A 213406-nucleotide genomic window follows, 5' to 3' on the forward strand; every position below is an offset into this window, starting at 1 on the left:
CACCCCAAAAAGTGAAGCAAGGCGTTGAAGCGGATGCCGAATACTTTTCGGGGACCCCGATACCACATCGGGTAATGCTACGGATATCTAATACACGCAAATTTCGTTTCGTATCTAGTTTTCAGGGAATCAATCTCTGTAACTGCATACAAGTTATGATGGAGAGATACCCAAGTGGCTATAAGGGGACCCTCTGCTAAGGGGTTAGACTGCGTAAGCGGTGCGAGGGTTCGAATCCCTCTCTCTCCGCCATTTGAATAACTTACATGCAATTGGTTTTATATGGCGGTGTAGCTCAGCTGGCTAGAGCGTACGGTTCATACCCGTGAGGTCGGGGGTTCGATCCCCTCCGCCGCTACCATACATACCTGGAGGCTTAGCTCAGCTGGGAGAGCATCTGCCTTACAAGCAGAGGGTCGGGGGTTCGAACCCCTCAGCCTCCACCATGTATTCATTTTTATTACCATACCATGCCGGTGTAGCTCAATTGGTAGAGCAACTGACTTGTAATCAGTAGGTTGGGGGTTCAAGTCCTCTCGCCGGCACCATCTTTACCAATGCGGAACTGTGGTGTAGAGGCCTAACATGCCTGCCTGTCACGCAGGAGATCGCGGGTTCGAATCCCGTCAGTTCCGCCATTATTTCTTTATAGGAATAATAATGGTTGGTTTTCCACAGATTAAAGTGGGAAGTGTCACACTCCGCACTTTATTTTTATGTCAATTACATAAGGCTCGGTAGCTCAGTCGGTAGAGCAGAGGACTGAAAATCCTCGTGTCGGCGGTTCGATTCCGTCCCGAGCCACCTTTATATCCTGGAGGATTAGCGAAGTGGCCAAACGCAGCAGACTGTAAATCTGTTCTCGTCCGAGTTCGGTGGTTCGAATCCATCATCCTCCACCAGTAATAAGAGCCATTAGCTCAGTTGGTAGAGCACCTGACTTTTAATCAGGGTGTCGAAGGTTCGAGTCCTTCATGGCTCATCCCAAGAGTCGTCAACGTTGTTGACGGCTCTTTTTGTTTTTTCAGAAGATAAGTTTGCTGCATACCGATCTGCTTTCAATGAATGAATTGTAGTTTGTACAGGGCGATATGCTAAAATAAGAAAAAAACGATAAAGTGGTGGAGTCATCAATGGTGGAGATGGAGCACATCGTTCAGAAGCTGGAGCAGACCCTGGGTACCTCACTCGGTTTAAAAACATTGAACGCGCAAGAAGCGGCATGGCTAAAAGAATCCATGACAGCCGCACAGCGGCATGGCAACCGCATCGGTCATCATAATGTGGAAGAGGCTCTTGGATCCATTTTCCGTGGAGAAAGGGAGACATCACGTAAAGAGCGAACCCATGCTGGCGCCTACGAATATGAAGCGCTTAACGAGGTTTGGATTCCGGTTAATCGGCAGGACCCTGTCCGGGTGATCGTGGCAGATCGGAATGTTCTGACGGAGTCGGAGATTGGCCTTATAACCCTTTTATTGTCGAGCATTCATGAGACATCTCCAGGGATAGTGTCGAAAAGCAGCGTTAAGGTCGAAGATGAACGGCGCGCTCAACAGCTGGGTTCATGGTTAAAGGAACGTCTTCAAGCCGGAGAACTGTTAGCTGAATTGCCGGATGAGCTTCTGCTCCGCTCAAGTTTAACAGAGGAAATGGTTCCATTCCTTCTGATTAATGAAAGCGAACACGCGCCGACGCCGAGTTATAAAGCGCTGCAGCGGTTATTAAAAAGCTATTTTGACGGGGACATTATTCTGGTGCCGCTTCTGGATAAAGAATGGATTATACTTGCGAATCAAGAGCTGTTGGATGGAATCACGACAGATGATAAAGAGGATACCCCAGCCGAGGGCGATCAGGATTTACTGTCTCTGTTCTGTATGGGATTGTACGAGCTGGTTTCAACGGAATGGGTCGGGGATTTCCATATCTCGGCTATACCGGCCGTTAATGCGCTTCATGCTTTGCCACAGACGGTTGGAATGTTGAGGGAGACGATGACAATCGGCCGCACGTTCCAGGTTAAAGAACATATCCATCTATCAACCGGGCTCCACCTGGAGCGTTTGGTATACAGTATCCCTGAGCATCAACGTAATCAGTTCCTGCGGGAGTATGCTGCAGGGCATACCGATTTGTTCGAGGATAGCGAGACGTTGTCTACGCTGGAGTCCTTCTTTGAATTGGACTGCAACGTGAGCGAGACAGCCAAGCATCTGTATATTCACCGGAATACGCTGCTCTATCGTCTGGATAAGATCAAACAGGAGACGGGTCTGGATGTTCGCAGCTTCAGTGATGCGGTATTAGTAAAAATTACGCTTCTATTGTATAAAGTGACGAAAAGGAAATAGGTTTTTTGTGCAGATTGTGTATAGCAAGTCAGGTGCCTATGGGGTAATATAAGATTATAAATTAATTGTATTCGATTTCATAACATTCATATGAGGGGGCAAATGCACATGGCTGGTGTACGCTTAGAGCATATTTACAAAAAGTATGCAGGTGCGGATAAAGCAACTGTAATTGACGTTAATTTGGATATTAAAGATAAAGAATTTTTGGTATTGGTAGGTCCTTCCGGTTGCGGTAAGTCCACGACATTGCGTATGATCGCAGGACTTGAGGAAATTTCTGAGGGTAAACTTTACATTGGCGACCGCGTTGTTAACGATGTAGCACCTAAAGATCGTGACATCGCGATGGTATTCCAATCCTACGCCTTGTATCCACATATGAACGTATATCAAAACATGGCATTTGGTTTGAAGCTCCGCAAAGTGAAGAAAGACGAAATCGATAAACGTGTACGTGAAGCAGCTAAAATCTTGGACATTGAGCATTTGCTCGAGCGTAAGCCAAAAGCTCTTTCCGGTGGTCAGCGTCAGCGTGTTGCCTTGGGTCGTGCGATTGTCCGTGATCCACAAGTCTTCTTGATGGATGAGCCGCTTTCCAACTTGGATGCGAAACTTCGCGGTCAGATGCGTGCTGAAATTACGAAGCTGGTTAAGCGTCTTGAAACCACTTGTATCTATGTAACGCATGACCAAACAGAAGCTATGACAATGGGTGACCGTATCGTAGTTATGCAGGACGGTATCATTCAACAAGCGGATTCCCCAGAACAGCTGTACAACAGCCCTAACAACTTGTTCGTTGCTGGTTTCATCGGTTCCCCAACCATGAACTTTATCAACGGTAAATTGTCTGAACAAAACGGAGGCGTGTACTTCACTTCCGAGGGACTGAACGTTCAGGTTCCAGGCGGCAAAGCTCAAATTCTTAAAAACAAATCGATGATCGGTAAAGAAGTCATCATGGGTCTTCGTCCTGAAGATATTCATGAAGAGCCAGTATTCCTGGAAGCTTCCCCGAACACCATCTTCAATGCAAAAGTTGACGTTACTGAGAACCTCGGTCACGAAATGCTCTTGTATCTGAGTGGACTGGGTACTGATACTGTTATCGGCCGTGTAGACGGACGTTCTACTACACGTGAAAGCGATAATGTTAAATTGGCAATCGACATGAACAAAGTTCATATCTTTGATAAAGAGTCCGAATTGAACGTGTTGCTGGGAGACTAATTCTCCGGTATACGGCATTCTCTTGAAAACCGCCCCTCAAGGGGCGGTTTTTTTAGGAGAAAGAGGCATTTAGAGTGGTACTTATTTTCATTTCTCAGCAGATATAAGCCTATTGTCCCTATCGGAAGGGCAAAGAGAATTGCATTCAGTAGCTTTTTTCGATAAGATAAGCACAAAGCAGGGCATACATAAGTGTTTCGTGCATGCGGAAAAAGCGGCGTTTAGAACGTGGCGACATATGTTGATGACAGATAAAGACGTGGAATTAGAATACTTTTTGAATAAACATTTTTTGGAAATAACCAGATTATGAAATATATCATCCAAGATGAGCCGTGTAACGGCTGTGTTGTGATGTCAACATACAACGGAAGAAGAGGGGTAAGACCATGGCCAAGAAAGTGAAGGTATCCGAGCTGGTCCAGCAGTTTCAGCTGGAGGTCATCGCAGGCGAGGAAGGCTTGAAACGTCAGATTACAACGGACGATCTGAATCGTCCAGGATTGGAAATGGCGGGCTATTTTGAGTACCATCCGCGTGAGCGTGTACAGCTTATGGGGCGCACGGAGCTAGCTTTCTTCGGGATGCTGAAACCGGAGGAACGTAAAGAACGGATGCGTAGTCTGTGTACGGAGGAAACACCGTGTATCGTGGTTACGCGTTCGCTGGAAGTGCCGGAGGAATTGGTTGAGCTCGGGAATGAGCGAGGTTTGCCTATTCTGCGCAGCAGCATGGCAACTACCATTCTAACGAGCCGATTCACAAGCTTCCTGGAGCGAAAATTAGCACCGACTACAACCATTCATGGTGTATTGTGTGATGTATACGGCGTGGGTATGCTGATTACCGGTTCAAGCGGTATCGGGAAGAGCGAGACAGCGCTCGAACTTGTAAAACGTGGACACCGGTTAATTGCCGATGATGCGGTTGAGATTCGCCAAACCTCGGATTTTCAGCTTCACGGAACGGCGCCGGAGTTGATTCGTCACCTTCTGGAGATTCGCGGTGTCGGTATTATTAACGTAATGACATTATTCGGCGCCGGGGCTGTTCGGAATAACAAGCGGATCACCCTCGTTGTTCGCTTGGAGGCCTGGCAGCAGGATAAGCAGTATGACCGTCTGGGTTTGGATGAAGAAACCACGCGTATTATAGAGACGGATATCCCTCTGGTGACCATTCCCGTTCGTCCAGGACGTAACCTTGCGGTTATTATTGAAGTAGCAGCCATGAACTACAGATTGAAACAAATGGGACTTAATGCTGCACTGCAGTTTACGAACAAGCTGACGGCAACCATCGCTGAAGATATGGACGATTTGGACTAGGACTAGGGAGGTTATAAGTGATGCAAACATTGCTCATCGATCCGGTGGCGTTCTCCATCGGATCGCTGCGTGTTCATTGGTATGGCTTGATTTTGGGGCTTGGGGCACTGGCGGGTCTGCTGCTGGCTATTCGCGAAGGCAAGCGTTTTGGCATTCCGCAGGAATTCTTTATGGACTTGCTCTTGCTCGGCGTTCCTTCTGCCATCATCGGTGCACGCATTTATTATGTTGCTTTTAAGTGGGAAGACTATAAGGATAACTTCCTCGATGTGTTCAAAATATGGAATGGCGGTATTGCGATATTCGGCGCACTTATCGGTGCGATTATTTGCGCGCTGATCTTTGTTCGCAGAAGGGGCTACTCGTTCTGGCGAATTGCCGATATCTGTGCTCCGTCTCTATTGGCCGGCCAAATTATTGGACGCTGGGGGAATTTCGTCAACCAGGAGGCCTATGGCGGTCCTGTAAGCGAAACATTTTTGCGCGGGGAGCTGCATCTGCCTAATTTCATTGTGAATCAGATGAATGTACAAGGCGTATTCCATCATCCTACCTTCTTATATGAATCATTGTGGAATTTGGTTGGTATTGTTGTACTGCTTATTATCCGGAGACAAAAATTCTTGCGTTCCGGCGAACTTTTCATCGGATATTTCATCTGGTATTCCATTGGCCGGTTCTTCATTGAAGCGGTGCGCACGGACAGTTTGGCATTTCAAGGCTCTACCGGCCTTGCCGACTTCATTAACAATACGCTATGGGCACCGATGACCTGGATGGGCTTTGAACTGGGCCATCTGGATCCGGCCTACGGAAACATCCGTATCTCACAGCTGTTGTCTGTCTTGTTTATTATTGCAGGCATCATACTGATTATTGTACGCCGTGTGACAGGTCGAGCGAATGTGCGTTATCTGGATCCTATCGTGTCCACCAAAGCAGGAGTCAGCCCAACCCCGGAGGCGGAGCTGCAAACGAATAAAACAGTGAAATCCCCGGCGGCAACTTCTTCGAAAAATCATAAAGAGACAGTGGAAACAGCGGAACTTGTTGATAAGAGCCCTCTTACCCAAGCTCAGGAGACGGAGGCCAAGCAAACGCAGGTGGATGAGACTCCGGTTATAAAACCAGATACGGAGGACAAAAAGGAGTAGTTGCAGCATGATTGAAACCGTACTGTTTGATCTGGACGGCACCATTATTGATACGAATGAATTGATCATTTCATCATTTCTGCATGTATTCGAGTCTCAGGCTCCAGGGCCTTTGACCAGAGAGCAGATCATTCCGCATATGGGGACAACGCTTGAACAGCAGCTGCAGGCTTTCTCGGGGGGCATCGAAGATGTGAGCCCGTTTGTAACAGCCTACCGCTCGTTCAACACGCTTCATCATGATGAGATGGTCAGACCATTCCCGCATGTGAATAAAGTCGTGGAGCGTCTTCATCGACACGGGTTAACCCTCGGCATCGTAACGACGAAGATCCGTCCCTCCACGATGATGACTTTGGAGAAGTTCGATCTCGAACGCTTCATGTCTGCGATTGTTACGGTGAATGATGTAGAACACCCCAAACCGCATCCCGAACCCGTTCTGACAGCGATAGAGCGGCTGGGTGCGAACCCAGAGACAACGTTGATGATCGGTGACAGTCCAGTCGATATTCAGTCTGCGAAGGCGGCAGGCGTTAAGGCTGCCGCAGTATCCTGGTCCCTGAAGGGTGAACTGAAGCTGAAGGAGTATGGTCCGGATTTTATTTTGAAGGATATGAGAGATCTGTACGATATCGTAGGACTTCCAGAGGAATAGGAGTTTTGGCAGCATGGCCAGAAAGATTACCCGTTATCCTGTAGAAGGGCCGAACGCGCTGTGGCAAATCTACCGTACCGTTAGCCCGTTTAAGGGCGTGAAGAACTTCATCTTTATCCAGCTGGCGCGCTATTGCCCCATCCTGCCCATGAAGAACTGGATATACCGCCATATGCTCGGGATGAAGGTAGGTCAGCATACTGCGTTTGGACTGATGGTCATGGTGGATGTGTTTTTTCCTGAGAAAATAACCATCGGTGAGAATTCGGTGATCGGCTACAATACAACCATTCTTGCACATGAGTATTTAATCAAGGAATATCGCCTAGGAGAGGTATGGATTGGGGAGAACGTACTGATCGGCGCGAACACAACGATATTGCCTGGTGTAACCATTGGGGATGGAGCGGTTGTTGCTGCAGGATCTGTTGTACATAAGGATGTGGCACCAGGTGTCTTTGTAGGCGGGAATCCATTGCGAGAGCTGAAGAGGACATCGACGGAAAGTGAGTCAATTTGAGGTAATATGACATGTCAGGTTCTCAAGCTGTCGGATTTATTGTAAAATGAGATGAGGATGACATGACAGAAAGCGAACTATAGTCCCCTGGGTAATGGCCTTGAGGGACTTTTTTGCCCGCCGCCTTATACATGGACTCTATGAAAAAGCTGAAATAAAAGGAGGCGACGCCTGACATGAGTGCTACGCTGAACAAAAAGGAAAGGCTGCCGCAACTCGATATCTATCGTGCGATGGCTATTCTGGGCGTGCTTCACGTACATGCGACTTCATTTGCAACGGTGGATGCAATCGATTCGCGGTTCTATTATATTATTAATTTTTTGAATATCTTCTTTAAATACGGCACACCTTCGTTTATATTTCTGAGCAGTTTTGTGTTGTTCTATAACTATGCAGACCGTCCATTGACCAAGGATTTGATCAAGAACTTCTACAAACGGCGGCTTTTGTATATTCTGCTGCCTTATGTGCTGTTCTCTATCCTCTACTTCTTTGTTCGGATGTATCAGAATGGACTGCTGAACAGTTCGTTTGATCTATGGGCACAAATGCCGCTTTTCTTTGAGCGTCTGATTCGCGGACAGAACTATACGCACTTATATTTTGTATTCATCAGTTTGCAGTTCTACATTCTGTTCCCGATCTTCCTCAAGCTGTTCAAATCGTCCCGGTTTCTGGTGCGGTGGGCGGTTCCGATCGGATTCCTGCTCCAATGGGGCTTCATCTTATGGAATAAGTATGAACTGCAATATACGTTTAAAGGCAGCTTGGCTATCTCTTATCTAGCCTATTACATGCTGGGCGCGTACTTGGCGATGAATTACGATAAATTCAAGGGCTGGTTAACGTCCTCATGGAAGAAGCAGACTTCGGGTCAAAGGGCAGGCACGGTCGTGTTGTGGGCCGGATGGATCGCGGTGGCACTGGCTCATGTGCAAATCTGGTACAATCAGCGATTGCACGGTGCCAAATACGATTCCCTGTTGTACGAGCTGCTGTGGAATCTGCATACCGTCTTCTCTGCGATTGTGCTGATGCAGCTGGCAAGCTGGCTGTACAATAGCGGTTGGAAACTCATCGTTAAGGTCCTGACACGGATTGGCGAGCTATCGTTCGCGATATATCTGGTGCATCCATTGTGGCTGTTCTTGTATCGGGAATACGATCTGAAGCTGAACCCAGTAACCGATGATTATCTCATTTGGGTATATGGCGGTATGGTAACCGCGCTGATTGTCAGTGCGCTTGTGGTGCAAACCATGTTCCGGTGGATCCCGGGCTCCTGGATGCTGCTTGGCAGCGTGCCGCGTTCGTTAAAACCATCATCCAAAGTACCCAAGACGCCGTCGCAAAAAAAGGATACCGTTACAGGCGACAGCAAGAAGTCGGTTGATCTGTAATTGTAATATCTGTAATCATAGCAGGCATAATTTCATCTCATACCAACAATCATGAACCAAGCCGTCCGGCAATCGGGCGGCTTTTTGTATGGGTGCGCATAAGGCATGGCTGGAGATGATCACAAGCCAAGCCAGCCACTGCTGCTCGTTCTTGTGTTACAATTATACCCAGAAGTGAAGCTGGCCCTGGGGCGGCTAATGTCGTTAGAAACAGAGAACGATACATAGATGTACGCATTTCCCATGCATTGACGATCGGGATCTATTCATGGTAATATAGCCAATATCCTTTAATTTATTAGCAAGGTAACACTTTACCATATTAAAGACTTTTTCTGATTTGAGGTGGAGCTTCATGTCTAAACCAAAAGGCTTCGAGAAACCGGCAGGTGTTCGTGATTATCTACCCCATGCAGTCACCAAGCTGCGCCGGATTGAACGTGAAGTGCTTGCGTGCATGGACCGCTGGGGATACCGGCAGATCATGACACCAACGATGGAATATTACGATACAGTAGGCGTAGCAAGCTCTACGTCGGACCAAAAACTGTTTAAATTACTTAATAAACGTGGAACAACAATGGTGCTTCGATCTGATCTTACGGCTCCGATAGCGCGGGTCATGTCATCACTGCTGAAAGATGAGCCGCTTCCGGTGCGTTTGTCATACCATGCCAATGTGTTTCGCGCGATTGAAGAGGAAGCGGGACGGGAAGCGGAATTCTTCCAGACGGGTGTTGAGCTTGTAGGCGATGATTCCCCTGAGGCGGATGCCGAAGTGATTGCATTGGCCATTGAATCGCTCAAGGCGGCAGGCGTCGAGAGATTTAAGATTGCGATGGGGCATATGGGTTATCTTAATGGTCTGCTCCAGCAGGTGCTTCCTGAGCGGGCTGAAGATCAAGAAAGTTTAAAGCAGGATCTGCTGAATCGGGATTACGTCGGATACCGGAATACCATCACCAGCCTGCAACTGGCCCCAGGACAGCAAGAACAGTTAGAAGGAATTCTAAGATTGCGCGGTGGCCGGGAGATTGCCGGTCAAGCTCTTGAAATTAGCAGCAATGACCTCGCCAGGGCTTCTATTGAGCATCTATGCAAGGTGTGGGAGGTGCTGGAGGCATACGATGTCTCCAGGCATGTTCTGTTTGATCTCACCATGCTCGGGGACTTCTCCTATTACACAGGGATGACGTTCGAGGGCTATGCGGCGGAATTAGGCTCCCCTGTGGCAAGCGGTGGTCGTTATGACAAACTGCTCCAGCAGTTTGGCCGTGCGGTTCCGGCAACAGGTTTTGCCATCAAGACCAACCGTATATTGGATGGAGTACAGGGTTCCGAGATTGTGGAAGACCTTCCTGTTCTCATTCGTTACACGGCTTCTTATCGGAAGAAAGGATTAGCTAAGGCGGCTGATCTTCGCGCACAGGGTCATACGGTTATAACTTCAATTATTCCGGATCATGCAAACGGTGGAGACGAAGGGGCTCCTGTCATCTCGGGGAGTTTGCTCCATAGAGGATACCGGGAGATTATCACACTTCAATAGAACGTGGACGTGATTCATCTTTTATATAAGTTAAGGTTAGGAGGATTTGAACGTGGCGGAAACGTTGAAAGTAGCGATGCCCAAAGGGCGTATATATAAAAAAGCATCCGCGCTGTTCCGTTCGGCCGGACTACCGATTCCCCTCGATGTGGATGAAACGCGAAAGCTGGTCATTTCCTTGCCGGAGGCAGGAATGGAATTTATTCTGGCGAAGCCGGTGGATGTGCCGACTTATGTGGAATACGGTGTCGCCGATATCGGTATCGTGGGCAAGGATGTGCTGATGGAGGAGAACAAAGACGTTTATGAGCTGCTCGATCTCGGAATCGCGAGGTGCAGGATGTCGGTTATTGGCTTGCCAGATTGGAAGCCGGGCATTACTCAGCGGGTGGCAACCAAATATCCGAATGTGGCATCACAGTATTTCCGTGAGCAGGGTCAGCAGGTCGAGGTGGTTAAGCTGAATGGTTCCATTGAGCTTGCACCGCTCATCGGCTTGGCAGATCGTATTGTCGATATGGTCGAGACGGGTCAGACCCTCAAGGAGAACGGACTGGTGGAGATGACCAGCATTTTTGAAATTACGAGTCGTCTCATTGCCAATCGTGTGAGCTATCGGATGAAGAATGATGAAATTCAGGCATTGTGCGATCGGCTGCACAAGGCCATCATGTCTGAGGGAGCTCATGTTTCACGGTAGAGACCATGCAGCGGGATAGGGGGAGATTAAGGTGAAGGTTGTATCAGCACAGGATTTTAAGCTGAAGCGGGAGACCGATTATGGCACACCGGAGCAGAACGAAGTCGTTAAGGCGATTGTGCGGGATATTCGAACGGAAGGGGATGCTGCCTTGCTGCGGCATACTGAGCAATTGGATCGCGTCCATCTGACTGCGGACCAGCTTCGCGTAACGGAGGAAGAGCTCAAGGCGGCTTACGGTCATGTGGAGCCTTCGTTCGTGAAGGCGATTCAGGCAGCAGCGGATAACATTCGTAGATTTCATGTGAAGCAGAAACGAAATTCCTGGATGGATTTTCAAGCTGATGGCAGCATACTGGGACAGATCATTCGTCCGTTGCAGCGTGTGGGTGTATATGTACCTGGCGGAAAAGCGGCATATCCCTCATCGGTCCTGATGAATGTCATCCCTGCCCAAGTGGCGGGAGTTCCCGAGATTGTCATGGTGACGCCACCTTCGACCGGCGGTCAGGATGGAATCAATCCTTATATCCTGGTGGCTGCTGCGGAGGCTGGCGTTACGGAAATCTACCGCGTAGGAGGAGCACAAGCGATAGCTGCGCTGGCTTATGGAACGGAGACCATCTCTCCTGTCGATAAAATTTGCGGACCTGGCAACATTTACGTGGCGCTGGCCAAGCGTGAAGTGTACGGTGCGGTCAATATTGACAGCCTGGCCGGTCCGAGCGAGATTGCGTAGTATTGGCCGACGACAGTGCGGATGCTTCCTATATAGCGGCGGATTTGCTCTCCCAGGCGGAGCATGATGAGTTGGCTTCCGCTATTCTGGTGACACCTTCCCGCAAGCTGGGTGAAGCCGTTGCCGCTGAAGTACAGCGACAGCTCGAGCTGCTGCCGCGACGTGATATTGCCCGTGCTTCCGTGGACAGTTACGGCGCGGTGATCATAACTGAGTCCCTGAGGGAAGGAATCGAAGTCATTAACCGGCTGGCGCCGGAGCATCTGGAGATTGTGACGGAGGAGCCGATGGCGATCGTGGGCCAGATTGAGAATGCGGGAGCTATCTTCCTAGGACCATACAGCTCCGAGCCGGTGGGCGATTATTTTGCGGGACCGAATCATATCATTCCGACAAATGGTACGGCACGGTTTGCATCGCCGGTCGATCTGGACGATTTTATTAAAAAATCCAGCTTGATCTACTACAGCAAAGAAGCCTTGCTGCGTGACGGTGAGCAGATTATGGAGCTGGCCCGCCGTGAAGGATTTGAGGGTCATGCCCGGGCAATCGAGATTCGGCTTGATCATGAACGATAAACAGCAGAGAAGAACAAAAGTCATCCATTTAATATGGATATCCGTATAGAGGAGGCAATCAATCGTGAGTAGTTTGGATGCAGCAGCAAGATCAGCCGGCGTGAGCCGCAAAACCAATGAGACCGACATTACCCTGGATTTCAATGTAGACGGCACCGGGATCTCCGAATTGGAAACCGATGTACCGTTCCTGAATCATATGCTGGATTTGTTTACGAAGCATGGTCACTTTGATCTTCGGGTGAAGGCAAAAGGGGATATCGAGATTGATGATCACCACACGGTGGAGGATATCGGGATTTGCCTGGGGCAGACGTTCCGCGAGGCGTTGGGCGATAAAAAAGGGATTAAGCGGTACGCCAGCGTGTTTGTACCGATGGATGAGGCGCTTGCTCAAGTCATCGTGGATATCAGCAACCGTCCGCATTTTGAGTATCGGGCTGAGTATCCTTCGCAGCAGGTCGGTTCCTTCCATACCGAGCTTGTGCATGAATTTCTGTGGAAATTGGCGCTGGAAGCCCGGATCACGCTGCATGTCATCGTTCATTACGGACACAATACACACCATATGATTGAAGCGGTGTTTAAGGCACTGGGCCGTGCATTGGATGAGGCGACCAGCGTGGATCCGCGGGTGACCGGCGTGCCCTCCACGAAGGGAGTGCTCTAATCGATGGCGATTGCAATCGTGGATTACGGCATGGGCAACCTGCACAGCGTTGGCAAAGCGGTGGAGCGGCTTGGGTATAAGCCGCTTGTCACCGGGGAGCGGGATGAAATCTTAGCTGCAGATGGTATTATCCTTCCCGGCGTCGGCGCATTCGGAGATGCCATGGAGCAGCTGCGCGAAACCTCGCTGGACTCGGTCATGAAGGAAGCTGCGGACGCAGGGAAGCCTCTGCTTGGGATCTGCCTTGGCATGCAGCTCCTGTTTAGCCGAAGCGAAGAGCACGGGAATCATGAAGGGCTGAATATTTTGCCCGGATCGGTTGTGCGGTTTGCGGGTGGCGACTATAAAGTGCCGCATATGGGCTGGAATTCATTGCAGTTCGAGAAGCGGGAGCATCCGCTGTTTGCGGGGCTTGAGGAAGGTCATGTGTATTTTGTCCACTCGTATCATGTTCTTCCTGAGGTTCAGACCGATTTGCTGGCGGCTACCGATTATGGCCAACCAGTGACGGCCATCGTAGGCCGGGGTTCTGTGTACGGCATGCAGTTTCACCCGGAGAAGAGCGGGGAGCTCGGTATGAGTTTGCTTCGTAATTTCTTGCTTTTAACGACGTAAGGCTACCAAATAGACCAAAGGAAAGTGGGAATGGGGATGTCCTCTTTTATCATATATCCGGCAATCGATATTCGCGGAGGTAAGTGCGTCAGGCTCGTTCAGGGCGATTATAATCAAGAAACGGTATACAATGACAATCCGCTAGAGGTGGCAAAATCGTGGGAGGAGCAGGGCGGCCGATTCATTCATCTGGTGGATTTGGACGGAGCGAAGGCGGGTCAACCGATCAATCACGATATCATTGGGAGAATCGCGGCAAGTGTCCAGGTTCCGGTTCAAGTAGGAGGAGGCCTTCGCACGCTGGCGGATGTGGAGCGGCTGCTCACACTAGGCGTAAGCCGGGTCATTATCGGTACAGCTGCCATCGAGGATCGCGTCTTTACGGAAGAGGTGCTGGGCAAGTACGGTGATAAGGTGGCTATCGGAATCGATGCCCGTAACGGATATGTCGCAACACGTGGCTGGCTGGAAACATCCGAGGTGCAGGCCGAGGTGCTGGCAAAAGAACTGGCATCCAAAGGGGCGGAAACCTTCATCTTTACGGACATTTCGCGTGACGGCATGATGCAGGGACCTAATGTGGAAGCGATTGTCTCGCTTGCGAAAGCCAGCGGCCGTTCGGTTATCGCTTCGGGCGGCGTGACAAAGCTGGACGATCTGCTGGCGCTCAGCGCGCACAGCGGGGACGGTGTAGGCGGAGCCATTGTAGGCAAAGCGCTGTATACAGGCAGCATCGATCTGTATGAGGCTGTTACACGAATCGGTTAATGCTGGAATCGGGCATGTTCGGATTAACGATAAATTGAGTTCATATAGGGGAAGAGGGGAACGGCATGCTGGCAAAACGGATCATTCCTTGCCTGGACGTGAAAGACGGCCGGGTGGTGAAGGGTGTTAATTTTGTAAATCTCCGCGATGCGGGCGATCCGGTTGAATTGGCGGCGCTCTATGACCGTGAAGGCGCAGACGAGCTTGTCTTTCTGGATATTTCGGCATCGGTAGAGGGCCGGGCAACGATGGAGGAAGTTGTTCGCCGAACGGCCGGAGAAATCGCCATACCTTTTACCGTTGGGGGAGGCATTTCGTCTGTCGAGGACATGAAGCGGATTCTGCGGGCAGGCGCGGATAAAATCGGGATAAATACGGCAGCGGTAAGACAGCCGGAGCTCATCTCGGCCGGAGCGCGCAAATTCGGCTCCCAATGCATCGTTGTGGCGATTGATGCCAAGTACAACGAAACGTGGGAAGAATGGGAAGTATACACGCATGGCGGACGTACGCCTACCGGCATCAAGGCGCTGGATTGGGTGAAGCAGGCGGAGAGTTTAGGTGCGGGCGAGATTTTGTTAACCAGTATGGATGCCGATGGCACCAAGGACGGGTTCGATCTGGCGCTGACGTCGGCTGTATCCTCGGCGGTAGGGATCCCGGTCATCGCTTCCGGCGGCGCTGGGCGTGAGGATCACTTCTATGATGTGTTCACAACAGGCAAAGCGGATGCGGGTCTGGCGGCAACGATATTCCACTATAAAGAAATCTCGATCCCTCATCTGAAGTTGCATCTTAGTCAAAAAGGAGTGGAGATACGGTGAGCGACGATATGTTGAAAGATTTATCTCTGGAGCAGGTCAGCGAGCATATTCGATGGGACGGGGCAGGCCTGGTACCGACGATCGTACAGGATGCACAGAGCAAGGAGGTGCTGATGATGGCTTATATGAACCGGGAATCGCTGCGATTAACGCTGGAAAGCGGCGAGACTTGGTTCTGGAGCCGTTCGCGTGAGGAGTTGTGGCATAAAGGGGCCACCTCCGGGAACGTGCAGACGGTGGTTTCCATGACGTATGACTGTGATGGGGACACCCTCTTGGTGAAGGTGAATCCGAACGGACCGGCCTGCCATACCGGTCAAACGACCTGCTTCCATAATGAGATTACCGTTCCGGGTCAACAGAGTGAGCCTGCCAATCAGGGTACGGCGGCGGAATCTGGGGAGCGCTTTGCCGTTCTTGCCGAGCTGGAAGAGGTCATTGCCCAGCGTGAGATCGAGCGTCCGGAAGGCGCTTATACGACCTATTTGTTTGATAAAGGCGTTGATAAGATCCTCAAGAAGGTGGGCGAAGAGGCCTCGGAAACGATCATCGCCGCCAAAAATAAAGACAATGCCGAGCTTAAACTTGAAATCAGCGATCTGATCTACCACCTGCTGGTGCTCCTGCAGGAACGGAAGCTGCCGCTGGATGAGATCATGGGTGAGCTGAGCCGCCGCCATGAACGGCCGCGCCGCGATTAGGAGGGGCTGCCCATGCATATAGATTACCATACCCACCATGCCCGCTGCGGACATGCTGAAGGCCAGCTGGAGGAGTATGTGCGGCGCGCTGTTGAGCTTGGGATGGATCAACTGGGTTTGTCGGATCACATGCCCTTGATCCACGTCAATCCAGAGGACTATTACCCTGAAATGGCGATGCCGATGGACGAGCTGCCGCGTTACGTGGAGGAATGCTTGCTGCTAAAGGATCGTTACAGGGGACAAATCGACATTCGGATCGGACTTGAAGGCGATTATATCGAGGGATATGAAGAACAAATCGAGCGAATCGTGAGGGACTATCCCTGGGATTATGTGATAGGCTCCGTACACTTTCTGGGAGAATGGGACATCACGGATTATCGCCAGACCCACGGCTGGGATGGCAAGGATCCGCTTGAGGTCTACGGTCAATATTATGATGCGGTACAGAAAGCCGCCGCAACCGGATTCTATGATATTATGGGCCATCTGGACGTGATTAAACGATTCGGATATGGACCAGGTCCCGATCAGAAGCTGGACGTGATCGCTCTGGAACAAGCAGCGCTTGCTGCCGTAGCTCACAGCGGGACTGCCATGGAGCTGAATGCTTCCGGATTATCGAAGGCATGCGAGGAAATGTTCCCAAGCCGCCGCATGCTGGAGGAAGCGGTCCGACTCGGCATCCCGTTGACTTTAGGGTCGGATGCCCATCAGCCGAAGAAGCTCGGTGAACATCTGGATCAGGCACGGGCACTGTTATCCGAGCTGGGTGTTCGGGAAATCGCAACCTTCCGTAACCGGAAGCGGGAGATGGTGCTTTTGAATGTGGGAGAAAACAATGTATAATAAAGACAAGCACTAATTGCAAACAGGTTCATTGCAGACGGCTGTTTTCCTCTCCAGAAGACCCTCATCGACGGGTGCAGGAGACGGGAACGGCCTGATTTGACGATAGCGCTTTCAAACCATCGTTGCGTCAGCCGACCATATAAACCACTCTCGTCAGGAGGTCCTCATGTATCGTTCACTACGATTGTTCGCCGGAACTTCCAATCCGACGCTGGCGGCAAGCATCAGCCAGCAGTTGGGAGTTGAACTCGGGAAGATCAAAATTTCCCGCTTTCAGAGTGGCGAAGTTTACGTGCATTATGAAGAGAGCATCCGCAATTGCGATGTCTTTCTGCTCCAGTCCTTTTCTCACCCGATCAATGAAATGTTTGTGGAACTGCTGGTGATGATTGATGCCGCCAAACGTGCATCCGCCCGAACGATTAATATCATTGTGCCTTATTACGGTTATGCCAGACAGGAACGCAAATCGGCCCCGCGCGAGCCGATATCCGCAAAAATGGTAGCTGATGTGCTTACCACCGCCGGGGCCAACCGAGTCATCACAATTGATCTGCATGCGCCAGCTATACAGGGCTTCTTCAATATCCCGGTGGATCATCTGACTGCGCTGGATTTGATCACGGATTACCTGAAAGCCAAGAATATCGAGAAGCCTGTCATTGTATCTCCGGATGCGGGACGGGCCAAGACAGCGGAGAAGCTCGCAAGCCGCCTGGGTTCGCCGTTTGCCATGATGGTGAAGCAGCGCCCTGCCCATAACGAAGCGGTCATCACCCATGTCATTGGGGATGTGGCGGATCGTACGCCCATCATTATCGAGGACTTGATTGATACGGGATCAACGATCGTACAAGTGGTAGAAGGTCTGAAGGAGCGCGGGGCCCAAGATGCCATTGTATGCGCGACCCATGGACTCTTCTCCGGGGAAGCTTTGACCCGGCTTGATCATGCACATATCGAGGAAATAGTTATTACAGACTCGATTGCGCTCCCTGAGCATCACTGTAAGATGCGGCTGAAGGTGCTGTCCATTGCGCCTATGCTGGCACAGGCATCTCATATCATTATCGAGGGCGGATCGATCGCCACTTTATTCAAAGACGCCGGTGTGTAAACTGGTGTCTTTTTTCTGCAAATGACATTGTAACTTGTGTTATACTGTTCTGGATAGAGGAGCAAGTTAAAGGAGGTGCCTTGCTTTTCGTGAATGGTAATCCATATGGGTCCAGTGACCCCCACAATGTTATATCTATCGAGATGAATGCCAATTTTTTCTTCGATCGCGCGGTTCGTTCGCTTGATCGTTACCAATATGACAAGGCTCTGAAGTATTTTCGCAAAGCTGTTGAATATGAACCGGATAATCCGGTGAATCATTGCAATATGGCGGGTATATTATCAGAGACGGGAGATTATAAAGCTTCGAACGATGTTCTAGCTCACATCCTGGAGCAGGTGGACCCGTTGATGACAGAATGCTATTTCTATATGGCGAACAATTACGCTAATATGGAACAGTTTGAGAAGGCGGAAGAGGCGCTTGTCACTTATCTGGAGGAAGATCCGAACGGCCAGTTTCTGGATGAGGCGGAAGAGATGATGGAACTGCTTCATTATGAGCTTAACCGTCCTGCCAAGCTGAACCGGATCAAGAGTCGTGAAGGCGTGGTCGAGCATGAGCATGCGCGGGCACTGCTTGAGGAAGGCAAGTTCGCACAAGCGGTCAAGCTATTGGAGGAGATCGTCAAGGATTACCCGGATTTTCTGGCTGCGCGCAATAATCTGGCTCTGGCTTATTATTATATGGGGCGTTTCGACACAGCGAAGCGTACCATTGGCGAGGTGCTGGATCAGGAGCCGGGCAATCTGCACGGATTGTGCAATCTGGCCATCTTCTTTCAGCATGAAGGAAATCAGGAGCAGCGTGACCGTTTAATGGACATGCTAACAGTGACGGTACCTTTTCATCTGGAGCATGTGTTCAAGCTGGCTACGACGATGGGAATACTGGGGCAGCATGAAATTGCGTACGGTCATTTCCGCCGGCTTCTGAAGGATGAGGAGTTCAGCGGCGATCCAAGCCTGTACCATTACACGGCCGTTGCGGCTTGCAACAGCGGTGATTATGACAGGGCCGAGAAATACTGGCGGCAGGCGCTGAAGTTGGACGGAGATTCGGTGATTCCGAATTTCTATCTGGCTCAGCTGCAGAAGCGCAAAGAGACTGGAACAGACCAGATGAAGGTAAGCTACCACTATCATCTTCCATTCGAGGAGCAGTTCAAACGCTGGGAGCATGATGGCGATAAATTGACGGAGGAAGCGAAGCAGAATCCGCTAATTCGCTCTTCTTTCTTCTGGGCGCTGAGACATGGCGATCCGCAGACCAAGCTTCAAGTGATCCGAACCCTGGAATTGATTGCCGATGAAGAGGTGCAGCACGCTCTGCAATCGTTCCTTCAGGAACCGGGAGAGGATGCGGAGCTGAAGGATGCCGCTCGTCTGGTGCTCCAGCAGATGGAGGCCGCCAGCAATCGGCTGAAGGAACGCCGCGATGACCGCGAAACGTCCAGCGGCAAGAGCCGCGAGGTGCTCCCCGACTGGCTGCCGTCCTGGAAGGCGGTGCTGGAGAAGGCCGAACAGACGATGGACATGCGTGTAGATGCCTTCTGGAAAAAAGAGCTGGAGAATCTCTGGTCCGATTTCCTCAGCCGGCTGTATCCTGATATTCCGAGTATTCGGAATGTGGAGGGCTGGGCAGCGGCATTGGAATATTTGACGGCCAAGAAGCGTGGACGCACCCTGACCTATGAACAGGTTGCGGTCCGTTACGGCATTTCGCCATCCACGGTTAGCCGCTACGCGCGTCAAATTGATAGCGTATGTGAAACGAAAGTGCAGCCGGATGATAATTTCCGGCCATTTACGGAAAACATTTAAGTAACAACCCATATTCGGATACTTAGGAGATCTTGGTACGGAAAATTCCGCAAGTCCTGAATAGGATGTAGTGATCAGCAGAAATCATCACCATTAAGGAGGCTGTATATATGTACAAAACAATCGTAATCGGAACTGGACCTGCCGGATTGACGGCAGCCATCTACTTGGCGCGCGCGAACCTGAAGCCGCTTGTGATCGAAGGCATGCAGCCAGGCGGCCAGCTTACGACAACGACGGAGGTTGAGAACTTCCCTGGATTCCCGCAAGGCATTATGGGTCCCGAGCTGATGGATAACATGCGTCAACAGGCGGAGCGCTTCGGTGCAGAGTTCAAGAGTGCATGGGTGGAGTCCGTTGATTTCTCCGAGCGTCCGTTCAAGGTGAATGTCGAGGGAATGGGTGAGCTTCTGGCTGAATCCGTGATTATCTCGACCGGTGCTTCCGCGAAGTATCTCGGAATTCCCGGAGAGCAGGAGAATGTTGGACGCGGCGTAAGCACGTGCGCAACGTGTGACGGATTCTTCTTCCGCGGGAAAAAAATCGTTGTTATCGGCGGCGGCGATTCTGCAATGGAGGAAGCCAGCTTCCTGACGCGTTTCGCTTCCAGCGTAACGGTCGTGAACCGTCGTACCGAACTGCGTGCATCCAAAATCATGCAGGATCGTGCACGTGAGAACGAGAAAATCGAGTGGGCTCTGGATCGTACGCCTGTTGAGGTGGTTACCAGCGAAACCGGTGTTAAAGGGTTGAAGGTCCGCAACAATGAGACAGGCGGGGAAGAGCTGATTGAAGCGGAAGGCGTGTTCGTAGCGATCGGGCATACCCCGAATACGGGCTTCCTCGGCAATCAAATCACAACCGACCCAACCGGCTATATTCTGGTTACGCCAGGAACTACGGAGACCAACATTCCAGGTGTATTCGCTTGTGGCGACGTTCAGGATACGCGTTATCGCCAAGCGATTACGGCTGCAGGCACTGGCTGTATGGCCGCAATGGACTGCGAGAAGTATCTGGAGGGTCACATGGTGCATGACTGGAGCGAAACGTTGAATAAATAAATCCCTTGCTCTTAAGGATGTATATGGATAAAAAAAGCCCCTGTGCTATACAGCGGAAGGAAGTCTGCGCGAGACGATATCTCGCTTAGCTTCCTGCTGTACAGTCGGGGGCTTTTCGTCGTTGGCTGTAGAAGTTTACATGCCCAATGCCTTATTGGCATTCTTCACGTCATTCTCCAGCAATTCCTTCAGATTATAAGCCGGATACAGTCCGCGCTCCAGCATATAATTGAATACCTTGGTGTGGAGCTCAATGGCTCTGTGCATCTGTTTGTGGAACGTTTCTTTTAAGCTTGGCGTTGCGGTCTCGGTAATGGCAGAAGCGTAGCCGAGAATTGAGGACTTGGCATAACCCAGCAGTTGACCTGCGTAGAAAGCGGTTAGTTCCGAGTCCGAAAGGCTGCGGGTCCCTGTTGGAGCTTCGGAAAAATAAGGCAGCAATTCCCGCAGGTTCTGCTCGATGTCTCTAATCGCTTCGGCATACAGTGCATGGAGATGTTTATCCTTGATATTATGAATGGACATCTTGAAGCCGATCAGGCTGTTTGTCTGCGAAGCGGTTATTTCATGCAGCTTCATTGTTTCATGCCATGCAAGATGGCTCGGGTTTGGCTTTATGCTCACAATGTTTGCCTCCATTAAGTATGATACATTAGCCTATTCCGGGGAAGGGCGAATGGTGCATTGCATGATTGCATGCATGACATAGCCCTCCTCCATGCTATAAATCTTGTGACAGTCGCACCATGTCACGAAGCCGCATTCCATTCTCATAGATTTCTTCATCATAATGCCGGACAAAAAAGTCCCGATCAATGCCAGTCATCCGAAATCCGCATTTCTGATACAGTGCCAGCTGCGCGACGCCGGTGCTGCCGGTTCCGATCTCTATCGTGGCATATCCAAGAATTCGGGCCTGACCGATGGCATGGTTCACGAGCAGCTTGCCGTATCCTCGGCCATGGAGATTCTCGCTCACAGCGACATTCACGAGCTCGATTGTATCCGGCCTGGTGGGCAGCAGGACGTAGACACCGATCATATTCGATTCATCTTCAGCTACATAACAATGGCCGCGCTTCACATAATCCTCAACGAGTCTTGGCGATGGATCCGCAAGCAACAGCAGGTCCATGGGGGGCATTTCATGGGTATTGAGCTTTCTAATGTTCACGAGTGTTCTCCCTTAAGAATTTCATCAGTAATGTAAACAGGTTTATTGTAACATGTCTTTACAGCGCATTCCTGTATTTGGATGATATTCAACTTGCGGTTGAATTCCTCCGGGATTCAATAAGCAGGTTATTGTACGTCCCCCGGAACGCCCCTACAATGTGGTTATTAGGAGCGTGATACATATGAGAGACATGTTAGCCAAAAATATCAACCGTTACCGCAAAGAGCGCGGTCTTACCCAGGAAGCCTTGGCGCACAAGCTGGGCGTGACGTTTCAGGCGGTATCCAAATGGGAGACCGGGCAGACTATGCCTGATGTCGCACTGCTTCCGGAGCTGTCGCAGCTGCTGGAAGTCAGTATGGATAAGCTGTTCGGTTATTCCTCAACAGGCAAATCCCTCAGCATCTATGAGGAGGAGTACAAAACGCCGGACTATTATTGGGGCACGGAGCCGGGCGCAGCCTGCTATCAGGTGCTTGAGATGATTCCTCCGACAAGAAGGATCAAGCTGCTTGACATCGGGTGCGGGGAAGGTAAGGACGCGGTGTTTTTTGCCCGTAATGGCTATGATGTCACTGCCTTCGACATTTCGGATGCGGGGATTGAGAAAACCAAGAGACTGGCCGATCAGATCGGGGTTCACGTGAACGTATTCAAGGCGGATATTTCAGATTACCGTCTGGACTCGGAGTTTGATGTGCTGTATTCCAGTGGCGTGCTGCATTATATTAGACCGGAGTATCGTGAAGAGATCTTTGCCAATTACAAAACATTCACTTCAACAGAGGGACTCCATTGCCTCAACGTATTCATCCAGAAGCCGTTCATTGCACCTCCTCCGGAGAATGAGCCATACGCTTATGATTGGAGATCTGGGGAGCTGACGATGCATTACCACGATTGGCTGATTCACAGCTGCCCGGAGGTGATATTTGATTGCAACTCGTCCGGCATACCGCATCGGCATGCCATGACCAAGATGCTTGCGCAGAAGGTGTGATGGAAGAGGGCGTTTTGGTGATCAAAAATAGGTTAAACAAAAAAATACCGGCTGTAAGGGAAGGATTAGACCGGTGAATCGCCAATTCATACTGTACAGATTCGAAGGCGTTCCGAGGGGGACGTCTTAATTCTAATGAACTGAGGCCGCCGATGGGATGGCAGGTAGGGAGAAGTTATGAAAAGAGTACGTATTCCATTTGATATAAAGACGCTGCCTGTCAGCTTGCAGCCCTATATCCAGGCGGCTGCCGTCTATGACAGCAGCTCCTCGGAACAAGCCAGAACCCTGTACATCGAGGGAGGGAGCCAACCTCTGTTTTTGAAGATAGCGAAAAGGAATGAACTGAAGAGAGAAGGAATGATGTCGGACTATCTACATGGAAAGGGCCTGGCTCCCAAGGTCATGGCTTATGAACAGGATAACGGGCACGATTACCTGCTGACCGAAGCGCTGCAAGGGGATGACGGTGTATCCGGAGGGCATCTGGAGGATCCGAAGCGGCTGGCTGCTGTATTCGGGGAGAGTCTTCGTTATCTCCATTCTTTATCTGCTGCGGATTGTTCATTTCCGAATCGAACGGCTGAACTTTTGAAAGAGTATCAGGAAAGCATCATGAGCAAATCGGATGAAATTGAAGCCTTTCCCGGTGGAAGGGAACGGGCTCTGTCAGATCTTGAGAAGCTGGGAGGAACCGCAGTCCATGATGTGCTTCTCCATGGCGACTACTGTCTGCCGAATATCATCATGAGGGATTTCCGCCTCGAGGGATTCGTTGACCTGGGTTATGGCGGGATTGGAGACCTTCATTATGACCTTTATTGGGGCATCTGGACGCTGCGATATAATCTGAGTTGCGATGACTACAAGGATATTTTCCTAAATCATTACGGACGTACCCACTTCGATGCGGAGAGATTGGCTATATGGACTGCACTGACAGACATGATCAACTAACAGAAGAGGAGAAAGGAGGAAATGCATATGAATTCGTATCAGATTCGCGCTGCAGGAATGGAGGACGGGGCATTCTTGCGGGATATGCTGTATGAGTCCCTGTACGTGACTGAAGGAGAGGAGCCTTTTAGCCGGGACGTGATTGAAGAGCCGTTCATGAAAAAATATGTGGAGAACTGGGGCAGAGCCGGCGATCTGGGTTACATTGCTGAAAATGGTGTCGGCAAGCCGATAGGCTCGATCCATATCCGTTATTTTGATGAAGGGAACAAGGGATTCGGTTATGTCAGCGATGATATCCCGGAGCTCGGGATGGCGCTGCTTCCGGAATCCCGCGGACAAGGAATTGGGACCGCACTCATGAAGGAATTGTTCAGGGGAATGAAGGAGAAGGGAATTCACAAGGTATCGCTTAGCGTAGATCCGGGGAATGCGGCGGCTATGAGACTATATGAACGTTTTGGATTTCAGGAGGTGGGGGTGAGCGGTACCTCTATCACGATGGTTGCAGATGTGGTCTAAAACAAGGAATCTTGAACGACTCATGATGGAGAAGGGTGGATAACGATGCTGGTGTACGAGGCAGGACCGATCACGGTCCGCGAGCTGGAGGAGAGAGATGAGTCATCTTTGGTGTTCTGGCTATCCAACCCGGATGTGCTGCAGTACTACGGGGGAAGGGACCATCCCCATGACCCAGCGCTGGTGAGGGAGCATTTCTACGTGGATGATGAGGAGACTCGGTGTTTGATCGAATATGACGGGAAGCCGATCGGATACATTCAGTTTTATCCCCTGGATGAAGAGGGGCTATATCATTACGGGTATGAGAAGGCTGAAGCCGGTTCCATAGCGTTCGGGATGGATCAGTTCATCGGAGAGCCGATTTATTGGAATCAGGGCATCGGCACGAAACTCGTATCATCCATGGTGGATTATCTCGTGCATCACCGGCAGGCCGAACGTATCGTGATGGATCCGCAAACCTGGAATGAACGTGCCATCGCTTGTTATGAGAAGTGCGGGTTCCGTAAGGTAAGAATGCTGGAGAAGCATGAACTGCATGAGGGAGAGCTTCGGGACTGCTGGATCATAGAATATAGGGGGAAACGCCACCAATCAAATTCATCCGAGGAACCATTATAAACATAATGAAGCGCCCCACGAGCATAATCGGGGGCGCTTTTTATCGGAATATAAGAAGCTCTAATCCTCTTTCAGCTGAAGCTGAAGATGATGCTTCGCGAATACTTCCTGCATGGCGGCTTTCGCTTCCAATTGGTCTGGGCCGTAAACGTACAGAAGGTAGGTTTGATTGCGGTACAGCGTCATGCTTAGGCCCAGTATGCTTTTTACGTCAATATAATGATCCGGCCCCAGGACGAGTACGATGCTTGATGAGAAATCATTTGCCCTCATATTAATGTCCACGATGGCCCTTATGCTGCTTCCCATTAGTGAATCCTCCCCGCTTCATGGAATGGAGTCGATAATCGTTAACGATATTCTCTTGGAATTCTGCGGGCTACTCCTGTCCGGATGGCTGCTCGGATGACGAGGTCCCGGATACCGCTTACGACTTGCTGGTTGAAGACACTCGGGATGATATAGTGCCTGCTTCGTTCCTTGTCCGAGACAGCAGAAGCGATGGCTTCCGCTGCTGCCAGCTTCATCTCCTCGTTGATCGCGGAAGCTCTGCAATCCAGGGCGCCGCGGAAGATGCCGGGGAAGCATAACACGTTATTGATCTGGTTCGGATAATCTGATCGTCCTGTGGCGATGACACCCACGATATCCTCGGCTTCTTCCGGCAGAATCTCCGGTACCGGGTTTGCCATTGCGAAGACAATAGGACGTTCCGCCATGGTTTGAACATGCTCTCTTTTCAGGATTCCCCCGGCCGACAGGCCGATGAATACGTCAGCACCCTGGATGACCTCTTGCAGCGTTCCGGACAATCGATCGGGGTTGGTATGGTTGGCGTACCATTGCCACATCGGATTGTCATACGTCTGATCTGCCGTCAGTGCACCAATGCGATCAACACCGATGATATTCTTCACGCCTGCCGACAACAGTATTTTGCTGCAGGCTATGCCCGCAGCACCGATGCCGCAGACGACCACCTTCAGATCCTCGACCGATTTACCAACGACCTTAAGCGCATTGATCAGGGCAGCGTACAGGACGACGGCTGTTCCGTGCTGATCGTCATGGAATACCGGGATGTCCAGCTCCTCGCGCAGCCGCTGTTCAATCTCGAAGCAGCGCGGTGAGGAGATATCTTCCAGATTAATCCCGCCGAACGCAGGGGCAATGGCTTTGATCGCCGCAATGATGCCCTCGGTATCCTGCGTATCCAGGCAGATGGGGAAGGAGTCCACGTCCGCCAGCTGTTTGAACAGCATCGATTTGCCTTCCATGACCGGCATGGCAGCATATGGACCGATATTGCCGAGTCCCAGGACAGCGCTGCCGTCGGAGATGACGGCGACGGTGTTGCGTTTCACGGTGAGCGTAAACGCCTTGCGCGGCTCCTCATGAATGGCCATGCATACGCGTGCGACATCCGGTGTATACACGCGGGAGAGGTCGTCACGGTTTTGGATCGGCGCTTTCAGCTTGGTCTCGATTTTTCCTCCCAGGTGCAGCAGGAAGGTGCGATCGGACAGATGCTGCAGCCGAACACCCGGCAAGGTGCGGATGCGCTCGGCAATGATGTCGATGTCAACGGTATCGATGACGGTGATGGTGACGTCGCGAATCGTAGTATGACTGCTGGTCTGGATGACGTCAATGGCTACGATGTCGCCGCCAGCCTCAAAGATAGCGGCCGTCACTTGACCAAAGCTTGCTTCTTCCGTATTCATTTCGATTCGGGCAATGACACTTTTGCCGCCTAGTTTGCTGGTATTCATGACTGCCTCCTTGACCTATCGGTATACGTATAGTTAGCCTTCTTCATTCACGACAACTTCTTTGCCTCTGCGCTTCAGCAGAATCGGAACGAGAATCCAGAGAACTGCAATGATGAGGAATGTCAGCGACATCGGCTTCTGCAGGAAAATCATGAAGTCGCCGTTGGATGTGGTTAGTGCCCGGCGCATATTGTTCTCAATCATCGGGCCCAGTACGAGTCCGAGCACGAGCGGGGCCAGCGGGAAGTCATTACGAGCAAGCAGGAAGCCCGCAATGCCGCAGCCGAGCAGCAGGATCAGGTCGAAGATCTGCGCTTGAACGGCATAAACACCGAATATGGAGATGGCAATGATGATCGGGATGAGGTATTTAGCCGGGGTCTGGATGACCTTGGCAAATACTTTGACCAGCGGCATATTCAGTACGAGCAGAAGCAGGTTGCCGATGAGCATGCTGGCAATCAGCCCCCATGCGACTTGAGGATGTTCCTCAAACAGAAGCGGGCCCGGCTGGATGTTATACATGATGAGCGCCCCCATCAGGATGGCGGTGGTGCCGGAGCCCGGTATGCCGAGCGTCAGCAGCGGGATCATAGCGCCTCCGGATGCTGCGTTGTTGGCCGACTCCGGAGCGGCTACGCCTGCGATGTTGCCTTTGCCGAAGGATTCCGGATTTTTGCTGATCTTTTTCTCAACGATATAACTGAAGAAGGAAGCGAGTGTTGCACCGGCGCCCGGCAGAATGCCGATAAAGAAGCCGAGAACGGAACCTCGGGCAATCGGTCCGGCGCTATCCTTCAGATCCTTGCGTGTTGGCAGGATACGGCCGATCTTGGACGTTTGACCCGCAATGTAGTCTCTCTCCAGGATGGATTTGAACACTTCACCAAGGGCAAACAAACCAACGGCAATCGTCAAGAATTCCAGACCGGAGTACAGGATTGGAATGTCGAAGGTGAATCGGGCGACGCCGGATACGGTATCCATGCCGATGGTGGCCAGAAGCAGGCCGAAAACGGTCATAATGAGTGCCTTCGTGATCGATTTCCCCGCAAGCCCGCTCACCGCGCAGAGTCCGAGCAGCATGAGCGAGAAATAATCGGCAGGGCCGAATTTAATCGCAACATTGGATAAAGGCTGTGCCAGCAGGATTAATGCCACAAGCGCAAAGAGCCCGGCTGCAAACGAACCGATGGCAGCGATGGACAGTGCCGGGCCGGCTCTGCCCTGTTTTGCCATCTGATAGCCGTCCAGCGTTGTCACGACAGACGAGGACTCTCCGGGCGTATTGAGCAGGATCGAGGTTGTAGAGCCACCATACATGGCCCCGTAATATACGCCAGCAAGGAGAATGATGGAGCTGGTGGCTGCTGCTTCCGCTGGCAGGCCGCTTGTCATGGAGGCGGTCACCGGGATCAGAAGCGCGACGCCGCTCATCGGACCGATGCCGGGCAGCACGCCGACGGAGGTGCCGATCAGCACGCCGATGAAGGCGAAGAGAAGATTATGCCACTGCAAGGCGGTCATAAAGCCATCCGCCAAATAATCCAAAACGTTCATTGTAGATTCCTCCCATGCTCATGATAGCCAAGACGGGAAGCCCGGCATGGAGCCTTCCAGCAAGACAACAAAGATGACATACACGCCGCCGGAGAACAGCGCGGAGATTAGAATGGATTTCAGCCACTTCCCTCGTTCCAGCGTCTGGAACGCAAACAGGAGGAACAGGAATGTGCCGATGATATAACCGATGACTTCCAGGAAATAGGCGTAGAGAAAGGCTGCAGCGAAAATCATAAAGAATCGCTTGTAATCCAGCTTCTCCTTCTGGCTTTCTGTCGGCTTTGCCTTCAAAGCTTCATAAAACAAACGAATGCTTAGCAGTACAAGCGCCAATCCGAGACCAAAAGGGAATATGTTAGGCCCAACGGTGCTGCCGTATGCGGATGCGCTGATCTTGGCGCTCTGCCACATGAAGCCGATGCCCAGGAGCAGGAATACGATGCTGGCGTAGCGGTCAAACGTTCTGTTCAAGGGTGACACCTCCTCAAGGATGAAAAGGGAGAGGGAACCTTCGCTCCCTCATTCCCCCTGTATTACTTCTGCATGCCAAGCGCTGTGAGCAGCTCCTGGACATCTTTTTCCTGCTCTTCAAGGAATGCCTTGAAGTCCGCAGCATTGCGGTATTCACTTGCCCAGTCGTTGGCAACCAGCTCTTTTTGCCACACTTCATTCTCGGAGAGGTCCTTCAGCGTTTTGTCCCAGAAGGCAAGCTGCTCCTCCGACAGTCCTTTCGGACCGAATACACCGCGCCAAATCGTGAATTCAGCGTCAAGGCCCAGCTCCTTCAGCGTAGGCACGTCTTTGAAGTCGCCGCCGAGGCGCTCGCTGGAGGTGACGGCCAGGATTTTGATTTTACCGGCTTTTAGATAGCTGCCTAGCGAAGAGATGTCCGTGCCGATGGCGTCCGCATTGTTGCCCAGGAGTGCGGCGATGGCTTCGCCTCCTCCATCATAGGACAGGTATTTCACGGTTCTTGGATCCACACCGGATTTAAATGCAGGCAGAACGCTGATCAAATGGTCCATGGAGCCTGGTGCGGAACCGCCCGCAAGTGTAACGGAGGTGGGATCGGCCTTGATGGCGTCGATTAACGCTTGCAGGTCAGTGAATTTGGAGTTGGCCGGTACGGCAATCGCTCCAAAGTCTTTGGTCATCTGGGCGAGAGGGGTCACGTCCTTGTAACCAAATGGGCTGTTTCCTTCCTTTTTCAGATTGTTGATGAGAATCGGCGGGGAGCTGACAAACAGTTTGTAAGGATCTTCGTTGTCTTTTGCCACAAACTCCGCCAGGAATACGGTACCGCCGCCGCCGGGCTTATTCTCGACGGTCATGGTCTGGTCAATGAGCTTCGTTTCCGTTAATACCTTGGCGAGGGAGCGTGCGGTTTTATCCCAGCCACCGCCGGCACCTGATGGGGCCGTCACAATAATGGGTTTTGTCGGGTAATCGCCGGTGCTGCTTCCGGTAGTGCTGCAGGCTGTCAGGCTCATCGCAAGGACAAGCGCGGCCGCTATGATTTTTAAGCCATTTTGTTTACGCATGGATAAGTTCCTCCTTTGTTCTTAGCCAAGAGTGCGCTTAGACTGTAAGCGCTTACTGCAATGGGTGTTTTAATACTATCATCCTGCGTAAGGCTTGAATAGAATTGCGCCATAAGTTGAAAAAGCTTCATTTCGCTAATTTTGTTCATAAAATTTACGGCCAATTTTTGTCAGGGGCTATGTTAGAGGTGTGATCTAGAATACAATAAGAAAATCAGAATCTAGAGTATATCGACAAGCATACGGGGGAGATTGAATGCGTTTACAGACGAGGCTGATTCTGCTGATTGGCACGCTGCTGTTTGCCGTAATTGTTGCTTTGACCTTCAGCTTTGAACGGCTGCTGGTCAACACGCTGGAGAAGAGCATCGGCGCATCGGCATTGAAACTTGCAAAGGCCGTTGCCGAAATGGACGTCATTCAGGATGCATTCGAGGAAGAGAATCCCTCTGCCATTATTCAGCCCGTTGTGGAGGAAATTCGGCTGGAAACGGACGCGGAGTATATCGTTATCGGTAACCGGGACGGCATCCGGTATGCGCATCCCCTTACCGATCGAATTGGCAAGGAAATGGTCGGTGGAGATAATGGGCCTGTACTGCAGGGCATGAGCATCATCTCGAAGGCCATCGGTTCCATGGGCCCCTCGCTTCGGGGCAAAACGCCGATCTATAATGATAAGAACGAGATTATCGGTATCGTATCGGTCGGCATTCTGATGAAAGATATTGAGATATCAGCACAATCGTATCGTAATCGTGTTCTGTTATTAGCGAGTCTTGCCCTTATTCTGGGCTGCGGTGGTGCCATATGGATCTCGTCCAGCGTCAAGAGATCGATTCACGGCCTGGAGCCGAAGGAAATCGGATTATTATACCAAGAGAAACGGGCCATTCTGGAAACGATTCATGAAGGCATTATCGCCGTTAACCGCGAGGGTATCGTAACCCTGGCCAACCATACCGCGATGATGATGATGGATCCGGAGGAGCGCAAGCTGGTCGCCGGACAGTATATACAGGATGTAATCCCGGGCACCAGACTGCTGGAGGTTATGCAAACCGGGGAAGCGGAGAAGGATCAGGAGATGGTGATTAATGATCACGCGGTTGTGGTGAATCGACTGCCTATCTATGACCATGAGCATCGGATTGTAGGGGCAGTATCGAGTTTTCGCAACAAATCCGAGCTGCTGCGCCTGACCGAAGAACTTACGCAGGTAAAGAGGTATACGGAAGCGCTGCGCGCGCAGACGCATGAATATTCCAACAAGCTGTATACGATCTACGGCCTGATCCAGCTGGAATCGTATCAGGAGGCTATGGATCTGATTACGCATGAGACGGATGTGCATCAGAATCTGATTCAATTCCTGCTGCAGGAAATACCGGACCCGATTATCGGCGGCATTCTGATTGGGAAATTTAATCGCGGAAGCGAGCTGAAGGTAAAGGTCGAAATCGACCGGAGCAGTTCCTTCAAGGATATCCCAAGTCATATCAGCCGTAATCAGTTGGTTACCATCATCGGTAATCTGATCGATAATGCCATGGAAGCGGCTTTGGCCTCACATCCCGATAACAGATGGGTCAAGCTCAGATTACACGACAAGGGTGACGAATTGAGTATTGAAGTTTCCGATGGTGGCACCGGAGTTACCGGGGAGAGCACGGAGCGTCTGTTCGATCTGGGGTATTCCACCAAGGGTGAGAGCAACCGAGGCTTTGGTCTGTCTATCGTAAACGGTACCGTACAGCAGCTGCACGGCACGATTGCTTATCACAATGTGCCTGCGGGCGGCGCGGTATTCACGGTTATAATTCCAAAAACAAGGGGGGATGTCCATGATTCGGGTCGCAATCATTGAGGATGATGTGCGCATTGCCAGCATTAACCAACGGTTCGTAGAGAAGGTGGAGGGCTTCGAGGTCGTTGGCATCGCAACGGATCGGGCCCAGGCGCATGAACAGCTGGACATATTGGCGCCGGATCTGGTTTTGTTGGATTTATATTTTCCTGACATGTCGGGTCTGGATTTGCTGCAGCATATTCAGCGGGGGTATCCGCATACGGACGTCATTATCATAACGGCAGCCAAGGAATTCGATACAGTGCGAGAGGCGATTCGCGGCGGAGTCTACGATTTTATGATCAAGCCGGTCGTATTCGACCGTTTTCAGGAGAAGCTGAAAGCCTACCGGAAATATTACGAGCATATGAGGCAGCTCGGCGGCGCGAACAAGCAGATCGATCAGCAGGGCATCGACCAGCTGTTATGGCGTGCAGGAGAACGGTTGGATCGGGAGACGTATTTTCCAAAAGGCATCGATAAACTGACGAGTGAGAAAATTCTGTCCTATATCGAGGAGTCGGAAGATGTGTGGACAGCAGAGGAGCTTGGCAAGCGAGGCGGCTTCAGCCGTACAACGGCCAGAAGATACCTGGAATATTTCGTGGAGAAAGGCGTGCTGGTGGCCGATATTTCATATGGCACGGTAGGCAGGCCGGAACGGGTGTATCGGAGGGCAGAGAATGGATGATGTGAAAATATGAAAAACCATTCTGCTCTTATGATCGTTATAAACTCATATAAGCCATTTTAGGATACCCGGTTATTCTATGTGAATAGGAAGGATGTCTGCATGAAGCGCAATAAAGCCATGACGTTTGCAGGTAAGGGTGAAGCGTGGAAAGCGACCTATGTCGTTACCCATCAGGATAAGGTTAACGCACAGCATACGATCTTTCAGGATGAGCTTGGCGGGAAGCTGAAACTTCAGTATCTCGGGGAAGAACCCCTGAATTATGGCAAAGTGGATTATCGGCTTGAGGATATGACGGACCGCTTCGTGGAAGGTGAAATCGTCATGGGGACCGATGAGGCCAGAATGAAGGAAACCAAGGGGAATATGGATTACGAACAGCTGCTGGATATGATGAATCCGAATAAGGATCTAACGATAAAGATCGGCTGGAACGGATGCAGCGAGCAGTTTACGCTGGGGCTTCCCAAGCGAATCCGCTTCGGGAAAAGCAAACATTGATTTAATTTAGCGTCTTGCTTATGGTGATCCTGCCCACACTATTGGTGTGGGTTATTTGCCATTGGAATATGGCCAAGGAATTGAGAGGCAGATGATGATGAGGTTTTTGTTTTTTTAAACGCTTTTTAAACCAAGGAACTCTGGTATTTAAACTTGGTCCTGTACATTATAAGCAGAACATCACAAAGGGAGTGAAGAAAAAAATGCTCGAAGCCTATCTGTTTCCGATATCGTATGCATTTTTAACCTTTCCCATAGCGGCTTTGCTGTGCGCAGTTCCCTTTTTGATCGTGCAGTATCGCAAGTATGGGTATTTTAATAAATTCCGGGGATTTCTGTTGTATTTGTTCTTGCTCTACATGATGAACGCGGTCTATCTGGTGTTGCTTCCTTTACCAGCCTCGCGGCACAATGCCCCGATGAATGTTGTCTCGGTCATGCAGTGGATTCCGCTGAATTTCATACAGGATATATTGAAGGAAACCAAGGTGGTGTGGCGCGAGCCGTCCACTTACATGCTGTTGTTTAAGGAAAGAGCCTTCTTGCAGGTTGTCTTTAACGTGTTTCTCGTGGTTCCGTTCGGTATGTTCCTGCGTTATTACGTGCGGACGACCTGGATTACGTGTCTTGTGGCCTCGGTTGGCTTATCGCTGTTCTTCGAAGTTACCCAGGTGACGGGCATTTACGGTTTCTATGATTATCCTTACCGCTTGTTTGATGTGGACGATCTGCTGCTGAATACGATGGGGGGGATGGTCGGATTCATGCTTGCCGGTTGGATGAAAAACCACCTGCCTCGCCTGGATCGTCTGGACGAGAAGGTGGATCTTTCGCAGAAGCGGGTCAGTTATACGCGCCGGACCATCGCTTTTTGCATGGACGGAGCGATCGTGCTGCCGCTTATCGGCGTGTTGACCGTACTGAACTTGAAAGGCGCCTATTTTATAGTGGTGATTGCATATTATATCGTGCTGCCGTACATGATGCAGGGGCAGACTCTGGGTACCTGGATCGTACGGGTTCAAATCCGCGGGGCGGGTGAGCATCTGAAGCTGAAGGAAGTAATGATTCGCAATGGGCTGCTGTATGTGGTGTGGGGCGGATTTCATGTCTTGCTGATTACCGTCAATACGGTGGGCTCCCAAATCCTACTGGTCATGTATGTGATAGGGGTAGTGCTGCTTGATGGGGCTGTGTTTCTTCATGTGCTGTTATGTCTGATTTACCGCGACCGCAAGCTGCTGCATGAAGCCAAGAGTGGAACGAGGCTTGCGATTGTAGACAACCACTCCATAAATAAGGCTGGTTAATATGGGTTACCACCCAAGCTCCTGTTTGCTATAATGTGGTAAATGAATCAGGCGAGGAGGAGAAGCAGTTGAAGAGTAGAATCCTCTCCATTTCCGCAATTATTGTTGGTTTGCTGTTTATATCTAATCACCATCTGGGCTATTCATTCGGGGATGATTTGTTTCGCTGGGCAGGGATACCTCCCTGGACTCAGCAAGGCGTTTATGGTTTTCATTTACCTGTCATTGCAGGACTTATCTTGTTGATGGTCGGAATTCCGTGGGTAAGCCGAATGTATCGTCCCCGTTATCCGAAGATTATGGGCCGGGTGCTGATCGGCTGTGTTGCTTGGATCGTCCTTTTTCCATTAGTATCCGAGCATGTTATGTACCTTGTGAAATACAATGCAAGTGGAATCTCCTCCGTTTCTTACTCCAAAAAGGGCAGCAATTGCGATTATCGTACGAAGAACGAAACTATTCTGGCGGACTGCCAGATCCATATCTACAGCTATGGCAACGAGTCGCAGGTTGCGGTGCGTCCGTTAAATTTAGAAATAGGAGGCAAGATGGTGGAATTCGAGCGTAAGGTTGTTGCCGTTCGGCCGCGGGACAAAACAAAAGTAAGCGAGACCTTTGAGGGTTCCGTGGTGCAGCCAGACTCTCCCATGAGTATGTCGGGCGGAGCAAGGGAGCCGGGCATCGAGCTTACCGTCGATGGCAGAAGCAAGGTGATAGAATAACTATCCCATTCTGAAGAGAAACATCATCCTGATGCCTGAGGTGAACCGTGGTGGGACTTCGTCACATGAATTGGTATGTGAAAATATGGCTGATATCGCTGTTATTACTGCCGGTGTGTTCTTCAACCGCGGCTGCTTCATGGGCATATTCGTTTGTCGTAAACGACGGGAAGATCTACGTCATGTCGGAAGATCGCGTGGAAGCATCCACACTTGGAGACGTGGTGGGAAAGGTCACCTACTATTCGGACAGGGAAGGGACTTATAGCGGTAATTTCTCCAATGCCTACCCTAAGGGAACCCAATACTATGCCGTTAAGGGAATCGCCACCGAAACAGCTATTGCTGTAGAGACAACGGAAGGTTATTTGTTAGCTCAGTATGAGGGTGAGTATGGCGGAGGAGCCCATACGCCTTGGCAAGTCATCAAGGATTGGATTATTGCGGGACTGATCCTGCTGATTGTTGTTTGCGTGGCGGTTGTTGTGCGCAAGAAGATGAAGGATGGCTCATATAGGCACTAGTTTATGGATCGTATGGATAGCCATATAGCCAGGCTAAGACCCATTTCCCCAGCCGCAAAAGAAGCCGGAATTCTTGCAGAAACCTTCAAGGATGCCGGCTTTTTTCGTTTGTTTTGTGTAAAGGAAGTATATGCATAATTAGGTGTATGGGGGCGACAGTGGGGTTATTTTTGCTACAATAGAATATAGAACATGAAACGTTACGATAAGGAGACTGCCTATGAAACCGATTCGGAACTCGGCCAAGGCCGTAATTATGCGCAATGATCAAATTCTGCTGACAAAAAACGTGGACCAACTGGGGGAGTTCTACTTGTTCCCCGGCGGCGGGCAGGAGAAAGGCGAAACCTTGGTACAAGCGGTAATCAGGGAGTGTCAGGAGGAAATCGGGCGTAAAGTGGAGGTGTTGGATTTACTGCATGTCCGTGAATACATAGGATCTAATCACGAGTTTGCCGAATGGGATTCGGACGTGCATCAAGTGGAGTTTTATTTTGAATGTTGTCTGGCGGATGTCGGTGACACCTTCCAGGGCCATAATCCGGATGAATACCAAGTAGGCGTGGAATGGATCGATCTGTCCGCATTGAACGAGATTCGAATATACCCGCATTCACTGGTGAAGCCGCTCATGGATCAGGCCGAGCACTCGGCGGTTTGCTATGTTGGCGACACGAACTGATTCCGAGCTTCCGGATATACCGGCTTGAATGGCCGTCAAAATTCAATGGGATGATGGAGGAAACAATCCATGGATCAATGGGAATACAAAACGCTGAAATATAAAACCGGGGGGTTCCTCGGGGGCAAGGTAAATGAGGAAGAATTCGAGGATTTACTGAATAGCTACGGCATTGATGGGTGGGAATTGATCTCATGCTTTGATACCAGCGTGCATCAGGGACAGTCCAGGGACATCATTGCCGTCATGAAGCGCAGAGCGTATCTGGGGTAAGGATCGAAACAGAAGGGAGAAGATGGGATGATCATTCGCGAGACAGAGGATGCTTTTGTTATGACCACCCAGGACGACCATGGCCGATTCTCCGGCGAGATCGCCCGGGGATTTCGCCGAGAACTGTTTATGGATGAGTCTGTGTTGGAGGAAGTGCTGCTTGCTATAGCGGAGCATGATCGGGCCTGGCTGCTGATGGATGATATGCCGATCTGGAATGACGAGAGCCGGACTCCGTTCACTTTTATGGATTATCCGCCACTGCCGAAATTGTTGATGTACAGCAAGGGTGTTGAGGAGACCATAGCCATGAGTCCTTATGCAGGGTATCTCTGCAGCCTTCATTATGCGTCTTTTATGAAAAATACGACGGAAGCGCCTTTTGCGGATTTCTACCGTGCCGAGCAGGCTCGGCAACAAGAGCTGCGGAATCAGTTTTCATTCCCTGACGATGATACCGTGACCAGGCAGTTTGGACTGCTGCAATTGTGCGATGACCTCTCGCTCTATGTAAACATGAATCCGCCAGGGGCATCCAAGGATCAGGAGCATCCGTGGTTCAGAGAGGGCTTCAACATGTCGATCGACGGGCAAAGAGTCGTGGCGACCTGGGCCAGCGAACATGAAATCCAAATCAGCCCGTTTTTGTTTGAACGGAAATGGTCGGCGTCGATCAAGTGGAAACATGTGCTGAAGTCGAGTATTGAGGAGCAAGGGATTGCTAAGGCATTCCACGATGCATTGTGGACCGAACAGACGGTCACTTTTGTGCCTTAAGCTTAAGGAACCCATCATACTTCATAGTCTAGTCCAAAATATGATATGATCACCTCAGTGGCTAGTAGACTGGACAGATTTGATTCTGTAGGAATGTAGAGGATGAATGATGAAGAAAAAGGAATTTTTGATCGTTGCGCTGCTCAATTTTTTGGCTGCGATAGCGTTCCTGGTGGTTGTTTTTATTACAGATCGAAGCTCTTGGCAATGGGGATTTGGAGTCGTTTCATTGCTGTTTGCGATTGGCGGAGTAGGCAATTTAGTATTGCATGCTAAGAACAAATAAGACTTCCTTCGCTGGGCCATCACGTTTAGATTCACTATGTAAGGCGGGAGGATTATTGCCATTATGGAATGGAAGAACCTGTATCGGGGCGTGCTGATGGGAGTCAGTGACCTGATTCCGGGCATTAGCGGCGGCACGATTGCCGTTGTGCTGGGCATCTATGACCGTTTGTTGGAGGCTATCAGTGGATTCTTCAGCAGGGAATGGAAGAAACATCTGGGCTTTCTGATTCCGCTTGGTATCGGGATCGGTTCTGCTTTATTGGCATTAAGCCGCTTGATTGAGTATTTGCTGACAAGCTATTATGAGCCCACCCAGTTTTTCTTCACAGGGTTGATTCTGGGGGTTCTGCCTTTGATTCTGCGTAAAGCGGAGGCTCGAACCAAGTTCAAAACCGTGCATGTGGTTGTGCTGATAGTGGCAGCCGGCTTGCTGGCCTCAACGGCTTTTCTTAGAACGGATGCCACATCAGATCCGATAACGACATTGACCTGGGCCAGCGGCATCGGCCTCTTCTTATCGGGCTGGCTGGCCAGTATGGCGATGCTGCTTCCGGGGATCAGCGGATCGTTTGTACTTCTGCTTCTGGGGGCTTACTCTACGGCGATTGCAGCCCTATCTTCACTGAATTTTGGTATTATTGCTGTAATCGGAGCAGGAGCCGTGATCGGTTTTGTGGTCAGCAGCCGACTCATTCGTTATCTGCTGGATCAGTACCCGAGCTTGACGTATTCCGTCATTACCGGTCTCATTCTGGGTTCCATTGCTGTTGTGTTTCCCGGCATTCCGTCGGGGTCTGGCATGATGGCTGCCAGTATCGGAACCATGCTGATTGGACTTCTGCTGGCTGTATTGATGGGTAGAAAAGAATAAGGGAAGATTATAAAAACAGGGGGCCAGGGGATCCCTGTTTTTATGTCTTTACTTGCTGCATTACATTTTATACAATAAATGAATCGTCGCATTATCTAGACCAGTCACTATATAATGGGTAGAGGGTGTATTTCTTGAGTACTAAGAATGTTTCCAGAGAGAGCATACTTGCCGCAGCCACGCGCCTGTTCCATCTGCAGGGGTATCATGGCACGGGTTTGAATCAGATTCTTAAAGAGAGCGGAGCCCCTAAGGGATCGCTTTATTATCATTTTCCCGAGGGAAAAGAGCAGTTGGCTATAGAAGCTGTTCAAGCTATGGCGATATATATCGAGAATGATATCAAGACTTATCTTCGCTATGATGTGGATGTAATGACGGCATTTCAGGAGCATATCAGACACATAGCGGAACAATTCAACAATACCGATGAGCTGGATGGTGTCCCCATCGGATTAATGGCCGCCGAGACTTCATTGATCAGCGAGCCGTTACGGAAAGCTTGTCAAGCAGCCTTCGAAGGCTGGGAGCTTTTATATGCCAAAAGGCTGATCGAGGCAGGCTATGATCCCGCATCCGCACAGAAGCTGGGCATTGTGATTAATAGCATGATTGAGGGAGCCATCACGCGATCGCTGACTAACAAAAACGGCGAACCACTGCAGCTTATAGCAGAATACATTCCTATTTTACTTAAAAAATAAATAAATAAAACATTCCATTTCAATGTCCATATTATATAGACTGGTCTAACGCTAATTTAGAGTTTGAGAGGAGTATGGGGTTGAGTAAACAAGGTCTTGCAGCAACATCTATCGAACAAACCAAGATCAGGCCTATACCTATTGCGGTATCGCTGATGATTGGAGCTTTCATTGGGTTATTCAGTGAAACTGCATTAAATATGGCATTCACCAATATCATGACGGATTTTCAAATTGATGCACACGCGGTACAATGGTTGACCACAGGGTATCTGCTCGTTCTGGGTATTCTGGTTCCAGTCTCCGCCCTATTGCTTCAATGGTTTACAACAAGGCAATTATTTAATGCCTCGCTTATCTTCTCGATCATAGGTACCATCGTTGCCGCCCTGTCTCCGAACTTTGAGCTTCTGCTCGTAGCCCGAGTGATTCAAGCCATCGGGACCGGATTGCTGTTGCCATTAATGACAAACGTGATTCTCGTTATTTTTCCGCCGCATAAACGCGGATCGGTTATGGGACTGATGGGTTTGGTGATTATGTTTGCACCAGCTGTCGGACCCACATTATCAGGGTTCATCGTTGATCGTCTCGGTTTGGCAATCCATCTTCTTGGATTTCTTTGCCGCTGCTTGCGCTCACTTTTGTTTTTGGTCTGGTGTACATGCAGAATGTGTCAACGATCACCAAGCCCAAAATCGATATCTTGTCCATTATTCTATCCAGCATAGGTTTTGGAGGCATCGTCTTTGGCTTTAGCAGTGCAGGTGAAGGCGCGGGGTCATGGGGAGAGCCAGGCGTGTTCATTCCTATTGCTATTGGAGCGATTGCGCTCGTTCTGTTTGCTGTCCGTCAGCTTCGCATGAAGCAGCCTATGCTGAACCTGCGGGTGTTCAAATTCCCGATGTTCTCCATCGGCGTGCTGATGGTATTTCTCTGCATGATGCTCATTCTGTCTACTTCAATTCTGCTGCCTATGTATTTAAAGGGAGGGCTGCTGTTAACTGCGTTCGCGGCTGGGCTCGTGCTGCTGCCTGGCGGCATCATCAACGGTTTGATGTCTCCTGTTACAGGGCGTTTATTTGATAAATTCGGTCCAAAATTTCTGGTCATTCCCGGATTTATTATCACAACGATTCTGTCGTATCTATTTACGAATGTCACAACGGAAACACCGCAGACCACCATTATTATCATGCACACCTGTATCTTTATCGGTGTAGCGATGATCATGATGCCGGCGCAAACCAACGGCTTGAATCAATTGCCAAGAGCCTATTACCCGGATGGATCTGCTGTGATGAACACGCTTCAGCAAATAGCAGGTGCCATCGGAACCGCAGTGGCTGTCAGTATTATGGTAGCCGGCCAGGCGAGTTACGTGCCATCAGCAGGGACTACCAATCCTATGGCAGAAGCGCTAACCTCCGGTGTGCAGAATGCCTTTATGCTTGCATTTGTAGCGTCCATCATCGGTTTAATCGCCTCATTCTTTATTAAGCGAGTGAACGTCAAATAACCCGCTATATCATATGCCCCTACGGCAGGCCGTGATCGAAGAATTCATAAATTTATGAATTCCACACGGCTTGCAGGAGGGGTTTTTTCATGTCTGCAGAGAATAGTTTAAGGTGGATTCTTAAATCTTTATGCCAAATGCCGATATATTGGGTATCTCAAGTGGTGTTTCATCCGTAGAATCCTAACATTCTATAGAGAAGTAGGTCAACAATGAATAAGAAGCGGCGTGTGATGATTGCGGGATTGGCATTGGTTATACTTCTGCCCATATGGTTTATTGTTCGGTTTATCATGACACCCGATGTAAGTCCTGAAGCCGTCCAGGGCAGACTTGATTTAACCGCGTGGGATTTCTCAGAGCAAGGCGGCGTAGAGCTCAACGGGGAATGGGAGTTTTATCGAGGGCAGCTGTTAACCCCGGAAAGCTTTGAACAGCAGCATCCGGATGAGAAGATACCTTCTCCTACAAGCATCGTATCTGTCCCCGATAAGTGGAATCAATATATAGATGAAGATGGTGAGCCTGGGGCAGCAGGAGCCGGGACGTTCAGGCTGGTCGTTCAATTAAGGGAAGCCGAGGGCATCTACGGCATTCATACCGGAAACATACGGACGGCTAACCGGATTTTTATGAATGGTCAGGAGGTTGGGGCCAGCGGTTCCCCCGGATTATCGGACGATGGGAGTGTTCCCAACAATATCCCATACGTTGGATACGCCCAAGTAGACGGCAGTGAAGTTGAGATCCTTGTGCAGGTATCGAATTTCATCTATTCCTCAGGCGGAATTTATTCTCCGCTTGTATTTGGCGACAAGCAGGCGGTGATGAAGAGCCGGGAAACCACGGCTTTTGTAGACCTGATGACATTGGCGGGATTTCTGATTCCGGCTATGTACTTTCTGTTACTGTATCGCATGCAGCGAAATGAGAAGTCGCTTCAGTACCTGGGGTTATTCTGCCTGTCTGCTATGGTTTATGTGGCGACACACGGCGAGAAGCTGCTATCTGCTGTATGGCCGGATCTTCCGTATGAGTGGTTCATTCGGATTCAGATGATTTTCTCTGCATTCGTCTATTATTTCTTGCTGCGCTATATTGCCGAGACCGTTCAAGGTCTTGTTCACCGGTGGGCACTTTATCTGAGCAACGCGGCAACACTGATTGCAGTAGGGAGCGGTCTCATTCTGCCGACGGTTGTTTTCTCGGAATTGGAACCGGTCATTTACCTATTCTCCGTATTTATCATTCTCTATATCACTACGGTGATGGGACGGGGGATCTGGCGGCGCTCGGAAGACACCGGCTTTATGCTGATAGGCATCCTGAGCATCATGGTTGTGATTACCGTTCATGTGCTCAACTTGATGGGGATATACAGCAACTTGATCATCGTGCCGCTGGAGATGCTGCTGTTTGTAGTAACACAGGCGCTGCTGCTCGCCCAGCGGTTCTCCACAACATTTACTGAGGTGGATCAGCTCTCCCGGAGATTGCTGACATTGGATGGCTTGAAGGACGAATTTATGGCGAATACATCCCATGAGCTTCGGACTCCTCTGCATGGCATTGTGAATATTGCCCAGTCGCTGCTGGATGGGGCCTCGGGTGCGTTAAGCGCTAAGCAGTCCAAGGAACTGTCCATGATAGTGTCAACCGGTAACCGTTTATCCACGCTGGTTAACGACATACTGGATTTTAGTAAGCTGAAAAATGGGGAGATTGTGCTGCATCGGCAGCCCGTTGATCTGAAAGCCGTGACACAATCCGTGCTTGAGGTGGTTACACATCTGTCGGCGGGCAAGCCGCTTAGCCTGGAGCAGCAGTGGCCGGAGAATTTGCCTTGGCTTGACACCGATGAAGATCGATTAAGACAGATTCTGTACAATCTGCTCGGCAATGCTGTGAAATTCACAGAGTCAGGGACGGTGCGAGTGACTGCAGATATAATCCATGGGCATGTAAGAATATCGGTCAGCGATACGGGGATTGGCATCTCAGAGGAGCGTCTCGTGGACATCTTCAAATCCTATGATCAAATTGGATATGCCTCCGATCGGGAATACAGCGGCACAGGCATCGGGCTGAGCATTACGAAAAAGCTGGTGGAACTGGGGGGCGGGGAGATCTGGGCAGAGTCTGAGCCGGGTGTTGGTTCGGTCTTTCACTTTACGCTACCATCTACACTAATTCCGCCCCAGACTTCATGGATTGGCACTGCGCAATCCGCGACAGCTTCTGTTGCGGTAGCAGCGGAGCATGTGAGCGATCCGAGTGGCTCCAGAACGTACCCGAAGGGTCCCACCGTACTGCTGGTTGACGACGATCCTGTGAATCTGCAGGTGCTTCGGAGTCTGCTCTTTGCGGAGAATTATAATCTACTCACAGCAAGCAATGGAGTCCAGGCGCTGGAGCATATCCGTTCAGGGCAAGGGATTGATCTGGTGATTACGGATTGGATGATGCCGGGGATGTCCGGACTGCAATTATGCAGAACGGTTCGGGAGCAGCACACACTCTTTGAGCTGCCCATTCTGATGCTGACCGCACGAAGTTTGCCGGAGGACGTCCGTACCGGACTGCAGGCCGGGGCGAATGATTTCTTAAGAAAGCCGGTGGATGCCGATGAGCTGCGGGCCCGAGTCCGTAATCTGCTTGAGCTTCGCCGGTCTGTACGTCAGACGATTTCGGCGGAGATGGCGTTTCTTCAAGCGCAGATCAAGCCCCATTTTATGTTCAATGCGCTGAATACCATCATTGCCGTGCTGTATACCGATCCGGATAAAGCGACACGGCTGCTCATCGAGCTTAGCCATTATTTACGCGGAAGCTTTGATTTTCAGAACAGGGATCAGCTTGGCACGCTGCAGAAGGAAACCGCCTTGGTTCAATCCTATCTATTCTTGGAGCAGGCCCGTTTCGAGGATCGCTTAACCATCGAATATGATGTTCATGCCCCATTAGACCGTTTGGTACCGCCGCTTAGCATACAGCCAATCGTAGAGAATGCGGTGCGGCATGGGGTGACGAGGCAGCTCTCCGGGGGAACGGTTCGTATTCAGATCCATGAACGGGAGGAACGGATAACGATTTCCGTTACGGATAACGGTGTGGGCATGAGTCCGGACAAGGTCAATTCCTTGCTCTCCGGGGCGCACCATACAGGGGGTGTAGGGCTCCGAAATATACACGCCCGATTGCTCACGCTATACGGTAAAGGACTTCAGATCGAAAGCCGGTTGGGATTCGGCACGTCCGTCAGCTTTGAAGTGCCTTTGTCGACCAAGCTCGACAACAGATTGGAATAAGGAGGAGTATTTGACGATATGAAAGCAATTGTGATTGATGATGAGAATCCGGCATTGGTGCACATGCAGCGGCTCATCGAACGCGATGGGCGCCTAGAGGTTGCAGGAACCTTTACCCAGGCCCAGGATGCCATAGATCAATGGCAATTGTGTATGGCGGATGTTGTATTTCTCGACATTGAAATGCCTGGACTCTGTGGACTTGAGGCAGGTGAAAGGCTTGCACAGCTTGACCCTGATGTCCATATCGTCTATGTGACGGCCTATGGTCATTATGCTCTGGAAGTATTCAAACAGAATGCACAGAATTATTTATTAAAGCCGGTAGATCCGGAACGGTTCAGCGATACGGTCACGAATCTGCTGTCGTGCAAGCATAAATGATTTCCTCTGGATTCGCAGCGTATTCGGGGAGGCGATGGGAACATTCCGTTATAATTATCTTCTTCCGGGATGCTCATGAACGAGTATGTTAAAATATCCCTATCATGATAAAGGATGGGGTTAGGTGGATAATCATAAAATTGAAGAGTTTGCGGCAAGCATTCGTTTTTCAGGAGCCGTGCTCTTAAACGATAAAGACGGCAACATCGTATGGGAAGCGGCATTCGGTTATTCCAACCGGGCTGACCGTCTGCCTAATCAGGTGGGCACAAGATTTGGCATAGCCTCAGGCTGCAAGCTGTTTACCGCTATTGCCATTTGTCAGCTAATAGAAGAGGGCAAGCTGTCCCTGGACAGCAAGCTGAGCGAATGCTTGGATATTCCGCTGCCAGATTTCAGCGAGGAGATTACGGTTCATCATTTGCTGAGTCATAGCTCGGGTATTCCGGATTATTATGACGAAGAGGTCATGGATGACTTTGAGGATCTGTGGAAGGCCGTACCGATGTATACTTTTCGGAACGGAACGGATTTTCTTCCATTGTTCCAGAATGAGGGCATGAAATTTCAGCCGGGCGAGAGATTCTCAGATTCATAACAACAATGCAGGGTTTGTGGTGCTCGGCCTGATCGTTGAGCAGCATGCGGGCATGCCATTCCAGGATTATATCGAGCAACGTATTTTCCAGCCGTGCGGGATGCTGGATTCGGGGTATTTCTCGCTGGACCGCCTGCCTGCGAATACAGCTATAGGGTATATCGATGAGAAGGACGGTACGTGGAGAACGAATCAGTATGCTATTCCGGTCCAAGGCTATGCCGATGGAGGAGCATATGTGACAGCTCCGGACATGATGAAGTTATGGAGTTCGCTGCTGGCAAACAAACTGCTCACTCCATCCATGACAAGGCAGCTGCTCATTCCGCATCAATATGATCCGGGCAGTGGCTTGCATTACGGGCTTGGCGTGTGGATCACCAAGAAGGATGAGGACCTGTTCAAATACCATGTGATGGGATACGACCCAGGTGTGAATTTTCGGTCTGCCTATTATCCGGCCACAGGCCATACCCTGGTGGTCACGTCCAATGGCAGTGGCGGAGCCTTTGAAATGATGGGGTTGATTGAGGAAGAACTCTCGAAGGGATCCAGCAGTACATAAAAACAGCCCCGTGCTTTGAATAGGCCAGGGGCTGTTATGCGGTTGAGTCCTTTGATGAACCTGCGGCTGGATTGATTTACAACCCGGCTTTAAAGTACCGGTTCGCCGCCGGTTTGAACATAAAGACGAGGGCGGAAATAACAGCGATGATATGAAGGACTCGGCTGGATGCAAACAGTATAGAAATATTGTCTGCATGAGCGAAGGCCTCCCACAATGAATTTCCTGACATAAGCCATTGGATGGGGTCAATGGTTAAGGAGAGGAGGCCAATCCCGCCTAATAGCAGGGCCAATGCGATGCGCGCCCAATTTTTTCCTCGAAGCATTCTGAACATGATGTAGACAAGGGCAGCGAATAACATGGATCGTGTGGCTATATGAATGAGAATACCGCCGATTTCAGATCCTGCATGGGTGGAAATATAGTCGATGACCGCTACCGTCATCTCGAATATGCCTGCACCGATGGCAATCATCCATAACAGAAAGGACTGGAATACCTCATGGGGAACAGCATCCTTCTTCATGTGAATTATCATTCCTCTCCAGAGTGACTGATCTAATATACGCGCTGTTATGTGAATTGGGACTACGAGATAGTACGTCTAGCCGTAAACCACCAGCCACCTGCAAGGAGAACAAGTGATATGAGCAGCGTGAGTCCGAATCCCTGCAGAAGTGAATCGTTAAACAGAAGGGCCTGCAAGCCATCGGCCAGTGTATGCCGGAGGGAAGGGATGGATGTAAAGATCGGTATTGCTGCTATGAACACCACCCAAACTACCCAGCCCAGAACGTGACGGAGGCCGGAGAACAGCAGATTCAGCAATGAAATAAGAAGCAGATAGGCGCCAAATTGATAGACAAACATGCCAACGATACCGAATTGGCTCCACCCGAATATCTCGAGGATGTTAAAGGTGTTTTCGTAGTTTCGTATAAAGCCGATTTCGATTTGAAGCCAGATGATATTAAGCATGGCAAAGATGGCAGACCATAAGGCGTAAACAAGGAGCATGCCAGCATAATATTCTTTTCGTGTAGCTCCTAAATTCATCACCCGTCTGAATAAGCCTGCTGGCAGCACACTGCCTATGAATAACAGGAACACGGTGAGAAGATTGGCCGCCGACACTTGCGTATTCTCACCATTATCTCCAAGAGACAGGCTTACGATAACATTTGCAAGAATACTAATGGCAATAGTGCCAAGAATCGACCAGAGATAAGGTCGAAGCTGCAGAAATGAAGCTCTCATGAGCACAGTGGACTTATTCAATGATCTGACCTCCTTCTATTAAATAGGAGAAAAACTTTTGCAGCGGCAAGCCGTCAATGACAATCCCGAGTTTGTTGGCTTGCATGCGGTCAGCCTCATGGATAGTCCCGTATATAGCCGTTATGGAGCCCTTGCCATAAGATTCTTTATAGATCACATGCCGCTTCTTCGTAAATTGCTCCATTTGCTCCTGATTCCCTGTCAACAGATGGGAGTTAGCGCGGATGTGATCGACATCGTCATGCAGTAAAATGGAGCCGGAATCCATAATGTAGACCCTCTCAACGACAGTAGCAATCTCATCGATCAGATGGGTCGAGAGGAGGATGGTCCGGGGATGATTGGCATAATCCTCAACCAGAACGCGATTAAAATTTTTCTCGCATAAGCACATCCAGTCCAAGCACCGGTTCATCAAAATACCGTAATGGGTGCGCGGCTGGCAAGGCCGATAATATTTCCAACCAGGGATTCCATGCCCCGTGAGAGCTGACGGATTTTTTGGTCAGGGTTCAGCTTGAATGTCTTCAGCAGGCTCTGGGCATAGTCCCAGTTCCAATTCTCATGAAAGGCTGATGCAAGTCGCAATACTTCAATAACCTTTGCTCCGCCGAAGAATAAATTTTTCTCTCTTACATAACAGATGCCCCTCGGGGTTTCTCCCCGTTTCAGCGTTGCGCCCGAGATCTGGATGCTGCCATAGTCGGGAAAGGCTCCGCCGGTCATCATGTTGAGCAGCGTGGTCTTTCCGGCACCGTTCGGGCCAAGGAGACCGTAGATGGTATTCTCCTCTAAATGCAGTTCCAAATTTCGGACTGCCTCCGTACTCCCGTAACGCTTGCCCAGGTTGGAGCATGTAAGTAATGCGCCCATTTTGCTCATCTCCTATTCCTCTGTTTGATCATTTCAATAACATCCTCGGTGGTCAGCTCAAGCTTTTCCGCTTCGTCCAGCAGTTTCAATACAAGCTCGTTGTAGAATCGATCCTGCCGTTTCGTTAATATGATGGATTTGGCATCCGCTGCAACAAACATGCCCAGCCCCCTTTTCTTATACAAAATTCCTTCATTGACAAGCAGGGCAATGCCTTTTACAGCTGTGGCGGGATTGACCTGAAAAGTACTCGCGAACTGCGACATCGAGATAATCTGATCATCTGTTTGGTAAGTCCCGTTTAATATGTCATCTTCAATCATGTCTGCAATTTGCTGAAAAATCGGCTGCCCTTCGTCAAACATCGAATTCATGATATCACCCTGTCGGTATGTTAGTCTTGTAACATACTATAATATCAGATGGAAGGATGTGTCAACTAAAAAAAGAAAAAACAGACCATAATGGGCCTGTTTGTACTGTGAATCTCAAAAAACCCCCGTCTTATAAAGACGAGGGTACAAACTTTATCAAAGCAGCCAAGACGCTATATCCAGCCCTTCTCTTCCGCCATCGTGATGGCCTCAATCCGGTTCTTGGCATTCAGCTTGCTTAATATTTCGGACATGTAGTTGCGGACGGTCCCGTAGGACAAGTGCAGCTTCGAGGCGATATCATTAGAGCTGTTTCCGTCTGCAGCCAGCCGCAGCACCTCCCGTTCGCGTTCGGTTAACGGATTGGCACCTGCGCTTGATAACGTCCCGAAGACCAGCTCAGGGGAAACCTCCCGCCGCCCCTCCATCACCCGGCGGATGGCTTCTGCCAGTCGCTCACTGGGTTCATCCTTCAGCAAATATCCCTGTAACCCCCGCCTGTACGGCCCGCTCAAAATAACCGGGTCTTGCAAACGTGGTCAGAATGATCACCCGGCTTGAATAACCGCGCTGCTTCACTTCCTCCGCCACTTCAAGGCCGCTGCGCACGGGCATTTCGATATCCAGCAGACATACATCGGGTTTGTGCACTGCAATCAGAGATAGTGCTTCAGCACCGTCGCCCGCTTGGCCAATCACTTCAATATCGTCTTCGAAGTCAAGCAAAGAAGCCAGAGCGCCGCGAAGCATTCGCTGATCCTCGGCTATCAGTACTTTGATGCTCATGGGATGTGTCCTCCTTCCGGTTCTTGATGACAATGGGAACGCGTATGTTTAATATCGTGCCTTGTTGTTCGGAGCTCGCTTCGACGGTACCCCCAATGAGGGCCAGCCTCTCGGCCATGCCCTTCAGGCCATTGCTGTCCGAAGCGGGGCTGCCCTGTTCCTTGTCTGCAAGACCGATCCCGTTGTCAGCCACCATAATACGCCATTCATTGTTCAGCGATTCGATAACGATCCGGCACTGGCTTGCCTGACTGTGCTTGACCACATTGGTTACCGCCTCCCGCAAGCAGAGGCTAAGGATATTGTGAGCGAGGTCGGATATTCCCTCCAGCTTCGGATTGCCCGTGCAGATCAGCTGGATATCTGCGCTCTCCAGTATGATCCGGGCCTCCTGTAGTTCCTCGGGCAGGGTAGCGGTTCGCATATCGGATACCAGCTCACGGACTTGACGCAGCGCGGCACGCGAGGTGTTCTGAATCTCCCTGGCTTCGAGCTGGGCCTTCCCGGGATCCTTTACGACGAGTTTCTCCACAAGCTGACTTTTCAATGTGATAAGTGACAGCGTATGCCCTAGCGTATCGTGGAGATCTCTCGCGATGCGCATTCGCTCCTCGCCCTTAATCAGGTTGCGAATCTGCTCGTTTGCTTGCGCGAGCTCCTGCTCCAGCCTCTGCCGCCTGCTCAGGGAACGGAATCCTGTCGGAGATATGAGCATGATCAGGAAGAACGGCAGCATGATCATAAAATCCATCGGGGCCATGGTTCGGACATGAAGGGCAAGCGGAATCGCCTCGACGATGAAGAACAGAATCATGGCCTGCGTGAATTTACGATGATCGGCATACCAGCCGATGAAATTAGCCGTGAAGAAGCCCATATACATATAGGTTGGATGATACCAGACAGACAGGATGAAGATAATGGACATCTGGAGGACGAGCCAGTACATGAATTGCTTTTTGCCCTCCAGAAAATAAAGCTGGCGGTACGTGACAAGAAACAACGCCAGCAGCGGAAATCCTATCCATTGCCTTAAGGCATCCGCCTGGAACATGTTAAAGAACGGCATTAGCATATAGATGAGCCACATATATGGAAAGAATCCCATATGACGCGGAAATATTTCAAACCGGAAGCGTTTCATCCCATCACCTTATCCTTCAGTCGGCTTGTTGTTTTTTACGGATATAGGTGGATATTACCATAAATACAGCCAAATAAGCTGCTAAAATAACGAAATTATCCAGCCCCGGCGCTTCTCCGCGCACGATTGACCAGGCACCGCCGCCAAAATGGTAGGACGGCATCCATTTGCCAATGGCTTGCATGATGGAAGGCATTGCATCGATCGGGAACCACATCCCGCCCGTAATAGCAAGCCCCAAGTAGATGCCGTTGCTGACGCCGCTTGCCGTATCCACGCGTTTCATGGAGCCAATCAAGGTGCCGATAGCTAGGAATGGAACGGACGCGATCAGAATCCAGAGACCGCTGAGCACCCACTGCCAGAAGGAGAGGGACACCCCGTTCATCAGGTAACCGGCAACAAAAATTACGACGATGCAAAGCAGATGCATAACGGTTTGCACAAACATTTTACCGAAGAAATATACGCTGCCGGGAAGCGGCGTCACCCGCATGTAGATGGCCCAGCCCTGAACTCTCTCCTGAACGAGGCGAATGCCGAGTGACATGATAGCGGTGCCCATGACACTGAAGGATGCCATGGACATGAGATAATGCGCCTGCCATTGTCCGGCGTCGTCCGCTCCCGTATTGACCACCCGGGTGAAGATGAAATAGAACAGTATGGGCATCGCAAGCGACCAGAAAATATAATACGGATTACGTACCATGCGCAGCAGCTCCATTCGGCACTGCAGGGTAATCAGTTTCCAGGTTGTCATGTTTATACGGCCTCCTCTTGACTCGTCGTTAATTGGTCGAAGGCTTCGTCCAGGCTTCCCTGATCGATGCGCATATCGCGCACGGCAAGCCCCGTGCGGAACAGAGCCGCAAGCGCTGTGTCCGTATCGTCGGTGACGGCGTGCAGCCTGCCGTCTTGCTCATATACATCCGTTACACCCGGCACCTCATGAAGCAGTTCCTTGACCTGCCGGTGATCCGCATCCACGATAAAGGATACCGAGCGGCGGGTCAGCTTGGATTTGATGGCTGCCGGCGTACCGTCTGCAACTACCTGACCTTGATGGAACAGCAGAATCCGGTCAGCCATATCGTCTGCCTCTTGCAGATAATGGGTGGTGAACAGAATGGTCTTGCCCTGGCTCGCGAGCTTGCGCACCGTCTGCCAGAATAACCGGCGTGCCGATGTATCCAGCCCGACGGTAGGCTCATCGAAGAATAGCAGCTCGGGATTGCCAGCAATGGCCAGCGCAAAGCTGAGCTTGCGCTTCTGGCCGCCGGACATTTTGACGGCCCATTTGTTAAGCTCCTCGGATGTGAGCCCGCTAAGTAAGGCGATGTCTTGCAGCGACAGCGGATTGGGATAATAGCCGCGAATGAGATTAATGATCTCACGCGTGCGGAGTCCGTCCATGACGCTGACCTCCTGGAGCATGGCGCCGAGCCTCTCTCGAACCTTGAGGTCCTTCGGGCTTCGGCCGAACAGGAGAACTTCACCTTCGCTCGCGTCTTTCAGTCCGAGCATCATGGAAATAGCGGTAGATTTCCCTGCTCCGTTGGGCCCGAGAATCGCGGTGACGGATCCTTTTTCTATAGCAAATGACACTTGGTTGACGGCTTTTTTGCTTCCGAACATCTTGGTAACCTTCCGCAGTTCTGCAACTGGCTCACCGATGAATTCTGGCATGGTATCGCACCCTCTCGTATCGAAATGATCTGAATTCATCATACGAAAGAGAAGAAACACCCGTTAGTACAGGATGTCATCACTTCGAAGTGACTTTTGTCATGTTGGTTTCGACCTAAGGTGAGAGGAAGTGGTATTATGAACAAATGAGGGCGATTTGGAGGAGGTTTGTATCCGCTTACATATGCGTGGATAAAGGCTTACTTCCGGTTTTCCATCCCTTGGTCTTCTCTTGACCGGAGCAGTGCCTTCAATTATAGTGGGTACAGTAGGAGCAATCTATAATATAGAAGGAAAAAGGTGGCTTGAAACATGTCTGAGAACATCTACGTCGGTGTCGATCTAGGCGGTACAGCGATTAAAGTTGGAATATGCAATGAAGAAGGGCATCTTCTGCAGAAGTATGAGGGACCGACGGAAACAGCCAAAGGCGTTGACACGGTTATTGACAACATTGAGAAATATGTGCGTCACATCGTAGAGGAATCGCCATACAGCTGGGATAAACTTGCTGGTGTTGGAGCTGGATTCGCCGGCTTTACGAATATACGTGAAGGCATTATCATTCTGGCACCGAATGTAGGATTTAAAGATGTACCGATTCGCGCACTGCTTGAAGAGCGTCTCGGCAAGCCTGTCAAAATAGATAACGACGCCAACGTGGCTGCACTGGGCGAAGCCTGGAGCGGTGCAGGTCGCGGCGTTGAGAACTGCGTATGCTACACGCTTGGAACCGGCGTGGGCGGCGGCATAATTGTAAACGGCAAGATTTATCAAGGCTTCGGCGGCATGGCTGGCGAGCTTGGTCACATCTCGGTGGTGCCGGATTTGGAAGCGATTCAATGCGGATGCGGCGAAATGGGCTGTCTGGAGACGGTTTCTTCGGCAACGGGTATCATCCGTATGGCGAAGGATGCTGTCGAGCGCGGTGACCGCACTTCCCTTGCGCATGTTGAGAACATTGCAGCGAAGGAAGTGTTTGATGCTGCAAAAGCGGGCGATGAAGTTGCCATTCGCATCGTAAACCGCGCAGCATACTACCTGGGCAAATCGATGGCTGCTGTTGCCGCCGTATTGAACCCGGAAGCCTTTATTATTGGCGGCGGCGTATCCAATGCCGGCGACATTCTGTTCAATGAGGTTCGCACGGTATTCGCGAAGCTGACACCGGAACCGCTGCAGCGCGGCGTGCGCATCGTTCCCGCTGAACTTGGCAACGATGCCGGTGTTGTTGGAGCTGCCGGTCTGCATTTACGTTCGTAGTATTCATTCACCATACATCGTCTGATTTAAACTCATAAGGGAGGGAAAGCTGATGCTGGAAGCAGCCAACCGCGGCAGCAACACATCATCCATGGCCACCCTGATCATCATCACGGGGATGTCGGGAGCAGGTAAGACCTTGGCCGTACAAAGTCTGGAGGATCTTGGATTCTTTTGCGTTGATAACCTGCCCCCGGTGCTCATTCCTAAATTCGCGGAGCTGATCGATCAATCGAAGGGTAAGATCGGCAAGGTTGCATTGGTCATCGACCTGCGTGGCCGCGAGTTTTTCACCGCTTTATCGGAGTCTCTGAACTACATTAAGGATCATTTCACCATTCATTGTGAAATTCTGTTCCTGGATGCCACGGATTCCGTGCTCGTTCAGCGCTACAAGGAGAGTCGCCGTCGCCATCCGCTCGCTCCGGAAGGCATGCCGCTTGACGGTATCCGGTTGGAGCGCAAAATGCTGGATGAGCTGAAGAACTCAGCTACCCAGGTGATTGATACCAGCAACATGAAGCCTGTCCGCTTGAAGGAGAAGATTATTTCACGCTTTACGCATCTGGAGAGCAGCACGCTATCGGTTAATATCACATCCTTTGGATTCAAATATGGCATTCCGATCGATGCCGATCTGGTGTTTGATGTTCGTTTTCTGCCCAATCCCCATTATGTTGAGCAATTGCGGCCAAACACAGGTCAAAACAGTGATGTGTATGAATATGTAATGAAGTGGCCGGAGACGCAAGCTTTTCTGACCAAACTGCTGGATATGCTGCATTTCTTGATCCCTCAGTATCGGAAGGAAGGCAAGAGTCAGGTTATTATCGGCATTGGCTGTACCGGTGGGAAGCATCGTTCCGTGGCAATTGCTGAATACCTTGGCAAAATGCTCGGGGTCAGCGAAACGGAGACGGTATCGGTGAGCCACCGCGATTCTGATCGGGATCGGCATTAATTAAGGGAAGTGATAAATGTGGCTGTGCAAGCTAGAAAGCGCCCCCGCATTGTTGTGATGGGTGGAGGAACCGGGCTGTCCGTCATGCTTCGGGGACTCAAGGAGAAGCCGCTCGATATTACGGCCATCGTAACAGTCGCTGATGATGGAGGAAGCTCCGGCATACTGCGCAGCGAGTTACAGATGCCGCCTCCGGGAGATATCCGTAACGTACTTACAGCACTCGCTGACGTGGAGCCGCTGTTGTCAGATATATTGAAATACCGTTTCAAAACAGGCTCGGGACTGGCCGGGCACAGCCTCGGCAATCTAATCCTGGCTGCCATGACGGATTTGCACGGAGATTTTGTCACGGCAGTCAAGGAGATGAGCCGGGTTTTTGTTGTTCGTGGACAGGTGCTCCCCGCAGCGGGTGAAGCCGTGATTCTGCATGCGGAGATGGAGGATGGCACCATTGTGACGGGTGAATCCAAAATCCCGGAGGCCGGGGGTCGCATTAAGCGGATATCCCTGGAGCCTGAGCATGTCGAGCCGCTGCCGGAGGCATTGGAGGCGATTCAACAGGCCGATGCCATTCTGATCGGCCCGGGAAGTCTGTATACCAGTATTTTGCCCAATTTGCTTGTTCCCAAGCTTGCAGAAGCCATTGTATCGTCCGAAGCCATCAAAATGTTTGTGTGCAATGTGATGACGCAGCCGGGAGAGACGGATAATTATACGGTGAGCGACCACTTGCAGGCCGTTTATGACCATATTGGTCTTCATCTGTTCGATTATGTTATTGTAAATGATGGAGAAATCCCGCCTCAGGTTCAGGATAAGTATGCCCAGAAGGGTGCAAAGCCGGTGGTACTGGATCGTGACGAGGTGACCAGCCGAGGATATAAACTCATTGCAGATAAGCTTGTGCTATTTAGAACATACTTAAGGCATGATGCTGACAAGCTGAGCAACCATATTTTTCAGCTGGTGCAGGATTGGACTACACGAAAGGGGTGAGTACCTTGTCCTTTGCGGCACAGACGAAGAAAGAACTGACGATGGTCGAAAGCCAGAACTGCTGTGAAAATGCCGAGCTGTCCGCGCTCATTCGGATGAACGGTTCTGTTCAGCTTTCGAACAAAAAGGTAATCCTGGATATTTCAACGGAAAATGCCGCGATTGCAAGACGTATTTATTCCTTAATTAAGAAGCATTTCCAGGCGCATACTGAACTTTTGGTGCGTAAAAAAATGCGTTTGAAGAAGAATAACGTATATATCGTTCGTATTCCCGCCCAGGTTCAGGAGATCCTCAAAGAACTGCGCATTGTATCCGAAGGCTTTCTGTTTCAGTCCCGCATTGATGAGCAGATCGTTCATAAAAACTGTTGTAAGCGGGCATATCTTCGTGGTGCCTTTATGGCAGGCGGGTCCGTGAACAATCCGGAGGGATCTTCGTACCATCTGGAAATTGCCTCGATGTATGAAGAGCATTGTCAGTCCCTGGTGGATCTGGCTAATGAGTTTCATCTGAATGCACGCTGCATCGAACGGAAGAAAGGCTTTATCTTCTACATTAAGGAAGGCGAGAAAATCATCGAATTTCTGAATCTGATCGGTGCCCATCAGGCGCTGTTCAAGTTCGAGGATGTCCGGATTATGCGGGATATGCGCAACTCCGTCAACCGGATTGTCAACTGCGAGACCGCCAACCTGAACAAAACGATTGGTGCTGCCGTTCGTCAGATTGAGAACATCAAGCTGCTCCAAAGGGAATTGGGCCTTGAAAACTTGCCTGATAAACTGCGGGAAGTGGCCGAAATCAGGCTGGCTCACCCGGATATGAATCTGAAGGAAGTCGGAGAGCTTCTCAAAGGAACCGTCAGCAAATCAGGGGTAAATCACCGTCTGCGCAAAATCGATGAAATGGCCGAAAAGATTCGGAATGCATAAGATTTTTTTCTTCTAGTGTCCTGTATGGTAAAATGGTATAATATTATAAAATGTCAATCGCGCTTTCAATGCAGCAGATTTATTAGATAGGGGGTAATTTTCATGACAAAGCACCCGGTAGTCGTTCGGTTAAAGACGGGTCTTCACGCCAGACCGGCCGCGCTGTTCGTTCAGGAAGCGAATAAATACTCATCCGAAATTTTTGTTGAAAAAGATGATAAAAAAGTAAATGCCAAAAGTATCATGGGAATTATGAGCCTTGCGATCAGCTCAGGTACCGAAGTTTACATTAGTGCTGAGGGAGCTGACGCTGAGCAAGCGGTTACGTCTCTCGTGAACTTGGTGAGCAAAGAGGAACTCGAGAATCAATAATTGCATCCGTGATTCAAGTATAAGAAAAGTCTTGTCAATGCAAGGCTTTTTTTACTATCTAGTTCATGTTAGAGTCTCGTGGGATTCATAGTACATAAGAATAGATTAAGAGAAGGGGCGGGGGAATCCGCCTTTTTTTGTTGTCTAGATCAAAGAAAGCTGTCCGTTTAACTTCCGTTTAACTTGTTGTTTTATTCTTGCCTTATAGACAATATAAAGGGATATGGGGAAGGGAAGAGAACATGATGAGTGTGACGGACAATGCTTCGACTCAGACAATACCGCAGAAAGAGATGACCGGGAGCAGGAAAGCAGGTTCCCAAGCGTTTTTTCGACTATTAAAAGAAACCAAACCACCCATGCTGCTGCTGATTGGGGCTATCCTTCTTAATGTGGTCTCGACGCTGGTTGGACTTGTCATTCCGATGTTTACCAAGAGCTTGGTGGACGGCTTCTCCTTAACGGATATGAACAGCACGCATATCATCGGCCTTGGGGTCGCGTTTATCGTGCAGACGATTGCAGCCGGGGTTTCGATTTTCCTGCTAAGTTATACGGGACAGAAGATGGTGGCTTCCCTTAGGGAAAGGCTGTGTGGAAGAAGCTGCTTGTGCTGCCGATCCGGTACTTTGATCATAATCGTTCGGGGGAATCGGTCAGTCGAATGACGAATGATACAGGTGTGATCAAAAGTCTCATATCGGATCACGTGGCGGGATTCTTCAGCGGGATCATCTCGATAGTCGGTTCGATAGGCGTGTTGTTATATCTTAACTGGAAAATGACACTGACGATGTTTATCGTCATACCGATCGCTGCGCTGATTCTGGTGCCGCTTGGGAAGAAGATGTATAAAATCTCGCTTGGCATGCAAGACGAGACGGCTGCGTTTACGGCGAATATTAGCCAGGTTTTGTCGGAGATTCGCTTGGTTAAAGCCTCTAACGCGGAGGATAAAGAGTTTGAGAACGGAAATAAAGGCATTACCAACCTGCTCAACTTCGGTATTAAGGAAGGCGTTGTGTCGGCCTGGATCGCACCGCTGATGTCCTTTGTGCTGATGATGCTGCTGGTGGTTGTTATTGGATATGGCGGGCTTCAGGTGTCAACAGGAGCACTCACGGCGGGCGAGCTGGTTGCATTCATTCTGTATCTGATCCAGATTGTGATGCCCATGACGCAGTTAACGACGTTTTTTACCCAGTTTCAGAAGGCCAAGGGAGCAACAGAGCGATTATTGGAAACACTGGATGCAGAGGAAGAACTCATCTCAGCCGGTGCTGAGGTCGTGAACGCGAATCAGCGGGTGTCCATCGAGAATCTCTCGTTTGGTTACAAACCGGAGGAGCCGGTATTGCGCGATGTCAGCTTTCAGATGGAGCCGGGTACGGTCACGGCCGTGGTCGGTCCGAGCGGCGGGGGCAAAACGACACTGTTCTCCATGCTGGAGCGTTTCTACCTTCCGCAGAAGGGTCAGATCCGTTTAGGCAAGGCATCCATTGATACCTTCTCCTTACGTTCCTGGCGCGGGTTGATCGGGTATGTTTCACAGGAAAGCCCGATGATCGCCGGAAGCATTCGCGAAAACCTATGTTATGGGATGGACCGGGAAGTGAGCATGACCGAGATTAGAAGAGCAGCCGAGATGGCGTATGCGGACGGATTCATTGATGAGCTGCCAAACGGCTTTGATACGGATGTGGGCGAACGGGGCGTGAAGCTCTCCGGCGGGCAGCGGCAGCGGATTGCGATTGCCAGAGCACTGCTGCGAAATCCCAAGATTCTGATGCTGGATGAAGCGACCTCCAGTCTGGATAGCCGATCGGAGATTGAAGTGCAGAAGGCACTCAAGAACCTCATGGCTGGACGGACCACGATTATTATTGCGCACCGGTTATCCACGGTGGTGGGAGCCGACCAGATCATTTTCATTGAGAAGGGAACGGTAACCGGACGGGGAACGCATGATGAATTGATCGAGCAGCATGCGATGTATAGAGGATTCGCGGTGCAGCAGCTGCAGATGAATGAAACGATGGAGGCTTGATGGCAGCTTGAACATGCTGGGGAAGAAGGGATGACCATGGCAAAAATATTGGTAGTGGACGATGATCCGAACATCCGCGAACTCGTGAAGGTGTTTTTGGAGGAAGCGGGGATGGAGGAGATACTCGAAGCCTCGGACGGGGTCGAAGCCCTGTCCGTGATGGATCAGGCATCAGTCGATCTGGTCGTGATGGACATCATGATGCCGAATATGGATGGATGGGAGTTATGCCGGGAGATTCGGAGGAATACGGGAATCCCGGTGCTGATGCTGACGGCAAAGGGGGAAACGAGGCAGATCGTGAAGGGCTTTGAGCTGGGGACCGACGATTACCTGGTGAAGCCTTTCGAACCAGCCGAGCTGGTTGTGCGCGTCAAAGCGCTGCTGAAGCGGTATCAGGTCGCGGCTTCCCAGACGGTGAACGTCGGGAAGCTGCAGATGAATCGCAGAACCTATGAAGTCAAGACGGCTGATGACATCTTCGCCCTGCCGCTGAAGGAGTTCGAGCTGCTCTTCAAGCTGGGAAGCTATCCGGGGAGCACGTTGACACGGGACCGGCTGATTGAGGATATATGGGGCTATGATTTTGAGGGGAACGAACGGACGCTGGACGTACACGTGAACCGGCTGCGGGAGCGGTTCCCGGAGGAGAAGTACCGGTTCAGGATTCGTACGGTGCGCGGCCTTGGCTATCGCCTGGAGGTAGGTGAGGGCTGATGAAAAAAATCCTCAAAATTTTGTGGAAAATCGTGCGGGAAATCCTTCAGACCATTTCGATCTTCGCGGTCCTGGGTGCATCATGGACGGCAGCAACCTATGTAACAAGGTTCGTATATAACTGGACGGGAACCCCGAAGTGGGATTATGTTGTCCATCTGCTCGACCTGTTTGTGGGTGTTATCATTTTCTTTCTGTGCATGCTGATCGTGGGCATGTTCTTCAAGCACAGGCAGATTGCCATGCTGACTGCCATCACAGATGCCATGCGCCGGATATCTCAAGGGGATTTCAACGTGAAGATGGACGATCAGAAGTGGCGCGGGGAGTTTAAGATGATTGCCAGCAGCATTAACGATATGGCGGGGGAGCTGGGGCGAATGGAAAGTATGCGTCAGGATTTCATCTCCAATGTATCCCACGAAATCCAATCCCCGCTCACCTCGATTCGGGGGTTTGCCCGAGCGCTTCGCAATCCCCGCCTTACAGAGGAAAAGAGGGCACGTTACCTGGAGATCATCGAAGGGGAGAGCCGCCGCTTGTCGCAGCTGAGCGACAATCTGCTGAAGCTGTCGTCATTGGAGGGCGATCAGCCCGCATTCCAAAGGGCACGTTACCGTCTTGACGGCCAACTGCGTGAAGTGGTGTTGGCCAACGAACCGCAATGGCTGGCAAAGCGGATTCAGGTGGATCTGGACCTCGCCGAGGTCCAGATCGAGGCGACGGAGGATCTGCTGAATCAGGTGTGGACCAATTTGCTGCACAACAGCATCAAATTCACGCCGGAAGATGGCATAATCACGATTGTGCTGAAGGCAGATCAAGACGAAGCCGAGGTCACAATAACGGACACGGGGGTCGGGATGACGGAGTCCGATCAGCTGCACATCTTCGAACGCTTCTACAAAGCGGACAAATCGCGTAATCGCGCTGCTGGCGGCAGCGGTCTGGGATTATCGATCGTGAAGCGGATCGTCGATATTCATCAAGGGCGGATCGCTGTTCAATCCGAGCTTGGGAAGGGATCTACATTTACCGTGAAGGTGCCTTATAAGCGATCTTTGGATACAAAGTAGTGGTCGTGCGTGAAGATTGGGAATGAGGATTGGAAATGAAGATTGGATATGAAGGGTTGAATATGTTGCAAGAATAGTAAAGAGGTACAAGTAACACCAAAGCTGGTGATAGCAGTGAGAGCACTGTGCAATTGTAGGAGGGTGAGAGTGGCATAAGGTAATGTACGTGGAGGTAAGTGGTGCTGGTATCACTTTCATCACTTACATATTGCCCACTTCATCATCACGCACACTAACGTGATGTAAGTGGTGTAAGTGTAAGTGATGATGATTTGGGCAGCGATGTAATGTTGCGAATAACTAAGTTGTGCAAGTGAAGTAAGTCGGGAAATTATTGTAAGTAGCACAGTGGTGCAAGTAATAATTGCAAATGATGCAATACATCCTGTGTATCCCATGCTAACGGACCCTAATGATCTTATTGGTCGAATTCAGCTCCATATTTAGAATTAACGGACTCCAGAGACGTTATCATAGGAATTTATCAGGAAAATGAAGCCTTTTTGGGGAATAAAGGATCCTGGGTCCCTTAGTTTCCTAAAAACCCCGTTTTTCCGCCAATAAGGTCCGCTGGGTCCGTTAGTTTTTCGGGTTGCAGTAATGCCTTGATTGCCCATGCTTTAGAGTACCAAATTTTATCCAGATGTCATCATTAGATGCTATTTCTGGTAGTTCGATGATGGGCAGCTGCACAATGAAGGCTGCATGGTCATAAGGTTACTTGCAATGGGGAAGTAACCGCACGGTAACAGCGATTCTAAAGATAAGTTGGCCGTATGTGTAAGCCCCCAGCCCCAGCCCTTGTGCTTACGCACCTAGCCTTGTGCATACGCCCCCAGCCCTTGTGCATACGCCCCCAGCCCTTGCGCTTACGCCACCAGCCCTTGTGCTTACGCACCTAGCCTTGTGCATACGCCCCTAGCCCTTGTGCATACGCCCCTAGCCTGTGCATACGCCCCAAGCCCTTGTGCATACGCCCCTAGCCTGTGCATACGCCCCTAGCCTGTGCTTACAGCCCCTGCCCCATCATTACAACACCTTCTCCAAAAAGCTGATCGTACGCTCATGCTTCGGTCTGCCGAACACCTCTTCCGGCGGGCCTTCCTCGACGATATAACCGCCGTCCATGAAGATCACGCGATCGGCCACCTCGCGTGCGAAGCCCATCTCATGCGTGACAATTATCATCGTCATGCCCTCGCGTGCCAGATCCTTCATGACGCCGAGCACTTCGCCGACCATCTCCGGGTCCAGCGCCGATGTCGGCTCGTCAAACAGCATGATGTCCGGGTTCATCGCCAGCGCCCGGGCGATCGCTACGCGCTGCTTCTGACCGCCTGATAGCTGGCTCGGGAACGCCTCGGCTTTATCCGAGAGGCCGACCTGCTCCAGCAGCTTGAGTGCTGTGGCACGCGCTTCGACCGAGTTCTGTTTACCCAGCTCCACCGGGGCAAAGGTAATGTTCTTCAGCACGTTAAAATGCGGGAACAGATTAAAATGCTGGAACACCATGCCGATGTTCTCCCGCGCCTTGTTGATGTTCGTTTTAGGGTCATTGATATCCCGGTCATGCACGAACACCCTGCCTGCTGTAATGTCATCCAGCCGGTTAATGCAGCGCAGGAACGTGCTCTTGCCGGAACCGGAAGGTCCGATGACACAGACAACCTCGCCTTCCTGAACCTGCATGTCGATGCCCTTCAGTACCTCATTGGTACCAAAATTCTTCTTCAATCCTTCAACGCGAATCTTATCCATGACGTACCTTCCTTTCCAGACGATCCGAAATTTTGGTCAAAATCGTGATGACGATCAAGTACATGATCGCAACGACCAGCCAGATGTCAAACGATGCAAAAGTTCTTGCAATAATGATCTTCCCGGACTGGGTCAGCTCGACCAGGCCGATAACCGACAGGATGGATGTATCCTTGAGCGTGATCACCAATTGGTTGATAAAGGTCGGAATCATGATTTTGATTGCCTGCGGAATAATGATTTTCATCATAGCCTTGCGGTATGGCAAACCGTAGCGAACGGGCTGCTTCCATCTGCCCGCGGTCGATGGACTGGATGCCGCCGCGGATGATCTCCGTTACATAGGCTCCAGCATTAAGGCTTAGGGTTAGAACGGCTGCCACGATAGGCGACATGGTAAAACCGAATGCTTGAGGAATACCAAAGTAGATGAAGAAGGCAAGGACAAGCAAGGGGATTCCGCGGAAGATGTCCACGAATACGGTGGCAAGACCTCGAAGCCACTTATTACGTCCGACCTTCATGAAACCGAATATCAAGCCTAGGAAAAATGCAAAAAACAGGGACGCAAATGTCAGCAGCAGTGTATTGCCGAGGCCCTTCAACAAGGAAGGCAGCGACTCCACGATCAGTCCCCAGCGGCTTTGATCCACCGGTCCTACAGCGTTTTCGCCAATATATTTTTCCTTGATGCGATTATATTCTCCGTTTGCCTGCAGATTGACCAAGCCGGCGTTGAATTTCTCCAGCAGCTCCTGATTCTTCCCCTTGCTCACGGCAAATCCATAGGATGCACCGGGCTCCATATCCGTAACGATTTTTAGCCCGTTGTTCTGTTTAACGCCATAGGCCAATACCGGAAAGTCGTCAAAGCAGGCAACGGAATTGCCGGTTTTGACGTCGTCATACATTTGAGCCGAATCGTCAAAAGGCACAATGGTAAAACCGTATTTGGAGGATATGGATTCCGCGAAGCTGTATCCTTCCGTACCGGTTTTGACCGCGACCTTTTTCCCTTTTAAATCCTTATATCCCTTGATGGACTCCTGATCCTGACGAATAGCCATGACCACGCCCGAGTTAAAATAAGGATCCGAGAAGTCAAACTTCTGCTTTCGCTCATCCGTGATGCTCATGCCCGCGATAACGCCGTCTACCTGATTGGCTTCCAGCGCTTGAACCGCAGCATTGAAGCCGAGCGGCTTGATTTCGTATTTGAAGTTTTGATCTTTGGCGATAGCATCGAGCAGATCCATATCGATACCGACAAAATTGCCGCTGGCATCCTGGAATTCAAACGGAGCAAACGTAACGTCCGTTCCGATCTGATAGGTTTTGCCGGAGGCAGGCTCTGCCGCAGCGCTTGCCGTCCCATATGGCATGCCAACTGCCATAAGAAGCAGCAGTGACATGAACGCGTATAACACCCTGGATGATTTCATAGTGACCTCCTCTTTTTAAACACCGTCGTAAGTTAGTTACCCATTGTTGCTTCCTTGTTAACAGCTGCTTCCTGCTTCATTCGGTATCTTATTTTCCCAATGAACCAATCATGCCTAGAAATACCATCACATGGGTCCCGAAAAATAAATTGAGGAAAAATCGCTAAACCGTTCACATCGGATGCAACATTTACCAATCCCGCCACGTTAGAAGGGTAAGTCAAGCATGGCAGCGATGCCAATATTGAAGGAGGCTGACAATAATGAAAAGATGGGTCAAACAAGTGGGTTCCATTATGATTGCAGGCGCACTGTTGACAGGCAGTACGGCTTTGGCAGGATTGAGCGGGGCAACCGAGGTGCATGCGGCGGAGGCAGCACAGCAAAATCTTCTCACCGTACTCGGTAAAGGCGAAATCTCGGTGAAGCCAGATATCGTATATCTTTCCATCGGGGCTGAATCGTATGCGGAAACCGCAAAATCCGCACAGAAGAGCAACGCGCTGAAAATGGATAAAGTGACCAAGCTGTTGAAGGAAACATGGAAAATCGATGACAAGGATATTAAAACCGAACAATTCTACGTACAGCCCAACTATACGTATTCCGATGAGAATGGCCGTAAAGTGAAAAACTACACAGCGTACCATTCCCTGGAAGTTACCCTTCGCGATTTGAGCAAAGTTGGAGACCTGCTGGATGCATCCGCTGATGCGGGGGCGAACTCCATTGGCAACGCCCGTTTCTCTGTTGAGAACCGCGATGCATTCGAAGCGCAGGTGATTGATAAAGCCATGGCAAATGCAGACCTTAAGGCTCAAGCTATGGCGAAAGCCTCCAAGCGTCAACTGGGTGTCGTGCTTAACATTGTGGAAGGCTCCGTTGGCGTAAATAACATCTATGGCCTCGAAAAAATGGAGATGGCGGCTCAATCCAATGCAGCGGACGCAGGCGCCAGCACATCCGTGAAGCCGGGCGAGATCAAAATCTCGACACAGCTGTATGTTCAATATGAGCTGAAATAGTCAATGTCTTTTCACTAAGCGTGCAGAGAACCGTTCATCCGGGTCATTACCGGGTGAGCGGTTTTCTTTGATTTATCTGATGTATTCACTCTGAAAACTGAAATACCATAATACGGTGCCATATCCGTACCTTCCCCTGTCGAAATACACAGAAAAGTGTTGTGTATAGGGGGAAAACGAGGTATAGTGAATATGCGAAAAACTGAACTTTGTTCTAAAGCGTAAAGCCATACCCATGGATATGGCTTTTTTCTCTTAGTAGAGACTTCTAGAGCTTCCCCTAAGAAACGGATCCTGCCCACCTGAGCAAGATAGGCAGTATAACCGTTTCTTCTTAGTGGAGCACGTTTTTGTGCATACTAGCAAGTAGGATTGGTACACTGGTACACATGGAATAGGTCACATTTTGAAGAAGGGGTTGATGCATGTGATTGAACTTGTCCAGATCGAGAAGCATTTTCAGGGACAAGCGGTCGTGCATCCGCTGTCGCTCTCCATTAAAGAAGGGGAATTCCTGACTTTGCTGGGCCCCAGCGGCTGCGGCAAAACGACGATTCTCCGAATGATAGCAGGATTCGAACAGCCTACCGAAGGACAGGTATTGCTGGCGGGTCAGAATGTGACGGATGTGCCTGCGAACAAGCGGGATTTAAATCTTGTATTCCAACACTATGCTCTGTTTCCGCATATGACCGTAGAAGATAACATTGCTTTTGGATTAAAAATGAAAAAAATGCCGCGTCAGCTCATCAAGGAACGCGTGGACGAGGCCGTGACGATGACACAGCTAACCCCACTGCGGGAACGCTTCCCGCATCAGCTGTCCGGAGGACAACAGCAGCGGGTAGCTATCGCACGTGCCATCGCCAATAAACCGAAGGTGCTGCTGCTCGATGAACCGCTGGGTGCACTGGACCTGCAGCTGCGCAAAAACCTGCAATCCGAGCTGAAGCATTTGCAGCGGACGCTGGGCATTACGTTTGTATATGTAACGCACGATCAGGAGGAAGCCATGATGCTGTCCGACCGGATCGTGATTATGAATCATGGACGGGTAGAGCAAATCGGCACGCCGCGCGAGATCTACGCGAGGCCGCAAACGCTGTTTGCTGCCACTTTTGTTGGGGAGAATAATGTCTTCTCATCACCGGAAGGCCTCTTTGCCGTGCGGCCGGAGAAACTGGTTCCGCAGCGGGAGTCGGGTGCGAAGAAGAGCGGCGTGATTGAGGATGTGCAATACCTCGGCAGTGTGCATAAGCTGCTGGTCCAGCTTGACAATGAGCCGATGAAGGTAACGATTACCCTGGATATTTCGGATGATCGTCCTTGGGAGGTTGGTGAGCGGGTCGGGGTGAACTGGAGCACGAAGGATGAGGTGATCATCGGGCCATGAGGAAATCAAGGTTCCTGCTGACGCCGGTGCTGTTGTGGTTATCCCTGTTCCTGATCGTCCCGATGCTGATCGTGGCCGGCATCTCGTTTCTGTCGCGGGATTCGCTCGGTAATATCGTGTTTTCCTTCAGTCTGGAAGGATACAAGACCTTTTTTGATCCCTTATATTTAGGAATCTACTGGGATACCCTGGTACTGTCGCTGCTGACTACGGTGATCTGCTTGTTAGTCAGCTATCCTTTGGCCTATTATATAGCCAACGCTTCCCCGCGTATCCAGACATGGGGATTGATTCTGATCACCGTTCCGTTTTGGATCAACTTTCTGATTCGCACGTATGCCTGGGTTCTGCTTTTGCGAACGCAAGGCGTGGTGAACAGCCTGCTGTTATGGGTGGGGTGGATTGATGAGCCTATTCAGATGTTATATACGTATGGTGCCGTATTGCTTGGCATGGTGTATAACTTTATTCCCTTCATGGTGCTGCCGATTTATGTAGCGCTGGAGCAGATGGACAAGCGTCTCTTGGATGCGGCCAGCGATCTGGGTGCATCGAGGTGGAAGGCGTTTCGGCACATTACGCTGCCGCAGAGCAAATCCGGCATTATGACGGGTGCGGTTCTGGTGTATGTCTCGACCTCCGGGATGTTTGTAGTTACGGATATATTGGGAGGCGCGAAGTCCTCCATGATCAGTAATATTATTCAGTCACAGTTCCTGGGTGCAAGGAACTGGCCGTTTGGAGCGGCGTTGTCGGTGATTTTTGTCGCCACGTCCCTGGTGCTGATCCTGCTCTTTAACCGGGCCATGCAAGCCCGCCATCAACGTGTAGGGGAGGGGAGATAAGTGAAGAAGAAGAATCATCCGCTGCTCGGGATTCACTCTTACCTTATGATGGCTTTCATCTATGTACCCATCATTATGATCATTATCTATTCCTTCAACGATACGCGGCTGAGCGGAAACTGGGAAGGATTTACGTTGGATTGGTATGTATCGCTGTTCGAGAACCGGCATGTGATGGAAGCCCTGATGAACAGCTTGACGGTGGCCGTCATCTCTACGGTTGTATCCACCCTGCTGGGAACCGCAGCGGCACTCTCGCTCCGAAATATGGGCCGCAAAGGACGCAGCGGCATGAACGGGCTGTTATATCTGCCCGTCATTATCCCGGATATCATTATGGGGTTATCACTGCTCGTGTTGTTCAGCCAATTGAACATGCCGCTTGGCAAAACCACGGTAATTATTGCCCACATCACGTTCAGCCTGTCCTATGTCTACGTCGTGGTTACGGCCAGACTGTCCGGCATGGGCAAGCAGTTGGATGAGGCGGCTCAGGATTTGGGAGCCACGCCTTGGCAAACGTTCCGGCATGTAACGCTGCCGCAGATTGCACCGGGCATTATCTCCGGCGCTTTGATTGCTTTTACCCTGTCATTGGATGATTTCATGGTCAGTCTTTTTTGTCGCTGGTCCAAGCTCAACGACGCTGCCGATCTATATTTACGCACAGGTGAAACGAGGCATCTCGCCTGAGATCAACGCGCTGTGTACGCTGCTCATTCTGGTGAGCATTACGCTGATCCTGTTAGCCCAATACATTCTCAACCGCGGCAACGGTCAGAAGAAGCACAAAACATTGCCGATCTAAGCGATATGAACGCTTTTTTCGAATAGAATATGGAAGTGGAAAGAGAGGAGATATTGAATTGAACAAATCAAGATGGACCCGCCTGCTGATGGCAGGTATGGTTGCAGTATTGTCTGTAGGACTCCTGGCTGCTTGCGGCTCGGATAAGGAAACTCTTCATATTTACAGTTGGGCTGACAACTTCGACCCTGAGGTGCTGAAGGACTTCGAAGAGAAGTTTGACGTGAAGGTAACCTATGACAATTATGCAAACAACGAAGATCTGCTGGCTAAGATCAAAGCTGGCGGCAGTGGTTATGATCTCATTCAGCCGTCCGATTATATGGTGAAAACCATGATTGAATCGGAGCTGCTTGAGCCGCTTGAGATGAATAATATCCCGAACTTCGTCAATATTACGGATACGTTTAAAGATCCTTCTTATGACCCGGGCAATAAATATTCGATCGTTTACACGTCCGGTGTAACGGGAATTGCATATAACAAGAAGTACGTGATAGACGAGATCAAAAGCTGGGGAGATCTCTGGAACCCGGAATACAAGGGCAAAGTCCTGCTTCTGGATGACAACCGCGAGATGATTGGCATGGCACTTAAGAAGCAGGGGAAATCCAACAGCAGTAAGGATGAAGCGGAGATTATCGCTGCATCTGATGAGCTGAAGACGCTGCTGCCTAACGTGCTTGCATTTGATACGGATAATATCAAGCAGAAAATGATTCAGGAAGAAGGCTGGATTGCTACGGTTTGGTCCGGAGATGCGGCGTTTATCGCGGCGGAGAATCCGGATGTGGCATATGTCGTGCCTGAAGAAGGAGCGACCATCTTCTCGGACAACTACGCGATTCCTAAAGGTGCGAAGAATAAGGAGCTCGCCGAGAAATTCATTAACTTCATGCTGGAGCCTGAAGTCAGCGCCAAGAACTATGAATTTATCGGATACAGCAATCCGAACACCAAAGCGATGGAATTCCATAGCGAGGAATATCGCGCCAATACCATGATCAACCTGACGGAAGAGGAGCTGCGTCGTACCGAATGGCTCGACAATGTCGGCGATTCCCTGTCCATCTATGATCGTTTGTGGACCGAGCTGAAGAGCGGTCGATAAGAAATATGTATTTCTTCATATTAACTGTAATATAGAAAACCTGCCCCTCAAGGGGGCAGGTTTTTTTATGTTATAAAAATTGAATCTTAAGACCTATAAATAAGTGTAGAAGATCGCTTATACGAATTTTCCCATAACTTTCGGGGCCTTTTCATTGTTATATATAAAGAGTGGAAATACGCCATTTTGATATGGATTCTGAAGGGTTTAAACAAGTCGGGATAAAGACAGTATGAATTCTCTGGCTGCTTGCTGCTTTTAGCTATATATTTGCAGTGGTTGTGACTGGATGTTTTCCAGAAAAAGCCCCTTGCGCTTACTGTTGATAAACATTGAAGGAGCACTTGGGGGTATTGCTTATCATTCCATTGGTTTACGTTGTCCGGGTCCGTGAAATGTTCATGTTTACGGGCGCATGACATCATTGTTTTGTGTTCATTAGTATAACGAGGCCCATACTCAAAGATAAGCAAGAATATATAGGTCCTTTAGCATGGAGTCAAAATTGTCATTGACTTTGTTACCAATAGATTGAAAGCTTTCCTTATAATGAATGAGGGTAATAGAGTAACAACTAACGGAAACTTATTTTAACAAAGGTGGAATTCTAATATGAATCCTAAATTTCGTGTATGTGCATCCTTAATTGCAACTAGTGTCCTGCTTGGCAGTCTTGGTTTGAGTGGACAGGTGATCGATGCAAGCACCTCTAAGGCATCCGTTTCCGCCAGTCAAAAATCGTCGAAGAATGAAGTTGTATTGAAATGGAATGGCAAAACCTTATCACAGAAGGGCATCGTGCTGCATGGGGTAACCTATGTTCCGGCAACCGCTTTACGGGATGGTCTGGGAATGCCTCTTAAATATGATGCGAAGAATCGGACCTACACGCTGGGTAACGGATATAACAAGTTGAGCGCCGTCGTATATGATGCGAGTGAAATCGGTATTTTGGTGAACGGAGCTTATGCTGGTGAGCCAGGCGGACAGATTATCAACGGTCGTCTGTATATGCCGTTCAAAACGATCAGCGAATATATGGGAGTTCAGGGACAGTGGAATCCTTCCTTGAAAACACTCAGCATGACGCAGAAAAAGCAAAACGACATTCAAATCAAATCGACTGCGCTGAAAAAGAAAATTCAAGGCGTTGATGCCGTTGTGAATTATCCGGTTATCAGTGGCCTCGGTAATGCTGAGGTGCAGGCAGAGATCAACAAAGTGCTAAAAGAAAATGCATCCGGCGTCATCACGGGCGCTGAAGGAAATGTGGGCACACTCCCGCCATCGGGAACAGATTTTCCGTATGAATTCAGCGGTGATTATGTAGTTCATTACAATCAGGATGGCATCCTGAGCATTACGGCGTACGATTATTCGTACACGGGCGGTGCTCATGGCATGACCTTCCGCAAGAGCTTCACCTTCTCACTGAAGGACGGCAAGCAAATGAAGCTGGGCGATTTCATCAACATGCAGGGCAAGAACAAGCAGAAGATGAACAACCTTGTGCTGAGCAAGCTGAAGAAAGAGGGAGGTTATCTCGGCGGTTTTGAGGGAGTGCCTGCCGATGCCGACTTCTATGTGAAGGATAACGCGGCGGTACTGTACTTCCAGCTTTATGAGTACACGGCGTATGCCTATGGATTCCCTGAGTTTGAGTTCAAGCTGAAGGAATGGAAGTAAGACTCGATCAATCAGTTTGTATTAGCTGAAATCATTTTTAATACTATAGCTTGTTTAGATACATGATGTTGTCCTGATGTAACACTGTGTTGGAACTAGTTGCGAAAAATCCCTTGATAACGGGCGTGGAGCATTCTCCCGCTCCTTATGCTCAGGGGATTTTTATGTTTATCGAGAGGCTTGCCTCGATGTTGACTTATATGGCTTGTACATCGTGCGCACTGCTCTCTGTGCGTACGGTGCATGGTCCGGGGGTAAAATGCCATAAGCCGCCCTATGCGATATCGGATGCCACCCGTTTATGGAAGCAGTGAGTGAGGGGAGCGCATCATTGGCCTTACGCACCCAATTACCCAAGCAAGAAACCCTACATAGGTTTTCCTCTATCCCACTCCCCACAAGTTAAGGCAGGTCTTTTAGGAGGGGGATGGTCTTACCTTCTTTATGTTTTATTGAAAAGAGTCGTACCGAAGTGAGAGTATCCTCGGAGGAGCATCGCGTTCGCCTTTGAAATCGGGAAACCTCCTTATCTGTTCATTCATGTTTCCCGATTTCAACAGCGACCGGAGGGGATACTCTCACGATTTAGTACTCGAAGTTTTCAATGAATCCAGAGGATAAGAAAGGGCAGGCACCGGATAACGGCGCCTGCCCTTTGCTTGCATTCTTTTATAGTCCCTGCGGTGGTGTATTTTCCAGTACTTGATCGATAAGACCATATTCCTTGGCTTCATCAGCCGTCATGAAGTAGTCACGATCGGTATCCTTCTCAATGCGCTCCAGCGGTTGGCCGGTACGATCGGACAGGATGCGGTTCAGCTTGTCGCGCATCTTGAGGATGCGGCGAGCACGGATCTCGATATCCGTGGCCTGACCTTGTGCGCCGCCGAGCGGCTGGTGAATCATGATCTCGCTGTTAGGCAGACCATAACGTTTGCCTTTAGCGCCTGCATTCAGCAGGAATGCGCCCATGGAAGCAGCCATGCCGACACAGATCGTCGAAACGTCCGGCTTGATGAACTGCATCGTATCGAATATCGCCATACCTGCGGTAATGGAACCGCCTGGGCTGTTGATGTAAAGATGAATATCCTTCTCGGGATCCTCAGCCGACAAGAACAGCATTTGGGCAATGATGGAATTGGCGACCACGTCATTTACGTCGGAGCCGAGGAAGATAATGCGGTCTTTCAGCAATCTGGAATAGATGTCGTACGCCCGCTCACCGCGGTTGCTTTGTTCAACGACCATAGGTATAAAACTCACGTGGAAAACCTCCTCTTAAGTACCTCATATAAATACTGTTACCGTATTACCCACATGATAAACAATTTAAATCAAAAAGTCAAAGAAAGTCAAACTATTGGGTAAAAAAAAGAGCCGTCATGGGCACTTTAGGGTAAACAGTATATAGAAAAAGTGAAAATGGCGCGCCCGCGAGGAATCGAACCTCGATCTCAGGCTCCGGAGGCCTACGTCATATCCATTGGACCACGGGCGCATAATAAAAAGGTCTATCGACGTACATTCAAAGAAGACAGACCGCGTTTAGCGGTAGATTTTCTTGCGATATCAGGAAGCTGACTCTGCGATGTATATACTTTCTGATATCTAAAAAATTAGCAACGAAGTTGATTATACCGCATCTATTTCGAAAATACAATAGCGGACAAAACTTTGTTCCTACTATATAGACAAGCTTGCATTTGGCCATAATGTATAAGAATGGCTGGGGCAGAGAAATATACTTTCGGACACTTGCAACGGGCGTGATTATTGGTTAGAATAAAGGTGGGACTCAAAAAGTTTAACTGGGACATTTTACGGCCCGATAGAGGAGAGCCGAGACGAAGTTTGCAGGAGTGGAATGCATGCGTAACCTATTAGAAATACAAGAGCAACTTCTGCCGGATCTGATGAACACTCTTAAACGAAGGTATTCCATCCTTCATCAGATCAAGTTGTCCGGAATGGTTGGCCGAAGAACGCTGGCTTCATCACTCTCGATGACCGAGCGTGTCCTCAGGGCAGAGACTGATCTTCTGAAAGCGCAGGGGCTGATCGAGATTGAGACGCTTGGCATGCGAATCAGCAGTGCAGGATTATGCTTGGTTGAGGAACTTGAACCGGTCATGAATGAGTTGTTCGGACTGGTTGAGCTGGAGGAGAAGATCCGTCAGGCTTATGGGCTTCGTAAAGTGGTCATTATTCCCGGTGACAGTGAGTCATCTCCGGAAGTCAAACGTGAGCTTGGCCGGGCCGGCGCAAGGACGCTGCTCAGTTTTGTGGAGGATGGAGATACAATCGCCGTAACAGGCGGCTCTACACTCGCTGAAGTGGCGGAGCAGATGTCATCATTGCCTGGTGGCGGACCGCTCAGAAGCACGTGGTTTGTGCCTGCGCGCGGAGGCCTCGGAGAGAGCATGGAGATTCAAGCGAACACCATTGCTTCCAAGATGGCAAAGCGTGTTGGGGCTGAATACCGTTTGCTCCATGTGCCTGATCTGCTAAGCGAGGATGCTTATCAGTCTCTTGTTCAGGATCAGCATATCCAGGAGATTGTGGATGTAATTCGGCGCTGCCGGGTCATTATACACGGCATCGGCGACGCGATGGAGATGGCGAGACGACGCAAGCTGGATGAAGGCTCCATTCAGAACTTGCAGGCAGATGGCGCGATTGCTGAATCATTCGGCTATTATTTCAGCGAAGAAGGCGAAGTTGTGCATAAGATGCTTACCCTCGGACTTCGGCTTGAGGACATTATGCGAACAGAGACGATCATCGGCATTGCCGGCGGCCAAGGCAAGGGCAAAGCGATTCACGCCGTGCTGAAATTCGGACATGAGGACATCCTCGTGACGGATGAAGCGGCAGCGTTGGAGCTTGAGAAGGAAATCGATGCCGCCATTTGATTGAGTCCAGAAATTTAGAGCAGCACAGTTTTTATAAACCTTGTTGTCTTGATTGATCTTATGGTCAATCTTGAATATATAAATTTTACAAATATGGAGGGAACTACTCATGGTTAAAGTAGGTATTAACGGTTTTGGACGTATTGGACGTAACGTGTTCCGCGCTGCGCTGAACAACAGCGAAGTTGAAATCGTGGCAATCAACGATTTGACGGACGTGAAAACACTGGCACACCTTTTGAAATATGACACAACTCACGGCAGACTTGACGCACAAGTAGAAGCTAAAGAAGGCGCACTTGTGGTAAACGGCCGCGAAGTGAAAGTATTCGCTGAGCGTAACCCTGAAGCATTGCCTTGGGCTGAGTACGGCGTAGAAATCGTTGTAGAATCCACTGGTATTTTCACAGCGAAAGACAAAGCTTCCGCTCACTTGAAAGGCGGCGCTAAGAAAGTTATCATCTCCGCTCCGGCTACAGACGAGGATATCACCATCGTTATGGGCGTTAACGAAGATAAATACGATGCTGCTAACCACACCATCATCTCTAACGCTTCTTGTACAACGAACTGCTTGGCTCCTTTCGCTAAGGTTCTTGACGAGAAATTCGGTATCGTGAAAGGTATGATGAATACTATTCACTCTTACACGAATGACCAGCAAGTGCTTGATCTGCCGCACAAAGACCTGCGTCGTGCTCGTGCAGCTGCTGAGAACATCATTCCATCCACAACAGGTGCTGCTAAAGCGGTTGGTCTCGTACTGCCACACCTGAAAGGCAAGCTGAACGGCATGTCGATGCGTGTACCTACGAAGAACGTTTCTGTAACTGACCTCGTAGTAGAACTGTCCCAAAACGTTACGCTTGAAGATGTGAATGGTGCGCTGAAAGAAGCTTCTGAAGGCCCACTGAAAGGCATCTTGAACTACTCCGATGAGCCGCTTGTATCCAGCGACTACAATGGTGACCCGGCTTCTTCCACTATCGATTCGCTCTCCACTATGGTAGTTGGCGACAACATGGTGAAAGTCGTTTCCTGGTATGACAACGAGTGGGGCTACTCCAACCGTGTCGTTGACCTCGCTGCTTACATCGCAAGCAAAGGTCTGTAATTGATCTAGCCATCCAATCGAAGAGGAGTTCCGTTCACGGGTCTCCTCTTTGGTTCATGGTTTTTACTTGTTTCATGCCAGAGCACTGGGAAGAATAGATCATATCCGGGCGCTGGTGAGACGATAGAGAGAGAAACGGGAGCAACTGCATGCTGTCGGTGAGGAGAATAGTTTTCTTAGGAGGAACGTGGAGATGAACAAGAAAAGTGTACGTGATGTAGAAGTAAGCGGCAAACGGGTGTTTGTCCGCGTCGATTTCAATGTACCGCTCGAAGATGGTAAAATTACAGACGACACTCGTATTCGTGAGACTTTGCCGACGATCAACTACCTGGTGGAGCAAGGAGCGAAAGTTATCCTGGCCAGCCACATGGGTCGTCCCAAAGGAGAGGTCGTTGAATCTTTGCGCCTGACTCCGGCAAGCGAACGTTTGTCCGAATTGCTCGGCAAACCGGTAGCCAAAGCGGATGAAGCGGTAGGGGAAGCAGTAAAAGCACAAGTAAACCAGCTGCAAAACGGCGACGTGCTCGTGCTTGAAAATGTTCGTTTTTACCCTGGTGAAGAGAAGAATGATCCGGAACTTGCGAAGCAGTTCGCAGAGCTTGCTGATCTGTTCGTGAACGACGCGTTTGGTGCTGCTCACCGTGCGCACGCTTCGACAGAAGGTATTGCTCATCATCTTCCGGCTGTATCGGGATTGTTGATGGAGAAAGAGCTGTCCGTTCTCGGCAAAGCCCTTTCGAATCCGGATCGTCCTTTTACCGCGATCATCGGTGGATCGAAGGTTAAAGACAAAATCGACGTGATCGACAATCTGCTTACGCTTGCTGACAATGTCATCATCGGCGGTGGACTTGCTTACACGTTCTTCAAAGCTCAAGGCCATGAAATCGGTCAATCTCTGCTCGATAAAGAGAAGCTTGATGTTGCGCTCGGTTTCATCGAGAAAGCCAAAGAGCTGGGTAAAAACTTCTACCTGCCGGAAGATATCGTGGTTACGGACGAGTTCAGCGCAGATGCGAATACAAAGATTGTTGGCATCGACGGCATTCCAGCAGACTGGGAAGGCGTTGACATCGGTCCTAAGACTCGTGCCAAGTATGCAGAAGTGATCAAAAACTCGAAGCTTGTCGTGTGGAACGGTCCTATGGGCGTATTCGAAATCGCTCCGTTCTCAAACGGTACTCGTGAAGTTGCACAAGCTTGTGCGGAAACGGAAGCTTACACGATTATCGGTGGCGGCGATTCTGCTGCAGCAGCTGAGAAATTCGGTCTGGCTGACAAGATGGACCACATCTCCACAGGCGGCGGTGCATCTCTTGAGTTCATGGAAGGCAAAGAACTTCCTGGTGTTGTGGCACTGAACGATAAATAGATTTATGATATAAGAGGGTAGCAAGTGGATGAAGTTTGAACCCCGGCTCTTCGGGGGGAATAAAGGAGTGAATCGTGTGAGAACACCTATCATAGCGGGTAACTGGAAGATGTTCAAAACTGTTCCGGAAGCAACCGCATTTTTCGAAGATGTAAAAGGCAAAGCAGAAGTTGAAGGCGTGGAAAGCGTAATTTGCGCGCCGTTCACCACTCTTCCTGCTCTGGTTGAAGCTGCAAAGGGCACGAACATCAAAATTGGTGCACAAAATCTTCATTTTGAAGATAATGGTGCCTTTACAGGCGAAATCAGCGGTTTGATGCTGAAGGATCTGGGCGTGGATTATGTCATTATCGGACATTCCGAGCGTCGTCAGTATTTTGCAGAGACCGATGAGATCGTGAACAAGAAAGTACATGCGGCGTTCCGTCATGGTCTTCTTCCGATCGTATGTGTCGGCGAGAAGCTGGAAGAACGCGAAGCAGGCCAAACCAAAGACGTGTGCAAAGTACAGACTGAAGCCGCGTTCGCAGGTATTCCTGCTGATCAAGCCATTCATGTTGTTATTGCTTACGAACCTATCTGGGCTATCGGTACAGGCAAATCCTCAACAGCTGAGGACGCTAACGAAGTAATCGCTTATATCCGCGAACTCGTAAAAGGCCTGTATGGTGAAAGTGTCGCAGCACTGGTGCGTATTCAATACGGCGGCAGTGTGAAGCCTGAAAATGTAACGGAGTATATGGGACAAAGCGACATCGACGGCGCGCTCGTTGGTGGTGCAAGTCTACAACCGGCTTCCTACATCGCACTCGTTGAGGGGGCGAAGTAGATGTCAGCTCCAAGACCCGTAGCTCTGATCATCATGGACGGTTTCGGGCTTCGCAACACCGATGTGGGTAATGCGGTCGCTCAAGCGAACAAACCCAATTACGACCGGTATTTGAAGCAATACCCGAACACAACATTGACCGCTTGCGGCGAAGCTGTTGGCTTGCCGGAAGGTCAAATGGGGAACTCCGAAGTGGGTCACCTGAACATTGGCGCAGGCCGGATTGTGTATCAGGACTTGACTCGCATCACGAAGTCGATTCGTGAAGGAGAATTCTTCGAGAACGATACGTTGGTGGAAGCCGTTCGCGCAGCTAAGAACAACAGCAAGAAATTGCATCTGTACGGACTTGTGTCCGACGGCGGCGTGCACAGTCACATTGAGCATATGTTTGCGATGCTGGATCTTTGCAAGAAGGAAGATTTCCATGACGTATACATCCATGGCTTCATGGATGGACGCGACGTGGCACCGGACAGCGGCAAGCAGTTTGTTAAGGATCTGATCGCGAAGATTGAAGAAGTGGGCGTTGGCCAAATCGCTACACTCTCCGGTCGTTATTATGCGATGGACCGTGACAAGCGTTGGGATCGTGTCGAGAAAGCATACCGCGCTATGGTATACGGCGAAGGACCTCAATACACGGATCCGCTGAAAGCCATCACCGAATCTTACGAGAAATCGGTTTATGATGAATTCGTGGAACCGACCGTGATTGTGAACGGTGAGGGCGAGCCGGTAAGCCTGGTGGAGAGCGGAGATTCCGTTATCTTCCTGAACTACCGTCCTGACCGTGCGATTCAGCTGTCCCAAGTGTTTACGAACAATGATTTTCGCGGTTTTGAACGTGGACCGAAGTTCCCGCAAAACCTGCATTTTGTCTGCCTGACGTTGTTCAGCGAGACGGTGGAAGGCTTCGTAGCCTACAAGCCGAAGAATCTGGACAACACCCTCGGTGAAGTGCTGGTTCAGCACAACAAAAAGCAGCTGCGTATTGCGGAAACCGAGAAGTATCCACACGTGACGTTTTTCTTCAGCGGTGGACGCGATGTGGAGCTTCCAGGCGAAACGCGCGTACTGATCAATTCACCGAAGGTCGCGACGTATGACCTGCAGCCGGAGATGAGCGCTTATGAGGTGGCGGATGCTTGTGTGCGAGAGATCGAAGCGGATAAGCATGATGCGATCATCCTGAACTTTGCGAACCCGGACATGGTAGGTCACTCCGGTATGCTGGAGCCAACAATCAAGGCTGTTGAAACCACAGACGAATGTGTTGGAAAGGTTGTCGAGGCTGTTTTGGCAAAAGGCGGGGTTGTTCTGATCACCGCTGACCACGGAAATGCGGACATGGTATTTGACGAGAATGGGCGTCCATTCACAGCGCATACCACGAACCCGGTTCCGTTCATCGTAACGGATGAGAACGTAACGCTGCGTGAAGGCGGCATTCTTGCCGACATCGCACCAACGATTCTCGATCTGATGGGTCTGCCGAAGCCGGACGAAATGACGGGAACCTCCATGATTGCAGCACGGAAGTAAGTCGTTCATAATGGAACGTAAACATAACATTTAAAGGAGACTATACACATGACTATTATTTCTGACGTATATGCACGCGAAGTCCTTGACTCCCGCGGCAACCCAACCGTAGAGGTTGAAGTATACCTGGAATCCGGTGCGATCGGTCGCGCTATCGTTCCATCCGGTGCTTCCACTGGTATTCACGAAGCCGTTGAGCTTCGCGACGAGGACAAATCCCGTTACCTGGGCAAAGGCGTTCTGAAGGCTGTTGAGAACGTGAATGAAATCATTGCTCCTGAAGTAATTGGCATGGACGCTTTGGACCAACTCGGCATCGATAAATTGATGATCGCTTTGGACGGAACTCCAAACAAAGGCAAATTGGGTGCAAACGCAATTCTGGCTGTATCCATGGCTGTAGCTCGCGCTGCTGCAGACGCTCTGGATCTCCCATTGTATGTTTACCTTGGCGGATTCAACGCGAAACAGCTTCCAGTTCCTATGATGAACATCGTTAACGGTGGTGCTCATGCAGACAACAACGTGGACGTTCAAGAGTTCATGGTATTGCCTGTTGGCGCACCTAGCTTCAAAGAAGCACTTCGCATGGGCGCTGAAATTTTCCACAACCTGAAGTCCGTTCTGAAAGGCAAAGGCCTGAACACGGCGGTTGGTGACGAAGGCGGCTTCGCTCCTAACTTTACTTCTAACGAAGATGCATTGACTTCCATCATCGAAGCGATTGAAAAAGCCGGCTACAAGCCAGGTGAAGACGTATTGCTCGGTATGGACGTAGCTTCCACTGAATTCTTCAAAGATGGCAAATATGTTCTGGAAGGCGAAGGCAAATCCTTCACGCCTGCAGAATTCGTTGACTTGCTCGCTTCTTGGGTAGACAAATATCCAATCGTTACGATCGAAGACGGATGTTCCGAGGACGATTGGGAAGGTTGGAAGCTGCTTACCGAGAAATTGGGCAACAAAATTCAACTCGTGGGTGACGATCTGTTTGTTACCAACACCGAGCGTTTGGAAAAAGGGATCAACGAAGGTATCGGTAACTCCATCCTGATCAAAGTTAACCAAATCGGTACATTGACTGAAACATTCGATGCGATCGAAATGGCAAAACGCGCAGGATACACGGCTGTTATCTCCCACCGTTCCGGTGAGTCCGAAGACAGCACCATCGCTGATATCGCGGTGGCAACCAACGCAGGTCAGATCAAAACGGGTGCTCCTTCCCGTACCGACCGTGTGGCAAAATACAACCAATTGCTTCGCATCGAAGATCAATTGGGCGAACTTGCTCAATACAACGGCTTGAAGTCGTTCTACAACTTGAAGCAAAAATAATTGAAATAGAAGAAAGTCCAGCTCCTGCTTTTTGGGAGCTGGGCTTTTTTTTGCGTGTGATTGGGCGATGTCCAAGAGGTCAAGGAAGGCTGCACCTTGGATGGGGGCTGTGGGGCGGTGCGAATATCGGCTCCGGTCGCTGTTAAAATCGGGAAGCTGGATGGATTAGGGTAAGGAAACTTCCCGATTTTAAAGGCGAACGCGTTGCTCCTCCACCGATATACGCACCTGAGTAGGGGAGAGATGTGCAGCCTTTTGCAGCCCATCGCTGGGGAGTGCAAAGAAAGCCCAGCTCGGCTTGGTCGCATGAGCTGGGCTTTTGGGTGGAGGAGGGGGAGAAAGGGGAAGGGCTGCACCTTGGATGGGGGCTGTGGGGCGGTGCGAATATCGGCTCCGGTCGCTGTTAAAATCGGGAAGCTGGATGGATTAGGGTAAGGAGGCTTCCCGATTTTAAAGGCGAACGCGTTGCTCCTCCACCGATATACGCACCTGAGCATGAGGGAGGTGTGCAGCCTTTTGCAGCCATCGCCGGGGAGCAAAGATAGCCCAGTTCAGCCTGGTCGCATGAACTGGGCTTTTGGGTGTGGGTGGGGAAGGCTAGGCAAGGCAAGGGAGGCACCTTGGACGAGGGCTGTGAGGCGGTGCGTATATCGGTTCAAAAGCATTCAATTGATGAACTTGTGGAATGGATATCTTCTCTTCCCATGGAGTCAGAGGTTCCGACGAACTTTAGCTATTCGAACTCTGGCTACATTCTGTTGGAAAAATCATCGAAACTTCAGCGGCTCCACGTACGCCGACTTTCTGGAACGGGAAATATTCGGCCCTGCGGGCATAAAGGATTCCGCCCTTGAATCCCAGCTCGATCTTATCTAACCGAGCGAGCGGTTATGAGATGACGGCGGAGGGAGAATTGCGGAACGCTCGTACCTCGACATGTCCAACGCTTATTCGGCCGGGGGCATTGTCTCTACCGCTAGAGATCTGCATATGCTTAACTGTGCACTGGATGAGGGGAAGCTGTTGTCCGGCGATATGACGGTCAAGCTATTCTCTTGGGACGGGCAGCAGCCTTACCGTTATGGCTGGAATAGGGCAAGCATTCGGGCCAACCGGACCATGGCCTTCCATCATGGCGGGATTAACGGTTACACGGCTTCCTATCTAAAGCTGCTGGATCAAGAAATCGCGGTAATCGTGTTAAGCAATGTGTCGACCATGCTGACCTCAACGTTAGCGGGCGTGATCGTGAACGCACTTGGCGAAGATTCCCTATTGTAATAGATGATGTAATACATGAAGACCAAACTCTCCTGGGAGAGCTTGGTCTTTGTTTATGTACACAGCAAAAAAAGCCGGTAGAAGACTGCGGTCCTCTTCCGGCTTCTGATGGATATTTCGAAGGCCTAATGCAGCCCAGGTCTATAGGGGCCAGAACAGCATTAAACCAGGGTATTCAAGGATTCCGGCGTGAATGGCTCAAGCTCGTCGAAACGTCCGTCGCGTACCTTGGCAGCCCATTGCGGATCAGCCAGGAGAGCACGACCTACGGCAACGAGGTCATATTCATGTTTCTCAAGGCGGTTCAAGAGCTCATCGATGTCCTTGTGACCAGCACCCTTGCCTTGGGTAAAGAGGCTGGTAAACACTTCATCGAGGCCAACAGAGCCGACGGTGATGACCGTTTTTCCTGTCAGTTTCTTAGCCCAACCGGCAAAGTTCAGCTCAGAGCCTTCGAATTCAGGCTCCCAGAAGCGGCGTGTCGAGCAGTGGAATATATCGACACCTGCGTCTGACAGCGCGGTTAACAACTGACCCAGTTTTTCAGGCGTATCTGCGAGCTTAGCTTCGTATTGGGTTGTCTTCCACTGGGATAGACGGATGGCAACAGGGAAGTCCGGACCTACCGCTTGACGTACGGCTTTCACCACTTCGATCGCAAAGCGGGCACGCTTCAGCATGTCTCCTCCATACTCATCGGTACGCTGGTTCGTTCTTTCCCAGAGGAATTGATCGATCAGGTATCCGTGGGCACCATGGATTTCTACACCGTCAAAGCCAATACGTTTGGCATTCGCAGCAGCATCCGCATAAGCTTGAATGACTTGTTTGATTTCATCTATGGTCATCGGCTTAGTGATCAGGTTGCCTTCCAGGTCAAGTCCGGATGGTCCGATCGGAAGTGCCTCCGGGTTTGGCTCGGCGCCCACCGGACGGGTCATGCCGATGTGCCAAATCTGCGGCATGATCTTGCCGCCAGCCTCATGAACCTGACGGACGACCTCGGCCCAGCCGTTCAATGCGGCTTCACCGTGGAAGTTAGGTATATTGGGGTTATCGGTAGCTGCCGGGTGGTCTATCAGCGTTCCTTCGGTAATGATCAGTCCGACGCCATTCTCTGCACGCTGACGATAGTAAGCCGCCACATTCGGGCCCGGTACGCCATTCGGGGAGAAGCCGCGGGTCATGGGTGCCATCACCACGCGGGATGAAAGAGTCAGGTTTCCGATTGTATAAGGCTCGAAAAGAGCCTCGGTGGATCGGGTGTTTTGATTTTGGTTGCTCATGTATGGAATCCTCCAATATCTCTAATATGTTTTTCTGCATTTTCATAAAAATAGATATATATAATGAAAAGAAAGAGCTTGTAGGCTTCCTTTATGGTGATAATGCTCGTTTAAGCCTATAGCTCTTTCTTGAGTTGTTCGATAAAACGCGCGATACCCTCCTCATTACGTCTGTAATATGTCCACTGGCCCGAGCGCCTGGATTCCAGCAGACCTGCCTTTTGCAATTTGACCAGGTAGCCAGAAACGACCGACTGTGCAAGCCCTGTTTTCTCTGAAATGGAGCCGACGCAGACACCGCCCTGAAAATCGCATGTAGAAGGCATGTGCTTCTGCGGATCAAAATGTTCCTCCGGATGCTTCAGCCACTCCAGAAGTTTAAACCGGGTCTCGTTTGATAGTGCTTTGATGGTTTGTATGGTATCCATATGCTCATTATATCTATTTTTATAGAAATGTAAATATAAACTTTGGGAAAATAACTAAAAGAAAAAAAGACTATTCCCAGGCCAGCCCAGGGGTTGACATGGAATAGCTTTTATTCAGGTTGGGGTTGAGCCCAAGAAAAATGATTGAATTTAGCCATGGATACACGGTGAGGCTGAACCGTCAGCGATGTTTACAGGCCAATGTTGTGATTGCCAAGGCTTGTTTTTTGCATCATCTTGGCTGCGGGATGCTCCGTGTTGGTATAGCCCCAGAACGAGACCTGTCACTACAAGGTCATCCCTACCGCAGATGTGCTTCACGTTAGTTTTTCCGGCAGCATCAACTGTCAGGCTTCCGTATACCGCACAAAAGACAGGGTGATATCCTGCGGATGATCCCCAAAACCCGAACCGTACAGATTCAGGCCGTTCGGGTATTCGGCGTCTTCCTTCACCTCAAAGCGGACGCGAATCGGCCGGTTGAAGGCGAGTCCCAGCGAATCTATGGTGGTCGCGCCTACCGCTTGACCGTCGACTTGGCTGCCTGTTGCGGTTACGCGCCATTCCGTCAGCATGCCGTATTCACTGCCGCTTCTCCATTTATCCGGCGTGAGTTTCCCTTTGCGATCACCAAAATCGCCAGGGCTTCTCCAGGTGCCTACAGGGAGATCGTTAATGCTGACGGTTATATCGGATGGCCAATCCTGCTGGAAGGAAGGCGCTTCGGAGCTGAGCTCCGCACGGATGCGCAGTTCATCGAGAGCGGCTCCGGGCGGCATGGGATTGGCAAAATAATATTCGATATATCCGGATCCCGAGAACCAGAGCAGCGCGGCCTCTGTTCGTTCCGGCATGTAAAAGGCGCGCGGATCGTCAGGCGATCCGATCAGAGAGCCATCCCGAGCCGCCATGCCGCAGGTAGGCTCGATCGAGCAGTGGGAGAACATGCCGATCGGCATGTGGATCTCTTCCGTGCGCTGCAGCCCCTCGCCCGGCTTTGCGGGCAGTTCGAGAAAAATGGAGCGGCAGGTAACGGCGCAGATTTTTTCCCGGTTGGCACCTTGCGAAGAGACGATCAGGTCCGCCTGCTCCAGCATCTGGACATTAATGGATACCGTAGGCTGCGCAATCCCAAGCGCTTCGGCCAATTGACCGACACTCATCGGTTTATCGCCAAGCGCTTCAAGAATGCGCACACGGACATCACTGGATAAGGCTTTGGCTACTTCCACGATCCGGGATGCCGGATAACGGTTGGTTTCCAGCTTCGATTCGTTCATAATCCCCTTCCTTTACTGAAGAGATATAGTGACTCCAAGTGTACACTAAATTCGATATATTGTAAAAATATAATGTACATTGCAATTATTATATACAGGTGCTAGAATAGGGGCAAATTTAGAAAAAGGAAAGGTTGTGTTCGCTTCATGAAGTCTCCTGTAGCAACGCCCATCCGTACGGAAATTCCACGCCCGGAGTACCCGAGGCCCGATTATGAGCGGAGAGATTGGTTAAATCTGAACGGTCAGTGGTCGTTCCAGCTGGAAACAGAAGGATCCGATGATACTCAGCAGCATGCTGGCGAGGATGAATACATTTCCTTGCAAGCGGGCGATGCACGGTGTTTTGATTCCGAGATTACGGTGCCGTTCTCCTGGGTAAGCCCATTGTCCGGTGTTGAGCGTGATGTAAAGGGTGTCGGCTGGTACCGACGTTCCGTGAAGTGGGGGCCGGCCGAGAAGCAGTCTCGAATCTTCCTGCGGTTCGGCGCCGTGGATTATCTGTGCGATGTATGGGTTAACGGCAAGCATGTCGGCTCGCATCAAGGCGGGTACGGAACATTTGAGTTTGATGTGACTACGGTTTGGAATGCGGAACAAGACAATATTCTCGTGGTCCGTGCAGAGGACTATGATCATAACTATCAGGCCCGCGGGAAGCAGGGATATGGGGAGATCCGGGGAATATGGCAGCCGGTTTGGCTGGAGGCCCGGCCGCAAACCTACATGGAGCAAGCAACCTTCATAACTTCCCTCGATGGTCAGGTCGAACTGAAATCCAGGATTCAGGCGCATGAAGCAGGCACGGCGACACTTCATCTTTCTTTTGAAGAAGGTTCCATTACTCATCAGGTGGAGTGGGAGCTGGCAGAAGGGGTTAATGAGTGCACTACCGTGTTCCAGGTTAACGATCCGCAGCTGTGGAGTCCTGAAACGCCGCACCTGTATGAAGGGCAGCTGACTCTGTCGGGTTCCGCCGGGGATGATGTCGTGCATACTTACTTTGGGATACGCGAGATCGGGACGGCGAAGTTCGACGGTCGGGAGTACCGCTGGATCACATTGAACGGGAAGCCGGTATATTTAAACGGAACGCTGGACCAGTCCTATCATCAGACCGGGTTCTTCACCTACCCGACGGATACGGAGATGCAGGACGAGATCTATCTCATGAAGCGGCTTGGACTGAACTTCGTGCGGATTCATATTAAGCCGGAGGAGCCCCGCAAGCTGTATTGGGCGGATAAACTCGGCATTCTGGTGATGGAGGATATGCCGTGTTTTTGGGGCAACCCGGATGAGACGGCACGCTCAGCCTACGAGAGCGAGGCGCTTGAAATTATAGAGCGGGACCGGAATCATCCGTCTGTTTTTTCCTGGGTGATGTTTAACGAAACTTGGGGGCTGCGCACGGACAGCGAATCCGCCGGCCTGACCGGGGGAGAAGGACAGCATCGATATTATCTCCCGGAGACGCAGGAATGGGTGCGGGAGAAGTACAGATGGGCCAAGGAGCTAGATCCGACCCGGATCGTTGAAGACAATTCGCCTTGCGCTTATGATCATGTGGAAACGGATATTAACACCTGGCATTTTTACATCAACGGGTATGAACCGCTGCGGAATCATATCGAGGAGATTGTTCAGAAGACGCATCCGGGTTCCGAACATAACTATATCGGCGGCAATCAGCAGGGTGACGCTCCGCTCATGAACAGCGAATGTGGTAATGTGTGGGGAATTGACGGAGGAGCCGGGGACAGCGATCTGGCATGGCATTACCGTTACATGCTCAACGAATTCCGGCGACATGATAAACTGTGCGGCTTTGTATTTACGGAATTCCGTGATGTCACGAACGAGTTCAACGGCTATTATCGTCTTGATGGTACGGATAAAAAATTCGGATACGAGGACTTTGTGCCAGGTATGACGATAGCCGACCTGCACACGCCGGATTTCGTTGTCATTGACGCACCGCCTTGTCAGACGCTGGAGCAAGGAGCCGCAGTATCCATACCGCTGCAGCGTTCCAGTTATTCCGATCAATATCATGGACAGAAGCTTATCCTTGCCTGGGAATTATCCTATGACCAGTTGGGTACGAAGGTCGTGGCTGATCAAGGATCCCTGGAAGTGGCATGGGACGGCTACGGTGTGGCGCCACTGACCGAACTGCAGCTTCGCATGCCGGAGACCGATGCGGTTGCGATACTCGGCGTTCGTCTCCTGAATGGTGCGAACGGAGTTGTGACGCGCAACTTCACGACGTTTGACGTGCGCGGCGGAGAGGAGCAGTGCAATGGTGGAGCGGAAGCCAGAACGGTACGCATTCCGGTCAACACATTCCGTGAGCAAAGCTTCTCCTATATGTGGGAGGCGCTTCAAGGAGCCAAAGTGAACGGCGGCGGAGAGGGACGATTCGTCTATGACGTGCAGCTGCCGGACCGTGAGGAACAGCCGCTGATCCGCGATATCGAGATTTTCTTTGAGGCTGGCGCTAAGCGATTGCTGGCACGAAATATCGAGGGTGCGCGGCATCGCAGCCACGGCATCGACTTCATGCACGGGGCATCGGCGGACGTAGAGTATAACCCGAGCACTTACTATATGACGGATGAAGAGCTGCATGAATCGCGTGTATCTGTTTGGGTAGACGATGTCAAAATCGGCGAGGCTGTGCTAGCTGATGATCCTGCCGACAGCCGGGGCGTGCTGTCGTGGCACTATCAGCCGGTTCATAACCTCTTGGAAGAGGCCGGTTCGTACGGCTACCTGTGCCAGGCGCAGGTGCCGGGCAGATTGGGGGCGAAACTTGACCGCAAGCGCAGCTTCCGGTTGGAGCTGCGAGCCGAAGAAGGCGGCATCAGTCTGTATGGACGGAATGCAGGCCGCTATCCGATCGATTTGTTGGTGCGGTGTCGGTGAGAGTGGTAGTTGAAGGATGAAGGATGTCACTCAGTTTTCAGGCACTTAATTGGATTATGTCAGAGATTGCGATAATTAATTCGTGTGAAGTATAAATAGAAAATAGGCAACCTGCCAGTAGTGGAACTACTTGCTGGGTTGCCCATTTTTTATGGAGTTCTATGTCCTAAGAATGGTTTAGGTGATTGGAATATACTTCCTCATATAGTCTTTTTTCATTACTCTTTTATCGTATTTTATGCTTGTTTTCGTATTAGATCGTCTCCGTTATGTTATGATTTTCCAGTACAATATACGGTTTATAAGGGTGGTCGGCTAATCTCCCAGAAGGGAGGTGATGCCCATGGAGGTCAAAGATGCACTTTCCTTAATGTTCATGTTCGGCATGTTCATTCTGGCATTGCTCACCTACATGAAAAAGAAATAGACCGCCCTGCCTAAGGTAACGGTCTATTTTTCGACCTATCTTTCGTGGCCGACTGCTCTTTATGCAGTTATTGTACTCTGGAGTCGTGTTCGCAGCACGACTCCTTACTTATTCTTACCTCAGTATAGCTCATTTTATAACGCTTTTATAGGTTTTATTTGTTTATTTTGTTTTATACAAGTTCCATGATGAGGGAGTTAATCCTCTTCCAAAGCGCAGTGAATTGTGACCCTTAGATCCATATGAGTAAAAAGTCGCTATAAAAAAAGCCAGTGCCATCCACATGTTGGATAACGCTGGCTTAATCTATATACCTTCCTTCACCCTCACCGCTTCTTCCAGAACAGCTGCAGCGCCACCTTTGCGCACCACAGGGAGAACAGCAGAAACAGCAGTGCCCAGACGAAGGCCGGGAGCACGGTCAAGTTAGCCAGGTTGGAGGCGTCGCCTGCTTGATTGGGCTGGGTCAGGGCCATGGTCAAGAGGGTGAGCGGACCGACCACGGATTCTTCGAGTACGAGAAAGGCGAGCAGCAGGTAATAGAAATTGCGGATCTTCTCGCCGAGAAAATAAAAGATCAGATTCACGATCATAAAAATAATCAGCCACCATAATCCGTAGCCGGTGCGAACGAAGAAAATAATCATGATGAGGGCAAGCACGGTAATGGTGATCAGGCCGGCGGCCTGTTTTTTCTTGGCGTAGCCGTAGAACATCAGAATGGCGAACAGGGATGCGGACATATAGCCTGCAAGCGAGACGACAATCGGGCTCCACCCGCCTGAAGCCAGCATGGAATAGGTTACACCGCTGTGATCGGGGTTCAGCTCAATGCTAAGTACCCGCCCTGACATAATAAGGGTCATCACGGCATGCCCCAGCTCGTGGATCATCGTATCCAGGATACGGAACCAGGAGGAGAAGGGGATCAGCCTCGTTAGAAAAGCTGCGCCCACTAGAAACAAGAGTGCTTTTAGCCATTTATTCATTCGAAGGTCCTTTCAGCGTAAAGTCATTCGCTAGACTATCATTCCGTCCATTATAATACAGATGAGAAACATGTGAAAATCGGGTAGACCCTTTCGGTTAAATGGTATAATTGAAGTTGTGACGGAGGTTCATGTTTGATGAAAAATGATAAGCCTAACAACGACAATCACATAAATTCAATAAGACATACTACGCACGTGAACGACCAGGGGATTCGTTTTGCCGAATTCGAGCTGGCCGGTGATGAGCAGGATGTTTCGCTGCCGGACAAGCGCCCGGATACGCTGAATCAGGTGCAGGAAACAGTTGACCCTGCTGTCCCAACGAAGAAGCCCTTGATTGTCGAGCCGCAGCAGTCGCTCGATATGAACTGGGGCGAGGATTTCCGCTACGTGACCAAGGAGCAGCAATTCGTGCAGAAGGCAAGGGAGCTCGCATGGCATGTGGAGGGGGAGACCCCTTTTGTTACCTTCAAAAGCTATTGGCCGACCTACGACCAAATGACTAGCGACCAGTTCACATGGTATTTCTACTGGCGGGAGGAAGTCAGGTCCGGGCGGTACCCGGATACGGACTTATCCTATTTATTTGTGTATTTTTATGAGCTGATCCATGGCGTAGGCTGGAGTGATCCCCTCCAAGGGTACGAATGGATGGAGCAGACGTGGACCGCATACCGCAAGCGCTATGCCAAGCTGGATACGTACATGCGGGAGTGGTTATATGATTTTATGATCGTGCATGGCCTTGATATGCCGATCGGGGAGACGTACCAGCGCTTTCCACGCGTTTTATCCGCTGAGCTGAAAGAGACGGAATGGAAGCGCCGGTTCTCCCTCCAGCCGGTGGAGCTGACATGGGATCTGCTGCTGGAACTGCTGGATTATGACGTGGAGAAGAGCCGTTTTTACCAGGAGAGTGGCCGCAAGGACTTGGAACGGTACGCCCCGAAGGTGATTGCGCTCGTGGACAGCTATTTGGCCAAAATGAAGGGTCAGCGCTTCATCGACCGCTTTCAGCCACGGCCCCGGCAGGTAAAGCGCCATTTATTCCGCAGCGCGGTGTACGATCACGGGTTATACGGGCGCACCGTCGTGCTGACGGTGGTGTCGTTAAGCGAGTACGCTCCTTTGCGTTCCTATATAACCGGGCTTGTCCGCTTGACCGAGAATAAGCTGCGAGAGCTGAGAGGCTTCAAGGGAAGGTTGCGCGGCGCGGATGTGGTTGAGCCCGAAGTGGAAGAGATCATCACCCGTTACTTGAAAAAAGAGATTCAGGAGCAGATGGAGGCCGAGCGCAAGCAGAGCCTGCCTGAGGTTCAGATCGACACAGGGAAGCTGCGCCGGTTACAGCGGGAGTCGGACCAGGTCCGCGACATGCTGCTTACGGAGGAAGCCGGGCAGCAGCAGGCTGAAGTGTTTCAGCGCGAGCTGACGCCAGCGCCAAGAGTACCTTTGGACGACGCAGGCTCTATTACAAAAGATAGCGCTAAGACCGAAGCGCCTTCCAGGAGCCGATCCGCCATCAGATCCGCGCCTAAGAAACCGGATGTGTTCCAGGCCGTGATGGATTTTGATGCAGATCCTTATGAGCTCGATTCCATCGAGATGCGGGAACAATCGGATGATGCAGATGACATCGCTAGTTCCGTAAATACGCTAGAAGCGAAGCAACCAGAAGCAGAGTCCCAATTAGGAGCAGCTGAAGGCTGCTATATGGAGTCGTCAGGGAGCGCTGATGATAGCTTGATGCAATCCATGGGTTCACGAGAAGAGCATTCTTCTGAAGCTGGAGTTATCCATGGTATGGACCCGCACCCCGTAGAGAATGACGTGCACACCGGAATGCCTACAGGGATGCTTGCAGTAGAAGAGCAGTCGTGGCAATGGGAGGTCGAGGATGAGGAATGGCAGGAGCTCGCAGAGCGTCTGAGTTTCTTCCATTTGGAAGCTTTGTCCGTTCTGAAGGATGGTCCGAACCGCCCGGGGCTGCAGCGGATTGCGGAGAAAGCCGGCTCCATGCCGGCGCTATTGCTCGATGAGATCAATGATGCCGCAATGGATACCATCGGGGACCTTCTGATTGATGGGGAGACCATTGCGGATGATTATATAGAGATGCTGGAAACGTTGAAGTCCGTGTAAACGAACGGATTGAAACGCATTGGAATCGTTATGTTTGTAAGCTGCTTGAAAGAGGTGGAACCATGACTGAATTAAAAATCCCCAAACGGCTCACAACGGCCCTTGTAAACTCTTTAACCGCAGGCGTTGTGCCCCGGGTGGGGCTGGAGTTTATTGCCGTTGGACGGAAGCCGGAGGTGGAGTCTATCCTGCTCGATATGGATAATATCGCCGAGGGCGGGGCTGCCTTCCGCCTGATTACGGGCCGCTACGGTAGCGGCAAAAGCTTCCTGCTGCAGATTATCCGCAACTACGCGATGGATCGAGATTTTGTAGTGGCGGATGCGGACCTGTCGCCGGAGCGGCGGCTGGTGGGTACGAAGGGGCAGGGGCTTGCCACGTACCGGGAGCTGATGACCCATCTGTCCACGAGAACCAGGCCGGACGGCGGTGCGCTGGAAGCCATTTTGCAGAAATGGATCGCCGCGATCCAGCAGGATATCATGCAGGAAACGGGCATGCGCCCGGATGACCCTGCCCTGAACGAAAGCGTGGAGCTGCAGATTTATGCGGTGACTAACGGCATGCAGAACCTGGTGCATGGGTTTGATTTTGCGAAGGTGCTGGCTGCTTACTGGAACGGCTATAAACTGGGCGACGATGACCGCAAGGGGGCAGCGCTGCGCTGGCTCCGCGGAGAAGTGCCAACGAAGACAGAAGCGCGCAAGGACCTCGGCGTGGGGGTCATTATCGATGACGACAATTGGTATGACTACATGAAGCTGTGGTCCGAATTTACGGCGGCCATCGGTTACAAGGGACTGCTGTTGTTTATTGATGAAGGGGTTAACCTCTACAAAATTACCAATAGTGTATCCCGCCAGAGCAACTACGAGAAGCTGCTGACCATGTTCAACGACACCATGCAGGGCAAGGCGGAGCATTTGGGCATCTATATGGGCGGAACGCCGCAGTTTGTCGAGGATGAGCGCCGGGGGCTGTTCAGTTATGATGCGCTGCGCTCCCGCCTGATCGACGGGCGCTACGGCAGCGGTTCGCTGAAAACCTACACCTCGCCCATCCTGAAGCTGGACATGCTGTCGTACGAGGAAATTCTCATTCTGCTGCAAAAGCTGCGGGACATTCACGCCCTGCACTTCAAGTATGAGCCGCAGTTGACGGATGAGCAGCTGATCGCTTTCATGCAGATAGCCGTGAACCGGCTGGGGGCTGAGGAGCTGCTTACCACCCGCGAGGTGGTGCGGGACTTTATGGATCTGCTGCATACACTGCATCAGCATCCGGAGGCCGTCTTCGAGGAGCTCCTGGGAGAACGCGCCGCGGCGCAGCCGCAAGGCAAGAGGAATAATGAAGCGGCTTCGGACGATTTGGACGATCTGCTGGCGGAGTTCGAATTATGAGTGCGAACCCTTTTACCAGACTGGCTCCGTTCATTCAGGAGTTTATTTATAAAAAAAGATGGGACACGCTCCGCGAGGCGCAGGTGGAAGCCTGCCGCGTCCTGTTCGATACGCCGAACCATCTGCTGATTGCTTCCGGTACCGCATCGGGCAAGACCGAGGCCGCGTTCTTCCCGGCGCTGACGGAGCTGTACAATGAGCCTTCCAGCTCGGTAGGAATTCTGTATATCGGGCCGCTGAAGGCCCTGATTAACGACCAGTTTGAACGCATCACCGATTTGTTGAAGGAAGGTCAGGTGCCGGTGTGGCATTGGCATGGTGATGTGTCCCAAGCTGAGAAAACCAAGCTGATGCAGAAGCCTTGCGGCGTGCTGCAGATTACGCCGGAATCGCTTGAGGGACTGCTTATGAACCGGCCGAATGCCATCCCGGCGCTGTTCCAGGATTTGCGGTACGCCATCATTGATGAGGTGCACGCTTTCATGGGTGCCGATCGGGGCATTCAGGTGCTGAGTCAGCTGACCCGTATCGAGCGGATGGCTTCCTGCTCGCCTCGCCGCATCGGGCTGTCGGCAACGCTCAGTGATTATGAGACCGCAGCCGCCTGGCTGGGCGCAGGCACGAAGAATGCGGTCGAGGTCGTTTCGCCGCAAGGAGGACGCAAGCTGCGGCTGTCTGTCGAGCATTTCTCATTCCCGGATGCGCGGGATGAGAAGCAGGCGGAGCAGCTGGAGCTTGCACGCAAAGCCTATTACGACTTCGTGTACGACAACACCCACCTGAAAAAAGCGCTGGTCTTCACGAACAGCCGCTCGGATGCCGAGCTGACCACGCTTGAGCTGCGGCGGATTGCGGCCAAGCGCGAGCAGCGGGATGTCTTCCATGTGCACCATGGAAGCATCTCGGCCATGCTGCGCGAGGAAGCCGAGGCCGCGCTCCGCGAAGGTCCGGGGCCAGCGGTTGCCGCGGCCACCCTGACGCTGGAGCTCGGCATCGATCTCGGCGAGCTCCAGCGGGTAATCCAGCTTGGCGCGCCGTACAGCTGCTCAAGCTTCGTTCAGCGGCTCGGCCGCTCCGGCCGGCGTGGGGATCAGGCCTCCGAGATGATGTTCCTCTGTCCGGAGGACGAGGACGAAGAAGCACAGCTGCCGGCACGCATGCCATGGATGCTGCTCCGGGCCATTGCCGTCATTGAGCTGTATATTCGCGAGAAGTGGGTTGAACCGCTCGCCCTGCGGAAGAAACCGGTGGGCGTGCTCTACCATCAGACGATGAGCATGCTTAAGAGCATGGGCGAGGCCGAGCCGCCGGATCTGGCGCGAGCGGTGCTGACGCTCCCGGCCTTCCGCGGCATCGAGCCGGAGGAATACAAGGAGTTCTTGCAGTATTTGATCCAGACGGACCACATCCAGCGTACGGAAGAAGGCAGCCTGATCATCGGCCTTGGCGGAGAGAAAATCGTCAACAACTACCGCTTCTATGCGGTGTTTAAAGACGATGAAGAGCATGTCGTCTATAACGGGTCGGAAGAAATCGGATCGATTACGACCGTACCCCCGCCCGGCTACTGCTTCTCGCTGGCAGGCATGCTGTGGAAGGTGGAGGAAGTCGACACGAAGCATAAGGCACTGTACGTGAAGTCGGCCAAGGGCAAGGTTGATACCTTGTGGCTTGGCGCAGGCGGCGATGTGCATACCCGTGTGGTGCAGAAGATGCGGGAGGTGCTGGCGGACAGCACCATCTATCCGTATCTGGCACCGGGTGCGGTAAACCGCCTGGAGCGGGCTCGCCGGCTTGCCCGGGAAAGCGGGCTGCTGAAGCAGGTGGTCCTACCGGCGGGCGGCGACTCCCTGTTCATCCTGCCTTGGGCGGGCAGCAAGCAGTTCCGGACGCTGGAGCGATTGCTGAAGCATAATCTGTCGGAGCGGCTGGCCCTTCGATCCATCGTGCCGATGGAGCCGTATTACATGGTTGTCGCGGGCAAGGTGGATAACGAGACGCTGATGGAGGAAATCCGTAAGGAGCTGACGGATTGCGAGGATGCCGGAGCGCTTCTCGACCCGGATGAGGCGCCGTATCTCGGCAAATATGACGAGTTTGTCCCGCCGAAGCTAGTCCGCACCGCTTTTGCCGCCGACGGACTGGATCTGGAGGGACTGGCTGAGGTACTGGGGATGGTACATGGAGCAGCGGGAAGGGGAGCTATGGATGTGTGACAAGGAGGAAGTACTTCCCGGTGGCAATGTTAACGAAGTCGTACGTATCGGAAATAACGTTCACCGTACTACAAATTGGAGTTCTTTCGTCCATGATTTGCTTCGACATTTGGATAAGCAGGGCTTTGATGGCGCTCCCAAGTTTATAGGTATTGATCATAGCGGTCGCGAGATCTTGTCCTTTATTCCTGGAGAGGTACCGGGAAACCAATATCCTGATTTTAAACCCTATATATGGTCGGACCATGCCCTTATCCAGAGTGCAGCGTTGTTACGGCGTTATCATGACGCCGTACAAGGCTTTGCAACTACTTCAATCCAAACGGAGTCTGAACATAACCCTCAGGCTTCGGGGGAATGGGACGATGAAGTGATCTGTCACAATGATGCCGCTTTGTACAATATCGTGTTTAGAGACGAGGTTCCGGTAGCGCTGATCGATTTTGATCTGGCTGCACAAGGCCCACGAATCTGGGACATGGTTTATATGCTGTACACTTCAGTCCCGCTAGCAAGCTTTGCAATAAATTACACTACAGGGACATCGATACCTTATCGATCGGAATTACATGCTGCGGATCGTACTCACAGAATATCGCTGTTCTTTAAGTCTTATGGTATAGCTCCGCCTCCCAACATGAAAGAGTGGATTATAAGACGCATTAAGGCATTATGCGATACACTTACAACCGGTGCGGCACAAGGCAACAAGGCTTACCAGAAAATGATCGATGAAGGGCATGTGGCTCATTACGAAAAAGAGATTCAATTCCTGCAGGCACACTTTGAAGAGTGGTACCGATGAAGGGTACCGCTTTGAAGAGTGCCTGTTTTTTTCATATCCTATCTCCCCAAGGGTTGTTAAGTATAATCGGAAAAAATATTTGTAACGCCTTGAAAAAAAGCATTGAATTGTAAGCGCTTGTATGGTAACTTATGTACATAAAAACGTTTTTATTGCAAAGGAAGAATAGTTATATGGGTAAGGTAACGATTAAGGATGTGGCAAGAGAAGCCGGAGTCTCTATTTCAACGGTTTCAAATGCTTTGAATGATGTAGATGTATTGAACCCGGAGACCAAATCACATGTGCTGAAGGTGGCGGAGCGACTAAACTATGTACCGAACCTGAACGGGAAGCTGTTGAAGTCGGGGAAGACCAATATGCTGGGCTTCTTTACAACAAGCGTGTCAGGGCCTTACTTCTACACACTGGTTGAGTCGATGTCACGTGAATGTGACCGTCTGGGTTATGGATTGAACGTGTTTGTTACGAAGGATAAGCAGGTCATTATGAGCAATATAATGGGCGGCCGAGTGGATGGCGTCATTATCTTTGAAGAGCTGAAGATCGACGATAAAGACATCGCCGCCATGGAGAAAGACAAGATTAAGGCTGTATTCCTGGACCGTGAGGTTCAGAACGAGACGATGGGCAGCATCATATTCGACTCTTACGTAGCCGGTTATGAGGCAACCAAATACCTGATCAGCCTGGGTCATAAGAAAATTGCGTATATATCCGGCGTGGATACGATGTTTGACAGCGTTCAGCGGAAAGAGGGATATTTGGCTGCACTGCGAGAGTGCCAGTTCCCGATCGATGGCGACTACATACTGCAAGGTTATTTTGAGGAGGAAGGCTCCTATTCTGCTGTAAAGTCGCTTCTTCATCTCCATCCCGGCAAAGTGCCGGATGCTTTCCTTGCCGGTAACGACGTGAGTGCCATTGGCTGCATCAAGGCGCTGAAGTCCCTTGGTTACGAGGTTCCGCAGGATATCAGCGTTGTGGGCTTTGATGATATCGATATCGCGCAGTATTTTACCCCGCCTCTCTCGACCGTACGCAATCAGATTGCCAGACAAGGCATTCTGGTCGTGGATCATCTGGTTCGCATGATTCAGAAGAAAGAGAAGGGCAAGATTCAGAAACTGCCGGGGGAACTGGTCGTTCGCGGTTCCAGTCACGTGAAGATGAATCGGAACGAATCGGTTTAAGTGAAGAAACGGAATTTTTTGTATCTGTTTTTTTAAAATGATCATCATGTCATGGTGATTTTTTCGCCAAAAATAAAAACGTTTTTATTAGCGCTGATTTATCTTATCGATTTTATGATCAAAGGAGGCTAAGCAGGTGAGCAAAACAGCTGCAGTTCAGTCAACTGGCACGGGTACGGTTCAGCCAACCGGGAAGAAGCCGATGGGGCAGAGGATCAAGGAATTCTTCATTGATTTCAGGCGGCAATGGGAGCTTCAGTCGATGATTATTCCCGGCGTTATTTTTATGTTTATTTTTTGCTACATTCCGATTTACGGTTTGACAATTGCTTTTAAAAATTACACCGTGATCGATACGCTGGATTCTGCTCCATGGGTTGGCTTCGATAATTTCAAAATTATTTTATCGGATAAGTATTTTTGGGACTCCGTGGTCAATACGCTGGGCATCAGCTTCCTGAAGCTGGCGATCGGTTTTGTCATTCCGATTATTCTGGCCATTATGATTTACGAGGTGGGCATGGGGCGATTCAAGAAATTCGTCCAAACGATCTCCTATTTGCCTCACTTCTTGTCCTGGATCGTATTGGGCGGCATGCTCATTACCTGGTTCTCGACATCCGGCCTATTCAATGAAATTTTGCTGAGTCTCGGTTTAATCTCGCAGCCGCAAAATATTTTGCTCGACCCGAGCAAGTATTGGTGGATCGCAACTTTATCGGATATTTGGAAGGAAGCCGGGTGGGGAACGATTCTGTACTTGGCGATCATGGCTAAGATTGATCCGACCTATTACGAGGCTGCCAAAATTGATGGGGCGAGTCGGCTGAGACAAATCTGGAACATCACCCTGCCGAACATGAAGATGATTATTAGCTTGAATTTGATCCTTACTGTAAGCGGTTTATTGGGATCGAATCTGGATCAAACCCTGGTGCTCATGAATTCGCAGAACCGGGAAAAGGCCGAAGTCATTAACTCGTACGTATACCGGATGGGTATGACGCAAGGCGATTTCTCATATGCCACCGCCGTTGGTTTGGGTGTATCCATCATATCTGTCATTCTGCTCGTTACGGCTAACAAGGTGACCAGTAAATTGAATGATAATCAATCCGTTCTATAGGTCATGCAGAGGGAGGTATTACGGTGAATTTGAAAGCAGCAAAAGGGGATCTCGACAGCAAGATCTTTGATACGATCAATATCATTTTACTGGTTACGTTTACCATCATCATTGTCGTTCCGCTGTGGAACGTGGTTGTTTCATCCTTCAGCTCGGGCAGGTCCCTGGCCGAGGGCGGGTTCATCTTCTGGCCTACGGAATTCTCGCTTGAGAATTATCAGGCCGTGTTCAGGGATGCCAACATATGGAATGCCTTTTTTATCTCGGTTGCCAAGACCGTCATCGGGGTCATCACGCACGTGTTCTTCTGTGCCATGGTGGGTTATGGCTTGAGCAAAAAATACGTCCGCGGCCGTAAATTCTATGTGTCGATGGGTGTCGTCACCATGTTTTTCTCGGGCGGCATGATTCCGACGTACTTGTTGATGAAGGACTTGGGGCTGCTAAACAGCTTCTGGGTTTATATCATTCCCGCTCTGTTGAGTTTTTACGATGTTATTATTCTGATGAACTTCTTCCGCAACGTACCGGATTCGCTGGAGGAATCGGCGAAGATCGACGGCGGGGGCGACTGGAGAATTTTCCTGAGCATCTTCATTCCTCTCTCCATGCCAGCGATGGCGACAATTGCGTTGTTTAACGGGGTCGGGCAGTGGAATGATTTCATGACCACCAAATTGTACATCACGGATCAGTCGCTATATCCATTACAGATGATGCTGTATGAGATTATTGTGCAGTCCCAGACCCAATCGATGCAAAATATCGGTTCGGTTGCGATCCAGACGACCACCAAAGGGGTCCAACTAGCAACAATTGTCGTGACAACGCTGCCAATTGTTGTGATGTATCCAATATTACAGAGATATTTTATCTCCGGCATGATGCTGGGGGCAGTTAAAGAGTAGAGCTGCTGCTCTTAGGGGAGTGGAACAGAAGCAAACCTGTACAGGCTAGGGTCTGGTAAGAAAGCGCTTTAATTTAAAGGGAGGGTTACAGGATGTTGAAGAACAAAGCTTTGGGTAAGAAAGGACTCACGCTGATCACCGCATTGATGGCTGTTGTATTGATTGTAAGCGGATGCGGCGGATCAGGCGGCAATTCCGGCTCCAAGAAGGAAAACTGGGTTTCGATCGAGGATCGCTATACACCGGACGCAGAGACCCCTGCTTGGCAGCTGGATAAAAAAGAGGAGACAACGGAGCTCACTTGGTATGTGAATGCAGACTGGTGGAACACAGACTTTGGCAAGGACGTTGTAACTAAAAAAATCAAGGAAGATCTGAACATCAACATCAAATTCATCACGGGTGACGATACCAAGCTGAATACGTTTTTTGCAGGCGGAGAAATGCCGGATCTGATCACAACGTTTGACTCCAACTCCCCGGTTGTCCAGAAGGCGGCCACATGGGCGCTGCCGTTAAATGATCTTGCCGAGAAATATGATCCTTATTTCAATAAAGTAGCAGCACAGGATACGATCAACTGGTTTCAGTTGAAGGACGGCAAAACGTACGGATATCCGAACTATTCCAATACGCAGGAGGATTATGACAGCGGTAACATTCCTGCCAAAACGGCATTTATCATCCGCAAGGACGTATATGAGGCTATAGGGAAGCCGGCTATGGGAACGCCGGAAGAATTCCGGGCTGCTCTCGCGGACATCAAGAAGCAGTTCCCTGCTCTGATTCCACTGGGCTTTAACTCCATCGGTGAAGGCACCGGCTCGCTTGGCGACGTGCTGCAGGATTTCATCGGCGTGCCGCTCGAAGACGAGAACGGCGGTTTCTATAACCGTAACCTGGATGAAGACTATCTGACTTGGGTGAAGGCATTCAATACCGTATATCGTGACGGAGCGATCAGCGATGACAGCTTTGCCGATGACGGAACAGCTTTTGAAGAGAAGGTCAAAGCAGGCAAATACGCAACGATGATGCTGGACGGCACGCCGCAGCAGGGTGGTAACCTGCAGAGCTTCTACAGCAACAACAAAGGCAGTGAGTACATCGCGATTGACGGACCGCAAAGCACGGTCGGACATGCGCCGACCCTGAACCAATCCGGTATCACCGGCTGGATGATCAGCTTTATTACCAAAGAGAATGCAGATCCTGCCAAATCCATTCAGCTCTTCACGTATTTGTTAAGCGAAGAAGGACAAATGCTGATGAACTATGGGATTGAAGGCGAGACCTATCAGGTGAATGCAGATGGAACAGTAGAGTTCCTTCCTGAGGTGAAGGATCTTCAGATGAACAATTCGGATACGTTCAAGAAGGACTACCGTATGGGCGAATTCATGTTCTTCGGTCATGACCGCCACAAAGCGCTGAGCGGGGATGCATTCCCGGATGCCATCAAGCAGATGCAGGAATGGGGCAAAGGGAAGCTCGTACCGCACTTTATTTTGGAGAATATCAACCCGGACCAAGGAACACCGGAAGCACGCTCCCTGACGGCCATCAATACGAAATGGAACTCAACTCTCGTCAGTATGATCCGTTCGAAGGATGATGCAGCATTCGATAGCCTTTTGAACGAATACAAAAAGTTCCTGGACGATAACAACTGGGATAAAATCACCGAAGTCCGCAACGAGAAGATGAAAGCGAACAAAGAAAAGCTGGGGCTGAAATAAGTAAATCTCTTGCTGGGAGAGCTCCTTTCTTGATAGGAAGGGGCTTTCTCTATGTCAGCGGTTCAGAGTAAAGCCATGGGATAGGAAATATAAACAGAACACTGGAGGGAAACAACATGTCGAACATCACAATCCACCAGTCAAACGGTGAAGAGCAATTATTCGTTAAGAAAACCAAGGAGCAGCTGGCGCCCGTATCCCCGGAGGCACAGCAGCACACAATTGTTATCGATGAGGAGCAGACGTTTCAGGAGATGGATGGCTTTGGAGCGTCCTTTACGGATTCCGCTGCTTATCTGATTCATCAAGTGCTGGAGACCGAGCAGCGTTCGGAGCTCATGACACAATTGTTCGATGCCAACGAAGGGATCGGTCTGTCGGTACTGCGGCAACCGATGGGCGCGTCTGATTACGCTCGGGATTTCTATAGTTATAATGATCTGCCGGAAGGTCAATCCGATGAGGAACTGAAGCAGTTCTCCATCGCACACGATGAGGATGATATGATTCCACTGCTGCAGGAAGCGCTGCGATTGAATCCGGATGTGAAGCTGATGGGCTCGCCTTGGAGTCCCCCAGGCTGGATGAAGACGAGCGGCTCGATGATTGGCGGAGAGCTGAAGCCGGAATATTATTCGGTGTATGCAAATTATTTTGTGCGCTATATTCAGGGATATGCTTCACACGGTCTCCCGATTTATGCCGTTACCCCCCAAAATGAGGCACTGTATTCACCCGGGCACTATCCGGGCATGATCATGCTGCCTGAAGCGCAAAGCGAATTCATCAAGAATCACTTGAAGCCGCAATTCGTGAAGAACCGGATCAACACAAAAATCCTCTGTTATGATCATAACTGGGATAAGCCGGATTACCCGATGACGGTGTTCGAGCAAGCGGAAGATGCAGTGGATGGTGTTGCCTGGCACTGGTATGGCGGCAAGCCGTCGGCCCAATCGGACGTATTCGAAGCTTTCCCTGGCAAAGAGGTGCATTTTACGGAAGGGTCGGGCGGGGAGTGGATTCCGCCGTTTGAGCAGGCCTTCTCCAATGTGATGCGGACGGGTATTGAGATTCTGCGCAATCATAGTAAGTCCTATGTGCTGTGGAATATGGCCTTGGACGAGAAGAATGGTCCTACCGTACCTGGCTTTGGCAAAAGCACCTGCCGCGGCATCGTGACCGTTAATCAGCAGACAAAGGAGCTAACGTATACGCTGGACTATTATGCGCTGGCACATTTCAGCAAATGTGTCCGTCCGAAAGCGCTGCGTGTTGCTTCCACCAGCAATGATCTGATCCGCTCTGTTGCCTTCAAGAATACGGATGGTTCAATCGCAGCCGTATTGTTCAACGACAGCGAGGCACCAGAGAGCGTGGCGATCCAGCTGCGCGGGGAAGAGGCATTGCAGCTGGAGATGCCGGCCAAGAGCGCTCTGACTGTCATGCTGGCGAACAGCTAGTGAACGAACAGAGTCGAGATTAGCGGTCGGCTCCATATTCGTACGGAACTATAAAAACAGCCGCCGGGATGTCCTCGGCAGCCTAGGAGCCTGGAACCTTGTGTTCCAGGCTTTTTTGTGATGAGCATGAACTTATTTTAACAAAAAGAAAAATACAGAAAAAAGAAGCAGGGTGCCTAATAGGATCAGCGTGGCTTTATGCTGGTTCGTATTGCGGAGGTACTTCCATTCCATATACGCGCGAAGGGCCAGAGCAATAATCAGGGAGACGAGAAACATCCGCTGAATAGCTGCCGCCGTGATTATGTCCAAGAAGCTGATGATTGCAATTCCGATAATCACGATGAAGAAGATCACGCTTCCGCGGAAATAATATGAGGCTCCGGCGGTATCGTACATTTTTTTGAACTTGCTTTCTTCTTTGTCAACGATAATGAAGTTCAATAACGTTTGCATGACGCCGAGGACCGCACCTACAAAGATGATAAACACCCATTATTCCTCCTCACCGATCATTGTAGCCTGTAAGTCCGAACACATAAGACTCCAGTAAACCCTTCAGTTGATTGAATGACTCGGGTCTTGCGCTGTATTTATATTTTTCGTTTGGCATTTTGAAATGCATTCGCAAGAGCCCCGCGGTTTTGAGCAGGGACAGGTGATAGTGGAGATTGCTCTTGGAGAGCTTGGTCTTCTGCTGCAATTCGGTAAATGTGACCGGTCCGTTAGCCAAAATGTGCAGCAGCGTCAGCCTCTTCTCGTCAGCCAATCCCTTGGTCATGCGCAGCAGCTGATTGGTTGGTGTATCCTCGTCAATCTGCTCATCGTCTACGGCATAGCTAACGATGAGTTGATTGCTCACAAAGTCCAGCCGGTTCAGCGGCTTGATGTGATAGGTGGGGATGAGAAGCAGGCCGTTGTATTCGTCTGAGGAATCCAGCACAATGCCGCTCGTTGCTTCATCAATCAGATCGATGTATGAAAGTTGTGGCTTCAATTGTTCCATACGTGCGGCGGAGCGCCCCAGTAATTCATGAATCTCAGGCGGGATGGTATAGGCCTGTTGCCACTCTAACATGATCTCATGGCTAAGGTCACGGAACGTTTTAAGCCCCATGGGTATTCCATCCTCAAGATAAGGCGCCAAGAGCTCATACAACTGACCTTCGCCTAAGCTTTTGAACCAGCTGAGAAACCGCTCGACGTTGTCTTTTTCCGGGCTGTCGACAATGATCAGATGCAGATAAGCAATGGTTTCGTACAGGTTCAGCTCTTCCAGCTTCTTATTAAAAGATGCAGGCAGCTTCTTCTCAATTTCCTTCCTCCATTTATTGCCGAGATCGTGCAGTTGATTTTTATTGTCTGTATATGCGAACAAGCTGGTTACCAGCTCGTGAACAGGCGAATAGTCAATTCTGATTAAGGTCATGGTCATTCTCCTTCAAGGGCTCATCTATCCGTTTTTAGGATACCACAACCTGGGAAAAATAAATATTGAACTTATTATTGGTTTGTATATAATTGAACTAAATTAATTAGTTCAAAAAAATATGAACTTATGGGCAGGGAAAGGAGAGAGGTGGGGATGAACAATTGATTTGTTGTGGATTACCTCATACGGCAGCAGCAGATGGAGCGGGATCAGGAGGCTGGAGAGGCTTGGAAATACAGGCAAGTCCGGAGCTTGATCTCGATAACCCGACATGGGGTGCTTTATTCCTGACACTGCGGTCCACTTTCGTCCAGTCGGACACAGGTTCCATTATTCGCTGAAATCCACTCTATTTTCCTATCCACTCGGACACAGGTTCCGTTATTCGCTAAAAACCACTCTATTTTCCTGTCCACTCGGACACAGGTTCCGTTAATGTGCCAGAATCGAGGATTAATTATCGAAAATCCTGAAATAACGGATCTCTTGTCCTCATAATGTTACAAACCAACAGAAAACAGCAAAATAGCGGAACCACGGTCCTCAAAGACCGGCCAATCAACTCCTGAACTACGCCATGTAAGGCCATTTCGACCGATCAGTAAGTGGGCCTGAGTTCAACCTTAAAGGGGTGATAAGGAAGAATGGATCAACCTATGACGAAATGGAGCTGATATCGATGGACTTTCTTTCTAGGGATCGTTTAAGCGAATGCACCATGCAGACACCTCCGGAATTGGCTATTGGTAGTGAGGATCCAGGCGATGCTCTGCTGTCCGCTGTGCTTGCATTGCCTGAAACCTTGAGACAGCCGATGTATTTGTATTACTATGAGAAATTCAACACCTTGGAAATAGCGGAAGTCCTTCAGATTGAGCCTGTCAATGTACGGAATCGCATGAGCAGAGCCCGCAAGAAACTGAATATTATGCTGGGCAAGAAAGTGGGGGCGCTGCGGGACGGTAGACGAAAGTAAGAAAGGCCTCGCCTCCTTCCTCTTGACTTCTTGAGTTAGGATCGGGTATTATCTCCAATAACTTGAATAAATCAAGCAAAAGCAATGAAGAGAAAGAGTACCTTGGCGACGTCTTTGAACAGAGAGCCCCGGCTGGTGAAAAGGGGTAAGGAAAGAACCTTGGGAACATGGTCTCTGAGCTGTGCACCGAAACCCGTAAGCGGGTTGTAGGCTGTGCCGGAACCCGCATCCGTTAACATGCTAGGGTATACCCGCGATGATTCGCGCCGTACCCGAAGAGGTGAGTGCCGCGAGGCATGAATGAAATTGGGTGGTACCACGTGAGCGACAAGCTCTCGTCCCTTTGGGATGAGGGCTTTTTTTTGTTGTCCATAAAAAGGAGGATGAACGATATGACAAACATTTTTATCGGCGGTGCCTGGCCTTATGCCAACGGTTCCTTACATTTGGGGAGGCTCGCAAGCTTACTGCCCGGTGACGTGTTAGCGCGTTATTTCCGCGCAAAGGGAGAGCAGGTGTTGTATGTGTCCGGCAGCGATTGCCATGGTACGCCGGTGGCGGTGCAGGCGATTCAAGAGGGGGTAACGCCTCGGGATATTGCGGATCGGTATCATGGAGAGTTTGCGAAATGCTTCGAACAGCTGGGTTTTTCCTACGATTTGTATACGCGAACCGACCAGGAATTTCATCATGGCGTGGTTCAGGAGCTGTTTCTGAAGCTGCTGGATAACGGCTATCTGTATCGGAAAACGATCCAGCAGACGTATTGCGAGACCGATCGGCGGTTTCTGCCGGACCGTTATGTGGAAGGAGACTGTCCGGTATGCGGCAGCAGGGCTCGCGGTGACCAGTGCGACGTCTGTTCAACCCTACTGGATCCGTCGGATCTGAGTAACAGAGCCTGCAAAATCTGCGGCAACCCGCCAGTAGAACGGCCAACCGAGCATTATTATGTTTCGCTGTCGCATTTTCAAGCAGAGCTCACCGATGACCTGAATAACGCCAAGGGCTGGCGGGAGAATGCGATCCAGCTGACGCGAAGATATCTGGAGGAAGGGCTTGTGGACCGGGCGGCGACGAGGGATCTCACTTGGGGAGTGGATGTACCCGTCCCTGGCTTCGAGGATAAGAAAATCTATGTATGGATTGAGGCGGTGAGCGGCTATCTATCCGCCAGCAAGCAGTGGGCCGCGGAAACGGGCGGCGATTGGGAGTCCTTTTGGCTGAAAGAGAGGGAGGATATAACAGCTTATTATGTTCATGGGAAAGACAATATCCCGTTTCACACATTGATCTGGCCAGCGCTGCTTAAGGGTGCCGGAGGACTGCATGTGCCGGATCGGATCATTTCTTGTGAGTACATGACGCTGGAAGGGAAGAAGTTCTCGACCAGTCGGAACTGGGCGATCTGGGTACCGGATTTGCTAAGTCGCTATCAGCCGGATTCGATCCGCTACTTCCTCATTGCGAACGGTCCCGAGAAGCGGGATACCGATTTTTCCTGGCGGGAGTTCATTCATAGCCATAATGGCGAGCTGCTTGGAGCTTTTGGGAATCTCGTGAATCGAACTTTGGTGTTTGTGAACAAATCGTTTGACGGGAAGGTACCCGAAGGGCGCATAACTGAAGAGTGGCAGAGACGTATGGAGTCATTGTACCGGGAGGCCGGAACGCTCATCGAAGAGGGGCGATTGAAGGAGGCGCTGGAATTAATTTTTAGTACGGTACGTCATGCGAACAAATATTTTGATGAGCGCAAGCCATGGATTCAGGTCAAGGAGGATCGCGAAGCTTGCGGGGATACCCTCTTCACCTGTGTTCAGATCATCGCTAACCTGACGAATCTGCTGCAGCCGTTTATCCCGTTTTCCTGTGACAAAATAAGAGGCTTTCTCTCGTTGAAGCCAGCAGCGTGGAATTGGTGCAATGTTCCGGCTGGCGAGCGCCTTCATCACGTGGAGCTCTTGTTTGAACGTATCGATACAAGCCGGATTGAGGAGGAGACCCGCAGGCTGGAGGGGTTGTCCTTCTGAGGGGGCGGAAGGGTTCCGCCTCCTTAAATCTTGAAGGAAGGTTGAGGCAGATGGAGTTGGGAGAGCGGGTGCTGAATCCGTTGAGTGTGTGCTTCGTACGGAGAGTCCTAGGGATTATGTGCTTAGTATGATGACTTTAGGGTATTTTGTGTTCCGTGCGATGACTTGGGGGATTTATGTACTTTGTAACTTTGTAGGATGACCCTTGGGGGTTTGTACTCTGTATGATGACCTTAGGATTTATATACTCTGCAATGACCCTAGTGGTTAGATGTGCTCTGTACGATCGCCCTAAGAGCTAATGTGCTCTTTATGAGGACCTTAGGGTTTATCTGCTCTGTATGACTTAGGGTGTATGTGCTCTGTACAATGCCTTATGGGTTATGTACTTTCTACGAGACCCTAGGTGTTAATGCATCTTGCGCCAAGACCTTGGGGAAAAACAGGGCTTCATCAAGGGAGCACGGGTATCATTTACGATCAAGTATGGATTGGCCGTTTTTAGAGGACCGTGGTTCCGCTATTTAGTTGTTTTTTGCTGATTTGTAACGATATGAGGACAAGAGATCCGTTATTTCACAATTTTCGGGGTACTTATCCGTGATTTGAGCAAATAACGGAACCTGAGTCCGAGTGGACACGCAAATAGAGTGGTTTTGAGCAAATAACGGAACCTGTGTCCGAATGGACTCGCAAATAGAGTGGTTTTGAGCGAATAACGGCTCCTGTGTCCGAATGGACACGAAATAGCCTTGTTAACTTAACCTCAATCATCCACGGATTCAGCAGGCGAAGCGGTCCTAGCCTGAACAGCTACATACGATAATTAGTTGTTTTCCAGGAAATTCTCACGAATTTCTAATTACAGAGTTTCTACACCATAGATGGAACCTTATATGGGGACTTGACGGGGAACGCAGACAATGGATAATGATGAAGGATGTATTTTTAGAGTCCATATAGAGCAAAACGATAACAAACAAGGACAACATACGAGGAGTGCACGAATGACAGAGAGAATTTGGTGGAAAGAGGCCGTAGCGTATCAGATCTACCCTCGAAGTTTTATGGACAGCAATGGCGATGGCATCGGAGATTTGCAAGGTATTATATCGAAGCTGGATTACTTGAAGGAGCTCGGCATCGATGTCATCTGGATTTGCCCGATATACAAATCGCCGAACGACGATAACGGATACGACATTTCCGATTATCAGGACATCATGGAGGAGTTTGGAACAATTCAGGATTTTGATCAGCTGCTCCAAGAGGTTCATAATCGGGGCATGAAACTGATCATGGACCTGGTGATCAACCATACCTCCGATGAGCATCCATGGTTTGTCGAATCGCGTTCGAGCAAGAGCAATCCCAAGCGTGATTATTATATATGGACGGATGCCAAGAACGGCGAGGAGCCGAACAACTGGGAGAGCATCTTCGGTGGTTCCGTGTGGGAATATGATGAACCGACGGAACAGTACTACATGCACATTTTCTCCCGCAAACAGCCGGACCTGAATTGGGAAAATCCGAACGTGCGCCGGGAACTGTACGATATGATCAACTGGTGGCTGGATAAAGGTATCGATGGCTTCCGGATTGATGCGATTTCCCACATCAAGAAGGTACCGGGATTCCCCGATATGCCAAATAAATACAAGCTGAGATATGTGCCTTCCATGGACGGACATATGAACCGGGAAGGCATTCATATGTTCCTGAACGAGCTGAAGCAAGAAACGTTTGATCGGTATGACATTATGACGGTGGGCGAAGCGAACGGCGTCAGCGTTCAGGATGCGGATCTGTGGGTAGGAGAGTCCAGCGGCAAATTTAACATGATTTTTCAATTTGAGCACATGGGACTTTGGAGTAAGAGTGTTACCGGGGGCGTAGACATTTATGCGCTTAAGAAAACCCTGACCCGCTGGCAAAAGGGCCTTGAAGGCGTAGGCTGGAACGCTCTCTTCATGGAGAATCACGACCAGCCGCGGTCGGTATCTACATGGGGCAATGACGGTGCGTATTGGGATGCATCCGCCAAGTCGCTGGCTACGATGTATTTCTTCATGCAGGGGACTCCGTTTATCTATCAAGGCCAGGAAATCGGAATGACAAACGTGCAGTTTGAATCCATTGAGGACTACAATGATGTGGCAATCAAGAATCTGTACCGCATCGAATCCGAGAACGGCAAGAGTCATGACGAGATCATGAGGATCATCTGGAAGAATGGACGGGATAATTCCCGAACACCGATGCAGTGGAATGACGGGGAGCAGGCAGGATTCACGAGCGGCACCCCGTGGCTGAAGGTAAATCCGAATTACAAGGAGATCCATGTCGAGAAGGCACGGAAAGATCCGAATTCCATCTATCACTACTATAAAAAAATGATTGAAATTCGCAAGGCGCATCCTGCATTGGTATACGGCTCCTATGAGCTTCTGTTGAAGAATCATAAGCGGATTTATGCGTACACCCGAACGCTGGAAGACGAGCAATTGCTGATCATCACGAACCTGACGGCAGATGAAACGGTATTCCATCTGTCGAAGGATATCAAGTATCGTGAATTCGAGCTGTTGATTTCCAACATGGAGGTCGGCAAGGAGAAGAGCGTCCGCACGCTGCCGCTGAAGCCGTATGAAGCGAGGGTTTATCGGTTGAAACGCTAGTTACAGAAGAGGAGCCCCAGCGGGAATGCTGCGGGCTCCTCTTAGTTCATCCATCGGTATACGTTAGTTTACTTCACCGGATTAGCTGTCTGTTTCATGAATCCAAGCCGTCAATATGGCGTCAAAAAGCTCAGGCTCCTCGAACATCGGATTATGGCCGCTTTTTTCAAAAATGACCTTCTTCACGTTCTCTTGCGACCCGTCGGCAGTATCCCATAGCGATACGGGGCCGACCAGGTAGTCGTAACGCCCAAGACCGAGGAATACCGGCTTGGTGAAGCCTTTCAGTGATTCGATCAGATTGAGCTGCGCGAAAGCCTCTCCCCATAAGTGATCCATAACGGGCATGTTCGTGAAAACTCCATCCCACATCGATGCCGCATCAAAGGCATAGTTATAGAAGCTGTGGGCTCCCATCCGGATGCACATATGAACAAAGCGCCGCTCGGGCTCCCTCTGAATATCACCTTCCAGCAGGGCCATATCACCTTCAAACTGCCGCTTCCGGGCAGGACTTGCCGTCTCGTTGAAGCCATACAAACTCTGCTGCTGTCGTTCCAGGCTGTTGGTCGGCGCAGCATTCAGCAGAATGACCTTCCGGACAGACTCCGGATATTGGGCGGCATACTCCAAGGCCATGAAGGCGTGCCCCGAATGCCCTAATATGATAAAATCCTCCAGTCCCAGCGTTTGTCTTGCCGTTTCGATATCATCCAGAACCTGATCCAGTGTATAGTCTTCCGGTTCCAGTGCTCGAGGGGGCTTCACAAATCCTCTGTGATCCAGGAAAATCAATTGAAATTGGGTATAGTAGCAACTCCGAAAATAAGCGGGGATAGTAAATGCTGCTTCCCACCACCAATATGGGCATGCCCCTTCCATGAATGGAAACACTCAAAGCAAATCCGTCGCTCATGATCGTACGCTGTGTGTGCATGTGTATCGTCCTCTTTTCTTATTTTGTTTAATCGCAACATCCCCTTTCCTGTTCGGATTCCATTACATTCTCCATAGAACGTTCCAACATTCTATATCACCTCGATTAGCGTTCGTTCAAGTCAGTATATCACAGGCGCGTAAAGCCGGTTTGCGGGAGCTTACTACATTACTACAGACTGGGAAAAAGGGGGTGCGAAACCGATCTCCTGCGTTTCTTTTATTCAGCAATGTCACCGATCGTCAGGATGAGCTCAGGATAATCCGCGTCAATCGCCTTCTTCCGCTCCATGATGTGGTTCATTTCAAAGGCGGAGCCGAATAATTCGGGCTCGGGTTTGAAAGTCACACTGGTGCCAGTGTCTTGAGTCAAACCAACTGTCAAAAGTCCGGTTTGTGGAATGCCGTGGCGGTACTCTTGCCGATACACCTTGCCGTCGCGACGAATCTCTACGGCCAGCCGCTGAGAGAGGGCATTGACGACGGCGATACTGATGCCTTTTTCCGCGCCAGGGACGAGGAAGTGTGCGCTTGAATTCAAGCGGTGGACATCGGTCAGAATCGATTGGACGGCAGGAATGCTGGAATTCGGAAGGGCCTGCACGGGAATGCCTCTGCCATTATCGGTCACCGTTACGCTGCCATCCCCATGCAGGAAGATGCCAATCTGATTGCCGTACCCGTTCGTATGCTCCAATATCGAATTCTCCACCACCGCCCAGAGCAGCTGATGAATATCGAAATTCTGCGAGGTTCCGAAATACATCCCCGCATGATTGCGGGTTTCCGTCATTTCCAGATAATCGCTCGTATCAAGAAGATCGCCCGCCGCAGACAGCAGCAGCAGGAACGGCAGGCTCCGGTGCTTGGGCAGAGCGTAGCGTCCACCGTGCTCTTGCACGAGTAAATCCGCGCCGAGAAGCGCCTTGAGGTGATGATACAGCTGGCCGGTCGTCCCCATGTTCAAGCGTTCCACCAGCTCGGAGCCGGTCAAGGGCTCTGTCATGACGGCCTTTAAAATATCGAGGCGCTGCTTATTGCCCAGGGCTGCGAGGATTTTGGCTGCCTTCTCGGTGTTCATGTCCAGCAATTGCTCCATTCGGCGTTCCTGGGGCTCCCACCGGAGTCCATCGCCGTTCAGGTGCACCTGTCCGGAGTAAAAGACGGAGCCGGGTACATGGTTCGAGTCATGTATGTTGGGTGCTGAAGTGATTTCTTGGGGCTGCTGGTTTGATGCGGAAGCTGGTTTTCGTTCCACCAGAGCTTGGTATACAAGCTGCTGCAGCTCCGCCATTTGTTTCTGTAAGACATCCATTTCATGGAGCAGGTCGCGTGTCATAGGAGTCATCAACCTCACTTATCGTAAATTTATGTTATTACGTAATTATTATATTACGTAATAACATAAATGTAAATCCACTTTAAGGAAATTTCCATTCGTATGAGTGAAAGGAAAGATCGTTCGGGGTTTTGGGAAGGGCAAATGCTTCTGCTGGGGGGAACTGTAACCAGTAGTAAAGTCTGGATAGAATACGTTGTTCTGATTCCCATATACAAAACAAAGACCACGCTTGCCATATGGGGGCGTGGTCTTAAATTATATAGAAATTCTAGGTCGGCTCTGGGCCTCCTGTCACTTCGGGATTGGCCTCCAGAATCCCCTCCGTGATGTTCCAAAGCGTGGGTAGGAAGCGAATGACTTCGTCTGCCCGTCTTTTGCAGGTCTGCCGTGGAGGTAATGCCAAGATCCGCAAGTATGGCGTCAAAGGCCGGGGCGTATTCCCGTTGAAACTCAGGAGGTCCATCAGCTTCCAAAATGTTGTGGCAGCGTGCAAAGGTGGCGACCATCCAGAAAACAGCCTCTCGATGGCTGCCGTTCAGGATCAGCTCGCGGCTGCCTTCAATGGCAATCGGTCTTGCATCCGCGGTAATATCGCTGCTGAAGAAGAAAGGCGTCTTCGCAATCGCGGCAGCGGCGTCGAAGGTTCGGGACAATCCATTGAGATGATGCATCGCTTGCTCGGCCGTCATGTCCTTACAGCCCAGCAGTCTTAACAACTCTTCGTAGATTTCCTCTCGGCCGTATTCCTTAAGCACACCGCGGGCTGCCGCATAACGCAGTCTGACGGTTGGGTTCCGAAGAGCGGCAACCAGCAGCAAGTGGGTCGTAACGCCGGTAGGGAAGAGCCAGGAGGTAACCTGTCTATGCCAGGAGGCAGAAGGATCGATGGATCTGAGCCCGGTAATGATGCGTTCTCGCACATTCTCGCAGCGGCGGCTGACCCAGATCCGGTCCGCAAAATGCCGGGAAACCTCTGTCTGCAGCTTGCGGAGCTGACCGGTCGGATCGGACATCAGGGTGTCTACCCGAAAGCTGCCGGCCAGATGATAGGACGTTAATACCTGCTCGGGCGAGGACAGGTCCCGCCAGGAAAGATAGGTGGCCTCAATCAAGGCGTCCTGGTAGACAAACTTTCCGAGCTTGAGAGGGGGTTCTGCGTCTTCAGTGACAACGACAACGTCGATGTCAGAGGACGGGGCTATCTCAACATCATCCGGCTTCCCTACGGTGGAGCCGCTAAAATAGGCACCCATAAAGCCGGGCTCCCTGCTAGCATGCTGCAAGACCCAATCGGTGGCTGCTGCTCGTGCTGATCCCACGTTCATGTCCTACTTCCTCCTCTACCTGCATGAGTATCTAAGTAAAATAACAAAAATATCCTATTCTTCATTACATTATATGGGCTTTAAATCTAGAGTACAACCGCATGAGGCTTGATGGCTCTCGTTGTGCCGAGGGATTGGCGGCATTAGGGAAGAAGGGAACATGGTACGGGTGGAGGGATTCGAGAAGGTTAGCGCTCATAAGCAGCATCGGTATATCCAACGTGAAATGCCAAAACGGACATTCCCATCATCGCTGAAGCTTCGGCGATGGAGAATGTCCGTTTTGATGTTTATTCTATTCATCCGCAATCACTAGCGTTGTACTGGTTTTTTTGAATTTTGGAATGAGGCTTGCATTGACGTTGGCATCTGTCACGATGGTATCAATTTTGTCGAGTGATGCGATAGAGATGGTAACGTCTTTGCCAAACTTGGTGCTGTCCGCCATAACAAACACCTCTTTGGACAGCTCGATCATTTTTTTACGAGTAATGGCTTCTTCCAGATTATAGTCGGAAATGCCTTTTTCGATGGTAATGCCGCTGCAGCAGATGAAGGCCTTCAGCACATTCAGCTCATGGAAGTTGAAAATGTATTCATACGCTACGACGGACTGTTCCTCGCGCCGGATTTTACCGCCAATCATAATCAGCTCTACATCGCTGTCCATCAGCTCAATCGCAACCGGAAGCGAATTCGTAACCACCGTCAGCTTCTTCTTATGCTTCACGTATTTGGCGATCTGATACGTGGTCGAGCCGCTGTCGATGTAGATACAATCGCCGTCATGGATGAATTCACTGCTTTTGCGGGCGATCCTGTCCTTCTCTTCCAGCTGGCTGACCATACGCTCATCCATGGAGGATTCGCCGAACCGGGACTCTACGAGTTTAACCCCGCCGTAAATCTTCTCAATCCGGCCTTGCTTGGTCAAAGTGTTCAGATCCCGGCGCAGTGTATCCACAGAGATATTCAGCTCTTCGGTTAGTTCCGTGATCTTTAATACTTTTCTAATCGTAAGCAGCTCTAGTATTTTCTTGTGCCTCTCCAGTGGAAACATTCGCCCTCACCCATTCAATTTGCATTAGTAGTTGACGCTCGCTTTCAAGTCTAGTTTACTCATTCGTGCCTCCATATTCAATAGATTTACCCATATTATTCGTAAGTTAGGCATGTGATACAGTTAAATATAGTCAACAATTAGTATTAATTTATGAATGATATATGCATAATTTACTTACATTTAACAGTTTGCATGATTCTTGTTTACATATGGTTTTTATACTGAGGATGTGTTCAAGGAGGTGAGCCGATTGTTGAAGCTTCAGCATATAAGCAAACAATTCGACGATAAAGTGGTTTTGGATGACATCAGCGTAGAAATCGGTACAGGTGAGATTGTGTCACTGCTTGGTCCGAGCGGCAGCGGAAAGACCACATTACTGAATATCATTTTGGGACTCACCCGGATGGACCAGGGAAGCATCGTGTTCCATGATCAGGATCTGAGCAGCGTACCGATGAAGAAGCGGGGCTTTAATATTGTTTTTCAGGATTATGCCTTATTCCCGAATTTGAATGCCTACGACAATATTGTATACGGGCTGCGCAATAAGAAGGGAACTGTGAGTGAGCAGGAGGTACAGGAATACATCGACTTTCTGGAGCTGCAGCCCCACTTGAAGAAGAGGATCAGCGAGCTGTCAGGGGGTCAGAAGCAGAGGGTGGCCCTGGCAAGAACACTTGTCACCAAGCCGAAAATTCTGCTGCTCGACGAACCGCTCAGTGCGCTGGATGGCGTCATTAAGGAGTCGATCAAGCAGCGTATCCAGTCGATTGCCAGAGAATTCAAACTCACCACGATCATTGTGACGCATGATCCGGAGGAGGCGCTGACGCTGTCCGATAAAATCCTGATTATTAACCAAGGGAAAATCGCCCAGTTCGGTACGCCACAGGAGATTGTTCATCATCCCCAGGATGATTTTGTGAAGCAGTTCATCATCAAGCAGCTGCATATCAAAAGGCAGAATATTTACAATCTGTTCGGTGAGCATTATGCCTAATGTGAAGCCGGAAATGCGGGTAATCTTCACCGTCATTCTGATCTTGTTCGCTGCGTTTCTGTTCCTGCCGTTGCTTATATTGCTGGTTCGTTCCTTCGAGTCCGATCAGGGGTTTACCCTCGGTCACTATATGTCACTTGGCTCGAACCGGGAATTGATGACAGCGATCGGCAACAGTGTGAAGGTATCGGCGTTAACGGCGCTGATCACAACCATCCTGGGATTTATGCTGGCGTACTCCATTCATTGCACGAGGATATATCAGCCCCTCAAAGGGGTGTTAAAAACCGTCATCATCGTCCCGATGCTGCTTCCGACGATTACGTATGGGTTCGCCATTATGTATTCGTTTGGTAACCAGGGATTGATCACCCGGCTTGCCGGGCGCAATTTGTTCGAAATCTACGGATTGAACGGATTACTCATCGGCTATGTCGTATACACGCTGCCTCCCGTATTCCTGCTGATCCATAACGCTTTTCAATACATTGATAAAAAGTTCATCATCGTATCCAAGTTAATGGGGGACGGAACGATGAGAAGTTTCATGAACACCATTCTGCGCCCTCTCGCGGGTGCGCTGGGCGGAGCTTTTGTACTTTCCTTTATTTTAAGTTTTACGGATTTCGGGATACCGGCTTCCGTTGGCGGTACCTATCCCGTCGTGGCAACGCAGCTGTATCAGGTGATGCTGGGCTCCATTCCGGACTTCAACCAAGGCGCTGTTATTGCGGTTCTGATGCTGATACCGGCCGTGTTCGGCATCTGGCTGCTGAATTATCTGGAGAAATGGAATTTTCACTATGACAAGCTGTCGGATATCGAACTGCCGCGGCACCGAGTGCGGGATATCGCATTCGGAGTTATTTCATCGGTGATCGTGCTTGGGATGCTCTCTATTTTTGCCGTGATGTTCATTGCACCATGGCTGAGCAGTTATCCCTATGACCTGACGTTTACGTTCAAGCATGTACGGGACGTGTTTCAATCGAGCGATTTGACGGGGGTATATCGCAACTCGCTCTGGGTCGCCCTCCTGACGGCTCTGTTCGGAACCCTGATGGCATACGGATCGGCATTGCTCAATGTCCGCACCTCGTTAAAAGCCCGATCGGCGGTAGATATGGTATCGATGATTACCAATACGGTACCCGGCATGGTGCTGGGGATCTCCTACCTGCTCCTCTTTAATGGAAGCAGCCTGAAGGGCACGTTTGTCATTATTGTCTTATGCAATATCGTGCATTTCTTTACGACGCCGTACTTAATGGCCAAGAACTCTCTGTCCAAAATGAATCCATCCTGGGAGACTACCGGGGAGCTGCTGGGCGACAGCTGGTTCAAGACCGTATATCGGGTGATCCTGCCGAACTCGGCCTCAACCGTCATCGAGATGTTTGGCTACTATTTCATCAACGCTATGGTGACGGTCAGCGGGATTATCTTTCTCGTATCGGCCCAGACGTCGCTTGTTGCCAGCAAGATCAAAGAGCTGCAGCATTTCGCCAAGTTTAATGAAATCTTCGTGCTGTCGATGCTGATCTTCTTCACGAATCTGATCATCAAGCTGGTGTGCGACGCATGGCAGCGGAGGACTTCCGTTCGACGCTGAGCTATTGCTGCAAGGGATGCATGTCCGCTGCGACGCCGGATCGTACTTCCGATCGCTGTTGTCTTCAGATTTCTCTGATTGAATGAATCAACTGCAGAAATCCGAGGCGAACGCATACGCTTCTCCAGTACGATTCCGTCCTCTTTCGCTGGGTGACAGCACGAAGCACGAAGCAAGAAGTACCGTGCCCAGAAGCATCATCTGCAATTCAATCAAAGATATGCGCAAGCGAGTTAGACCCATCTTTTCACTTGATTTCTAAATATAACAACACAACAAGGAGTGGAGTTACTCATGATCAAAACGTTAAAAGGAATGCTGCTGTCATTAATCGCCATCAGCATGGTGTTTGCACTGGCTGCCTGCGGCAGCGGCAGCGCGGGGGAAGCGAAGAAGGTGGTCATCTACACGAACGGGGATGAAGAAGCCGTCGCCGCAATGGAAACCTCGTTGAAGAACGCGGGATATGACGGACAATATCTCGTGCAATCACTAGGCACTTCAGAGCTGGGAGGCAAGCTCATGGCCGAAGGGAACAAAATCGAGGCCGACTTGATCACAATGAGCTCGTACTTTATCGAAAGCTCACAGAGCGAGCATTCCATGTTCAAGAACCTGGCTTTTGATACAGGGGCCGTTGACTCCTATCCGGCCTATTACACGCCGATTCTGGCGAATACCGGGTCCATCTTCGTCAATACGGAAGTGTTGAAGGAAAAAGGCTTGCCGATGCCAACCTCCATCACCGACCTGACCAAACCGGAATTCAGCGGACTCGTATCGATTCCGAACATCATGGATTCCTCCACCGGCTGGCTGCTGGTTCAGGCGATTATCAGCCAATACGGTGAAGACGCAGGCCGGCAGGTGCTCCATGATCTGATTGCCAATGTTGGACCGCATCTGGAAAGCTCTGGCTCGGGTCCGATCAAGAAGGTGCAGGCCGGCGAAGTGGCAGCCGGGTTTGGACTCCGGCATCAGGCTGTAGCGGCCAAAGCAGCCGGTGCACCGATTGATTACGTGGATCCGGTTGAAGGCAACTTCTCCCTGACCGAGTCGGTTGCGGTGGTGGACAAGGAGAATGCCACAACAGATTTGGCGATGAAAATGGCGGAAACCCTGATCAAGGACGCCAGAAAAGACCTGATTGTGAACTATCCGGTAGCCCTGTATGAGGGGGAGACTGTGGATGAGGTCAATAAACCAGCGTACGCCATGAAGTTCGAGAAACCATTGACGGTTGAGCTGTTGGAAGAGCACCAGCAATTTTTCAACGGATCTAAAGAATAGGCACCTTAGGAGCGATACGATATGAATAAATATAAACTTTTGACACCCGGCCCTTTGACGACAACCAGCTCGGTGAAGGAGGAGATGCTCCTTGACCGCTGTACATGGGATGACGAATATAAATCCATTACGCAAAAAATCAGATCACAGCTCCTGGCATTAGCCGGGGCGGATGCGGCACAATACACAGCTGTTCTGATGCAGGGAAGCGGAACGTTTGCCGTCGAATCCGTGATGACGTCAACCATATCGAAGGAAGATAAGGTGCTGATCGTGACCAACGGCGCCTATGGCGAGCGACTCGTGAAGATGGCGGAGTACATCGGACTGCATTACGCGGAATACAAGTTGAATTACAATGAACAACCAAGTGAGGATGAGCTGCGCTCGAGACTTCAAAAGGATCTGCGAATTACGCATATTGCAATGGTGCATTGCGAGACAACAACGGGGATACTGAACCCGCTGGAGATGGTATCCAGGCTGTCCAAGGAGTATGGGAAAACCCTTATTATCGATGCCATGAGCAGCTTTGGCGGAATGGAGATTGACGTTCAGGGTCTTGGCATCGATTACCTGATCAGCAGTGCGAATAAATGCATTCAAGGCGTCCCGGGATTTGGATTCGTCATCGCCAAGCTGGAGAAGCTTGCGTTATGCGAGGGGATTGCACGCAGCCTGTCGCTGGATCTGTACGATCAGTGGAAGGGCATGGACAAGGATGGCAAATGGCGCTATACCTCACCGACGCATGTGGTGGCGGCATTCTCCAAAGCGCTGGATGAGCTGGATGCAGAAGGCGGCGTATCCGCCAGATTCAGACGCTACCGGAATAACAATCGCCTGCTGCGGGAGAAATTGGCCCGGATCGGCATTCATGCCTATATAACCGAAGACAAGCAATCACCAATTATCACAACGTTTCTGTTCCCTGGTGAAGGGTTTAGCTTTGGGCAATTTTACGCTTATATCAAAGAAAGAGGCTATGTCATATACCCGGGCAAACTGACCGACGTGGATACCTTCCGCATCGGGAATATCGGGGAAATCTATGAACAGGACATCGAGGAGTTATGCCGCATTATCGAAGAATATAGGGGAGTGATGGCACAATGAACAGAATCGAAGGCGTTATATTGGACTGGGCCGGAACGGCCGTTGATTTTGGATGTTTTGCACCTGTGAATGTGTTTGTCGATATTTTCAAGAATGCGGGTATTGAAGTGACGATGGACGAAGCGAGAGCACCGATGGGCATGCTGAAGATCGATCATATCCGTGCCATGCTGTCGATGCCGAGAGTATCGGCTCTATGGGAAGCGAAGTATGGAGAAGCTTATCAAGAGCAGGATGTGCAGCGGTTGTATGCGGAGTTTGAGCCGGCCTTAATGGCTTCCTTATCCGAGTATACGGACCCGATTCCGGGTGTCATCGAGACGGTGGAAGCGTTGAAGTCACAAGGGCTGAAGATTGGCTCCACAACAGGCTATACAAGCAATATGATGGAGGTTGTTGTCTCGAATGCCCGGCAGAAGGGTTACAGTCCGGATGTCTATTTCACCCCGGATGACACACACTCGAAGGGAAGACCATACCCTTACATGATCTATCGGAATATGGAGTTTCTCCAATTGTCGGCTTCATGGAAAGTCGTTAAGGTGGGCGACACCGTCTCGGATGTAAAAGAGGGCGTGAACGCAGGCGTATGGTCGGTTGGAGTCGTCATCGGCAGCTCGGAAATGGGCCTGAGCCTGGACGAATTCCAGGCCTTGTCGGAATCGGAGCGGGAAGCTGCGATCGCGAAGGCCGAGCAGACGTTTATCCGGAACGGGGCGGACTTTACGATTCATACGATGTCCGAGCTCCCACAGCTCATCGAGAACATAAATGGAATGTTGTCCGAGGGAAAAAGACCGGGGATGCAACCATAAAGGAATGATAATAAAAGGGCCGCGTTCTCACGCGGCTTTTTCTGCTGTGTGGCGGGTATAGGGTCTTCTACCGTGCTGTTACATCCCCCAACTGGGGCGGCGGTTCCCGAAACACGGTTCGCACCACAATCTCAGCCAGCAGAAACAGGGACAGAATGGCACTGTACACCCCGATGACATAACTCGTTTTATAGGCGAGTCCGAATCCGCTGTGGAACACAGCCGCAAACAGATGAATGAACAGGTTCGTGAAGCAGAAGGCATAACTTCTCGCCATCCATTGGCGATGTTGATGGATCTGTTTCTTTTTGATTTTTAGAATGGCGATGACCGTTATCGCGGGCCAGATGATGTTCAGCAGATTGAACGGGACACTCGTTAACTTGCCGCCGGTGGCGTAAGGAGCCATGTACCCGGAGGTCAGCACAACCACCATGACGGAAGCGACGTAGACATAACCATTCGCCCGGTGAAATCGCCGGTACTTTTGCAGCACCGTGTTCGAGAAGTTCATCGCGCCGCCAACCATGGCAATACATGCAAAAATTACATGTACATACATCACGTTCAGCCAGGCTGACACTGGCACTGTGCGCTTCGGGTTTTCCTTGTGGCTTAGAAATTCACCGGCCTGTGGGTCGTGGATGAAGTTGGCATACAGGACGTACAGGACAAATCCAGCCATCACCATCAGCATGGAACTGTAGAGACGCCGGGAAGTTTTTCTAGGATTCATGTTGTATAACCGCCTTGACCTTGATAGAGAGCCAGAGATTGCTAGGTTAGCGCCCAACTCTTCTTAATCTTAGCAGACGGGTAGTGTTCAGCTATAGTTAATTATTACCGGCTTATGCGGAGAGAAATCAAGTAAGATGGAATCAGATGTTTCTGAAAGGATGTGAAACCGTTGGTATAACGCGTTGTATCGTATGTTCATACTGTTTGATCATTTCATAACATACCCATGGGGGGATACAATGAGCGAGATACAGCGGATTGTAGAACACTTAGATCGAATACTGCCTCAGTTTATTCAAGATGAACCGCTGCCCGGCCTGGCCGTTGGCGTGGTATATGATCACCGAATGATCTATGCCAAAGGATTCGGGGTATCCGATATACAGAGCGGCGAAGCCGTGACGGAGCATACCTTGTTTCACATGGCCTCGGTTTCCAAAACATTGGTTGCCACCGGCATGATGCAGCTTGCAGAGGAGGGCGTCATCGACCTGGACGGGGTGGTGTCCGATTACTTGCCTTATTTTGAAATGGCGGATGACCGATCCCGGAATTTGACGATACGCCAGCTGTTAAGCCATACGTCGGGTTTGCCGGATGAGGATGACTTTGCGTGGGACCGCCCTGAATATGATGAGGGAAGCCTGGAGCGGTACGTAAGGAGCATGAAGGATTGCAAGCTGCAAAGAGAGCCGGGTCAGGCTTTTGCTTACAGCAATATCGGCTACGAAATATTAGGCGACGTGATAGCGAAGGTCACAGGCCTTTCGTTTGAACTTTATATGAAACAGAAGCTGCTGGAGCCAGCTTCCATGTTAAACAGTACGTTTCTGAAGGAAGAGGCAGCAGAAACAGATTACCCTCTGGCTGTACCCCATGTGCTTGGGCTTCAGGGAGGGTATGGAGCTGAACCCAGCAGCATATTCCCATACCATCGTGCCCATGCGCCAAGCTCCACTCTTTACGCAAATGCAGTGGATATGTGCCATTATGCATTGGCACATTTAAGTGGGAGCAGCACGCCCCGGGGAGACGGAAAACTCCTTCTTGAAGCTAACAGCTATAGTGAAATGTGGCGTAGAGCAGCTTCGACCGATTACGGCGATATTCTCGAGGACATGGGCCTCGGGTGGTTTATGGGTTTATACCGTGGACGCCGTGTCTTGTCCCATATGGGACGGGATACGGGGTTTCGCAGCGGCTTTATGCTGCTGCCGGATGAAGGAATGGGCGTCGTGTTCATGATGAATGCCGATTACGTCGGAGGCAAAATACTCGGTTCAGCCATTCTGGATGTGTTGCTGGGGGAGGATGTTCCCTATGTACAACAATCGCTTGCTCATCACTTATCGCAGCTTACGATCACTTCCGGGGTAGATGCGGCGTTTAGGGAGTACGAGGAGATTCAACAGTCGTGTCCGGAACGCTTCCTGGTGATTGAAGGCGAGTTCAATGCGGGTGCATATACGCTGATGGCGGGAGGATGGCTTCAAGAGGGAATCCGGCTGCTCGAACTGTCCGTACAGATTTTCCCGGAATCCTCGAACCTTCATGATAGTCTTGGCGAGATGTATCTGCTTGCGGGTGAACGCGCGCTGGCGCTAATGCATTATGAGAAATCGGTTGAGCTGGACCCCGAGCATGCTGAAGGAATTCGTATGGTGAATGAGCTGCTTCAGTCCAATTAAGTCACGTGTCCATACAGTTCATCTCAACACAGAAGAGCAGTCCGCATGGACTGCTCTTTCTTTATTGCACGTATGTGCCGATAAACTCCGTTACTTCCCGGTCATACCCCTCGGGATCGAATTGACGCGCCATGCCATGGCCTGCGTCAGGAACGACGAATAACCTCTTCTGCTCCGGACCATTCTCGTACAGTTCATATACCATCTCGGTAGGAACGAATAAATCCCCGCCGCCGTGAATAAACAGCATCGGCGTCTTGGACTTCTTAACCTGCTCCAGTGCCGAGGCTTCGCCGAATGAGTATTCGGCCCGAATCTTGGTCAGCAGGCTCGTGGACTGAACAAGCGGGAAAGAAGGCAGCTTATACATGCGCTTCAGCTGATAGGTCAGCTCATCCGTAACCGAGGTATATCCGCAGTCTTCCACAATGGCCTTTACCTGGGGAGGAAGCTCCTCGCCACTGGTCATCATCACCGTGGCACCGCCCATGGATACGCCATGAAGAACGATTTGCGTCTCCTTACCCGTACGCTCGATGACTAAATCGATCCATTTCAGATAGTCCTTGCGTTCGGGCCATCCGAATCCGATATAATCACCTTCGCTTTTTCCGTGTCCGCGGGCATCGGGCAGCAGCACGTTATAACCCAAGTCCTCATGGTACATTTGGGCGAACCCGCTCATCAGCTCTGAATGCCCGGAATATCCGTGTGCGATAATGACGGTTTTGTCCGTGGGTGCGGCGGCGGGCAAATAGTACGCATGCAGCTTGAGACCGTCGTCCGATGTGAGACTCCATTCCTGCAGGCTTTGCCTGGCCCACCAATCCTTGCTGTCCGCAAACGGATTGTCGATGTTGGAGTTGGCTTCCAGATCCGGGTTGCCGTCCAGGAAGGTTTTGTCGGTACGTGCAATGGCAACGTTATAGAAGTAGAAGCTTGCTGAGACAATAATGATGACTAAAAGTGCAATGATAGTTGCAGACATGATCATAATCCTTTTTTTCATAATGATGGATATCCTCCCCCTCGCAGCCGCTCGTATGCGTCATATGATGGTGGTTACGAAGGAAAATGGGCCGATGCGAAGTAGCAGTTCCTTCCACCTATAATATCGTACGTAATCTGATTAATCTATATGGCAGATCACGCTTCGGCCCTTGTGTTACATCAATTCTATCGGTTGGGGGAACCTAAAACCAAAGAGCTCCGGCAGGAGGTGATTGTAGAATCATGAACAAACGCTTCATGGCGCTGATCCTTGTTGTCGTTATGACTACTGGTTTACCGCTGACATCCCATGCAGAGAATACCTCTCCTTCACCGAAGAGGGACAGCACCGAGCTGCAATATCAAGATATGCTGATGATCATTCTTCTTCCTCATATTGAGGCTGCGGTTCGTGAGCATTACTCCAAATCGCTTAAAGAGCAGCTCATTGTCTACCCATATTATGTGGATGTGACCGAAGTGAAGAGGGTGAACGGCTTTCGCGGCTTTCATTTCATCCTTACACTCGAGGCCCACCCAACGGTCGGTCCACATATTACGGTCGGGAAGGACCGGCTTGTCTTCGAGGTAGCCCCGACGCTTCCCGACGGTATGGTCAAACTGGTGGAATTTCAGCATCTGGAGACGCATGAGGTGCCCCCCGCATTGGCAGGATATGGTGAAGTAGCATGGGTTTAGCTTGATAGTTGTAAAAAAACAAGCAAACGTGATTCGCGTTTGCTTGTTTGGCATTTCATGGTACCCATACCGGGTGTGCCCTCGTACATGGGATCAGCACGGTAGGTGCGAGACGTAGGCTACCTTCTCTCGTACACGGGCCGATCCGGTCCGGGCTCGGCCTGAGTCCAGCCGATGCCGAGCAGAACGATGATGGCGATGAAGGCAGCCGGTACGGCCCATTTCCAGGCTTGCGCGAGCATTCGTACGGCCGGTGACATCAAGGCAAGGATGAACCCAACCAGGACAACGCTGAACAGGTGAATCCCAGGCGGCAGCAAAAGGAACACAATATGAAAGATGGAGGCGAACAACAGGATAGGAACGAGCGTGGTGGTGAGTACCACAGCTGGATGATGCAAGGATTGCAGCGGATCCCGGGTAAATGCCGCCCACGCTAAAGCGATGAAATGGACCAGCAGCGGAATCGCAAACAGATAACTTGCTCCCGGCAGGAGCCAGGATGAGCCGACAAGCAGCAGCAGGAATAAGAATGCTCCCCCCAGCAGCATTTCCAGTTCATTCGCTTTCCGTAGGATCCATCGGGTAAGGGCAACATGAACGATGAGTGTTACCAGTATGAAGCTGACACTGTACAGAAGTGAGTCGTAGGTTGCGCCTGAGGGCTGCGTCATTTTACCGGCCCACAGCGCATCAATCAGCTTCCATAAGCCATAGCTTAGCGCGGTGGATAGAACAGCTGCCAGAATCGGGATCAGCAGGCCGATCAGGCTCCCCTTTATGCTGAGAGATGAGATGCGGGCAAACATGAACACCAAACCCAGCCATATCGCCGCGAGCACAAGGGTGATGGCAACCACCCATTTTGCAGGGTAGTGAAGCAGCAGTCCGAACAGATTGAAATAGACGCGGTCGCCTTCCGAAGACAGGTCAGACAAGTCGAGATTGCCGAAATGTTTAGCCATGGCGAGTGCGTTCTCGCCTTGATGCTGCATGGTCTCAAGGGAGACGTTGTCCGTGTTGTCCATAGGAGTATGATAAGCTACCCACCCATCACCATAGGCAAAGTTCAGCCCCGGAAGACCGTGCTCCAGCGCCACCGTCAGATCGGTATCATTCGGAAGCTGTTTGTACAGGGCCACCAAGAGGGAGTTGCTGACCGGGTTGGATACAGCCCGGGCATATTCTTCGATGATTCGCCCGTTGCCATCACTCGTCTGGAACATGAAGGACGAGCCCTTCGATCCCCGGGCTTCAAAATTCGCAATCATGCCGATCTCGCGGTGCTGAGGATCCCGGAAGAACACTTCAGCACCCAACAGCCCTTTCTCTTCCCCGTCTGTAAGCAGGATCCATATGTCGTTCTGTGGCGGGGGACCAGCTTGAGTCGCTCGTGCCGTTTCCAGCAATGAGGCAACGCTGACCGAAGCATCATTGGCCCCGGGTCCGGCCGGAACGGAGTCGTAGTGGGACATGAGCAGGAGCGGTTTACCGGATCCTGTGCCTTTAATGACACCCAAGATGTTCGTAAGCTGAACGCTCTGGTCGATGTATTTCGTTGTCAGGCGGCCATTAAATTCTTGTACGTCCGGGTTCAAGCCTAGCTGCTCCATCTGTTCCACCAAATAGGCCCTCACCTCTGCATGGGCGGAAGATCCCAGCGGATGGGGCTGCTGGGCGATTTGCTCGACATGGACCATTGCGCGTTCAGCAGAGAATTCGGTTGCGGGGGTATCGGTGCTTCTGGCTTGCGGCGGTTTCTCGAACCACAGCATGAGGGAGATCACGAGTATGACGGCGAGGATGGTCGTAAGCGGCAGCCAATAAGGCGGCTTGCGGTCCGGTGGTCTGCTCAATTGAATTTGCATGTTAATACTCACTTCCTTATGGGATCATTCAGGCCAATGCTGCAAAGCAAAAGCTCCCATTAGAATGGAAGCTCTTTTGATTTATATTCAATATTCATTTTTTCATACCACGTGTTAAGTCCGGTCCAGAGCCGTTCACACAGCTCATAGAGATGATCGATCTGGAGAAGCTGGCCGCGCATCACCAATTGCGCCAACTCATCATACCCCGAAGGTCTGGATTCCAGGGACAGCGATTCTTCCAGCGTTTTGGCTCTTGTATTATAAAATGTTCGGTTGGCGAGTCCAATCAGCTTGGCCGTCTGCCAGGTCAGATCCTTTGCGCCCAGTGGCAGGTAACAGAGGTTCCCGGCTTGGACATTGTTCCGTATTTTGCCCATCGTTTCGTAGGGCTCCCAGATCATGAACTCCCTCATCGTTTCTCTAATGGCTTCGTCTGAAACCTGAAGGGGCAATTCTCGGATTTCCTCCAACAGATTGGTTGGGTCGTAGAGTTCCTGTAAATGTACGTAAGCGCCGGCTGTAATAGCCCAGGAATCATCCACAGACGATGCTGCTTTGAATATTTCACCTTTTTGTACCATGCCGATTTCGATTTTGAAGGGATCGTATATGAATTCGTGGCCAGGCAGGGATACCCCGTCCTTCGTGACAACTCGAAGTTCAATATCCGAGTATGGGCCATCTATTCCCTGCGCGATCGAACCGTACAAGCCAATGGCCAGAATATCATCGCCATGCAGTTGAAGCAGTCGGTCTTTCATTTGATGAATGATGTTCATTTTCTCTTCTCTGGTCGTAGCGGCTGGATAAGGTAACATAGGACAATCTCCTTCGAAGAAAGTTAATTATCTACATTATAGTATAAATACGACCGCTGAACCCGTCGTGAAATTCAGGATTCTGTGAAATGATGAAATTGTTATTCGGATTTTCCATGTTATGGTAGTATATACTTGTGGGTAAACAGGAAACTGTAGCGTCCGCAGTCAAATCATATAGCTGAGGTGAGAAGAGATGAGCAGAGATGAGCAGAGTGCAGGCAAGACCAAGCAGGAACTGGATCGGGTTGTGTTCATTGGCCGCACGTTTGAAGAGTATAACAACATGTTTGATTTGCGCATGGAGGAGCTTGTCGGAAAAAGGATTCTGGATTGTCCCGGGGGAGCGTGTTCGTTCACCGCGCACGGTTCGAGGCTTGGACTCGATATTACCGCAAGCGATATAACCTATGATCACAAGCCTGATGATCTGGAGCGCAAGGGATTGCAGGATATCCGGCATGCCATGGAAACGATAGAACGGGCGAAGAGCAATTATGTCTGGGATTACTATGGAGATGTGGAGGGGCTTAGCCGACATCGCCACCAAGCACTCCAGGATTGCGTGCAGCATATGAGGGAGCTTCCGGGGCGCTACGTCGCTGCGGTTCTGCCGGAGCTGCCTTTTCATGACGAGCAGTTTGATCTGGTGCTGTCCGCCCATTTTCTGTTTATGTACAGCGACCGCTTGGATTATGACTTTCACAAGCAGACGATACAGGAGCTGCTGCGGGTCGCCTCGGAGGAGGTCCGCATCTTTCCGTTAACCGATTTAACGGGATCCCGTTACGACCATCTGGATCGCTTGATTCACGAGCTGGAGGCAGAAGGCCTGGTGGTGACAGAGAACAAGGTGCCTTACGAGTTTATGCGAAACGGCAGCACGCTGCTGAGCATCCGCAAGTTATAGATATGGGGGAGCCGGTTATGTACCGGCTTCCTCTTTTGGTTGGGGATGGTGGCTGTCGTCAGCACAACAGATTGTACCGTATTCACTGAACCCATCTATTGCTCCTGTCTTACAGGAGCACGAAGAATGGTTTTCATGGAGGAGGAGGCGGCTTTTCGGGGGTCGGATAAATAAATCTCATGGTGCAGTCCGTTCGGGACGTAAGCATGCTGTTTCATGAATGCATACATTTTCGCCAGCGTATCCGGCTCTGTGCTGTAGGGGCCGATATGCATGATTTCGACGCATAGCCCCTCATGTATTGTCTCCAATACCACTCGCTGAATGGGTTCCAGATGATTTTTCTTGGAGAAGGCTTTGTCCCGAGCGGAGTCCACGATCTCCGGGGTGACAAACGCCGGCATCCGAATGAGCAGCTTCCAATACCATTCCTCTTTCGGAACCTCCAAACCATACTGATCCGAGTCCACCCACCATTGTCCCTCAAGTTTAGGAACCGTAAAATCCTGAATTTCCGTCTTGCAATATCCCTTAACTCCATAAGCGACGGTATACAACGCCTCGGTAGCATCCTCGAACATGGAGCTTTCGGGTGCGCCTTGGCCTGCTAATGACAGATAGGGTAGGGGATCATATTGCACAAGCTCAGGCGTGTTTCCGGCTGTGTAATAGGTTTTATCGCTTTTGGTCAGATCGAGTTTAGGAAGCAGCATACGAATCTCTCCTTTTTGCTCATGAATTATGCCTATCATAAAATAACTTCACTGACTGCATGAGAGTCAGTGAAGTTGTTAAAAGATTATTCATCGTAATAATTCGCAAGATCCCTTGCCGTTTCGAAGAGAGCGCTGCGCAGCTCCTTCGGTTCAAGCACGTTGATTGATCTGCCAAAAGAAAGCAGGAGATACGGCATGTATTTCATCATCCGGTCAGGCTGTATATGGAACTCGGCTTCATACTCAGTTCTTCTGACGACAAGATAAGGCTGCAGAAACCACTGGTTGCATATCGCGTCCAGCGCTTCGGTATGACCCTGAAGGCGCACGGTCACAGACGGCGTATCCATGGTTACCTGATCCTGATGTTCATGAACATTGCTCAGGTAGTCTTGGACCGAGAAATGCTCCGGCATTTCAAATGTGCGACCTGTTAACGACAGGCTCTTCATCCGGTCCACTCGGAACACGCGGAGGGCTTCCCGTGTATGGCAGTAAGCAGTCAAATACCACTTGCCGAGACGGTAGATGAGACCATAGGGATCGATGTGGCGTTCTTGAGCGGAACTGCTGGATGACTTCGCATAGTGAAGGATTAGCGTTTCCCGTGTAGCGACAGCTTGCTCTAACTCACGCAATAGGGGCTGAAGCAGGGCACCCTGTGAAGGGGAAAGGACATTAATACTGCCGACATGACGCCTCAAGTCCTCCAATTGGGATTCCTGAAGCCGGTGCTCAATCTTGGAAAGTGCTTTTTCAAGCGCATCCGTAAAAGGGTAGTCCGCATGCCGGGCTAGGAGCGCACTGTGTTCCATGGCCTTAAGCTCGGTTAATTCGAAGAACAAAGGCACGCTCAAAAAAGTATCAGGCAACCTAAAGCCCCCCCCCATGCCCGGATTCGGATATAATGGGGACTCCGCTCACACCCAGTGTGTCGATATATCGATAGACCGTTCGGACACTTAACTCAAGTCTCTCGGTCAATTGTTCAGCTGTCATTTTTCCATGGGATCGAAGTAACCACAGAATGGAGAGCAGATAGTCCAGTTTAGCCATGGTCCACACTCGCTTTCTTAACGTTATTTTAGGTTGTGGCTTCCGGATGAATGATCATATTATACCAATCCATGCATGGCAGTGACCAAGAAGATGAAGAAGATCCATATGGATATCGAAGGCTTGTTTGTTATAATGTGTTCAGCAGAGAGAGGGGGCGTGAGAATGGGGTTGAGGGATGATGTCTATCATTCACCATCGCTCATTGAAATATATGTCACATGATCAGCCTTTAACGAAAGAAGCCATATTAGATGCGGCCGAACAGACGCTGCGGCGTTATGGTCCTGAGAAAACATCGGTTGTCGACGTTGCCAAAGCGCTTCAGGTCAGCCATGGCTCCCTGTATCGGCATTTTCCCAGCAAAGCGGCCCTCAGGGAAGCCGTTACCGAGCGCTGGCTGCAGCGGATTGCAGATCCGTTGCAAGAAATTGCAGACGGAACGGATGGCAGCGCCGCTGATCGATTGCGGTTATGGATGGATACTCTCATCCGGACCAAGCGGAATTACGTTCTGGAAGACCCCGAGATGTTTGCCATGTACACCACCGTGACGCTGGATGCCGTCATGATGATTGATACGCATGTGAAGTTATTGACCGGGCAGATTGCCCAGATCATCAAACAAGGAATGCGTGCCGGTGAATTTAAGTCGGGCGAGCCGGAGCCGGTGGCCAAGGCCTTGTTCATGGCAACGTCCCAGTTCCATCATCCGGCGCATGCCTATCAGTGGAGCTCCAGCGAGACTGAAGCAGATTTTGACTCGGTATGGGCGTTATTGCTGTCGGGAATCATGAAATCAACCGTTAACGGGTCTGAATAATGCGAAAAATGGAATAAGGCCTGTTCGACGGTCATCCTAAAGGTTCATGCTGCCCTTGGAGAAGCGTGGTAAGATCGTTCCCTATGTAAAAAGATGCTGATCCTGGCGATACTCGCATGGAAGAGCATCTTTTTTGTATGCATTTATCAAGCGAGTGAATGACAAATATATAAAATTGTCACTTGTTATTTGTTAGGACTCGGCATATAATCAATGGCGAATAAGATACCTATAGGTCCTTGATCCATCTGATGAGATATTCACGCACCAGCATTTACAGATATACAAATTCGCAAGCGGGAGGCTTTTATCATGAAAAACAGCTTGATTGGCAAAGTAGCCATCGTAACCGGCGCATCAAGAGGCATAGGACGCGAAATTGCAATAGTGCTTGCGGAGAACGGGGCCAAGGTCGTTATAAACTATGCGAACAGCCCGGCCAAAGCAGAGGAAGTTGTGAGCAGCATTAAGTTGCGCGGTGGCGAAGCAGTGGCGATTCAAGCCGATATCAGCCAAGTGGCGGAGATCGAGATGCTGTTCCGTCAAACGTTGGAGGTTTATGGTGGAATGGATATCCTGGTGAACAATGCGGGGATCATGACAACCAAGCCGATCGCGTCCATGACGGAGGAGGATTTCGATAAGCAGTTCGCGATTAACGTGAAGGGAACTTATTTTGCGATTCAGCAGGCCTTTCAGCATATGAATTCGGGCGGCCGCATTATCAATTTCTCGACGTCGGTGGCTGGACAGATGTTCCCGTCTTACAGCGTATATGCAGGCACGAAGGGCGCTGTGGAGCAGTTTACGCGTCAGTTGGCCAAAGAATTCGGTCCCAAAGGCATCACGATTAACGCGGTGGCTACCCGGGCCGATCCATACGGAACTGTTCATGGAAGGCAAGTCGGAGGAACAGATTGCGGGCATCGTGAACATGAATGCCTTCGGACGTCTGGGTGAACCGGATGATGTCGCAGGAGTGGTATTGTTTCTGGCTGGCGAGGAGTCAAAATGGATCACGGGTCAAACACTCCGCGTGAACGGGGGATTCGTGTAAAATCCGCGACGTTAATCAGGATGTGCGAGGATAAGAGAAAAGCACCGGGATTCCCGGTGCTTTTTGTGTACCCAATGACAGTGATGGCTGTTGTTGGATTTCCTTATGAGCCTGCGCATTCAAGGATGTATCCTGACCGAGGGAGTCCGGTGGTCATATCCGGCAAATGGTTTCTACTCAAGGTCTTTCCACTTCATGTCCAGCGTCGGTGGCGTGTAGCTGTCCATGAGTTCCAGCAGCTTGAGCGGGTCATTGGATATATTGATCAGGTTTAAGTGGGAGGCATTGGAGAAGCCCTCTGTGATGCTGTATTGAATCAGCTTCATGAACGGTTCGAAATAATCCCGGATGCTCAGCAGTCCGATCGGCTTCTGGTGAATCCCGATTTGGGACCAGCACAACACCTCGAACAATTCCTCATAGGTTCCAAAACCGCCCGGCATGGCAATAAAACCGTCGGACAGTCTCGACATCGTTGCTTTGCGTTCATGCATGTCAGCGACTTCAATGAGCTGGGTCAGCTCGGTATGTACAATCTCGCCTTTGAACAGCCCCCTGGGCATGACTCCGATGACCTCGCCGCCATTTTGCAATACGGCATCAGCCACTTCGCCCATCAATCCGATTCTGGAGCCGCCGTACACAAGCTTGTATTGGTTGTGGGCAATATGCCTGCCAAGCTCGGCAGCCTTCGCTTTATAATCGGGATGTTCACCCATGTTGGATCCTGCAAATACGCATATAGATTTCAATTCGCACACTCCTTAACCAGATGTTGATATTATAATGAAGTAATTATACTATATATAGTGATCTATGTCATGGAACGCAGGGATACATATCGCTTCAATGTTAGGTTTGCCTCTCTTAGCTTATGACATACGTGTTAACATGATCTTGAGTTTGATCTCGAATTATGTAAAAAATTAGGGGATGGGTTGGTTCATCCCAAGGAATCGCGGAGGTAGCACAAGCTATGGATATGAATGAAGCGCAGCAATGGATTAAAAAGTTTTACGGGGAGCGAGGCTGGTCCGGGTACGGCCCCTTTATTCGGGTCGGATTCTTGATGGAGGAGACAGGGGAAACGGCACGTGCCGTCCGCGCTTATGAGATTGGCAGGGATCGGCCCGATGAGGAGGCCCAGTCCAGGGAACGGCTCAAGCAGGATTTGGTGGAGGAAATCGGCGACGTGCTCGGTAACATTTCGCTGCTGGCCGATCTCTATGATATCACGCTGGAAGAAGCATTCACGGCCCATCAGCACAAGCTGCTGAAGCGGTTTGGCTCTTAATGGAGATATGGGATAGCGTCTGTTTCGCAAGCAGGTGGTAAGGAAGTCCCTGGAAAACTCTTAATTCCAAAGGCGTGCCTACCACAGAATGACGCAGCAAAGAAGGCTGCCCCCAAGGTCCCTTGGACGATGGGGTGCAGCCTATTGACGTTGTATGATCACATGAAGTCGTTATGACAAAATGTTATGACACCAGCACTTTGCGGAACTCCTGCGTCAGCAAGGGAACGATATCGAACAGGTCGCCGACGATGCCGTAATCCGCCACTTTGAAGATAGGAGCCTCGGGGTCTTTATTGATGGCAATAATGACCCGGGATTGGCTCATGCCCGCCAAATGCTGGATGGCTCCGCTAATGCCGCAGGCAATATAAATTTCGGGTGTGACCACTTTGCCCGTCTGCCCGATCTGGAGCGCGTAATCGCAGTAGCCGGCGATACGTCACGCTACCGGCGCGGATGCGCCGACGGCGCCGCCGAGCAGGTCCGCCAGCTCCTCCAGCGGCTGGAAGCCTTCCGCGCTCTTGACGCCGCGACCGCCGGAAATGACGATTTTAGCTTCCGAGAGGTCGATTTTTCCCGTGGTCTTGCGAACGACGTCCTTTACCACGGAGCGGAGGGAGGGGGCCGGGTAAGCGATGTCCTCAACGCTAGTGCTTGCACCTTCTACGGCTTCCGCGGCAGGAATATTGTTCGGACGCACCGTTACGACCCATGGCCCGTTCTGGAACACACGTTTCTCAAAAGCTTTGCCCGCATAGAGCGGGCGAGTGAACACCGCTTCTCCAGCTTCGTTCTCGATTGCCGTCACGTCGGAAATCTGTCCGGCATTCAGGGACGCGGCTACCAGCGGGGCCAAATCACGGCCGATGGCCGTATGCCCGAAGAGCACCGCATCCGGCCGCGCCTGATGAATAACGGCCTCAATGGCCGCCATATAAGCCTCAGGATTATAACTTTCCAGATCATCATGCTCGACAGTATAGATCGTATCAGCACCATATCCGTTCAGGGCCGATACGGCTTCCGTTATGTTGGCTCCTGCAACCAGAATGCGGATGCTGTCATCATCAGCTGCAATTAAACGGGCAGCGCCCAAGGTCTCAAGGGCAACCTGCCGCAGCCGTCCATCCCGGTTCTCGGCATATACTAATATCGTTTTGCTCATATCATAACCTCCTAAGTTCCAATTGAGATTGAAGTGAAAAGAGTTTTACGATTCCGACTTGTCTTAACAACCAAGCGAATGCGGATGATACTTCAAAAATCGCTGTTGGCCCAATTCACTAAAGCAACCAGGCGAAAAGCGTGCATGACGGACAGCCTGTAAACCATACAATCAGAATACATAAGGAATGAGGGCAGGGTGCACTGTTGATGTCATGTAACCGCATTCAGAAGTGAGATTCAAAGGGATTCATACGTTCATTCCCTAATACTCAGATCACCTTCGACTGGGTGCGCAGCAAGGATACCAGCTCATGTGCCACTTCGGCAGGCTCACCCTTGAGAATGACTCCGGCACTGCGCTCCGGCGGCAACGACAATTCGCTTTGCTTCGTTGCTGGCTGAATGTCGCCTTCCGATAATCCGAGATCATCCAGCGACAACGTCTGAAAAGGCTTCTTCTTGGCCTTCATGATACCTGGCAGCGATGGATAGCGAGGTTCATTCAACCCCTGCTGTGCCGTGAAGATAGCAGGCAGCTGAACCTCCAGCACTTCGAGATCGCCTTCGGCGTCCCGGTGTACTTCAGCCGTGGTACCGTTCAGCGTAAGTTTGGTGATGGAGCCGGTATGGGAAATACCGAGGAGACGGGCAAGGCGAATCGCCACTTGACCTGAACCGCGGTCCACCGAGAAATTGCCGCCGAGGATTAGGTCCGGGTTTTCCCTGGACAAATACGCATGCAGCACCTTCGACACCGCATACTCATCGTCTGGAATCCGCTCATCGGAGATCAGTACGGCATCATCAGCACCCATCGCGAGCGCGGTTCGAAGGGCCTCTGCGGTACGATCCGGTCCGACGGACAGGAGTGTTACGCTGCCGCCATGGTCATCCCGAAGCTTCACGGCTTCTTCCACAGCATATTCATCATACGGATTGATTACAAATTTCACCCCATCCTCGGCAATCGATCCGTTTTCAATCGTGATTTTTTCCTCTGTGTCAAAGGTCTGTTTAAGCAGTACTACAATCTTCATCGGTTAAACTCTCCCTTCAATATGAATATCAGCAGGACTTATTGTCCGCTGGAAACACCGTTCAGAAAAAAGCTGAGCGTCTCCTCCGCCTGATCGGACAGAGAATATTTGCGGCCGGAGATCAGCCAAGAGGTTACCGCTTCGTCCATGGCGCCAAATATCAGGTTGCGCACCAGCTTGATGTTCAGGTCGGAGCGGAATTTCTGTTCAATAATGCCCTGTTCCAGGATATTCTCGATCAGCACAATATATGGCTTAAGCGCGTTGCCAATTTCCTTCCGCAGCTCCAAATCGCTCTGCCGCAGCTCAATCTGTGTGACATAAGCGAATTCGGGATTGCTCTCCAGCTCGGAAAAATGAATGCTGCACACCGTACGCAGCGCTTCCACCGCGTCCGCGGTGCCTTCCACACTTTCGTGGAATTTGCCGACCAGCTCGCCGAGCTTCTCCTGGAACAGGCAAATGAGGATATCCTCTTTCCTCTTAAAATACAAATAGATGGTGCCGTCAGCTACGCCGGCAGCCTTGGCAATCTTGGATACCTGGGACCGGTGATAGCCGTTTTCGGCGAATACTTGCAGGGCGCCCTGGAGAATAAGGTAATATTTATCATTTTTTTTACTTGTCATATGCTCACCCCGATGTTAGAATACAGTTAAAATTATGAATGAATACTCATTCATTTCTTGTATCCATCATAAAATACGTTCATGTCGTTGTCAACGATGGGTTGCGAAGACCCCGGGAATTTGATGAAGCAGGCGTAGAAGGGCAGCAATTAAGGCGTTCATATCAGAGCAATCGACAGCAGTTCAACCGGAAGAAACGAAGCAGCTGGGTATCCGTTAGGCTAGTACAGATGAAGTGATGCAGCTAAGAATTCATGTTCGGTTTAGAGTGGTCGGCAAGGCACGATGTGGAGGTCTATTTTTGCAGCTCCAATGAAAGCGCTTCATATATTTGTCCCGACATGGACACCATGACGATCCGGATTGTGGAAGGAGTGAACGAGTCTTCGAAATTAAGACTGCACTATTAGAAGAACCAGGGCAGATGATTCTAACGCAAGGGGCTGAAGAGAGATGATTCTACAACTAATCAACGCGCTTCTCTTTGTCGGGATCACCGGCTGGGCAGTGTACATGTTCGCTACGGTGGTGTATCGACGGTACCTGTATATCCGTCTGGGCAAGCCAGCGAATTTGAAGAAGGATATGAAGGAACGCCTGAGCCAATTCGCCATTCAGGTGTTCGGACAGAGCAAGCTGTTCAAGGACCGCAAGAGCGGTATCATGCACTTTATCGTTTTTTATGGTTTTATCATTTTGCAGTTCGGTGCGCTCGACATTATATGGAAGGGGCTGTCAGGGCACAGCTTGCCGATTCCGGGGCATGGCGGCTTCATCCTCATGCAGGAGATAACGGTGACACTGATCCTGCTGGCAATCGGTTATGCAGCTTACCGGCGTTACGGCGAGAAGCTGAAGCGGCTGAAGCGAGGGTGGAAGCCCAGCATTGTCGTGTTTTTCATCACGGCGCTGATGGCCTCGGTACTGCTGACGATGGCTTTTGAACGGCTTCGGGAAGGACTGGCGTGGTCGGCGATGGCGCCCATCTCATCCAGCATTGCGGCTGTTTTCACCTGGATGCCGCCGGTGGCGGTCACGGTTGGTTATTTCGTGTTCTGGTGGCTCCATCTGCTTATTCTGCTGTCGTTCCTCCTCTATGTACCGCAATCGAAGCATTTTCACCTCATTACGGCACCGATCAACATCCTGGTACGCCGCACGGATCCTCCAGGCAAGCTCAGCAAGCTCGATCTGGAGGATGAAGAGGCCGAGGAATTCGGGGTGGGCAAGATTGAGGACTTTACGCAGAAGCAGATGCTCGATTTCTACGCCTGCGTGGAGTGCGGAAGATGCACTAACGTATGTCCGGCATCGAATACAGGCAAGCTGCTATCGCCGATGCACATGATTGTCAAGCTCAGGGATCATCTGACGGAAAAAGGAGCCGCACTCACCTCCAAATCGGCGTGGATGCCAGCGTCGGTGTTTGGATCGCCTGGTGTTCACTCCATGGCTGCTACGGATCTGGCTCTTGTCGGCTGGAAGGGCGAGGGGATTACTGATATCGGTCCGACGATGGACGTGCAGAAGAGCTCCTGGCATCAAGTCGAGGGGGTAGACCCGAAGGACGTTCAATTGATCGGCGGCGTCATGACGGAGGAAGAGATCTGGGCATGCACCACCTGCCGCAACTGTGAGGATCAATGTCCGGTAGCTAACGAGCATGTCGACAAAATCGTGGATCTCCGGCGCCATCTCGTTCTGATGGAGGGCAGCGTGCCGCAGGAAGGACAGCGCGCGATGCAGAACATCGAGCGTCAGGGCAACCCTTGGGGGATCAGCCGTGCGGATCGCAGCAAGTGGGTGAAGGAGGTTGATCCCGAAGGAACTCTGGAGCTGAAGATTCCTACCGTGAAGGAGAATCCGGATTTTGATGTGCTGTTCTTTGTCGGGTCTATGGGTTCGTATGACAACCGCAGCCGCAAGATTACCCGGGCCTTCGTCCGGCTGATGAACGAAGCAGGCGTCAACTTCGCCATTCTGGGCAACGAGGAGAAGAATTCGGGCGACACGCCGCGCCGCATGGGCAATGAATTTCTGTTCCAGCAGCTGTGCATGGAGAACATCGAGATGTTCCAGAAGTACGATGTGAAACGGATTGTCACAGCTTGTCCGCATACATTCAATATTTTCAAGAACGAATATCCGGAATTTGGTCTCACGGCCGAAGTGATTCACCATACGGAGCTGCTGGATCAGTCTGGTGAAGGAAGGACGTCTTAAGCCACAGTATCAGGTTCAGGAGAAAATCACGTATCATGACTCCTGCTACCTTGGGCGTTATAACGACGTATATGATCAGCCGCGCAATGTACTGCGCGCCATTCCGGGCGTCGAGCTGCTGGAGATGGAGCGCAGCCGGGAGAACGGGATGTGCTGCGGCGCCGGCGGCGGTCAGATGTGGATGGAAGAGGACGCTGGCAAGCGCGTGAATCTGGCGCGTACCGAGCAGGCGCTGTCCGTGTCGCCGACCATGATCAGTTCGGCTTGTCCGTTCTGCCTGACGATGCTGGAGGATGGCACGAAGCTGAAGGAAGTGGAAGAAAGCGTCAAAACGCGAGACATCGCGGAAATCTTGGAATTATCCGTATTTGGTCTATCTGAAATCCATGAACAGGAGGTCGTTGTGCAATGAGTAATACCATTACCAAAGAAGTCGTCAGCGGTTCCGGTGTCGCAGGTCGAAACATAACCAAAGCAGCCGTAATCGGCTCTGGTGTCATGGGGTCGGGTATTGCCGCCCATCTAGCCAATGCAGGAATTCCCTGTCTGCTGCTCGACATCGTTCCGAATTCCTTGACCGCCGAGGAGGAGAAAGCCGGCTTGACGCTGGATCATCCCAAGGTTCGAAGCAGGCTTGCAGCCAAGGCCGTTGCGGCACTGCCTAAATCCAGCACGGCCCCGCTGTACAGCGCCGACTTTGTGAGCCGGATCACGCCGGGGAACACGGAGGATCATCTAAGCCAGTTGAAGGATGCGGACTGGATCATTGAAGTGGTCACGGAGCGTCTGGAAATCAAGAAAAGCATCTTCAAGCAGATCGAAGGTGTGCGTAAAGAAGGGGCCATCGTCAGCACGAACACCTCCGGTATTTCCGTTAATGCCATGGTCGAGGATTGCAGCGAGGAATTCCGAAGTCATTTCCTGGGGACCCATTTCTTCAATCCGCCGCGTCATATGAAGCTTCTGGAGATTATCCCGGGCTTTGACACCGATCCGGATATTACGAAGTTCATGGTTGAATTCTGTACGAAGCGCCTTGGCAAAGGGGTTGTTCTGGCAAAGGATACGCCGAATTTCATCTCGAACCGGATTGGCACCTACGGACTCCTCGTTACGCTCCAGGAGATGGTGAAGAACAGCTACACGGTGGAGGAAGTGGATGCGGCCACGGGTCCGATTCTGGGACGCCCGAAGAGTGCAACCTTCCGTACGCTGGATCTTGTGGGCATCGATACGTTTGTCCATGTGGCGAGAAATGTTTACGACTCAGTGCCGGATGGCGCCGAGAAAGACGTGTTCACGGTACCTGATGTGATGAATGAGCTTGTCACCCGCGGCTGGATCGGAGAGAAGGGCGGCCAGGGTTTCTATAAAAAAGTGAAGGGCGATAAAGGCAGTCAGATCTTATCGCTCAACCTGTCAACGATGGAGTACCACCCGAGCGCCAAAATAAGCTCCGCTTCCATCGAAGCCGCGAAAGCGGTGAAGGGAGCCAAACGGAAGATCAAAGCATTCCTAAGTACGCAGGATCGCTACTCGGAGTTGGCCTGGAATGTATTGAAGCAGGTGCTTGTATATGCTGCCGATAAGCTTGGTGAGATCGCGGATTCCATTCAGGACATCGACAACGCGATGAAATGGGGCTTCAACTGGGAGCTCGGTCCATTCGAGACCTGGGATCTGATCGGACTGCCGGAATCGGTGCAGCGCATGGAAGCAGAAGGACTGACCGTCCCGGCTTGGGTGAAGGATTGGATTGCCGCCGGGAATAAGACCTTCTATCAACAGAAGGACGGCGAGGCGTTCCATTATTTCAAAGGCGAGTACAAAGGGATGGAGGTTCAGCCGGAGCTGATCTCGCTGCAGACTTTAAAGTCGCAAAACCGGATTATTCGCTCAAACACGGGCGCGAACCTGATTGATCTTGGGGATGGTGTAGCGTGTCTTGAATTCACCTCTCCGAATAATGCGATTGGTGCCGATATTCTGGTCATGATTCAGCAGAGCGTCGAAGAGATTCGGGCGAATTACCGCGGGCTCGTGGTCGCAAACGAAGGCCGCAACTTCTGACGTTGGCGCGAACCTGATGCTCATGCTGATGGAAGCGCAGAGCGGTGACTGGGATGAGGTGGATGACATCATCCGTCTGTTCCAGGGCAGCATGATGAAGCTGAAGGGGCTGGAGAAGCCGGTTGTGGCTGCGCCTCACCGGATGACACTCGGCGGCGGCGTGGAAGCGTGCCTGCCGGCCGACCGAATCATCTTCTCGGCGGAGACGTATTTCGGTCTCGTGGAGACAGGGGTGGGTCTCATTCCGGCAGGCGGCGGCTGCAAGGAACTGGCGCTCATGACCAGCAACCGGCATCCGGATGCTGACCATGATCTCCAGCCGGAGATCAACAGGATCTTCGAGATGGTGGCGATGGCGAAGGCATCGACCAGCGGACATGAAGCGATCCGCATGGGTTACGGACGCAGCGGAGATACGGTGGTCATGAATCAGGATTACCGGATCTATGAAGCGAAGCAGGCGGTCCTTGCGATGGACCGGGCAGGCTATGTGCCGCCACAGCCGGGCAAAGCCCGCGTTGTCGGCCGCGACGGCCGTGCCGTGCTTCAGCTGGGTGCCATCGATATGAAGCGAAGCGGCTACATCAGCGATCATGATCTGCTGATCGCGAAGAAGCTGGCTCATATTCTGACGGGCGGTGACGTTCCTGCTGGAACTGTAGTAAGCGAGCAGCACCTGCTCGACCTGGAACGCGAAGCGTTCCTCAGCCTGCTCGGCGAGGCCAAAACCCAGCAGCGCATGCAGCACATGCTGGCAAAGGGCAAGCCGCTGCGTAATTAGGAGTGATGAGAGCTGTTTTGGAGAGAGCTTCTTTACAGTTAAAGATTAGTTATCTTTCGTCAAACGCGATTCGATAAATCAACCGTGCATACAGTGCGTGGGTGGCAGTTATCCGTGCTGTTGAAGTTAGATCATGGCGGCTCTTGAATTAGCTCCACCCGTTACAAATTCATATCATGGCCGATTAGTGTCCAGCAATCATATCCGAATTGGATTCAACCATTTCAAGTTGATGAGGTGAATGGCATGAGAGAAGCAGTCATAGTATCCCTTGCCCGTACTCCGGTAGGGAAAGCAAAGAAAGGAAGTTTCGCCCAGACGCGCGTAGAGGATCTTGGCAAGGCGGTATTGGAAGCCGTCATTGAGCGTGCGCCGGGTCTAAAAAAAGAGGATGTCGAGGACATCATTCTCGGCTGTGCAATGCCGGAGGGTGAGCAGGGTCTCAACGTAGCGCGGATCATCTCGCTGTATGCAGGATATCCGGTGACGGTCCCTGCCCTGACCGTCAATCGCTTCTGCTCCTCGGGACTGCAAGCGATCGCCTTTGCGGCAGAGCGCATTATGCTTGGCCATGCGGAAGTCATCGTGGCAGGCGGCGTCGAGAGCATGAGCCATGTGCCGATGACCGGCTTCAAGCCAGCACCGCATCCGACAATTGTGGAGGAGATGTCTGAGGTATACATCGGCATGGGACACACCGCAGAGGAGGTGGCCCGCCGTTTTGGCATTACCCGCGAAGCGCAGGATGCCTTCGCGGCCAGCAGCCACGCTAAGGCAGCGGCTGCCATCGCTGAAGGGAAGTTCCGGGACGAGATCGTGCCCGTGAACGTATCGCTGGCTGCCGCGGATGAGCAGGGCAAGGTCCGCAGCAGCAACTTCGCCGTGGATACGGATGAAGGGGTGCGGCCGGATACCTCCCCGGAGGTATTGGCAAGGCTCAAGCCGGCCTTTGCCCTCGGCGGTTCCGTTACCGCAGGCAACGCGTCCCAGACTAGCGACGGTGCAGCAGCCGTAGCCGTCATGAGCCGCGAGAAAGCGGAGGAGCTGGGTCTCACGCCGCTGGCTACCTTCAGATCGTTCGCCCTGGCGGGCGTTGAGCCAGAGATAATGGGGGTAGGACCCGTCGAAGCGATCCCGAAAGCGCTGCGCATGGCAGGGATCGAGCTGGATCAAGTGGATGTGTTCGAGATTAACGAAGCGTTCGCTTCGCAATGTCTGCACATCATCCGTGCCTTGGGCATTGACGAGAGCAAGGTCAACGTCAATGGCGGTGCCATTGCGCTCGGTCACCCGCTCGGCTGCACCGGCGCCAAGCTGACCGTCAGCCTCGTCTCCGAGCTCGCCCGCCGCGGCGGCGGTTACGGCGTCGTGAGCATGTGCATCGGCGGCGGTATGGGCGCCGCCGGGGTGTTCGAGGTGCACGCCGCCGGAGCGTAAGGGGACTTGGAGCGTCTCAAACGGGGAGAATTCCCGATGCAAGTCCCAAAAAGGGACTTGGAGGCGCTCAACCGGGGCCAATCCCCGAAATAAGTCCACAAAAGGGACTTATACCTCCTGACCAAGGTGCTGAAGGCAGGGAGGGATAGCCACAGTCTAGTATCGGTGAGATCACCTGAAGAACGAATCAATACCTCAACAGTAGTTGATCCCTTAAAGTAAGTATTCCAGGTTTTCAATCTATCAATTTCTGTCACGTCACTTATCTGGTCATGGTGCCATTGCCCGCTCCGTACACGGACCGGGCATCGCACCACTTACTCCAAACCACAGGCGAATGCAATGATAGCCGCAAGTTGGGGGCTTCCGGCAGAGCGTCAGCCCAGCGGAGAGGGCGGAATTGTACTGGAGAAACGAAGTGGTCGCCTTTGATTTTGGATTTCTACTATTAATAGACCCATTCCGGAAATCCAAAATCAACAGCGATCGGAAGGACAATCCGCACGCGCAGCGACCGGTACTATCACCGGATGTACTTGATCGATCGAATGGTCACATACCAGTACAATCCGCACACGCAGCAACCAGTATTTTTTTCACAGCCATGCATTTAAATAGCATCCCAGCACCACCAAGGCAATCCTTGTTTTTCGCCTAATTCCACATTCCGAAAGGGGAAACCAATCATGAGCGATAACCAAACCAAAGAACCGAAAATCAAAGGCGGCAGCTTTGTCATCGACAATCCCGATGTGCAGCGCATTCTGACACCGGAGGATTTCACGGAGGAGCACCGCATGATCGGTGAGACGGTACGTGACTTTATCGAGGGCGAAGTGGTACCGCATGATGAAGAGCTGGAGAAGCTGAATTATGAAATGACGGTAGACCTGCTTCGCAAAGCCGGTGAGCTGGGTCTGCTGGGGGCGGATGTGCCGGAGCCGTTCGGCGGCATCGGGTTGGATAAGGTCAGCTCCACGATTATTAACGAGAACCTGGACCAAAGGCTCGTCCTTTGCCCTTTCATTCGGTGCTCATGTCGGAATCGGCACGCTGCCGATCGTGTTCTTCGGCACGACCGAGCAGAAACAGAAGTACCTGCCGGATCTCTCAACCGGTACCAAAATCGCAGCTTACTGTTTAACGGAGCCGACCTCCGGCTCAGATGCGCTGGGTGCCAAAACCACGGCACGCCTGTCCGATGACGGAGAGTATTATATTTTGAACGGATCGAAGCTATATATAACTAACGCCGGATTTGCGGATATCTTTATCGTATACGCCAAGATTGACGGAGAGCACTTCACCGCGTTCATTGTCGAGAAGGAGATGGAAGGCTTCACGCTGGGGCCGGAAGAGAAGAAAATGGGCATCAAGGGCTCCTCGACGCGTCCGCTCTTTTTTGAAGACGTGAAGGTACCGAAGGAGAATCTGCTGGGCGAGATTGGAAAAGGACACCGGATTGCCTTTAACATCCTGAACATCGGACGGTACAAATTGGCAGCCGGAACCGTTGGTGCAGCAAAGGAATCCATTGAGCTGAGCGCGAAATATGCTAATACACGCAAACAGTTCGATACGCCAATCTCGCAGTTCCCGCTCATGCGCAAAAAGCTGGCCGAGATGAACATCACCGCCTTTGTGATGGAGAGCATGGTGTACCGTACCGCAGGACTGCTTGACGAAGCGATGCAGGACATCGATTACAACGGAGAGGATGCGGGAATCCACTCGGCTGCAGCGATCTCCGATTATGCGATTGAATGCTCGATCAACAAGGTGTTCTGTTCGGAAGGACTCGATTTTGTGGCAGATGAAGGGGTTCAGATTCACGGGGGCTACGGGTATATACAAGAATATAAAGTGGAACGCATCTATCGCGACTCCCGCATCAACCGCATCTTCGAAGGCACGAACGAGATTAACCGGCTCCTGATTCCGGGCACACTTGTGAAGAAGGCCATGAAAGGCGAAATCGCGCTTCTGCAGAAAGCGCAGAGCCTCCAAGGCGAGCTGCTGCAACTGGTGCCAGGTCAAACCTTTGAGGGCACACTGGAGCAGGAAACGCATTTCCTGGACATGAGCAAGAAGATTTTCCTCCTCGCTGGCGGTTTGGCGGTTCAGAAGTTTGGAACGAAGCTGGAGAAAGAACAGGAGGCCTTGTCCAATCTGGCGGATATGATGATTGATATTTATGCCCTCGAGAGTGCACTGCTCCGTACCCGCAAGCAGATTGCCCGCACGTCGGAGGAAAAAGCAGCCAGCATGATCGAGATGACGCAGGTGTACGCATATGAGGCGTTCCAGCGCATGGAAGCACTCGCAAAAGAGACGCTTGCCTCGGTTGAAACCGGCGATATGCTGCGCATGCAGCTGTCGGTGCTCAAGAAACTGACACGCAGCAATCCGGTTGATACGGTGGCGCTCAAGCGCAGCATCGCAGCACGCGTAGTCAAGAACGAACGGTACACGGTATAAACCGCTACCTCAACAGAGAGAGATTTTTCTTGGAGTAGGAAAGAAGGAGCATTCCTTAGGAAAGGGTTGGTTTTGTATGGATGCAAAGCCTTGGCTGCCGTTTTATCCACCGGAAGTAGCCCCCGCTTTTGATTATCCGAAACAGAATTTGGCTTCATTTCTCGTGACGTCGGCGCAAAAGTTTCCGGATCGACCGGCGATGTATTTTATGGGCAAAACGATCAATTACAAAAGTCTGCTGGAGTCGTCCTACCGTATGGCGAACGCGCTCCGCAGCAAAGGGATCAAGAAGGGTGACCGGGTAGCGATTATGCTGCCCAACTGCCCGCAGGTGGTCATTTCGTATTATGGCGTGCTCCTTGCCGGAGGCGTGGCCGTGATGACCAACCCGCTCTACATGGAGCGGGAAATCGCGCATCAGATGAAGGATTCCGGTACCAAAATCATCATCACCATGGATATGTTTGTGTCCCGGGTCGAGAACGTGATTGAGGAGACGGAGCTGCAGCATCTCATCGTCACATCCGTGGCGGACTATCTGCCGTTCCCCAAGAACCTCCTGTATCCGATCAAGGCCAAGAAGGATGGCCCTCTTCCTGTTGTTCATTACAGCGACCGTGTTCATGCCTTCAAAAAGCTGCTAGCCGCCTCTTCGAATGAACCGATCTGCGAATCCGTGAACGCCGAGAAGGATTTGGCCCTGCTGCAGTACACCGGCGGCACGACCGGTGTCCCGAAAGGCGTGATGCTGACGCATATGAATCTGATCGCCAATACCGTACAGTCGGCGAACTGGTGCTTCCAGGTCGAGGACGGGAAAGAGCGGTATCTGGCGGCACTCCCCTGTTTTCACGTGTTCGGGCTGACGGTGCTGCTGAATCAAGCGATCTACCGGGCAGGCTTGCTGATTCTGGTGCCAAAATTTGAAGTGACCATGATCCTGGACCTCATTAAAAAAATGAAGCCGACACTCTTCCCGGGCGCGCCGACCATGTACATTGCCCTGATCAATCATCCGCGGATCAAGGAATATGATCTGTCTTCGATCAATGCCTGCGTCAGCGGCTCTGCCGGGCTTCCGGTTGAGGTGCAGGATAAATTCGAGGAGCTGACGAAGGGCCGGCTGATCGAAGGGTACGGCCTGACCGAGGCTTCGCCGGTGACCCATGTGAATCCGATCTGGGGAAGACGAAAAATCGGCTCGATCGGCGTTCCGGTTCCGGATACCGATGCCAAGGTGGTCGACCCGGATACGGGCGATGAAATGCCGATCGGCGAACCCGGCGAGCTGATCGTGAAAGGGCCGCAGGTGATGATGGGTTATTGGAATCGGCCCGATGAGACCTTTGAGACGCTTCGCAACGGCTGGCTGTTCACGGGCGATATGGCAACGATGGACGAAGAGGGGTATTTTACGATCATCGACCGCAAGAAGGATATGATTATTGCAAGCGGTTTCAATATTTATCCTCGGGAAATCGAGGAGGTGCTGTATGAGCACCCTTCCGTGAAGGAAGCGGTAGTCGTTGGAACCAAGGACGAATATCGCGGAGAAACGGTAAAAGCGTATATCGTTCTGAAGGACGGGGCTTCCCCGGACCCTTCGGGCCTTGAGAAGTTTTGCCGCAGTCAACTGGCTGCGTACAAGGTGCCGCGTCAGTATGTGTTCCGCGACTCGCTGCCGAAGACGATGGTAGGCAAGGTGCTGCGCCGCAAGCTCCTGGAGGAGGAAGAGGAAGGCAGACCGACAGGCTGATGCATGGAATGGGTCATGTTGGATGCTGTCGAGACGGGCGGATTTAATGGAGAAATCGGTCGGAATTATCCCGGACGCAGACCGTTTGCCGTGCAAGCCTCGATCGGGATGGGAGCGATCGGAATTTCACATCATTACTCCATAAATGGTATGCGGCAGGAATGGAGACCGTATGTAATAATGTCATAAGAAAAAAAGGAGGCGGCCTGATGAATCATACCAATACCAACCCGGACACGAAGGCCGGACAGCCGGAATTCGACCGTGAGGCATACATGGAGGCCATGACCAAAGCGGCAGAGCCCACCTTCTGGGGATATCTCGGCTGCAAGCTTGCGTCTGCCAATTCGGAGGCGGTTGTTGTAACCCTGGATGCACAGCCTCATCATATGAATATGATGGGGATTGTGCATGGAGGCGTGCTCTCCTCATTGATGGATAATGCCATGGGCATTGCGGTCATGCTGGAGCGTCCCGGCGAGTCCACGGTAACTAGCAATCTTAACGTGCATTTTGTCATGCCCGCCAGGGCAGGAATGCTAACCGTAACGGCAAGCATTGTGCACCAGACCCACCGTTCGGTGACAACGGACTGCAAGATTACGAATGAGAAGGGCGATCTTGTCGCGATCAGCACGGGGTCGTTCCGGGTGAAATAAAGCAGCGCAGCTGCTATGGAACCGATGGTCTGTCATCCTTATCCTTTGAAGGAGAAGGAGGCAGGCCGTTTTTTAAGCGGATTATTTTTTAGGGACATGCATTGAAGCATGATAGACGTTTAAATCTCACTAGGAAGCTCTGATAGGGGAAGAAACCGGTCAAGCAGGGAACAGAATGTTCCGGTCCTTGTTAATCCCTGTTATTCTTGTCAAGTCGATAAAGCTGTGGTACAATGAAAATGCTGTTTTTCATGTAGAATCTAGAATGTCTCGTTAAGATAATAAATTCAGATGTTTACATACGTAGGAGGTGGAAGTCATGGTTATATTTTTTGAAGTGTTGCTTGTTATTTTCTCCATCGGGTTGATTACTGTCGTTCTTCTCCAAAAAGGGAAAAGCGCAGGTCTTGCCGGTGCCATCTCCGGCGGTGCGGAACATCTTTTTGGTAAAACGAAGGCTCGCGGTATGGATCTCGTACTGCAGCGCACAACGGTAGGTCTTGCAGCTGGATTTATGATTTTGGCCATCGTTGTTGCTATGTTGAAATAACAAGAATGTTACCCTCGCTTTTTCACTCTTGGAAGAGCGGGGGTTTTTTATTTGCCTAAAAAATGGAAAATTATATCTTTCGTATGGTCCGAAGGATACCGCAGATTAATTTCGTGTATACTAGGGTATGTGTATATGAAGGTAAAGAATGGATAGAGGAACGATGAAATTGCAGGTTCCCCGAGGTGATAATCATGATAACTGAACAAATTTTACTGGACTTTATGCGGGAAACTGCATACAAACCGATGACGTATCAGGAATTGGAACAACATTTCGCGATTGAGGACGCCCATGAATTCAGGGAGTTTCTGAAGCTGCTGAATGAGCTTGAGCAATCCGGAAAAATCATCCTGACGAGCACCCAGCGCTATGGCGTGCCGGAACGGATGTCTTTGCTGCGCGGACGACTGCAGGCCCATGCGAAGGGCTTTGCTTTTCTGATTCCAGACGACCGGGAGCACCCGGATGTGTACATTCATGCCAATGATCTCAAGAGTGCCATGAACGGAGATATCGTCTTAATCAAGATTAGTTCCAAACATAACGACGGCGGCAAAATGGAAGGCGAAGTTGTCCGTATCTTGACGCGCGCTGTGACGCAAGTGGTCGGCGTGTTCCAGAACCATGAAGCTTATGGCTTCGTGCTGCCGGATGACAAACGGATCAACCGGGATATTTTTATTCCGAAGCATGCCATAAACGGTGCTGTTGATGGCGTGAAGGTTGTGGTGAAGCTGGTCAGCTATCCGGAAGGAAGAGCTGCGGCCGAGGGCGAAGTTGTGGAGATTCTGGGTCACAAGGATGATCCGGGTATCGATATTCTGTCCATTATCCGCAAGCACCAGCTGCCGGAAGGCTTTCCGGAGGAAGTGCTGGCCGAGGCGGATGCAGCGCCGGATTCCATTACGGAAGATGAGATTGTACAGCAGGGCCGCCGCGATCTGCGCGGGCTGAACATTGTGACGATTGACGGCGAAGATGCCAAGGATCTCGATGACGCAGTGAATGTAGAACGTTTGCCGAACGGGAACTTCCGTCTGGGCGTTCATATTGCCGATGTCAGCTATTACGTGCGTGAGCGCTCTGAGCTGGATAAGGAAGCCTATAACCGTGGCTGCAGCGTCTATCTGGTGGATCGGGTGATTCCGATGCTTCCACACCGTCTATCCAACGGGATTTGCAGTTTGAATCCGCAGGTGGACCGTCTGACAATGTCCTGCGAAATGGAATTTAACGAGCAGATGAAGGTCGTGAAGCACGACATCTTCACCAGTGTTATTCGCACGAAGGAACGGATGACGTACAATAATGTGCGCAAAATTCTGGTGGATGAGGATCCCGAGCTGATCGAGCGCTACAGTGACCTCGTCGAGGATTTCCGCTTGATGCGCGAGCTGGCGCTGAAGCTACGGAATCGCCGGATGCGCCGTGGCGCGGTGGATTTCGATTTTGTGGAATCCAAGGTTATCGTGGATGAGAACGGCAAAGCCGTGGATATCGTCAAAAGAGAACGCTCCATCGCGGAGCAGATCATTGAAGAATTCATGCTGGCCGCCAACGAAACCGTGGCTGAGCATTTCCACTGGCTCAAGGTGCCGTTCATCTACCGGATCCATGAGGACCCGGATCAGGAGAAGCTGCAGAACTTTATGGCGTTCGCGGCCAATTTCGGGCATCAGGTGAAGGGACGGGGCAACTCGATCCATCCGCGCGCCCTGCAAAACCTGCTGGAGGATATTCAAGGCACGAAGGAGCAGACCGTGCTCAGCACGATGATGCTCCGTTCGATGAAGCAGGCGAAATACGATGCGGAGAGCACGGGCCACTTCGGCCTTGCGGCAGAGTATTATTCCCACTTTACGTCTCCGATCCGGCGTTATCCCGATCTGGTCATTCATCGGGTCATCCGGGAAGTGCTGGAGAGCGGCGGTGCGCTCAATGAGAAGCGCCACGAGCATCTGTCCGGCCGGATGGCTGACATTGCGCAGCAATCCTCGGAACGGGAACGTGTGGCCGTGGATGCCGAGCGGGATACGGAAGCTCTCAAGAAAGCGGAGTTCATGCTGGATAAGGTCGGCGAGGAATTCGAAGGCATTATCAGCAGCGTGACCAGCTTCGGCATGTTCATTGAGCTGGAGAATACGGTTGAAGGCTTGATTCGTCTCAGCGCGATGACTGACGATTATTATCATTTTGATGAGGGCCATATGGCGCTCATCGGGGAGCGGACCTCGAAGGTATACCGTATCGGTGATGATGTGAAGGTTCGTGTGGCGAAGGTGAACATGGACGACCACACCATCGATTTTGAGATGGTGGATATGAAGCCGCGCCGTCAAGGGCGCGGCGAAGGCGACCGCGGCGGCAACGGCGGCCGCGGGTTTGGTGCCCGCGATGGCGCAGCCCGCGGGGGTAAGGGCCGCGGTGGTAAGCGCGGCCCGGGTGAAGGCGGCGCGCCAGGCGGGCGCCGCAATGACAGTGCCGGCGGCCAGGGTGGCCGCGGCGATGGCGCATCCGCCGGGCGCAGCAAGCGCGGCGGCGGTGAAGCTGCTGCCGAGACGGGCGAGCAACAGTCGCAGGCGTCGAACTTCGCCTTTGGCTCTGGCAAAGGCGGTTACACCTCCGCGGGCGGCGGCGCCCTCGGCTTTGACCGCAATGCCCGCAGCTCAGGCGGCGCCGGTGGCAAGAACCGGCGCAAGAAGACGTCGGGCAGCGGCATCTTCATCGGAGCCGGAGCAACACCGGGCGGTGTCAGTGGTGGAGGTAACTCCGGCGGCAATGGCTCTGCTGGAGGCGGCGGTGGCCGCAAGCGGAAGAACAAGGGCGGGAACAGTACAGCCGCTTTTGTCCGCAAGAAGAAAAAGTAAGGTTCCACTTCCCATCTATTGCTGGAGAAGCTTGCCCCGCCTTGCTTTTGGAGGCAGACGTTTGATACAATGGACTTCTGGTGAGATTGCATATTGGCGGTCTGCCGGAAGTCCTTTTTTCATAAACATTGTTGACGACAAGGGGTGAGACCATGGGTAAGAAAAGTGACGGGAAGGTTCTGGCCCAGAACAAAAAAGCTTCCCATGATTACTTCATCGAGGATACCTATGAAGCCGGGATGGTGCTGACCGGAACGGAGATCAAGTCCATACGGAATGGTCGTGTCAATATTGGCGATGCATTCGCCACCATTCGGAATGGCGAGATTCATATCCATAACATGCATATCAGCCCGTTCGAGCAGGGGAACCGTAACAATCCATTGGACCCTACGCGTACACGGAAGCTGCTGCTGCATAAGGAGCAGATCCGCAAGCTGCTGGGATTGTCCAAGCAGGATGGCTACGCGATTGTACCGCTGAAGATCTACATCCGCAACGGTTATGCGAAGTTATTGCTGGGCCTCGGTAAAGGTAAGCGTCAGTATGACAAGCGTGCCGATGCCGCCAAGAAAGATGCACAACGCGATATCCAGCGTGCACTGCGCGAGAAGCAGAAGATTGCAAGGTAACGGAGCAACTTGCCGGATGGCAGCTTTTAGCTGTGTTACCTGCAATGTATATATCATTTTGATGTCAAATGTGATATACTAAGTGATGTAAGAGAGATCAATAAGATCTTTGACAATCAGCATACAGTTGGCGCATTCTTCTTTCTTGGAGGGAAAGAGTCTGCGGCATAGATCGACTGCTATGGCTGAATATTCTTTAATTTAATCCGATAGCCCTTTTTGGCAGGAACGCCAAGGTGCAAAGCACCGGCATTTCTCCAACTTAAGGGGGCGTTTTTGGATTCGACGGGGATAGTTCGGGCATGAGTAGCGGGTAGTGGGGACGCGTCCACTTCATCAACGCTAAAGCCAATTAAACGGCAAACAACAAAACAACTACGCTTTCGCAGCTTAATAACCTGTGAGCGTGCTCTCGCTCTGTATCGCCCATGTACCGGGATGAGGGCTCAACTTTAGTGGGATACGCTGTCTAGTCTCCGCCTGGGGCTAGCTGAAGAAGACAATCAGGCTGACCTGAAGGGAATCCGGTGACAGGGAGTTCCTAGGGTGACATCAAATCTGTCACTACACCCGTAGAAGCTTGTGTTGTCGTTATCTTCGGACAGGGGTTCGACTCCCCTCGCCTCCATACATAAAACCCGCTCATTGAGCGGGTTTTCTTCATTTTATTGATGAAAAGGTAGACAAATGTTAGACAAACAACATAAAGAAACGATTATTAGCCCTCCGAAGTAGACATTTTGTCTAACGGGGGGCTATTGATATGTCTTCTGATTCTGTGTTAACTTACATTCGGGTCAAGGACTCCTCTACGATATAAAACTTGGTTCGACACGTTTGATATTTACGAACATACTTTCTTGTATTAGATTATTGATATCTCATTAGGTACAAAAAGGGGGGAGGGTCAATATGATGAAAGGCATTAGAACAACAAAGAACGGGAAGTACCAAGTTACTTTCGACCATGGGATCGTTAACGGACAGAGACATAAACCTACGAAAGTATTCGATACACTGGATGAAGCAGAAAAAGTTCTCACAGAGTTTAAATACAATAAGCAACGTAACCTGTTAGTGACATCGAGCAAGATGAGTGTGGTTGAACTGTTGGACTATTGGATGAAGAGGTATGTCAAATACAACTGTGAGGAGACGACCAGATACGGGTAAAATAACATTATTTCCAAGCATATTGCTCCCTACTTTAATGACTTGGAATTAAGCAAGCTTCAGCCCATGCATGTTCAGAACTATTATGATTATTTGATGGACAAAAAAGGCTTGTCGCCAAATACAGTTCATAAACATCATGCTTGTATTCGAAAAGCCCTTGATTTTGGGCTGAAACAACAATGGGTATATCGCAATGTTGCTGATGCGGTCGAACTACCTAAAAAGGAACGGTTCGAAGGAAAGTCTTATACCAAAGAACAGTTAAATGAATTGCTACAAAAAGTAAAAGGAACTAAACTCGAAGTACCCGTTTATCTGGCGAGTTATCTTGGACTTCGAAGAGAAGAAATCAGTAGGTTGAAATGGAAATATGTTAATTTAGAACAACGCAATATAAACATCGTTGAAGTCAGAACCTCTGCGGGGAGAAACGTAATTATTAAGGGACCTAAAACAAAGGAGAGCAGACGTACTCTCTATATCACAGATGAACTATTGGAGGTGTTGCTCAGACATCGGGCTAAGCAAGAACACCTTAAAAACATATTAAAGAATGAGTATGAGGATTCCGACTATGTGTATACCAGGGACAACGGTAAGCCATATCGTGTGAATTCGGTGACGGAACAATTCAATAAATTTCTTGAAGACAATAAATTACCGAAAATTAGGCTGCATGATCTAAGACATTCTTTCGCCTCCATTCTATATGCAGAAGGTGTTGATTTAAAAGCGATCTCTGAAATTCTTGGACACTCGGATCTATCAACCACCAATAAGATCTACACTCACCGATTTGATATTGTACATGAGAAAACAGCCATGGCAATGAGCAAAGCTCTGAACGCAAAAAACTCCTGTGTGGTTTAAAGACCACACAGGAGTTTTTCTTATGATGCAATGGTTTGTTCCTTGATCCAGGTATAAAGTGATTCTCTCGGAATACGAATCTGTTTGCCGATTTTAATGTGCGGTATGCCTTCCTTAATCAAATTGTACATGGCATTTCTGCCAATCCGCAGAATTTCTCTTGCCTCGTCAATTGTTAGAAGATCGTGATTTTTCCCCATGGTAGTTCGCCCCTATTCGTTCTAATTGAGATTAGATTGTTTTATGTAATCATTATAAGAAAAGGCAGGGGGGCCTTGGGGAAATTAATGGTTCTATAGTGTTTTAGGTTTCGCGCTTTAAAGCGAGAAGGATATAAGCTAAGGGAGAATCATGGAAGAATCTTGATAAGTATGTATATAGATGTGAGGCAAGAAAGGCGTTGTTTAAACAGCCGCCCAACTATCTTGTCCCACTGGAAAAGCTTATCGCAAGAGTAAAGTAATGAGGGGACGTTTATGGTGAAAACATACCTTTTCGGAATATTTTAAGTTCTTTATACCCAAAGGTGCAGGACAATATTACCATTTGTCGAAATAATAATAAAAATAGGTTTTTGTATTCCGTTGCATTTCGGGTGAATTATAAGCAAGGTCCTCTCCCAGGAACTCAAACAAACCTTCCTAAGTAAGCAGGTAGGATTTTTATGCAGGCAGATGATGCTTCTTAAGATAGAAATGCTTTCGTTCGAACATACGCTGAAATGTTCTACGATTTCCGATATTCAGAGTGAATAAACAAGTGAATAAACACTTGATAGTCCATTGAGCTGATTCAAGAAGTGCAGAAAAGATCTTTTGTGAAAGAAGAAGTTATTTATTGGCATTATGTGAAATCCTATACTAAGTTTACGAGGTGTGATTGATACGGTGTATTTACTAACAAGAAACGCAACCATTGTGATGTGGATTTTTGATCATCTTGGACTTATCTTATGGATTTTGCTCGGAATACTTGTTTTAATTGGGGTTTTGATGAGTATTTTCTCAAACTCATCTCCCCATAATCGGCCACTTACCTTGGAAGAGCAGGAAAGCCTGAAAAGAAATTTAGAAAAGGTAGGGGAATCGAACGACCAGCAGAAAAACAAACACGTTCCAGCTCCAGTAGTAATATTGGATAAGGGGCAACAGGGTGAAGCGATTGTGCTTGAGGCTGTTCAAAAAAGCCATCCCGACGTTAAACATCTTTCATCTCTCTATGTACCAACGGGCGATGAACATTATACTGAAGTGGACTTAATCGCCATTCATAGTACAGGTATCTATGTAATCGAGTCTAAAAACTATCGGGGAGTAATTGTTGGAAATGAAGATGAGCGTATATGGAATCGGGCATTTATTGATGAACGGAATGAATTTTACAATCCGATCATGCAGAATACGGGACATATTCGCGCCATTCGAAGGTTTTTAGGAGAAAGATATAAAGGTATTCCTTTCCACTCTATTCTTGTGTTTAATAACGATTCAAATCTCGATATGATCAAAGTAAAATCAAAAGGCATCATTATTACGAAACATAAAGACCTTACAAGTCAATTACAGGGATTATTTCATATACTGCCAGATGTTTTGAATACTGAAATAACGATAGAGATTTATGAAATTCTACGTCCTCAAACCGAAGTGTCAGAGGACATAAAAATGAAGCACTTGGAATATGTTCAGCATCGCAAAGACGCTGAGTGAATAATGTGGGATATTAATTAGTCGATACAGCGAGTAAAACTACAAAGAATCCATTTGGGAAAGATTAATTGAAGGGGAACAGATTAAAAGAGGTGTCTTACATGACAAGCATTAGTCGTAGAAGAAATGATGGAGATGAGACTTGGAACAGGCTTTTGGAATGGACTAAAGGACAGAAATCAGCAGAAAGATTAGCATAAAATCAGAAGGTATGCTTCATTGATCCATCCATCGTTTGTAATAAAAAAATAATAATTGTGTATCTCATTTTTCACTTGAAAAATATTCTGTTGCATAATTAACCTATAATTAGACTTGTAGAGTTATGCAGACAACTAACATTACTGTTGAGTCGAGTGAGAAATAAGGTTTTCCTAATTCTTGCTCGACTTTTTCTCGCTTTTTTCCTGCAGATTAGATAGTTTACTCATCTGAAGACCACGTTTTGCCTTCCCTCAGGCGATTCCCGTGCCTTTACACAGGCTTTGTTACCCGTTTTGATACGACTTTAAATTGCATTTCCCAAGCTCCTCCTAAGCCTCAATCCCTGTCTTCCCCCCTGTTTTCCCGATACGACTTTAATTTACTCAAGTTGTCGGACAATTGAAGGGGAAGGACGAGAAAAACCAGTCTGGACAGGGCTTGATCGGACTGGAATGGATGCCGCGATACGACTTTATTTTCAGGACATATAGTAGGGATTAGAAATGACTCGTTCAGATCCATTCGATTTATGGAGCAAATGGCGAGTGGGAAGGGGGAGTTCAGTCATGCAATTGATAAGAAGGATAACCGATAGTGATATTCTTGGTGGTGCTCCTGAATATATGGATACCGTATCACGTTATGGTTCAAGAGGTGTTTTAGTTGATGACATACTTAATGTTGCTATGATGTATATGTCAAAAATTAACCTTTATAAGTTGCCTGGTGGGGGGATAAATGTGGGCGAAAATATTAGGGATGCTTTTTTACGTGAAATTAAAGAAGAGACAGGTTATGTAGCCGAGATCATCCATGAATTAGGGTGTATCGAGGAGCATAAGAACAAAAATAATTTCATGCAGTATTCCTATTGTTTCATTGCGAAAGCACACAAAAGTTACGGTAATACGATGATGCTTACCGATAGCGAGTCGCAACTTGGTATGACGGTTGAATGGATGGCGTTCGAAAAAGCGTTAAAGGTGATGGATTGCTCGGCGTCAAATTGTAATGATTATTCAACTAAATTTATGATTTTACGTGATAAGATTATTCTTGAAAAAGCGGTTAATATATTATCTGTGATAATTAGTGAAGAGTAGCTCACTCAACACTAAAATTAGAAAGTAGAACTATTACTCAAGACGTAAGAGGCCCCAACATAAATATTCAAGCATGATCCAGATGTAATTGCAGGGTTATTGTTAGAGCAATGGAGCGTGTGAAAAGTGCCTAAATCCAGCCCCATTTATAATATCTTATCGTTTATACAGGAGTGAACGATATCGGGACTAACTTTGGCTCAAACAATAAGCGACGTGTCGAATTTGTTATTAATTAGGATGCATCATACAATCTAACTCAAGGGGGCAATATGCTATGAATGAAAATCAATTTATGAAAAGGATGAAAAACATTACGTATGAGGCAATAAAGAGGTTTGATGAATCTTTTGAAAAGAATACATATGAATATGTGCTTCAGTATGGATTTAATGATGAAGGGAAGTATATATTATTTAACGGAATTGGTGGGAATGATTTTTGCCCATGTGGATCGGGACAAAAATATAAGGTGTGCTGTAGCAATATTGTTGAGAAATTAATTAACTCTCTTGAAAGATGTACATACGTTGGTAGCTACGAAACGACCAAAGATAGAAAAAAGTTACCTCTTAGTTTTAACTTATCTCCTATATTTGAGTTAGACATAGAACTAAATGGTAAGGACAAAATGTTAGTGAGAGATATTATTCATACACATCCTACTGTTGTAAATTACCTGTACATAATAAGTGCAAAAGAGCTTGCTAAGGCATATGCAGAAAGTGAATATGCAAGGTACATGTTAAATATGATTTATGATCTTGAGGAAGATGCTGATGCAAATTGGGAAGATTTTAAAAAAGATAATAGACCATTAAACGAAAAAGAAAAATTATATTTAATTGAAAACAAGACAGCGGTACCTACGGCAACCGAGTCCATGAGAAGGGGCATTGTAGAATGGTTATCATCCTCACAGTTCATTTTGCAGAGATAAACTAAACAGACTAAGAAGGTTCATTATATAAAAGTAGTGAAATCGTCCAAAGGAAGATGGTTATCATTAAAAGCAATGGACATTAGAGCAAATCAAAGCATTCATGACCAGTATGCTTAACTGGGGAAATTATACAATTCAACGTAGTGGTTCGAAATTCCCAACTCTTAAAATAAACTTTCAAGCACACCGATGTGTGCAAATTCACAATGGTATTCAATTTCACGTGAATTGCGGATACATTGATATCGATTTCGATGAATATATAAATAATAAGGAAATTACATATCGAATATATCAACTTGAGTTTTACTTGACTATGAGTCTCGTGGTTATCGCGTTTATTTTGCAGTTTTTAAACTCCGATAAATTTTTTTGAGATAAATGAAGAAATCAGGGATAGGGGGATTTAATTGTACATATCCAAATTAAGAATAGAAAATTTCAGATGTTTTCGCGATTCTACTATTGAGTTCAATGAAGGACTTAACGTATTAATTGGTAGTAACAATGCAGGAAAAACTACAGTAATCAAAGCCTTAGAACTCATCTTTAAAAGAAATAGTACAAGAACTCCTACTATAAATGATTTCAATAAAAGCCTCGATATATCGATACCACCCGAAATAACAATAACCGCAACGTTATGTTCCTCTGAAACAGATACCTTAGACGATAAGGCTATTGTAGCAAGCTGGTTGACTAAGCTCGAAAAGCCATGGGAAGCCGAGTTGACATTCAAGTATTTTCTACCTGAGCAAGATCACCAAAAATACACTGAAGAATATGCGGGATTGCAGACAGAGAAAGAACGCTGGTTTTTATTAGAAAGAAATCTTAAACGATACGTAGCCAGAATTTATGGTGGGAGCATGATAAACAAGAACCGTGCTGAATCCGAATACTTGGATAAAATCCATTGTGAGACATTAGATGCCCTTAGGGATGTAGAGAGCAACATGTTTACTGGAAAAAATTCTTTACTGAAACAGCTGCTTATGCATTTCAAAGATAAAGCCAAACATGACAAAAAACAAGATGAAGTTAATGATCACGATCAGGTTTCGGAAGGACCTAAATTCGAAGCGCTTGCTCGCACATTAGTAGATGATGTAGTCGGACGGGTGAATCAAGAAGAATTTTTAGATTTTGCACGGAAGACGGGAGCTTCTGTAGGTGGTCATCCTGCTTTAGATGGAGAGTTACAAGAGAGCGATGTACTGTCTACCTTGCGGCTTATTGTTAGAGACCAAACAGGAATAGAAATCCCCATCATTAATAATGGTATGGGTTACAATAATTTAATCTATATATCTTTAATATTATCAAAATTCAAAATGATAACTTCTTCTGATTACGGAGAAAATGCAAAGACATTTCCTATATTGCTGATTGAAGAGCCAGAGGCTCATCTTCATCCAGCACTTCAGTATAACTTTTTGAAATTTTTGAAAGATGAGATTGACAGTCAAAGCTTTAGCAGGCAAATTTTCATCACCACACACTCTACCCAAATCACCTCTGCGGTAGGTTTAAAACCAATCATTTGTTTGGAGAGGGAAGATGGAAGAAACATATATGCTAAGTATCCGAATAGAGTTTTTTCGGATAACAAAGAAGACCAAGAGTCGAGGAAGTACGTCGAAAGATTTTTGGATGCAACTAAATCTGCTATGCTATTTGCTAAGTCGGTAGTTTTAGTTGAAGGTATGGCTGAGTTGGTCATGCTTCCAATATTAGCTCAGAGAGTAAACTGTGATATGGACTATCATCATGTAGCTCTTGTTAGAGTAGATGCATTAACTTTTAAACATTTTATTAAATTGTATGGCGCAGGCAATGAGTCTGATAAAAAGGAATTTGCTCTGTACAAGAGGGTTAGTTGTATTATTGATTCCGATCCATCAAGAATAACCAGAGATAGGAAACAAGGAGAGCGGAGGAGTTGGAAAAAATGTTGGCCTTTCGAGTTGGATAGGGAACCAGAAGTTTTTGAGTTATAAAAGCATATCAGGTGCAGTACAGAACCTTAGAGAACAAACGAAAGATAGTGCTAACGTTCGGGTATTCTTTAAACCAGAGAAAGGAAGAACATTTGAATACGATTTAGCATGGGAGAACAAAGGCAATCCGCTTTTATTTACGGATGATGTTGAAGTTACAGAGATCGAAGCACTGGTAAATAGTTTATGGGAGAGTGAAGATAAAGACCGCGCTAAATTTGCCTCAAGTTTTTTGATATATGCTGAAGGTAGAAAAGGTGAATTGGCATTCGAATTGGTAAGCGGATTACAAGAGAATAAAAATGCTGAAATTAATGTACCACAACACATCAAAGAAGCACTTCAGTGGGCGTGTCATAAAGAAATATTGGAGGAGGCAAATGAATAAAATCAAGGTTATTGCGTCTGATGAAGAGATCCCAGAACTAAAAAACCACTTTAAAGTTATTGCTGGACCAGGGGCTGGAAAAACACATTGGCTCATTACGCATATTCAGAATGTTCTCAAAAATGCGAATAATCTTACGTCTACTTCGAAGATTGCTTGCATTACATATACAACTGTGGCTGGAGAAGAAATTCAGAAGCGTTTAGGCAGCGACCAGAGTAAAGTAGAAGTATCCACAATCCACAGCTTCCTGTATGCCAATATTGTAAAGCCCTATGTGCATCTATTGAAAGATGAAGATAATAATGTATTAGTTAATGTTGAAAGATTAGATGGTCATGATGAGAACATAGCTACAAGTGGCAAAATATATTCATGGCAGCAAGCGGCAGGGAACAGCTATATAAAGGATAAGCAGAAAATTAAAGAGTGCTTAGAGAAGTTGGATTGGAAGATTGAAGAGGACGGCATCTGTCTGAAACCAAGAAAGCCATATTTAAGCAAAGTCGGGCGATATAGCATTCGAATCGATGATCTAATCCTGTATAAACAACTGTTTTGGAAAGAGGGAATAATCCATCACGAAGACGTGCTTTACTTTGCGTACAAGCTTCTGGAAGAATATCCTATGCTGCTTGATCACTTGAGTTCAAAGTATCCTTATATATTTTTAGATGAGTTCCAGGATACAAGTCCAATTCAAACAGAAATTATTAAAAAAATGAGTGTTACGGGAACTGTTATTGGAGTGATTGGAGATCCAGCTCAGTCTATTTACAAGTTCCAAGGTGCTTCACACCAAGAATTTATTTCATTTTCTCTTCCGAATCATATTACGTATTCAATCGAAAAGAACAGAAGATGTGGCAGTAAAATCATTGAATTCCTGAATCATATTAGAAGTGGCGATGAATTGAGACAAAAACCTATAGCAGGAGCCGCAGAAACAGAAGTTCATTTTTACGAATACAACAATAATACATACGATCACATAATCACATTTCATGAACTTCGGAGTAGACTTGGACTCGTCAATGATTACTGTATTTTGGCTCGAAATAACGATACAGTAAGACAGTTGCGAAACGCTGAATCAATGGATATCTGGTCAGCATTCGACGAAGTAGATTCCGATAGGGAGAAATTTATCAAGAGAATATTGAGTGCGTGTAAATTAGTCAGAGATGGTAGACAAGAGTTAGCAGTTAAGGAGATTATAAAGGCATTAAAGACCGAAAATGGAGGGCTTTTAAAACCCCCCTTTCAGGATAAACAGTATATTAGTCTTATGTTTAAAAGGAGTTTGGCTGTAGATTTGATTGAGCAAATAGGAAGTTGGAAAGAGAACTTTTTTGATAATTCTTTATGTGATTTGTATGAGACGCTGTATGATTCTCTAAAACAAAAGAATTATTTGCTTAAGAAGATTTCGAGAGGGAGAATCAAAGAGTTCGCTGACTCAACTTCTATAAAGTTGCTTTTGGATAATCTTATCTTGCCAGAAGAGAAGTTGTCAGAGATCCGAACAATCCATAAGGCAAAAGGGATGGAATTTGAATCTGTCTTATTGTATCTTTCGAGTATTGAAGACGTTGAGAAGCTGATTAGTCCCGATATTGATTCAGAGGAAGATGACACTCGTATTTTGTATGTTGCATTGAGTAGGGCAAAGACTCTATTATGCATCGCGTGCCCGTCATTAGATGCTAACATTAGAGCCGAACTTAGTTCTATAAAGTTGATTCCAGTAATAAATATGGGCGACCACTGAAGTTGTTCTATAAAAGTGTATTCGTATTAGATACTGTTACTTGATAATAAGAAAACCGTCCTCACAAAGGAAGGACGGTTTTTTTCGTGGCTTTAATTTATCGTTCCTCTTTAATAAGTTTTTTGATGAGAACTGTAAGATCCCAGAGCATAAGGTTAATTTTCATTGCTTGAAAACACTTATCGGCAAATTCAATTAAATACATTCTTCTTGTAGGCTGACTATTACGGTTTGAACGGAAAGTGATTAATTGAGTATTTGGATCATACGAATAACTATTATGACCAATCGGATTTCTTAAATCATTGCTAAGTGGACCAGCAAAAACATGGGAAATGACATTGTCGTTATCTGATAAGTAATTTAGCTTTTGACCCCCTTGGTTAAAGATATATAATCTTGTAAATTTCCTGCTGCATTCCTTCCCCGAATTATAGAAGGGTTCATACTATTGATTGACCCTCTTACTATTAAGTTATCCAACATGATGGAAATGGTGGAATTACCCAATAAGGTTTCGTACATATTTTGATACAACCGATCTAAGCGATCAAAGGATACAGTGTTTAAACCTTCGTGATTTTCTAATTCTGAAAGGTGTCTCCCCATTCCTTCCAAATACACTACAGGGGATAAATATTGATAATGGTTAGTGAATTCATTAAAAACTGAAAACAATTCTTTTTGTATATATAACAAATCTTCTATAGAAAAAACTTGAATAAGTTCTTCATATGAATTCAAATTGGTTTGTTTAATGACTGATAATCGCTGATCTAAGTCAGTGATAGTGATGTTTTGTAAAGGATTGTTTGAAGACATCGATCTAAAGATTGTAGTAACCAGTTTGCTAACGCTTGAATCTTTTTCATAGGGACTCATATCAATTCTTGGGCTTTTTCTTAGCTTTTCAATTTCACTTTCTAAATAGGTTTCTTTATCATTAAAATATAGGTTGGCAATTCTTTCAATCTTTTTCCACTCATCGTCGATAAAGGAAGGTAATAAGTGGACCAAAACATCATAAGCGTGTTTTGCTTGACCGCTATGAGGCGAGTATCGAATGAACGGAGAAAAACTGGTTATCATAAGGGTTTCCTTTGTAAATGGAAGCATTTTGAAAGAAGGGAATTCGCCTGAAAGGACTAAAATATATTCCCCATCCATTCCACCTTCACATGTAGCATTATGCAATTGAAAATCCAGTCTATTTTCCTTGCGAATTATCAAGATATTTCCGTATATATTTGTGGAGCAGGAGGGACAAGAATAATATACAGGATATTGATCTAATTATTCCCACTTGGAATTTTATCAAAACTTTAGTTTCACACACATCACATTTGACTACTACGTTATTAACAGCCATATTATCACCTCTAATATATTTGCATCTTCAATGTACTTGATGTTTTAGGCATTTTTTCAGCCTTCAGGTACTTTTCTAATCTTTAATAAGTTTTTTGTATTCATCTATAATCAATTTGATTAGTTCAGTAACTTTATCTCTCGCTTCCTCATTATTCATTAACATCCCACTATTAATGGCAACAATCATCTTAAATTCGTTCATATAAGAAAATATTGGGGATTTTCGATTTATAATAAACCCATCTGCTTGCCACTTGTTCCTTATTTCATCTAAATGCTCAAGAAAATCAAAATCGTAATAAACGGAACTCTCACTCAAGGTCGTAATTGCGTAACGAAAATCGTTGCTTAGTTCTTCTTTCTTTGTCTTATAATCTGAAAAGTAGCGATCAAACAATCCGTTTTTTTTCAACTTCGTTGTCAGCTGGCTTGCATCCCACAATTTAATTTTAAAATTATGATTTTCTTCCATATCTTTTTTCCATTTGGCCCACCATTCATGCTCTTTTTTATTGAAGTCTTTGGCAACACATAAGTGCCATTTCATAATGCTATCGCCTTTTTCTGAAACGACCTTGTTAAAGGAGGCGATAATTTGATTTTTCTGGGTTGAATCAATTTTATCAATGAAATACTTGCATTGGTATACATCTAAATCACCTTCATAATCCCCTACAAATATATCGATGCCACCATCCCCTCCAGCACTTTCTACCGTATGGGAGTCATCCTCATGTATAATTTGAATTAACTCAACACAAATTGCTTCGAATTTCTCCCTTGCCCCTGTAAGCCCATACTTATACTTTAGAGATTCAAAAGGAAGTTCCATTTGATTGCCCCACCTTTTCATAATTAGCTTTTTGTCATTATCATACCAAATGTTTCCTTCCAAAAAAATTCCTCTGCTACCTTTTCAAACAACAATAATTCCTGTCCACTACCCTAAATAAGTGTCCAGAAATAAAAGTTAGCTTTCCAACAAGATTAAAGACTGGAAAATGCACGGGCTATTCCCCAAGCCTTTCTCCAGTCTTTTTCATCCGCCTCATCGAGCATAAGCAGGGATTTCTCTAATGAATCACGAATATTTAAATCAAACAGGAACCCAGGCTCTTCAAGCGTTTTGGAGATGTAAGGAAGCCTTTCTCAAGCTTTTCCCCAACCCTGGTTTTAGAGAACCTTATCCCAGCTTTTCCCTGTCATTTAACCTGCCCTTTTGGACACGAATTTTTATCTCGTTTCCTTCGCAATTGAACCAGTCCTTTTCCAGTTTTTCGGCCTTGAAACCTGACATGACAGAGACAGGAATTTTTATCCCAGAATTGCTGGAGAGGCATTGTGGGGCAAGGGATTGAGGCATGTTGGGAAAGGGTAATTTTTGGGACGGTAATTTTTTGTGGATTACAAAGTAACAGGGATTTGGTATGAGGGGATAGGGAACGTTAAGAAGATTTCTGTCGGCACGGTACCGATATATATAAAAAACCAGGGATTCAATATCCCTGGCTTATTGTTAAGCAAATAGCTCATTTATTGCATTTGCAATATTTCTCAACGCTTCATTGTTGTGTCCAAATATATATTGTTCGTTAGGGTGGAAAGACATATTTCTAATTCGTAAAGTATGGTAGTAATCTTTTCTATTTCGATCTATCACTCGCCGTTTAACTAAGTTATTAATTTTTTTAGACAATCCAACATCTCTTCCACTGGAATCCACATTTGTACCTATTACTTCTTCATGTTTATACGATATAGCTGCTTCAAAGGCTTTAATCGCTTGTTCATTTGCTAATGTGAAAAAGGCCCAGTACAAATATCCATAGGCATACAATGCTAATGCTGGTTCAAATAATGATTTAATTCTTTCTGGAACTTTTTCATTAAGGTATATGTCCTGTATAGATTCTATATAGTGTTTCTCTGTGATTGGTTCAAACTTTCCCGTTACGGTGTCCAATTTCCTGAAAAATTGAGTGGTTTCATCAGCAGAGTAATAGTTTTCAAGGGTTATCTTTTTCATAAAATTCTCTCCTTCTATTGTTTATTGTAACTGAGAGTTGTTGAAAAGTCCTTTACCAGCAAATAAACACGTACTGAACAATAATAGTATCTGAATCGAGCAAATCCAGGATCATTTCCTGACATTTACTTGATTTTTTGTTCTTCAGAATGATGTGTGTATTGGACTTTTTCGAGAAAATGTCCCGATAACTTTATTTTTTTGTAACAAATTTCTCCTATACTTGACAAAACAAGATAAAAGGTAAATAATGATAATAGCAATAGGAGAGCGGAGGGTTGTCGATGAACGCGTATGTTGAAAAGTGCATGCTCTTGGACGAACAAAGAAGCCTGATTGTAAGAGGCATTCAAGAGGGCAAAAAAGAGTATGAGACTTTAATATCGTTAATTCCAGAATTCACCACGAATACGTATGCTCCACGGCTTCAGTATGATGCAGTTAATACGCATGTAGAGAAGATGATTCTGAGCAATCCACATACGCAAATGAAAGTTTTCAAGAAGAAGGCTGGATTTCACCCATACATCGTACTCCATGATACGTTAAGAAACATATTTATCTTGGTATCTAAACTACCGAAAAGCAAGTACATATATAATCAGAGCGGATATCGTGGAGATTTCGCGTCATCAAATTTTGATCGACTCCTCGAAATGGGGGCACCCAAGGAAGAGTTACTGGGAGATACGGTTTACCAACAATCATTAACACTTGGTTTCGAAAACCAGCCATTTGGAATCATCGTGAGTTACGACAGGGATAGTGATGTGATTTATGAAGGTGCATTAAGACCTGATCAAGAAGATTGGATTTATAAGGAGGATATAACAGAGTCCATTATCCTTAATACAAAAGATATTGTACCATTAAACAACTACAAAGCTTCTGATATCGAGCCTCGTCTTAAACCACAAAGAGAAGAAAGCGATATTCTAATCAAAATAAAGAACACAACAACATAGAGAGACTAACGTAGATTAGGAGTTTTTGAGATGAATGTTAAACAGGAGCCGCAGTTTAACCCGAAAAGATTACGGGAGGCACGCTTGGTAAGGGGGTTAACCATCAGCGATCTGGCTGAGAGAATTAGTGTTTCGAAACAAGCGATATCTCAATTTGAGCTGGGCGAACATGCACCAAGACCCGAAACGGTTATGTTATTAATTAATACGCTTCATTTTCCAAAGAGCTTTTTTTATAGGGAATTCAATGAGCAGTACGTTGGCAATACATTCTTTCGGGCCAATGCTACCGCAACAAAGAAAAGTAAAGAAATCCAGTATAACAAGACTTTGTTAGCTGGATATATTTATGAATATGTATCGGAGTATATTGAGTTTCCTGAGTTGAATTTGCCTGATATGTCTCAGTATCAAAGTTCAAAATGGGATAATAACACGATTGAACAGTTAGCCCAAGAAGTCCGTAACCATTGGGAAATTGGTGATAAGCCGATTACTAATATAGTCCATTTACTGGAGAGAAACGGAATAATGGTGTTCTCAGTGGATACGGATAGTGAAAAGGTTGATGCTTTTTGCCAGCATCGAAAAGGAAGACCATATATTTTTCTTGGGAATGATAAGCAGTCGGCATTCAGAAGGCAATTCGATGGTGCTCACGAATTAGGACACATTCTGATGCATAAGGAAATCGATAATCAAGATGTGCTCAGCCGAGTGGAGTTTAAAGAAATGGAGAACCAGGCAAATCGTTTTGCTTCAGCATTTCTCTTGCCAGCAGAAGCGTTTGCAAAGACAGTTACTTCAATGTCTTTACTACACTTTGTAGAGTTGAAGAAATACTGGAATGTTTCAATTGCCGCCATGCTGTACAGATGTTTAGACTTGAACCTGATTGACGAAAGCAAGTACACATCTCTTGTAAAGCAAATGTCTATGAAAAAGATGAGAACAAAAGAGCCACTTGATGATGTTTTCCCCTTACAAGAGCCTGTGGTGTTGAGAAAGAGTATCCTATTGTTATTAGACAACAAAATAAAAAATGAAATGCAGTTAATTCAAGAGATTTCTGTACCGCAGGAGTACATTGAGATGCTTTGCAATCTTGACAAAGGTACTTTAAACTATAATGAACCTGAGCCTACTATAAGGTTGATTAAGAGATGAATAAGAACCGATGAGCAGCTCCAGTTCTAAGCTGAATGGAGCTTTTTACATATTATCATTTCTAATTCACTTGTATTTGATTTCATGGAAGAGGTGATGACTCTGAAGCTAACTGGACTAAGAGAACTATATGCTGATATGAGGACAAAGGGTATCAAGAGATATAAGTTTGGTTTTACATATAACAGTGTCAGTTTCGATATATTTTTTTTTGCTGATGAAACCCCCTTTAAACTGATGTTTGGGGTGAAAGCTCATAACTTTTACTTTGAGGTAAGTGTGGACAAAGGGTTTGTCATCGACACCAATTTAGGAGATAAATATACTCAGTTACGCAAGATTCTTGGATTACAATATGACCCCGATAATCCTTTCAAAACATTTTATTTCTTTTCGGAGTTCAATAATAGGATTCCGAAGCATGCCGATGATAAAAATAAACCTGAGCCATCAGACATTGCATATTATAGGAGAGATATAGAAGAATCTGAAAAAATATATTTTATGGGATGGAGAGACAACGAGAAACTAAAAGAAAAGGTCAGTCCCGAAAATCTATATAAAACAAGAATGCTTTTAGACTACGGGGCATATTTGATATGTAAGAGGAAGAATATAAGTAGCCGCTGGACACCTGATAAAAGTTTAGCTCAAAGCTTTTATTTGCCAGATTAATGCCCCGTAATAGGTTTAGTTTAGATAGATTGAAATTGCTGCCATTGGACTGGATGCCATAGGAAGGGAGATATATATGGAGAGCTTTTCTCTTACTTACGAGATTGAAATTCTCATTTCTTCGAAGAGAAGGCGATTATTGGGATTTTAAAGAAAAGCATCATTTCAATAAAGCGAACTTGTTGCACGATATCATATGTATGGCCAATAACCGAGCTGATAGAGATGCATATATAATCTTTGGGGTGAGCGACAATTATGAAATAAAGGGAGTGGAAGAACAAGAGAATCGAAAAACACAGCAAAATTTGATCGACTTTCTAAAGACTAAAAAGTTCAGTGGAGGTATTAGACCATCTGTCGAGTTAAAAACGTTGTTCTTGCAAGATATACAGATCGACGTTTTGATCGCAAAAAATAGTACAGACACGCCATTTTACTTAACTGAAGATTACTCTGATCAAGGGCGTATTGTTCGTGCTAATTACATATACACGCGTGTAGGCGATTCTAACACTGATATCAATAAAAGTGCTGATATTAATCATGTAGAGTATTTATGGAAAAAGAGATTCTTAATAAATAGACCACCTCTAGAACGGATCAAAAACAAATTACGCATCAAGCGAGAGTGGAAAAGAGAAGAAGGATTTTTTTATAACATCTTCAATCCCGAATATACAGTTACCTTGGAAAACGACGAAGATAGCACTCATCCTGAGTTTTATTCCTATGTGATGACAAATCACAGTACGTCATATGGAATAGTTGATATAAAATGTTTCGGGACAAAGATGTTTGGTCAACAGTATGCTGTCTTGGATAGTGGGAGGTATGTAACAACTATACCTGAGTGGGGATTTATTTCTTTTGAGGGGTTCAACGATGAGGAGACATACTCTTATAAATATTTTATAAAAGATGGTCTAAATCATATCCTTCATGAATTTTTAGCGGATGATGACCATGAAGCGATTTGGGCAAGAAACAGATTCTATAAAGTAGTTGTTACTTACAATAGTGAAATTGAGAGGGAACTTTTTGAAGAATACCTTATAAAAAATAAACAACTATTTAATGATGAATTGTCAAAGAATGAGGATTCATACGATTGGATTTATTCTGAGAATGAAGGAGAAAGAAGGCACATACGAAGAGGTATTAAAACGGGGATTGCATTAAATTGTTTTATTGAGAAGTATAGAGATTCTCAAGTGTTACAAATCTCTTATAGAGAAGGCTGAGGGCGTTGATTTAATTAATTGGGGAGTGACGTTATGAAGAGATTGAGTGAGATAGAACCTTTTAAGAATGCTAAGTTTTTTGTGAAATTTACTAAATCTGAATATGTAGATGATCTGTTAAATGGGGAATTGTTTATGAATCCTCTTAGTATCTTTATCAAACAAGAGATTGAATCTAAACAACGAGGACAGGGTGATAAATATGAAGGTGCTCATGTATTTCGAGTGACTAATATAAAAATTATTGATCCTGAAACCGAGCAAGTAATAGCAACAGCTAAACAAGGCATTGTTCAGGAAAATTATGGTGGAGCAGAAGATACACCAATCTTTTGCTTTACGGTTTTTTCTGCCAAAGATTTTGAAGTTATTGACCAGGATGATGATTCTATATCGATTAAGTTAAATATTGAGGAAGAAGATAAGAAAAATTTTTTGGATAACTTTGGGGACAAAGCTGTTATACTTCCCTTCAATTTTGTAGAGCTATTAAGTGAGGATGCAAATAATAATGGTCATACTTATGTTATCAAACAGGTTAAGTATGATGACTATGAGAAGGGTATAAATTCCGAACACAAGAAATTATTTGATGAAGGCTCGTTCGATATTGTTTTTTGGAAAGATTCTTTCTTTGAATTTCAAAGAGAGGCTCGGTTTGCAATTTTTGATTTGCCAACTAAGCAATCTTCAAAATTTAAAATGAGAAATCTTCGGAGCTATTGTGGTGTATTAGATGCGAAGAAGTTTTTTGATGATTATTATGTCAAAATTGGTTTTAAAAAAATGCATTAGAAAGGAAAGATATGCCCTTGAATTATATCCAGATAATCTGAAGGGTATAAATATGGACTTTATGAAAGAATCCTAATCTGCAATTCTCATAGAAGAGTAAGAACCACGTTACTTTACGGTATACGTGGTTCTTTTAATACTTTATCCTCTAGTCATCTGAAAGAATGAGTTCCTCAAAGATCTTTCATTGCCCCAATCGATTCTACAATTTGCTTGGAGCTAGGATTCTACAGTAATTTGTGATTTTATATTGCTGTAACTTAAACCCCTGTCGGCTTTCTAGAGTATCCCTCCATACGTTTCCTCCCATAGTCAAATTAGGTACGCTCATAGACTTAATCTCCTTTTTTGATTTAATAGATTCTATTAAATAATTTTATAGGAATTAGACGAATTAAACATTGACATAGTGAGGTTGTTAAAAATGTGGTTTGGCTTAAGCTACCTCCCCAAATATCCGAATCATCATGTAGTGGCGAATTGTGGATTTGCACAGCCACAGTTCCCCTCTATACATAAAACCCACTCAATGAGCGGTTTTTTGCCTTTTATAAAGCTTATTCAACTTACCTCCTAAAACCATTCAACATATTGGAGACGATGATTTTGGTGTCCGCCAATGCTTGTTCATAATCTGGCATTTGTGCAATCCAGAGCGCTGATTCATTCAAGGCTCCAGATAGACAATGAGTCATGGATTCAATCGACCCCGATTTGAGGCATCCTTGCTCCTCCATAATTTGCAGTTACCCATGCAGTAAGCGCATGGAGTTATGTTCGTCCATACTCCGCCAAGTCTCCCATCCCAATACAGCGGGTCCGTCCACGAGCATAATGCGTTTGTTCTGGGGTTCAACTGCGGCAGCTACAAAGGCAATGCACCCAAGAAGCAACTGTTCCCATACATCCTCACTCGTTGCTGCTTCCGTCTCAATTCGTTCTGCAACGTCTTTCTGAGTGGGTTTTGCCTTCCAAAGTGATTACAATTGTTTTGTAGTCTAACACTCTACAATCATCCTGATATTAAATGTAACGATACATAAATGGAGTTAAAATTATCATGTTATATGAGCACCCTACTGCTCATCCACCAACTCAATAATCTCCCGAATATCGCTTATATTCAAAGCCTCAGCGATTCTTTCAATATGGCTAAAGCTGATACTTTCCCGTTTTCCATTGGCAAGTTCACTTAATGCAGCGTGCCGTACATCGGATATTCGGGATAATTCCCGCAAAGAAATATTATGTGCCTTGGTCAATTCCGAGATTTTAACGACAACTTTTTTCCTCATTATAATCACCTCTCAAAAATCGATTTCAACTTGACTATACGCATAAGCGTACCGTATAATGATTTCAATACTGGTACTCATATGCGTAACGTTAATGCATTTGTCAGACAAGTATTATCGATCCGCGAATCATTTGATAAAAAAGGAGAATCCCATGCCAAGCTTTCTGGAATCCCTATATTACGGGCAGTTAAATCCTGCAGAAAAGGCTGTTTCCACCGATCCTCAGTATCGGCAATTGAGTCGGCAAATATCCGAGTCCATGGATGGCTGGAAGAAGAGGCTTTCAGAAGATGAGTTTCGAGAGCTTGAGGAGTTATTAGATTTGTATCGACAAGTCCAAGGGCTGGAAATGGCGGCTTCTTTTACTGATGGTTTTAGACTGGGAGCGGCGATGATCATCGAGGTGTACTCTAAGATCGTGTGATTAGTAAGAACACTTATAAAACTGCGTAAAGACACGAATCGTGTCTTTTTTAATACCGTAAAATATCGACTATTAGCACCTACTTTGGAGGCAGCTATAGACCAAGAGAGATCTATGATCATCATTAAAGGTGATGATAAGACACAGGATGTATCCTCATATGAAATGGATCCTCCGATAGTAAGGATTATATATAAAGTTTATTCCAAGACTTATCCTTATCATCTCAATGATATATTGCTTGCATGTAACTTCATGGATTGATTGATGTAGTGAGATGCGTCCACCTCCATCAACGCTAAGGGTCAATTAAACAGGATCTAGTCTCCGCCTGGGGCTAGCTGAAGAAGACAATCAGGCTGACCTGAAGGGAATCCGGTGACAGGGAGTTCGAGTATCGCTTACGATGCTAGCATTGCTTCGCAATGCTTTCAGGTGACATCAAATCTGTCACCACACCCATAGAAGCTTGTGCTGTCGTTATCTTCGGACAGGGGTTCGACTCCCCTCGCCTCCACCATGATGAACACCATCCGTATGAGGATGGTGTTTTTGTTTTATATTAATACTATAGGCTAGAACATGTCTTACAGGTGGAGTGAAATCGATGAATCATAGTCATGATGGAGAGGAACCACTGATAACGGTACTCAATATGGATGGTCAACAACTAACACCATGTTTGCCCCATAGGGCTTGGCGGGAAGTTGAGCGATCGCGAGCTGTCTGGATTGATGAGCAGACGATCCAACTGCTTTATAATCCGTTCTTATTTCGGGACTATCGAAAAGCCGCACTGAAACGAGATCATCACAATTGTTTGTGGTGCGGACGATACGCCACGACAGTGGACCATATTATCCCTGCAAGCAAAGGCGGCTCGGATCTTCCGCATAACCTGATCGCTTCATGCAGCGAATGCAATACAAAAAGAGGAAACCGTTCAGCATTATCCTATCTCAAAGAAAACGCGAACTTTGTTCCAAATCTTATGAAGCTCTACTGGCGTATCTTTATAGCTAAATACAGACATCGTCTAATGAAAAAGGGACACGTAAGTAAAGCTTAGATTTATCATTCGGGAATCGTGATCTAATGAGCTTCAATGATTGCAGCCGTTTTTGACGATCGAATTGATGATTAACCATATCTACAGTAAAATCTTCGGCTTTTTTCGTATCCATTCTAAGGTGCAGGCCATTATAACGAACAAATATTAACCAGTGCTAGAGTAAGCATTTTCGCCAATGGCGGAAGATTGAGGTGGTGGATAGCAGATTCGGGAAATCTGCTTCCATCTCACGTTCTAACCATGTAAAACCACAACCACATAGGTTGTGGATTGCTGTTCAATCAAAATTGTAGAATCCTTAGCTATAAGTTCGCAAAGCAAGGCACCTCAATTAAAGAGTGTCATATGCACGTTATGCTAAAGGAGGGCCTAGAAGGTCCTTCTTTTTTTCTGACATTTGTCATAACCGGCTTGTGACAACCCACACTAATTGAATCTCGCGATTTTTCAATATAATGAGGACATCAAGTAACGAAAGAAGAAATTAGCGGAGGTTAGTACAAAATGAAAAAGGCGATTGAATGTATAAATCTAGTGAAGAAATTCGGCGACTACTGTGCCGTTGATCATATGAATCTATCATTTGAGAAAGGTCAAATAACAGCATTGCTCGGACCGAACGGTGCAGGCAAGACAACAACCATTTCCATGATCCTCGGAATGATCAAGCCAACATCAGGAGAAGTCAGGGTCTTGGGGATGCCGTCTGGAACAAAAGAATTACGGCAACGCGTCGGAGCGCTTTTGCAGGATGTTAAAGCAGCAGATGGACTTACGGTCAGAGAAGTGCTTCAATTGTTCCGCAGTTATTACCGTAATCCGATGTCGCTAGAGCGATTGTTAGACATTTCGGGTCTCCACGCGGATCAGAAACGGCGCGCAGCCTCCCTGTCTGGAGGACAACGCCGTAGATTAGCCTTTGCCCAGAGTTTGGCGGGAAATCCAGAGCTTCTCCTGCTTGATGAACCAACAGTCGGAATGGATATCGAGGCTCGTGGTCGCTTTTGGGACACCATTCAAGCGCTGGCAAGTGACGGACGTACGGTGCTTTTGACTACACATCATTTAGATGAAGCTGATGCTGTCGCAGATCACATCGCAGTAGTCGCTAGAGGACAGGTTGTTGCGGAAGGGACTCCGGAACGTTTAAAGGCTCAAACAGCACTTAGAACCGTTTCATTTCGAGCGGCGAACGCGCCAGCTGAGCAGGAATGGCTCACATTACCTGGTGTAGAAAAGGCAGAATGCAACGGCGAGCGAATTCGTCTGTATGCTCAAGAGACTGATGTATTGTTATCTACACTGATGCAGTCTGAATGGGGAATTTCCGATATTGATATACAATCTGCCAGCTTAGAAGATACATTCCTAAGTCTTACAGGTACACATAAATCAACGATTATACGATAAAAAAACATTTTTAGGAGGAAAATAGCCATGTTACATATGTTTGTTGCCCAGACCAAAGCAGAAAGTATACGAATTATCCGCAGTCCATTTTTCTTACTTTTCTCCATTGCGATGCCGCTTGCTTTCTACTTTTTATTTGCGAGTATGAATGGGGTTGATAAATCGATTCAATCAACAACTTGGGGTGTCTTTTCATTGATGTCGATGACGGCATTCAGTTTGATTGGTACAGCCGTATCTCAATTCGGTATCCGTCTATCGTTAAAGCATCAAGACGGGTGGGTACGCTTATTGAAGCTAACTCCACTATCTCCTACAGTCTGGATTGGTAGCAAAATTGTATCGCAAATGGCTGTTCACTTGATCGTCATTGTTGTTATATTTTTATCTGCTGGCCTTGTTCATGATATACAATTGACAGCCGGGCAATGGATTTTATGCGGATTATGGTTATGGATCGGGAGCATATCGTTTCTGGCGCTTGGTGCCTTGTTAGGAACGCTTAAAAATGCGAATACCTCCGTTGCAATCGGAAATGTATTACAGATGGGACTTGCCATTGTGGGGGGGCTATGGATGCCGCTTAGTACTTTGCCAAGTTGGATGGGCTCGGTCGGGGAATGGCTTCCATCTCACCGTTATGCCAATGGGGCATGGAATATGATCGCTGGACAAAATCCAGCAGGTATTGATTTCATAATTTTGACAGGATGCGGTCTCCTCTTTATGCTACTATCAATCTATATATATAATCGACGGGAAGCGGTCTAATTGAATAGAGAAAAGAGGCGTCTCTTTCCAAAATCGGAAGGAGTCGCCCCTTATTTTTTGTTAACAAATTTAATGATACCCATGTACTTTTTACTTTATGAGCCATCAAGTATACAGTGGCTTGGCTTGGTTCTGTTAGGCATATTCGTTCCATCGTTTCGACAATCTTACTTTTATGCAAAGTGGGCCTCGCCAATATTGGTGGTTCAGGTGGGTATACTTTTAATTTTAGCAGCTGTATTTCACCCTATGTATACGTTTATAGGTTTTATGATAGCTGCTCCGCTGAGCAAACAAAAGCTGCCAATATTACTCTCTATAACGATCGTTTTTACTGTAGCTATGGGAATTATCGCTGTTCCTTACTTGGATCGGATGGGCAGCCTATTATGGGTAGGGCTGGTGCCTATGTTTGGCATCTGTATTCTGCCGTATATTATTCGAACTTCGACTCGATTTCAACAAAAGTCTGCACGGCTGCGGGCAGAAACTGCTGAACGAATGGCACAGCAGGAGGAGCGCCAGCGGATCGCACGTGAATTACATGATACATTGGGACATACGCTGTCATTAATCGCACTAAAAGGGGAGGTCGTTGAGAAATTGGTCAATCGTCATCCCGAGAGAGCGATAGAAGAGGCTCGCGAAATACGAGAAACGGCACGCGCAGCCTTGAAACAAATGCGTGAATTGGTTACGGAGATGAAAGTTACATATTTCGCTGACGAATATAAGCATGCTGTATCGTTATGTTCAGCTGCAGGCATACCGCTATTATTTCAATATCAATCGATTTCAGATCCTGGACCTTCTAATGTAGGGATGGAAGACGCTTTAGTGAACAATCCGCTTCCGTTAACACCCTTGCAGGAGACGATTTTGGCGATGTGTTTTCGCGAGACGATTACAAATGTGGTTCGACATAGCCGGGCAACAAAGTGTAACGTTCATCTAGACATTCAGGAAGGGGAAGTTCGTGTATCTGTACGTGATGACGGTATTGGAGCAGATACGGAACAATTCTATACTAGCAGTAATGGCCTCGCCGGATTGCGGCAACGGTTGGTTATGATCGACGGACGTATGTCGCTGTCTTCGGCCTCAGGCAAGGGGACGGAAGTCACCTTACATATACCTAGGGTAATACGAAATGAAAAGGTAGGTAGAGCTTAGATGATTCGTATTGTTTTGGCAGAAGATCAAAAGTTATTAAGGGGAGCACTGGCAACTTTACTCTCGTTAGAAGATGATATTGAAGTAGTCGGTCAAGCTGAAAATGGGGAAGAAGTGATGTCCATGATTCAGCAATATGAACCCGATGTCGCTGTTCTGGATATTGAGATGCCACTGAAAACGGGGTTAGATATTGCGGAATCGGTTCAAAAAAATAAGTCGGCTTGTCGTGTCATCATCTTGACGACATTCGCGCGTCCCGGATATTTCCAGCGGGCTATGCAGGCAGGAGTTTATGGATATCTTCTTAAAGATACGGGCAGCGAGGAACTGGCTGATGCGATTCGTCGGGTCTATGATGGGAAACGTGTCATCAATTCAGAATTGTCGCTCGCGGTATGGGATGATCCATGTCCATTATCACCCAGGGAGCGTGAAGTCATGAAGTTGGCTGCCCAAGGTTTAGTTCTTCAAGATATTGGAGCACAGCTGTTTCTATCCTATGGAACGGTACGGAACTATATGTCAGAAGCGATTGGGAAGCTTGGGGCGAATACACGGATTGAGGCGATAGATATCGCACGTAGCAAGGGATGGTTGGATTAAGGAGAGCTCCGAGGTAATGGAGGTAAGCAATCAAATGAGGAAGAGCGCAGATTCGTCAGAAATCGTTCTTCTGTTGATTTTGTGATTATCATAAACTGGACAGATCGCTGGCGCTGGCGATCGAAGTCGATGGATTTGCCTTTCACGAGAACAATCCTGAACAACTAAAAAGTGATGAGAAAAAAGAAGATTTTTTTATAAAAATTGGAAAAAATTAGAAAAATTTCGCACCAACGAGAGCGGAGAAGAATAGAGGATTAGGGAGCTGCTAAGTTCTGTGTTGTATAAGGTAGGAATGATTAGGAGGTGTTTATAATTGAATGGTCTATTAAAACTCTGGATTTTTCTTACTTCATTCGTATCAACTTATCGGTATAATTGTCTTCTGGACCGAGATATGTCGATAACGAGTTCCCTTTGTTTACAGATATATTTATGGTTTTCATATTTTTACCGAGTTTCTTTATTCTTTTCTCAATATTATCGTTTCTTATTAATCGATTCTTCATTAGAAAGATTTCATTTAAAATTTTGCTTAGTGTAATATTATATTGTTTATCATTTATTGCGTCATATTCTCTTTTCAACGATATTTGGAGCGTCAATGTAAGATTATTATTGATCTCTTTGACGTCATTAGTTGGTCTAATTCATTACTTAATTTCATATGGTTTATCTCTCGTAAATTCAGCAATACGAAAAAAATTAGATGAAAACATAGGGTGAAGATAATTTTAATAGGTCTACTTTTACTTCAACAAGTTCATCTAAGCCAGCCCAGTCCCTAGTCTAAAGTCTAGGTTCAGATACCCCCTAAGACGGTTATGTCGGGCAAATAAGGCAGATATAATGGATGTATATCTGAGAGCGTGACTTATGAAGCCAAGGAGTGTTTGAATATGAAGGCAATGGAAACGACCGCAAAGGCGCGGGCAGGTAAGGTGAACTGGGTGCTTTTTAATCCAAAAACCTATGCAACGATCCTCTACTTAATGCTATCCCTCCCATTAGGGATTATCTATTTTACAGTGGCCATCACGGGAATTGTACTATCCATTGGATTAACTCCAATATTTATCGGAATACCGCTGTTTTTTGGAGTAGCCAAGCTGTTGAATGGGATTGTGATTTTTGAACAGAGCTTGATTAGACAAATTTTAGGTTTACCTAATCCTCCTGTAGCGTATAGCAACCATCAACAGTCTGAAGTGGGGCAGAACTGGTTGAAACGAATGGTGAGAGGTTTTGACGGTGGATTATTTATTCGAAATCTGCTGCTCGTTTTACTAAGATTTGTAACGGGTATCGTATTCTTTGTTGTTATGGTAACGGTGATTTCACTAGCACTGGGATTGATTGCTCTGCCAATCGTGCATATCATTTTGATGAATGAAATGCAGCTTGATATTTTAGAGAATAGTTTGTTTAGTTATTTTCATATCGATTGGACCTATAATCAGCAATATCTGCTGTACGCAGGCGTTGGACTTGTTCTTTTTTGGATCGCGCTTCGCGTCGTAAATGGGCTGATGCAAATTCAGCGCAGAATCATGTATGTGGATGAGCCATATCCGCAACCGTCAGTACCAGTAGAAGTACCTGTTCAATCGCAATATTATGAGTACGATGAGGATCAGCCTTCTCAAGGGATGATGCAGACGGCGTATAGAGAGCTTTAGAAGCTCTCTTTTTTTAATTCCACTACTTGAAGCGTGATTTATTTGGACAACTGAAGATTATTTAGTCCATTTGGCACAAGGTACTTTACTTTTGACTGAACGATATGGGTTTGAATTTGTAATTGGCTCTGTCCTCCGACTATGGGGAAAAGGAAAATGGTCCCAAGGTCCTAACGATTTTTTACTATTCTGTTACTTGTTCCTTTTGTGAAGATGGATGACCTTTACTACAATAATTACATTAATCTGTATATTGTTGAGGTGAGTGCCATGGGTAAAATATTAGTTCCTCCGGAAAGACTTATGGAGATATCCCAACAATTTGCACAGGCCAGGGAGATCGGGGTGCAAATTTGCAGCCACCTTACCCAGCAGATTCAAATTCTTGAAAGTGGATGGGAAGGTACGACAAGGCAACAATTCTATCAAAATTTCCAGCTGGCCCGTCAGCAAATGGATAATTTCACCGCAGCGGTGGGTTCAGTCAGCACGGAATTACATACGATTGTCAACCGTTTTAAAGAGACCGATTCCACTCAAGTTTCTTTACAGGCAAGGACGGTCGCCGATCCGATTGATCAAACCCAGAACGTGTTAGACAGCTCGCTTGAAGCAAGAGATAATCTGGAAAAGTGGGGAACTCTCCTTTACAGCTCTGTGGGTGCTTCCTTAGTCTTAACCAAGACGGTACAACTCAGAGTAGATCCTAGAAATCCGTCCCGAGCCAAAATTCATAATGCTCCATGGGTTAAAGGCAAAGGTAACAATACGTTCTTGAAGAACCTGGCAAGAGGCATAAATCGCCAGATTGTGAACCCAGGCTTCATGATGAAAGGAATCAAAGGCTTTGATAGAGTGGCAAGCAAATTCGGTCTCAATTTTGGGTTAGGCTTTAGTCAAGCTAAGAATTTTCCTCAATGGACTAGACAGGTCATTGCCGGTGTGGAAAAAGGTAGATATGGGATCGCTACCAAGAAAATCCCAGGCATGATCGCCAAAAAGATATTCCCGATTAACGCAACCTTTAATGTGATCGGTGAGGCTTCCGGCCTTGTCAGTAAGTATCGTGAAGGCAAGCTTAACGGGGAAGAAGTAGCTGTAGCCGCATCCAACGTTGTTGTAAAAACAGCCGCAACCTATGGCGGAGCTGTAGCAGGCGGAGCCGTCGGAGCGATGATTGGCGGTCCGGTTGGTGCGGCCATCGGTTCCTATGTAGGCGGTACGGTTGGAGCCTTTGTCGGTGATGGCGCAGCTAAAGTGGTCGAAAAAGGAGTTCGCTGGATTAGCGGACTGTTCAAATAATTTCAGGAAGGCGCTAAATCATGAACGCAATATCATATCGGAAATCCGTGGCATGGGGCAAATCACTTGGCAGTTTACTGTTTGTGCTGGCCTGCCTGTTTCTGCTGTACGCAGCTTTTTTTTATGGACACTTCCTTTATTCGCAAGTTTTTTTGTATCACATCAGCCATCATAGGAATTCCCTTTTTTGGAGGATATTTGGTTGTCAGCTTGCCAAAGGCGCTGAAATCAGACACGCAGCTTCTCACCTACGATCAAAATTCCATTTCAGATGGTACGCGGACCGTAGCCTGGGCGGAGATTACAAGCATCAGCTACAGCGGCCCTTCCATTCGGAAGTGGCTGCTTCCGAAATTTCCTGTGCTGATTTTTCATTTGAAAAACAGAGAGACCTGGACCGTGAATACGTATTATTTGTTGACCGATACCGAAATTCAACCTGCCATGAAGCGCCTGCGGGGGCTGATCAGCCGTAACGGAAAGGAATCGAAATAGATTTGTATTGGAGGATTTGCTTACATGAGCGAGCATACCTATATATTTTCATTAGAAGAGCTGGGTTACGCCTTGGCCGTTCATCAAGGGGAGGAAATGGCTGCAGGACTTATGAAGGCATATTATGGAGATCTGTCTGAAGACAGATGGGAGCTTTTGTTTCAGGCCGCTACACATAGCTTGATGTCCAAAGGTTTTATAGAATCGATTGATGAAGAGAACGGAGAGGTTCGTTTTCCTTCCGAAATTACGCAAATGATTCAGCATTTGCTGTACAGCAATTATATGCTCAGAGGCATTACGGATCGGAATTCTAACAAAGTACTGACGATCCACGAGCTGCAGCAGCGGTATTTGTATCACTTGTCTGACAATCATACGCTTCATTTTCTAACCTGGACAGCGCCGGCGGATTGGGAAGAGGAGCTTGTACGTTTCTATGGAGTGGAGCCTTCGAAAGCCGAAGGGCCGACTTTATCCGAATCCAAGGTTGTGATCACTGAAGAATTGTGGAACCGGCTGACATCTGGTGAATTCCCTGCCTCCTCTCTTCATGATGAGCTTTCATCAGACCAGCAGCAGCTGATTGCAAAATGGCAGCAGGATTTTCAAAACAATGCTCGTACCATGGACAATCTAAGCACGATAAGAATTGGCAGCGGAAATCAGACGGCCATCGAGGATATTTTGTTTGTGCTTCCTGCTAATGAAGGGGTCTGGATTGTACGTAATCGGGAAGCGGACAGAAATGAGGAACCACAGATTTGCATTGAGCTGCAATCCTTCTCTGCATGCAGAAAGACGCTGGGCTCTTTTGCTGCAACTTTGGCTTAGGTAAAACGGTAAGTTAGTACGGCTCATCTTGAGAGGTCTTCTATGTGATCTACGCTTTCTGTAATGATACCGCCTGGGGAGTGTATGAATCGATTCAAGCGGATATCTTGCTATCGTCCATCTCAAAGAAAGCCCGGAATATTCGCGAGGATATTGAGATCGGATTTGAAAAATGCAAAAACCACATCCGCATGCGAATGTGGTTTTTGCTTATCGTGCGGATTCGAAAGCGTAGGCCCACAGATATCCTTTCGATTCCAGCAGAAGGGCATCCGGCCCTTCCTTCGGTTTCACAACGATGCTGTTGTTTGTATTCATGATGTAACCTTCATTCATTCGCTCGATGACGATGGGAATATCCAGTTCCATCAACAGCTGACGCATCCGATAAATCGTATTATACAAATTGGACAGCGCTCGCTTCTCCTCTACGTTCGTCCAGAGATCATCGATGATTCTCCATTTATGGCATAACTTATTTTCATGAAGCAGCAAATAGTAAAACAGCTCCTCCGTTAAGCGGGTAGGCCATTTTACAAGTTGGTCTCCTCTCATAACGGATGCTTCTCCGTATAACTGGACATCGAGTGTATTCTTAGGGATCGGCTTTGGTCTCTGGCCATAATACTTCTGAAGGCGTTCATCCAGCTGCTTCACCATATTCATGGTCATCGGTTTCAAGAGATAATCCAGGGCTTGCACGCGAAAGGCCTGCACGGCATATTGCTGGTGAGCGGTCGTGAAGATCACAGGCACGTCGATCCCGTTCTCCACCAAGTTCTGGGCCAGCTGAAGTCCCGTCATTCTCGGCATTTCAATGTCGAGCACGAGTGCGTCCAGATCCAGCTTGGGTATTTCCTGCAGCGCATCAAATGGCGATTCGAAGCAGCCTACAATTTGAAACGGGCCATACGTTTCAAGCAATCGGGCATGCAGGCCCAGAATCGGTTTCTCATCCTCCACGATGATGATCTTCCACATTACCCTTGTCCCTCCTTCACGGGAATCATGATTTGAATGGTTGTTCCATTACCCGGCGAGGAGTCAATCTCCAGGCTCCCTTGGGATAGGTCATGCACGCGCCGACGTACATTCGTAAATCCGATTCCGGCATGGGCAGCCGTTCCCCCCATTAATTGAGCGCATTGCAAGGCCGACATACCTACCCCGTCATCGGCGACGCGGATATTCAAGCAGGAACCCTGCAAGGAAACCGTGACCTGAACATGACCCGGACCTTCCTTGTCGAACAGGCCGTGGCGAATCGCGTTCTCGACTAAAGGCTGCAGGAGCAGACTCGGAATCAGAACATGCTCCGCGGCAATGGACGGTTCGATGTCATAAGCGAAGGTTAACCGTTCGCCAAATCTGGCTTTTTCCACCTCTACATAGGCGTCGATAATCTCCAGCTCCTTCTGCAGGGTAGAGAATTGTCCGTCCCGGCTCGTCTCAAATATATAACGCAGGAAAGAGCTGAGCATCGTTAGAAGATAGGCTGCACGCTCCCCGTCCGTATAACAAAAGGCAATGATGTTGCTGAGCGCATTATAGAGAAAATGCGGTTTGATTTGGGTCTGCAGAAAGGCCATTTCATATTCAATCGCCTTCTGCATAGACTGCTTCGTTTGTTCTGCGGCATTCAAGCGGGCCATCAAGGTCTCTTTGGAAAAAGGCTTCAGTAAATAATCATTAGCGCCAGCAGCGAAAATCATTTCGATATGTCTGGGATACTCGGAAGAAATCATCATTAAGACCGGCAGGTCCATTACGGATGCCTGATTACGGATTTGTTGAAGCAGCTCCAGACTATTCATGTCGCCAGGAATGATATCATCCATGATCATCATCGCGATTTTTGGATGATTCCTATAATAATCAAGCGCTTCTTGAGCCGTATACGCGATTCGTACCCGGTAGGCATCCCCCAGCATGTCCCTCATGACCTCCGCATGCATCGCATCGTCATCGACAATCAAGAGCGTTCCCAGATCCCGATCTTCTGCGTGTGCCGCAGACTCCAGGTTGTATTCATATTCGGCTGCGGTAACCGGCTCTTTACATTCGCTGAAAGCCAGTGTGACCGTAAAGCGAATTCTGCCTTGCAAACGTTCATATGCGATGCTTCCATTCATCTGTTGGACAAGTTCTTCTGTCATCATGAGTCCCGAAGAATGCGGGCGATCCCGATTCACTGCTGTTGATTCGCCGGTTGACGTCAATTTAAGCAGGGTATCCGTGCCCACCTGCATAGCTTCAATCGTCAGTTGATCTTCTGCGATATCGTGAGAGATCTCTGTCATGATCCGGATGAATACCTGCGTTAAGCGCTGCTCATCCGCCCATACGTAAAGCAGCTTCGGAATCTGTTCATGGATTGCGATTTTTTTATTCGTGAAGGTAAACTGCATCAGCTGAATGACATGAAGCATGACCATCCGAAGATTGGTGGACTTAAGCTGGATCGCATAATCATCAAATCGAAGACGGGTAAAATCATGCAGATCCCTCAATAAATAAACCATGTTCCCCATTAGCTGCTCAGCCAAGTACAATTGCTGGCCTTGCTTCTCGCGATCGGGCTCCCGATTCATGGCTCCCACGAGATGGATGGCATCGTGCAATGGCCTCTGCAAGTCCTGGGTCGTGACTTTCAGGAAGGCATCCTTCGCATCGTTTGCCTTTTGCAGCCTCGTGCTCAGCTGTTCCGATTCCTCAGCCCGGTTCATTAGACGTATACCGAGAAAAACATTCATCGTCATGACAAACCCGACCAACCCGATACGGTTCATATAATTTCGCCCAGTAAAGAATAAATTGTCCGATGAAGCGCTTATCGCAAATACGGCAAGAAACAGCAGCATGGACATTAGGATGATTGCTTCATTTCGGCGTATGTTGATTCGCTTTTTAAGCGTCAAATAGAAGATGCGAATAATAATGCCCAGAATTAATCCATCGTTGTAATAAAAGAGCGGGTACTGCGTAACCGACAGGGTTCTGGCCGGGAGAACCGCATTGAAGAATGCATAGGCCAGGATCGGCAGAAACAGCAGATACATCGTCTTTCGACTCATGATGGAAGGAATCATTTTGACGATAAAGACAATCAGCAGGATGGAGGCCAGGAAGGTAAAGGTATCCTGCAGCCGAAAATAGAGCTCAAAGGGAAACGACGGGAACTCCCGAATGAATAGCCGTTCCCCTCGCAGCACGATGACCAGGGCTAATAGCAGAAAGTGCAGCCCGCTGTACAGGAAGGCCTCATCCTTCGTTCGCAGCAGGTAGATTGTCATATGGAACATGCTGAACAGCAGCAAACATAAGGTAGCCGTCCACTCCAGGGACAGATCCCGCTGCACGTCTTCCTTCATCAGTTCGGCGTCGCCGAAATCAATCGGCAGGACGATGCCGCCTCTCGTATTGTAGAAGTTGGAAGCGTGAATGGTGATAAGGAGCTGCCGGCTGTCCGGTTTAAAGTACGCTTCATAGGATGGATTGTCCGGTGTTGTCGCTTGTTTGGTTGCTGCCACGGCTCCTATTTTCGAGAGGGCTACGCCATCCACATAGATGGTGTGAGCGGACCAGATATTGCGAACGCGGAGACCGATCTCTCCCGACCAGTGGTCCGGCAGATATACCATTAATTGATAGGAGCCCCACTCGACCTCCGATGCCCAGGGACCGGGTACCGGCAGATGTTCGGCTTCACTGGAAAAGTCTGTCGGGGCAACAAAAGCTTCGCCGGTGAATTTCCAATCGCCTGCTAACGAGACAAACGATGTCTCCTTGAGCTCTCGCAGGTCAAGCACGCCATTTACGGCTTTGATCTTGACGGCACCTGTATCCTGATCGCTAAAGATCATATAGAGAATGGCGATTAGGGCACATATGGCACCCAGACAACCAATCCATTTCTTCATGTATAGTCACACCCCTATGGACTCTATCATATGGCAAAGATCTCTCAAAAATCTACCTGTCGATCGAAGTCGAATTTGAGAGATTTTTGAGAGATGCTTCTGATATGTTGGAATTACATTTTTTACAATCTGATCTGCTGGAGGGTGTTATCCGCACAATTTTATTCAAAAATGGGGATAAGGGGTCACATGTCGGTGTAGAATGTCAGACGGTTACTAAACTTACAGGATGGGTGAAACAGTTGAAGAAAAAAATCATATCCATGATAGTGGCAGCACTGTTAATTGTTACGAATATGCCGATGGCATATGCGCTCTCGCCGGTAGCAGAGGTCTACTATAATGCTGGGACGAGCATCTATGATTCTAGTGATTTTGAGAGCCAATTAAATGATGCGATTAAAGCCAGGCTGATAGCGGAAGGCGTAAATCCCAAATATGTGTCGATCATGGACGCGAGTGCAGACCGGGCAACGGTAACGGATACGACGTATGTCCATAACGGTTATGACAGCTGGTATATAGGCGGACCTTATGCCACTCGCCCGGCGGTTGAAACCGCCGATTACAATCATGTTCAAATTTCCAACAATGGCGGCACGTTAACCTTCTATGGTTATACCTCGCCTGCTTATAAGGATTACATGCTGACGCAGGGAAGCCCTTCGGGCAAAAAGATCATTACCTTCGACATGGACGAATCCAAAGTGGATTACCACAGCATGGAAGGCGGCGGTTTTCTATTTAATACGCAGATCGATGGCAACGGAAAGTTGAGCGGTTATTCGATTTTATATGTTCAAGGCGCCGTCAAGGTATATAAAATCAATGGTGTGGATGCATCCGCGCTGCATCATGAGACAGGAAGAGATTTGAGTTCGATGACAGGCGTTACCTCGATCGGAAGTTTTCCGAAAGGGGCATCCACTCATCACAGCATCAAAATCGTAGCAACGGACACCACGCTGAGCATGTGGGATAATGGCGACCAGATCATTCGGAATTTAACCCTTCCGGATGTTTACGGGAATGAATTTGGGCCCATTGTTAGTCATATCGGCCATGGCTGCGAGATCATCTCGATTTTTTCATTTGATAATATGAAGTTGTATTCAACGTCGAGCAAGACACTGGATGTGGCTGCGGATAATATCCTTTGGGGAACGTCGCCACTGCGCTATGTCGTGAACATTAACGATGACCCTCGCGGGGATTTGGACGGGGGCTCGAATCAATCCAATCTGACAAACTCGTTCAATAACACCGGTGCACAATATGTTGGTGTAACCAGCGCCACGTATGCGGACATCGACCAAACGTTTATCGACGGCATTACAGGCGGCGGACTACATATCCATTCCGACAAATCCAGCGCCGATATCATTCAAGAGATTGCCGATCGTATCGCAGATCAACTGATTACAGATTATAAGGCGGCTATTCTGGACATCGAAGAGGCAGAGAGCAATACCGATATCCGGTTTCAGCCCGGCGACACCAAAAACTCGGTAAAAAACAATCTTACCCTGCAGCAGGACGATGACGTAACTACCGTCTGGTCCTCTGACCAGCCGTCGATCATCGCGCCCGACGGAACCGTAACCAGACCGGTTATCACCCAGTCGGGAACTTACGTGACCTTGACGGCAACCATCACCAAGGACGGGCTTACAAGCGAGAAGACATTCACCGTGTATGTGAATGCGGCTGATCCGGCTCCTTTAGGCACGTTGACCGCCGCTTCTGGCAATGGGGAAGTGACATTGAAATTCCCTGCTCTAACGGGGGCATCGAACATCGTTGTTGAACGATCTATTGATGGAACCACCTTTACGCCGGTTAGCCCTTTGGAGACGTTGGATGCGACTTCTACAAGCGCAACAGTAACCGGGTTAGCGAACGGTGAAACCTACCATTTCCGGCTAAACGTTGAATCGGGGCTATATGACGGCATATCCAATGTGGTCCAGGCTTCGCCTTCGAAATCGTTAACCACGTTGTCGGCCGTTGCAGGCAGCGGGCAGGTGACGTTGAATTTCCCTGCTCTAACAGGGGCATCAAGCATTGTTGTTGAACAATCTACCGATGGAACCACCTTTACACCGGTTAGCCCATCAGAGCCGCTGGATGCGGCTTCAACGAGTGCAACCTTAACCGGATTAACGAACGGCGAAACCTATTATTTCCGATTGAACGTCGGATCAGGTCCGTATGCAGGCGTATCCAATGTGGTCGAAGCGTCGCCTTCGGAACCGATCACCACGTTGTCGGCCGTTGCAGGCATCGGACAAGTGACATTGAATTTCCCTGCTCTAACGGGGGCATCAAGCATTGTAATTGAACGATCTACAGACGGCACTATCTTTACACCGGTTAGCCCATTAGAGACGCTGAATAGCGACTCCACAAGTGCAACCATAGCCGGTTTATCCAGCCGTGAAACTTACTATTTCCGATTAATCGTCCAATCGGGTCCACATGCAGGCGTGTCCAATGTGGTCAGCGTCAAACCTCACGCGCCTGCGGTACCGGAAGAAACTCCACCTGCAGGGAACACGGGCGTTGTACAACAACAACCTGCAGCCACAATGAAAGCGGAAGTGGTTGTTTCCGACCAAGCGAACGGGGGCAAAGTCGTTCAGGAGAAAATTACGAAGCTTGTCGGCGACAACTTAAAAGTATCCGGGAAAATAAAGTCGGCAACCGGGCAAGAGCTGAATCTGCCGAGTATCGTAATGAACCAGGACGGCAGCTTTACGCTTCCGAAAGTTGCTGCCGGCGAGTATACATTGTCGCTGAATGTAATCGCACCTAACGGAGAGAAGCTGGCGGGCCCTGCCGGCAAGTTAAGCGTTGACAGCAATGGTAATGCAAAGCTATCGGTTGATCTGGTCGATCCATATGGCACGATTCTCGATAAGGTGACAAGTCAGCCGGTTGCAGGAGTGAATATGCAGTTGTATTGGGCAGATACGGAGCTGAATCGTTCCAAAGGCAGAGTGCCGGGAACGGTTGTTCAACTGCCGGAGCTTCCGGATTTTTCGCCGAACAAAAACCACAACCCGCAGAGCAGCTCTGACAGCGGCCAATACGGCTGGATGGTTTACGCAGATGGCGATTACTATTTCCTAGGCGAGAAGAATGGTTACATCGTGTTTGACAGCCGTAATGACAAGCGTGAAGAGCGCTTCGGGAATGACAGCTACATTAAGGACGGAGTCATCCACGTCGGTGATACCATCGTGAAATTCAGTTTCTCTGCACAGCCGAAAGTGAAGGCTTCAGGCGATCATCGTGCTTACATGGTCGGATATCCAGACGGCACGTTCCAAGCGGACCGCGGAATTATCCGTTCGGAGATGGCTGCGATTCTGTCCCGTTTGTATACAGCTGAAGCGGGAGCCAACAAAGTATCGTATTCGGATGTAACTGCAAAACATTGGGCAATGAACGCCATCACGACGGCAACCCATAATAAATGGATGGTCGGTTTTAGCGACAACACGTTCAAACCGAAGAAACAGATCACGCGGGCGGAATTTGCGCAGATTCTTATGAATGTGTACCAATGGGATGCCGTACAGGAAAGCACATATACGGACGTAACGGGACACTGGGCTGAAAAAGCCATCGCAACGGCCCAGGAACAGGGACTGCTGTTCGATTTCACGGAGAAGTCCTTCAATCCGAACCAATCCATTACAAGGGTAGAGGTCATTCGGATCCTTAACCAGCTGCTGGATCGTAAGCCTTGGGATATCAAGGTTGAACCGAAATGGACCGATGTTCCGGAAGGACATGACTACTATTCCGACATCATGGAAGCTTCGATTCCGCATTCGTTCGATCAGCTCGAAACCGGAATTGAAAATTGGAAGGAATAGAAAGCAGTGGCGGCGATTTGTATGAGCATGTAACTACAAAAGAATAAGCGTTTAAGCCAAATAAAAAAGCGTCCCTAACGGGTCGCTTTTTTGACGTGTAATATGAAGGGGGAGTTGGCATGATAGAAGCCCATATGGTCACAACGCGGTTAATGATAGTTCTTGGATTCATTCTCCTTGTATTTGCCGTTGCTGTCATGCTGGGCTTGCTTCCGGCGATCATTGCGGGCCTGCTGCTGCTGCTGGGCCTCCAGGCTGTTCACGGGTGTCGCTTCGAGGTCTTTCACCGTGTTGATCAGGTTCTTGTCCGGTTGATGGTCGCTCAATGGAAAGGTCCTCCTTGTACTGGAATCGATTGTGATGTTTAGTATGTGCTGGCTGGTATTCGGTTATTCGTGGTTACCGCATTGGCCTGAATTGAGGGCAAGCGGCAGAAACCGTTATTGTGTGCAGCAAAAAAAACAGCAAAAAAAGACCCGGCAGAGGCCGGGTCTTCCACATGTGACATCTTCAAATCGTCACTCGACTAAATCCAATCCTTCGGAGCCAGCTCAATGGCCGAGCGAATCGCGGCGAGCATGCTCTTGTCGTCGGCGATATTCTTCCCGGCAATATCGAAGGCGGTGCCATGGTCGACCGAGGTGCGGATGATGCCGCCCTTCAGTCCGACCGTGATGTTCACGCCTTCTTCGATGCCCATGACCTTGATGGGGGCATGTCCCTGGTCATGGTAGCAAGCAACCACGATATCGAAATCGCCTCTGCCTGCTCTGAAGAATAAGGTGTCCGCAGGCAGGGGGCCCACAACGTTAATGCCTTCCTGCTGGGCGCGCTCGATGCCCGGCTGCAGTTGTTTCTCTTCTTCTCCGTTGCCGAAGAGCCCGTTCTCGCCCGCATGCGGGTTGATTCCGCAGACGGCCACTCTTGGATTGTCGAAACCGGCTTTTTTCAGAGTATCGTGAGCCAGCTTGACGACGGTATACGTTCTTTCCGGGGTGATGCTCTGAATGGCTTCGATCAACCCCATATGTGTAGTCAGGTGAATCACCCGTAAGTTCGGCGTTGTCAGCATCATCGAGAAATCTGTTGTATCGGTGAGGTCCGCCAGGATCTCGGTGTGACCGGGATACAGATGCCCGCCTTGATGTAAAGCTTCCTTGTTCAGTGGAGCTGTGCAGATGGAGTGGATCTTGTGCTGTTTCGCCAGCTCGATCGCTCTAGCCAGGAATTGAAAGGCTGCATCTCCCGCAATAGCGGATACTTCGCCGAATTTAAGGTCGGCCGGAACGAGATCCAGATCGATAACATCCACGGTGCCAAATTCATATTTGGCCTCGGATGGATCCTGAATGGCGCGTACCTGTAAGTCTGAACCGATAATGGGCAGTACCCGCTCTAAAATTTTTGCATCTCCAATAACAAGTGGATTGCAGTTATCGTACATCTCCTGATGGGAGAGTGCCTTCATAATAATCTCGGGTCCGATGCCTGCGGCATCGCCCATCGTAATTCCAACGGTCGGTTTCATGCGGTATGACCTCCTTTTAACTTATGAATCGCGTGGATAAATACGTCCGGTTTGCCGAATCCGCCTGCCTTGGTGATGACATACAGGTCGTCAACGCTTAAAAATTTCGAGATCGGCACGCCAATCTCAAGCTCGTCCAACAATTCAAAGCCGCTAATCTTCCATTTCATGCAGATCTGCTTGGCGGTATCTCCGCCAGTCATGGATACACCCTGGAAATACCCGTTCTCCAGCAGCTTGGCGCAGATTTCACCAATGGCGCGCACAATCTCATTGCTGACCTCGGTGTGATTAAGTCCTCTAGTCTCACCAACTGCTCGTGCTTGGTCAACATCAGACTGCTCTGCGGTTGAGTAGATGACGATGTCCTTGCCTTGCAGTGCCTGGGTCTTCACTTCTTCATACACGCGCTGGATTTCCTCATCGCGCTCTGTTTGCGCGGATACAGCCTTGTAGGAGCTGAATGGTACCGGATAAACATCGGTTTGTTCAAGCAGCAGTTTAAGCTGTGCGCGGGAATTCTTGTTCACGCTGCCCACGACGGTAAGGATTGGCCCCTGATTTTGCTTGATGGTGAGCTCGACAGGACGGCTCGAAATATCGTAATGAGAAGGAAGATAGTTGGCAATGCCTGCAGATCCAGCCCATGCGAAGTCATAGTCCAGTTGTTTGGTTATTCGCAGGATCTGCTCTAAATGCGCTTCTTCCGTGGAGTCCACCAGCACATACGGGATATCCTGTTCTATCCATTCCTTTAACTTATTCTTAATATGGTCCCTGCCAGCGTTCAGATCGCGGACTGAAATCACGCCGACGGCATGTTTGGTCTGCAATTGAAGCAGGTCCGGCAGATAGGAATGGGTGACCGGTGTCTTGGGATCGTTGGCAATCTCCGTCTCTGCCAGCGGCACGCCATTCAGATAATGAGTGCCATCTAGAATGGTGCGATTGTTTTTGGGATAACCCGGGACGATCATCATGAAGTCAGGCTTCACTATGTCGTACAGGGCATCGATCTCGATCCCGATATTGCCGCGCATGGTGGAGTCCATTTTTTTGAAAATCGTGTCAAACCCGGCATCCGTTAAAAATTGGGCGGCTCGGCTTACTCGCCGATATGCCTCCTCTGATGTAATGGAACGACTGTCCGTATCGAAGACAACAGCATCATAGTGATGAATATTATCTTCGTCCATATCGAATAACACACTTGTTTTCAAGCCATGACGGGCGAGTTGGACCCCGCTGTCATTGGCACCTGTCAAATCATCTGCGATAATAGCTAATTTCATGCTGCTGCCTCCTACTTAAAAAGCTGATGGATAGAGGGGTTACTTAAAAAAACCTCTATGATGTTGGATTATTGTATTTGGCTACGCCGCCTGATTTCTCCAATCTCTTGGACAGGAATCCGATAAAGATCGGCAGTAGGATGGCCGTGGTCACGACACTCGCGGCGATTTGTACAGTTGCAAGTTCAGCGATGGGAGCGAATGAGGCGTTGGCAGCCAAAATTGCAGCCGGCGTTCCAACTGCGTTACCGGCTGTGGAGCCTTCCGAAGCACCGACAATCGGGTTCCAGCCGATGGCTCTGAAGAGAAGGAATCCAATGCCGCCCGTAATCAATACGGTCATCACCCCAAGCAGGATGCCGCTCAGTCCACCCTGAATGATGGACGAGAAATTGATGCCCATACCCAGCGAGAAAGCGAAGAAAGGAACCAGCTTGTCACTGCCTTTATGCAGCCAATCGGCCATATCGCGGTCCAGGTTCCCGATCACGACACCGACGAGCAGGGGAAGCAGTACCGCAACAAAAGACATCGGCGAGAACATGCCGTTGGCAAAACCCATAGCGCCGAAGATCGAGAGGGCCACCATCGTCAAGAACGGTCCGTCGCTTAAAGCAAGGAAAGGATAAGCAGCCTTGTCATCCTCTTTTCCATATTGTCCGGCTAGCGCTATATACAGTCCGCCGTTGGAATTTGTCATCGCGGCGATAATGGCAAGAGGGGCAAGACCCAGGAATAATCCATTGGAATCGGCAAACATAATGGCGATCAATCCTAATAGTGCACCGATAGCCCATTTAAACACCAGCAGTGTGACACCCTTACCAACAGAGGACCCTGCTGTTTTAAACGTGATTTGCGTTCCGGCAATCAGCAGGAACAGGGCAATGAGTGTACTCGAGCTGTTCACGAATAAAGCCTCCGTGAAACCGCCGATGCGCAAAGCATTAGGTGCGAATGTATTGAAGCACGCTCCGACGAGGAGGGGAACAACCATCATACCGCCAGGGATACGATCTAATGTCGCTTTGATTTTCATAGTATTAGCTCCTTAATGTAATCGTTTTATTGAAGCGCTTGCAGTCATTATACTAGTCCATATTGCTTATTTTAGCAACATATAATTTATGTAAATAATAAAATTTTATCTAACTGTTTAAAATTGCAACATATATAACGAAAAAAAGACGCAAACTTAAATTCATTCTTTAAGTTTGCGCCAAAGCGTGGCCCGATTAATCCCTAATCGTTCTGCCGCCTTTGATTGATTATTATTCTCCTCACGGAGTACATGTTGAATGATTTCTTTCTCGATCTCTTTTAGGGTTCCTTCAAGCTGGATAGGGTTTGAGGCAGAATACCCATCCAGCAGGCGAGATAAGGTTTCGGCTGAAATCACGTAATCCGTCTCGTTCAGGGCCGCTTGCTTGATGAGCTGTTTTAATTGGCCGATTGTCATAAACGAAGCGGACTGCCGTATCAGCTGCAATGCGTCATCCTTTATTTTTACTGCATTGGTTCCGTATTTTTGATGGTATCGGCTTAGAAAATGCTGAATGAGCGAAGGGAGGTCATCCAATCGGTCAGACAGGGGCGGCATGATGACTGTATTGAGCTGTATATGTCCGGTTCCGGCTTGGTCAAGCTGCTGTTCACTGAGCATGAATACGCCGATCTGCCTAGGAAGGCAGGCCTGAACGAATGCAGCAAAACGAGGATCAGGTACGCTTTGTTCGATATGGATGAATTCCACATTGCGAACGTTGGACAACGGAATTTTCTCTAACTGATCCGGGGAGATTTGGGCCATATCGATCTGAAGCAGCAAGCCGCCGTCCGAGTACAACTGATGAAAATATTGAACAAGGAAGGACTTCCCCGTATCCTTCTCCCCAAGCAGATGAATGGGCTCATGGTGCTGATAGAGCGCTTGGATATGGTCCAATGCCCTGCGCATAGCGGGGGATTCCGCGACAACAGGTTCGGCTAGTGCTTCTTGATATGCCTTTACGCCTGTCTGCGCAAACGCATAAGGCTGTTCTTTTTCCAGCGTGTATACTTTATAACTTATATGATTCAAGGTTGTTTCATAAGCTGTGACCGCCAACTGGAAATCATCGACCATGAACATATTCTGAATTTTGGATTTGTGGAATTCCAGGCTGGTATTAGTCAGAAAAATATGATGGTCCGTCAAAGGGCTGTGGTCAAAATCCGTCAATCGCTCAAATATGACCTCATTCCGATCGTTCAGAATAACGAGATTGGGATGCTCCAGTGTAACGAGATCGTTCAGTATCATGGAAACGACGTTGCTTTTGCTGAGATAGCGATAGATAAGCTGGGCATCCTCCAGAGCTCTTATGATCGATTCTTTGCCTGAATGGATTAACAAGCCCTTTAAGCCGTATGCCTGGGCTGTATTCACGGTGATGACATCGCCGACAATCTGGCGGTAGCCGTCAGACTTCAGCTCCAGCAGTAATCTGGCAACGTCTTCGGAGCTATGGATGGTGTATACCTTTAATGGCAAATCCATCAGCTCAATAATCGATTGTGCGCCGGAAGTAATATTGGAAAAGCCCACGATGGCTGTTTTTCCGTTAAACTGACTCGCCAGCGTGAGAGAACGGATCATGTCGTATCCCGACAGGTGGATGTCAATGACGGGAATCGTGACGGCGTCCTTGATGCGCTGCGCCGTTCCGCCGCGGCTGATAATGACTTCGGCTCCGTTTTTCTCAGCATGGGCTGCCAGCTCAGCCCCTTTCATCAAATCGCCGACCGCATACTGAATGTCTAGTTCGGGAAAATGGGGAATACACTCTTGTATTACGGGAATCATCGCTTCATATGGAGCAATCATATGGACATGTATACTCATATTTATCCTGCCTTTTTGTATAAATCAATTGGCCGTGTACCTCGTTCTTGCGAGATGCAGGCGCGTACCTCCATTATAGCCAACTTATATCGGAATCGCACCCTGCAAGCATGGCGAATCTCCGCTGCTGGATATTGAACCTGTATGTTCATTACCCACATGAGGTCGCGGATGGGAATTTTTGTTCTTTTGCTTCGTGCTGGAATCTATTCTATAATAATAGGCTAATATAAACAGCGGTAGGAGGAACCAATGGATTTTATCAAAAATCAACTAGACGGATATGGCATGAGTGAACAGACCATTGTGTATCTTTCGAGTATGATCATGGTCTTATTTATCGCATTGATCTCAATTCTGGCAAATATCATAACTAAAAAAATCGTACTGAAGACGATTATACATATCGTCAACAGCAATCGCTACACATGGGACAACATCATTGTGGAGAAAAAGGTGTTCCACAAGCTGTCGCATTTGGTGCCGGCCATCATCATCTATTTCTCGGCATCCATCTTTCCCTCGTACCAGGTTCTGATTGAAAAAGCGGCCATGACGTATATGATTATCGTAACCATCATGGTATTTAATGCGCTGCTCAACGCCTTTGACGCGATTTATCGTTCGTTTGAAATCTCCAAGATCAGACCGATCAAGGGATACATTCAGGTGGCGAACATCATTCTGTTCATCATCGGCGGCATTGTGGTGATCTCGAACCTGATCGGTCAGAATCCGTTGATCATTCTCAGTGGGCTGGGTGCCTTATCGGCTGTTCTGATGCTGGTCTTCAAGGATTCCATACTAGGTCTGGTAGCAGGCATTCAGCTATCATCGAATGATATGGTACGCGTAGGCGACTGGATTGAAATGCCCAAATATAATGCGGACGGTGACGTCATCGACATTACCTTGAACACCGTAAAGGTGATGAATTTCGATAAAACGATCACGATGATTCCGAGCTATGCCCTCATCTCGGACTCGTTCAAGAATTGGAGAGGCATGCAGGTATCCGGCGGCAGAAGGATTAAGCGCAGCTTCTACATTGATACGAGCAGCATAAGCTTCTGTACTCAGGACATGATTGAGGAATTTCAGAAGATTCACTACCTTAGCGATTATGTCACGACCAGATTAAATGAAATTAACGCTTATAACATGGAGCATCAGATTAATACGGATAGCAAAGTGAACGGCAGACAGCTTACGAATGTAGGTGTGTTCAGAGAATATATCCATCAATATCTAAGAAATCATCCGAAAATTCATAAGGATATGACGCTGATTGTCAGACAGCTGGCGCCGGGAGATAATGGACTGCCACTGGAAATCTACACTTTCACCAATGATATCAACTGGGCAGTGTATGAATCGATTCAGGCCGATATTTTTGATCATATTTTTGCCGTCGCCCCGACATTCGGGCTTCGTGCCTTCCAGAATCCGACGGGCCATGATATAGTCCAACTGAAAGAAAGTCCAGAGTATTCGCGAGGATATTGAGATACCAAAACCAAGATCGCAGATCGTCAAAGAGACATGTAAGCTTTAGGATAACGGTTTGCATTGTGTGCTGAAAATACAGCAGACGCCAGTCATCGACTGGCGTCTGCTTCTGTTTATGAAGGTTCTATCGCTGCATTACAGGTTCCAAATCCGGTGCAAAATCACCGCCGCTTCCGCGCGGGTGAGCGAGTCATGCGGAGCGATCTTGCCGTTCTTGCCGTTTACGATTCCGGACTTCACTAAGGCCGCAACGCTGTCCATGGCATAGCCAGAGATGCTTGCTGCATCCAGATACCCGTCCAAGCTTCCGCTGCCCTCGGCTTTCTTGCCGGCTGCAGACAATGCCCGTGCTGCCATCGACATCATATCTTGCCGGGAAATGGGGCTGTTTGGTCTGAAGGTCTGGTCCTTGAATCCATTCACGAGGCCAAGGGAAAGCGCAGTGTCTATGGCGTCTCTGTAATAAGCGCTTGGCTCGATATCGTTAAAGGCAGCCGCAGGGTTTCCGCTGCTCTGCAATTCCAGAGCCCGAACCAACAGCGCTGCAAAGTCAACTCTCGTGATAAAGGTCTCCGGGGAGAAGCTGCTCGCAGTTGTACCCTTGATGACATCGCGTGCCGCCATGTGCATAATGGCATCCTTCGCCCAAGGGACGCTTGCCAGATCTCCGAACGCGTGGGACACATAGGCTACCGCGAAGGTGCTAAAATGGGTTGTATGGAAAATAGCCCTGCCAGATCCCGCATCATATCGGCTATTTGGAATAGGATGAACCTTGCCATTGCCATCGATATACCACACCACGATGTGATCGGAATGAATCCGTTCCGTCACAGCCGGCGCGTAAGGAATTTCTACTGTTACGGGTGCCTTGGGATTGTTCCAGTCGATGACATGGCCGCCTGCCAGCAGTTCCAGCTGGATCACCGGACGGGTGCCAACCCGTTCTCTGTCCGCTGCGCTCATTGGGGCTGTAGAGGCTGTGCCGATGCGAACGGACACGGGCTCAGCGAGATCCGCTGTACTCGAAAGCAAGTTGCTTGGAATATGAAGGACCGCGTGTTCGGTATTCAGCAATAGCTCAAAGGCTTCCTGACCCTTCAAGCTTTGGCTAGGCAGCTGTATGTCGTATGAATCGACATCGTTCTGTTGGGTCACCTCAACAATAATCTGTTTCTTGCCGTTGACCATTTGAGCAGCTTGCTCAAGTGCTTTCTTCAGGAGGTCACTGGAAATGACAGCCACTGCGCGTCCGTCTATGACCTTCACTTCCGCCTTGATGGTTACTACGCCATTTTCGCTCACAGAGATGCCGGATGGGCTGCCGGCACCATTGCTGCTATGACTGCTGCTGCCGCCACTGTTATTCTGACCACCGCTGCCGCCGTCCCCGCTGCCGGGGCCATTCCCGCCTGGACTTCCGGGTTTGCCGGTAAGGGTCAGCACGCCGAATATGGATGGATCCTGATAACCGTTGCCGGTTGTATCATTCCAGGCAGCTACACTTTGGCGAGCGCCGCTCTTGGCGTCGTTGATTTGCGAGTCGAAGCCGATTTTGACTCCGTTTGCCGGAGTGATCGATTTGAGCGGAATCTTCGCTTCCACGGTATAGTTGGTGCCTGATACCTGCGTTGCCGATACGAAGCCTTCGGCGATTTTCAGCGGGCTGAATGAAGTTTCGTTGTCGAAGTTGATTCGGTACTGCCCGTCGTCATCTTGGTAAAATGTCGTTTTTGCATTGTTTTGGTCCACGAAGATTTCGACGGAGTCCTGCTCCCAGACGTTGGTGCTGGATTTATCCAGCTGCGCGTCGCTAACCTGAATCAGTACGTACAGATTGTGTTCATCCCAGAGCGCCTTTGCCACGCCGGTCGCACCTTGCCAAGCCATCTGATACCGATTGATCGGCATGGCGGGAGCCTGATTCCACAGGGCATCGATGGTCCCGTCGATGGTAGGTGTACCATACGCCGCACTGGATTGGTTGACATTCTCGGAGCCGGGCTGATGCTCTTCGATAAAGGTGTCAGGATCAATGACGCCGTAGTAGGCAGGCTTGGCCTTAAGGTTCTTATCAAATAACAATGGATTGGATGAAGCCCGCCAGCTTGTGCTGTCGTCCATCCCCCAGAAGGTCACGCGGCTGATGCTGTCCGCATGGTCCCGGAAGATCTTCATCAATTGGGCGTATAAATAGCCCTGTTTATTCGCAAGCGGCTCGGGAAGCTGGTAGTCGCTTCCTGCGGTGATGTCCAGCTCGCTGATGGTAACCTCTACACCCAGGGAGATAAACTTCTCCAGGGACCGCTTAACATTTTCCGGATTTGTGTTGATGTTGTAGTGCCCTTGCATGCCGACACCGTCAACCAGCAATTTGCCTGGGTGAGTTTCTGCATATTTGTCGTTCATGGATTTTACCATGTTGTAAATGGCAGTAGCTTTGTTCTGGTTATCTTCGTTGTAATCGTTGTAATGAAGCTTGATATCCCACTCGGGATGATCATCCAGCACTTCCCTAGCCGCAAGGAAGGCCTGCTCGACATAGTCCGGTCCAATGGCTTGATACCACGGGGATTGGCGGAGCGAAGCTTCCCAATCGGCCGGATTTGGCGGATTGTCGTTCATTGCTTCATTGACGACATCCCAAGAGATGACCTTGTCGCCAAAATGCTCCATGACGGTGCGGATATGCGTCCGCAAATTCTCAAGTGCTTCATCGCGGCTTAACGGCACAGAGTTTCCTTGTCCGTCCTGCGCCGTATTCATCCACGCCGGTGATTGCTAGGTGCCAGACAAGCACGTGTCCGTGCATCTGACATATTTTCTGCCAGGACTTTATCGACCATGGCGTCCGCTGAGCTAAACGTAAAATTGCCTCTTGTCGGCTGCATCGCATCCGGCTTCATCGCGTTGCCTGCCGTGGCGACATTGTGGTGCATGGATAACAGCTCAAGTCGCACACCTTCCAGATCCTCCGCCGTGATGGCATTGCCGATCAGGAATTCGTTCTGATACGCCTGCTTGATGGGAATCAAGTCCTTCTCGATTTCGACGGGGCCCGCGCTTGTTGCTGTAAAGCTGATGTCGTCGATATAAAAGGATGCAGACCCGTTATTCGAGCTTTCTACATAGATGGTTAAGTATTCGTCCCCCACACTGTTATAACGGTAAGTTCCTTCAAATTGAACCCATCCGTCGCTGGTACTGATCGTTTTGGGTGCCAGAGTTACATAATTCGCACTGCTTCCAGAGCCAACCTGGGTGGACAGCTGAAGCTGTGAGCTGGCGGGCTCAATCAATTTGACCCATGCTGATATTTTATATTCGCTGCCCTTATCTACGTATTTCTCTACTCGCAATGAAGGGCCATGCCATGAGGTTGTCCGGCCTTCGACTTTCAAAGCGTACGAGCCGCCCTCCGTATGGTTGGCTTCCTCTGTTACGGTCAGCGTTTCGGTGCCTGCCCTGCCTTCAAAGCCGCCTGTCGTTTGGTTTTCAAAGTCGATGGTGGTGAAAGGCAGGGCGGGGTCTCTCGGTAATTCCTCCTCACCGCCGCCGGGAGTCACTTTCTTGGTAATGCGTACATCTCCGAGGTAAAACGGAACGGCCTTCCCTTCATCGTTGGATTGAATCCGCAGGGCTGAATCCGTCCCGGTATTCACCGTAAATTCCTTGCTAAGCACGGCAGCGCTTCCGGCTGTAAAATCCTTGCCGTCCAGCCAGCCGTAGCTGTTTACCGTTTGCAAAAACGCTTGTGCGCCGCTTGGCACGATCACGTCTGCGTCCACGTAGACGGATGCGGTTACCGTATACGTCTCGCCATTCTTCAAGCCGATGTCGGCATATTTGAAGTCAACGGCATCCCAGTTGTTTGCTCTATTGCTCACATACAGAGCCCCGCCGTCATCATTCCCTTCAAACGCTTTGTCGGCAACGTGCGTTAAGCTGGCACTGCCAGATTGCACGGCTTTTCCAACTCCGGTCTCAAAGCTTTCATGATATACGGTCTCGATATTTGGTGATGCCTGTGCATCCGCGTTTACGTCCGAAGCATACCAGCCTGAAGGTATGAGCAAAGCTGCCGCGGTCATCATCGAGATGACTTGTTGGGTCCATTTATTCATTTACTGTCCTCCCTTTATCGTGATGAATGAATTAATTTAAGCGCTTACATAATGTGGTGAGAGACCTCCTTTCCTTTTCCCAATTTTATCATCCGGCAGGAGTGCGAGTCTTATTGTAAATTAAAGATGATCCTTTGCTTTTTAAATATCTTTTGCTGCCATTTCCCCGATCCGATTGCCACACAGACCGGATATGATATACAGTAGGACCAAGTACCTGCTCACGATTCGTGAGCTCTCCAAATAAGCTGAATATGGGAGATTGGAATGAATAACAGGCAAAAAGAGATTTTTCGCAATTTGTTAATGGAACCGAACCGGTTGTGGCTCGTGCAGGATCTGGCGGATCAGACCGAGTGCTCGGAGAAGACGATCCGAAACGATCTGAAGGTGATTGAAGAATATATAGTTACGCACTCCGGTGGTCATCTGGTGAAAAGGCCGGGACTTGGCATCTATCTGGAGATCAGCGAAGCGGATCAGGCTGAATTATTCCACCGCTTATATTCCAACGAGAGCACCACCGGCGATGAATCCGATGAGGAAAGGGTGCTGCACCTGGCATATCGGCTCTTGATGAGCGCGAAACCCGTAACGCTGCAGAATTTGGCTTCCCCATTTTACGTGAATAAGGCGATTATCCGCCGGGATATGGAAAAGATTCAGAACTGGCTGCGGAGCTTTGATCTGAGCTTGGTGACCAAGCAGCGCGTGGGCTTCATGATTGAAGGCTCGGAGAAGAACAAACGGACGGCACTGGCACGGTTGAACCAGTTGATCAACCGTCCCGAGTTAACGGGACAGATGATGCGCAACCAGTATGAACCGCACGAGATTGCAACCGTATACAATGAGTTGAAGGTTTTGCAACAGCAGCATCAGCTTCGCTTCACCGATGAAACCTTTGAAAGCCTGATGCTGCATATTCTGCTCATGGTCAAGCGGACCAAGCTGGGACAGCCGATCTCGCTTTCCGGGCAGGACATTGCCTTTTTGGAGAACAAAGCGGAGTTTGCATGGGCGATAGGCTTTTTGTAAGCAGCTGCAAAAGCTGTTCGCGGTCCCTTTTTCCAAGGAAGAAACGGCTTATCTTACCCTGCACCTGCTTGGCGGGAAGTTCCGATACAGTCAGGAGGATGGGGGCGTTGGACGGAGCGAGCTGGCGGATAGCCACCCCCTGTTGCCCCAATTGGTTGAGCAGCTGATTCAGCGAATGTCGGAACTGAATATGATCCCGTTTTCCAAGGACCAGGTATTATTGAACGGGTTGAAAGTGCATTTGTACACAACCATAAATCGTCTTGAATACGGTCTGGCTGTGTCCAATCCGATGCTGGCCGAGATCAAAAGGATGTATCCCTATATGTTCGATCGGGTCATTATCGCACTGGAAGAGGTAGGGGGAGCGCTCCATCTGCACTTTCCCGAAGAGGAAGCCGCCTATTTGACGCTGCACTTTCAGGCGTCCGTGGAACGGCTTCACCAGAATGAGAGTCACCCTCAGAAGGTGATTATTGTGTGTCACATGGGCGTTGGAATGTCACAATTGCTTCTAGCGAAGGTGGAACGGAGATTCCCATCCGTGCATGTGGAGACAACGATGTCCAGAGCGGAGGTTGAGGATTATCTGGCAGCTCATGAGGTGGATCTTGTTATTACGACCGTTGAGCTGCCCGAGTTAAAATCACCTCATATCCTCGTCTCCCCTCTGCTCGAGGCGAATGATGAACGGAAGCTGGAGCAGGCGATCCGCCGGCTTGATGAGCCGGACAGCCGAACGGCTGAGGAATCGGTTTTCTTGACATATACGACACCTTTTCTTGTCTTTCCTCAGCAGGAGGCAGAGCGTCCAGAACAGTTAATCGCCAAGTTTGCGCTCATGCTGGAGGACAAAGGGTATGTCGAGGCAGGGTATACGAAAAGCGTGCTGGATCGTGAACACATGTCGGCTACGACAATAGGGGGCGGCATTGCCATTCCACATGGCAGCTCGGAGTGGGTCAAACAGTCCTGCATCGCTGTTGTTACTCTGAAGCAGCCCATCACCTGGGGAACCGAGAAGGTAGAGCTTGTGTTCTTGCTTGCGATTAAGCATGATGAGCGGAAAGAAATGCGACAGCTGTTCAAAGAATTGTCGCGGATCAGTGAGCAGCCGGCATTGGTCAGTGTGTTGGCTAAGGAGACCGATGCGATTCGATTGCTGAATACGTTAAAAGGGTAACATGAATAGTAGTGTTTGTGATGATGAAGCAGGGCGTATACGTCCTGCTTTTTACATTTTTTTCAGGTCCCGGCCAAGTATTTGGAATAAGCGGCGTAGCATAGGCTCCACTTTGCGGGATATTTTATTGCGAAATAAACCTGTTTTTCCGGAAGTTCCGGTAAAAAGTTCGTCCGATAACAGCGTTTTCAGCGTGTACACTATAAATGTAAGCGGGAACATGACAGGAAAGAAGGGGAATGACGATCATGAAAATATTAGCGATTACCTCATGTCCTAACGGAATTGCACATACGTATATGGCCGCTGAGAATCTGCAGAAGGCAGGCGCGAAGCTGGGCGTTGATCTGAAGGTTGAGACTCAGGGCTCCATTGGCGTGGAGAACCAATTCACGGAGCAGGATATCCGTGAAGCCGATGGTATTATCATCGCAGCGGATAAAACGGTGGTGAAAGACCGGTTTGTGGGTAAAAAACTGCTTGTTGTTGGGGTGCAGGAGGGTATCCGTCGTCCGAAAGAGCTGATCCAACGGATGATGAGAGGGGATGTGCCCGTCTATCAGGCACAGTCCAAGTCTGTTGAAGATACAGGAGAGAACAAACCGAAACAAAATCCGATCTACCGTCACTTGATGAACGGTGTATCCTATATGGTACCGTTTATCGTGATCGGCGGGCTGCTCATTGCGATTGCACTGACGATGGGCGGTGTCAAGACGCCGGGGGGTCTGGTTATACCGGAAGGCTCGATCTGGAAAACGATTGAGAGTATCGGCGGGGCTGCGTTTACCTTCATGGTTCCGATCCTGGCCGGATTTATCGCAATGAGTATTGCGGACAGGCCGGGCCTTGCACCAGGTATGGTCGGCGGGTTCATAGCTGCGAACGGCAGCTTTTACGGAAGTGAAGCGGGAGCTGGATTCATCGGGGGGATCATTGCCGGTTTCCTGGCAGGTTATGTTGCACTTGCGATTAAAAAGATCAAGGTTCCCCGGTCGTTGCAGCCGATTATGCCCATTATCGTTATCCCGGTGCTGGCTTCACTGGTTGTAGGGTTAATCTTCGTGTTTGTGATTGGTGCTCCGGTTGCGGACCTGTTCGAAGCGTTGACTGCATGGCTCGCGGGAATGCAGGGCACAAGTTCGATTCTGTTAGCGCTTATTCTGGGCGCGATGATTTCTTTTGACATGGGTGGGCCCGTGAATAAGGTTGCGTTCCTGTTCGGCTCGGCTATGATCGGTGAAGGAAATTATGAGATTATGGGCCAAATTGCCGTTGCCATCTGTGTTCCTCCGATTGCGATGGGACTGGCAGCCATGATGAACAAAAGGAAATTTACGCCTTCGGAACGTGAAGCTGGGAAGGCAACCTTTACGATGGGACTGTTCGGTATTACCGAAGGAGCGATTCCATTCGCTGCGCAAGATCCGCTGCGCGTCATACCGAGTATCATGGTCGGTTCGATGACAGGTTCGGTGATTGCGATGTTTGGCAGTGTCGGTGACAGCGTAGCCCATGGCGGTCCGATTGTAGCCGTACTTGGTGCCGTTGATAATGTGTTGATGTTCTTCATCGCGGTCATGGTCGGCGCAGCCGTATCGGTGATGATGGTAAGCCTGCTCAAGAAAGATGTGGCAGCTGTGACGCCGGCAGCTGTTGGAGGAGGAGCGACTGGTAATCCTGCCGGATCAGGTGAGGGATTGGTAGCAGACGAAGACGCAGGTGCGGGTGTACCTCTGGCTCGGAACTCAGCCGAAGTGTCCTCAATCGAGAGTAATAAGGGGACAGTAACGGAACCACCTGTTATTCGAGTTGAGAAATTGACGGATATTGTAACACCGGAGCTTATAAATCTGAATCTGGTTGGAACGACACAGGATGCCGTTATTGACGAAATGATCGGGATCCTGGAGCGGAACGGGTCGGTACGCGCTGATGGAGATTTTAAACAGGCCATTTTAGCCCGGGAACAAGAAAGCTCCACCGGCATCGGCCTGAATATTGCGATCCCTCACGGTAAATCGGATGCTGTCCTGAAACCAAGCGTAGTCTTTGGTATCAAGCAGGATGGTGTGGATTGGAAGAGTCTGGACGGCAGTGAAGCCAAACTGATCTTTATGATTGCCGTGCCGCGGAATAGTAAACAGAATGCACATTTGAAAGTGCTGCAGATGCTGTCCCGCAAGCTGATGGATGATGATTTCCGAGAAGCGCTCTTGGCGGTGACAACGAAGGAGCAAGCCTATCAATTGCTCGATCAGGTGCATTAATTCAAGAAGCTCAGAGACTTTACCGAATGATTGGTTGGGCGTTTCGTTTCGGCGGCAGCCACGAAGCTAGACTTATAGCTGAAGGATAATGGATGAACCGCTGGAGTTACAATAAGCCAGTCCCGCAAGAAATGAGCGGGACTGGCTTTAATTTTGCATAGGCTGTGACCGGATGTTATCCGATGTATTCTATTCCACCAGAACGCCATCGATGAACGTCATGGTTTTATCTTTGAATACAAGAATAAACGTGTTCGAATAATCCGTATCGTTGTTCATCTCTGTACCCAGCATAATCTCATCGCCCACATCATCAAAAGGATTATGAAGCACGCCTTTAGGGGTGTAACGAGTTTCGTAGCCGATTACATTGTCATTCTCATCATAGATAAATTTGCTATTGCCCGAGAACACCAAGTCCTGGCCGTTCTTCTTCAGAGATAGGTGTACCTCCAGGCGACCATTCACTTTCTGATGAACGATATCTACATCCTGAGATGACACCGTAAAGCCGATGGCAAACAGCTTAATAATGGCAGCCACCAATATGAGCACCGCCAAGATAGAGAGAAGGAGTGTTTTTCTGTTTTTTTGCTTCACCTTTTTCAAAAAGTTGATGTTCTCAACCTCTTCTTTATCCATGACGGGCACGGAGAGATCCGTTGGTTTGGTCATTTCCTTGTAATACTGGAGGCATTCTTCGCACGTTTGCAGATGCTTTTCGATTTCTTCGTTACTGTGCGAAGAAGTTAGTTTCTCAATATAGGAGGGTAATAAGTCCCGAGCCATATCGCATTTCATGACATTCTTCCTTTCATCAATTTTTGTTTTCCTCTGTAGAAGGTAACTCTGGCCCACGTTTCGTCTCTGCCCAGAATTTCGCCGATTTCCCGAAAGCTGAATTCTCCGGTCATGCGCAGATACATGACTTCTTTTGTATGGGGATCCAGTAAATGAAGCTGTTTGAACAAGTCCATTTTCTCTTGAGCCAGAATGAACTGAGATTCTGTGGAATGGGAGGATTCGGATAAGGAACTGTCTTCCAACGGGTCAGCCTTCCTCTTGTTCTGCTTGTCCAGCTCCTGGTACCACACATGCTTAGCTATCTGACAAAGCCACACGTACACTTTGCAGGTTCCATCGTATCTATGTATGGATTTTATAGCTCTATAAAAAGTTTCTTGTGTGATTTCTTCGGCCAGCAAGTGATTGTGGCAAAAACTGAATACGAATTTATATACTTGGGTCGAATATTCCCTGTATAATTCATCGGTGTCTTGCATCTGTTCGCCTCCCCAAACTATATATCCGTAAATCATGAAAAACGTTACAACAGGTTTAGGAATATTTTTGTTTTACGCAAAAATATGATTACAAAGAGTAATTTCGTCGTAGTATTACTAACTATAATAGAAATAGAGCCCTCACCGCGGGAACGGTGAAGACTCTAAAGTTCAGGATCAAAGGCTGTGAAACCCACGGCGTGCGTTTGGGACATAATTTAATCATCTAACGACAAACCACCGTAAACAGGCTCCAACCTTAGACGGTGGTTTTTGCTTGTTTAGCTTCCGACGAATCCATCGATACAGCTTCCGCACACTGAGCACCCAGAAAGGAAGGAGTTTATGAATAAAATGGTCACCTTAAGAATACCGTTGTTTTTGTTTGCTCTTGGTGTTTCTTTATTCTTATCTAACTTTGTTAAAGAAAGTAGTGCCAGTAATCTTGTTTATTTGGTGATTCTTATATCATTAATTGTTATCTTTGAAAAAACAAAGTTAAGCGAGAAAAAGGTTCATATTCTGTATGGTGTTTTAATAGGAATATCTGGTTTAGCAATTGAATTTTTATCTGAACCAGGAGACTACCTGCAATTTCTTAGTAATGGGTTGTGATTTCCGCCATCGGAGATGGGATTCTTAATCGTTGTATTTTGTCGTACTTCCAATATGGAGGTTGTACGTTGTTAAAAGTTAAAAAACCAATTGAGCTTAATGCCAATGGCAAAAAAGAGGAAAATCCAGCCCCATAAAATCAATAAACGAAAAGGCCGGGGGATAAGCAAGTACTCAGAAAACAGCCTGGAGATGATCTTCAAGGGAGTGCCTCCTTTTATTGAAAGCAGATTATATTAAGGTACTAGATCCATTCGCAGTTATATTCTCAAAAAAAGCGTGCCAATCCAATCAAGATAAACGTTATACCTTCAAGTATACCAGCTTCACCATTCGATCGTAATTATTTTATTTGCAAGAAATAGGATAAGAATTTCCTTACAAGAGTTTTTTACATATTCATATACAGAATTTGTTACTATGATAGTGAATAGATGTCGATTATTTATTAGGAGGGAATCTATTGAGCACAGAGAGATTAGGAGTTCCTTTGGAAGGCTTTGCTGAATTCAGCCGAAAAGTCTCCGCCGAAGGTGCCGTACTGTTACAGAATGAAGGACAGGTGCTTCCTCTTCAAGCACACGATACCGTATCCGTTTTTGGCAGAACGCAGATTAACTATTACCGCAGCGGTACCGGTTCGGGAGGGAGTGTTCATGTTTCCCATACCACGAATCTGCTTGACGGACTTCGGGATAAGAAAAGCATTGCGATTAACGAGGAATTAGCAACTGCCTATGAACAGTGGATTGAGCAGAACCCCTTCGATAATGGCGGTGGTGGCTGGGCGGCTGAGCCGTGGCACCAGAAGGAAATGCCTCTAACGGATGAACTGGTATCCGCAGCAAGACATATATCCGACAAAGCGATTGTCGTAATCGGCCGCACCGCGGGAGAAGACCAGGATAATGCCGACGAGTCCGGCAGCTACCAGTTAACGGCAGAGGAACAAGCGATGCTGAAGCAGGTGACAGCATATTTTGATAAGACCGTTGTTGTGTTGAATGTATCCAACATTATTGATATGAGCTGGATGAATGATGAAGGTTACGCACACCCGATTTCCAGTGTCATTTACGCTTGGCACGGTGGCATGGAAGGTGGCAACGCGATTGCGGACGTATTGGTCGGTGAGGTGACCCCTAGCGGGAAGTTAACCGACACCATTGCTTATTCAATCGAGGATTATCCATCCACCCGTAACTATGGCAATGAACAGAAGAACCTGTATCAGGAAGACATTTATGTAGGGTACCGTTTTTTCGAAACGTTTCGACCCAGCCAAGTTCAGTATGAGTTCGGCTTCGGATTGTCCTATACCGAGTTCGAAGTTGCCCTTGAAGAAGCCAAGCGAACGGTCAAAGATAGTGAAGAATCCATTGAAGTCCGTGTAAACGTAAAAAATACAGGGTCCACCTATGCAGGTAAAGAGGTCGTGCAGGTTTATTACGAAGCGCCGCAAGGAATGCTGGGTCAGCCCGCCAAAGTGTTGGCAGCATTCGGTAAGACGCGGGAGCTTCAACCGGGTGCTTCGCAGCAGCTTAAGATCAGCTTCCCGGTTCATGCAATGGCTTCTTATGATGATGCCGGTGTGACGGGGCAGCCTTCCGCGTATGTGTTAGAAGCCGGGATCTATAGCTTGTACGTGGGAACCAGCGTGAGAAGCGTGGAGCCCATCGGTATGGAGGGTCACAGCGGCTACGTGGTGGATACGCTTCAAGTGGTGGAGCAGCTTCAGGAAGCCATGGCGCCAACGGAAAGCTTCACAAGAATGAAGCCGGGTGCCCGCAAGGTATGACGGCTCCTATGAACTGATCTTCGAGGAAGTTCCGCAGCGCAAGGTATCCATGGCGGACCGGATCCAGCATAATCTGCCCGCTGCCTTGGAGCAAACCGAAAATAAAGGCTATAAACTGAGAGATGTTTATGAGGGCAAAGCCAGCATGGAGGACTTTGTCGCTCAGCTTAGCGACCAGGATCTCGCGGTGATTGTCAGAGGGGAGGGCATGAGCAGCCCGCTGGTGACAGCGGGAACGGCCTCCGCATTCGGCGGGTTAAGTGACAGCTTGCTCGACTACGGAATTCCGGTGGCTTGTACGGCGGATGGCCCGTCCGGGATTCGGATGGACAGCGGACAGCAGGCCACACAGGTTGCGATTGGCACCCTGCTCGCAGCGACCTGGAATACGGAACTGGTCGAAGAGCTGTATGTTATGGAAGGCCGTGAACTGCTCAGTTACAACATTGATGCGCTGCTTGGACCGGGACTGAACATTCGGCGGAGTCCGCTGAATGGACGAAACTTCGAATATTTCTCGGAAGATCCGCTGATCTCCGGGGCATTTGCTGCGGCGTGCACGCGCGGGATTATGAAGGGCGGCTCCAACGCTACCCTGAAACATTTTGCCTGCAATAATCAGGAAAAACATCGGAGTAAGGTGGATGCGATTGTGTCCGAACGAGCCCTTCGCGAGATTTATTTGAAAGGCTTCGAAATTGCGGTGAAGCAGGGCGGGGCGAATTGCATCATGACCTCCTATAACCCGATTAACGGGCACTGGGCAGCATCCAACTATGATCTGAATACTACGATCCTGCGCGGGGAGTGGGGTTTTCAAGGCATCGTGATGACCGACTGGTGGGCCATTATGAATGATGTGGTAAACGGGGGTCCAGCTGATCGAAAAAATACGAACTGGATGATCCGGGCGCAAAATGATCTGTACATGGTGGTCATGAACTATGGCGCGGAAATCAATGCGTGGGAAGACAATACGCTGGAATCCCTCGAAAATGGGACGCTTACCCGTGGGGAGCTGCAGCGCAGCGCGATGAACATATGCGAATTTCTGATGCACGCTCCGGTATTCTCCAGGAAACAGGTGAAGGAGGAGGCCGTTGGTGCTTTTAAATCCAATCGTTCCCTCTCGCCGGAACAGGCTCAGACCTTATCCGGGAATATGCAGGTGAAGCCTGCCGCAGGCGGATCGACTTATGTGAACGTGGAGGAGCCTGGCGAATACCGCATCATTGTACGCATCATGTCGCCGGAATCCGAGCTGGCGCAAAGCGCGTGCAACGTGACGCTGAATGATCAGCCGGTGACAACGATTCAAACGAACGGCACGGACGGCAGATGGATCAAACAGAAGCTCGTCAAAGTCCGGTTGGAGGCCGGTAATTATGAGATGAAGCTGGATTTTGTCAAACCTGGCCTACAGATCGATTGGATTGAATTTAAACGGGTTTAGACAGCATCGTTGGTAAAACGCTGCATGATCTGTATGCCATTGTCTTTGTGAAATATTAGAAGTCCGCTCGAGGAGCGGGCTTCTTCTTCATCTTTAAAACGATGTTTACCTTATTTATTTACGTTAATTGTGCAGATGTTATTGGAAATGATTTATCATTTGCTATTTCCTGACCCTTGGGGTATAATAAGTTTATTGGGATTTTGACCTGGGATTCACATATTGCAGAGGGTTATTATTTTGATTATTAACCTTGTTCAATATGTGAATTTTTTGTTTTTTAACCAAAATGAGAAAATCATATAAATTTAGGAGGTGTTTCTATGCAAACAGGAACAGTGAAATGGTTTAACGCAGAAAAAGGATTTGGCTTCATCGAGGTTGAAGGTGGAGAAGACGTATTCGTACACTTTAGTGCGATCACAGGTGACGGTTTCAAGTCACTGGACGAAGGACAACGCGTTGAATTTAACGTAGTCCAAGGTAACCGCGGACAGCAAGCCGAGAACGTTGTAAAACTGTAGATTTCTGAAAGGATCCCCAAACGTATCGTTTGGGGATTTTTTTATAAAAGGCAAGCTTTGTAAAAGGGCAATGAGGGCGTTAAAAATGTAGCTAAGGGGGAAATTCAATGTCTTACTCTTGGAATAGACCACTGGAAAATTTGCCAGAAGAGTTGACCGCCATTTGGTCCTGTACGAAGGAAGGGTGCAACGGTTGGATTCGAGACAGCTTCTCGTTCAAGGAAGTTCCCGTTTGTTCACAGTGCGCGTCGTCCATGGTCAGCAGCAATAAGATTTTGCCGATACTCGTTTCGTCCGATCAGCAAATCAAACTTTACCGCAAGAATCAGCGCAAGGATACTAAATCGTAAGAGGCAGGCTCCTGCAATTCCGATAGAAGATGGTTTGTTCGTTTCATTAGTTAAGTATAAGAAAGGTTGAGAATCTCATGCAGGTATTCGAGGATTGGAATCTAAAGGTGAAGAAAACGTTTAATGCGACAAGCAACGAAGTGGTATTAACCGTTTCTGAAGCAGGTAATTTGTTAGGTCTGTCTAAGGATCAAATGAAAAGCTATGTCGATCAGAATAAGCTAACCAAAGTTCCGATCATGCGAAGCGTGCATCGATACCTTTTGTTGAAGAGTGAAATCGATCAGATTATGAAGAAACGATAAGCCGATATGGAAGGGCATCCTCAGGGATGTCCTTTTCTTTAATTTCACGCTGCTTAATGAGAACGAATTCAAATGAATCCAGAGTGAATAAGTTCGAAGGTCAAAAAAGGTCAAACGAAAAGATCATACTAAATTACCCACGTAAATTGGCTGAAAACGCGTTATTTTGGTCTGTTTTCCTTCTAAATCGGTTTTGGCATCTACGTTCTCCCGGCATATAATAAAGGCGTAAGGTCAAACAAGGTCAAAGAAAGGGGAAATAGATGATGTTTGAATTGATTCCTTTTGGGAAGCGCAGAGAAGATGCCTTCGGTCAGCTGGTGAAGTCGTTTCATGATGCCTTTAATGATGACGTGTTTGCGCCGTTTAAGGGCTCGATGATGTCCTTCAAGACGGACATTAAAGAGAGTGAGCAGGCTTATCTGGTTGAGGCGGAGCTGCCCGGTTTCCAAAAAGAAGACATCGAAATCAGCTACGCTGACCCTTACTTAACGATCAAAGCCGTTCGCAAGGAAGATCACAGCGTAGAGGATACGGACCAGCACATCGTCCGGAAGGAACGCCGTTATGGCGAATATGTCCGCAGATTTTACGTTCAGCAGATTGCGGAGGACCAAATCTCGGCATCGCTGAAGGATGGGGTGCTTAAGCTTGAAATACCGAAGCAGCCTAACTCCGGTAAGAAACGCATCCAGATTCGGGATGATATCTAATCCTATACGAACCCTCCGATCCTTAGGGTCGGGGGGTTATTTTCTGTAATTAATAGTTATAAATTTACATATATTCCATCGAATTTCGGCAAATGAAACCTTTCGTCGGTACATAGGGTATTATAGGATAAATGTAAACTTTTCGAGGGGGAAACTCATGATGGGAATCTTATCGAGGTTTAAGGATGTTATGATGGTCAACGTGAATTCATTGTTGGAACGGACCGAAGATCCGGAGAAAACAGTGGACAGTTATATGCGGAGCTTGAGCAGTGATCTGGGCAAGGTGAAAGCGGAGACGGCCTCCGTGCTATCGGATGAGCGCAGGGCAAAGCGGGCGCTTGATGAGTGCAGCGCCGAGATCAAGAAGCTGCAGCGATATGCGGAGAAGGCTGTGGAAGCGGGGAACGAGGACGATGCCTTGAAGTTCCTGCAGAGAAAAGCGGTGCAGGCTGAGAAGCTGGACGATTTGCAGGCTGCATATGATGCCGCTTCCTCAAACGCCGCGAATATGAAGCGAATGCAGGATAAACTTGTATCGGATATGAGCCAGCTGGAAGCACGCCATGCCGAGCTGAAAGGGAAAATGACCGCTGCCAAGGCTCAGCAGGAATTAAATTCCCGCTCTTCCTCGGGTGGCGCGAATTCAGCCTTTCATTCGATGGAAGAGAAAGCGAACCGCGCGCTGGATGAAGCGATCGCCCTGGCTGAGCTTCGTGCGGGTGCTAAGGAAGATGATCTGGATGATCTGATCGCCGAATTGGCGAAGAACATGGAGAAGGGCGTAGCCGGTTCAACCAAGGCTCCCCATGCCGAGGATGAACTGGAAGCCATGAAGGAAAAGCTGAATAAGAAGGACTAACCATTTCTTTGTTATTGAGGTGAGCAGATGCCGGTTATTGAATACAAATGCCCCAATTGCGGCAGTGGCATGGTTTTTGACGGTAATACAGGGAGGTTATCCTGCCCAAGCTGCGGTAGAAAAGACAATATCGAGCAAATCCCGGATCCCCTGAAGAAGCAGGTTTTTATCGAGGACGAGGTGAAGGAGTATCATTGCAACAGCTGCGGGGCTGTCATCGTGACCGAACCGGAGACAAGTGCAACGACCTGCAGCTTCTGCGGTTCGGCCGTTGTGCTCAGCGATCGATTGAGCGGTAATTTGGCTCCGGTGATGGTGATCCCTTTTTCGATTACGAAGGAAGAGGCCGTGAAGGCTTTCAAGAAATGGTGCAGAAACGGCCTGCTGACGCCAGGTGGGTTTATGACCGCGGATCGCATCAAGGGCATTACGGGAATGTATGTGCCCTTCTGGCTGTATGAACTGCATAACCGGGTCGAGGTTCATGCCCGCGGCACGAAGGTGAGAACCTACACGAGAGGCGATTATCAGTACACGGAAACGCAGCATTTTGATATCTATCGGAAAATTCGCCTGAACTATGTGAAGGTGCCAATTGACGCTTCGGAGAAGATGAACGATGAGTTGATGGATAAGCTGGAGCCATTTCCCTATCAGCAGCTGAAGGAGTTCAAGACGCCGTATCTTGCCGGTTACATAGCGGAGAAATACAGTCAGAACGACGAGCAGCTCTATCCACGCGCCAAAGAAAAAATCAGCTCCTACATTGATTCCTATATTTCGACAGCGGTGTCAGGTTATACAACCGTGAGTTACACCAACAAACAGATCGATACAACTTTAAAACAAGCCGATTATGTGCTGCTTCCGGTATGGATGGTTCACTATGACTACAATAAATCCGAGCATACCTTTGCGATGAATGGTCAGACGGGTAAGGTCGTCGGCAAACCGCCGATCAGCAAAGCCAAGGTGGCTGCATGGTTTGCAGGCATTTCTGGCGTCTCCTTGCTATCATTGAAGCTAATCTCCTGGGCGATGGGGGGAGGGTTCCTGTGAGAAGACGATATACGTTATGGGCGGTCTTATTCTTACTGGCTGTATATTGGATGGTTCCCGCCGGTGCGGTGGCAGCAGAGGATATGAAACCGTTGATCTTCGATGAAGCGAATCTGCTCAGTCCGGAAGAACGCAATGAGCTGAATGCAATGGCGAATGAGTACGGCGCAAAGCGCGAGACGGACTTTATGATCCTTACGGTTAACAGCGTTCCCAATGACGATTATGAGTTATGGACGGAAAATTTTTACGATGAGTATGCACCCGGGTATGACAAGCCGCACGGCAATACCGTCATTTTGACCATGGTCATGAGTGCTCGTGATGGTACTCGGAACGTGCATTTGGAAGGTTATTATAAGGCTGAGAAGTATCTGGACACCGGCAGGCTTACGAAAATACGCAGCAAGATTACACCCGATTTATCGAATGGAAATTATAAACAGGCTTTTGAAAAATACATCAAAACCGCTCATCGCTATATGGGCTTTGAGCCTGGTGTGAACCCGGATAATGTCCTGTTTAACATTTGGTTCCAACTTGGCAGTGCCGCTGCCATCGGCGCAATTGCCGTAGGCATCATGGCTTACCGCTCCGGCGGCCGCGTGACGGTCAACCGTCGAACCTATGAGGATGCCAGCACATCGGGAATCATGGATCATCAGGACCGATACATTCGAACAACAACAACGAAGCGGAAGATTGAGCGCAACACGGGCGGAGGTTCGGGTGGCGGAGGAGGCGGAGGCGTCACCAGGGGTGGGCATTCGCACAGCAGCAGCAGCGGGAAATTTTAATGGAAGGGATGGATTGTATAGATGGGATTTTTCAAGAACCAATTCTCCAATGTTGTGGAATGGGAAGAGTTTAGAGATGACATGATTTTCTGGAAATGGAGCAACCGGGAGATCAAAAAAGGAAGCAAGCTGGTCATTCGCTCCGGGCAAGACGCAATATTCGTAAATAACGGCAAGATCGAAGGGATCTTCGAGGATGAAGGGGTATACAGCATTGACTCGGATATCATTCCGTTCCTGTCCACGTTAAAAGGGTTTAAATTCGGCTTTAACAGCGGCATGCGCGTGGAGGTGTTATTCGTTAACACCAAGGAATTCACCGTCAGGTGGGGGACGCAGAATCCGGTTCTGATCCCGACTCCCCAGCTGCCCGGGGGTATGCCAATTCGTGCCAACGGCACGTTCAATTTCAAAGTGACCGATTATGTTACACTGATCGACAAAATTGCCGGCATGAAAGAGAGTTACCTTGTAGAGGATGTGAAGATCCGGATTACGTCGGTGCTCGATCAACTGCTGATGAAGTGGATCAGTCGAGAAGGCAAGGATATGTTCAATCTGCAGGCGAATGCCGCGGATATTGCACAAGGGATTCGTGAAGATCTGGATATGCAGGTGATGGACAACGGGATGACAATCACCGGCTTCCAGGTGATGAGTTTCAATTATCCGAAGGAAATTCAGGATATGATTACGAAGACGGCTTCCCATGAAATGATTGGCAATCTGCAAAAGTACCAGCAGGTCAGCATGACCGACGGTATCGCATCCGGCAAGGTGCAGGGCGGCGGCGCTGCTTCGGATATGGCGGGTATGATGATGGGCATGAACATGGCCAATGAGATGATGAAAAATATGAACCAAAACCAGAGCCAGAGCCAAAATCAAAACCAGCAGCCACCAGCTGAGAAGGAGAAATCTGCGTCAACTGCGGCTTCATCTTCCTCCGAAGGCAATAAGAAGCCTAACTTCTGCCCGAACTGCGGCGCGAAGAACGAAGGAGCGAATTTCTGTCCGAATTGTGGACATAAGCTGGGCTGAGTTCCGCTCTAAATTGAAATAGCCGCACAACATATGGTTACGCTGAGCAGTTTCAGACTCGTTACTTCACGATATTAGTGTTGGCTGGAGCCAGCGAATTATCGATTACTTCATGAAAACAGCCCCCCGCTCAAAGGAGCGGGGGGCTGTTCGTTTTACTGTAATTAGGTGTTTGTTCTACAAATCAATTGCTGTTTCTTCTATATGAGCATTTTGCATAATTCGAAAATT

General features: G+C 48.9%; 173 protein-coding genes, 9 tRNA genes, 1 other RNA gene and 18 pseudogenes. 144 read left to right on the forward strand and 57 right to left on the reverse strand.

All coding sequences use genetic code 11. From position 1 onward, the window contains the following. The first annotated feature begins 160 nt into the window (after window positions 1-160). From PVOR_RS02560 to trxB, 27 genes and pseudogenes are all read left to right on the forward strand, one after another. Window positions 161-252 (forward strand) — tRNA-Ser (locus PVOR_RS02560). 32 nt (window positions 253-284) lie between these two features. Next, a tRNA-Met gene (locus PVOR_RS02565) sits at window positions 285-361 on the forward strand. A 9-nt stretch (window positions 362-370) separates the two neighbouring features. Then, window positions 371-446, forward strand: a tRNA-Val gene (locus tag PVOR_RS02570). 26 nt (window positions 447-472) lie between these two features. Further along, window positions 473-548, forward strand: a tRNA-Thr gene (locus tag PVOR_RS02575). A 13-nt stretch (window positions 549-561) separates the two neighbouring features. Beyond that, a tRNA-Asp gene (locus PVOR_RS02580) sits at window positions 562-638 on the forward strand. A gap of 93 nt (window positions 639-731) precedes the next feature. Beyond that, a tRNA-Phe gene (locus PVOR_RS02585) sits at window positions 732-804 on the forward strand. A gap of 12 nt (window positions 805-816) precedes the next feature. Further along, window positions 817-902: transfer RNA gene (locus PVOR_RS02590), tRNA-Tyr, on the forward strand. A gap of 7 nt (window positions 903-909) precedes the next feature. After that, a tRNA-Lys gene (locus PVOR_RS02595) sits at window positions 910-982 on the forward strand. A gap of 151 nt (window positions 983-1133) precedes the next feature. Beyond that, window positions 1134-2354 (forward strand): PucR family transcriptional regulator, encoded by a 1221-nt coding sequence (locus PVOR_RS02600; RefSeq protein WP_006207512.1) that lies wholly within the window; start codon window positions 1134-1136, stop codon window positions 2352-2354. 108 nt (window positions 2355-2462) lie between these two features. After that, entirely contained in the window at window positions 2463-3587 is a 1125-nt protein-coding gene (locus PVOR_RS02605) for an ABC transporter ATP-binding protein (RefSeq protein WP_006207513.1), read from the forward strand. A 389-nt stretch (window positions 3588-3976) separates the two neighbouring features. Beyond that, the gene (gene hprK / locus PVOR_RS02610) at window positions 3977-4915 is read left to right on the forward strand and encodes an HPr(Ser) kinase/phosphatase (RefSeq protein WP_006207515.1); all 939 of its coding nucleotides are present in this window, start codon (window positions 3977-3979) and stop codon (window positions 4913-4915) included. A 20-nt stretch (window positions 4916-4935) separates the two neighbouring features. Beyond that, complete coding sequence (gene lgt, locus PVOR_RS02615) at window positions 4936-6069, forward strand: prolipoprotein diacylglyceryl transferase (protein ID WP_006207516.1); 1134 nt, start codon at window positions 4936-4938, stop codon at window positions 6067-6069. 7 nt (window positions 6070-6076) lie between these two features. Next, on the forward strand, window positions 6077-6727 hold the full coding sequence (ppaX, locus tag PVOR_RS02620; protein WP_006207517.1) for a pyrophosphatase PpaX: 651 nt from the start codon (window positions 6077-6079) through the stop codon (window positions 6725-6727). Window positions 6728-6740: 13 nt separating this feature from the next. After that, complete coding sequence (locus PVOR_RS02625) at window positions 6741-7247, forward strand: acyltransferase (RefSeq protein ID WP_006207518.1); 507 nt, start codon at window positions 6741-6743, stop codon at window positions 7245-7247. 176 nt (window positions 7248-7423) lie between these two features. Beyond that, the gene (locus tag PVOR_RS02630; protein WP_006207519.1) at window positions 7424-8650 is read left to right on the forward strand and encodes an acyltransferase; all 1227 of its coding nucleotides are present in this window, start codon (window positions 7424-7426) and stop codon (window positions 8648-8650) included. A gap of 355 nt (window positions 8651-9005) precedes the next feature. After that, window positions 9006-10199, forward strand: a complete 1194-nt coding sequence (locus tag PVOR_RS02635) for an ATP phosphoribosyltransferase regulatory subunit (RefSeq protein ID WP_006207520.1) — start codon at window positions 9006-9008, stop codon at window positions 10197-10199. Between the two features lie 52 nt (window positions 10200-10251). Next, window positions 10252-10899 carry an ATP phosphoribosyltransferase gene (gene hisG, locus PVOR_RS02640; RefSeq protein WP_006207521.1) on the forward strand — a complete coding sequence of 216 codons (648 nt, stop codon included), beginning with the start codon at window positions 10252-10254 and terminating at the stop codon, window positions 10897-10899. A gap of 31 nt (window positions 10900-10930) precedes the next feature. Then, a pseudogene (gene hisD / locus PVOR_RS02645) lies at window positions 10931-12216 on the forward strand (histidinol dehydrogenase). A gap of 64 nt (window positions 12217-12280) precedes the next feature. Continuing rightward, on the forward strand, window positions 12281-12886 hold the full coding sequence (gene hisB / locus PVOR_RS02650; RefSeq protein ID WP_006207522.1) for an imidazoleglycerol-phosphate dehydratase HisB: 606 nt from the start codon (window positions 12281-12283) through the stop codon (window positions 12884-12886). Between the two features lie 3 nt (window positions 12887-12889). Beyond that, the gene (gene hisH / locus PVOR_RS02655) at window positions 12890-13501 is read left to right on the forward strand and encodes an imidazole glycerol phosphate synthase subunit HisH (RefSeq protein WP_006207523.1); all 612 of its coding nucleotides are present in this window, start codon (window positions 12890-12892) and stop codon (window positions 13499-13501) included. A gap of 36 nt (window positions 13502-13537) precedes the next feature. Continuing rightward, on the forward strand, window positions 13538-14269 hold the full coding sequence (gene hisA / locus PVOR_RS02660; protein WP_006207524.1) for a 1-(5-phosphoribosyl)-5-[(5-phosphoribosylamino)methylideneamino]imidazole-4-carboxamide isomerase: 732 nt from the start codon (window positions 13538-13540) through the stop codon (window positions 14267-14269). Window positions 14270-14334: 65 nt separating this feature from the next. Then, window positions 14335-15093, forward strand: a complete 759-nt coding sequence (hisF, locus tag PVOR_RS02665; RefSeq protein WP_006207525.1) for an imidazole glycerol phosphate synthase subunit HisF — start codon at window positions 14335-14337, stop codon at window positions 15091-15093. Next, entirely contained in the window at window positions 15090-15794 is a 705-nt protein-coding gene (hisIE, locus tag PVOR_RS02670; RefSeq protein ID WP_006207526.1) for a bifunctional phosphoribosyl-AMP cyclohydrolase/phosphoribosyl-ATP diphosphatase HisIE, read from the forward strand. The genes hisF and hisIE overlap by 4 nt, the downstream gene beginning before the upstream one ends. A gap of 12 nt (window positions 15795-15806) precedes the next feature. Further along, the gene (gene hisJ / locus PVOR_RS02675) at window positions 15807-16646 is read left to right on the forward strand and encodes a histidinol-phosphatase HisJ (RefSeq protein ID WP_006207527.1); all 840 of its coding nucleotides are present in this window, start codon (window positions 15807-15809) and stop codon (window positions 16644-16646) included. Window positions 16647-16815: 169 nt separating this feature from the next. After that, the gene (locus tag PVOR_RS02680) at window positions 16816-17766 is read left to right on the forward strand and encodes a ribose-phosphate diphosphokinase (RefSeq protein ID WP_006207528.1); all 951 of its coding nucleotides are present in this window, start codon (window positions 16816-16818) and stop codon (window positions 17764-17766) included. 89 nt (window positions 17767-17855) lie between these two features. Next, window positions 17856-19592 carry a tetratricopeptide repeat protein gene (locus PVOR_RS02685; RefSeq protein ID WP_006207529.1) on the forward strand — a complete coding sequence of 579 codons (1737 nt, stop codon included), beginning with the start codon at window positions 17856-17858 and terminating at the stop codon, window positions 19590-19592. A 110-nt stretch (window positions 19593-19702) separates the two neighbouring features. Then, window positions 19703-20656, forward strand: a complete 954-nt coding sequence (gene trxB, locus PVOR_RS02690; RefSeq protein WP_006207530.1) for a thioredoxin-disulfide reductase — start codon at window positions 19703-19705, stop codon at window positions 20654-20656. A gap of 135 nt (window positions 20657-20791) precedes the next feature. On the opposite strand, the gene PVOR_RS02695 is transcribed toward trxB, so the two are convergent. Next, window positions 20792-21295 (reverse strand): spore coat protein, encoded by a 504-nt coding sequence (locus PVOR_RS02695; RefSeq protein ID WP_100086454.1) that lies wholly within the window; start codon window positions 21293-21295, stop codon window positions 20792-20794. A gap of 82 nt (window positions 21296-21377) precedes the next feature. Further along, window positions 21378-21830, reverse strand: a complete 453-nt coding sequence (locus PVOR_RS02700) for a GNAT family N-acetyltransferase (protein ID WP_006207532.1) — start codon at window positions 21828-21830, stop codon at window positions 21378-21380. Between the two features lie 184 nt (window positions 21831-22014). Here PVOR_RS02700 and PVOR_RS02705 point away from each other — a divergent pair, with 184 nt between their 5' ends. From PVOR_RS02705 to PVOR_RS02720, 4 genes are all read left to right on the forward strand, one after another. Further along, window positions 22015-22833: a helix-turn-helix domain-containing protein gene (locus tag PVOR_RS02705; RefSeq protein ID WP_006207533.1), complete on the forward strand. Its 819-nt coding sequence runs from the start codon at window positions 22015-22017 to the stop codon at window positions 22831-22833. Between the two features lie 177 nt (window positions 22834-23010). Beyond that, complete coding sequence (locus PVOR_RS02710) at window positions 23011-23790, forward strand: aminoglycoside 3'-phosphotransferase (RefSeq protein ID WP_006207534.1); 780 nt, start codon at window positions 23011-23013, stop codon at window positions 23788-23790. 27 nt (window positions 23791-23817) lie between these two features. Further along, complete coding sequence (locus PVOR_RS02715) at window positions 23818-24312, forward strand: GNAT family N-acetyltransferase (RefSeq protein WP_006207535.1); 495 nt, start codon at window positions 23818-23820, stop codon at window positions 24310-24312. A 45-nt stretch (window positions 24313-24357) separates the two neighbouring features. Next, complete coding sequence (locus tag PVOR_RS02720; protein WP_006207536.1) at window positions 24358-24936, forward strand: GNAT family N-acetyltransferase; 579 nt, start codon at window positions 24358-24360, stop codon at window positions 24934-24936. A gap of 60 nt (window positions 24937-24996) precedes the next feature. Here PVOR_RS02720 and PVOR_RS02725 read toward each other — a convergent pair whose 3' ends face one another. From PVOR_RS02725 to PVOR_RS02745, 5 genes are all read right to left on the reverse strand, one after another. Next, entirely contained in the window at window positions 24997-25245 is a 249-nt protein-coding gene (locus PVOR_RS02725; protein ID WP_006207537.1) for a hypothetical protein, read from the reverse strand. A gap of 41 nt (window positions 25246-25286) precedes the next feature. Further along, the gene (locus PVOR_RS02730) at window positions 25287-26708 is read right to left on the reverse strand and encodes an NAD-dependent malic enzyme (RefSeq protein ID WP_006207538.1); all 1422 of its coding nucleotides are present in this window, start codon (window positions 26706-26708) and stop codon (window positions 25287-25289) included. A gap of 33 nt (window positions 26709-26741) precedes the next feature. Then, window positions 26742-28268 (reverse strand): tripartite tricarboxylate transporter permease, encoded by a 1527-nt coding sequence (locus PVOR_RS02735; protein WP_006207539.1) that lies wholly within the window; start codon window positions 28266-28268, stop codon window positions 26742-26744. Between the two features lie 18 nt (window positions 28269-28286). Then, entirely contained in the window at window positions 28287-28742 is a 456-nt protein-coding gene (locus PVOR_RS02740; protein ID WP_006207540.1) for a tripartite tricarboxylate transporter TctB family protein, read from the reverse strand. Window positions 28743-28804: 62 nt separating this feature from the next. After that, window positions 28805-29812, reverse strand: a complete 1008-nt coding sequence (locus tag PVOR_RS02745; protein WP_006207541.1) for a Bug family tripartite tricarboxylate transporter substrate binding protein — start codon at window positions 29810-29812, stop codon at window positions 28805-28807. Between the two features lie 256 nt (window positions 29813-30068). Between PVOR_RS02745 and PVOR_RS02750 the strand changes: the two genes are divergently transcribed. The 16 genes and pseudogenes from PVOR_RS02750 to PVOR_RS02820 all read left to right on the forward strand — a co-directional run bounded on the left by PVOR_RS02750 (window position 30069) and on the right by PVOR_RS02820 (window position 45381). Continuing rightward, complete coding sequence (locus PVOR_RS02750) at window positions 30069-31679, forward strand: ATP-binding protein (protein ID WP_006207542.1); 1611 nt, start codon at window positions 30069-30071, stop codon at window positions 31677-31679. Then, window positions 31657-32352 (forward strand): response regulator, encoded by a 696-nt coding sequence (locus PVOR_RS02755; RefSeq protein WP_006207543.1) that lies wholly within the window; start codon window positions 31657-31659, stop codon window positions 32350-32352. Before PVOR_RS02750 ends, PVOR_RS02755 begins: the two co-directional genes overlap by 23 nt. A gap of 102 nt (window positions 32353-32454) precedes the next feature. Beyond that, window positions 32455-32856: a hypothetical protein gene (locus PVOR_RS02760; protein WP_006207544.1), complete on the forward strand. Its 402-nt coding sequence runs from the start codon at window positions 32455-32457 to the stop codon at window positions 32854-32856. 203 nt (window positions 32857-33059) lie between these two features. Beyond that, window positions 33060-34166: a VanZ family protein gene (locus PVOR_RS02765; protein WP_006207545.1), complete on the forward strand. Its 1107-nt coding sequence runs from the start codon at window positions 33060-33062 to the stop codon at window positions 34164-34166. A 68-nt stretch (window positions 34167-34234) separates the two neighbouring features. Then, on the forward strand, window positions 34235-34888 hold the full coding sequence (locus PVOR_RS02770) for a hypothetical protein (protein ID WP_006207546.1): 654 nt from the start codon (window positions 34235-34237) through the stop codon (window positions 34886-34888). Window positions 34889-34953: 65 nt separating this feature from the next. Continuing rightward, window positions 34954-35412, forward strand: a complete 459-nt coding sequence (locus tag PVOR_RS02775) for a hypothetical protein (protein ID WP_006207547.1) — start codon at window positions 34954-34956, stop codon at window positions 35410-35412. Window positions 35413-35632: 220 nt separating this feature from the next. Next, window positions 35633-36094, forward strand: coding sequence for an NUDIX domain-containing protein (locus tag PVOR_RS02780; RefSeq protein WP_006207548.1), 462 nt, complete (start codon window positions 35633-35635; stop codon window positions 36092-36094). 69 nt (window positions 36095-36163) lie between these two features. Continuing rightward, the gene (locus tag PVOR_RS02785) at window positions 36164-36367 is read left to right on the forward strand and encodes a DUF4177 domain-containing protein (protein ID WP_006207549.1); all 204 of its coding nucleotides are present in this window, start codon (window positions 36164-36166) and stop codon (window positions 36365-36367) included. Between the two features lie 27 nt (window positions 36368-36394). Continuing rightward, window positions 36395-37144: a DUF3891 family protein gene (locus tag PVOR_RS02790; RefSeq protein WP_006207550.1), complete on the forward strand. Its 750-nt coding sequence runs from the start codon at window positions 36395-36397 to the stop codon at window positions 37142-37144. A 106-nt stretch (window positions 37145-37250) separates the two neighbouring features. Then, window positions 37251-37430, forward strand: coding sequence for a hypothetical protein (locus tag PVOR_RS30280; protein ID WP_006207551.1), 180 nt, complete (start codon window positions 37251-37253; stop codon window positions 37428-37430). 63 nt (window positions 37431-37493) lie between these two features. Beyond that, window positions 37494-38303: a DUF368 domain-containing protein gene (locus PVOR_RS02795; protein ID WP_006207552.1), complete on the forward strand. Its 810-nt coding sequence runs from the start codon at window positions 37494-37496 to the stop codon at window positions 38301-38303. Between the two features lie 134 nt (window positions 38304-38437). Beyond that, window positions 38438-39007 (forward strand): TetR/AcrR family transcriptional regulator, encoded by a 570-nt coding sequence (locus PVOR_RS02800; protein ID WP_006207553.1) that lies wholly within the window; start codon window positions 38438-38440, stop codon window positions 39005-39007. A 74-nt stretch (window positions 39008-39081) separates the two neighbouring features. After that, window positions 39082-40526 (forward strand): annotated as a pseudogene (locus PVOR_RS02805) (DHA2 family efflux MFS transporter permease subunit). 212 nt (window positions 40527-40738) lie between these two features. Then, the gene (locus tag PVOR_RS02810) at window positions 40739-43834 is read left to right on the forward strand and encodes a hybrid sensor histidine kinase/response regulator (protein ID WP_006207554.1); all 3096 of its coding nucleotides are present in this window, start codon (window positions 40739-40741) and stop codon (window positions 43832-43834) included. Window positions 43835-43852: 18 nt separating this feature from the next. Then, window positions 43853-44218 (forward strand): LytR/AlgR family response regulator transcription factor, encoded by a 366-nt coding sequence (locus PVOR_RS02815; protein ID WP_006207555.1) that lies wholly within the window; start codon window positions 43853-43855, stop codon window positions 44216-44218. 124 nt (window positions 44219-44342) lie between these two features. Then, window positions 44343-45381: pseudogene (locus tag PVOR_RS02820) on the forward strand (serine hydrolase domain-containing protein). Window positions 45382-45457: 76 nt separating this feature from the next. On the opposite strand, the gene PVOR_RS02825 reads toward PVOR_RS02820, so the two are convergent. The 9 genes and pseudogenes from PVOR_RS02825 to PVOR_RS02860 all read right to left on the reverse strand — a co-directional run bounded on the left by PVOR_RS02825 (window position 45458) and on the right by PVOR_RS02860 (window position 51528). Then, entirely contained in the window at window positions 45458-45910 is a 453-nt protein-coding gene (locus tag PVOR_RS02825) for a hypothetical protein (protein ID WP_006207558.1), read from the reverse strand. Window positions 45911-45972: 62 nt separating this feature from the next. Further along, on the reverse strand, window positions 45973-46662 hold the full coding sequence (locus PVOR_RS02830; protein ID WP_006207559.1) for a hypothetical protein: 690 nt from the start codon (window positions 46660-46662) through the stop codon (window positions 45973-45975). Further along, on the reverse strand, window positions 46655-47077 hold the full coding sequence (locus PVOR_RS31265) for a hypothetical protein (RefSeq protein ID WP_234972752.1): 423 nt from the start codon (window positions 47075-47077) through the stop codon (window positions 46655-46657). Before PVOR_RS31265 ends, PVOR_RS02830 begins: the two co-directional genes overlap by 8 nt. Beyond that, a complete protein-coding gene (locus PVOR_RS31270) occupies window positions 47077-47535 on the reverse strand; it encodes an ATP-binding cassette domain-containing protein (protein WP_006207561.1) in 459 nt (152 codons plus the stop codon). The genes PVOR_RS31265 and PVOR_RS31270 overlap by 1 nt, the downstream gene beginning before the upstream one ends. Before the next feature lie 5 nt (window positions 47536-47540). After that, window positions 47541-47909 (reverse strand): GntR family transcriptional regulator, encoded by a 369-nt coding sequence (locus PVOR_RS02840; RefSeq protein WP_006207562.1) that lies wholly within the window; start codon window positions 47907-47909, stop codon window positions 47541-47543. Window positions 47910-48082: 173 nt separating this feature from the next. Beyond that, window positions 48083-48659, reverse strand: a pseudogene (locus PVOR_RS02845) (response regulator). Then, window positions 48628-49839 carry a sensor histidine kinase gene (locus PVOR_RS02850; protein WP_006207563.1) on the reverse strand — a complete coding sequence of 404 codons (1212 nt, stop codon included), beginning with the start codon at window positions 49837-49839 and terminating at the stop codon, window positions 48628-48630. The pseudogene PVOR_RS02845 and the gene PVOR_RS02850 overlap by 32 nt, the downstream one beginning before the upstream one ends. 16 nt (window positions 49840-49855) lie before the next feature. Beyond that, window positions 49856-50602 (reverse strand): ABC transporter permease, encoded by a 747-nt coding sequence (locus PVOR_RS02855; protein ID WP_006207564.1) that lies wholly within the window; start codon window positions 50600-50602, stop codon window positions 49856-49858. Between the two features lie 2 nt (window positions 50603-50604). Then, window positions 50605-51528 carry an ABC transporter ATP-binding protein gene (locus tag PVOR_RS02860; RefSeq protein ID WP_006207565.1) on the reverse strand — a complete coding sequence of 308 codons (924 nt, stop codon included), beginning with the start codon at window positions 51526-51528 and terminating at the stop codon, window positions 50605-50607. A gap of 312 nt (window positions 51529-51840) precedes the next feature. Between PVOR_RS02860 and PVOR_RS02865 the strand changes: the two genes are divergently transcribed. From PVOR_RS02865 to PVOR_RS02900, 8 genes and pseudogenes are all read left to right on the forward strand, one after another. Further along, window positions 51841-52791, forward strand: a complete 951-nt coding sequence (locus PVOR_RS02865; RefSeq protein WP_006207566.1) for an ROK family glucokinase — start codon at window positions 51841-51843, stop codon at window positions 52789-52791. Between the two features lie 52 nt (window positions 52792-52843). Then, window positions 52844-53752 carry an RNase adapter RapZ gene (gene rapZ, locus PVOR_RS02870; protein ID WP_006207567.1) on the forward strand — a complete coding sequence of 303 codons (909 nt, stop codon included), beginning with the start codon at window positions 52844-52846 and terminating at the stop codon, window positions 53750-53752. Window positions 53753-53809: 57 nt separating this feature from the next. Beyond that, window positions 53810-54751 carry a gluconeogenesis factor YvcK family protein gene (locus PVOR_RS02875; RefSeq protein ID WP_152825128.1) on the forward strand — a complete coding sequence of 314 codons (942 nt, stop codon included), beginning with the start codon at window positions 53810-53812 and terminating at the stop codon, window positions 54749-54751. Window positions 54752-54756: 5 nt separating this feature from the next. Next, window positions 54757-55686, forward strand: a complete 930-nt coding sequence (gene whiA / locus PVOR_RS02880; protein WP_006207569.1) for a DNA-binding protein WhiA — start codon at window positions 54757-54759, stop codon at window positions 55684-55686. Window positions 55687-55788: 102 nt separating this feature from the next. After that, window positions 55789-56058: an HPr family phosphocarrier protein gene (locus tag PVOR_RS02885; protein WP_006207570.1), complete on the forward strand. Its 270-nt coding sequence runs from the start codon at window positions 55789-55791 to the stop codon at window positions 56056-56058. A gap of 293 nt (window positions 56059-56351) precedes the next feature. Next, window positions 56352-58105, forward strand: a pseudogene (locus tag PVOR_RS02890) (ABC transporter ATP-binding protein). Window positions 58106-58141: 36 nt separating this feature from the next. Next, window positions 58142-58822, forward strand: a complete 681-nt coding sequence (locus PVOR_RS02895; protein WP_006207571.1) for a response regulator transcription factor — start codon at window positions 58142-58144, stop codon at window positions 58820-58822. Continuing rightward, a complete protein-coding gene (locus PVOR_RS02900; protein WP_006207572.1) occupies window positions 58822-59898 on the forward strand; it encodes a HAMP domain-containing sensor histidine kinase in 1077 nt (358 codons plus the stop codon). The genes PVOR_RS02895 and PVOR_RS02900 overlap by 1 nt, the downstream gene beginning before the upstream one ends. 1029 nt (window positions 59899-60927) lie before the next feature. Here the strand turns inward: PVOR_RS02900 and PVOR_RS02905 are convergent. Then, on the reverse strand, window positions 60928-61656 hold the full coding sequence (locus PVOR_RS02905; protein WP_006207573.1) for an amino acid ABC transporter ATP-binding protein: 729 nt from the start codon (window positions 61654-61656) through the stop codon (window positions 60928-60930). After that, window positions 61649-63038, reverse strand: a pseudogene (locus PVOR_RS02910) (amino acid ABC transporter substrate-binding protein/permease). Before PVOR_RS02910 ends, PVOR_RS02905 begins: the two are co-directional and overlap by 8 nt. 323 nt (window positions 63039-63361) lie before the next feature. Here PVOR_RS02910 and PVOR_RS02915 point away from each other — a divergent pair. The 7 genes and pseudogenes from PVOR_RS02915 (at window position 63362) to PVOR_RS31275 (ending at window position 70280) form a co-directional block, all read left to right on the forward strand. Beyond that, complete coding sequence (locus tag PVOR_RS02915) at window positions 63362-64123, forward strand: SIMPL domain-containing protein (protein ID WP_006207574.1); 762 nt, start codon at window positions 63362-63364, stop codon at window positions 64121-64123. A 421-nt stretch (window positions 64124-64544) separates the two neighbouring features. Further along, on the forward strand, window positions 64545-65516 hold the full coding sequence (locus PVOR_RS02920; protein ID WP_006207575.1) for an ABC transporter ATP-binding protein: 972 nt from the start codon (window positions 64545-64547) through the stop codon (window positions 65514-65516). Further along, complete coding sequence (locus PVOR_RS02925) at window positions 65513-66361, forward strand: ABC transporter permease (RefSeq protein WP_006207576.1); 849 nt, start codon at window positions 65513-65515, stop codon at window positions 66359-66361. The genes PVOR_RS02920 and PVOR_RS02925 overlap by 4 nt, the downstream gene beginning before the upstream one ends. Then, window positions 66362-67169: pseudogene (locus PVOR_RS02930) on the forward strand (ABC transporter permease). A 58-nt stretch (window positions 67170-67227) separates the two neighbouring features. After that, entirely contained in the window at window positions 67228-68280 is a 1053-nt protein-coding gene (locus PVOR_RS02935) for an ABC transporter substrate-binding protein (protein WP_006207579.1), read from the forward strand. 612 nt (window positions 68281-68892) lie between these two features. Further along, on the forward strand, window positions 68893-69966 hold the full coding sequence (locus PVOR_RS02940; protein ID WP_006207580.1) for a PdaC/SigV domain-containing protein: 1074 nt from the start codon (window positions 68893-68895) through the stop codon (window positions 69964-69966). Window positions 69967-70052: 86 nt separating this feature from the next. Continuing rightward, window positions 70053-70280, forward strand: coding sequence for a hypothetical protein (locus PVOR_RS31275; RefSeq protein ID WP_234972754.1), 228 nt, complete (start codon window positions 70053-70055; stop codon window positions 70278-70280). A gap of 355 nt (window positions 70281-70635) precedes the next feature. Here PVOR_RS31275 and clpP read toward each other — a convergent pair whose 3' ends face one another. Together clpP and PVOR_RS02950 are read right to left on the reverse strand one after the other, a co-directional pair. Then, a complete protein-coding gene (gene clpP / locus PVOR_RS02945) occupies window positions 70636-71232 on the reverse strand; it encodes an ATP-dependent Clp endopeptidase proteolytic subunit ClpP (RefSeq protein ID WP_006207581.1) in 597 nt (198 codons plus the stop codon). Between the two features lie 160 nt (window positions 71233-71392). Continuing rightward, a tRNA-Arg gene (locus PVOR_RS02950) sits at window positions 71393-71467 on the reverse strand. Window positions 71468-71837: 370 nt separating this feature from the next. Between PVOR_RS02950 and PVOR_RS02955 the strand changes: the two genes are divergently transcribed. The 8 genes from PVOR_RS02955 (at window position 71838) to PVOR_RS29040 (ending at window position 80363) form a co-directional block, all read left to right on the forward strand. Then, window positions 71838-72881: a sugar-binding transcriptional regulator gene (locus PVOR_RS02955; RefSeq protein ID WP_006207582.1), complete on the forward strand. Its 1044-nt coding sequence runs from the start codon at window positions 71838-71840 to the stop codon at window positions 72879-72881. Between the two features lie 109 nt (window positions 72882-72990). Beyond that, window positions 72991-73995, forward strand: a complete 1005-nt coding sequence (gene gap, locus PVOR_RS02960) for a type I glyceraldehyde-3-phosphate dehydrogenase (RefSeq protein ID WP_006207583.1) — start codon at window positions 72991-72993, stop codon at window positions 73993-73995. A gap of 193 nt (window positions 73996-74188) precedes the next feature. Further along, window positions 74189-75370, forward strand: coding sequence for a phosphoglycerate kinase (locus tag PVOR_RS02965; RefSeq protein ID WP_006207584.1), 1182 nt, complete (start codon window positions 74189-74191; stop codon window positions 75368-75370). A 76-nt stretch (window positions 75371-75446) separates the two neighbouring features. Next, window positions 75447-76199, forward strand: coding sequence for a triose-phosphate isomerase (tpiA, locus tag PVOR_RS02970; protein ID WP_006207585.1), 753 nt, complete (start codon window positions 75447-75449; stop codon window positions 76197-76199). After that, window positions 76200-77744 (forward strand): 2,3-bisphosphoglycerate-independent phosphoglycerate mutase, encoded by a 1545-nt coding sequence (gene gpmI, locus PVOR_RS02975; RefSeq protein WP_006207586.1) that lies wholly within the window; start codon window positions 76200-76202, stop codon window positions 77742-77744. Between the two features lie 48 nt (window positions 77745-77792). Next, window positions 77793-79082 carry a phosphopyruvate hydratase gene (gene eno / locus PVOR_RS02980; RefSeq protein WP_006207587.1) on the forward strand — a complete coding sequence of 430 codons (1290 nt, stop codon included), beginning with the start codon at window positions 77793-77795 and terminating at the stop codon, window positions 79080-79082. A 245-nt stretch (window positions 79083-79327) separates the two neighbouring features. After that, window positions 79328-79489, forward strand: coding sequence for a hypothetical protein (locus PVOR_RS30510; RefSeq protein WP_006207588.1), 162 nt, complete (start codon window positions 79328-79330; stop codon window positions 79487-79489). A gap of 529 nt (window positions 79490-80018) precedes the next feature. Continuing rightward, window positions 80019-80363: a serine hydrolase gene (locus PVOR_RS29040; protein WP_052649247.1), complete on the forward strand. Its 345-nt coding sequence runs from the start codon at window positions 80019-80021 to the stop codon at window positions 80361-80363. Between the two features lie 161 nt (window positions 80364-80524). On the opposite strand, the gene PVOR_RS02990 is transcribed toward PVOR_RS29040, so the two are convergent. The 3 genes from PVOR_RS02990 to PVOR_RS03000 form a co-directional block, all read right to left on the reverse strand. Beyond that, on the reverse strand, window positions 80525-81649 hold the full coding sequence (locus PVOR_RS02990; protein WP_006207591.1) for an NADH:flavin oxidoreductase: 1125 nt from the start codon (window positions 81647-81649) through the stop codon (window positions 80525-80527). Between the two features lie 116 nt (window positions 81650-81765). Next, window positions 81766-82077, reverse strand: a complete 312-nt coding sequence (locus PVOR_RS02995; protein WP_006207592.1) for an ArsR/SmtB family transcription factor — start codon at window positions 82075-82077, stop codon at window positions 81766-81768. Window positions 82078-82424: 347 nt separating this feature from the next. Beyond that, entirely contained in the window at window positions 82425-83357 is a 933-nt protein-coding gene (locus tag PVOR_RS03000) for an ArsR/SmtB family transcription factor (RefSeq protein ID WP_006207593.1), read from the reverse strand. Between the two features lie 147 nt (window positions 83358-83504). On the opposite strand from PVOR_RS03000, the gene PVOR_RS03005 reads away from it, so the two are divergent. Together PVOR_RS03005 and PVOR_RS32740 are read left to right on the forward strand one after the other, a co-directional pair. After that, on the forward strand, window positions 83505-86285 hold the full coding sequence (locus tag PVOR_RS03005; protein WP_006207594.1) for a glycoside hydrolase family 2 protein: 2781 nt from the start codon (window positions 83505-83507) through the stop codon (window positions 86283-86285). A gap of 343 nt (window positions 86286-86628) precedes the next feature. Beyond that, complete coding sequence (locus tag PVOR_RS32740) at window positions 86629-86712, forward strand: putative holin-like toxin (protein ID WP_220687457.1); 84 nt, start codon at window positions 86629-86631, stop codon at window positions 86710-86712. Between the two features lie 326 nt (window positions 86713-87038). Here the strand turns inward: PVOR_RS32740 and PVOR_RS03010 are convergent, their stop codons facing one another. Further along, window positions 87039-87701 carry a M50 family metallopeptidase gene (locus tag PVOR_RS03010; protein WP_006207595.1) on the reverse strand — a complete coding sequence of 221 codons (663 nt, stop codon included), beginning with the start codon at window positions 87699-87701 and terminating at the stop codon, window positions 87039-87041. Window positions 87702-87839: 138 nt separating this feature from the next. Here PVOR_RS03010 and PVOR_RS03015 point away from each other — a divergent pair, with 138 nt between their 5' ends. The 9 genes from PVOR_RS03015 to PVOR_RS03055 all read left to right on the forward strand — a co-directional run bounded on the left by PVOR_RS03015 (window position 87840) and on the right by PVOR_RS03055 (window position 100696). Next, window positions 87840-89846, forward strand: a complete 2007-nt coding sequence (locus PVOR_RS03015) for a TerB N-terminal domain-containing protein (RefSeq protein WP_040680139.1) — start codon at window positions 87840-87842, stop codon at window positions 89844-89846. 62 nt (window positions 89847-89908) lie between these two features. Continuing rightward, window positions 89909-91246, forward strand: coding sequence for an ATP-binding protein (locus PVOR_RS03020; protein ID WP_006207597.1), 1338 nt, complete (start codon window positions 89909-89911; stop codon window positions 91244-91246). Then, window positions 91243-93462 (forward strand): DEAD/DEAH box helicase, encoded by a 2220-nt coding sequence (locus tag PVOR_RS03025; protein WP_006207598.1) that lies wholly within the window; start codon window positions 91243-91245, stop codon window positions 93460-93462. Before PVOR_RS03020 ends, PVOR_RS03025 begins: the two co-directional genes overlap by 4 nt. Then, the gene (locus PVOR_RS03030) at window positions 93428-94267 is read left to right on the forward strand and encodes an aminoglycoside phosphotransferase family protein (RefSeq protein ID WP_234972755.1); all 840 of its coding nucleotides are present in this window, start codon (window positions 93428-93430) and stop codon (window positions 94265-94267) included. The genes PVOR_RS03025 and PVOR_RS03030 overlap by 35 nt, the downstream gene beginning before the upstream one ends. A gap of 173 nt (window positions 94268-94440) precedes the next feature. Continuing rightward, window positions 94441-95460 (forward strand): LacI family DNA-binding transcriptional regulator, encoded by a 1020-nt coding sequence (locus tag PVOR_RS03035; protein WP_006207600.1) that lies wholly within the window; start codon window positions 94441-94443, stop codon window positions 95458-95460. Between the two features lie 136 nt (window positions 95461-95596). Next, window positions 95597-96586, forward strand: a complete 990-nt coding sequence (locus tag PVOR_RS03040) for an ABC transporter permease (RefSeq protein ID WP_006207601.1) — start codon at window positions 95597-95599, stop codon at window positions 96584-96586. 23 nt (window positions 96587-96609) lie between these two features. Then, complete coding sequence (locus tag PVOR_RS03045; RefSeq protein WP_006207602.1) at window positions 96610-97494, forward strand: carbohydrate ABC transporter permease; 885 nt, start codon at window positions 96610-96612, stop codon at window positions 97492-97494. A gap of 92 nt (window positions 97495-97586) precedes the next feature. Continuing rightward, a complete protein-coding gene (locus tag PVOR_RS03050) occupies window positions 97587-99233 on the forward strand; it encodes a hypothetical protein (RefSeq protein ID WP_006207603.1) in 1647 nt (548 codons plus the stop codon). A 116-nt stretch (window positions 99234-99349) separates the two neighbouring features. Then, window positions 99350-100696 carry a glycoside hydrolase family 30 protein gene (locus tag PVOR_RS03055; protein WP_006207604.1) on the forward strand — a complete coding sequence of 449 codons (1347 nt, stop codon included), beginning with the start codon at window positions 99350-99352 and terminating at the stop codon, window positions 100694-100696. A gap of 132 nt (window positions 100697-100828) precedes the next feature. Here PVOR_RS03055 and PVOR_RS03060 read toward each other — a convergent pair whose 3' ends face one another. Together PVOR_RS03060 and PVOR_RS03065 are read right to left on the reverse strand one after the other, a co-directional pair. Beyond that, on the reverse strand, window positions 100829-101188 hold the full coding sequence (locus PVOR_RS03060; RefSeq protein WP_006207605.1) for a DUF4181 domain-containing protein: 360 nt from the start codon (window positions 101186-101188) through the stop codon (window positions 100829-100831). A gap of 13 nt (window positions 101189-101201) precedes the next feature. Beyond that, the gene (locus PVOR_RS03065) at window positions 101202-102125 is read right to left on the reverse strand and encodes an ArsR/SmtB family transcription factor (protein ID WP_006207606.1); all 924 of its coding nucleotides are present in this window, start codon (window positions 102123-102125) and stop codon (window positions 101202-101204) included. A 634-nt stretch (window positions 102126-102759) separates the two neighbouring features. On the opposite strand from PVOR_RS03065, the gene PVOR_RS03070 reads away from it, so the two are divergent. The 3 genes from PVOR_RS03070 to PVOR_RS03080 all read left to right on the forward strand — a co-directional run bounded on the left by PVOR_RS03070 (window position 102760) and on the right by PVOR_RS03080 (window position 107818). Continuing rightward, on the forward strand, window positions 102760-103104 hold the full coding sequence (locus PVOR_RS03070) for a sigma factor-like helix-turn-helix DNA-binding protein (RefSeq protein WP_234972756.1): 345 nt from the start codon (window positions 102760-102762) through the stop codon (window positions 103102-103104). Between the two features lie 296 nt (window positions 103105-103400). Beyond that, window positions 103401-105137: a methionine--tRNA ligase gene (gene metG / locus PVOR_RS03075; RefSeq protein ID WP_083811656.1), complete on the forward strand. Its 1737-nt coding sequence runs from the start codon at window positions 103401-103403 to the stop codon at window positions 105135-105137. Window positions 105138-106144: 1007 nt separating this feature from the next. Beyond that, a complete protein-coding gene (locus PVOR_RS03080) occupies window positions 106145-107818 on the forward strand; it encodes a glycoside hydrolase family 13 protein (protein ID WP_006207611.1) in 1674 nt (557 codons plus the stop codon). Between the two features lie 81 nt (window positions 107819-107899). Here the strand turns inward: PVOR_RS03080 and PVOR_RS03085 are convergent. The 4 genes and pseudogenes from PVOR_RS03085 to PVOR_RS03100 form a co-directional block, all read right to left on the reverse strand. Then, window positions 107900-108755 (reverse strand): annotated as a pseudogene (locus tag PVOR_RS03085) (alpha/beta fold hydrolase). Between the two features lie 219 nt (window positions 108756-108974). Continuing rightward, on the reverse strand, window positions 108975-110093 hold the full coding sequence (locus PVOR_RS03090) for an ATP-binding protein (RefSeq protein WP_006207613.1): 1119 nt from the start codon (window positions 110091-110093) through the stop codon (window positions 108975-108977). A gap of 53 nt (window positions 110094-110146) precedes the next feature. Further along, on the reverse strand, window positions 110147-111421 hold the full coding sequence (locus PVOR_RS03095) for a hypothetical protein (protein ID WP_006207614.1): 1275 nt from the start codon (window positions 111419-111421) through the stop codon (window positions 110147-110149). Window positions 111422-111716: 295 nt separating this feature from the next. Continuing rightward, complete coding sequence (locus tag PVOR_RS03100; RefSeq protein WP_006207615.1) at window positions 111717-112481, reverse strand: DeoR/GlpR family DNA-binding transcription regulator; 765 nt, start codon at window positions 112479-112481, stop codon at window positions 111717-111719. Between the two features lie 253 nt (window positions 112482-112734). On the opposite strand from PVOR_RS03100, the gene PVOR_RS03105 reads away from it, so the two are divergent. From PVOR_RS03105 to phnX, 5 genes are all read left to right on the forward strand, one after another. Further along, on the forward strand, window positions 112735-113487 hold the full coding sequence (locus tag PVOR_RS03105; RefSeq protein WP_006207616.1) for an ABC transporter ATP-binding protein: 753 nt from the start codon (window positions 112735-112737) through the stop codon (window positions 113485-113487). Continuing rightward, window positions 113480-115099, forward strand: coding sequence for an ABC transporter permease subunit (locus PVOR_RS03110; RefSeq protein WP_006207617.1), 1620 nt, complete (start codon window positions 113480-113482; stop codon window positions 115097-115099). Before PVOR_RS03105 ends, PVOR_RS03110 begins: the two co-directional genes overlap by 8 nt. A 294-nt stretch (window positions 115100-115393) precedes the next feature. Further along, window positions 115394-116389 carry an extracellular solute-binding protein gene (locus PVOR_RS03115; RefSeq protein WP_006207618.1) on the forward strand — a complete coding sequence of 332 codons (996 nt, stop codon included), beginning with the start codon at window positions 115394-115396 and terminating at the stop codon, window positions 116387-116389. A gap of 21 nt (window positions 116390-116410) precedes the next feature. After that, window positions 116411-117505: a 2-aminoethylphosphonate--pyruvate transaminase gene (gene phnW, locus PVOR_RS03120; protein ID WP_006207619.1), complete on the forward strand. Its 1095-nt coding sequence runs from the start codon at window positions 116411-116413 to the stop codon at window positions 117503-117505. Beyond that, on the forward strand, window positions 117502-118320 hold the full coding sequence (phnX, locus tag PVOR_RS03125; RefSeq protein WP_006207620.1) for a phosphonoacetaldehyde hydrolase: 819 nt from the start codon (window positions 117502-117504) through the stop codon (window positions 118318-118320). The genes phnW and phnX overlap by 4 nt, the downstream gene beginning before the upstream one ends. 67 nt (window positions 118321-118387) lie before the next feature. On the opposite strand, the gene PVOR_RS03130 is transcribed toward phnX, so the two are convergent. Continuing rightward, window positions 118388-119056, reverse strand: coding sequence for a DUF2306 domain-containing protein (locus PVOR_RS03130; RefSeq protein WP_006207621.1), 669 nt, complete (start codon window positions 119054-119056; stop codon window positions 118388-118390). 241 nt (window positions 119057-119297) lie between these two features. On the opposite strand from PVOR_RS03130, the gene PVOR_RS03135 reads away from it, so the two are divergent. After that, window positions 119298-120746 carry a serine hydrolase gene (locus PVOR_RS03135; RefSeq protein ID WP_006207622.1) on the forward strand — a complete coding sequence of 483 codons (1449 nt, stop codon included), beginning with the start codon at window positions 119298-119300 and terminating at the stop codon, window positions 120744-120746. 61 nt (window positions 120747-120807) lie between these two features. Here PVOR_RS03135 and PVOR_RS03140 read toward each other — a convergent pair whose 3' ends face one another. Then, window positions 120808-121755 (reverse strand): alpha/beta hydrolase, encoded by a 948-nt coding sequence (locus PVOR_RS03140; protein ID WP_006207623.1) that lies wholly within the window; start codon window positions 121753-121755, stop codon window positions 120808-120810. Between the two features lie 224 nt (window positions 121756-121979). Between PVOR_RS03140 and PVOR_RS03145 the strand changes: the two genes are divergently transcribed. Further along, on the forward strand, window positions 121980-122435 hold the full coding sequence (locus PVOR_RS03145) for a DUF3888 domain-containing protein (protein ID WP_006207624.1): 456 nt from the start codon (window positions 121980-121982) through the stop codon (window positions 122433-122435). 119 nt (window positions 122436-122554) lie between these two features. On the opposite strand, the gene PVOR_RS03150 is transcribed toward PVOR_RS03145, so the two are convergent. Both PVOR_RS03150 and PVOR_RS03155 read right to left on the reverse strand, forming a co-directional pair. After that, window positions 122555-124303, reverse strand: a complete 1749-nt coding sequence (locus tag PVOR_RS03150) for a M28 family peptidase (RefSeq protein ID WP_006207625.1) — start codon at window positions 124301-124303, stop codon at window positions 122555-122557. A 59-nt stretch (window positions 124304-124362) separates the two neighbouring features. Beyond that, window positions 124363-125124, reverse strand: a complete 762-nt coding sequence (locus PVOR_RS03155; RefSeq protein WP_006207626.1) for a kanamycin nucleotidyltransferase C-terminal domain-containing protein — start codon at window positions 125122-125124, stop codon at window positions 124363-124365. 196 nt (window positions 125125-125320) lie between these two features. On the opposite strand from PVOR_RS03155, the gene PVOR_RS03160 reads away from it, so the two are divergent. Continuing rightward, a complete protein-coding gene (locus PVOR_RS03160; protein WP_006207627.1) occupies window positions 125321-126034 on the forward strand; it encodes a methyltransferase domain-containing protein in 714 nt (237 codons plus the stop codon). A 95-nt stretch (window positions 126035-126129) separates the two neighbouring features. Here the strand turns inward: PVOR_RS03160 and PVOR_RS03165 are convergent, their stop codons facing one another. The 3 genes from PVOR_RS03165 to PVOR_RS29475 form a co-directional block, all read right to left on the reverse strand. After that, window positions 126130-126747 carry a GyrI-like domain-containing protein gene (locus PVOR_RS03165; protein ID WP_006207628.1) on the reverse strand — a complete coding sequence of 206 codons (618 nt, stop codon included), beginning with the start codon at window positions 126745-126747 and terminating at the stop codon, window positions 126130-126132. Between the two features lie 86 nt (window positions 126748-126833). Further along, window positions 126834-127622 carry a helix-turn-helix transcriptional regulator gene (locus PVOR_RS03170; protein WP_006207629.1) on the reverse strand — a complete coding sequence of 263 codons (789 nt, stop codon included), beginning with the start codon at window positions 127620-127622 and terminating at the stop codon, window positions 126834-126836. 1 nt (window position 127623) lies between these two features. After that, window positions 127624-127806, reverse strand: a complete 183-nt coding sequence (locus PVOR_RS29475) for a helix-turn-helix transcriptional regulator (protein WP_083811659.1) — start codon at window positions 127804-127806, stop codon at window positions 127624-127626. A 214-nt stretch (window positions 127807-128020) separates the two neighbouring features. On the opposite strand from PVOR_RS29475, the gene PVOR_RS03175 reads away from it, so the two are divergent. Further along, entirely contained in the window at window positions 128021-128629 is a 609-nt protein-coding gene (locus PVOR_RS03175) for a TetR family transcriptional regulator (RefSeq protein ID WP_234972757.1), read from the forward strand. Window positions 128630-128941: 312 nt separating this feature from the next. After that, window positions 128942-129686: pseudogene (locus tag PVOR_RS03180) on the forward strand (SDR family oxidoreductase). Window positions 129687-129859: 173 nt separating this feature from the next. Here the strand turns inward: PVOR_RS03180 and PVOR_RS03185 are convergent. Next, complete coding sequence (locus PVOR_RS03185; RefSeq protein WP_006207631.1) at window positions 129860-130438, reverse strand: TIGR00730 family Rossman fold protein; 579 nt, start codon at window positions 130436-130438, stop codon at window positions 129860-129862. Between the two features lie 224 nt (window positions 130439-130662). Between PVOR_RS03185 and PVOR_RS03190 the strand changes: the two genes are divergently transcribed. Beyond that, on the forward strand, window positions 130663-130980 hold the full coding sequence (locus PVOR_RS03190; RefSeq protein ID WP_006207632.1) for a MazG nucleotide pyrophosphohydrolase domain-containing protein: 318 nt from the start codon (window positions 130663-130665) through the stop codon (window positions 130978-130980). A gap of 184 nt (window positions 130981-131164) precedes the next feature. Here the strand turns inward: PVOR_RS03190 and PVOR_RS03195 are convergent. From PVOR_RS03195 to PVOR_RS03205, 3 genes and pseudogenes are all read right to left on the reverse strand, one after another. After that, window positions 131165-132148, reverse strand: a pseudogene (locus PVOR_RS03195) (electron transfer flavoprotein subunit alpha/FixB family protein). 271 nt (window positions 132149-132419) lie between these two features. Further along, window positions 132420-133187, reverse strand: coding sequence for an electron transfer flavoprotein subunit beta/FixA family protein (locus PVOR_RS03200; RefSeq protein WP_006207635.1), 768 nt, complete (start codon window positions 133185-133187; stop codon window positions 132420-132422). 38 nt (window positions 133188-133225) lie between these two features. Beyond that, complete coding sequence (locus tag PVOR_RS03205; protein ID WP_006207636.1) at window positions 133226-133816, reverse strand: TetR/AcrR family transcriptional regulator; 591 nt, start codon at window positions 133814-133816, stop codon at window positions 133226-133228. Window positions 133817-134269: 453 nt separating this feature from the next. Between PVOR_RS03205 and PVOR_RS03210 the strand changes: the two are divergent. The 13 genes and pseudogenes from PVOR_RS03210 (at window position 134270) to PVOR_RS03260 (ending at window position 151318) form a co-directional block, all read left to right on the forward strand. Beyond that, window positions 134270-136451 (forward strand): annotated as a pseudogene (locus PVOR_RS03210) (heterodisulfide reductase-related iron-sulfur binding cluster). Next, window positions 136448-138890, forward strand: a pseudogene (locus PVOR_RS03215) (3-hydroxyacyl-CoA dehydrogenase NAD-binding domain-containing protein). The pseudogenes PVOR_RS03210 and PVOR_RS03215 overlap by 4 nt, the downstream one beginning before the upstream one ends. Window positions 138891-139136: 246 nt before the next feature. Beyond that, on the forward strand, window positions 139137-140327 hold the full coding sequence (locus tag PVOR_RS03220) for an acetyl-CoA C-acyltransferase (protein ID WP_006207639.1): 1191 nt from the start codon (window positions 139137-139139) through the stop codon (window positions 140325-140327). A gap of 686 nt (window positions 140328-141013) precedes the next feature. Next, window positions 141014-142805: pseudogene (locus PVOR_RS03225) on the forward strand (acyl-CoA dehydrogenase family protein). Window positions 142806-142881: 76 nt separating this feature from the next. Beyond that, a complete protein-coding gene (locus PVOR_RS03230; protein WP_006207640.1) occupies window positions 142882-144561 on the forward strand; it encodes a long-chain-fatty-acid--CoA ligase in 1680 nt (559 codons plus the stop codon). Window positions 144562-144564: 3 nt separating this feature from the next. Beyond that, complete coding sequence (locus tag PVOR_RS03235) at window positions 144565-144750, forward strand: hypothetical protein (protein ID WP_006207641.1); 186 nt, start codon at window positions 144565-144567, stop codon at window positions 144748-144750. A 20-nt stretch (window positions 144751-144770) separates the two neighbouring features. Beyond that, window positions 144771-145220, forward strand: coding sequence for a PaaI family thioesterase (locus tag PVOR_RS03240; RefSeq protein WP_006207642.1), 450 nt, complete (start codon window positions 144771-144773; stop codon window positions 145218-145220). 319 nt (window positions 145221-145539) lie between these two features. Next, window positions 145540-145770, forward strand: coding sequence for a preprotein translocase subunit SecG (secG, locus tag PVOR_RS03245; protein WP_006207643.1), 231 nt, complete (start codon window positions 145540-145542; stop codon window positions 145768-145770). A 194-nt stretch (window positions 145771-145964) separates the two neighbouring features. Next, window positions 145965-148640, forward strand: a complete 2676-nt coding sequence (rnr, locus tag PVOR_RS03250) for a ribonuclease R (RefSeq protein WP_006207644.1) — start codon at window positions 145965-145967, stop codon at window positions 148638-148640. A gap of 152 nt (window positions 148641-148792) precedes the next feature. Continuing rightward, window positions 148793-149272: an SsrA-binding protein SmpB gene (gene smpB, locus PVOR_RS03255; RefSeq protein ID WP_006207645.1), complete on the forward strand. Its 480-nt coding sequence runs from the start codon at window positions 148793-148795 to the stop codon at window positions 149270-149272. A gap of 266 nt (window positions 149273-149538) precedes the next feature. After that, window positions 149539-149903: a transfer-messenger RNA gene (gene ssrA, locus PVOR_RS29480) on the forward strand. A gap of 281 nt (window positions 149904-150184) precedes the next feature. Then, complete coding sequence (locus tag PVOR_RS31285; protein ID WP_234972758.1) at window positions 150185-150445, forward strand: hypothetical protein; 261 nt, start codon at window positions 150185-150187, stop codon at window positions 150443-150445. Window positions 150446-150454: 9 nt separating this feature from the next. Next, the gene (locus PVOR_RS03260; protein ID WP_268741777.1) at window positions 150455-151318 is read left to right on the forward strand and encodes a site-specific integrase; all 864 of its coding nucleotides are present in this window, start codon (window positions 150455-150457) and stop codon (window positions 151316-151318) included. A gap of 20 nt (window positions 151319-151338) precedes the next feature. On the opposite strand, the gene PVOR_RS03265 is transcribed toward PVOR_RS03260, so the two are convergent. Further along, entirely contained in the window at window positions 151339-151518 is a 180-nt protein-coding gene (locus tag PVOR_RS03265; protein ID WP_006207648.1) for a helix-turn-helix domain-containing protein, read from the reverse strand. 675 nt (window positions 151519-152193) lie between these two features. Between PVOR_RS03265 and PVOR_RS03270 the strand changes: the two genes are divergently transcribed. The 6 genes from PVOR_RS03270 (at window position 152194) to PVOR_RS03295 (ending at window position 159436) form a co-directional block, all read left to right on the forward strand. Then, on the forward strand, window positions 152194-153027 hold the full coding sequence (locus PVOR_RS03270) for a nuclease-related domain-containing protein (protein WP_138917766.1): 834 nt from the start codon (window positions 152194-152196) through the stop codon (window positions 153025-153027). Window positions 153028-153797: 770 nt separating this feature from the next. After that, window positions 153798-154334: an NUDIX hydrolase gene (locus tag PVOR_RS03275; RefSeq protein WP_006207650.1), complete on the forward strand. Its 537-nt coding sequence runs from the start codon at window positions 153798-153800 to the stop codon at window positions 154332-154334. Window positions 154335-154611: 277 nt separating this feature from the next. Then, window positions 154612-155274, forward strand: coding sequence for a YecA family protein (locus tag PVOR_RS03280; protein ID WP_006207651.1), 663 nt, complete (start codon window positions 154612-154614; stop codon window positions 155272-155274). A gap of 413 nt (window positions 155275-155687) precedes the next feature. Next, on the forward strand, window positions 155688-157277 hold the full coding sequence (locus PVOR_RS03290; protein ID WP_234972760.1) for an ATP-dependent nuclease: 1590 nt from the start codon (window positions 155688-155690) through the stop codon (window positions 157275-157277). Then, window positions 157267-157665, forward strand: coding sequence for a hypothetical protein (locus tag PVOR_RS31290; protein WP_234972761.1), 399 nt, complete (start codon window positions 157267-157269; stop codon window positions 157663-157665). Before PVOR_RS03290 ends, PVOR_RS31290 begins: the two co-directional genes overlap by 11 nt. After that, window positions 157658-159436: a UvrD-helicase domain-containing protein gene (locus PVOR_RS03295; protein WP_006207653.1), complete on the forward strand. Its 1779-nt coding sequence runs from the start codon at window positions 157658-157660 to the stop codon at window positions 159434-159436. Before PVOR_RS31290 ends, PVOR_RS03295 begins: the two co-directional genes overlap by 8 nt. A gap of 363 nt (window positions 159437-159799) precedes the next feature. On the opposite strand, the gene PVOR_RS03300 is transcribed toward PVOR_RS03295, so the two are convergent. Together PVOR_RS03300 and PVOR_RS29045 are read right to left on the reverse strand one after the other, a co-directional pair. Beyond that, window positions 159800-160666 carry a hypothetical protein gene (locus PVOR_RS03300; RefSeq protein WP_160163971.1) on the reverse strand — a complete coding sequence of 289 codons (867 nt, stop codon included), beginning with the start codon at window positions 160664-160666 and terminating at the stop codon, window positions 159800-159802. A 214-nt stretch (window positions 160667-160880) separates the two neighbouring features. Continuing rightward, a complete protein-coding gene (locus tag PVOR_RS29045) occupies window positions 160881-161639 on the reverse strand; it encodes a hypothetical protein (protein ID WP_138917767.1) in 759 nt (252 codons plus the stop codon). A gap of 244 nt (window positions 161640-161883) precedes the next feature. Between PVOR_RS29045 and PVOR_RS30285 the strand changes: the two genes are divergently transcribed. Further along, window positions 161884-162165: a hypothetical protein gene (locus PVOR_RS30285; protein WP_006207656.1), complete on the forward strand. Its 282-nt coding sequence runs from the start codon at window positions 161884-161886 to the stop codon at window positions 162163-162165. 158 nt (window positions 162166-162323) lie between these two features. On the opposite strand, the gene PVOR_RS03310 is transcribed toward PVOR_RS30285, so the two are convergent. Next, complete coding sequence (locus PVOR_RS03310) at window positions 162324-162833, reverse strand: hypothetical protein (protein WP_006207657.1); 510 nt, start codon at window positions 162831-162833, stop codon at window positions 162324-162326. Window positions 162834-163117: 284 nt separating this feature from the next. On the opposite strand from PVOR_RS03310, the gene PVOR_RS03315 reads away from it, so the two are divergent. The 5 genes from PVOR_RS03315 (at window position 163118) to PVOR_RS03335 (ending at window position 167679) form a co-directional block, all read left to right on the forward strand. Beyond that, on the forward strand, window positions 163118-163798 hold the full coding sequence (locus PVOR_RS03315) for a hypothetical protein (RefSeq protein ID WP_006207658.1): 681 nt from the start codon (window positions 163118-163120) through the stop codon (window positions 163796-163798). Window positions 163799-163828: 30 nt separating this feature from the next. Then, the gene (locus PVOR_RS03320; protein ID WP_006207659.1) at window positions 163829-164965 is read left to right on the forward strand and encodes an XRE family transcriptional regulator; all 1137 of its coding nucleotides are present in this window, start codon (window positions 163829-163831) and stop codon (window positions 164963-164965) included. An 84-nt stretch (window positions 164966-165049) separates the two neighbouring features. Next, window positions 165050-165640 (forward strand): DUF6037 family protein, encoded by a 591-nt coding sequence (locus tag PVOR_RS03325; RefSeq protein WP_234972762.1) that lies wholly within the window; start codon window positions 165050-165052, stop codon window positions 165638-165640. A 104-nt stretch (window positions 165641-165744) separates the two neighbouring features. Continuing rightward, the gene (locus PVOR_RS03330) at window positions 165745-166884 is read left to right on the forward strand and encodes an ATP-binding protein (RefSeq protein WP_006207661.1); all 1140 of its coding nucleotides are present in this window, start codon (window positions 165745-165747) and stop codon (window positions 166882-166884) included. A gap of 33 nt (window positions 166885-166917) precedes the next feature. After that, window positions 166918-167679 (forward strand): hypothetical protein, encoded by a 762-nt coding sequence (locus tag PVOR_RS03335; RefSeq protein WP_006207662.1) that lies wholly within the window; start codon window positions 166918-166920, stop codon window positions 167677-167679. A 566-nt stretch (window positions 167680-168245) separates the two neighbouring features. On the opposite strand, the pseudogene PVOR_RS32945 reads toward PVOR_RS03335, so the two are convergent. Beyond that, a pseudogene (locus PVOR_RS32945) lies at window positions 168246-168572 on the reverse strand (hypothetical protein). Between the two features lie 183 nt (window positions 168573-168755). Beyond that, window positions 168756-168974 carry a helix-turn-helix domain-containing protein gene (locus tag PVOR_RS03340; protein WP_006207663.1) on the reverse strand — a complete coding sequence of 73 codons (219 nt, stop codon included), beginning with the start codon at window positions 168972-168974 and terminating at the stop codon, window positions 168756-168758. Between the two features lie 94 nt (window positions 168975-169068). On the opposite strand from PVOR_RS03340, the gene PVOR_RS03345 reads away from it, so the two are divergent. The 10 genes and pseudogenes from PVOR_RS03345 (at window position 169069) to PVOR_RS03395 (ending at window position 178743) form a co-directional block, all read left to right on the forward strand. Then, window positions 169069-169401, forward strand: coding sequence for a DUF6809 family protein (locus PVOR_RS03345; RefSeq protein ID WP_234972763.1), 333 nt, complete (start codon window positions 169069-169071; stop codon window positions 169399-169401). 607 nt (window positions 169402-170008) lie between these two features. Continuing rightward, the gene (locus PVOR_RS03350) at window positions 170009-170470 is read left to right on the forward strand and encodes an HNH endonuclease (RefSeq protein WP_006207666.1); all 462 of its coding nucleotides are present in this window, start codon (window positions 170009-170011) and stop codon (window positions 170468-170470) included. A gap of 507 nt (window positions 170471-170977) precedes the next feature. Next, window positions 170978-171883, forward strand: a complete 906-nt coding sequence (locus PVOR_RS03355) for an ABC transporter ATP-binding protein (RefSeq protein WP_006207667.1) — start codon at window positions 170978-170980, stop codon at window positions 171881-171883. 27 nt (window positions 171884-171910) lie between these two features. Then, window positions 171911-172654: an ABC transporter permease gene (locus PVOR_RS03360; RefSeq protein ID WP_006207668.1), complete on the forward strand. Its 744-nt coding sequence runs from the start codon at window positions 171911-171913 to the stop codon at window positions 172652-172654. Then, window positions 172655-173827: a sensor histidine kinase gene (locus tag PVOR_RS03365; RefSeq protein WP_006207669.1), complete on the forward strand. Its 1173-nt coding sequence runs from the start codon at window positions 172655-172657 to the stop codon at window positions 173825-173827. Beyond that, window positions 173828-174433, forward strand: a complete 606-nt coding sequence (locus PVOR_RS03370) for a response regulator transcription factor (RefSeq protein WP_006207670.1) — start codon at window positions 173828-173830, stop codon at window positions 174431-174433. 899 nt (window positions 174434-175332) lie between these two features. Further along, window positions 175333-176112: a sensor domain-containing protein gene (locus PVOR_RS03380; RefSeq protein ID WP_006207672.1), complete on the forward strand. Its 780-nt coding sequence runs from the start codon at window positions 175333-175335 to the stop codon at window positions 176110-176112. Between the two features lie 213 nt (window positions 176113-176325). Further along, complete coding sequence (locus PVOR_RS03385) at window positions 176326-177414, forward strand: WXG100 family type VII secretion target (RefSeq protein ID WP_234972765.1); 1089 nt, start codon at window positions 176326-176328, stop codon at window positions 177412-177414. A gap of 20 nt (window positions 177415-177434) precedes the next feature. After that, window positions 177435-177909, forward strand: a pseudogene (locus tag PVOR_RS03390) (DUF5381 family protein). A 24-nt stretch (window positions 177910-177933) separates the two neighbouring features. Then, entirely contained in the window at window positions 177934-178743 is an 810-nt protein-coding gene (locus PVOR_RS03395) for a hypothetical protein (protein ID WP_006207677.1), read from the forward strand. Window positions 178744-178953: 210 nt separating this feature from the next. Here the strand turns inward: PVOR_RS03395 and PVOR_RS03400 are convergent, their stop codons facing one another. Both PVOR_RS03400 and PVOR_RS03405 read right to left on the reverse strand, forming a co-directional pair. Further along, window positions 178954-179724, reverse strand: coding sequence for a response regulator (locus PVOR_RS03400; protein WP_006207678.1), 771 nt, complete (start codon window positions 179722-179724; stop codon window positions 178954-178956). Further along, complete coding sequence (locus tag PVOR_RS03405) at window positions 179724-182663, reverse strand: histidine kinase (protein WP_006207679.1); 2940 nt, start codon at window positions 182661-182663, stop codon at window positions 179724-179726. Before PVOR_RS03405 ends, PVOR_RS03400 begins: the two co-directional genes overlap by 1 nt. Before the next feature lie 104 nt (window positions 182664-182767). Here PVOR_RS03405 and PVOR_RS03410 point away from each other — a divergent pair, with 104 nt between their 5' ends. After that, the gene (locus tag PVOR_RS03410; protein WP_006207680.1) at window positions 182768-186547 is read left to right on the forward strand and encodes an S-layer homology domain-containing protein; all 3780 of its coding nucleotides are present in this window, start codon (window positions 182768-182770) and stop codon (window positions 186545-186547) included. Window positions 186548-186696: 149 nt separating this feature from the next. Here PVOR_RS03410 and PVOR_RS30910 read toward each other — a convergent pair whose 3' ends face one another. The 5 genes from PVOR_RS30910 to PVOR_RS03430 all read right to left on the reverse strand — a co-directional run bounded on the left by PVOR_RS30910 (window position 186697) and on the right by PVOR_RS03430 (window position 192251). Further along, on the reverse strand, window positions 186697-186873 hold the full coding sequence (locus PVOR_RS30910; RefSeq protein WP_006207681.1) for a hypothetical protein: 177 nt from the start codon (window positions 186871-186873) through the stop codon (window positions 186697-186699). Between the two features lie 200 nt (window positions 186874-187073). Further along, window positions 187074-188075, reverse strand: a complete 1002-nt coding sequence (gene pdxA, locus PVOR_RS03415) for a 4-hydroxythreonine-4-phosphate dehydrogenase PdxA (protein WP_006207682.1) — start codon at window positions 188073-188075, stop codon at window positions 187074-187076. After that, window positions 188072-189367 carry a four-carbon acid sugar kinase family protein gene (locus tag PVOR_RS03420; RefSeq protein WP_006207683.1) on the reverse strand — a complete coding sequence of 432 codons (1296 nt, stop codon included), beginning with the start codon at window positions 189365-189367 and terminating at the stop codon, window positions 188072-188074. The genes pdxA and PVOR_RS03420 overlap by 4 nt, the downstream gene beginning before the upstream one ends. A gap of 55 nt (window positions 189368-189422) precedes the next feature. Then, window positions 189423-190406 (reverse strand): 2-keto-3-deoxygluconate permease, encoded by a 984-nt coding sequence (locus PVOR_RS03425; RefSeq protein ID WP_006207684.1) that lies wholly within the window; start codon window positions 190404-190406, stop codon window positions 189423-189425. A gap of 162 nt (window positions 190407-190568) precedes the next feature. Next, complete coding sequence (locus tag PVOR_RS03430; RefSeq protein ID WP_040680143.1) at window positions 190569-192251, reverse strand: sigma-54-dependent transcriptional regulator; 1683 nt, start codon at window positions 192249-192251, stop codon at window positions 190569-190571. Between the two features lie 252 nt (window positions 192252-192503). Here PVOR_RS03430 and PVOR_RS03435 point away from each other — a divergent pair, with 252 nt between their 5' ends. Continuing rightward, window positions 192504-193757: a mechanosensitive ion channel family protein gene (locus PVOR_RS03435; protein ID WP_006207686.1), complete on the forward strand. Its 1254-nt coding sequence runs from the start codon at window positions 192504-192506 to the stop codon at window positions 193755-193757. A gap of 138 nt (window positions 193758-193895) precedes the next feature. On the opposite strand, the pseudogene PVOR_RS03440 reads toward PVOR_RS03435, so the two are convergent. Continuing rightward, a pseudogene (locus PVOR_RS03440) lies at window positions 193896-197884 on the reverse strand (endo-1,4-beta-xylanase). 267 nt (window positions 197885-198151) lie between these two features. Between PVOR_RS03440 and PVOR_RS03445 the strand changes: the two are divergent. Continuing rightward, window positions 198152-200105, forward strand: a pseudogene (locus PVOR_RS03445) (BglG family transcription antiterminator). A gap of 248 nt (window positions 200106-200353) precedes the next feature. Continuing rightward, the gene (locus PVOR_RS03450; protein ID WP_006207687.1) at window positions 200354-202375 is read left to right on the forward strand and encodes a fructose-specific PTS transporter subunit EIIC; all 2022 of its coding nucleotides are present in this window, start codon (window positions 200354-200356) and stop codon (window positions 202373-202375) included. Between the two features lie 189 nt (window positions 202376-202564). On the opposite strand, the gene PVOR_RS03455 is transcribed toward PVOR_RS03450, so the two are convergent. Both PVOR_RS03455 and PVOR_RS03460 read right to left on the reverse strand, forming a co-directional pair. Continuing rightward, the gene (locus tag PVOR_RS03455; RefSeq protein WP_006207688.1) at window positions 202565-203176 is read right to left on the reverse strand and encodes a zf-HC2 domain-containing protein; all 612 of its coding nucleotides are present in this window, start codon (window positions 203174-203176) and stop codon (window positions 202565-202567) included. Further along, window positions 203173-203658 carry an RNA polymerase sigma factor gene (locus PVOR_RS03460; protein ID WP_006207689.1) on the reverse strand — a complete coding sequence of 162 codons (486 nt, stop codon included), beginning with the start codon at window positions 203656-203658 and terminating at the stop codon, window positions 203173-203175. Before PVOR_RS03460 ends, PVOR_RS03455 begins: the two co-directional genes overlap by 4 nt. A gap of 345 nt (window positions 203659-204003) precedes the next feature. Between PVOR_RS03460 and PVOR_RS03465 the strand changes: the two genes are divergently transcribed. The 10 genes and pseudogenes from PVOR_RS03465 to PVOR_RS03510 all read left to right on the forward strand — a co-directional run bounded on the left by PVOR_RS03465 (window position 204004) and on the right by PVOR_RS03510 (window position 213175). Continuing rightward, window positions 204004-204273: a hypothetical protein gene (locus tag PVOR_RS03465; RefSeq protein WP_040680145.1), complete on the forward strand. Its 270-nt coding sequence runs from the start codon at window positions 204004-204006 to the stop codon at window positions 204271-204273. Window positions 204274-204736: 463 nt separating this feature from the next. Beyond that, window positions 204737-207524: pseudogene (locus PVOR_RS03470) on the forward strand (glycoside hydrolase family 3 C-terminal domain-containing protein). A 323-nt stretch (window positions 207525-207847) separates the two neighbouring features. Continuing rightward, window positions 207848-208048, forward strand: coding sequence for a cold-shock protein (locus PVOR_RS03475; protein ID WP_006207692.1), 201 nt, complete (start codon window positions 207848-207850; stop codon window positions 208046-208048). Between the two features lie 107 nt (window positions 208049-208155). Further along, the gene (locus PVOR_RS03480; RefSeq protein WP_006207693.1) at window positions 208156-208398 is read left to right on the forward strand and encodes a cold-shock protein; all 243 of its coding nucleotides are present in this window, start codon (window positions 208156-208158) and stop codon (window positions 208396-208398) included. Between the two features lie 77 nt (window positions 208399-208475). Beyond that, window positions 208476-208703, forward strand: a complete 228-nt coding sequence (locus PVOR_RS03485; RefSeq protein ID WP_006207694.1) for a helix-turn-helix domain-containing protein — start codon at window positions 208476-208478, stop codon at window positions 208701-208703. Between the two features lie 266 nt (window positions 208704-208969). Continuing rightward, window positions 208970-209416, forward strand: coding sequence for an Hsp20/alpha crystallin family protein (locus PVOR_RS03490; protein ID WP_006207695.1), 447 nt, complete (start codon window positions 208970-208972; stop codon window positions 209414-209416). Window positions 209417-209576: 160 nt separating this feature from the next. After that, the gene (locus PVOR_RS03495) at window positions 209577-210278 is read left to right on the forward strand and encodes a PspA/IM30 family protein (RefSeq protein WP_006207696.1); all 702 of its coding nucleotides are present in this window, start codon (window positions 209577-209579) and stop codon (window positions 210276-210278) included. Window positions 210279-210305: 27 nt separating this feature from the next. Continuing rightward, window positions 210306-211337, forward strand: coding sequence for a TFIIB-type zinc ribbon-containing protein (locus PVOR_RS03500; protein WP_006207697.1), 1032 nt, complete (start codon window positions 210306-210308; stop codon window positions 211335-211337). Beyond that, window positions 211334-212134, forward strand: coding sequence for a TPM domain-containing protein (locus tag PVOR_RS03505; RefSeq protein WP_006207698.1), 801 nt, complete (start codon window positions 211334-211336; stop codon window positions 212132-212134). Before PVOR_RS03500 ends, PVOR_RS03505 begins: the two co-directional genes overlap by 4 nt. Window positions 212135-212155: 21 nt before the next feature. Next, window positions 212156-213175 carry an SPFH domain-containing protein gene (locus tag PVOR_RS03510; RefSeq protein WP_006207699.1) on the forward strand — a complete coding sequence of 340 codons (1020 nt, stop codon included), beginning with the start codon at window positions 212156-212158 and terminating at the stop codon, window positions 213173-213175. Window positions 213176-213406: the final 231 nt, after the last annotated feature.

Source organism: Paenibacillus vortex V453 (genome assembly GCF_000193415.1).
GTDB lineage: Bacteria > Bacillota > Bacilli > Paenibacillales > Paenibacillaceae > Paenibacillus_AQ > Paenibacillus_AQ glucanolyticus.

Bases quoted from the DNA above. Each gene is read 5' to 3' on its own strand.
- PVOR_RS02600 (WP_006207512.1), top strand. From the start codon at position 1,134: ATGGTGGAGATGGAGCACATCGTTCAGAAGCTGGAGCAGACCCTGGGT.
- PVOR_RS02605 (WP_006207513.1), top strand. From the start codon at position 2,463: ATGGCTGGTGTACGCTTAGAGCATATTTACAAAAAGTATGCAGGTGCG.
- hprK (WP_006207515.1), top strand. From the start codon at position 3,977: ATGGCCAAGAAAGTGAAGGTATCCGAGCTGGTCCAGCAGTTTCAGCTG.
- lgt (WP_006207516.1), top strand. From the start codon at position 4,936: ATGCAAACATTGCTCATCGATCCGGTGGCGTTCTCCATCGGATCGCTG.
- ppaX (WP_006207517.1), top strand. From the start codon at position 6,077: ATGATTGAAACCGTACTGTTTGATCTGGACGGCACCATTATTGATACG.
- PVOR_RS02625 (WP_006207518.1), top strand. From the start codon at position 6,741: ATGGCCAGAAAGATTACCCGTTATCCTGTAGAAGGGCCGAACGCGCTG.
- PVOR_RS02630 (WP_006207519.1), top strand. From the start codon at position 7,424: ATGAGTGCTACGCTGAACAAAAAGGAAAGGCTGCCGCAACTCGATATC.
- PVOR_RS02635 (WP_006207520.1), top strand. From the start codon at position 9,006: ATGTCTAAACCAAAAGGCTTCGAGAAACCGGCAGGTGTTCGTGATTAT.
- hisH (WP_006207523.1), top strand. From the start codon at position 12,890: ATGGCGATTGCAATCGTGGATTACGGCATGGGCAACCTGCACAGCGTT.
- hisA (WP_006207524.1), top strand. From the start codon at position 13,538: ATGTCCTCTTTTATCATATATCCGGCAATCGATATTCGCGGAGGTAAG.
- hisF (WP_006207525.1), top strand. From the start codon at position 14,335: ATGCTGGCAAAACGGATCATTCCTTGCCTGGACGTGAAAGACGGCCGG.
- hisJ (WP_006207527.1), top strand. From the start codon at position 15,807: ATGCATATAGATTACCATACCCACCATGCCCGCTGCGGACATGCTGAA.
- PVOR_RS02680 (WP_006207528.1), top strand. From the start codon at position 16,816: ATGTATCGTTCACTACGATTGTTCGCCGGAACTTCCAATCCGACGCTG.
- trxB (WP_006207530.1), top strand. From the start codon at position 19,703: ATGTACAAAACAATCGTAATCGGAACTGGACCTGCCGGATTGACGGCA.
- PVOR_RS02695 (WP_100086454.1), bottom strand. From the start codon at position 21,295: ATGGAGGCAAACATTGTGAGCATAAAGCCAAACCCGAGCCATCTTGCA.
- PVOR_RS02705 (WP_006207533.1), top strand. From the start codon at position 22,015: ATGAGAGACATGTTAGCCAAAAATATCAACCGTTACCGCAAAGAGCGC.
- PVOR_RS02710 (WP_006207534.1), top strand. From the start codon at position 23,011: ATGAAAAGAGTACGTATTCCATTTGATATAAAGACGCTGCCTGTCAGC.
- PVOR_RS02715 (WP_006207535.1), top strand. From the start codon at position 23,818: ATGAATTCGTATCAGATTCGCGCTGCAGGAATGGAGGACGGGGCATTC.
- PVOR_RS02720 (WP_006207536.1), top strand. From the start codon at position 24,358: ATGCTGGTGTACGAGGCAGGACCGATCACGGTCCGCGAGCTGGAGGAG.
- PVOR_RS02725 (WP_006207537.1), bottom strand. From the start codon at position 25,245: ATGGGAAGCAGCATAAGGGCCATCGTGGACATTAATATGAGGGCAAAT.
- PVOR_RS02730 (WP_006207538.1), bottom strand. From the start codon at position 26,708: ATGAATACCAGCAAACTAGGCGGCAAAAGTGTCATTGCCCGAATCGAA.
- PVOR_RS02735 (WP_006207539.1), bottom strand. From the start codon at position 28,268: ATGAACGTTTTGGATTATTTGGCGGATGGCTTTATGACCGCCTTGCAG.
- PVOR_RS02745 (WP_006207541.1), bottom strand. From the start codon at position 29,812: ATGCGTAAACAAAATGGCTTAAAAATCATAGCGGCCGCGCTTGTCCTT.
- PVOR_RS02750 (WP_006207542.1), top strand. From the start codon at position 30,069: ATGCGTTTACAGACGAGGCTGATTCTGCTGATTGGCACGCTGCTGTTT.
- PVOR_RS02755 (WP_006207543.1), top strand. From the start codon at position 31,657: ATGATTCGGGTCGCAATCATTGAGGATGATGTGCGCATTGCCAGCATT.
- PVOR_RS02760 (WP_006207544.1), top strand. From the start codon at position 32,455: ATGAAGCGCAATAAAGCCATGACGTTTGCAGGTAAGGGTGAAGCGTGG.
- PVOR_RS02765 (WP_006207545.1), top strand. From the start codon at position 33,060: ATGCTCGAAGCCTATCTGTTTCCGATATCGTATGCATTTTTAACCTTT.
- PVOR_RS02775 (WP_006207547.1), top strand. From the start codon at position 34,954: ATGAATTGGTATGTGAAAATATGGCTGATATCGCTGTTATTACTGCCG.
- PVOR_RS02780 (WP_006207548.1), top strand. From the start codon at position 35,633: ATGAAACCGATTCGGAACTCGGCCAAGGCCGTAATTATGCGCAATGAT.
- PVOR_RS02785 (WP_006207549.1), top strand. From the start codon at position 36,164: ATGGATCAATGGGAATACAAAACGCTGAAATATAAAACCGGGGGGTTC.
- PVOR_RS02790 (WP_006207550.1), top strand. From the start codon at position 36,395: ATGATCATTCGCGAGACAGAGGATGCTTTTGTTATGACCACCCAGGAC.
- PVOR_RS30280 (WP_006207551.1), top strand. From the start codon at position 37,251: ATGATGAAGAAAAAGGAATTTTTGATCGTTGCGCTGCTCAATTTTTTG.
- PVOR_RS02795 (WP_006207552.1), top strand. From the start codon at position 37,494: ATGGAATGGAAGAACCTGTATCGGGGCGTGCTGATGGGAGTCAGTGAC.
- PVOR_RS02810 (WP_006207554.1), top strand. From the start codon at position 40,739: ATGAATAAGAAGCGGCGTGTGATGATTGCGGGATTGGCATTGGTTATA.
- PVOR_RS02815 (WP_006207555.1), top strand. From the start codon at position 43,853: ATGAAAGCAATTGTGATTGATGATGAGAATCCGGCATTGGTGCACATG.
- PVOR_RS02825 (WP_006207558.1), bottom strand. From the start codon at position 45,910: ATGAAGAAGGATGCTGTTCCCCATGAGGTATTCCAGTCCTTTCTGTTA.
- PVOR_RS31265 (WP_234972752.1), bottom strand. From the start codon at position 47,077: ATGAACCGGTGCTTGGACTGGATGTGCTTATGCGAGAAAAATTTTAAT.
- PVOR_RS31270 (WP_006207561.1), bottom strand. From the start codon at position 47,535: ATGGGCGCATTACTTACATGCTCCAACCTGGGCAAGCGTTACGGGAGT.
- PVOR_RS02840 (WP_006207562.1), bottom strand. From the start codon at position 47,909: ATGAATTCGATGTTTGACGAAGGGCAGCCGATTTTTCAGCAAATTGCA.
- PVOR_RS02850 (WP_006207563.1), bottom strand. From the start codon at position 49,839: ATGAAACGCTTCCGGTTTGAAATATTTCCGCGTCATATGGGATTCTTT.
- PVOR_RS02855 (WP_006207564.1), bottom strand. From the start codon at position 50,602: ATGACAACCTGGAAACTGATTACCCTGCAGTGCCGAATGGAGCTGCTG.
- PVOR_RS02860 (WP_006207565.1), bottom strand. From the start codon at position 51,528: ATGCCAGAATTCATCGGTGAGCCAGTTGCAGAACTGCGGAAGGTTACC.
- PVOR_RS02865 (WP_006207566.1), top strand. From the start codon at position 51,841: ATGTCTGAGAACATCTACGTCGGTGTCGATCTAGGCGGTACAGCGATT.
- rapZ (WP_006207567.1), top strand. From the start codon at position 52,844: ATGCTGGAAGCAGCCAACCGCGGCAGCAACACATCATCCATGGCCACC.
- PVOR_RS02875 (WP_152825128.1), top strand. From the start codon at position 53,810: ATGGGTGGAGGAACCGGGCTGTCCGTCATGCTTCGGGGACTCAAGGAG.
- PVOR_RS02885 (WP_006207570.1), top strand. From the start codon at position 55,789: ATGACAAAGCACCCGGTAGTCGTTCGGTTAAAGACGGGTCTTCACGCC.
- PVOR_RS02895 (WP_006207571.1), top strand. From the start codon at position 58,142: ATGGCAAAAATATTGGTAGTGGACGATGATCCGAACATCCGCGAACTC.
- PVOR_RS02900 (WP_006207572.1), top strand. From the start codon at position 58,822: ATGAAAAAAATCCTCAAAATTTTGTGGAAAATCGTGCGGGAAATCCTT.
- PVOR_RS02905 (WP_006207573.1), bottom strand. From the start codon at position 61,656: ATGGATAAGATTCGCGTTGAAGGATTGAAGAAGAATTTTGGTACCAAT.
- PVOR_RS02915 (WP_006207574.1), top strand. From the start codon at position 63,362: ATGAAAAGATGGGTCAAACAAGTGGGTTCCATTATGATTGCAGGCGCA.
- PVOR_RS02920 (WP_006207575.1), top strand. From the start codon at position 64,545: ATGCATGTGATTGAACTTGTCCAGATCGAGAAGCATTTTCAGGGACAA.
- PVOR_RS02925 (WP_006207576.1), top strand. From the start codon at position 65,513: ATGAGGAAATCAAGGTTCCTGCTGACGCCGGTGCTGTTGTGGTTATCC.
- PVOR_RS02940 (WP_006207580.1), top strand. From the start codon at position 68,893: ATGAATCCTAAATTTCGTGTATGTGCATCCTTAATTGCAACTAGTGTC.
- PVOR_RS02955 (WP_006207582.1), top strand. From the start codon at position 71,838: ATGCGTAACCTATTAGAAATACAAGAGCAACTTCTGCCGGATCTGATG.
- gap (WP_006207583.1), top strand. From the start codon at position 72,991: ATGGTTAAAGTAGGTATTAACGGTTTTGGACGTATTGGACGTAACGTG.
- PVOR_RS02965 (WP_006207584.1), top strand. From the start codon at position 74,189: ATGAACAAGAAAAGTGTACGTGATGTAGAAGTAAGCGGCAAACGGGTG.
- gpmI (WP_006207586.1), top strand. From the start codon at position 76,200: ATGTCAGCTCCAAGACCCGTAGCTCTGATCATCATGGACGGTTTCGGG.
- eno (WP_006207587.1), top strand. From the start codon at position 77,793: ATGACTATTATTTCTGACGTATATGCACGCGAAGTCCTTGACTCCCGC.
- PVOR_RS29040 (WP_052649247.1), top strand. From the start codon at position 80,019: ATGTCCAACGCTTATTCGGCCGGGGGCATTGTCTCTACCGCTAGAGAT.
- PVOR_RS02990 (WP_006207591.1), bottom strand. From the start codon at position 81,649: ATGAGCAACCAAAATCAAAACACCCGATCCACCGAGGCTCTTTTCGAG.
- PVOR_RS02995 (WP_006207592.1), bottom strand. From the start codon at position 82,077: ATGGATACCATACAAACCATCAAAGCACTATCAAACGAGACCCGGTTT.
- PVOR_RS03000 (WP_006207593.1), bottom strand. From the start codon at position 83,357: ATGAACGAATCGAAGCTGGAAACCAACCGTTATCCGGCATCCCGGATC.
- PVOR_RS03005 (WP_006207594.1), top strand. From the start codon at position 83,505: ATGAAGTCTCCTGTAGCAACGCCCATCCGTACGGAAATTCCACGCCCG.
- PVOR_RS32740 (WP_220687457.1), top strand. From the start codon at position 86,629: ATGGAGGTCAAAGATGCACTTTCCTTAATGTTCATGTTCGGCATGTTC.
- PVOR_RS03010 (WP_006207595.1), bottom strand. From the start codon at position 87,701: ATGAATAAATGGCTAAAAGCACTCTTGTTTCTAGTGGGCGCAGCTTTT.
- PVOR_RS03015 (WP_040680139.1), top strand. From the start codon at position 87,840: ATGAAAAATGATAAGCCTAACAACGACAATCACATAAATTCAATAAGA.
- PVOR_RS03020 (WP_006207597.1), top strand. From the start codon at position 89,909: ATGACTGAATTAAAAATCCCCAAACGGCTCACAACGGCCCTTGTAAAC.
- PVOR_RS03025 (WP_006207598.1), top strand. From the start codon at position 91,243: ATGAGTGCGAACCCTTTTACCAGACTGGCTCCGTTCATTCAGGAGTTT.
- PVOR_RS03030 (WP_234972755.1), top strand. From the start codon at position 93,428: ATGGAGCAGCGGGAAGGGGAGCTATGGATGTGTGACAAGGAGGAAGTA.
- PVOR_RS03035 (WP_006207600.1), top strand. From the start codon at position 94,441: ATGGGTAAGGTAACGATTAAGGATGTGGCAAGAGAAGCCGGAGTCTCT.
- PVOR_RS03050 (WP_006207603.1), top strand. From the start codon at position 97,587: ATGTTGAAGAACAAAGCTTTGGGTAAGAAAGGACTCACGCTGATCACC.
- PVOR_RS03055 (WP_006207604.1), top strand. From the start codon at position 99,350: ATGTCGAACATCACAATCCACCAGTCAAACGGTGAAGAGCAATTATTC.
- PVOR_RS03065 (WP_006207606.1), bottom strand. From the start codon at position 102,125: ATGACCTTAATCAGAATTGACTATTCGCCTGTTCACGAGCTGGTAACC.
- metG (WP_083811656.1), top strand. From the start codon at position 103,401: ATGAATGAAATTGGGTGGTACCACGTGAGCGACAAGCTCTCGTCCCTT.
- PVOR_RS03080 (WP_006207611.1), top strand. From the start codon at position 106,145: ATGACAGAGAGAATTTGGTGGAAAGAGGCCGTAGCGTATCAGATCTAC.
- PVOR_RS03090 (WP_006207613.1), bottom strand. From the start codon at position 110,093: ATGACACGCGACCTGCTCCATGAAATGGATGTCTTACAGAAACAAATG.
- PVOR_RS03095 (WP_006207614.1), bottom strand. From the start codon at position 111,421: ATGAACGTGGGATCAGCACGAGCAGCAGCCACCGATTGGGTCTTGCAG.
- PVOR_RS03100 (WP_006207615.1), bottom strand. From the start codon at position 112,481: ATGTTTCCACTGGAGAGGCACAAGAAAATACTAGAGCTGCTTACGATT.
- PVOR_RS03110 (WP_006207617.1), top strand. From the start codon at position 113,480: ATGCCTAATGTGAAGCCGGAAATGCGGGTAATCTTCACCGTCATTCTG.
- PVOR_RS03115 (WP_006207618.1), top strand. From the start codon at position 115,394: ATGATCAAAACGTTAAAAGGAATGCTGCTGTCATTAATCGCCATCAGC.
- phnW (WP_006207619.1), top strand. From the start codon at position 116,411: ATGAATAAATATAAACTTTTGACACCCGGCCCTTTGACGACAACCAGC.
- phnX (WP_006207620.1), top strand. From the start codon at position 117,502: ATGAACAGAATCGAAGGCGTTATATTGGACTGGGCCGGAACGGCCGTT.
- PVOR_RS03130 (WP_006207621.1), bottom strand. From the start codon at position 119,056: ATGAATCCTAGAAAAACTTCCCGGCGTCTCTACAGTTCCATGCTGATG.
- PVOR_RS03135 (WP_006207622.1), top strand. From the start codon at position 119,298: ATGAGCGAGATACAGCGGATTGTAGAACACTTAGATCGAATACTGCCT.
- PVOR_RS03140 (WP_006207623.1), bottom strand. From the start codon at position 121,755: ATGAAAAAAAGGATTATGATCATGTCTGCAACTATCATTGCACTTTTA.
- PVOR_RS03145 (WP_006207624.1), top strand. From the start codon at position 121,980: ATGAACAAACGCTTCATGGCGCTGATCCTTGTTGTCGTTATGACTACT.
- PVOR_RS03150 (WP_006207625.1), bottom strand. From the start codon at position 124,303: ATGCAAATTCAATTGAGCAGACCACCGGACCGCAAGCCGCCTTATTGG.
- PVOR_RS03155 (WP_006207626.1), bottom strand. From the start codon at position 125,124: ATGTTACCTTATCCAGCCGCTACGACCAGAGAAGAGAAAATGAACATC.
- PVOR_RS03160 (WP_006207627.1), top strand. From the start codon at position 125,321: ATGAGCAGAGATGAGCAGAGTGCAGGCAAGACCAAGCAGGAACTGGAT.
- PVOR_RS03165 (WP_006207628.1), bottom strand. From the start codon at position 126,747: ATGCTGCTTCCTAAACTCGATCTGACCAAAAGCGATAAAACCTATTAC.
- PVOR_RS29475 (WP_083811659.1), bottom strand. From the start codon at position 127,806: ATGGCTAAACTGGACTATCTGCTCTCCATTCTGTGGTTACTTCGATCC.
- PVOR_RS03175 (WP_234972757.1), top strand. From the start codon at position 128,021: ATGTCACATGATCAGCCTTTAACGAAAGAAGCCATATTAGATGCGGCC.
- PVOR_RS03190 (WP_006207632.1), top strand. From the start codon at position 130,663: ATGGATATGAATGAAGCGCAGCAATGGATTAAAAAGTTTTACGGGGAG.
- PVOR_RS03200 (WP_006207635.1), bottom strand. From the start codon at position 133,187: ATGAAGATTGTAGTACTGCTTAAACAGACCTTTGACACAGAGGAAAAA.
- PVOR_RS03205 (WP_006207636.1), bottom strand. From the start codon at position 133,816: ATGACAAGTAAAAAAAATGATAAATATTACCTTATTCTCCAGGGCGCC.
- PVOR_RS03220 (WP_006207639.1), top strand. From the start codon at position 139,137: ATGAGAGAAGCAGTCATAGTATCCCTTGCCCGTACTCCGGTAGGGAAA.
- PVOR_RS03230 (WP_006207640.1), top strand. From the start codon at position 142,882: ATGGATGCAAAGCCTTGGCTGCCGTTTTATCCACCGGAAGTAGCCCCC.
- PVOR_RS03235 (WP_006207641.1), top strand. From the start codon at position 144,565: ATGGAATGGGTCATGTTGGATGCTGTCGAGACGGGCGGATTTAATGGA.
- PVOR_RS03240 (WP_006207642.1), top strand. From the start codon at position 144,771: ATGAATCATACCAATACCAACCCGGACACGAAGGCCGGACAGCCGGAA.
- secG (WP_006207643.1), top strand. From the start codon at position 145,540: ATGGTTATATTTTTTGAAGTGTTGCTTGTTATTTTCTCCATCGGGTTG.
- rnr (WP_006207644.1), top strand. From the start codon at position 145,965: ATGATAACTGAACAAATTTTACTGGACTTTATGCGGGAAACTGCATAC.
- smpB (WP_006207645.1), top strand. From the start codon at position 148,793: ATGGGTAAGAAAAGTGACGGGAAGGTTCTGGCCCAGAACAAAAAAGCT.
- PVOR_RS31285 (WP_234972758.1), top strand. From the start codon at position 150,185: ATGATGAAAGGCATTAGAACAACAAAGAACGGGAAGTACCAAGTTACT.
- PVOR_RS03265 (WP_006207648.1), bottom strand. From the start codon at position 151,518: ATGGGGAAAAATCACGATCTTCTAACAATTGACGAGGCAAGAGAAATT.
- PVOR_RS03275 (WP_006207650.1), top strand. From the start codon at position 153,798: ATGCAATTGATAAGAAGGATAACCGATAGTGATATTCTTGGTGGTGCT.
- PVOR_RS03280 (WP_006207651.1), top strand. From the start codon at position 154,612: ATGAATGAAAATCAATTTATGAAAAGGATGAAAAACATTACGTATGAG.
- PVOR_RS03295 (WP_006207653.1), top strand. From the start codon at position 157,658: ATGAATAAAATCAAGGTTATTGCGTCTGATGAAGAGATCCCAGAACTA.
- PVOR_RS29045 (WP_138917767.1), bottom strand. From the start codon at position 161,639: ATGGAACTTCCTTTTGAATCTCTAAAGTATAAGTATGGGCTTACAGGG.
- PVOR_RS30285 (WP_006207656.1), top strand. From the start codon at position 161,884: ATGAATCACGAATATTTAAATCAAACAGGAACCCAGGCTCTTCAAGCG.
- PVOR_RS03310 (WP_006207657.1), bottom strand. From the start codon at position 162,833: ATGAAAAAGATAACCCTTGAAAACTATTACTCTGCTGATGAAACCACT.
- PVOR_RS03315 (WP_006207658.1), top strand. From the start codon at position 163,118: ATGAACGCGTATGTTGAAAAGTGCATGCTCTTGGACGAACAAAGAAGC.
- PVOR_RS03320 (WP_006207659.1), top strand. From the start codon at position 163,829: ATGAATGTTAAACAGGAGCCGCAGTTTAACCCGAAAAGATTACGGGAG.
- PVOR_RS03325 (WP_234972762.1), top strand. From the start codon at position 165,050: ATGGAAGAGGTGATGACTCTGAAGCTAACTGGACTAAGAGAACTATAT.
- PVOR_RS03335 (WP_006207662.1), top strand. From the start codon at position 166,918: ATGAAGAGATTGAGTGAGATAGAACCTTTTAAGAATGCTAAGTTTTTT.
- PVOR_RS03340 (WP_006207663.1), bottom strand. From the start codon at position 168,974: ATGAGGAAAAAAGTTGTCGTTAAAATCTCGGAATTGACCAAGGCACAT.
- PVOR_RS03345 (WP_234972763.1), top strand. From the start codon at position 169,069: ATGCATTTGTCAGACAAGTATTATCGATCCGCGAATCATTTGATAAAA.
- PVOR_RS03350 (WP_006207666.1), top strand. From the start codon at position 170,009: ATGAATCATAGTCATGATGGAGAGGAACCACTGATAACGGTACTCAAT.
- PVOR_RS03355 (WP_006207667.1), top strand. From the start codon at position 170,978: ATGAAAAAGGCGATTGAATGTATAAATCTAGTGAAGAAATTCGGCGAC.
- PVOR_RS03360 (WP_006207668.1), top strand. From the start codon at position 171,911: ATGTTACATATGTTTGTTGCCCAGACCAAAGCAGAAAGTATACGAATT.
- PVOR_RS03370 (WP_006207670.1), top strand. From the start codon at position 173,828: ATGATTCGTATTGTTTTGGCAGAAGATCAAAAGTTATTAAGGGGAGCA.
- PVOR_RS03380 (WP_006207672.1), top strand. From the start codon at position 175,333: ATGAAGGCAATGGAAACGACCGCAAAGGCGCGGGCAGGTAAGGTGAAC.
- PVOR_RS03385 (WP_234972765.1), top strand. From the start codon at position 176,326: ATGGATGACCTTTACTACAATAATTACATTAATCTGTATATTGTTGAG.
- PVOR_RS03395 (WP_006207677.1), top strand. From the start codon at position 177,934: ATGAGCGAGCATACCTATATATTTTCATTAGAAGAGCTGGGTTACGCC.
- PVOR_RS03400 (WP_006207678.1), bottom strand. From the start codon at position 179,724: ATGTGGAAGATCATCATCGTGGAGGATGAGAAACCGATTCTGGGCCTG.
- PVOR_RS03405 (WP_006207679.1), bottom strand. From the start codon at position 182,663: ATGAAGAAATGGATTGGTTGTCTGGGTGCCATATGTGCCCTAATCGCC.
- PVOR_RS03410 (WP_006207680.1), top strand. From the start codon at position 182,768: ATGTTGGAATTACATTTTTTACAATCTGATCTGCTGGAGGGTGTTATC.
- pdxA (WP_006207682.1), bottom strand. From the start codon at position 188,075: ATGAAACCGACCGTTGGAATTACGATGGGCGATGCCGCAGGCATCGGA.
- PVOR_RS03420 (WP_006207683.1), bottom strand. From the start codon at position 189,367: ATGAAATTAGCTATTATCGCAGATGATTTGACAGGTGCCAATGACAGC.
- PVOR_RS03425 (WP_006207684.1), bottom strand. From the start codon at position 190,406: ATGAAAATCAAAGCGACATTAGATCGTATCCCTGGCGGTATGATGGTT.
- PVOR_RS03430 (WP_040680143.1), bottom strand. From the start codon at position 192,251: ATGAGTATACATGTCCATATGATTGCTCCATATGAAGCGATGATTCCC.
- PVOR_RS03435 (WP_006207686.1), top strand. From the start codon at position 192,504: ATGGATTTTATCAAAAATCAACTAGACGGATATGGCATGAGTGAACAG.
- PVOR_RS03450 (WP_006207687.1), top strand. From the start codon at position 200,354: ATGAAAATATTAGCGATTACCTCATGTCCTAACGGAATTGCACATACG.
- PVOR_RS03455 (WP_006207688.1), bottom strand. From the start codon at position 203,176: ATGAAATGCGATATGGCTCGGGACTTATTACCCTCCTATATTGAGAAA.
- PVOR_RS03460 (WP_006207689.1), bottom strand. From the start codon at position 203,658: ATGCAAGACACCGATGAATTATACAGGGAATATTCGACCCAAGTATAT.
- PVOR_RS03465 (WP_040680145.1), top strand. From the start codon at position 204,004: ATGAATAAAATGGTCACCTTAAGAATACCGTTGTTTTTGTTTGCTCTT.
- PVOR_RS03475 (WP_006207692.1), top strand. From the start codon at position 207,848: ATGCAAACAGGAACAGTGAAATGGTTTAACGCAGAAAAAGGATTTGGC.
- PVOR_RS03480 (WP_006207693.1), top strand. From the start codon at position 208,156: ATGTCTTACTCTTGGAATAGACCACTGGAAAATTTGCCAGAAGAGTTG.
- PVOR_RS03485 (WP_006207694.1), top strand. From the start codon at position 208,476: ATGCAGGTATTCGAGGATTGGAATCTAAAGGTGAAGAAAACGTTTAAT.
- PVOR_RS03490 (WP_006207695.1), top strand. From the start codon at position 208,970: ATGTTTGAATTGATTCCTTTTGGGAAGCGCAGAGAAGATGCCTTCGGT.
- PVOR_RS03495 (WP_006207696.1), top strand. From the start codon at position 209,577: ATGGGAATCTTATCGAGGTTTAAGGATGTTATGATGGTCAACGTGAAT.
- PVOR_RS03500 (WP_006207697.1), top strand. From the start codon at position 210,306: ATGCCGGTTATTGAATACAAATGCCCCAATTGCGGCAGTGGCATGGTT.
- PVOR_RS03510 (WP_006207699.1), top strand. From the start codon at position 212,156: ATGGGATTTTTCAAGAACCAATTCTCCAATGTTGTGGAATGGGAAGAG.